General features: G+C 63.0%; 205 protein-coding genes, 8 tRNA genes, 8 pseudogenes and 1 riboswitch (2 of these 222 only partly in view). Of the genes and pseudogenes, 113 read left to right on the top strand and 108 right to left on the bottom strand.

Annotated features, from left to right (window positions below):
• The 3 genes from folP to J3485_RS06100 all read right to left on the bottom strand — a co-directional run.
• Window positions 1–417, bottom strand: the 5' portion of a protein-coding gene (gene folP / locus J3485_RS06110; protein ID WP_309476981.1) for a dihydropteroate synthase. 486 nt of this gene lie to the left of the window's left edge; only the first 417 of its 903 coding nucleotides appear in the window; the start codon lies at window positions 415–417; its stop codon lies off the left edge, out of view.
• 217 nt (window positions 418–634) lie between these two features.
• The gene (gene ftsH / locus J3485_RS06105; protein ID WP_206951630.1) at window positions 635–2,533 is read right to left on the bottom strand and encodes an ATP-dependent zinc metalloprotease FtsH; all 1,899 of its coding nucleotides are present in this window, start codon (window positions 2,531–2,533) and stop codon (window positions 635–637) included.
• Window positions 2,534–2,713: 180 nt separating this feature from the next.
• Window positions 2,714–3,376, bottom strand: a complete 663-nt coding sequence (locus tag J3485_RS06100) for an RlmE family RNA methyltransferase (RefSeq protein ID WP_206951629.1) — start codon at window positions 3,374–3,376, stop codon at window positions 2,714–2,716.
• Between the two features lie 170 nt (window positions 3,377–3,546).
• On the opposite strand from J3485_RS06100, the gene J3485_RS06095 reads away from it, so the two are divergent.
• Window positions 3,547–4,083 (top strand): YhbY family RNA-binding protein, encoded by a 537-nt coding sequence (locus tag J3485_RS06095; protein WP_206951628.1) that lies wholly within the window; start codon window positions 3,547–3,549, stop codon window positions 4,081–4,083.
• Between the two features lie 57 nt (window positions 4,084–4,140).
• Here the strand turns inward: J3485_RS06095 and J3485_RS06090 are convergent, their stop codons facing one another.
• From J3485_RS06090 to gloB, 6 genes are all read right to left on the bottom strand, one after another.
• Window positions 4,141–4,641, bottom strand: coding sequence for a DUF4149 domain-containing protein (locus tag J3485_RS06090; RefSeq protein ID WP_206951627.1), 501 nt, complete (start codon window positions 4,639–4,641; stop codon window positions 4,141–4,143).
• Between the two features lie 23 nt (window positions 4,642–4,664).
• Window positions 4,665–5,141, bottom strand: a complete 477-nt coding sequence (gene greA / locus J3485_RS06085; RefSeq protein ID WP_206951626.1) for a transcription elongation factor GreA — start codon at window positions 5,139–5,141, stop codon at window positions 4,665–4,667.
• A gap of 143 nt (window positions 5,142–5,284) precedes the next feature.
• Window positions 5,285–8,539 carry a carbamoyl-phosphate synthase large subunit gene (gene carB, locus J3485_RS06080; RefSeq protein ID WP_206951625.1) on the bottom strand — a complete coding sequence of 1,085 codons (3,255 nt, stop codon included), beginning with the start codon at window positions 8,537–8,539 and terminating at the stop codon, window positions 5,285–5,287.
• A 48-nt stretch (window positions 8,540–8,587) separates the two neighbouring features.
• Window positions 8,588–9,736, bottom strand: coding sequence for a glutamine-hydrolyzing carbamoyl-phosphate synthase small subunit (gene carA / locus J3485_RS06075; protein WP_206951624.1), 1,149 nt, complete (start codon window positions 9,734–9,736; stop codon window positions 8,588–8,590).
• A gap of 353 nt (window positions 9,737–10,089) precedes the next feature.
• On the bottom strand, window positions 10,090–11,784 hold the full coding sequence (locus J3485_RS06070) for a transglycosylase SLT domain-containing protein (RefSeq protein ID WP_206951623.1): 1,695 nt from the start codon (window positions 11,782–11,784) through the stop codon (window positions 10,090–10,092).
• Between the two features lie 153 nt (window positions 11,785–11,937).
• Window positions 11,938–12,729 (bottom strand): hydroxyacylglutathione hydrolase, encoded by a 792-nt coding sequence (gloB, locus tag J3485_RS06065; RefSeq protein WP_206951622.1) that lies wholly within the window; start codon window positions 12,727–12,729, stop codon window positions 11,938–11,940.
• Window positions 12,730–12,748: 19 nt separating this feature from the next.
• Here gloB and J3485_RS06060 point away from each other — a divergent pair, with 19 nt between their 5' ends.
• The 4 genes from J3485_RS06060 to J3485_RS06045 all read left to right on the top strand — a co-directional run bounded on the left by J3485_RS06060 (window position 12,749) and on the right by J3485_RS06045 (window position 15,025).
• A complete protein-coding gene (locus J3485_RS06060; protein WP_206951621.1) occupies window positions 12,749–13,594 on the top strand; it encodes a class I SAM-dependent methyltransferase in 846 nt (281 codons plus the stop codon).
• A 10-nt stretch (window positions 13,595–13,604) separates the two neighbouring features.
• A complete protein-coding gene (gene rnhA, locus J3485_RS06055) occupies window positions 13,605–14,051 on the top strand; it encodes a ribonuclease HI (RefSeq protein WP_206955676.1) in 447 nt (148 codons plus the stop codon).
• 92 nt (window positions 14,052–14,143) lie between these two features.
• A complete protein-coding gene (gene dnaQ, locus J3485_RS06050; protein WP_206951620.1) occupies window positions 14,144–14,902 on the top strand; it encodes a DNA polymerase III subunit epsilon in 759 nt (252 codons plus the stop codon).
• 48 nt (window positions 14,903–14,950) lie between these two features.
• Window positions 14,951–15,025 (top strand) — tRNA-Val (locus tag J3485_RS06045).
• 175 nt (window positions 15,026–15,200) lie between these two features.
• On the opposite strand, the gene J3485_RS06040 is transcribed toward J3485_RS06045, so the two are convergent.
• Window positions 15,201–15,476, bottom strand: a complete 276-nt coding sequence (locus J3485_RS06040; RefSeq protein ID WP_206951619.1) for a hypothetical protein — start codon at window positions 15,474–15,476, stop codon at window positions 15,201–15,203.
• Entirely contained in the window at window positions 15,473–15,955 is a 483-nt protein-coding gene (locus tag J3485_RS06035) for a DUF2778 domain-containing protein (RefSeq protein WP_206951618.1), read from the bottom strand. The genes J3485_RS06040 and J3485_RS06035 overlap by 4 nt, the downstream gene beginning before the upstream one ends.
• 237 nt (window positions 15,956–16,192) lie before the next feature.
• Between J3485_RS06035 and J3485_RS06030 the strand changes: the two genes are divergently transcribed.
• Window positions 16,193–16,474, top strand: a complete 282-nt coding sequence (locus J3485_RS06030; protein WP_206951617.1) for a hypothetical protein — start codon at window positions 16,193–16,195, stop codon at window positions 16,472–16,474.
• A gap of 116 nt (window positions 16,475–16,590) precedes the next feature.
• Here the strand turns inward: J3485_RS06030 and J3485_RS06025 are convergent.
• Window positions 16,591–16,809 (bottom strand): annotated as a pseudogene (locus tag J3485_RS06025) (tyrosine-type recombinase/integrase); the annotation flags it as partial.
• A gap of 195 nt (window positions 16,810–17,004) precedes the next feature.
• On the opposite strand from J3485_RS06025, the pseudogene J3485_RS29395 reads away from it, so the two are divergent.
• From J3485_RS29395 to J3485_RS06005, 4 genes and pseudogenes are all read left to right on the top strand, one after another.
• A pseudogene (locus J3485_RS29395) lies at window positions 17,005–17,489 on the top strand (DUF2778 domain-containing protein).
• Window positions 17,490–17,772: 283 nt separating this feature from the next.
• A protein-coding gene (locus J3485_RS06015; protein WP_374192409.1) for an IS3 family transposase occupies window positions 17,773–19,325 on the top strand; the annotation gives its coding sequence in 2 pieces (ribosomal slippage) (window positions 17,773–18,244 and window positions 18,244–19,325; 1,554 coding nt in all).
• Between the two features lie 407 nt (window positions 19,326–19,732).
• Window positions 19,733–20,611 carry a PadR family transcriptional regulator gene (locus J3485_RS06010; protein WP_206951616.1) on the top strand — a complete coding sequence of 293 codons (879 nt, stop codon included), beginning with the start codon at window positions 19,733–19,735 and terminating at the stop codon, window positions 20,609–20,611.
• An 89-nt stretch (window positions 20,612–20,700) separates the two neighbouring features.
• Complete coding sequence (locus J3485_RS06005; RefSeq protein ID WP_206951615.1) at window positions 20,701–21,975, top strand: MFS transporter; 1,275 nt, start codon at window positions 20,701–20,703, stop codon at window positions 21,973–21,975.
• Window positions 21,976–22,009: 34 nt separating this feature from the next.
• On the opposite strand, the gene uvrA is transcribed toward J3485_RS06005, so the two are convergent.
• From uvrA to J3485_RS05980, 5 genes are all read right to left on the bottom strand, one after another.
• Window positions 22,010–27,901 carry an excinuclease ABC subunit UvrA gene (gene uvrA / locus J3485_RS06000; protein WP_206951614.1) on the bottom strand — a complete coding sequence of 1,964 codons (5,892 nt, stop codon included), beginning with the start codon at window positions 27,899–27,901 and terminating at the stop codon, window positions 22,010–22,012.
• Window positions 27,902–28,179: 278 nt separating this feature from the next.
• On the bottom strand, window positions 28,180–28,800 hold the full coding sequence (locus J3485_RS05995) for a uracil-DNA glycosylase family protein (protein WP_206951613.1): 621 nt from the start codon (window positions 28,798–28,800) through the stop codon (window positions 28,180–28,182).
• A gap of 31 nt (window positions 28,801–28,831) precedes the next feature.
• On the bottom strand, window positions 28,832–29,200 hold the full coding sequence (locus tag J3485_RS05990; protein ID WP_206951612.1) for a DUF488 domain-containing protein: 369 nt from the start codon (window positions 29,198–29,200) through the stop codon (window positions 28,832–28,834).
• 110 nt (window positions 29,201–29,310) lie between these two features.
• A complete protein-coding gene (locus J3485_RS05985; RefSeq protein ID WP_206951611.1) occupies window positions 29,311–30,147 on the bottom strand; it encodes a hypothetical protein in 837 nt (278 codons plus the stop codon).
• A 237-nt stretch (window positions 30,148–30,384) separates the two neighbouring features.
• Window positions 30,385–31,449, bottom strand: a complete 1,065-nt coding sequence (locus tag J3485_RS05980) for a glycosyltransferase family 4 protein (RefSeq protein ID WP_206951610.1) — start codon at window positions 31,447–31,449, stop codon at window positions 30,385–30,387.
• A gap of 649 nt (window positions 31,450–32,098) precedes the next feature.
• On the opposite strand from J3485_RS05980, the gene J3485_RS05975 reads away from it, so the two are divergent.
• A complete protein-coding gene (locus tag J3485_RS05975) occupies window positions 32,099–33,967 on the top strand; it encodes an ABC transporter ATP-binding protein (protein WP_206951609.1) in 1,869 nt (622 codons plus the stop codon).
• A 16-nt stretch (window positions 33,968–33,983) separates the two neighbouring features.
• On the opposite strand, the gene otsA is transcribed toward J3485_RS05975, so the two are convergent.
• Together otsA and otsB are read right to left on the bottom strand one after the other, a co-directional pair.
• Entirely contained in the window at window positions 33,984–35,471 is a 1,488-nt protein-coding gene (otsA, locus tag J3485_RS05970) for an alpha,alpha-trehalose-phosphate synthase (UDP-forming) (protein WP_206951608.1), read from the bottom strand.
• Complete coding sequence (gene otsB / locus J3485_RS05965) at window positions 35,468–36,220, bottom strand: trehalose-phosphatase (RefSeq protein ID WP_206951607.1); 753 nt, start codon at window positions 36,218–36,220, stop codon at window positions 35,468–35,470. The genes otsA and otsB overlap by 4 nt, the downstream gene beginning before the upstream one ends.
• 411 nt (window positions 36,221–36,631) lie before the next feature.
• On the opposite strand from otsB, the gene J3485_RS05960 reads away from it, so the two are divergent.
• The 3 genes from J3485_RS05960 to J3485_RS05950 all read left to right on the top strand — a co-directional run bounded on the left by J3485_RS05960 (window position 36,632) and on the right by J3485_RS05950 (window position 38,735).
• Window positions 36,632–37,261 carry an SCO family protein gene (locus J3485_RS05960; protein ID WP_206955674.1) on the top strand — a complete coding sequence of 210 codons (630 nt, stop codon included), beginning with the start codon at window positions 36,632–36,634 and terminating at the stop codon, window positions 37,259–37,261.
• 117 nt (window positions 37,262–37,378) lie between these two features.
• Complete coding sequence (locus J3485_RS05955; protein WP_206951606.1) at window positions 37,379–37,849, top strand: copper chaperone PCu(A)C; 471 nt, start codon at window positions 37,379–37,381, stop codon at window positions 37,847–37,849.
• Window positions 37,850–37,862: 13 nt separating this feature from the next.
• Window positions 37,863–38,735, top strand: a complete 873-nt coding sequence (locus J3485_RS05950; protein WP_206951605.1) for a cytochrome c oxidase assembly protein — start codon at window positions 37,863–37,865, stop codon at window positions 38,733–38,735.
• Between the two features lie 56 nt (window positions 38,736–38,791).
• Here J3485_RS05950 and J3485_RS05945 read toward each other — a convergent pair whose 3' ends face one another.
• The 3 genes from J3485_RS05945 to J3485_RS05935 all read right to left on the bottom strand — a co-directional run bounded on the left by J3485_RS05945 (window position 38,792) and on the right by J3485_RS05935 (window position 42,690).
• On the bottom strand, window positions 38,792–39,337 hold the full coding sequence (locus J3485_RS05945) for a GNAT family N-acetyltransferase (protein ID WP_206951604.1): 546 nt from the start codon (window positions 39,335–39,337) through the stop codon (window positions 38,792–38,794).
• Window positions 39,338–39,466: 129 nt separating this feature from the next.
• Window positions 39,467–41,509 (bottom strand): SMI1/KNR4 family protein, encoded by a 2,043-nt coding sequence (locus J3485_RS05940; protein ID WP_242538681.1) that lies wholly within the window; start codon window positions 41,507–41,509, stop codon window positions 39,467–39,469.
• A gap of 26 nt (window positions 41,510–41,535) precedes the next feature.
• Window positions 41,536–42,690, bottom strand: coding sequence for a NucA/NucB deoxyribonuclease domain-containing protein (locus tag J3485_RS05935; RefSeq protein WP_242538499.1), 1,155 nt, complete (start codon window positions 42,688–42,690; stop codon window positions 41,536–41,538).
• A gap of 274 nt (window positions 42,691–42,964) precedes the next feature.
• On the opposite strand from J3485_RS05935, the gene J3485_RS05930 reads away from it, so the two are divergent.
• Entirely contained in the window at window positions 42,965–44,179 is a 1,215-nt protein-coding gene (locus J3485_RS05930) for a polysaccharide pyruvyl transferase family protein (protein ID WP_206951602.1), read from the top strand.
• 97 nt (window positions 44,180–44,276) lie between these two features.
• Here the strand turns inward: J3485_RS05930 and pdxR are convergent, their stop codons facing one another.
• On the bottom strand, window positions 44,277–45,824 hold the full coding sequence (gene pdxR, locus J3485_RS05925; RefSeq protein WP_206951601.1) for a MocR-like pyridoxine biosynthesis transcription factor PdxR: 1,548 nt from the start codon (window positions 45,822–45,824) through the stop codon (window positions 44,277–44,279).
• A gap of 128 nt (window positions 45,825–45,952) precedes the next feature.
• Here pdxR and J3485_RS05920 point away from each other — a divergent pair, with 128 nt between their 5' ends.
• Together J3485_RS05920 and J3485_RS05915 are read left to right on the top strand one after the other, a co-directional pair.
• Window positions 45,953–46,591 carry an FMN-binding negative transcriptional regulator gene (locus J3485_RS05920; protein ID WP_206951600.1) on the top strand — a complete coding sequence of 213 codons (639 nt, stop codon included), beginning with the start codon at window positions 45,953–45,955 and terminating at the stop codon, window positions 46,589–46,591.
• Between the two features lie 125 nt (window positions 46,592–46,716).
• Window positions 46,717–47,352: a LysE family translocator gene (locus J3485_RS05915; RefSeq protein ID WP_206951599.1), complete on the top strand. Its 636-nt coding sequence runs from the start codon at window positions 46,717–46,719 to the stop codon at window positions 47,350–47,352.
• A 53-nt stretch (window positions 47,353–47,405) separates the two neighbouring features.
• On the opposite strand, the gene J3485_RS05910 is transcribed toward J3485_RS05915, so the two are convergent.
• The 4 genes from J3485_RS05910 to J3485_RS05895 all read right to left on the bottom strand — a co-directional run bounded on the left by J3485_RS05910 (window position 47,406) and on the right by J3485_RS05895 (window position 49,344).
• Window positions 47,406–47,479 (bottom strand) — tRNA-Cys (locus J3485_RS05910).
• A gap of 116 nt (window positions 47,480–47,595) precedes the next feature.
• Window positions 47,596–47,671: transfer RNA gene (locus J3485_RS05905), tRNA-Gly, on the bottom strand.
• A gap of 62 nt (window positions 47,672–47,733) precedes the next feature.
• Window positions 47,734–47,809, bottom strand: a tRNA-Gly gene (locus J3485_RS05900).
• 155 nt (window positions 47,810–47,964) lie between these two features.
• Complete coding sequence (locus tag J3485_RS05895) at window positions 47,965–49,344, bottom strand: gamma-glutamyl-gamma-aminobutyrate hydrolase family protein (protein WP_206955672.1); 1,380 nt, start codon at window positions 49,342–49,344, stop codon at window positions 47,965–47,967.
• A gap of 297 nt (window positions 49,345–49,641) precedes the next feature.
• Between J3485_RS05895 and J3485_RS05890 the strand changes: the two genes are divergently transcribed.
• The 7 genes from J3485_RS05890 to guaD all read left to right on the top strand — a co-directional run bounded on the left by J3485_RS05890 (window position 49,642) and on the right by guaD (window position 59,697).
• Entirely contained in the window at window positions 49,642–51,021 is a 1,380-nt protein-coding gene (locus tag J3485_RS05890; RefSeq protein WP_206951598.1) for an amidase, read from the top strand.
• Window positions 51,022–51,241: 220 nt separating this feature from the next.
• Window positions 51,242–51,760 carry a disulfide bond formation protein B gene (locus tag J3485_RS05885; RefSeq protein ID WP_206955671.1) on the top strand — a complete coding sequence of 173 codons (519 nt, stop codon included), beginning with the start codon at window positions 51,242–51,244 and terminating at the stop codon, window positions 51,758–51,760.
• A 358-nt stretch (window positions 51,761–52,118) separates the two neighbouring features.
• A complete protein-coding gene (xdhA, locus tag J3485_RS05880; protein ID WP_206951597.1) occupies window positions 52,119–53,660 on the top strand; it encodes a xanthine dehydrogenase small subunit in 1,542 nt (513 codons plus the stop codon).
• Window positions 53,657–56,134, top strand: a complete 2,478-nt coding sequence (gene xdhB, locus J3485_RS05875) for a xanthine dehydrogenase molybdopterin binding subunit (RefSeq protein ID WP_206951596.1) — start codon at window positions 53,657–53,659, stop codon at window positions 56,132–56,134. Before xdhA ends, xdhB begins: the two co-directional genes overlap by 4 nt.
• An 18-nt stretch (window positions 56,135–56,152) precedes the next feature.
• Entirely contained in the window at window positions 56,153–57,220 is a 1,068-nt protein-coding gene (xdhC, locus tag J3485_RS05870; protein WP_206951595.1) for a xanthine dehydrogenase accessory protein XdhC, read from the top strand.
• Window positions 57,201–58,241 (top strand): adenosine deaminase, encoded by a 1,041-nt coding sequence (locus tag J3485_RS05865; RefSeq protein WP_206951594.1) that lies wholly within the window; start codon window positions 57,201–57,203, stop codon window positions 58,239–58,241. The genes xdhC and J3485_RS05865 overlap by 20 nt, the downstream gene beginning before the upstream one ends.
• A gap of 148 nt (window positions 58,242–58,389) precedes the next feature.
• A complete protein-coding gene (gene guaD, locus J3485_RS05860) occupies window positions 58,390–59,697 on the top strand; it encodes a guanine deaminase (RefSeq protein WP_206951593.1) in 1,308 nt (435 codons plus the stop codon).
• Window positions 59,698–59,805: 108 nt separating this feature from the next.
• Here guaD and J3485_RS05855 read toward each other — a convergent pair whose 3' ends face one another.
• The gene (locus J3485_RS05855; protein ID WP_206951592.1) at window positions 59,806–61,056 is read right to left on the bottom strand and encodes an NAD(P)/FAD-dependent oxidoreductase; all 1,251 of its coding nucleotides are present in this window, start codon (window positions 61,054–61,056) and stop codon (window positions 59,806–59,808) included.
• Between the two features lie 145 nt (window positions 61,057–61,201).
• On the opposite strand from J3485_RS05855, the gene J3485_RS05850 reads away from it, so the two are divergent.
• A complete protein-coding gene (locus J3485_RS05850; protein WP_206955670.1) occupies window positions 61,202–61,936 on the top strand; it encodes a class I SAM-dependent methyltransferase in 735 nt (244 codons plus the stop codon).
• Between the two features lie 10 nt (window positions 61,937–61,946).
• Here the strand turns inward: J3485_RS05850 and J3485_RS05845 are convergent, their stop codons facing one another.
• The 18 genes from J3485_RS05845 to J3485_RS05760 form a co-directional block, all read right to left on the bottom strand.
• On the bottom strand, window positions 61,947–62,384 hold the full coding sequence (locus J3485_RS05845; protein ID WP_206951591.1) for an excinuclease ABC subunit A: 438 nt from the start codon (window positions 62,382–62,384) through the stop codon (window positions 61,947–61,949).
• A 72-nt stretch (window positions 62,385–62,456) separates the two neighbouring features.
• Complete coding sequence (locus J3485_RS05840; protein WP_206951590.1) at window positions 62,457–62,888, bottom strand: hypothetical protein; 432 nt, start codon at window positions 62,886–62,888, stop codon at window positions 62,457–62,459.
• 56 nt (window positions 62,889–62,944) lie between these two features.
• Window positions 62,945–64,174 (bottom strand): beta-ketoacyl synthase N-terminal-like domain-containing protein, encoded by a 1,230-nt coding sequence (locus tag J3485_RS05835; RefSeq protein ID WP_242538498.1) that lies wholly within the window; start codon window positions 64,172–64,174, stop codon window positions 62,945–62,947.
• 8 nt (window positions 64,175–64,182) lie between these two features.
• The gene (locus J3485_RS05830) at window positions 64,183–65,409 is read right to left on the bottom strand and encodes a beta-ketoacyl-ACP synthase (RefSeq protein ID WP_206951588.1); all 1,227 of its coding nucleotides are present in this window, start codon (window positions 65,407–65,409) and stop codon (window positions 64,183–64,185) included.
• Entirely contained in the window at window positions 65,409–66,140 is a 732-nt protein-coding gene (locus J3485_RS05825; protein WP_206951587.1) for a 3-ketoacyl-ACP reductase FabG2, read from the bottom strand. The genes J3485_RS05830 and J3485_RS05825 overlap by 1 nt, the downstream gene beginning before the upstream one ends.
• Window positions 66,137–66,655 (bottom strand): hotdog family protein, encoded by a 519-nt coding sequence (locus tag J3485_RS05820; RefSeq protein ID WP_206951586.1) that lies wholly within the window; start codon window positions 66,653–66,655, stop codon window positions 66,137–66,139. The genes J3485_RS05825 and J3485_RS05820 overlap by 4 nt, the downstream gene beginning before the upstream one ends.
• 19 nt (window positions 66,656–66,674) lie before the next feature.
• Window positions 66,675–67,862: a beta-ketoacyl-ACP synthase gene (locus J3485_RS05815; RefSeq protein ID WP_206951585.1), complete on the bottom strand. Its 1,188-nt coding sequence runs from the start codon at window positions 67,860–67,862 to the stop codon at window positions 66,675–66,677.
• Entirely contained in the window at window positions 67,859–70,312 is a 2,454-nt protein-coding gene (locus J3485_RS05810; protein WP_206951584.1) for an MMPL family transporter, read from the bottom strand. The genes J3485_RS05815 and J3485_RS05810 overlap by 4 nt, the downstream gene beginning before the upstream one ends.
• Window positions 70,312–71,031, bottom strand: coding sequence for an outer membrane lipoprotein carrier protein LolA (locus J3485_RS05805; protein WP_242538679.1), 720 nt, complete (start codon window positions 71,029–71,031; stop codon window positions 70,312–70,314). The genes J3485_RS05810 and J3485_RS05805 overlap by 1 nt, the downstream gene beginning before the upstream one ends.
• Window positions 71,028–71,459 carry an acyl-CoA thioesterase gene (locus tag J3485_RS05800; RefSeq protein WP_206951583.1) on the bottom strand — a complete coding sequence of 144 codons (432 nt, stop codon included), beginning with the start codon at window positions 71,457–71,459 and terminating at the stop codon, window positions 71,028–71,030. The genes J3485_RS05805 and J3485_RS05800 overlap by 4 nt, the downstream gene beginning before the upstream one ends.
• Window positions 71,460–73,073 (bottom strand): HAL/PAL/TAL family ammonia-lyase, encoded by a 1,614-nt coding sequence (locus J3485_RS05795; protein ID WP_206951582.1) that lies wholly within the window; start codon window positions 73,071–73,073, stop codon window positions 71,460–71,462.
• On the bottom strand, window positions 73,060–74,778 hold the full coding sequence (locus J3485_RS05790) for a glycosyltransferase family 2 protein (protein ID WP_206951581.1): 1,719 nt from the start codon (window positions 74,776–74,778) through the stop codon (window positions 73,060–73,062). Before J3485_RS05790 ends, J3485_RS05795 begins: the two co-directional genes overlap by 14 nt.
• Window positions 74,775–76,412: an ApeI family dehydratase gene (locus tag J3485_RS05785; protein WP_206955667.1), complete on the bottom strand. Its 1,638-nt coding sequence runs from the start codon at window positions 76,410–76,412 to the stop codon at window positions 74,775–74,777. The genes J3485_RS05790 and J3485_RS05785 overlap by 4 nt, the downstream gene beginning before the upstream one ends.
• Window positions 76,413–76,465: 53 nt before the next feature.
• Window positions 76,466–77,098 carry a COG4648 family protein gene (locus tag J3485_RS05780; RefSeq protein WP_242538497.1) on the bottom strand — a complete coding sequence of 211 codons (633 nt, stop codon included), beginning with the start codon at window positions 77,096–77,098 and terminating at the stop codon, window positions 76,466–76,468.
• A gap of 4 nt (window positions 77,099–77,102) precedes the next feature.
• Entirely contained in the window at window positions 77,103–77,348 is a 246-nt protein-coding gene (locus J3485_RS05775) for an acyl carrier protein (RefSeq protein ID WP_206951580.1), read from the bottom strand.
• Window positions 77,349–77,351: 3 nt separating this feature from the next.
• The gene (locus J3485_RS05770; RefSeq protein ID WP_206951579.1) at window positions 77,352–77,651 is read right to left on the bottom strand and encodes a phosphopantetheine-binding protein; all 300 of its coding nucleotides are present in this window, start codon (window positions 77,649–77,651) and stop codon (window positions 77,352–77,354) included.
• Window positions 77,626–78,432: a lysophospholipid acyltransferase family protein gene (locus tag J3485_RS05765; RefSeq protein WP_206951578.1), complete on the bottom strand. Its 807-nt coding sequence runs from the start codon at window positions 78,430–78,432 to the stop codon at window positions 77,626–77,628. Before J3485_RS05765 ends, J3485_RS05770 begins: the two co-directional genes overlap by 26 nt.
• On the bottom strand, window positions 78,429–79,121 hold the full coding sequence (locus J3485_RS05760; RefSeq protein WP_206951577.1) for a beta-ketoacyl synthase chain length factor: 693 nt from the start codon (window positions 79,119–79,121) through the stop codon (window positions 78,429–78,431). The genes J3485_RS05765 and J3485_RS05760 overlap by 4 nt, the downstream gene beginning before the upstream one ends.
• A gap of 397 nt (window positions 79,122–79,518) precedes the next feature.
• A riboswitch (yybP-ykoY riboswitch) is annotated at window positions 79,519–79,731 on the top strand.
• A 55-nt stretch (window positions 79,732–79,786) separates the two neighbouring features.
• Between J3485_RS05760 and J3485_RS05755 the strand changes: the two genes are divergently transcribed.
• A complete protein-coding gene (locus tag J3485_RS05755) occupies window positions 79,787–80,359 on the top strand; it encodes a TMEM165/GDT1 family protein (protein ID WP_206951576.1) in 573 nt (190 codons plus the stop codon).
• Window positions 80,360–80,366: 7 nt separating this feature from the next.
• Here J3485_RS05755 and J3485_RS05750 read toward each other — a convergent pair whose 3' ends face one another.
• On the bottom strand, window positions 80,367–81,059 hold the full coding sequence (locus tag J3485_RS05750) for a DUF4136 domain-containing protein (RefSeq protein ID WP_206951575.1): 693 nt from the start codon (window positions 81,057–81,059) through the stop codon (window positions 80,367–80,369).
• 204 nt (window positions 81,060–81,263) lie between these two features.
• Between J3485_RS05750 and pepN the strand changes: the two genes are divergently transcribed.
• The 3 genes from pepN (at window position 81,264) to J3485_RS05735 (ending at window position 85,329) form a co-directional block, all read left to right on the top strand.
• A complete protein-coding gene (gene pepN / locus J3485_RS05745; RefSeq protein WP_206951574.1) occupies window positions 81,264–83,960 on the top strand; it encodes an aminopeptidase N in 2,697 nt (898 codons plus the stop codon).
• A 217-nt stretch (window positions 83,961–84,177) separates the two neighbouring features.
• Window positions 84,178–85,194 carry a class 1 fructose-bisphosphatase gene (locus J3485_RS05740; RefSeq protein WP_206951573.1) on the top strand — a complete coding sequence of 339 codons (1,017 nt, stop codon included), beginning with the start codon at window positions 84,178–84,180 and terminating at the stop codon, window positions 85,192–85,194.
• 59 nt (window positions 85,195–85,253) lie between these two features.
• Window positions 85,254–85,329 (top strand) — tRNA-Thr (locus tag J3485_RS05735).
• A gap of 183 nt (window positions 85,330–85,512) precedes the next feature.
• On the opposite strand, the gene J3485_RS05730 is transcribed toward J3485_RS05735, so the two are convergent.
• A complete protein-coding gene (locus J3485_RS05730) occupies window positions 85,513–86,442 on the bottom strand; it encodes a LysR family transcriptional regulator (protein ID WP_206951572.1) in 930 nt (309 codons plus the stop codon).
• 120 nt (window positions 86,443–86,562) lie between these two features.
• Here J3485_RS05730 and J3485_RS05725 point away from each other — a divergent pair, with 120 nt between their 5' ends.
• The 3 genes from J3485_RS05725 (at window position 86,563) to J3485_RS05715 (ending at window position 88,849) form a co-directional block, all read left to right on the top strand.
• Window positions 86,563–87,687 carry an aldo/keto reductase gene (locus tag J3485_RS05725; protein ID WP_206951571.1) on the top strand — a complete coding sequence of 375 codons (1,125 nt, stop codon included), beginning with the start codon at window positions 86,563–86,565 and terminating at the stop codon, window positions 87,685–87,687.
• Window positions 87,688–88,057: 370 nt separating this feature from the next.
• The gene (locus J3485_RS05720; protein ID WP_181885602.1) at window positions 88,058–88,207 is read left to right on the top strand and encodes a hypothetical protein; all 150 of its coding nucleotides are present in this window, start codon (window positions 88,058–88,060) and stop codon (window positions 88,205–88,207) included.
• Window positions 88,208–88,252: 45 nt separating this feature from the next.
• Window positions 88,253–88,849, top strand: a complete 597-nt coding sequence (locus J3485_RS05715) for a chorismate mutase (protein WP_206955666.1) — start codon at window positions 88,253–88,255, stop codon at window positions 88,847–88,849.
• Here J3485_RS05715 and J3485_RS05710 read toward each other — a convergent pair.
• Together J3485_RS05710 and J3485_RS05705 are read right to left on the bottom strand one after the other, a co-directional pair.
• Window positions 88,846–90,000: an exonuclease domain-containing protein gene (locus J3485_RS05710; protein ID WP_206951570.1), complete on the bottom strand. Its 1,155-nt coding sequence runs from the start codon at window positions 89,998–90,000 to the stop codon at window positions 88,846–88,848. The two genes, J3485_RS05715 and J3485_RS05710, sit on opposite strands and share 4 nt — an antisense overlap.
• Window positions 90,001–90,130: 130 nt before the next feature.
• Window positions 90,131–90,334, bottom strand: coding sequence for a cold-shock protein (locus J3485_RS05705; protein WP_115536799.1), 204 nt, complete (start codon window positions 90,332–90,334; stop codon window positions 90,131–90,133).
• Window positions 90,335–90,714: 380 nt separating this feature from the next.
• Between J3485_RS05705 and J3485_RS05700 the strand changes: the two genes are divergently transcribed.
• Together J3485_RS05700 and J3485_RS05695 are read left to right on the top strand one after the other, a co-directional pair.
• Entirely contained in the window at window positions 90,715–90,987 is a 273-nt protein-coding gene (locus tag J3485_RS05700) for a hypothetical protein (RefSeq protein ID WP_206951569.1), read from the top strand.
• Between the two features lie 508 nt (window positions 90,988–91,495).
• Window positions 91,496–92,641 (top strand): porin, encoded by a 1,146-nt coding sequence (locus tag J3485_RS05695; protein ID WP_206951568.1) that lies wholly within the window; start codon window positions 91,496–91,498, stop codon window positions 92,639–92,641.
• 128 nt (window positions 92,642–92,769) lie between these two features.
• On the opposite strand, the gene greB is transcribed toward J3485_RS05695, so the two are convergent.
• The gene (gene greB, locus J3485_RS05690) at window positions 92,770–93,330 is read right to left on the bottom strand and encodes a transcription elongation factor GreB (RefSeq protein WP_206951567.1); all 561 of its coding nucleotides are present in this window, start codon (window positions 93,328–93,330) and stop codon (window positions 92,770–92,772) included.
• A 127-nt stretch (window positions 93,331–93,457) separates the two neighbouring features.
• On the opposite strand from greB, the gene J3485_RS05685 reads away from it, so the two are divergent.
• Window positions 93,458–93,534: transfer RNA gene (locus J3485_RS05685), tRNA-Arg, on the top strand.
• Between the two features lie 80 nt (window positions 93,535–93,614).
• Here the strand turns inward: J3485_RS05685 and J3485_RS05680 are convergent.
• The 4 genes from J3485_RS05680 to J3485_RS05665 all read right to left on the bottom strand — a co-directional run bounded on the left by J3485_RS05680 (window position 93,615) and on the right by J3485_RS05665 (window position 98,004).
• Window positions 93,615–96,008 (bottom strand): RelA/SpoT family protein, encoded by a 2,394-nt coding sequence (locus J3485_RS05680; protein WP_206951566.1) that lies wholly within the window; start codon window positions 96,006–96,008, stop codon window positions 93,615–93,617.
• A 104-nt stretch (window positions 96,009–96,112) separates the two neighbouring features.
• On the bottom strand, window positions 96,113–96,316 hold the full coding sequence (gene rpoZ / locus J3485_RS05675) for a DNA-directed RNA polymerase subunit omega (RefSeq protein WP_206951565.1): 204 nt from the start codon (window positions 96,314–96,316) through the stop codon (window positions 96,113–96,115).
• A 60-nt stretch (window positions 96,317–96,376) separates the two neighbouring features.
• Window positions 96,377–97,072, bottom strand: a complete 696-nt coding sequence (gene gmk, locus J3485_RS05670; RefSeq protein WP_206951564.1) for a guanylate kinase — start codon at window positions 97,070–97,072, stop codon at window positions 96,377–96,379.
• Window positions 97,073–97,080: 8 nt separating this feature from the next.
• Window positions 97,081–98,004 carry a YicC/YloC family endoribonuclease gene (locus J3485_RS05665; protein ID WP_206951563.1) on the bottom strand — a complete coding sequence of 308 codons (924 nt, stop codon included), beginning with the start codon at window positions 98,002–98,004 and terminating at the stop codon, window positions 97,081–97,083.
• A gap of 206 nt (window positions 98,005–98,210) precedes the next feature.
• Here J3485_RS05665 and rph point away from each other — a divergent pair, with 206 nt between their 5' ends.
• From rph to J3485_RS05640, 5 genes are all read left to right on the top strand, one after another.
• A complete protein-coding gene (gene rph / locus J3485_RS05660) occupies window positions 98,211–98,978 on the top strand; it encodes a ribonuclease PH (protein ID WP_206955665.1) in 768 nt (255 codons plus the stop codon).
• Window positions 98,971–99,657 (top strand): RdgB/HAM1 family non-canonical purine NTP pyrophosphatase, encoded by a 687-nt coding sequence (gene rdgB, locus J3485_RS05655; RefSeq protein WP_206951562.1) that lies wholly within the window; start codon window positions 98,971–98,973, stop codon window positions 99,655–99,657. The genes rph and rdgB overlap by 8 nt, the downstream gene beginning before the upstream one ends.
• The gene (gene hemW, locus J3485_RS05650) at window positions 99,654–100,865 is read left to right on the top strand and encodes a radical SAM family heme chaperone HemW (RefSeq protein ID WP_206951561.1); all 1,212 of its coding nucleotides are present in this window, start codon (window positions 99,654–99,656) and stop codon (window positions 100,863–100,865) included. The genes rdgB and hemW overlap by 4 nt, the downstream gene beginning before the upstream one ends.
• A 64-nt stretch (window positions 100,866–100,929) precedes the next feature.
• Window positions 100,930–101,019, top strand: a tRNA-Ser gene (locus tag J3485_RS05645).
• A 310-nt stretch (window positions 101,020–101,329) separates the two neighbouring features.
• A complete protein-coding gene (locus J3485_RS05640; protein WP_206951560.1) occupies window positions 101,330–102,451 on the top strand; it encodes a branched-chain amino acid ABC transporter substrate-binding protein in 1,122 nt (373 codons plus the stop codon).
• On the opposite strand, the gene J3485_RS05635 is transcribed toward J3485_RS05640, so the two are convergent.
• Window positions 102,434–103,324 (bottom strand): LysR substrate-binding domain-containing protein, encoded by an 891-nt coding sequence (locus J3485_RS05635; protein ID WP_206951559.1) that lies wholly within the window; start codon window positions 103,322–103,324, stop codon window positions 102,434–102,436. The genes J3485_RS05640 and J3485_RS05635 overlap by 18 nt on opposite strands.
• A 132-nt stretch (window positions 103,325–103,456) precedes the next feature.
• Between J3485_RS05635 and J3485_RS05630 the strand changes: the two genes are divergently transcribed.
• Window positions 103,457–104,494, top strand: coding sequence for a D-cysteine desulfhydrase family protein (locus J3485_RS05630; RefSeq protein ID WP_206951558.1), 1,038 nt, complete (start codon window positions 103,457–103,459; stop codon window positions 104,492–104,494).
• A complete protein-coding gene (locus tag J3485_RS05625; protein WP_206951557.1) occupies window positions 104,470–105,036 on the top strand; it encodes a VOC family protein in 567 nt (188 codons plus the stop codon). Before J3485_RS05630 ends, J3485_RS05625 begins: the two co-directional genes overlap by 25 nt.
• Window positions 105,037–105,089: 53 nt before the next feature.
• Here the strand turns inward: J3485_RS05625 and J3485_RS29235 are convergent, their stop codons facing one another.
• Entirely contained in the window at window positions 105,090–105,221 is a 132-nt protein-coding gene (locus tag J3485_RS29235; protein ID WP_277991592.1) for a hypothetical protein, read from the bottom strand.
• 235 nt (window positions 105,222–105,456) lie between these two features.
• On the opposite strand from J3485_RS29235, the gene J3485_RS05620 reads away from it, so the two are divergent.
• The 5 genes from J3485_RS05620 to J3485_RS05600 all read left to right on the top strand — a co-directional run bounded on the left by J3485_RS05620 (window position 105,457) and on the right by J3485_RS05600 (window position 110,054).
• Window positions 105,457–105,849: a hypothetical protein gene (locus J3485_RS05620; protein ID WP_206951556.1), complete on the top strand. Its 393-nt coding sequence runs from the start codon at window positions 105,457–105,459 to the stop codon at window positions 105,847–105,849.
• 601 nt (window positions 105,850–106,450) lie between these two features.
• On the top strand, window positions 106,451–107,041 hold the full coding sequence (locus J3485_RS05615; RefSeq protein WP_206951555.1) for a hypothetical protein: 591 nt from the start codon (window positions 106,451–106,453) through the stop codon (window positions 107,039–107,041).
• Window positions 107,042–107,051: 10 nt separating this feature from the next.
• Window positions 107,052–107,639 (top strand): C39 family peptidase, encoded by a 588-nt coding sequence (locus J3485_RS05610; RefSeq protein WP_206951554.1) that lies wholly within the window; start codon window positions 107,052–107,054, stop codon window positions 107,637–107,639.
• Between the two features lie 229 nt (window positions 107,640–107,868).
• Window positions 107,869–108,378, top strand: coding sequence for a TonB family protein (locus J3485_RS05605; protein WP_206951553.1), 510 nt, complete (start codon window positions 107,869–107,871; stop codon window positions 108,376–108,378).
• A gap of 359 nt (window positions 108,379–108,737) precedes the next feature.
• Window positions 108,738–110,054, top strand: a complete 1,317-nt coding sequence (locus J3485_RS05600; protein WP_206951552.1) for an MFS transporter — start codon at window positions 108,738–108,740, stop codon at window positions 110,052–110,054.
• Between the two features lie 4 nt (window positions 110,055–110,058).
• On the opposite strand, the gene J3485_RS05595 is transcribed toward J3485_RS05600, so the two are convergent.
• Window positions 110,059–111,225, bottom strand: a complete 1,167-nt coding sequence (locus J3485_RS05595; protein WP_206951551.1) for an OpgC domain-containing protein — start codon at window positions 111,223–111,225, stop codon at window positions 110,059–110,061.
• Between the two features lie 317 nt (window positions 111,226–111,542).
• Here J3485_RS05595 and J3485_RS05590 point away from each other — a divergent pair, with 317 nt between their 5' ends.
• Window positions 111,543–111,722, top strand: a complete 180-nt coding sequence (locus tag J3485_RS05590; RefSeq protein ID WP_206951550.1) for a hypothetical protein — start codon at window positions 111,543–111,545, stop codon at window positions 111,720–111,722.
• A gap of 25 nt (window positions 111,723–111,747) precedes the next feature.
• Here J3485_RS05590 and J3485_RS29230 read toward each other — a convergent pair whose 3' ends face one another.
• Window positions 111,748–111,882 carry a hypothetical protein gene (locus J3485_RS29230; RefSeq protein WP_277991591.1) on the bottom strand — a complete coding sequence of 45 codons (135 nt, stop codon included), beginning with the start codon at window positions 111,880–111,882 and terminating at the stop codon, window positions 111,748–111,750.
• A gap of 345 nt (window positions 111,883–112,227) precedes the next feature.
• Here J3485_RS29230 and J3485_RS05585 point away from each other — a divergent pair, with 345 nt between their 5' ends.
• Entirely contained in the window at window positions 112,228–113,649 is a 1,422-nt protein-coding gene (locus J3485_RS05585; protein ID WP_206951549.1) for a chloride channel protein, read from the top strand.
• A 47-nt stretch (window positions 113,650–113,696) separates the two neighbouring features.
• Here J3485_RS05585 and J3485_RS05580 read toward each other — a convergent pair whose 3' ends face one another.
• The 8 genes from J3485_RS05580 to J3485_RS05545 form a co-directional block, all read right to left on the bottom strand.
• Window positions 113,697–114,011, bottom strand: a complete 315-nt coding sequence (locus J3485_RS05580; protein ID WP_206951548.1) for a YXWGXW repeat-containing protein — start codon at window positions 114,009–114,011, stop codon at window positions 113,697–113,699.
• 191 nt (window positions 114,012–114,202) lie between these two features.
• Entirely contained in the window at window positions 114,203–114,457 is a 255-nt protein-coding gene (gene minE, locus J3485_RS05575) for a cell division topological specificity factor MinE (protein ID WP_102608594.1), read from the bottom strand.
• Window positions 114,458–114,471: 14 nt separating this feature from the next.
• Complete coding sequence (gene minD, locus J3485_RS05570; protein WP_206951547.1) at window positions 114,472–115,287, bottom strand: septum site-determining protein MinD; 816 nt, start codon at window positions 115,285–115,287, stop codon at window positions 114,472–114,474.
• Between the two features lie 83 nt (window positions 115,288–115,370).
• On the bottom strand, window positions 115,371–116,162 hold the full coding sequence (minC, locus tag J3485_RS05565) for a septum site-determining protein MinC (RefSeq protein ID WP_206951546.1): 792 nt from the start codon (window positions 116,160–116,162) through the stop codon (window positions 115,371–115,373).
• A gap of 187 nt (window positions 116,163–116,349) precedes the next feature.
• The gene (locus J3485_RS05560; protein ID WP_206951545.1) at window positions 116,350–116,880 is read right to left on the bottom strand and encodes a GNAT family N-acetyltransferase; all 531 of its coding nucleotides are present in this window, start codon (window positions 116,878–116,880) and stop codon (window positions 116,350–116,352) included.
• Window positions 116,881–117,214: 334 nt separating this feature from the next.
• Window positions 117,215–117,967: a GntR family transcriptional regulator gene (locus tag J3485_RS05555; RefSeq protein ID WP_206951544.1), complete on the bottom strand. Its 753-nt coding sequence runs from the start codon at window positions 117,965–117,967 to the stop codon at window positions 117,215–117,217.
• A 49-nt stretch (window positions 117,968–118,016) separates the two neighbouring features.
• A complete protein-coding gene (locus tag J3485_RS05550; RefSeq protein WP_206951543.1) occupies window positions 118,017–118,961 on the bottom strand; it encodes a PDR/VanB family oxidoreductase in 945 nt (314 codons plus the stop codon).
• Between the two features lie 8 nt (window positions 118,962–118,969).
• Window positions 118,970–120,016: an aromatic ring-hydroxylating dioxygenase subunit alpha gene (locus tag J3485_RS05545; RefSeq protein ID WP_206951542.1), complete on the bottom strand. Its 1,047-nt coding sequence runs from the start codon at window positions 120,014–120,016 to the stop codon at window positions 118,970–118,972.
• A 452-nt stretch (window positions 120,017–120,468) separates the two neighbouring features.
• Between J3485_RS05545 and J3485_RS05540 the strand changes: the two genes are divergently transcribed.
• Together J3485_RS05540 and J3485_RS05535 are read left to right on the top strand one after the other, a co-directional pair.
• Window positions 120,469–121,950, top strand: a complete 1,482-nt coding sequence (locus J3485_RS05540) for a benzaldehyde dehydrogenase (RefSeq protein ID WP_206951541.1) — start codon at window positions 120,469–120,471, stop codon at window positions 121,948–121,950.
• A gap of 90 nt (window positions 121,951–122,040) precedes the next feature.
• Complete coding sequence (locus J3485_RS05535) at window positions 122,041–123,138, top strand: NAD(P)-dependent alcohol dehydrogenase (RefSeq protein WP_242538496.1); 1,098 nt, start codon at window positions 122,041–122,043, stop codon at window positions 123,136–123,138.
• Window positions 123,139–123,212: 74 nt separating this feature from the next.
• Here the strand turns inward: J3485_RS05535 and J3485_RS05530 are convergent, their stop codons facing one another.
• The 4 genes from J3485_RS05530 to J3485_RS05515 all read right to left on the bottom strand — a co-directional run bounded on the left by J3485_RS05530 (window position 123,213) and on the right by J3485_RS05515 (window position 127,763).
• Window positions 123,213–123,986 (bottom strand): SDR family NAD(P)-dependent oxidoreductase, encoded by a 774-nt coding sequence (locus tag J3485_RS05530; RefSeq protein ID WP_206951539.1) that lies wholly within the window; start codon window positions 123,984–123,986, stop codon window positions 123,213–123,215.
• Window positions 123,987–124,046: 60 nt separating this feature from the next.
• The gene (locus J3485_RS05525) at window positions 124,047–124,946 is read right to left on the bottom strand and encodes an amidohydrolase family protein (protein WP_206951538.1); all 900 of its coding nucleotides are present in this window, start codon (window positions 124,944–124,946) and stop codon (window positions 124,047–124,049) included.
• Window positions 124,947–125,012: 66 nt separating this feature from the next.
• Entirely contained in the window at window positions 125,013–126,866 is a 1,854-nt protein-coding gene (locus tag J3485_RS05520) for a feruloyl-CoA synthase (protein WP_206951537.1), read from the bottom strand.
• Between the two features lie 114 nt (window positions 126,867–126,980).
• Window positions 126,981–127,763, bottom strand: coding sequence for a crotonase/enoyl-CoA hydratase family protein (locus J3485_RS05515; RefSeq protein ID WP_206951536.1), 783 nt, complete (start codon window positions 127,761–127,763; stop codon window positions 126,981–126,983).
• A 220-nt stretch (window positions 127,764–127,983) separates the two neighbouring features.
• On the opposite strand from J3485_RS05515, the gene J3485_RS05510 reads away from it, so the two are divergent.
• Window positions 127,984–128,442 (top strand): MarR family winged helix-turn-helix transcriptional regulator, encoded by a 459-nt coding sequence (locus tag J3485_RS05510; protein ID WP_242538495.1) that lies wholly within the window; start codon window positions 127,984–127,986, stop codon window positions 128,440–128,442.
• Window positions 128,443–128,462: 20 nt separating this feature from the next.
• Here the strand turns inward: J3485_RS05510 and J3485_RS05505 are convergent, their stop codons facing one another.
• From J3485_RS05505 to J3485_RS05485, 5 genes and pseudogenes are all read right to left on the bottom strand, one after another.
• The gene (locus tag J3485_RS05505) at window positions 128,463–129,995 is read right to left on the bottom strand and encodes a methyl-accepting chemotaxis protein (protein WP_206951535.1); all 1,533 of its coding nucleotides are present in this window, start codon (window positions 129,993–129,995) and stop codon (window positions 128,463–128,465) included.
• A gap of 94 nt (window positions 129,996–130,089) precedes the next feature.
• On the bottom strand, window positions 130,090–131,166 hold the full coding sequence (locus J3485_RS05500; protein WP_206951534.1) for a porin: 1,077 nt from the start codon (window positions 131,164–131,166) through the stop codon (window positions 130,090–130,092).
• A 79-nt stretch (window positions 131,167–131,245) separates the two neighbouring features.
• Window positions 131,246–132,502, bottom strand: a complete 1,257-nt coding sequence (locus J3485_RS05495; protein ID WP_206951533.1) for an MFS transporter — start codon at window positions 132,500–132,502, stop codon at window positions 131,246–131,248.
• A 646-nt stretch (window positions 132,503–133,148) separates the two neighbouring features.
• A pseudogene (gene otnC / locus J3485_RS05490) lies at window positions 133,149–133,803 on the bottom strand (3-oxo-tetronate 4-phosphate decarboxylase).
• Window positions 133,803–134,652: pseudogene (locus tag J3485_RS05485) on the bottom strand (four-carbon acid sugar kinase family protein); the annotation flags it as partial. The pseudogenes J3485_RS05485 and otnC, both read right to left, overlap by 1 nt.
• A 48-nt stretch (window positions 134,653–134,700) precedes the next feature.
• Between J3485_RS05485 and J3485_RS29520 the strand changes: the two are divergent.
• The 4 genes and pseudogenes from J3485_RS29520 to J3485_RS05465 all read left to right on the top strand — a co-directional run.
• Window positions 134,701–134,958: pseudogene (locus J3485_RS29520) on the top strand (homoserine dehydrogenase); the annotation flags it as partial.
• 355 nt (window positions 134,959–135,313) lie between these two features.
• Window positions 135,314–135,850 carry a GntT/GntP/DsdX family permease gene (locus tag J3485_RS05475; RefSeq protein WP_206951531.1) on the top strand — a complete coding sequence of 179 codons (537 nt, stop codon included), beginning with the start codon at window positions 135,314–135,316 and terminating at the stop codon, window positions 135,848–135,850.
• A 72-nt stretch (window positions 135,851–135,922) separates the two neighbouring features.
• The gene (locus tag J3485_RS05470) at window positions 135,923–136,714 is read left to right on the top strand and encodes a DeoR/GlpR family DNA-binding transcription regulator (RefSeq protein WP_206951530.1); all 792 of its coding nucleotides are present in this window, start codon (window positions 135,923–135,925) and stop codon (window positions 136,712–136,714) included.
• Window positions 136,715–137,781: 1,067 nt separating this feature from the next.
• Complete coding sequence (locus J3485_RS05465) at window positions 137,782–138,297, top strand: DUF2335 domain-containing protein (protein ID WP_242538494.1); 516 nt, start codon at window positions 137,782–137,784, stop codon at window positions 138,295–138,297.
• Between the two features lie 321 nt (window positions 138,298–138,618).
• Here J3485_RS05465 and J3485_RS05460 read toward each other — a convergent pair.
• The 5 genes from J3485_RS05460 to J3485_RS05440 all read right to left on the bottom strand — a co-directional run bounded on the left by J3485_RS05460 (window position 138,619) and on the right by J3485_RS05440 (window position 144,879).
• Window positions 138,619–138,709, bottom strand: a tRNA-Ser gene (locus tag J3485_RS05460).
• A 139-nt stretch (window positions 138,710–138,848) separates the two neighbouring features.
• The gene (gene serS / locus J3485_RS05455) at window positions 138,849–140,147 is read right to left on the bottom strand and encodes a serine--tRNA ligase (RefSeq protein WP_206951529.1); all 1,299 of its coding nucleotides are present in this window, start codon (window positions 140,145–140,147) and stop codon (window positions 138,849–138,851) included.
• 218 nt (window positions 140,148–140,365) lie between these two features.
• On the bottom strand, window positions 140,366–141,667 hold the full coding sequence (locus J3485_RS05450; protein ID WP_206951528.1) for a replication-associated recombination protein A: 1,302 nt from the start codon (window positions 141,665–141,667) through the stop codon (window positions 140,366–140,368).
• 56 nt (window positions 141,668–141,723) lie between these two features.
• Window positions 141,724–142,425: an outer membrane lipoprotein chaperone LolA gene (lolA, locus tag J3485_RS05445; protein ID WP_206955662.1), complete on the bottom strand. Its 702-nt coding sequence runs from the start codon at window positions 142,423–142,425 to the stop codon at window positions 141,724–141,726.
• A 144-nt stretch (window positions 142,426–142,569) separates the two neighbouring features.
• Window positions 142,570–144,879: a DNA translocase FtsK gene (locus J3485_RS05440; RefSeq protein WP_206951527.1), complete on the bottom strand. Its 2,310-nt coding sequence runs from the start codon at window positions 144,877–144,879 to the stop codon at window positions 142,570–142,572.
• A 335-nt stretch (window positions 144,880–145,214) separates the two neighbouring features.
• On the opposite strand from J3485_RS05440, the gene trxB reads away from it, so the two are divergent.
• From trxB to J3485_RS05425, 3 genes are all read left to right on the top strand, one after another.
• Window positions 145,215–146,210 carry a thioredoxin-disulfide reductase gene (gene trxB / locus J3485_RS05435; protein ID WP_206951526.1) on the top strand — a complete coding sequence of 332 codons (996 nt, stop codon included), beginning with the start codon at window positions 145,215–145,217 and terminating at the stop codon, window positions 146,208–146,210.
• A gap of 159 nt (window positions 146,211–146,369) precedes the next feature.
• Window positions 146,370–147,110 (top strand): Smr/MutS family protein, encoded by a 741-nt coding sequence (locus tag J3485_RS05430; RefSeq protein ID WP_206951525.1) that lies wholly within the window; start codon window positions 146,370–146,372, stop codon window positions 147,108–147,110.
• Window positions 147,100–147,720 carry a trimeric intracellular cation channel family protein gene (locus J3485_RS05425; RefSeq protein ID WP_206951524.1) on the top strand — a complete coding sequence of 207 codons (621 nt, stop codon included), beginning with the start codon at window positions 147,100–147,102 and terminating at the stop codon, window positions 147,718–147,720. The genes J3485_RS05430 and J3485_RS05425 overlap by 11 nt, the downstream gene beginning before the upstream one ends.
• A gap of 70 nt (window positions 147,721–147,790) precedes the next feature.
• On the opposite strand, the gene J3485_RS05420 is transcribed toward J3485_RS05425, so the two are convergent.
• From J3485_RS05420 to J3485_RS05405, 4 genes are all read right to left on the bottom strand, one after another.
• Window positions 147,791–148,909 (bottom strand): ABC transporter ATP-binding protein, encoded by a 1,119-nt coding sequence (locus tag J3485_RS05420; protein ID WP_206951523.1) that lies wholly within the window; start codon window positions 148,907–148,909, stop codon window positions 147,791–147,793.
• Window positions 148,910–149,006: 97 nt separating this feature from the next.
• Window positions 149,007–149,864, bottom strand: coding sequence for a carbohydrate ABC transporter permease (locus J3485_RS05415; RefSeq protein ID WP_206951522.1), 858 nt, complete (start codon window positions 149,862–149,864; stop codon window positions 149,007–149,009).
• A complete protein-coding gene (locus J3485_RS05410) occupies window positions 149,854–150,795 on the bottom strand; it encodes a carbohydrate ABC transporter permease (RefSeq protein WP_206951521.1) in 942 nt (313 codons plus the stop codon). Before J3485_RS05410 ends, J3485_RS05415 begins: the two co-directional genes overlap by 11 nt.
• 119 nt (window positions 150,796–150,914) lie before the next feature.
• Complete coding sequence (locus tag J3485_RS05405; protein WP_206951520.1) at window positions 150,915–152,168, bottom strand: ABC transporter substrate-binding protein; 1,254 nt, start codon at window positions 152,166–152,168, stop codon at window positions 150,915–150,917.
• Between the two features lie 530 nt (window positions 152,169–152,698).
• Between J3485_RS05405 and zwf the strand changes: the two genes are divergently transcribed.
• From zwf to J3485_RS05370, 7 genes are all read left to right on the top strand, one after another.
• Window positions 152,699–154,159, top strand: coding sequence for a glucose-6-phosphate dehydrogenase (gene zwf, locus J3485_RS05400; protein ID WP_206951519.1), 1,461 nt, complete (start codon window positions 152,699–152,701; stop codon window positions 154,157–154,159).
• Window positions 154,160–154,280: 121 nt separating this feature from the next.
• Complete coding sequence (gene pgl / locus J3485_RS05395) at window positions 154,281–154,973, top strand: 6-phosphogluconolactonase (protein WP_206951518.1); 693 nt, start codon at window positions 154,281–154,283, stop codon at window positions 154,971–154,973.
• Complete coding sequence (locus tag J3485_RS05390) at window positions 154,951–156,873, top strand: bifunctional transcriptional regulator/glucokinase (RefSeq protein WP_206951517.1); 1,923 nt, start codon at window positions 154,951–154,953, stop codon at window positions 156,871–156,873. Before pgl ends, J3485_RS05390 begins: the two co-directional genes overlap by 23 nt.
• Before the next feature lie 552 nt (window positions 156,874–157,425).
• The gene (locus tag J3485_RS05385; protein WP_206951516.1) at window positions 157,426–158,562 is read left to right on the top strand and encodes a porin; all 1,137 of its coding nucleotides are present in this window, start codon (window positions 157,426–157,428) and stop codon (window positions 158,560–158,562) included.
• A gap of 241 nt (window positions 158,563–158,803) precedes the next feature.
• Window positions 158,804–160,087 (top strand): glutamate-1-semialdehyde 2,1-aminomutase, encoded by a 1,284-nt coding sequence (gene hemL / locus J3485_RS05380; protein WP_206951515.1) that lies wholly within the window; start codon window positions 158,804–158,806, stop codon window positions 160,085–160,087.
• Between the two features lie 17 nt (window positions 160,088–160,104).
• Entirely contained in the window at window positions 160,105–161,226 is a 1,122-nt protein-coding gene (gene ribD / locus J3485_RS05375) for a bifunctional diaminohydroxyphosphoribosylaminopyrimidine deaminase/5-amino-6-(5-phosphoribosylamino)uracil reductase RibD (protein WP_206951514.1), read from the top strand.
• 20 nt (window positions 161,227–161,246) lie between these two features.
• Window positions 161,247–161,876 carry a riboflavin synthase gene (locus J3485_RS05370; RefSeq protein ID WP_206951513.1) on the top strand — a complete coding sequence of 210 codons (630 nt, stop codon included), beginning with the start codon at window positions 161,247–161,249 and terminating at the stop codon, window positions 161,874–161,876.
• 133 nt (window positions 161,877–162,009) lie between these two features.
• Here the strand turns inward: J3485_RS05370 and J3485_RS29515 are convergent, their stop codons facing one another.
• Window positions 162,010–162,510 carry a DUF6933 domain-containing protein gene (locus J3485_RS29515; RefSeq protein WP_206951512.1) on the bottom strand — a complete coding sequence of 167 codons (501 nt, stop codon included), beginning with the start codon at window positions 162,508–162,510 and terminating at the stop codon, window positions 162,010–162,012.
• 122 nt (window positions 162,511–162,632) lie between these two features.
• Between J3485_RS29515 and J3485_RS05360 the strand changes: the two genes are divergently transcribed.
• A complete protein-coding gene (locus tag J3485_RS05360) occupies window positions 162,633–162,977 on the top strand; it encodes a type II toxin-antitoxin system RelE/ParE family toxin (protein ID WP_059590707.1) in 345 nt (114 codons plus the stop codon).
• Window positions 162,974–163,288: a helix-turn-helix domain-containing protein gene (locus J3485_RS05355; protein WP_179405152.1), complete on the top strand. Its 315-nt coding sequence runs from the start codon at window positions 162,974–162,976 to the stop codon at window positions 163,286–163,288. The genes J3485_RS05360 and J3485_RS05355 overlap by 4 nt, the downstream gene beginning before the upstream one ends.
• Before the next feature lie 247 nt (window positions 163,289–163,535).
• On the opposite strand, the gene J3485_RS05350 is transcribed toward J3485_RS05355, so the two are convergent.
• Window positions 163,536–163,919: a type II toxin-antitoxin system death-on-curing family toxin gene (locus J3485_RS05350; RefSeq protein WP_206951511.1), complete on the bottom strand. Its 384-nt coding sequence runs from the start codon at window positions 163,917–163,919 to the stop codon at window positions 163,536–163,538.
• A complete protein-coding gene (locus J3485_RS05345; RefSeq protein ID WP_009889671.1) occupies window positions 163,916–164,143 on the bottom strand; it encodes an AbrB/MazE/SpoVT family DNA-binding domain-containing protein in 228 nt (75 codons plus the stop codon). Before J3485_RS05345 ends, J3485_RS05350 begins: the two co-directional genes overlap by 4 nt.
• A 174-nt stretch (window positions 164,144–164,317) precedes the next feature.
• On the opposite strand from J3485_RS05345, the pseudogene J3485_RS29510 reads away from it, so the two are divergent.
• Window positions 164,318–164,869 (top strand): annotated as a pseudogene (locus J3485_RS29510) (TOTE conflict system archaeo-eukaryotic primase domain-containing protein); the annotation flags it as partial.
• A gap of 16 nt (window positions 164,870–164,885) precedes the next feature.
• Here J3485_RS29510 and J3485_RS05340 read toward each other — a convergent pair.
• Together J3485_RS05340 and J3485_RS05335 are read right to left on the bottom strand one after the other, a co-directional pair.
• Window positions 164,886–165,659, bottom strand: a pseudogene (locus J3485_RS05340) (IS4 family transposase); the annotation flags it as partial.
• Window positions 165,660–165,747: 88 nt separating this feature from the next.
• Window positions 165,748–166,179, bottom strand: coding sequence for a hypothetical protein (locus J3485_RS05335; RefSeq protein ID WP_206951509.1), 432 nt, complete (start codon window positions 166,177–166,179; stop codon window positions 165,748–165,750).
• Between the two features lie 270 nt (window positions 166,180–166,449).
• Here J3485_RS05335 and J3485_RS05330 point away from each other — a divergent pair, with 270 nt between their 5' ends.
• The 3 genes from J3485_RS05330 (at window position 166,450) to J3485_RS05320 (ending at window position 167,883) form a co-directional block, all read left to right on the top strand.
• Window positions 166,450–167,166, top strand: coding sequence for a serine/threonine protein kinase (locus J3485_RS05330; RefSeq protein ID WP_242538492.1), 717 nt, complete (start codon window positions 166,450–166,452; stop codon window positions 167,164–167,166).
• A 157-nt stretch (window positions 167,167–167,323) separates the two neighbouring features.
• The gene (locus J3485_RS05325) at window positions 167,324–167,569 is read left to right on the top strand and encodes a type II toxin-antitoxin system CcdA family antitoxin (protein WP_206951508.1); all 246 of its coding nucleotides are present in this window, start codon (window positions 167,324–167,326) and stop codon (window positions 167,567–167,569) included.
• Entirely contained in the window at window positions 167,479–167,883 is a 405-nt protein-coding gene (locus J3485_RS05320; protein WP_309476980.1) for a CcdB family protein, read from the top strand. Before J3485_RS05325 ends, J3485_RS05320 begins: the two co-directional genes overlap by 91 nt.
• A gap of 18 nt (window positions 167,884–167,901) precedes the next feature.
• Here J3485_RS05320 and J3485_RS05315 read toward each other — a convergent pair whose 3' ends face one another.
• Together J3485_RS05315 and J3485_RS05310 are read right to left on the bottom strand one after the other, a co-directional pair.
• Window positions 167,902–168,363: a hypothetical protein gene (locus tag J3485_RS05315; protein ID WP_206951506.1), complete on the bottom strand. Its 462-nt coding sequence runs from the start codon at window positions 168,361–168,363 to the stop codon at window positions 167,902–167,904.
• Window positions 168,364–168,426: 63 nt separating this feature from the next.
• Window positions 168,427–169,068 (bottom strand): DUF6933 domain-containing protein, encoded by a 642-nt coding sequence (locus tag J3485_RS05310; RefSeq protein WP_242538491.1) that lies wholly within the window; start codon window positions 169,066–169,068, stop codon window positions 168,427–168,429.
• 79 nt (window positions 169,069–169,147) lie between these two features.
• Between J3485_RS05310 and J3485_RS05305 the strand changes: the two genes are divergently transcribed.
• The 8 genes from J3485_RS05305 to acnB all read left to right on the top strand — a co-directional run bounded on the left by J3485_RS05305 (window position 169,148) and on the right by acnB (window position 181,717).
• A complete protein-coding gene (locus J3485_RS05305; RefSeq protein ID WP_206951505.1) occupies window positions 169,148–169,423 on the top strand; it encodes a type II toxin-antitoxin system TacA family antitoxin in 276 nt (91 codons plus the stop codon).
• On the top strand, window positions 169,411–169,944 hold the full coding sequence (locus tag J3485_RS05300) for a GNAT family N-acetyltransferase (protein WP_242538490.1): 534 nt from the start codon (window positions 169,411–169,413) through the stop codon (window positions 169,942–169,944). Before J3485_RS05305 ends, J3485_RS05300 begins: the two co-directional genes overlap by 13 nt.
• Before the next feature lie 802 nt (window positions 169,945–170,746).
• On the top strand, window positions 170,747–172,252 hold the full coding sequence (locus J3485_RS05295; protein ID WP_206951504.1) for a beta strand repeat-containing protein: 1,506 nt from the start codon (window positions 170,747–170,749) through the stop codon (window positions 172,250–172,252).
• 242 nt (window positions 172,253–172,494) lie between these two features.
• Window positions 172,495–174,090 carry an autotransporter family protein gene (locus J3485_RS05290; protein WP_206951503.1) on the top strand — a complete coding sequence of 532 codons (1,596 nt, stop codon included), beginning with the start codon at window positions 172,495–172,497 and terminating at the stop codon, window positions 174,088–174,090.
• A 2-nt stretch (window positions 174,091–174,092) separates the two neighbouring features.
• On the top strand, window positions 174,093–176,180 hold the full coding sequence (locus J3485_RS05285) for a tetratricopeptide repeat-containing sulfotransferase family protein (protein ID WP_374192408.1): 2,088 nt from the start codon (window positions 174,093–174,095) through the stop codon (window positions 176,178–176,180).
• 430 nt (window positions 176,181–176,610) lie between these two features.
• Window positions 176,611–177,069: a DUF2846 domain-containing protein gene (locus J3485_RS05280; RefSeq protein WP_206951501.1), complete on the top strand. Its 459-nt coding sequence runs from the start codon at window positions 176,611–176,613 to the stop codon at window positions 177,067–177,069.
• 307 nt (window positions 177,070–177,376) lie between these two features.
• Window positions 177,377–178,825 (top strand): MFS transporter, encoded by a 1,449-nt coding sequence (locus J3485_RS05275; protein WP_242538489.1) that lies wholly within the window; start codon window positions 177,377–177,379, stop codon window positions 178,823–178,825.
• A gap of 306 nt (window positions 178,826–179,131) precedes the next feature.
• On the top strand, window positions 179,132–181,717 hold the full coding sequence (gene acnB / locus J3485_RS05270) for a bifunctional aconitate hydratase 2/2-methylisocitrate dehydratase (RefSeq protein ID WP_206951500.1): 2,586 nt from the start codon (window positions 179,132–179,134) through the stop codon (window positions 181,715–181,717).
• Window positions 181,718–181,819: 102 nt separating this feature from the next.
• On the opposite strand, the gene J3485_RS05265 is transcribed toward acnB, so the two are convergent.
• Window positions 181,820–182,026: a hypothetical protein gene (locus tag J3485_RS05265; RefSeq protein ID WP_206951499.1), complete on the bottom strand. Its 207-nt coding sequence runs from the start codon at window positions 182,024–182,026 to the stop codon at window positions 181,820–181,822.
• A 283-nt stretch (window positions 182,027–182,309) separates the two neighbouring features.
• Window positions 182,310–183,164, bottom strand: coding sequence for an alpha/beta hydrolase (locus tag J3485_RS05260; RefSeq protein WP_206955658.1), 855 nt, complete (start codon window positions 183,162–183,164; stop codon window positions 182,310–182,312).
• A 130-nt stretch (window positions 183,165–183,294) separates the two neighbouring features.
• Between J3485_RS05260 and J3485_RS05255 the strand changes: the two genes are divergently transcribed.
• The 5 genes from J3485_RS05255 to J3485_RS05235 all read left to right on the top strand — a co-directional run bounded on the left by J3485_RS05255 (window position 183,295) and on the right by J3485_RS05235 (window position 188,245).
• On the top strand, window positions 183,295–184,080 hold the full coding sequence (locus J3485_RS05255; RefSeq protein WP_206951498.1) for an AraC family transcriptional regulator: 786 nt from the start codon (window positions 183,295–183,297) through the stop codon (window positions 184,078–184,080).
• A 141-nt stretch (window positions 184,081–184,221) separates the two neighbouring features.
• Window positions 184,222–184,686, top strand: a complete 465-nt coding sequence (locus tag J3485_RS05250; RefSeq protein ID WP_206951497.1) for a RidA family protein — start codon at window positions 184,222–184,224, stop codon at window positions 184,684–184,686.
• Between the two features lies 1 nt (window position 184,687).
• The gene (locus tag J3485_RS05245; RefSeq protein ID WP_206951496.1) at window positions 184,688–186,106 is read left to right on the top strand and encodes an adenylosuccinate synthetase; all 1,419 of its coding nucleotides are present in this window, start codon (window positions 184,688–184,690) and stop codon (window positions 186,104–186,106) included.
• A gap of 1 nt (window position 186,107) precedes the next feature.
• Window positions 186,108–186,719 (top strand): pyridoxamine 5'-phosphate oxidase family protein, encoded by a 612-nt coding sequence (locus J3485_RS05240; RefSeq protein WP_206951495.1) that lies wholly within the window; start codon window positions 186,108–186,110, stop codon window positions 186,717–186,719.
• Window positions 186,720–186,874: 155 nt separating this feature from the next.
• Complete coding sequence (locus J3485_RS05235) at window positions 186,875–188,245, top strand: MFS transporter (protein WP_374192407.1); 1,371 nt, start codon at window positions 186,875–186,877, stop codon at window positions 188,243–188,245.
• 93 nt (window positions 188,246–188,338) lie between these two features.
• Here J3485_RS05235 and J3485_RS05230 read toward each other — a convergent pair whose 3' ends face one another.
• Together J3485_RS05230 and J3485_RS05225 are read right to left on the bottom strand one after the other, a co-directional pair.
• Complete coding sequence (locus J3485_RS05230) at window positions 188,339–188,803, bottom strand: cupin domain-containing protein (RefSeq protein WP_206951494.1); 465 nt, start codon at window positions 188,801–188,803, stop codon at window positions 188,339–188,341.
• Window positions 188,804–188,905: 102 nt separating this feature from the next.
• Window positions 188,906–189,214, bottom strand: coding sequence for a hypothetical protein (locus J3485_RS05225; RefSeq protein WP_206951493.1), 309 nt, complete (start codon window positions 189,212–189,214; stop codon window positions 188,906–188,908).
• Between the two features lie 37 nt (window positions 189,215–189,251).
• On the opposite strand from J3485_RS05225, the gene J3485_RS05220 reads away from it, so the two are divergent.
• Window positions 189,252–189,533 (top strand): hypothetical protein, encoded by a 282-nt coding sequence (locus tag J3485_RS05220; RefSeq protein ID WP_206951492.1) that lies wholly within the window; start codon window positions 189,252–189,254, stop codon window positions 189,531–189,533.
• A 109-nt stretch (window positions 189,534–189,642) separates the two neighbouring features.
• On the opposite strand, the gene J3485_RS05215 is transcribed toward J3485_RS05220, so the two are convergent.
• Window positions 189,643–190,584, bottom strand: a complete 942-nt coding sequence (locus J3485_RS05215; protein WP_206951491.1) for a LysR substrate-binding domain-containing protein — start codon at window positions 190,582–190,584, stop codon at window positions 189,643–189,645.
• A 174-nt stretch (window positions 190,585–190,758) separates the two neighbouring features.
• Between J3485_RS05215 and J3485_RS05210 the strand changes: the two genes are divergently transcribed.
• The 10 genes from J3485_RS05210 to J3485_RS05165 all read left to right on the top strand — a co-directional run bounded on the left by J3485_RS05210 (window position 190,759) and on the right by J3485_RS05165 (window position 202,613).
• On the top strand, window positions 190,759–191,877 hold the full coding sequence (locus tag J3485_RS05210) for an ABC transporter substrate-binding protein (RefSeq protein WP_206951490.1): 1,119 nt from the start codon (window positions 190,759–190,761) through the stop codon (window positions 191,875–191,877).
• A 70-nt stretch (window positions 191,878–191,947) separates the two neighbouring features.
• Window positions 191,948–193,018 carry an ABC transporter ATP-binding protein gene (locus tag J3485_RS05205; protein WP_206951489.1) on the top strand — a complete coding sequence of 357 codons (1,071 nt, stop codon included), beginning with the start codon at window positions 191,948–191,950 and terminating at the stop codon, window positions 193,016–193,018.
• Window positions 193,005–193,877 (top strand): ABC transporter permease, encoded by an 873-nt coding sequence (locus J3485_RS05200; RefSeq protein ID WP_206951488.1) that lies wholly within the window; start codon window positions 193,005–193,007, stop codon window positions 193,875–193,877. Before J3485_RS05205 ends, J3485_RS05200 begins: the two co-directional genes overlap by 14 nt.
• 12 nt (window positions 193,878–193,889) lie before the next feature.
• The gene (locus J3485_RS05195) at window positions 193,890–194,687 is read left to right on the top strand and encodes an ABC transporter permease (RefSeq protein WP_206951487.1); all 798 of its coding nucleotides are present in this window, start codon (window positions 193,890–193,892) and stop codon (window positions 194,685–194,687) included.
• Window positions 194,684–195,820, top strand: a complete 1,137-nt coding sequence (locus tag J3485_RS05190; RefSeq protein ID WP_206951486.1) for an NAD(P)/FAD-dependent oxidoreductase — start codon at window positions 194,684–194,686, stop codon at window positions 195,818–195,820. The genes J3485_RS05195 and J3485_RS05190 overlap by 4 nt, the downstream gene beginning before the upstream one ends.
• Before the next feature lie 7 nt (window positions 195,821–195,827).
• Window positions 195,828–196,181 carry a (2Fe-2S)-binding protein gene (locus J3485_RS05185; protein ID WP_206951485.1) on the top strand — a complete coding sequence of 118 codons (354 nt, stop codon included), beginning with the start codon at window positions 195,828–195,830 and terminating at the stop codon, window positions 196,179–196,181.
• Complete coding sequence (locus tag J3485_RS05180; RefSeq protein WP_206951484.1) at window positions 196,171–197,586, top strand: FAD/NAD(P)-dependent oxidoreductase; 1,416 nt, start codon at window positions 196,171–196,173, stop codon at window positions 197,584–197,586. The genes J3485_RS05185 and J3485_RS05180 overlap by 11 nt, the downstream gene beginning before the upstream one ends.
• On the top strand, window positions 197,579–198,763 hold the full coding sequence (locus tag J3485_RS05175) for an NAD(P)/FAD-dependent oxidoreductase (protein ID WP_206951483.1): 1,185 nt from the start codon (window positions 197,579–197,581) through the stop codon (window positions 198,761–198,763). The genes J3485_RS05180 and J3485_RS05175 overlap by 8 nt, the downstream gene beginning before the upstream one ends.
• Before the next feature lie 129 nt (window positions 198,764–198,892).
• Window positions 198,893–199,246 carry a RidA family protein gene (locus J3485_RS05170; protein ID WP_206951482.1) on the top strand — a complete coding sequence of 118 codons (354 nt, stop codon included), beginning with the start codon at window positions 198,893–198,895 and terminating at the stop codon, window positions 199,244–199,246.
• 697 nt (window positions 199,247–199,943) lie between these two features.
• Window positions 199,944–202,613: a PLL family lectin gene (locus J3485_RS05165; protein WP_206951481.1), complete on the top strand. Its 2,670-nt coding sequence runs from the start codon at window positions 199,944–199,946 to the stop codon at window positions 202,611–202,613.
• 55 nt (window positions 202,614–202,668) lie between these two features.
• On the opposite strand, the gene J3485_RS05160 is transcribed toward J3485_RS05165, so the two are convergent.
• Window positions 202,669–203,469, bottom strand: a complete 801-nt coding sequence (locus J3485_RS05160; RefSeq protein WP_206951480.1) for an alpha/beta fold hydrolase — start codon at window positions 203,467–203,469, stop codon at window positions 202,669–202,671.
• Window positions 203,470–203,688: 219 nt separating this feature from the next.
• On the opposite strand from J3485_RS05160, the gene J3485_RS05155 reads away from it, so the two are divergent.
• Together J3485_RS05155 and J3485_RS05150 are read left to right on the top strand one after the other, a co-directional pair.
• Window positions 203,689–203,982, top strand: a complete 294-nt coding sequence (locus J3485_RS05155; RefSeq protein WP_206951479.1) for a type II toxin-antitoxin system Phd/YefM family antitoxin — start codon at window positions 203,689–203,691, stop codon at window positions 203,980–203,982.
• Entirely contained in the window at window positions 203,982–204,368 is a 387-nt protein-coding gene (locus J3485_RS05150) for a type II toxin-antitoxin system RelE/ParE family toxin (protein ID WP_206951478.1), read from the top strand. The genes J3485_RS05155 and J3485_RS05150 overlap by 1 nt, the downstream gene beginning before the upstream one ends.
• A 140-nt stretch (window positions 204,369–204,508) precedes the next feature.
• On the opposite strand, the gene J3485_RS05145 is transcribed toward J3485_RS05150, so the two are convergent.
• Complete coding sequence (locus J3485_RS05145; protein WP_242538487.1) at window positions 204,509–205,972, bottom strand: alpha-L-arabinofuranosidase B; 1,464 nt, start codon at window positions 205,970–205,972, stop codon at window positions 204,509–204,511.
• A gap of 493 nt (window positions 205,973–206,465) precedes the next feature.
• Here J3485_RS05145 and J3485_RS05140 point away from each other — a divergent pair, with 493 nt between their 5' ends.
• The gene (locus J3485_RS05140; protein WP_206951476.1) at window positions 206,466–206,675 is read left to right on the top strand and encodes a hypothetical protein; all 210 of its coding nucleotides are present in this window, start codon (window positions 206,466–206,468) and stop codon (window positions 206,673–206,675) included.
• A 141-nt stretch (window positions 206,676–206,816) separates the two neighbouring features.
• On the opposite strand, the gene J3485_RS05135 is transcribed toward J3485_RS05140, so the two are convergent.
• From J3485_RS05135 to J3485_RS05125, 3 genes are all read right to left on the bottom strand, one after another.
• The gene (locus tag J3485_RS05135) at window positions 206,817–207,614 is read right to left on the bottom strand and encodes a sulfotransferase family protein (protein ID WP_206951475.1); all 798 of its coding nucleotides are present in this window, start codon (window positions 207,612–207,614) and stop codon (window positions 206,817–206,819) included.
• 393 nt (window positions 207,615–208,007) lie between these two features.
• Window positions 208,008–209,147 (bottom strand): porin, encoded by a 1,140-nt coding sequence (locus J3485_RS05130; RefSeq protein ID WP_206951474.1) that lies wholly within the window; start codon window positions 209,145–209,147, stop codon window positions 208,008–208,010.
• A gap of 53 nt (window positions 209,148–209,200) precedes the next feature.
• Complete coding sequence (locus tag J3485_RS05125) at window positions 209,201–210,274, bottom strand: hypothetical protein (protein WP_206951473.1); 1,074 nt, start codon at window positions 210,272–210,274, stop codon at window positions 209,201–209,203.
• A gap of 476 nt (window positions 210,275–210,750) precedes the next feature.
• On the opposite strand from J3485_RS05125, the pseudogene J3485_RS29505 reads away from it, so the two are divergent.
• From J3485_RS29505 to J3485_RS05115, 3 genes and pseudogenes are all read left to right on the top strand, one after another.
• A pseudogene (locus J3485_RS29505) lies at window positions 210,751–210,933 on the top strand (helix-turn-helix domain-containing protein); the annotation flags it as partial.
• A gap of 33 nt (window positions 210,934–210,966) precedes the next feature.
• The gene (locus J3485_RS05120; RefSeq protein WP_242538486.1) at window positions 210,967–211,662 is read left to right on the top strand and encodes a substrate binding domain-containing protein; all 696 of its coding nucleotides are present in this window, start codon (window positions 210,967–210,969) and stop codon (window positions 211,660–211,662) included.
• 103 nt (window positions 211,663–211,765) lie between these two features.
• The gene (locus J3485_RS05115) at window positions 211,766–213,322 is read left to right on the top strand and encodes a BCCT family transporter (protein ID WP_206951471.1); all 1,557 of its coding nucleotides are present in this window, start codon (window positions 211,766–211,768) and stop codon (window positions 213,320–213,322) included.
• A 129-nt stretch (window positions 213,323–213,451) separates the two neighbouring features.
• Here the strand turns inward: J3485_RS05115 and J3485_RS05110 are convergent, their stop codons facing one another.
• Window positions 213,452–213,877: a TOBE domain-containing protein gene (locus J3485_RS05110; protein WP_206951470.1), complete on the bottom strand. Its 426-nt coding sequence runs from the start codon at window positions 213,875–213,877 to the stop codon at window positions 213,452–213,454.
• A 197-nt stretch (window positions 213,878–214,074) separates the two neighbouring features.
• On the opposite strand from J3485_RS05110, the gene J3485_RS05105 reads away from it, so the two are divergent.
• The 3 genes from J3485_RS05105 to J3485_RS05095 all read left to right on the top strand — a co-directional run bounded on the left by J3485_RS05105 (window position 214,075) and on the right by J3485_RS05095 (window position 218,232).
• Window positions 214,075–214,950 carry an extracellular solute-binding protein gene (locus tag J3485_RS05105; protein ID WP_206951469.1) on the top strand — a complete coding sequence of 292 codons (876 nt, stop codon included), beginning with the start codon at window positions 214,075–214,077 and terminating at the stop codon, window positions 214,948–214,950.
• Window positions 214,947–216,851, top strand: coding sequence for an ABC transporter ATP-binding protein/permease (locus J3485_RS05100; protein ID WP_206951468.1), 1,905 nt, complete (start codon window positions 214,947–214,949; stop codon window positions 216,849–216,851). Before J3485_RS05105 ends, J3485_RS05100 begins: the two co-directional genes overlap by 4 nt.
• A 178-nt stretch (window positions 216,852–217,029) precedes the next feature.
• On the top strand, window positions 217,030–218,232 hold the full coding sequence (locus J3485_RS05095) for an ammonium transporter (protein ID WP_206951467.1): 1,203 nt from the start codon (window positions 217,030–217,032) through the stop codon (window positions 218,230–218,232).
• A gap of 69 nt (window positions 218,233–218,301) precedes the next feature.
• Here the strand turns inward: J3485_RS05095 and acs are convergent, their stop codons facing one another.
• The 3 genes from acs to J3485_RS05080 all read right to left on the bottom strand — a co-directional run bounded on the left by acs (window position 218,302) and on the right by J3485_RS05080 (window position 221,677).
• The gene (gene acs / locus J3485_RS05090; protein ID WP_206951466.1) at window positions 218,302–220,242 is read right to left on the bottom strand and encodes an acetate--CoA ligase; all 1,941 of its coding nucleotides are present in this window, start codon (window positions 220,240–220,242) and stop codon (window positions 218,302–218,304) included.
• A gap of 86 nt (window positions 220,243–220,328) precedes the next feature.
• Window positions 220,329–220,907: an acetate uptake transporter gene (locus tag J3485_RS05085; RefSeq protein ID WP_206951465.1), complete on the bottom strand. Its 579-nt coding sequence runs from the start codon at window positions 220,905–220,907 to the stop codon at window positions 220,329–220,331.
• A 320-nt stretch (window positions 220,908–221,227) separates the two neighbouring features.
• Window positions 221,228–221,677 carry a MarR family winged helix-turn-helix transcriptional regulator gene (locus J3485_RS05080; protein WP_206951464.1) on the bottom strand — a complete coding sequence of 150 codons (450 nt, stop codon included), beginning with the start codon at window positions 221,675–221,677 and terminating at the stop codon, window positions 221,228–221,230.
• Window positions 221,678–221,855: 178 nt separating this feature from the next.
• On the opposite strand from J3485_RS05080, the gene J3485_RS05075 reads away from it, so the two are divergent.
• Window positions 221,856–223,346, top strand: a complete 1,491-nt coding sequence (locus J3485_RS05075; RefSeq protein WP_206955656.1) for a DHA2 family efflux MFS transporter permease subunit — start codon at window positions 221,856–221,858, stop codon at window positions 223,344–223,346.
• 19 nt (window positions 223,347–223,365) lie between these two features.
• On the opposite strand, the gene J3485_RS05070 is transcribed toward J3485_RS05075, so the two are convergent.
• Both J3485_RS05070 and J3485_RS05065 read right to left on the bottom strand, forming a co-directional pair.
• Window positions 223,366–223,503 (bottom strand): HHHH-motif protein, encoded by a 138-nt coding sequence (locus J3485_RS05070; protein ID WP_206951463.1) that lies wholly within the window; start codon window positions 223,501–223,503, stop codon window positions 223,366–223,368.
• A 54-nt stretch (window positions 223,504–223,557) separates the two neighbouring features.
• A complete protein-coding gene (locus J3485_RS05065) occupies window positions 223,558–223,758 on the bottom strand; it encodes a hypothetical protein (RefSeq protein ID WP_206951462.1) in 201 nt (66 codons plus the stop codon).
• A gap of 369 nt (window positions 223,759–224,127) precedes the next feature.
• Here J3485_RS05065 and J3485_RS05060 point away from each other — a divergent pair, with 369 nt between their 5' ends.
• The 7 genes from J3485_RS05060 to ribBA all read left to right on the top strand — a co-directional run.
• Window positions 224,128–226,347, top strand: coding sequence for a TonB-dependent siderophore receptor (locus tag J3485_RS05060; RefSeq protein ID WP_206951461.1), 2,220 nt, complete (start codon window positions 224,128–224,130; stop codon window positions 226,345–226,347).
• A gap of 13 nt (window positions 226,348–226,360) precedes the next feature.
• Window positions 226,361–227,044: a Fe2+-dependent dioxygenase gene (locus tag J3485_RS05055; protein ID WP_206951460.1), complete on the top strand. Its 684-nt coding sequence runs from the start codon at window positions 226,361–226,363 to the stop codon at window positions 227,042–227,044.
• Complete coding sequence (locus tag J3485_RS05050) at window positions 227,041–227,727, top strand: PepSY-associated TM helix domain-containing protein (RefSeq protein WP_206951459.1); 687 nt, start codon at window positions 227,041–227,043, stop codon at window positions 227,725–227,727. Before J3485_RS05055 ends, J3485_RS05050 begins: the two co-directional genes overlap by 4 nt.
• Window positions 227,724–228,488 carry an energy transducer TonB gene (locus J3485_RS29390; protein ID WP_309476979.1) on the top strand — a complete coding sequence of 255 codons (765 nt, stop codon included), beginning with the start codon at window positions 227,724–227,726 and terminating at the stop codon, window positions 228,486–228,488. Before J3485_RS05050 ends, J3485_RS29390 begins: the two co-directional genes overlap by 4 nt.
• Window positions 228,489–228,513: 25 nt before the next feature.
• The gene (locus J3485_RS05040; protein ID WP_206951458.1) at window positions 228,514–229,239 is read left to right on the top strand and encodes a MotA/TolQ/ExbB proton channel family protein; all 726 of its coding nucleotides are present in this window, start codon (window positions 228,514–228,516) and stop codon (window positions 229,237–229,239) included.
• On the top strand, window positions 229,239–229,646 hold the full coding sequence (locus J3485_RS05035) for an ExbD/TolR family protein (protein WP_206951457.1): 408 nt from the start codon (window positions 229,239–229,241) through the stop codon (window positions 229,644–229,646). Before J3485_RS05040 ends, J3485_RS05035 begins: the two co-directional genes overlap by 1 nt.
• A gap of 131 nt (window positions 229,647–229,777) precedes the next feature.
• On the top strand, window positions 229,778–230,686 hold the 5' portion of the coding sequence (gene ribBA, locus J3485_RS05030; protein WP_206951456.1) for a bifunctional 3,4-dihydroxy-2-butanone-4-phosphate synthase/GTP cyclohydrolase II. It continues 222 nt past the right edge of the window; only the first 909 of its 1,131 coding nucleotides appear in the window; the start codon lies at window positions 229,778–229,780; the stop codon falls past the right edge of the window.

Here is a 230,686-nt window from a genome sequence, read left to right as displayed (position 1 = left end):
GGCGTCGATTGCGCCGGGCCGGCGAAAACCCCAGATGTCGTTGATGAGATCGGCGCCCGCCGCGAGCGCTGCTCGCATCAGTTCCGGCTTATACGTGTCGATCGACAACGGTACGCCCATGCCGACGAGCGCCTCGACCACGGGTACGACGCGCTCGAGTTCTTGTTCGAGCGGCACTGGCGGCGCGCCGGGGCGCGTCGATTCGCCACCGATGTCGATCATGTCGACGCCCTCGGCCAACATCCGCTCCGCCTGCCGCAGAGCATCGTCGCGGGCGACGTACCGTCCGCCGTCCGAGAACGAATCGGGCGTGACGTTCAGGATACCCATCACGAGCGGGCGCTCGAACGTCAACGTAAAGCGCCCGCATACGAGCGGTTCGGGCGTGGCGGAACGAGGGAACTTAGGAGTCGACACGGGACGGCGAACGACGAAGCAACCGAAACGATGGAAAAGCGCGCGCAGGTCGGCCTGACGGCGCCGAGCCCAACAGCGCTAGCAGGTGCAACGAAGCCGGTGGCATCCTCTACACGGCCTCGAAACCGCTTGACCACGCGTTAAGCGACGAAAACCATTAAAGCAAAAACGGGCCGGTGCGGGGCTCGCACCGGCCCGTCATCCTAACCACATACCGTCACGCCGGAGCCGTCGCGCTGCCCGGCCGCACTTCGGCACCAGCGCTACCGCTACCGCCCGACGACGACGAAGCGTCGGTAGCCGCCGGGGCATTCTTGGGCGAACGCGGCGGGCGACCGGCCATGATGTCGTTGATTTGATCAGCGTCGATCGTTTCCCACTCCATCAGCGCTGCCGTCATGGCCTCGACCTTGTCGCGGTTTTCCTCGAGCAAACGGCGCGCAAGGTTGTATTGCTCGTCGAGCAAGGACCGAATCTCGGCATCGACCTTCTGCTGCGTCGCTTCGGAGATGGTTCGAGTGAAGCCTCGGCCGAATGGCGACGCATCGTTTTCGTCGTCGACGTACACCATCGGTCCGAGCGCATCGGTCATGCCAAAGCGAGCCACCATCGCACGGGCCGTCTGCGTCGCCTTGTTGAAGTCGTCCGACGCGCCGGTGCTGATGAGATCCAGGAACAGCTCTTCGGCCACGCGGCCGCCGAACAAGATGGCAAGCCGATCGAGCAAGTATTGCTTCGAATACGTCTCGTTGTCGTGCTCGGGCAACTGCCACGTCACGCCCAGCGCACGGCCGCGCGGAATGATCGTCACCTTGTGCACGGGATCGGCCTTCGGCAAGAGCTTGGCCACCACCGCGTGCCCCGCCTCGTGATACGCCGTGGCGCGCTTCGCTTCCTCGCGGATGACGGCCGATTTGCGCTCCGGACCCATGAAGATCTTGTCCTTCGCGTCTTCGAAATCCTGCATCTCGACGATCCGCTTACCGCGCCGCGCCGCGAACAGCGCCGCCTCGTTCACGAGGTTCGCGAGATCGGCACCCGAAAAGCCCGGCGTACCACGCGCAATGACCGACGCGTCCACGTCGTTCGAGATCGGCACCTTGCGCAGGTGCACCTTGAGAATCTGCTCCCGGCCGCGGATGTCGGGCAGGCCGACGTAGACCTGACGATCGAAACGGCCCGGGCGCAGCAGCGCCTTGTCGAGCACGTCGGAGCGGTTCGTCGCTGCGATGACGATCACGCCCGAGTTCGCCTCGAAGCCGTCCATTTCGACGAGCATTTGATTCAACGTCTGCTCGCGCTCGTCGTTGCCGCCGCCCATGCCGGCGCCGCGATGACGGCCGACCGCGTCGATTTCATCGATGAACACGATGCAAGGCGCATGCTTCTTAGCCTGCTCGAACATATCGCGCACGCGAGCAGCACCCACGCCGACGAACATTTCGACGAAGTCGGAACCCGAAATACTGAAGAACGGCACCTTCGCCTCGCCGGCGATGGCGCGCGCGAGCAGCGTCTTACCCGTCCCCGGTGGACCTACTAGCAGTACGCCGCGCGGGATGCGCCCGCCAAGCTTTTGGAATTTCTGTGGATCGCGTAGGAAATCGACCAGCTCGGAGACTTCCTCCTTCGCTTCGTCGCAGCCGGCGACGTCGGTGAAATTAATCGCGTTGTTGTTTTCGTCGATGAGGCGCGCGCGCGATTTGCCGAACGAGAAGGCACCACCTTTGCCGCCGCCTTGCATCTGCCTCATCATGTAGAACCAGAACCCGATGATGAGAATCGTCGGCCCCAGGTAGTAAAGGGCGGAGACGAGCGCGCTGGGCTCATCGTCGGCCTTGCCGCTCACCTGAACGCCATACTTCATCAGATCGCCGACCATCCAAATGTCGCCCGGCGACACGATCTGATACTTTTGACCGTCTGCGGGAGTGACCGTCAGATTACGCCCCTGCACCACGACGTTCTTGATCTTGCCGTCCTTGGCGTCGTCCATGAATTGCGAGTACGAAACACCTTCCTGGACGCGGGGCTTGTCGAACTGCTTGAACACCGTAAACAGCACCAGTGCGATCACCAGCCACACTGCCGCCTTCGAAAACATATTGTTGTTCAAAGCCCACTCCTTCCTCATAGACGGGCGCCTACATTTACCTTGCGGCACCACAAAAGCATTCTAATCCAGTCGGCTAGCCCCTGCCATAACGTTTCACTACCGGAAAAATAGCGTTTTCCGGCGTGCCGCGGGCGTTTTCGACGCCGCGGCCGGGGTCAAGCAGCCGTCAATCGCGCCCGGTTATTCGGGCCGCTTCAAAAACTTGCCCAAAATGAACGTTTCGGCCGACTTGTCGCGAGACGCCTTGGGCTTGCGCGCCGCGACCGTTTTGAACTGTTGCTTGAACTTCTCGACGATCTGGCTGTAGCCGCTACCGTGAAAGCACTTCACCAGCAACGCCCCTTCCGGCGTCAGATGCGCTTGAGAAAATTCGAGCGCGAGGTCGCAAACGTGTTCGATCCGGGCGGCGTCGGCAACGGCCACACCCGACAGATTGGGCGCCATGTCGGAAATTACAAGGTCCACGCGCCGCTCGCCGACCATTTCCTCCAACTGCGCAAGCACGCTCTCTTCCCGAAAGTCGCCCTGGATGAAATGAACATCGGCGATCGGTTCCATCGGAAGAAGATCGAGCGCAATGATGGTGCCGTCGATCCCGCCCTCGCGCACCGCATCGCGCCGCGCGCTCTGCGCGAGCTTGTTGCGCACGTATTGGCTCCAACTGCCCGGTGCCGAACCGAGATCGACAATGACTTGGCCGGGGCGGATGAGCTTGTCTTGCTCGTCGATTTCCTTGAGTTTGTACGCGGCGCGCGCGCGGTACCCCTCGCGCTGCGCAAGCTTAACGTAAGGATCGTTGATGTGATCGTGCAACCACGATTGATTGAAGCGGTTTTTTGCCATCGAAAGGAATCTATTTACTGCGTCCTACTGCGTCGGGCCGCACTTTTGGCGGATAATACGCGTTTTGCCGGCGCGCCGCCCGGTTCCGCCGGCCTGGTGTTCGACCAGCCGACCCGTGCGCGCATCCATTGCGCAGCCGCGCCTATTTTAGTCGAGTCGTCCATCGCCCTATGCCTGCCCTCAAAGTCTCCCCTGCCCAACGCGCCGACTTGCGCTCCCAAGCCCACGCGCTCAAACCGGTCGTACTGATCGGGGCCGAAGGGCTGACCGACGCCGTGCTGGCCGAGATCAAGGTCCACCTCGCCGCGCACGAACTGATCAAGATCCGCGTGTTCGGCGACGAGCGCGAGGAACGTGTCGCCATCTACGAATCGATCTGCGACACCTTGAATGCCGCGCCGATCCAGCACATCGGCAAACTGCTCGTCATTTGGAAGCCGCAAGCCGCGCCGGCGAGCAAGAGCGCAGGCGCCAAGGGCAAGGCCGCACTGCCTACGGCACGCGAAGCCGCGGCCGATACGAACAAGCGCGGTGCCGCGCCGCGCGTGGTCAAGGTCGTCAAGCAATCGCCGTCCGATACCGTGCGCCGCCCGAAACCGCAGAAGGTGCGTGTGCTCGGCAACGAGCGCGTGACGGCCGGCGGGAGCGTCAAGCGCGCGAAAAAGCGCCAAACGAGCGCCAAGCGTCCGCATCAAACGGTGAAGTAAACCCTTCGGCGCAACGCGTCTGCGCGATGCGCCGCGATGTCGCCCGCTCCGGCCATCTCAGGCCGTGAAACCGGCTGGCCGGATGTCCTGCCCGTCCGGGCCTGCCGGTAGCACCCATACCAGCACCACACCCAGCAACGTCTCTACGACATAAAACAGCGTCGCGATGCCGTGCAGCAGCCCGAAGCGGGCGGCATAGGGCGAATGCGCGATATCGAGTCCGGCGCCACGCGCCGCCGTGCGCAATGCATCCATGAATGGCTGCAGCCCGAAATATCCGATCAGCACGCACATCAGCATACCGGCGATGAGCCAGCGCAGCCGGCGATAGCAAAGTCCGCCGCGCCGCACGAGCATATTGCCGAGCGCGAGCGACAAAATGCCACATGTCACGCCGACGAAAGCCTCGATCCGAAAGATCCGAGCCGCCACGTCGCCGGCAACCGAACGCTCGAGCATCGTAAAGAGCGTGGGCGCGACGACATAACCGATCGTCAGCGCGCTGCCGACCCAAATCAGGACAAGCAGCCGAAATACACGGTGGGGAGCGGAAGACACGAGACGCGAACTCGGCTCGACAGTCAGACGTAACGCACCGAAATGATTTCGTACTCGCGCACGCCGCTGGGTGCCTGCACCGCCGCCACGTCGCCCTCGAATTTGCCGATCAAAGCGCGCGCGATCGGCGAGCTGACCGAAATGAGGCCGTGGTCGAGGTTGGCTTCGTCGTCGCCGACGATTTGGTACGTCACCTTATCGCCCGAGTCGAGATCCTCGAGATCGACGGTGGCCGCGAACACCACGCGCCCCTCCGCATCGAGCGCAGCGGGATCGATCACCTGGGCAGCCGCTAGCTTCGATTCAATCTCGGCGATACGCCCTTCGATGAAACCCTGCTTTTCCTTCGCCGCGTCATATTCGGCGTTTTCGGACAGGTCGCCTTGCGCACGCGCCTCGGCGATCGAATTGATGACGGACGGACGCTCGACCGACTTCAAACGCTGCAACTCGTCGCGCAGTTGATCGGCGCCCCGCCTCGTCAAGGGAATGGTGCTCATAGATAGATCAGTAAACAAAAACGGCAATAAAAAAGCACCGCGGTTAAGTGCATCCCGCCGCGTGAACGACTTCGGCAGGACGCCGCTTAACCGCGGCATGTCGGACGTGATGCGACCCCACCTTCAATGGGATCATCGAACGATTAGTTTAGGCGACCGTGAAGCCCTTGTAAATCATAGACTTCCAAGTTTTTCAGGTAGCGCAAACCTTCGACTGCTGCACGCGCGCCCGACATCGTCGTGTAGTACGTGACCTTGTTCGCCTGCGCGCTCATCCGAATCGAACGCGAATCGGCGATCGCCGCGCGAGTTTCATCGACCGTCGTAAAGACGAGCGCGATCTCGCCGTTCTTGATCATGTCGACAATGTGCGGACGGCCGTCCTTCACCTTGTTCACGACCTTGACCGGCACGCCGGCAGCGGCGATCGCGGCCGCCGTGCCCTTCGTCGCAACGAGCGGATAGCCGAGTTCGTGCAGCATCGCCGCCACTTCGACGGCCTTCTGCTTGTCGGCGTCCATGACGGTCAACAGCACCGTGCCCGACTCGGGCAGACGCGAACCGGCTGCAAGCTGCGATTTGAACAGCGCTTCGCCGAACGTCTGCCCCACGCCCATGACCTCGCCCGTCGAACGCATCTCGGGCCCTAGCACCGGATCGACGCTCGGGAACTTGACGAACGGGAACACGGCTTCCTTGACGCTGAAGTACGGCGGCTCGATTTCCTTCGTCACCCGCTGCTGCTCGAGCGACTGGCCGACCATGGCGCGCGCCGCGATCTTCGCGAGCGGCAGGCTCGTGGCCTTCGACACGTACGGCACCGTACGCGATGCACGCGGGTTCACCTCGAGCACGTAGATGACGTCGTCGACCTTGCCGCTCGCATCGCGCACCTGCTGAATCGCGAACTGGACGTTCATCAGCCCGACGACGTTGAGCGCCTTGGCCATCGCCGCCGTTTGGCGCTTGAGTTCGGCCACGGTCGTCGGCGACAGCGAATACGGCGGCAGCGAGCAGGCCGAATCGCCCGAGTGAACCCCCGCTTGCTCGATATGCTCCATCACGCCGCCGATGAAGACGGCCTTGCCATCGGAGATGCAATCGACGTCGCATTCGATCGCATCGTTGAGGAAGCGGTCGAGCAGCACGGGCGAATCGTTCGACACCTTCACGGCCTCGCGCATGTAGCGTTCGAGGTCGCGCGGCTCATGCACGATTTCCATGGCGCGGCCGCCGAGCACGTACGACGGGCGCACGACGAGCGGATAGCCGATTTCGTCGGCCAGCGCGAGCGCCTCGCTTTCCGCGCGCGCGGTGCGGTTCGGCGGCTGGCGCAAGCCGAGATCTTGCAGCAGCTTCTGGAAGCGCTCGCGATCTTCGGCCGCATCGATCATGTCGGGGGACGTGCCGATGATCGGCACCCCGTTCGCCTCGAGATCGAGCGCGAGCTTGAGCGGCGTCTGACCGCCGTACTGCACGATCACGCCGAGCGGTTTTTCCTTGTCGACGATCTCGAGGACGTCTTCCAGCGTCAGCGGCTCGAAGTACAGACGATCGGACGTGTCGTAATCGGTCGACACCGTTTCCGGGTTGCAGTTGACCATGATCGTTTCATAGCCGTCCTCGCGCATCGCGAGCGCCGCATGCACGCAGCAGTAGTCGAACTCGATGCCCTGCCCGATCCGGTTCGGGCCACCGCCGAGCACCATGATCTTTTTGTTCGACGTCGGCTGCGCTTCGCACTCTTGCTCGTACGTCGAGTACATGTAGGCCGTTTTCGTGGCGAATTCGGCCGCGCACGTGTCGACGCGCTTGTAGACGGGCCGTACGTTCAGCTCGATGCGGCGGCGGCGCACGTCGGCCGCGTTCGCGGCGAGCAGCTTGGCCAAGCGGCGATCGGAGAAACCACCGCGCTTCAAGTACAGCAGCTCGTCCTTCGACAAGCTCTGCAGCGTACGGCCGGCCAGTGCCTTTTCCGTTTTCACGATCTCTTCGATCTGCGCGAGGAACCACGGATCGATGGCAGTCTCCTCGAACACTTCCTCGAGCGACATGCCGAGACGGAACGCATCGCCGACATACCAAATGCGCTCGGGCCCCGCATCGCCGATTTCGCGCACGACTTCGTCGCGATCGGTCGTTTTCTCGTCGAGGCCGTCGACACCGACTTCGAGACCGCGCAACGCCTTTTGGAACGACTCTTGGAACGTCCGGCCGATGGCCATCACTTCGCCAACCGACTTCATCTGCGTCGTCAAACGCGAATCGGCCTCGCGGAACTTCTCGAACGCAAAGCGCGGAATCTTGGTGACGACGTAGTCGATCGTCGGCTCGAACGACGCGGGTGTCTGCCCGCCCGTGATTTCGTTCTTGAGTTCGTCGAGCGTGTAGCCCACGGCGAGCTTGGCCGCGACCTTCGCGATTGGAAAGCCCGTCGCCTTCGACGCAAGCGCCGACGAGCGCGAAACGCGCGGATTCATCTCGATCACGATGACACGGCCGTCGTTCGGATTGATGGCGAACTGCACGTTCGAGCCGCCCGTGTCGACGCCGATCTCGCGCAGCACCGCGAGCGAAGCGTTGCGCAGAAGCTGGTATTCCTTGTCGGTCAGCGTTTGCGCCGGCGCGACCGTGATCGAATCGCCCGTGTGGATCCCCATTGGGTCGAGGTTTTCGATCGAGCAGACGATGATGCAGTTGTCGGCGCGATCGCGCACGACTTCCATCTCGTACTCTTTCCAGCCGAGCAGCGACTCTTCGATCAACAGTTCGCGCGTGGGCGACAGATCGAGCCCGCGACGGCAGATTTCTTCGAACTCCTGCCGGTTGTAGGCGATACCGCCGCCGGAACCGCCGAGCGTGAACGACGGGCGGATGACGGTGGGATAGCCCGAGCCGCCCGTTTCCGCCGTGATCTCGGCATGAACCTTGAACGCCTCTTCCATCGAGTGCGCGGTGCGCGATTTCGCCGAGCCGAGCCCGATCTTCGTCATCGCGTCTTTGAATTTCTGGCGATCCTCCGCCTTGTCGATCGCCTCGGGCGACGCGCCGATGAGCTCGACGCCATATTTCGCCAGCACGCCGTGGTGATGCAGGTCGAGCGCGCAGTTCAGCGCCGTTTGGCCGCCCATCGTCGGCAGGATCGCGTCGGGGCGCTCCTTTTCGATGATGCGCTCGACGACTTCCCACGTGATCGGCTCGATGTAGGTGACGTCGGCCGTGTTCGGGTCGGTCATGATCGTCGCCGGATTGCTGTTGACGAGGACGACCTTGTAGCCCTCCTCGCGCAGCGCCTTGCAAGCCTGTGCGCCCGAGTAGTCGAACTCGCACGCCTGGCCGATGATGATCGGCCCCGCGCCGATGATGAGAATGCTCTTGATGTCTGTCCGCTTCGGCATAACGCTCTCGCTAATGTCTTTCTGATGTCTTCGATGGGCAGCGCTCGATTACGCGGCGGCGCTCGCGCGCTTCGCGTCCATCAACGCGGTGAACCGATCGAACAGGTAGCCGATGTCGTGCGGCCCCGGCGATGCTTCGGGGTGGCCCTGGAAGCAGAAAGCCGGTTTGTCCGTCAGCTCGAAACCTTGCAGCGTGCCGTCGAACAGCGAGATGTGCGTGACGCGCGCGTTCGCGGGCAGTGTGTTCGCATCGACGGCGAACCCGTGGTTCTGCGACGTGATGACGACGCGGCCGTCGGCCAGGTCCTTCACCGGATGGTTCGCGCCGTGGTGGCCCGTTTTCATCTTGACGGTCTTGCCGCCGACGGCGAGGCCCATGATCTGATGGCCGAGGCAGATGCCGAACGTCGGAACGCCGCGCTCGATGAATTCCTTCGTTGCCGCGATCGCGTAATCGCAAGGCTCGGGATCGCCGGGGCCATTCGACAAGAAGATGCCGTCGGGATTGAGCGCCAGGGCCTCGGCCGCGCTCGCTTGCGCGGGCAGCACCGTCACGTGGCAGCCGCGCTCGGCGAGCATGCGCAAGATGTTGTACTTGACGCCGTAATCGAACGCGACGACACGGTATTTGGGCGCGCGCTGGGCACCGAAGCCCGCGCCGAGGCGCCATTCGGTTTGTGTCCACTCGTACGGCTTGGCCGTGCTGACGACCTTCGCGAGGTCCATACCGGCAAGGCCCGGGAACGAGCGAGCGAGCTCGACGGCTTTCGCTTCGTCAATGCTGCCCGCGAGAATGCAGCCGTTTTGCGCGCCCTTGTCGCGCAAGAGGCGCGTGAGGCGCCGCGTATCGATGCCGGCAATGGCGACGACGTTTTCAGCCTCGAGGTACTCGCCGAGCGTGCGCTGCATGCGGAAGTTCGACGCCCGCGCGGGCAAATCGCGGATGATCAAGCCGGCGGCATGAACCTTCGTCGATTCGACATCCTCGGCGTTCACGCCGACGTTGCCGATGTGGGGATAGGTCAGCGTGACGATCTGGCGCGCGTAGCTCGGATCGGTCAGGATTTCTTGATAACCGGTGATCGCGGTATTGAACACGACTTCGCCGATGGTATGACCAGCCGCGCCGATGGCATAGCCGCGAAAAATCGTGCCGTCGGCGAGTGCGAGCAGAGCGGGAGGAAAAGACGGCAACACGGGGAAGCTCCTTCAGGAACACCCTGTTGCCGACCTGTTTATCCGACGACGCAAGCTCTCGCGGCGTTTGCCGTTCCCGCGATCGACTGACCGGTGCGGACGGCGTGGCGCGAACTCGCACGCTGCAGCGTCGAAGCGAACGATGCTCGAAGCTTCGGTCCGTTGACCGGACGGCCTCGGCGGCACGGCTCGCGATGACGGCGCGCGGCGGATGAACGGTGAGGAGGAGGTAGGCGCTAGGGTGCGGGTTGGATAGTGCAAACTTTCAAATTATAGCGGAAATACCCCGTCCCCACAATTCGAAGTTGCTCGCGCCTCGTTGTGACGCGTTGCACGCAATGCTGTCGACTAGTTTACGACTTGCGCTTCACCTTGGGTGTCCCGGCCGCGACTTTTTCACCCTTATCACCCTTCGCGCCCTTCTCGCGGCTTGCCGTAACCTTCGGCGCCTTGGCGGCCGACTTCGAAGCCGCGGCGCTCGGCCGAGCCAATTTCTCTGCATGCGCGGCAGTCTTGACGACGGCCGTACGACCGCTGGCTTTGGCAGCCTTTTCGTGGCGCGATTTCGGCTTGACGTCGGAAGCGTGCGCCTCGATCCGTTCGATACGCGCGCCTTGGGGGATCGATGTCGCGATCTTTTGCGGCCCCGGCTCCACAGGCATCGCTCGGCCGACGGGCACATGCAGCACGATGACCTGCCCCGGCATGACCGACGTACGATGCGTCTTGTTCCAGACCTTCAACTCGCCGAGCGACACGTGATAGCGCGCCGCAACCTCCTCCATCGTCTGCTTGCGGCGCACGCGTATCAGCATCTTGCGCGTGTCGGGGACGTCGGGCTCCATCGCGAGCACGGCGCTTTCGGCAACATCGGCGCTGATGTCTTCGTCATCGCCGTCATCGCCGCGCGGAACGACGAGCGTCGAGCCGGGCTTGAGCCGCATGCCCGCCGGAATCTTGTTGACCGACATCAGCGTCTGCGGATCCACGCCGATTTTCTCGGCGAGCGCTTGCGGACGCGTACGCTCGGTGACCGTATAGGTGGTCCACGACGAGAGCTGGCCGTCGTAGGTCTTCAAGTTGTGCTCGAACGCGCTCGCGTTATCGAACGGCAGCAGAATCTGCGGCTGCGTCGCCCCCACGATGACAGGCTTCTTGAACGAGGGATTGAGCGCGCGAAACTCGTCCGGCGTCATATTCGCCAGCTTCGCGGCCACGTCGACGTCGATGTCGTGCTCGGTCGTCACCGTCACGAAGTACGGGTGATTGGGGATCGACGGCAACGTCAACCCGTAGGCTTGCGGGTTCATCACGATATTCTTGACGGCCTGCAGCTTGGGTACGTAGTAGCGCGTCTCGTTCGGCATGCGCAGGCTTTCGTAATCGGTCGGCAAGCCGGCCGCCTGATTGCGTGCGATCGCGCGCTGCACGTTGCCCTCGCCCCAGTTGTAGGCCGCGAGCGCGAGATACCAATCGCCGAACATATCGTGCAGACGCGACAGATAGTCGAGCGCGGCACCGGTCGAAGCCAGCACGTCGCGGCGCTCGTCCTGCCACATGTTCTGCTTGAGGTTGTAGGTGCGGCCCGTATCGGGCACGAATTGCCACATGCCGGCCGCTTTCGCGACCGACAACGCCTGCGGGTTGTACGCCGATTCGACGAACGGCAGCAACGCAAGCTCGGTCGGCATGTGCCGAGCCTCGAGTTCTTCCACGATGTAATACAGATACTTCTGGGAGCGGTCCGTCATGCGCTGGACGTAATCGGGACGCTGCGCGTACCAGTTGGTCTGCATGTCCACCAAGTCATTGTTCAGATCAGGGATCTGAAAACCGCGGCGAATGCGCGCCCACAGATCGGCGTCGGCGGTCGTCAGTTGATCGACAGAGCTCTTGTCGACGTCGATGGTCTGCTTGGCGGCGGTGATGCGGAGGGTGTCGGTGGCGGAATTCGGGTTGGAAGCGTCGGAGGCTGGGGGCGCCGTCGGCCCCTGGCTTGCGCAGGCGGCAAGCATGAGAACCAATAGCGCACTGAAGATAAATCGCATGAACGTCTCTGCTTCCAAAGCTGGAAATTGCAGGCGATAGTACGAAAGCGAACCGTCTACGTCAACAAAAAACGATAAGAAAAACCAGTCAAATCCGCGACTTGCCGCATTTTTCCGAAGCGTCGAGCGAAATTTGCGCCAAATGCAAAGCGTTTAACGGAAGCGATTTTTCCATTCGCGCATCAGCGTAAACGACGAGAGCCGATCGGGTACCGTTTCGTGCAACTGTTCGGCGAGCGTGCGCTGAACCGACGGATCATCGGCTCGGAGGAAGGGATTGACGGCGCACTCGTGAGCAATCGTCGTAGGAAGCGTGGGGACGTCGCGCTCGCGCAATGCCGTGGCGCGATCATGCCACGCGCGCAACTGCGCGTTCCCCGGATCGCAAGCGAGCGCGAAACGAATGTTCGACAGCGTGTATTCGTGTGCGCAATGCACTTGCGTCTCGCCCGGCAGCGCCGCCAGCGCATCGAGCGAGGCAAGCATCTGCGCCGGCGTGCCTTCGAACAAGCGCCCGCAACCGCAGGCAAACAGCGTATCGCCACAAAAGACGTGCGGTGCCGCTCCCGCCTGCCCCACTTGAAAATACGCGATATGGCCGCGCGTGTGCCCCGGCACGTCGAGCACATCCAATTCGAGATGGGGCGACGAAAGACGAACGTGGTCGCCGCCCGAAAGGGGGTGCGTAACGACGGGAATCGCTTCCGCGGCGGGGCCGTACACGGGAATACGGGTATCGCCTATGAGCGCGGCGACGCCGCCGACATGGTCGGCATGATGGTGCGTGAGTAAAATAGCGGCGAGTCGCCAGCCCTGCTTAGCGAGATGCGCCCTGACCGGGGCTGCCTCGCCCGGGTCGACGGCGACGGCATCGCGCCCGTCCGATACGAGCCAGATGTAGTTGTCCGCAAACGCCGGAATCGGCACGTATTCGAGCGTATTCATAGGCGACGCACTCACCACGATGTCAGATCGACCGATTATAGACTGGCCCGCCTGGACGGCATCGCCGCCGGGACGCTACGTGCTCGACTGGGAACAGGCGCAACTCGACAGCGTCGTGTCGAACGTGTTCGGCTATCACGCGCTGCAACTCGGGCTGCCGCAACTCGACGCGCTGCGCGAAAACCGCATGATCTCGCGCGCGCTCGTGCTGGACGCGGCGAGCGGCGCGAGCGCGCCTTTCACCTATCCGCCGCGCTGGCGCGAGGGTGAGGCGATCGGGCCGTCCGGGCTCGCGGGGCTCGACGATCGCTACGGGCCGGCCGCGCGCACGACGCTATGGTGCGACCTGCTCGATCTGCCGTTCGAAGCGCAGAGCGTCGATCTGCTGGTCATGCCGCATACGCTCGAGTTCACGCGCGATCCACACCGGTTGTTGCGCGAAGCCGAGCGCGTGCTGATGCCGGAAGGCCAGCTCGTCATTTTGGGGTTCAATTCCCTGAGCTTGTGGGGCGCACGCCAGGCGTTCGGCAAGATGACGAGACGCCCGTTCGTGCCGGCCGCGCACGATCTGATCGCTTTCACGCGGATCAAGGATTGGCTCAAGCTGCTCGGATTCGAGCTTGAACGCGGGCGCTTCGGCTGCTATCGTCCGCCTCTTGCTCATGAAAACTGGCTGACGCGATTCGCCTTCATGGAGGCGGCCGGCGATCGCTGGTGGCCGATCTTCGGTGCGGCCTATATGGTGACGGCGGTCAAGCGCGTGCGCGGCATGCACCTCGTCGGCCAGATCAAGGCGAAAAAGCCCGTGCGCGCCGCGGGCCTCGCGCCGGCCGCGACGCACAAAACACCTAACCCGAGAATATGACGTGACTGACGTGACGCCCGAGTTCATCGAAATCTTTACCGACGGCGCCTGCAAAGGCAATCCGGGCCCCGGCGGATGGGGCGCCCTGCTTCGCTTCGGCACGCAGGAGAAAGAACTCTTCGGCGGCGAGCCGAATACCACGAACAACCGAATGGAACTGATGGCCGTTATCGCCGCACTCGAAGCGCTGAAGCGACCCTGCAAGGCCACTGTCCATACCGACTCGCAGTACGTGCAAAAAGGCATCAGCGAGTGGATTCACGGTTGGAAGAAAAAGAATTGGATGACCGCGGCGAAGACACCGGTGAAGAATGCCGATCTGTGGAAACGTCTCGATGCACTCGCGGCCATGCATCAGATCGAATGGCGTTGGGTGAAGGGCCACGCGGGCCATCCCGAAAACGAGCGCGCCGATGCCCTCGCGAATCGTGGGGTCAGTGCGCTCGCCGCGGGCTGAGCGTTTCATTCGGTCTTGATTGTCGCGGCGCGTGACTCGCCGCGCCGCTTTGCGCTACCGTTTTGCACGACTTACACACGAGACACACGAATATGCGTCAAATCGTTCTCGATACGGAAACCACCGGTCTTAACGCACGCACGGGCGACCGCATCATCGAAATCGGTGGGGTGGAGCTCGTGAACCGCCGGCTCACGGGCAACAACCTGCACTTCTACGTTAACCCAGAGCGCGATAGTGATCCGGGCGCGCTGGCTGTGCACGGGCTGACGACGGAGTTCTTGAGCGACAAACCGAAGTTCGGCGAGATCGCCGACGAACTGCGTGACTATCTGCGCGACGCCGAACTCATCATTCACAACGCGCCGTTCGACTTGGGGTTCCTCGAGGCCGAATTCGCGCTGCTCGGCTTACCGCCGTTCAAAGAGCATTATGCAGGCGTGATCGATACGCTCGTGCAGGCGAAGGCGATGTTCCCCGGCAAGCGCAATTCGCTCGACGCGCTCTGCGATCGCTTCGGCGTCAGCAACGCGCATCGGACGCTGCACGGCGCACTGCTCGACTCGGAGTTGCTGGCCGAGGTGTACCTGTCGATGACGCGCGGGCAGGAAAGTCTCGTCATCGACATGCTCGGCGAAGCGACGACGCAACAGAGCACGGCGACGGCCGCGCGCAAGGCGGTGTCGTTCGAGGGGATGGCATTGCCGGTACTCGCGGCGGACGAAGCGGAGGTGCAAGCGCACGAGGCGGTGCTCAACGATCTCGACAAGGCGACGAAAGGCACGAGCGTGTGGCGGCGCGAGCCGGCGCCCGAACCAGCCGTCGGTTCGGCCGATGTGCAAGCCGCCTAAAAATTGCTTTACGAGCGACCAAGCCTCTGACATAATTCGAGGCTCTTCGGGTGGTTAGCTCAGCGGTAGAGCACTGCCTTCACACGGCAGGGGTCACAGGTTCAATCCCTGTACCACCCACCAGTTTTTTGTGCGTCGCCTCTGGCAACGCGTCAAGCAGTTCTTGGCCTGGATTTCCCCGGCAGCCCGAAGATACTGCTAGACGTTTCGCACTATTAAAGCCCTGCGATTGCAGGGCTTTTTTTTCGCTTACTGACGCGCCTGAAACCACGTCAACTTGAAACTACCGCGCTGACCTTCAGCGCAGCCGCAAACGCCGAATCGCAAACCAGAACGCTGCCTCAACGACGCCGATAAGCGTCACACATACCGCAAACGTCAACAAGAACGCGACCACCTCCATATCGTCTGTATCCTCCAGCTTCGCCGCACCGACCGCCCGCAACAACCACCGAAGAAAGTCATCGAACCAACCGGGCATCTCCATCGGAAGCCGAGCGATGACACCTGTAAGCTCCCAACCACCCAAAACCGCGACAAGGATCGCGCCACCAATTACAAGCGCCTTTCTCATTTGACCTCAACAGTACCGTAAGCTCGGAACGGCGCACCAGGCACAGGCAAATCGGCCCCTCGACTCCGCAGGCCCTTCGCAAGCACCGCAAAGCTATACAGGTTCGCCACAGTAATGCAACCGTCACTAAGCCGAAGCGGCCCCTCAGGATGCAATCGAAACACACTCCGCTTTACGCCATTGACAAAAGTCGAATCGCCGGTCGCCGGATTCCATAGCATAAACCACTTGGTGCGATCGGTCGTGCCATAGCCGTGAGCATCAATGAAGTCGTGCCACCAACCCAATCTCCCGCCGGAGTGGCGATCAACTATGTAATAGACGCCCTTGGGAATCGGTCCGACATCCTCTTTATCCGTAAGCTCCGGGTTATCGCGACCGGGACCGTGACCAGAATACGCCGCAAATGCTCCAATACCCGGACAATTGAGCAAAGACGTTATCTTGTGGTTCAACGCAAACGTGCAAAAGACAGGCATCCAACACCTCTCATCAAAAAAGCCATGAGGGTGCCACACACACATTCACCGCGAATACCTACCAACATTGACAGGACCGTAAACCACATCGGAAGAAGTACCCGCACAACCGATCGACCAACGCGAGCCACCACCGAACCCCGTCAACTTCGATACACTCCGGAAATGGCTCACAAGACATGCGCCGAAAACATTCCCCGGAATTCCAATCCATTACTACGGAAAAGTCATCGTCCGATGAAACGCATACTGGCATTCGTCGCCGGCGGCCTCTTACTCACGTTACCGGTCTATCTAGGTCTCGCGAATTTACGGCCGCTTGAAGACCTGTTCGTATACCACGACGCATGGAAAGCATTCGAGCCGCTGTTTCTACTAGGCGACGTCGTCGGGATACACGGCCACGGCACGATAGTAGAGGCGACCATGTTCGTAGTGAGCTGCGCGATCGCCCTGGCCATCGTTGCCTTACTCTCGACGGGCGTTACCCAAATGAGACGACAACGAAAAAGCGCATAACTCAGGCTCTGCACATCAGGGCTTTTTCGTTTGCGCATGCTACAACCATTCGCTTGCTACACATCAAGCAACGGTTGCACCGCCGAATGCCCCATATGCGGCGCCAAGTGCGCGTATCACTCGGTCATCGTGATGGAAGAATGCCCTAACAGGTCCTTAACGACGTACAGCGACACGCCGGCCATGACCAACCACGAAGCAAAGGTATGACGCAGGTCGCACACTCGGAAATTCTCAGTGCTGGCACGAACGCAAGCAGTTCGAAACCCCTTCTGAATCGTCGTCAACCGCGCACCAGATGCCACCGCAAAAACCCAGATTGAACGCGACGCGGCCCGATTCGACGACTGGTGTCTTCAGGCAGGCTACGACATAAATCAAACTCATCTAGTCGATCATGGTCGGCGAAAATTGCCGTGTGCGCTGATTATCCCGGCCGAAATTTGCTGACAACTCACTCGCTCGCCCCGCTGGAACCGCAACCGTCTTGCCGTTACATAGACAGAGCCCCGTAACCATCGGAGTGGCACGTGCCGATCAACTGCACCTTTCTTCTAAACGACCGTCCGCTGACGTCATTGATATGCCCCGGTCTCGGCAACTTCACCGCGTTCTCGGGGATGCCATCGCACCGGAATAGTCCAACTTCCGTCCATCTCGCTCACTCCGGACCATTGCCATCAGGACGCTATACATAGTCGACCGTCGGTCCGGCGGACGTCTCGGCTGGCTCGATGACGCGCTCCGCGCGTACGACCACAGTACCGACCGTAACCGCTGGTTCGCACTTTATCGAGACGACGGTGAAATTGACAACCACACCCACGTCAATGGCGTGCGGTGCAGTGCGTTCCGCCTTCATCCCATGGGGCCCGCAGGCCGCAGCGAAGGATGCATCACGCTCACGAACCCCGAAGAATTCGGAGGACTGAGCGATCATCTGCGCAGCAACGGCCCCACGCTGCCCGTACCAGGCGCATCGATGAAGGCATATGGCACCGTGGAGGTCAGATAATGAAATGGCTTCGGCGAGGCGCAAACATCATTGCGACGGTGATCGGCGGCTTCTTGCTGGCACGATGGCTTAACAACCTTCCCTATGAATTTTCGCCATTGCCCGCAACGGTCGCGTTTTGCATGCGCGCGTTCGGTATCGATACGATCGAGTATGCGGACGATATCGAGGCCATAGGCTTGCTCGTCGTCATCGCCGGCTCTCTCGTTGTCCCCCGGCGTCAGACTAGTTGTCGTGTCGTTTGAATCTTAGACGAGGTCCGGGGGCGGTAGAATCGGCATGAATGAAAGCCTACTCAGCAGAACGAAAAGAAGCCCTGGTGCGTCGTATGATGCCGCCGGAAAATGTGCCGGTATCCGCGCTAGCGCGAGAAACAGGAATCACCGAACAGACGTTGTACGTGTGGCGCCGCGAGGCGAAAGGAAAAGGATTGGCCGTGCCGGGCGACGGGAAGAACGCCGAAGGATGGTCTTCGGAAGACAAGTTTGCCGTTGTGTTGGAAACTGCCCCGCTGAACGCAGCGGAGTTGGCCGAGTATTGCCGGCGCAAAGGCCTATATCCGGAGCAAATCGCCGCATGGCGGACCTCGTGTGTGGCCGCCAACGCCAATACTGCCGAGCAGGCGCGCGAGCAACGTCAGCAGTCCAAAGAAGACAAGCAGCGCATCAAGCAACTCGAGAAGGAGTTGCATCGCAAGGAGAAGGCGCTGGCCGAAGCAGCGGCGCTGCTTGTACTTCGAAAAAAAGCCCAGGCGATCTGGGGAGAACAAGAGGACGACTGATCAACGTCCCGGATCGCCTGTTATGCATATCGTTGATCCGCGAGGCGGTGGGCTCGGGTTGCCGCCTGCACAAGGCGTGCGAAGAGTTGGGCCTGAGTGCGCGCACGTTCCAGCGCTGGGTTGTTGACGGCGACGTCGCACGCGCCGACGGTCGCAGCACGGCCAATCGACCACAGCCGCGTAACAAGCTGAGCGAGGCTGAGCGGCGGCAGATTCTGGAGGTGGCCAATAGCGCCGAGTTCGCGAGCTTGCCGCCTAGCCAGATCGTGCCGAGCTTGGCAGACCGCGGTGTGTACCTTGCGTCGGAATCGAGCTTTTACCGCGTGTTGCGCGACGCTTCGCAGCAGCACCGCCGAGGTCGTGCGCGCCAACCTTCTCGACATGTGGTCACCAGCCATTGTGCAACGGCGCCGAATCAACTTTGGTCGTGGGACATCACCTGGATGCCGGCGGCGATTAAGGGCAAGTACTACTACTGGTACATGGTCTTGGACGTGTTCAGCCGCAAGATCGTAGGTCACGAAGTGCAGGAGGCAGAATCGACCGAGCTTGCCGCGTTGCTCATGCGGCGCACGAGCTTGGCCGAGGGCTTGGCGGGACGACCGCTGGTGCTGCACTCGGACAACGGCAGCGCGATGAAGGGCGCGACGATGCTCGCCACCCTGGAAAATCTGGGCGTGGTGGCTTCGTTCAGCCGACCGCGCGTGAGTAACGACAACCCGTACGCTGAGGCGCTGTTCCGCACGTGCAAGTACCGACCCGATTACCCAAGTAAAGCGTTTGCGAGCGTCGACGCCGCGCGTGCTTGGACGCAGCAGTTCGTGCGTTGGTACAACCATGAGCACAAACACAGCGGCCTGAAATTCGTCACGCCGGCGCAGCGTCACAACGGCGTTGCCATCGCCGTGTTGGCACGACGTGATGTCGTCTACGCGCAAGCCAAGGCACGTAACCCGCAGCGTTGGTCCCGCTCGACTCGCAATTGGAAATTGAAGAACGAAGTCTGGCTCAATCCGGAGCGTACGCCCCGAGCCGAATTAAAGCAGTGCGCGTGAAGCGACGCGACAACTACGTTGACAAACACCGTTGTCGCCGCGCTCTCGGTTGGGCTCGCGAATACCGCCCTACGCCGTCTGGTTTTGCGTACGTAAAGCTGCCGCGGTCACGCTCAGCCAACACCAATAAACGACGAGCGGCGGCAAGTGTGCCGTCGTTCGCTTGCCGTCACACCTCATTGCGCCAGCCCAATCGCCCCAGGGCTCCCCTTCCCAAAACTCAGCCTCAGTCTCGAGATCATGCTTGCGATCGGATTTCAGCCACCCATCCATCGCTGCGATCACGCAGAGCGCCCTCTCGACCAGCACAACTACTGCACGCTCAACATCTCCACTCATCCAGCACTTGACTTTGTATCTTTAGATATATATCTTTAGACACACATTCACTCTACCTGGGGTTTCCCATGCGTCACCGTTTTCACGACTTTCAGCGCGATCAAGGGCTGCCAGATCTCCATCGCGGCGCCGCCCACTCGCATTCGCACGAAGCCGAGTCCCGCCACGACTACGGCCATTGGTACGGCCATCGTCGCGACGCCTCCGACCGCGACTTCTCCCACGGCCGCGGCCGTGGTGACCATGGCCACGGTCACCACGGGCGGCGCGGCGAATCTTCGTTCCTTCACGAGTTGTGGCATGCGATCGGCCGCCATCGGCATCGCCACGGTGGCAGCGGTCCGTTCTGGGGCGGTCGCGGCGATCAGGGATTCGGCGACGACGACAGCTTCACGCGCGGCCGCAAGTTCAGCGGCGAAGACTTGCAGTTGATGCTGCTCGCGCTGATCGCCGAGGCGCCGCGTCACGGCTATGAGCTCATCAAGGCGCTCGAGACGCGCTCGAACGGTTTCTATGCGCCGAGCCCCGGGATGGTCTACCCCGCGCTGACCTACCTGGAAGAACTCGGCTTCGTCACCGTTCAGCAGGAAGGCAATCGCAAGCGCTATGAGATCGCGGACGCAGGCCGCGCGCATCTTGCCGCAAATCAGGATCAGGTCGACATGATTCTCGCCAAGCTCAGTTTCGTCGCCCACAAGATGGAATCGATGCGGCGCGCCTACGCGGCCGAGGACGCCGACGAGGGCGAGAGCGGCGCGTCCGGCCGCGATGCCGCCTGGCATCCGAAGCTACGCCAAGCAAAGTACGCGCTCAAGCTGGCACTGCTTCGCCGCATCGACGCCGACGAGAACGAACAGCAGCGCGTTGCCGAGATCTTGCTGCGCGCCGCCGCGGAAATCGAAGGCAAACCGGCCGCTGGTCCCGCGCCGCAAGGAGCGAGCGCGTAACGTTCGCGGGGCCCTGCGCGTCAAGCAAGATAGCGGCGCCCGACTCGGGCCGCCGCTTAGCCAATGGCATATCGATAAGGATTAGAACAATGACGTATGCACTTCCTCAAGCTCGAGAACGGCGCCTGATATGGCTGCTTGCACTCGTGCAATTCACGCTCATCATGGATTTCATGGTGATGATGCCGCTCGGCCCGCAGATCATGTCCGCCTTCGACGTTTCGCCGGCCAAATTCGCGGCGGCCGTGTCGGCTTATTCGTGGTGCTCGGGCCTCTCGGCCCTGCTCGCGGCCACCTACATCGATCGTTTCGATCGTCGTAAGCTCCTGCTCACCGCTTATCTGCTCTTCACGCTATCGAACCTCGCCTGCGCGTGCGCGACGAGCTATCCGCTCTTGCTCGCGAGCCGTGCGTTCGCCGGGCTGGCAGGCGGTGTGCTCGGCGCCAGCGTGATGGCGATCGTCGCCGACGTCGTGCCCGTCGAACGGCGCGGCGCCGCCACGGGCATCCTCATGACGGGCTTCTCGATGGCCGCAATTGCAGGCGTGCCGGCCGGCGTGCTGCTCGGCGCGTACTTCCATTGGTCGGCGCCGTTCTGGCTGCTGGCCGCGCTGACGGTCACGATCGCTGTCGCAACGTCGCGCATCGTGCCCCCGCTCGCCGAGCATCTGTCGAGGCGGCCCCCGTCGCTCGCCGACACCCTTCCCGCGCTCGGGCGGCTGCTGACCTATCCGCGGCACCTGCGGGCGTTCGCATTGACGTTTCTGATCATGTTCGCGCACATGCTCGTGATCCCGTTCATCTCGCCGATGCTCGTCGCCAATCATGGCGTGACACCTGGCCAGATCTCGTGGCTCTACATGGCGGGCGGTGCGTCGACGTTCTTCACGTCGCGCGCCATCGGCCGGCTCGCCGATCGCATCGGGCATCGCACGATATTTCGCCTCTTCGGCGCGCTAGCGCTCGGGCCCGTACTTATCGTCACGCATCTGGCCAACGTACCGTTCTTGATCATGATCCCAGGGTTCGCGCTCTTCATGATCATTTCGTCGGGACGGATCGTGCCGATGCAAGCGATTCTGACGACCGTGCCCGACGCGCAGCATCGCGGCGCGTTCCTCAGCGCGAACGGCGCCGTGCAGTCGCTCGGCACGGGCTGCGGCGCATGGCTCGGCGGCATGCTGCTTTCGACCGATACGGCCGGGCACATCGTCGGGTATGGCGTCAACGGCTGGGTATCGATAACGTTGGCGTCGCTCGCGCTCGTGTGGGTGGGGCAGGTACGCAGCGCCGGCAAGCAGCACCCCGGCGTAGCCGCACCGGCCGCGCCGAACGCCGCGCCGGAATTGGCCGGCGAGGCCTGAAGCAGATCGATGGGCCGGTCGCCGCAAAGCGCCATCAAGCGCGGCGCCGGCCACCCTCCTGCGCCCCTGTCCTCTCACCCGCCGCGCGCGCGAGCACCGACACGAGCGCCGCACCGGTATGGCTGCCGCTCACGCGCGCAAGCGTTTCAGGATCAGCCGCCGCAACGATCGTCCCGCCGCCCGCACCGCCCTCGGGGCCAAGATCGATGATCCAATCGGCTTCGGCGATCACATCGAGATCGTGCTCGATGACGATGACGCTGTGCCCCCCGTCCACGAGCCGATGCAGCACGCGAATGAGGCGGGCGACGTCCGCCATATGCAAACCGACCGTCGGTTCGTCGAGCACGTAGAACGTATGCGGCGCCTTCTGCCCGCGCCGTGTGACGTCATCCCTCACCTTCGCCAGTTCGGTCACGAGCTTGATCCGCTGCGCCTCGCCGCCCGACAGCGTCGGCGACGGCTGCCCTAGCGTCAGATAACCGAGCCCCACGTCCTTCATGAGCTGTAGCGGATGCGCGATGCTCGGCATCGGCGCGAAGCAGTCCACGGCTTCGTCGATCTCCATCGTCAGCACGTCGCCGATGTTCTTGCCGCGCCACGTTACCGCAAGCGTTTCCGGATTGAATCGCTGTCCGTGGCAGACGTCGCACGGCACCTTCACGTCAGGCAGGAAGCTCATGCCGATCGTACGCACGCCCTGCCCTTCGCATGCTGGGCAGCGCCCATCGCCTGTATTGAACGAGAAGCGCGAAGCCGCATAACCGCGCGCACGCGCTTCGAGCGTTTCGGCAAACAACTTGCGTATCGTGTCCCACACGCCGATGTAGGTCGCCGGACACGAACGCGGCGTTTTGCCGATCGGCGTTTGATCGACTTCGAGCACGCGGTCGATCACTTCGAAGCCCGAGACCGACTTGCACCCTTGCCAGCTATGCGCGACTTGCAACGGCACGCGTGTCTCGCTCGAGTTCGCGCGGCGGCTCGGCTGGGCGCGTGTATTCGCGCGCGCGCCTGCGCCTTCCTGCGCGGCGCGGCGAGCGCGGCGCGTCGCCGGCGACGACAGCACCGAACGTCCGACCGCATCGAGCAGGTTCGTCATCAGCACGTCGCGCGCGAGCGTGGATTTGCCCGAGCCCGACACTCCCGTCACCGCCACGAGCCGCGCGAGCGGAATGCGGGCCGTCACGTCGCGTAGGTTGTGCAGCGATGCCCCATGCACCGTAAGCCATTGCGCAGGCACGGGTGCTTTCGCGTCGGCGCGCACTTCGCGGCGCGGCTGCAGCGGGTGGACGATGGGCTGTGCAAGAAATTGCCCCGTCAACGAATCGGCGTGCGCCGCCAGATCCTTCACGCCCCCTTCGGCAACGAGCCGGCCGCCGCGTTTGCCTGCACCGGGCCCGATGTCGATGATGTGGTCGGCACGGCGTATCGTGTCTTCGTCATGCTCGACGACGACGAGCGTGTTGCCCTTCTCGCCGAGTTGATGCAAAGCGTCGAGCAAGATTCGGTTGTCGCGTGGATGCAGGCCGATCGTCGGTTCGTCGAGCACATAGCAGACGCCCTGCAAGTTGCTGCCGAGTTGCGCCGCGAGCCGAATTCGCTGTGCCTCGCCGCCCGACAAGCTCGGCGCCGCACGATCGAGGCTCAGATAGCCGAGCCCCACCTCCTCGAGAAAGCGCAAGCGGCTCGCGATTTCGCTGACGACGTCGCGCGCGATCTGCGCATCGCGTCCAGCCAGCCCGATCGTGTCGATCCATGCGCGCGTGTCGGATACGGTCCAGCGCCCGACATCGACGATCGAGCGGCCATCGAACCACACGGCGCGCGCCGTCTCGTTCAAACGCGTGCCGCCGCAATCGGGGCAAGGGACATCGCCGACGCCCTCGATCTCCTGCTCCTCGGACGGCAGCGTCTGCTCTCGCCCACGGCCGTCTTCAGCGCCCAATATCGTGTCGTCGTACGCCGCGCGCTGCTCGCGCGTGAGCGCGAGCCCCGTCCCGACACAACTCGCGCACCAACCGTGCTTGCTGTTGTACGAGAACATGCGCGGGTCCAGTTCCGGATAGCTCGTGCCGCAAACGGGGCATGCGCGCTTGACCGACAGCACTTGCATCTCGCCGATACTCGTCGTCGATCGCTTCGATTCGAGCGCATCGGCCAAACCGTCGAGCGGCGCCAACAGATGCACGACGCCTTTGCCGAGCTCGAGCGCCGCATCGAGCGCGCGACGCAACTCGGCTTCGTTGTCGGCGGAAATCACGAGGTCGGCGACGGGCAGCTCGATCGTGTGTTCGCGAAAGCGCTCGAGCTTCGGCCATGGATCGACGGGCAAGAACTCGCCGTCCACGCGCAGATGCGTATGGCCGCGCGCCTTCGCCCACTTCGCCAGATCGGTATAAACGCCCTTGCGGTTGACGACGAGCGGCGCGAAAAAGCCCACGTGCTCGCCCGCGTAGTCGCGCAGCAGTTGTGCGGCAATCGACTCGGCGCTTTGCGGCTTGACGGGCGTACCGTCGTGCGCGCAGTGCTGAATGCCGAGCTTCACGTAGAGCAGCCGCAGGAAATGCCAGACTTCGGAGGTCGTCGCCACCGTGCTCTTGCGTCCGCCGCGCGAGAGACGCTGCTCGATCGCGACCGTCGGCGGAATGCCGTACACGGCATCGACTTCCGGGCGTCCCGCCGGTTGCACGATCGAACGTGCGTAGGCATTGAGCGACTCGAGATAGCGCCGCTGGCCTTCGTGGAAGAGGATATCGAATGCGAGCGTCGATTTGCCCGAGCCCGACACGCCCGTCACAACGTTGAATTTGCCGTGCGGAATGTCGACGTTCAGGCTCTTGAGATTGTGCTCGCGCGCATTGACGATGCGCACGACGTCGTCGCCCTCGATCGCGCGGCGTGCGCGCGCCGCCGCGAGCGCTGCTTGCAACGGCACCCCTACTGCTGCCGCCGCTTCGGTTTCGTTCGCACCCAGGGTCTCGTCGTACTGCTTCAGCGCGCGGCCCGTATGCGACGCCTCGCACGCCTTGATGTCTTCGGGCGTGCCGATCGCGACGACGAGGCCGCCTTCGTCACCACCCTCGGGGCCCAGATCGACGATCCAATCGGCCGCGCGGATCACGTCCAGATTGTGTTCGATGACGATCAACGAATGGCCGCGCGCGAGCAGCTTGCCGAAGGCACGCATGAGCTTGGCGATGTCGTCGAAGTGCAGGCCCGTCGTCGGCTCGTCGAACATGAAGAGGCGCCCCCCGGGCGTCGCTTCGGCTCCGATCTTACCGCTCGTTTCCGCGAGAAAGCCTGCGAGCTTGAGCCGCTGGGCCTCGCCGCCCGACAGCGTCGGCACCGGTTGGCCGAGCTTCACGTATTCGAGGCCGACATCGACGATCGGCTGCAGTACACGCACCACGTCGGCATCGGCGGCAAATAGGCTCACCGCCTCGCTGACGGTCAGCTCGAGCACGTCGGCAATCGACAAAGCGCGCGCCGGCGCGCCCCGTTCGATCGTCACCTCGAGCACTTCGGCGCGATAGCGGCGGCCATCGCAATCGGGGCAGCGCAGATAGACGTCGGAAAGGAATTGCATCTCGACGTGCTCGAAGCCCGAGCCGCCGCAGGTCGGGCAGCGGCCATCGCCCGAATTGAAGCTGAACGTGCCGGCAGCGTAACCGCGTTGCAGCGCGAGCGGCGCTTTTGCGAACAGCTTGCGGATTTCGTCGAAGGCCCCGACGTAGCTCGCGGGATTGGAGCGTGCTGTCTTGCCGATCGGCGATTGGTCGACGAATACGGCATCGGCGATCAACCGAGCACCAACCAAGGCGCGATGCGCGCCTGGCGTTTCGGTCGGACGCCCGAGATGGCGCGCGAGCGCCGGATAGAGGACGTCCTGCACGAGCGTCGATTTGCCCGAACCGGAGACGCCCGTCACGCAGACGAGCCGTGCGAGCGGAATGTCGACCGTAACGTCGAGCAAGTTGTGTTCGCTCGCGCCTTCGAGAACGAGTCGCGGCGTCTGTTCGTCGACAAGCCGTCGCGCCCAGTGCGTCGCATCGGCCACGCGCAGGCGCGCGCCGAGGTATTCGCCCGTCAAGGTGCGGGCCGAGCGGATGTCGGCGGGCGGCCCGTCGAAGACGATGCTGCCGCCGCGCTCGCCAGGCCCCGGCCCCATGTCGATGAGGCGGTCTGCCGCGAGCATCACCGACGGGTCGTGTTCGACGACGACGAGCGTATTGCCGGCGTCGCGCAAACGCCGCATCGCCTCGACGATACGATCGAGATCGCGCGGATGCAGGCCGATGCTCGGCTCATCGAGCACGAACAGCGTCTTCGTGAGCGAGGTGCCGAGCGCGGTCGTCAGATTGATCCGCTGCACTTCGCCGCCCGAGAGCGTGCGGCTTTGCCGATCGAGCGTCAGATAACCGAGACCGACGTCGCAGAGGTAGCGCAGACGCGTGCGCACTTCGGCAACCAGCAGTTTCAGCGCGTCGTCGAGTAGCGCGCTCGGCAGCGTGATTTCGTCGAAAAACCGGCGGATGCGCGCGATCGGCATCAGCATCAGGTCGTGCACGGTCAGCCCTGGCAACGCTTCGAGTTGCGCAGGCGCCCAAGTCACGCCGTGCGGCATGAAGCGCGCATCGGGCGCGAGCACGGCGTCGGCGTTACGCTTCGTGCCAAGACGCCACAACAGCGATTCGGTCTTGAGCCGCGCGCCCCCGCAGGTTTCGCACGGCGTGTAGCTGCGGTACTTCGACAAGAGCACGCGAATGTGCATCTTGTACGCTTTCGACTCGAGATAATTGAAGAAGCGCCGCACGCCGTACCACTCGCGCTGCCACTCGCCGTTCCAATCGGGCGAGCCGTCGATGACCCAGTCGCGTTCGGCATCGGTCAGCTCGGCCCAAGGCGTCGTCGTGCGAATGCGCGAGCGCGCGGCATAGCGCATGAGGTCGTCCTGGCACTCCTTCCACGCAGGCGTTTGCATCGGCTTGATGGCCCCGCCCGCGAGCGTCTTGCGCACATCGGGAATCACAAGGCCGAGATCGACGCCGATCACGCGGCCGAAGCCACGACACACGTCGCACGCACCGTAGGCCGAGTTGAACGAAAACAGTCCCGGCTGCGGATCGGCGTAGCGCAGATCGCTCTCGGGGCAGTGCAAGCCCGTCGAGAAGCGCCAAATGCGCGGCGCCGCTTCGTCTCCGGTTTCGGCATCGCTGTCGGGCAGGACGTACACATTCACGCGCCCCGTCCCGCGCTTGAGCGACGCCTCGATCGCTTCGACCACCCGCACTTTCTCGGTCTTGCTCAAACGGAAGCGGTCGGCCACGACGTCGAGCACCTTGCGCGCGCCGGCCGGCGTCGCCACCTCGCGCTCGGCTTGCACTCGCGTATAGCCGCTCGCCGACAGCCACTGCCCAACTTCATCGGCGCTCGTCTGCTCGGGCAGCTCGACGGGAAACGTGACGACGAGCCGCTCGTCGCGCTCGGCCGTGCGTGCAACGAGTTCGGCGTAAATGGTTTCGGGCGTGTCGTGGCGCACGGGCTCGGCCGTCGCCTTGTCGAAGAGCTGCGCGGCGCGCGCGTAGAGCAGCTTCAGGTGATCGTTGAGCTCCGTCATCGTGCCGACCGTCGAGCGCGAACTGCGCACGGGGTTCGTCTGATCGATCGCGATCGCGGGCGGCACGCCGTCGACGCGGTCGACCTGCGGACGATCCATCCGATCGAGGAACTGACGCGCGTAAGCGCTGAACGTCTCGACGTAACGGCGTTGGCCCTCGGCGTAGAGCGTGTCGAAAACGAGGCTCGATTTGCCCGAGCCCGACGGCCCCGTAACGACCGTCATCTCCCCCGTGTGCAAATCGAGATCGATATTTTTGAGATTGTGCTGACGAGCTCCGCGAATGCGGATGACGCCGGAAGTCATGAGACGTGTCCTTTCTACGCGCTATATCGAAGATGCGCGCAGTCGTTTTGAGATAAGAAAGCGCGCCAGGGGTGCAATGATAGTCCCGCTCGGCGGACTTGGCCGTGCCCCGCGTCGGGTGATCGCGCTTTGTTCGAGGAACCGTCTGCTCGCGCCGGTATCGGCTGAGATTGGTCAGTGCAGCCTGGGTAAATTAGTGACAGCCACTGACGAAAGGCAAGCGCATGGGTGCTTGACGACCCTGACTGCGTCGTCGGGTTTTCGCGCCCGCGCCCTTTTTAGATCGTTGCCTCGATTCGCTCGCCGGACAGCGCCTTGGCCACGCGCTGCTTCAGCACAGGCAGCAACTCGAGCTCGAACCACGGATGACGCTTGAACCAGCCGAGGTTACGCGGCGACGGATGCGGCAGCGGCAAACGCGATGCGCCATAGTCTCGCCACGCCGTGACGGTTTCGGTCAAGCTAGCGCGACGCTCACCGCCTAAAAAGCGCTGCTGCGCATACGCACCGACGAGCAAGGTCAGCTCGATGCGAGGCAACTGCTCCAATACGCGCTCGAGCCACAGCTCGGCGCATTCGCGACGGGGTGGAAGATCGCCCGACGCGCCGCGCCCTGGGTAGCAATACCCCATCGGCACGAGCGCAACGCAGTCGGGGTCGTAGAAGCGCTCGGGGCCGATCCCCATCCAAGCGCGCAAGCGCTCGCCGCTCTTGTCGTCCCACGGTATCCCCGACGCATGCACGCGCGCCCCCGGCGCTTGGCCGACGACGAGCACACGCGCCGAGCGCCCCACCTGCAAGACGGGTCTCGGCCCTTGAGGCAAATGCGCCTCGCACACGCGACATGCACGGATTTCGGCTAGCAGCAACTGCAGACGAACCTCGGACGAAGACGACATGGACAAAACCCGGTGTAAAACGATATGGCGGTCAACGATGCGCGAGCTTGCGCATCAAGTAATCGCGCAACACGACGGCCTGATTGTGCTCTCGGTCGCGCGCGCCGAACAAAAGCGTGACGGGCCCGTGCTTGGCCGCGGCGACGAGCGGTTCCCAGGACGTGGGGTTGGCATCGAGCTCGGCGCAGTAACGCTGTTGAAATTCCTGCCAACGCGACGGGTCGTGCCCGAACCAACGTCGCAGCTCGGTGCTCGGCGCGACGTCGCGCAACCACGCTTCAATCCGCAACGTATCCTTCGTGACGCCGCGCGGCCACATGCGGTCGACGAGAAAACGCGCACGCCCATCTGGCCCGAGCGCATCGTAAGCCCGGGCTAGATCGATTCGAGCCTCTTTCATGGCCATCCCTCCTCGCGACTAGCCTACCCGCGGCGCAACCGGCACCGTCACGAGTGGCCTAGGCCTCGACCGCCGTCGCGCGGCGGCCCATGGGGCTCGGCACCATTCGGTCAAACCTGCCGCAGCGTCGCGTCGAGCGCGTGCGCAGAGCGTCGATCACCGTCCGTTGCTAGCGTCGCACGAAAAACCGTCTGGCGATTGTGGCCGATCGCGGCCGGCGAGTCCCACAGCAATTCCACATGCGAGCGCCGTGCCCACCCGTGCGCGCGCACGGCGGCTGCGCCGCCTTGTCTCGTGACCGCCGCACCATCGGCCGGCGCCGGCACATGCATCGTGGGGCGCTCGTGTTCGAGCGCCGACGCGGCCGGCCATTTGATCGAGAGCTCCCGCGCATCGTATTGCCCAAGCTTGCGGCTTTCGACCCAAACGACGACGGTACGCGTAGCCGCGTCGAGCGAAACGGCATATCGACCGATCGCAAAGCGCCGGGCGGCAACGTTCGTGCGCCAAAGCGCGCGCGGGCGACAAATCCAAAGGACCGCCGCGTACAACGCGGGCGCAGCGACGAGCCAGCCGTTCGTTTCGGTTATTGCATGAACCGTGCGCCTGCCGCCCGCGGCCCAAGCAAAGACGCCGATCGACCAGACGGCGAACAGCAGGCACAGGAAGGCGAACAGCCGTAACGCCTGCCGCAGCCATTGCGGCAGCGGATGAAACGGCCGCTCGGCACGAGCGCGCGCACCAGGCAGGACAATGAGCAGAAAGAGAAAAACGCCGTTGATCGACGCCCAGGGCGACGAGGCCATCGCCGAGAGCGACACGCCGTAGCCCATTTGCGCCATCGAGTAGAGCCAGCGCGCCAGCAGAACGAGACCGATGGCACGCAGCGTGAACATCGTGCCGGCACCGGGGGCCGGATCTGCTCGCGTGGTGTTCGCTCTCGCCAAGACGCTCTCCTAAGGTCGGTCGTTGTCACCGCCAATCTCGCGGCAGCAGCATTATAGGGATTCGGACGCCGCCTTTCCCGTCTCCCACGCATCTGCATAGACCGGAACGCCCCGAAATATCCGCCAAAACACCGCATCAGGCGGCGGAAAACGTCACGCCCCGCGTGCCGCTAGGGCAGGCGGGGCGTGACGAGAGCAAACCAAAAGCGCGGCCGAGCGGCCATGCGCCCTTGCGGCTTAGCCGGCGGCGACTTCGCGCAGCACGGTGCGGCGCTTTTGACGCAGCAGGTTTTCGTACGATGCCACGTAATTTTGCGCCATGACCTTCGAGGTGAAGCGCGTTTCGAACGTCTTGCGCACCGTTTCGCGCGGCAGCGACGACAACCGCTTGACGGCGGCGACAGCCGACAATTCGTCTTCGACGACGAAGCCCGACACGCCGTTCTCGATGACTTCGGGCACCGAGCCGCGCTTGAACGCGATGACAGGCGTGCCGCAAGCCATCGCCTCGATCATGACGAGACCGAACGGCTCCGGCCAATCGATCGGGAACAACAGCGCATGAGCGCCGCCGAGGAATTCGGCCTTTTCGGATTCGCCGATTTCGCCGATGTATTCGACGTGCGGCAGCGAGAAGAGCGGCTTGATCTGCTCTTCATAGTAAGCGCGATCGGCCTTGTCGAGCTTCGCGGCGATCTTGATCTTCATGCCGGCCTTCTCGGCGATGCGGATGGCCGTGTCGACGCGCTTTTCCGGCGAGATGCGGCCAAGGAACGCCAGGTAGCTCGGTTCGACGTCGGTCCGCGGCGTCAACAGGTTTTCGGGCAAGCCGTGATAGACCGTCGAGAGCCAGTTCGCCTGCTGCAGCGGCATGCGTTGGTTGTCCGAGATCGAAACGACGGGCACTTCGTTGAACGTATTGAAGATCGGCTGCAACTCGGGCAGATCCAAGCGGCCGTGCAGTGTGGTCAGGTGCGGCACCGGCTGGCGCGAGAACAGCGAGAACGGGTAGTAGTCGATGTGGAAATGCAGTACGTCGAATTCCTCGGCGCGACGGCGCACTTCCTCGAGCAGCAGCATATGGGGAGCCATCGTGTCGCGGATCGACGGATCGAGACGCAGCGCCTGCGGCCAGAACGCTTCGAGCTTGGCCGACGTCTTCGAATCGCCGCTCGCGAAGAGCGTCACGTCGTGTCCGAGCTCGACGAGGGCTTCCGTCAGGTACGACACGACGCGCTCCGTTCCACCGTAGAGCTTCGGAGGAACCGCTTCATGCAAAGGAGCGATTTGAGCGATCCGCATAGTGATGAACTCCTAATAAATATTCAGGCAAATGTGTTGTGTTGACCGTGTCTGGAAGCGAATCGAATCGCCCGCTCCGACACCAGGCAGCGACACCCGCCCCGCATGACGCATTGGACCGAAGCGGGAACGGGTGCGCGCGGGTGCGCGCGGGTGCGACTCACCCTTGGCCGTCGACAACACCGCTCGATCGATCTCGGGACTACGCGCCACATGTCGTTAAACGCACAACACGCCCAACCGTTGACGGCCGCCCATTAAATTTCCTAGGGCAAACCCGGATCGATTATCCGGTCGGTTTCATGCTGCGCCGCGGGACATTTCAAACTCTTTACATTGTTACAAGGCGGATACATTTCACTCGCCCCGGCATGCCGCACGACGAGGCGTTCGAACGTAACCTGTTATTGTATCCGAAAATTACGGTTAGCTTCACCCAACCTTTCGCCCCAACCCGCGCACCGAACTTGCTCCGTGCAAGCCTAAACGATGCGTCGCCGCAAATCGGCGTTGTGCATACCCAACGCTCGTCGTGAAGCCCCGGGGAACTTCCGCGGATGTTTACAATGGCGACGTGCCGCGCCATCTCGTTAATCTCGTTATTGCGAGAGATTGGCTGTCGGTCCGTCACACGCAGACTATGCTTTTCATGACACTCGCTTCGCGTGCCTCGCACGAACCACAATTGGAAGATTTGACCGTCGCCGAGCGTAACGCTCGCAACGCCAGGCTCTCGAGCTATGCCGAGCGGCCTCTCGCGTTCCTGCTCAGTTACATCCGGCGCCACCCCATTGCTCACGCAATCGTGCTGGCAAGCGTCTTTGCAGCGGTCGGCTGCGCGCTTGCCTCGCAGTATGCGATCAAACATCTGATCGACGTGCTCGGTACGGGCCGCGGCCATCCGGGCCCGCTGTGGACGGCGTTCGCGGTCCTGGTCGCGCTCATCGCGGCCGACAATCTGCTCTGGCGCATCGGCGGATGGGTTGCCGCCCATGCGTTCGTCACCGTCACGGGCGATCTGCGGCGCGACCTGTTCCAGTATCTGACGGGCCACTCCCCCGGCTACTTCTCGGAGCGCCAACCCGGAACGCTCGCCAGTCGCATCACGGCCACCTCGAATGCGGTCTATACGACCGAGAACACGATGGCCTGGAACGTGCTGCCGCCCTGCATCGCCGTGGTCGGGGCCATCGTCATGATCATCTCGGTGAACCCGGTCATGGCAGGCTGCCTCATGCTGTGCTCGGGCGTACTCGCCATCGTCCTGTTCAAGCTCGCCGGACGCGGTTCGTCGCGACATCACAAATTCGCCACCAAGGCGGCGGCCGTCGACGGCGAACTCGTCGACGTCATCGGCAACATGGCGCTCGTGCGCGCCTTCGGCATGACGCTGCGCGAGCAGCGGCGCTTCGGCGAAACGGTCAAGGCCGAGATGGACGCGCGCCAGCAAAGCCTGCTGTACCTCGAGCGCCTGCGGCTCCTCCACGCCGGCATTACGGCGCTGCTCTCGGCGGGGCTGCTCGGATGGGCGCTTTGGCTGTGGACTCAAGGGCGAGCGACTTCGGGCGACATCGTGCTCACGAGTTCGCTCGGCTTTACGATCCTGCACGGCACGCGCGACCTTGCCGTCGCGCTCGTCGACGTCACGCAACACATCGCGCGGCTGGCCGAGGCGGTCAAAACGCTGCTGGAGCCGCACGGCATGCCCGATCGCGAAGATGCCGTCCCGCTCGCAACGCATGGCGGGCGCGTCGATTTCGAAAGTGCGACGTTCGCCTACCCGCGCCGCCGGCCGATCCTCGACCATTTCGATTTGCATATCGAGGCGGGACAGCGCGTGGGGCTCGTCGGCAAATCCGGGGCCGGCAAATCGACCGTGCTCGCGCTGTTGCAGCGCTTTTACGAAGCGCAAGGCGGTTCGATCAAGATCGACGGACAAAACATCGGGGCGATCACGCAAGAGAGCCTGCGCCACGCGATCGCGCTCGTGCCGCAAGACATTGCCCTCTTTCATCGGACCGTTTACGAGAACATCGCCTACGGCCGGCCCGACGCGAGCCGCGAGGAAGTCCACGCCGCCGCGCGCGAGGCCCGTTGCACCGACTTCATCGAAGCGATGCCGGAGGGGTTCGACACGATCGTCGGCGACCGCGGCGTCAAGCTTTCGGGCGGACAGCGTCAGCGGGTCGCCATCGCCCGGGCGATTCTGAAGAACGCGCCGATCCTGCTGCTCGACGAAGCCACCTCGGCGCTCGACAGTGCATCGGAGGAAGCGATCCAGCAAGCGCTCGATCGCCTCATGGTTGGACGCACCGTGATTGCGATCGCGCACCGGCTCTCCACGCTGCAGAACTTCGACCGTATCATCGTCATGAGTTCGGGCAAGGTCATCGACGACGGCACACCCGAAGCACTGCGCAACCGCCCCGGTATCTATCGCGATTTGCTGACCAAGCAGCACGGCAAGGCGATGCTGCTGCACCCGGGCGGGCGCAAGATCGACGAGCACGTCGCGTAAAGACGCACTCAGGTTTTCATGCCACGCCGCGCTTGCGCGTCGTCTTGGCGCGCCCCCCGGCGCTCTTCTCGTTTGCTTCGTTTTCCGCCGGCTGCCGCCCACGGCCTTGCGCGAGATCGCGCAAGAATGTGTCGCGCCACACCGAGACGTTGTTGTTGCGCAGTTGGGCGATCATGTCGCGATAGCGTGCACGCCGCTCTGCGAGCGGCATCGACAACGCCTGAGCCAGCGCTTGCGCCATACCGTCGATGTCGATCGGATTGACGATCAGCGCGCCCGTCAATTCGTCGGCAGCGCCCGCGAAGCGCGAGAGCACGAGTACGCCGGGATCGTCGGGGTCTTGCGCGGACACGTACTCCTTCGCCACGAGATTCATGCCGTCGCGCAACGGCGTGACGTAGCCCACGTGCGATTGGCGAAACAGCGCCGCGAGCACCGAGCGCTCGTACTGTCGATGGATGTATCGGATCGGGGTCCAATCGAGCTCGGCGAAGCGGCCGTTGACCCGCCCAAGCTCCGATTCGAGCCGCAGGCGAATATCCTGATAGGCGTGCATGTCGGCCCGTGTGGGCGGCGCAATCTGCACGAACGACACGTTGTTGCGACAGGCCGGCACTTGGTCGAGCAGCCGCTCGAACGCGCGGAAACGCTCGACGAGTCCTTTCGAGTAATCGAGCCGGTCCACGCTCATGATGAGCTTGCGCTCGTGCAGGGTCTGACGCATCGTCCGGACCGACTTGCCGCGCGCGCCGGCTTTGGCGAGCTGGGCGATTTCGTCAGGATAGACGCCGATCGGATAAGCGGCCGCATGCAGCGAGCGTCCGAACGCGCGCACTTGCACGGGCGCGCCCGCGACGAACGGCGCCCCGCGCTCGCCGTTCTCTACCTCGCCCGCGGCTTCGTGCACGACATAGTCGCAGAATGCGCGCACGTCCGCCTGCGTCTGAAAGCCGAGCAGATCGAACGAGCACAGCGCCTCGACGAGCGCGCGGTGCGGCGGCACGGCGAGCAGCACCTGGGCCGCCGGAAACGGGATATGCAGAAAAAAACCGATGCGGTTCTTCACACCCGCCACACGTAGCGCTTGCGCGAACGGAATCAGGTGATAGTCGTGCACCCAAATGACGTCGTCCGCGCGCAAAAGCGGCACGAGTTGCTGGGCGAGCCACGTGTTGACGCGCCAGTAGCCTTCGAAATCGTGGCGATCGTACTGGATCAGATCGGCGCGATAGTGAAACGCGGGCCATAGCGTCGCGTTCGAAAAGCCGCGGTAATACTGATCGTAGTCGCGCCGCGCAAGGCCGATCGTCGCGAACGTGACGGGCCCCTGCTCGACGAGCTGCAACTGAGGCTGCCCCGACGCAACGACTTCGCCGCTCCAGCCGAACCACATGCCGCCCGTTTCCTTCAACGCGTCGTAGACGCCGACCGCCAAGCCGCCGGCCGCCGGGCCGCCCTCCGAGATCGGCGCGACCCGGTTCGAAACGATGATGAGACGGCTCATGACGCTCGCCCGGCCGCGGCGACGATGTCCGCGAGCCAGTCGACGAATGCACCGACCGAATCGACACGCGTATGCGCCGACGTGTCGCCGGCGCCGACCTTGATCGAAAGGCCGCCGCGCGCGTTGACGACCGCGAACGCTTTCTCATCGGTCAAATCGTCGCCGGCGAACACCGGCGTGCGCCCGGCGAACGGCGGCTCGTCTAGGAATGCCGCGAGCGCGCGCCCTTTATCGACGTTCTTCGGCTTGATTTCGTAGACCATCTTGCCCGGCTGCAGAACGTACGCGTCCGGGTATTCGTCGACGAGACGCTGCGTCGCTTCGCGCGCGGCCGTCTCGGCAAGCGGCGCGTTGCGGTAGTGCAGTGCGAGCGCGGCGCCCTTGATCTCGAGCAGCGTGCCGGGGTGCGCGTTGACGAGATCGGCCAATGCGCGCTCCATGCGCAGCAGACGCTCGTCGTTGAAACCCAGGCGGACCGTATCGCCGTTCGCATCGCGCCGCTCGGCTCCGTGCAGACCGGCAACGGGCAGGTCGAGCATGCCGAGGAACCCGTCGATATTGTCGATGCCGCGGCCGGACACGACGGCCACGGCGCCCCGCGTCAAATGGCGCAACCGCGCGAGCGTATCGACGACGGCCGGCGGCACGACGACCCCATCCGGGGTGGACGCAAGCTCGACGAGCGTACCGTCGAAATCGAAGAAGAACGCCGTCTCGCTCAGAGACAGAAAAGCCGGTAAAGATTGCATCAGCTCGGTTCGTATAACGGTGCGGCGCAGCGCTCAGCCGTGCCGAACCGGAAAAGTTTGCGCATCTTACCGCGCCTGCGTCGCCATTTCGAGCAAGAACACCTCGAACGCGCCAGGCACGCCGGATAGAAACGCGACGCGGTTTCCCTAAAACGTATCTTGCCTCAGTCCTGCGACATATTGCCTCGCCGTTGACGGACATTCGGGCGCTGAACGGCAACGGTAAGCTATTTGCGCTATAGTCCGTGCCTCTCAGCCGCCGAATCGGTGCGCCCGCACGGGTGGCGCTGCGGCGCTGAAGCACTTCACGAGTCTTGGATGCCGCCACGTGTCGCCCGCGTCGGCTCGCCGCCCGGCGAACCGGCCCACTTCGCCCCCATTTCGTTCGACGTCAATGAGGCTCCCTCACGCATGCGCCGCGCCCACGCTGTGCGAGCGCGCTGGCCGCGAATGCTGCGAGGCCTCGTGGGGCTCGCCTGCGCCGCGCTGATTGCTGGCTGCGCGCCCGACAATGGCCATTGGCAACTGACGGACGTCACGGGCCACTTGCCCGACCTGGCCTTCAAGCTGACGGCAGACGACGGGCAAAGCGTGACCGCTTCCGCGTTTCACGGCAAGACAACGCTCGTCTACTTCGGCTACACCCATTGTCCCGACGTCTGTCCGGAAACGATGGCGCGGCTGATGCAAGTGATTGCGAAGCTGCCGCCCGCCGACGCGAAGCAAGTGCGCATCCTATTCATTTCGGTCGATCCGGCGCGCGATACGCCACAAGTGCTCCACGCTTACGTCACGGCATTCGACGCCGCGCATATCCGCGGTCTGACCGGCACCGATGCGCAGGTCGAATCGCTCGCGAAGCGCTATCGTGTCGCGTATCAAATGGAAAAGCGCGACCCGAGCGGCAGTTACGAGGTCACGCACAGCTCGGCCGTCTACATCTTCGATCGCGACGGGCGCGCGCGGCTGTTGGCGACGAGCACCGATACACCCAACGCCATCGCACACGACCTGAAGCGCGTGATCGAGCATGATGCTTGAGGGGTTTGGCAACGAGCATCATCGTCCTTCACCGTGTGCCGCCGTCGGCGCCGGATCTTCGGGACCGTACGGTCGCCCTCGACAAATTGAACATCACGAACGATTCGAACTCTGCCGATGAAATCTCGACCGATTGCCACACGTGCCGCCGCGTTCGCCGCCATGCTGCTTGGCGCCTGCGCTCTGATGAGTCCGCTTGCCGCTGCGGCGAGCGATCACGCGATCACGGCGACGAACGCATGGGTTCGCTGGCTGCCGAGCAACCTCCCCGCGGCCGGCTACGTGACGCTGACGAATTCGAGCGGCAAGAACATCGACCTGACTGAAATCACGAGTCCCGATTACGGCAGCGCCATGCTTCATCGAACGGTGTCGAACGGCTCGACGACGAATATGATCATGGTCGACAAAGCCACAGTGCCCGCACACGGCAGCCTGGCGATCGCGCCGACCGGCTATCACATCATGCTCGAAGCGCCGACGCGCAAGATCGCACCCGGCGCAACCGTGCATCTGAAGCTGAAATTCTCGGACGGCGAAACGCTGGATACGCCCTTCGCCGTCAAGCCGCCTGGCACGGCGAACTAAGTCGGAAGCTGCAATGAATCTGCTTTACTGGCTCGATCCTTGGGAACCGTCGCCGACGGTCGTCATCTGCGTGCTCACGGCCGCGATTCTCTATGCACGCGGCATACGGCACGCGCGCGTATCGCTGCCGCGCCAGGTAGCGTTCTGGTTCGGGCTGGTTGCGCTTTATATCGCATTGCATACGCGGCTCGATTATTTCTTCGAGCACGAGTTCTTCATGCATCGGTTGCAGCATCTCGTGCTGCACCACCTCGGGCCGTTCTTTATCGCTTGGTCGTATCCGGGCGCCGCGCTACGCGCCGGCATCCCGTTCAAATGGCGTCAACGGTTCGTCGGCCCAGTCATGCGGACGAAACCGATACGGGCCACGCTCGACGTCGTCTTTCATCCGGTCGTGGCCGTCTTGCTGTTCGTGGGGCTGATTTACTTCTGGCTTCTTTCGCCGATTCATTTCAAAGCGATGCTCGATTGGCGGCTCTATCGCGTCATGAACTGGAGCATGGTGATCGATGGCCTGATGTTCTGGTGGCTCGTGCTCGATCCGCGCCCGGCACCGCCTGCGCGCCTCGCGCCGGGACGGCGGATCATGATCGTCATCGCCGCGATTCCGCCGCAGATCCTCCTTGGGGCGCTGATTTTCTTCACGCCGCGCGAGCTTTACCCGATTTATTCGATCTGCGGACGCGCGTTTACTTGGATCAGCCCGATCCGCGACCAACAGATCGGCGGATTGCTGCTATGGATTCCTGGGTCGATGATGAGCGTGTTCGGCGCGCTCATCGCGCTGCGCCACTGGATGCGGCTGTCGACTCGCGAGCGATTGCGCGAGGAACGGCGGGAGATGCCTAGCGGTGCGCAGTCTCCAGCGCCCGCACGCGCGCATTGACGGCCTCTAGCCGCGAAATCCAGTAATCCGCGGCTAAGCGAGCTGTTCGAGACGACTCAAACCGACCGCATCCACACGTGGGGGATGCCATCGTCGTCGTGGACTTCCGAGATCGGTTCGAAGCCGAAGGCGCCATAGAACATTTGCAGATGAGCCTGCGCGTGGAGCTTGATTGCCTCCTCGGGCCACTGCGCCACGACATGCTTGAGCGCCTGCTCGAGCAGTACGCTACCCAAGCCGATACGGCGAAAGTTGGAAGTCGTCAACACGCGGCCGATGCGGATGTCGGCATCCGACGCGTCGGGCAGCAGCACGCGAAGATAGCCGGCTAGTGTTGGGCTTTGTTCGGTTGCATCTTGTTCGCGGCCAGCGTTTGCGCTCCCCGTGGCATTCGCGTTCACTGCGCGTGAATAGGAATAGGCTAACAAGTGCCATGCGTCTTTATCGAGACCATCGACATCGTTATAGACGCACTGCTGCTCCACGACGAACACCGCATTGCGTGCCCTGAGCATGTCATAAACTTCAACGGCTGTGAGCGCGGAAAACGGCTTCCAGCGCCATTCAAGAGAGGCGTGCGAGTCGCTGGCGAAATCGGTCATGGGCAAGTTCGGGAAATTCGGTGCCGGATGATTATCCCGCGACGTCGCTGCAAATGCCAGGGGCGCCAGGGGCGAAAGGCTGCGGTTGGGTCAAGCGGATCGGACGAAGCGATACCGCCCGGGACACGACTACTCTTGCTCCTTTTGTTCCTTTTGTTCCTCGAGCCCGGTGATGTCCATGACCATGCGGCACAGCCACGCCTCGAAGCTCGCTGCTACGCGCTCGCGCCGTTCGTCGTCGTGCCAAACACGGATGACCTGGCCGAAGGTACCGCCCGGAGCAGGGTCGAGATCGAGGCACAGGGAATCGCCCATGCCGTTCCTCGTAATCGGAATCCACTTGAGGTTGTACCAATCGTCCTTCACACCACCGTCGGGATCGGATGTGATCCCTTCGAACTCGTCATTCGCGATGACGTCGCGCCAGCAAGTCCACTCACTGAGAATGCCTTTGATGTTAAGCAGGCTTTCGCCTTCGAAGCACACACCGTCTTGATCCACCTGCCCGTTGTGCGTCTTTAGGCTAGCGGTGAAGTCGGCCGGCAGCTTCGCGCTGATTGCGGCTTCAAGAACGTGTATGTCGTCGTCGCTAGCGGCCGCCCTGAACCCTCCTGGAATGGCATCGGGCATCGATTGCAGCCAAGCATTGAGGCATGACCAAGATTGCGCGATATTCATTTGTGGCTGCATGGATTCGAACTCCGTTGAGTGATGGGCCTCGGTGATGATTTCGATAGGCTGGGGGATGGCGCAATTGGGCGCCGCGGGTTGCCGCATTGGGTCCAAGCGCAGAAAGTGAATGCGGCTTCCGGCGGCGAGACCGCCGCGACATACCGGAATGGCAGCGATGACATCGGCGTCGAGAAAGGCTGAAACGCGATGCGGTTCTTGGTCCGGCAGCGGATCGATCAGTGGTTCGCCGCGCGGGCCCCAGACGATCTTTGCCCATTGCATCAAGTTGGTCTTTCGGTCGCATTCGACGTCGCGGGCGAGTTCACCGATCTCCCAGCACGGGCCAGGGGTTTCCACGAATTCGTAGAGGTCGATGATGCGCCGCACTAACACGTGCATGAGCACGGTGACCGAACTCAGGAACCCCGGCAAATTGACGAATGTGGCGCGATCAAAGTGATGGATGCTATGGGACTCACGAACCCGCCCTGTCGCATCCTTGACTTCGAATTTCTCGGTCCGAGGAGGCGAGCGATCCCGGCTTACCGCAAGATTAAACCGGCTTCCAGGCCCTTGACTTATGTTGATCTCATCGTTAGATGAGGAAGCGGCGAACCACGATAAGCCATTGAGACCCACTCGCCGATGAGATTCGGTCGACAGCATGCCGCTGCCAATAATCAAGTCGTATCGCTGCGCGAGTTCGATCATTCGCCGTCTATAGGAAATCTCCGCCTCGTGCAACGCTTGGGGCGTCGATCCCGCCCTAGACGGCGGCGATATGTACTCGATCTGCGCGACCTCGAAACCCCATTGTTCGATCAACGTGCGAATGTACGGCCCGCAAGCATCAGGAGTTTGCCAACAACTGCGCGACCCAAGCGGTGCGCACCGTTCATAACTCGAAACAACGACGCCGATGCGAGGACGCTTGCTCACCTTCAGTTCGCGAACGCCCGCAGCAATCAAGACCGCTTGGCGCTCGGGCGTAATTCGCTGCCCCTTTTGGAGCAGAACGTCACCGGCAGCGTATTCGCTCGCCTTCTGAATAACGTTCGCTCCGCGCGGCAATAATCGCCGCACCAAAACTCGCTTGTATTGGATAGCATCCAAAGCGGTGGCAATGTCGTCGGGCACAACCGCGTCGGCATTCACCGGAAGTGGGCCATACGCGTTCATTCCGATGGCCGTTCCGGGCTCCAACGGCTCGATCCGAGGATCATCGATACGGCGCCCTGGGGCAAGGAGATCGCTATCGGAATTTAGCTTCGATGGGCGACTACCCGGTACGGGGTTTGTATCTTCCGTTCGAAACGCGTACCCGTTACGCGCCGCAACGCTCCACGGCGGGACCGCGTTGCATGCCCGAACAGGCTCCGACGTCACGCGCGTACACGCGTCCTCGACGGCGATCGTCTCCGATTGCAGCCCACGCGGAATCGCATCTGGACAACGGCCGTACGCGGCCTTCAACCATGCTGGGAATTGTAGCTTTTGCATCGTCATTTCAAGTTATCGTCGCCAGGTCAGTCATTACCGTCAATCACGTCTTGCTCGCAGATATCCGGCACACCCTGGATATCGTCTCCCGGCTCGACATCCACAAAAAACTTCTCCCCATCGAGAACACGTTGACTTGCCAAGAAGCAACCGAGCCGAGCGCCGGACCGCCGATTGTCGCCACTATCGATGCGCTTGACGGAGAAGCCCTTGCCGAACTCCTTTTCGCTCGCTCCTTGGCTCGTAACAGCAAACGGATATTCGTCGCAATCGCAATTACTCGGTTCGTCGTCAGGATCACCGGTGAACGTACATTGCCCGTTCACCTTGCCGTATTGCACAACACACTGATCTTTTGAAGCATTGCGGTTTTTCTTTCGTTGCTCTTGATCGCGTAAACGCGTAAGCGGCCGCGCATCACTACTCTCGCGGATCGTTCCATCGCCTCTTGAGATGAATTTGCCCGGCATCCCTGCTGCTTGCGCATCTCTTATATGGACCGCCGACTCGTCGACAGCCATATCGTTCGTCTTTACCGATCGCATGATCGCGGGTGCGTCGGGATACACACAACCTCGTGTTTTGGCCTTTGCAAGTCCAATGTCACATCGGATATCCGGCACGTGCGCTTTGCCGTAAAACGGGAGAACGCTTGGCCCGTCCTCGAACGAATCGCCTGTTTTGGCTACCTTGTATTCAACGTAAGGCCTCAATTCAAGCATCTTTTCACCCTTCATATTGGGCGTGAGTATGACCACTACCTCGCTCGACAGCCCGCCAATCGCTAGCGGCACCCCCGCATTGGGTGCGACCGTGCAATCGTCGCCACACTCGACGATCGGCTTAATTTGCAAGCCAGCAGCGGTACCTGACACGAGCCTGGTTCTAAACCGAAATTTCAACGGCCACTCAAGCCGGTTCAGCGGATTGTCCGAATACGCGTACGCATCGATCTCGACTCGCCCAACCTGGGCATTCGTCTCGTCGGTGATCACGTACTCCAGCGGCTCCGATCTTTGGCAGAACGCGCCACGACTAAGCAGCGAATCATTGGTCGTCGTTTGGACGGCCGTCGTACAGGCAGGCGATACGTCCAGCGCGCTGTCCGCTCGTGCGTTGGTAAATAAACAAAGCGCCACGCTGCACGCGAGCATCCATCGGTACGCGCTCGATCTCATCATGCCTTCTCCTTTGTTCAACACTGCGGTGAAGCGAGCGAGTGAGGCTAAGGCGAGCGCACAAAGATATTGCCGATGACTCGTTGTTTTAGGACCAAAAGAAGGTGCCACTCTCGGCGGACACGCTGTCAACCGATGAACGGCAACCTTAAATGACCACCGCCCAACGACTAGGCCATTCGGCCGAATCGCACATCCCCGCTTCAGCGCATAACATGCTCATCACGGTGCATCGCATGCCGCTACCACGGCATGCCGTTCTGAGAGAAACAAGCCCATGACAGACGCGACAAACGATACGGAAACAATCCTCTTCGGCGCATTCGACCGTCACAACGTCGGCGACATGCTCTTTCCCCATGTCTTGGCCGCAATGTTGCCGGGCCGGCGCATACGCTTCGCGGGTGTGGCCGAACGCGATTTGCGTGCATACGGCGGTCACTTCGTCGAAGCCCTTTCAACGCTTGCGTTTTCGTGTCGCGATCAAGCGGTCGACATCGTTCACGTCGGAGGCGAGTTGCTCACGTGCGATGCTTGGGAAGCGGCGGTCATGCTGTCGTCCGCTGAGCAAACGAAGTCGATCATCGACGAGCGCACCGCGTGGCTGAAAGCGCCGACCGAATGGGCGCATGCGCACCTCGGTCTGTCGGCACGCGCGCCTTACGTTTTGTCGCGAGCGCGCTTTGCACGCACCCGCGGCGTTCTCTTCAATGCGATCGGCGGTATCGACCTCGAACATCGCGAACCTCGGATGCATGCCGAAGTCATCGAAGCCCTTCGAAACGCAAACAGCGTGACCGTGCGCGACATCATTACCCAGTGCACCCTCGACGCGCTAGGAATCCGAACTCGGCTCTTGCCCGACCCCGCGGTCATGGTCGCCGAACTCTTCGGTGACCTCATTCGCAATCGCGCTGCGGAAGAAGCCGTTTCGGCCATACGAGATGCGTGCCCGAACGGCTATATCGCCGTGCAGTTCAGTGCAGATTTCGGCGACGACCGGACCCTCGACGAAATCGCTGTACAGCTCGATTCCATCGCCGCATTGCATGGCCTCGGCGTCGCGTTCTTTCGCGCGGGGATCGCACCGTGGCACGACGATTTGGACGTATATGAACGCACGCGCCAGCGCATGCGCACGCCATCGGCACATATCATGGCATCGCCGAACATCTGGGACATCTGCGCGCTGATCGCTAATAGCCGCGTTTACTGCGGTAGCAGTCTGCACGGCAGAATCGTCGCGGCGGCATTCGCGCTACCGCGTGTCAACGTGCGTCATCCTGCGCGCACGGTGTCCCGAAGCAAGCAGATCGCGTTCGTGAACACTTGGGAAGACTCGGATATACCGGCTGAAGTAGCCATCGATGAAATGACGCGGCGCGTCGACGCCGTGCTGCAGGTCGATCGCGCACGACTGCAGCGCACGGCGAGCATGCTCGTACGCGAGTATCAGGCGGGATTCAAACGCCTTTCCGCATTGATTGCGTAAGGGGCGGCAGCATGAGAAAAAGAGAACGCGGACACAGCCTCGGCGTTGCCTTGTCTGTCGATCGCCCTTCGCAGGGTCGGCAACGATTGGTGCACTATCACTCGTTTCCGCTACGACGCGTCGGCGATTTGCGCGCGACGCTCTTTGGGGTACATTTCCGCGCCGCCTCGATGATGACGGCCGCAAGACGTTGCGCCGCTTCCTTCATTTGCGCGTGGCTAAATCCACCGAATCCAAGAACCAGACCGGGCCGCGCCGTCCCGGGCGCAAACATCGGCGAGACGGCGCGTACGGCAACGCCGGCCGCTGCTGCCTTTTCGGCCACCATACGATCGTCCAATCCTCGTGCCAGCCAAAGGACCAGATGCATACCCTGATCGCCCGGCTCCACCCACGCGACATCGTCGGCAAGCAATTCGCCAAGCGTCTCGATCAACCGGGCTCGATAATCCGCGTACACATTACGCACTTTCCGGACATGACGCTCGAGATGCCCATCGGCCATGAAAGCGGCCAGCACATGCTGGTCCGCGTTCGGCGGGTGACGGTCCATCAGTACGCGCGCACCGCAGAAAGCATCGACCAAGTCATCGGGGACCACCACGTAACCCAATCGCAACGATGGAAACAATATCTTGCTGAACGTGCCGAGATAAACGACACGATCCGGTTCCAATCCCTGAAGCGACGGAAACGGAGAGCCTTGATATCGGAGTTCGCTGTCGTAATCGTCTTCGACGATCCAGGCGTTGTTCGCACGCGCCCACGCCAGCAAAGCGGTACGTCGCGCCATGCTCATCGGCATGCCCAAGGGGTACTGATGCGACGGCGTGACGAAAGCCGCCCGCGCGCGCTGCGCCAGCATGATGCCCGCAGCCACATCGATACCTTCCGCGTCGACCGGCACGCGTATCATCGTTTCGCGATGGCCCGTGCTCTCGAGCACAGCGGTCACGCCACGATAAGCCGGATTCTCCACCCATACCTCATCGCGCGCAGCCAACAGCACCTGACTTGCGAGAAAGAGCCCCTGCTGCGTCCCGCTCGTCACGATGACCTGCCCAGGCTCGCAGCGCACGGAGCGCAATTTGCGCACGTATCCGGCAATTGCCTCGCGCAACGGCAACGCTCCGAGCGGATCGGCGTATCCGGCCGGTGCACCGGGACCTTTCGCACGCAGACGATTACCGAGCTTGCGCCAGATGTCGGCGGGCGCCGTCAGCCCGACAGGGACCGAGACCGCAAACGGCACCGCAGGGAGCGGCCTGAATTCACGCGCGATCTGCGCAAATGCCGCCGCCGGTTCGGGCAAGCGCGGCCCGGCCGTAGACCGGCGTGTGGCGCGCCGCGGTTCCTTTGCCTTGCCGGGTTCGACCAACGCCCGCGCGACCCGCGTACCCGCACCGGCCTTCGTTTCCAGAAAACCCTCGGCAATCAACTGCTCGTAGGCATCGATCACCGTACCGCGTGAAACGTGCAGCGATGCGGCCAGCAGCCGCGTGGACGGCAATACGTCGCCGGGCTCGACCTCCCCTTTGCGCACCGCTTCCCGCAACGCCTGTGCAAGCTGACGGCTCAAGTTACCCGCTGCGCGATCCAATGCGCCGACGGTCGGAATATCGGCTGCCCGGGCCGTTCTCGCCATGATTCCGGTCCTACAAAAATGATTCAAATTGGACCTATAGAATAAGCCAGTTTTCTACCACAATGCTAGCGAGCGGCTCGCATTCGAGCCATCGACGTCCGACACCGTTATCCCATTGTGGAACCGCCATGTACGTACCCGCCGATTTCAACGAACCTCGCATCGACGTTCTGCACTCGCGTATCGAGCAGCATCCGTTCGGCACGCTGATTACCCACGGCAAGAGCGGGCTCGACGCCAACCACGTTCCCTTCGAATTGGCCGCGGACGAAGGCGAGTTGGGCGTACTGCGCGCGCACGTTGCGCGAGCCAATCCGGTATGGCAAGACGTCGCGAACGGCGACGAGGTGCTCGTGGTGTTTCGTGCAGGCGACGCCTACATCTCGCCGAATTGGTATCCGAGCAAGCATGAGTTCCATCGGCAAGTGCCGACCTGGAATTACATCGTCGTGCACGCGTATGGACGCATCACGATTCACGACGACGAGAAATACGTTCGCGGCGTGGTCGCTCGACTGACGCGAACGCACGAAGCATCGCAGCCTCAACCCTGGAAGATGAGCGACGCACCGAGCGATTACATCGATACCGTCGTGAAGTCCATCGTCGGCCTGCGGATCGACATCACGCGTTTGGTCGGCAAGAGCAAGCTCGGTCAACACAAGGAACTGCGCGATATCCAAGGTCCCGGTGAAGCACTCAAGGCGCGCGGGGAGTCGCAGATCGGCGATGCGATGCTCGCGGAGGCCGCGCGCAAGCAAAAGTAGCGCGTCCCGATCGGCGCGATCGGCACGACTGGCCCGGCAAAAAACCGGGAAACTGATCATGGCGGGCGGCACCCAATTAGCAACAATCGAACGGCGCTGTCCATCTCGAACACGAAAGGGCGACTATGTCCGGCAATACGTTCTTCTCGGCAAACCTGCTGCTCGCTTACGCGGCCTATTTCGTCGGCACGGCGAGCCCTGGGCCGAGCAACCTCGCAATCATGTCGATTGCGGCCAACAGCGGTCGAAAAGCAGCGCTGGCATTTGCGCTCGGCGTCATTTCCGGTTCGATGTTTTGGGCAACGGTTGCAACGGTCGGCATCTCGGCGGCCTTGATTGCATACTCGCATTTCATCGTTGCAATCAAGATTTTCGGCGGCCTTTATCTGCTCTGGCTCGCCTTCAAATCGGGACGCACGGCGCTGTCCATGTCCGTCGCATCCTCATCGAAAACAGACCGGCCCACGACGCTCAAAAGCCTCTACATGAAAGGTGTATTGCTGCACCTGACGAATCCGAAGGCCGTATTGGTTTGGGTATCGATCGTCGCGCTCTCCTCGAACAGTTCGGGGGCCGCCCACGGTGCCGTGATCCCGGGTTGCGCGATCATCGGATGCTCGGTGTTCAGCGGATACGCCTTCCTATTCTCGATGGACTCGGCCCGCCGCCTCTACGCGCGCACCCGGCGCGCGCTGGAAGGATGCCTTGCCGTCGTATTCGGGATCGCAGGCCTCAGGCTTCTCGCTTGGTCTTCTAAATAGGCATTCGGGAAAAGAAAAACCCTGACGAGCCGAGACTGGTCAGGGTTTTATCTTGGAGGCGCGAGCCGGAGTCGAACCGGCCTACACGGCTTTGCAGGCCGCTGCATAACCGCTTTGCTATCGCGCCAAAAGCGGATTTACCGGAGCATCGCCGCCGCGCGGCTGCGCAACGTTCCGGCCTATCAGTTCAACCGGCCAGCTTGGGCCGCCAAACAAAAAGGGAAGCTTAGCTTCCCCTATACCTGGAGCGGGAGACGAGTCTCGAACTCGCGACCTCAACCTTGGCAAGGTTGCGCTCTACCAACTGAGCTACTCCCGCGTATTCCCACCTACTTCACGGCACCTCGACGAATCACTCCGTACGACACACCGTATCGAAACTGGAGCGGGAGACGAGTCTCGAACTCGCGACCTCAACCTTGGCAAGGTTGCGCTCTACCAACTGAGCTACTCCCGCAGTTTGCTTCCCTGACTCACACGCTAACCCGTGTTCGCCGGAGAAGCGAGATTATGTATAAACCACTGAAACGTGTCAACACTTTTTGCATCGAACAGCGAGCGGCCGGCTCCCCGCTGGCACCGCACCGCGCACGACACGGCACATCCTATCGATCAGAACCGAGTCTCACGCGCGGCGCGCAAGAACGTGTCGAGCAACGGTGTGCAGTCGAGCAGCTCCGGGCCGCCCGCGCGATGGAATTCGGGGTGCCACTGCACGCCCACCACGAACGGCGAGCGCCGGTGGCGGACGGCCTCGATGAGCCCATCGCCCGAGGAGACGGCCTCGATGTTCAGATCGCGACCGAGCGTCTTCACGGCCTGGTGGTGTATCGAGTTGACCAAGGCCTCGCGCCGGCCGGGAAACATGCTCGCGAGGGTCGAGCCGTCGGGAAAGCGCACCGAGTGTCGATGCTGATCGTAGAACTCGCTGACGTGAACGCCCGCGGTGGGCACCTCCGTGGCGATGTCTTGATAGAGCGTACCGCCGAATGCGACATTGATGAGTTGGCATCCGCGGCAAATGCCGAGCACGGGCTTGCCCGATTCGACGAACTCGTACAGCAACTCGAGTTCGTACATGTCGCGCACGCGATCGCCGGGCCACTCGGGCCGCATGTCGCTCGCCGCGTAGGTCTGCGGCGAAACGTCCGCGCCGCCTTGCAGCAGCAGTCCGTCCAGATGCTTCGCATAATCGCGCAGCCGAATGTTGCTCGGATGCAGCATCCCTTGATGGCCGACCGTCGGAATCATGAACACCATCACGTCGCGCGACATGACCCAGTGCGCAACGGATTCTTCGAGGTACTGCAACGTCTTGCCGCGCAATCCTCTCGCACCAGGCTCGGGGTGGAAGATCCGCGCTGAAACGCCGATACGCAGCGTACGCTGGGTAATACGCTGCCCCGCACGGTCGAAGAGTTGTCGCGCACGCGCGGCGATCGTACGGCCTAGGACCGTCCACGCCGAATCGCTGTGCCGCAAGTAAGCCGGCTGCGTCTGCGTGACGGTACTCGCTGGCGGCGGGCGCGGCGTGTCGAAATCGGGCGGTGCGCCGAACCCGGGCGGCGGCGCTCCTGGCGCTCCTGGCGCTCCCGCGCTCTGCGCGGCATGCTCTCGAGCGACGGTCTCGGCCGCTGCCGAGCTTCGCGCCTGCGCTTCGTGCGAGGTCGACGTCGTGTCTACCGTCGTTTCGACTGCGGAGGCCGATTCCAGCGCATCGGTCGCGGCACGTGAGGCGGCGCTGGCCGTATCGATCGCATCGGACGTCGCCGCTCCCCCCGCGGCACCCGAGGCTCCTGGAGGACCCGCCGGCGGCTCGGCAGCGCCCGCCGATGTCGACACGGGCGCTGCCGGTGCGGCGGGCGATGGGGACGACGCTGATGCCGAGGGTCGCGCGGGGGTCGTGCCGGGTGAATCCGACGACACGTTCGAGGACGGGGAAGAAGAATCGGGGCCGGGACGTCCGGCATTCGGCGGTGTGTTTTCGCTCATGACGATGGGCAGGCGCGTCTCGTACGCGAAGCGATGAAAGGGTTTCATTATCCGCCAGCGCGCCGATCGGTCGCAAATTGCCGCACCGGGCCCAGTTGCCGAGCCGCTCAATCCAGGTGCGCCGCCCGCACCCCAAACCGGGGCCAGCCGCTACAATGGCCCGAAAGCAGCCTCGCTGCGGCAACACGTGATGCCGCTCGATCGCATCCGCACTGCGCTCGCAATAGTCTTCCGATCTAGCGCGCGATCAGCGCGACCAGCGACAATCCACAATCGTTCGTTTCGTCTCGATATTCCATGGCTACCGATTTCGCTCCTTTCCCGCCGCTCGCTCGACTCTCCGCCGACTTGGCGCAGGGCAACACGACGAGCCGCGCACTCGTCGAAACCGCGCTCGAACGCATCGCTGATCCCGCCGGCCAGGGCTCGACCGTCTTTCTGGAAGTCGACGCAAAGCGCGCCCGCGCGAGCGCCGACGCACTCGACGCCTTGCGCGCGGCCGGTGCGGTGCTGTCCCCGCTCGCCGGCATTCCCGTTTCGGTGAAGGATCTCTTCGACGTCGCGGGCCAAGTGACGCGCGCCGGTTCGCGCGTGCTCGCCGACGCCGCGCCCGCCGCCGCCGATGCACCCGCCGTGGCCCGCCTGCGACGCGCAGGCGCCGTCATCGTCGGCCGCACGAACATGACCGAGTTCGCCTATTCGGGGCTCGGCTTGAATCCGCACTACGGCACGCCGCTCTCCCCCTATCGGCGCAACGAGCCGGGCGAGGCCCGCATCGCCGGCGGGTCGTCCTCGGGCGCCGCGGCGTCCGTCGCCGATGGCATGGCGGCCGTCGCGCTCGGCAGCGACACGGGCGGCTCGATCCGCATCCCCGCGGCGCTCTGTGGGCTGACGGGCTTCAAGCCGACCGCAAGCCGAGTGCCGAGGCAAGGCGCCGTGCCGCTGTCGACGACGCTCGACTCGTTCGGGCCGATCGGCGTCTCCGTGTCGTGCTGCGCGCTCGTCGATCGCATCCTCGCTGGCCTCGAGCCGCACGTGCCCGAGGCGCGGCCGCTCGAGGGGCTGCGCCTCGGCATCCTCACGCATTACGTCACCGACGACGTCGAGCCGGCCGTTGCCGCCGCCGTCGAAGCGGCAACGAAGCACTTGGAAGCGGCCGGCGCGATTCTCGCCGACGTCCACTTCTCGCCCCTCGATCAACTCGCCTGGATCAATCGCTTCGGTTTTTCGACGATGGAAGCCTATGCATGGCATCGTCCGCTCATCGAGACGCACGGCGAGCGCTACGATCCGCGCGTGCTGGGGCGCATCAAGAAAGGCGAGACGGCGCGAGCCGCCGATTACATCGACTTGCTCGCCGAGCGCGCCGCCTTGCTCGAGATGGCGCAGCGCACGCTGTGGCGACGCTTCGACGCGATCGTCGCGCCGACGGTGCCGATCGTGCCGCCGCGGGTAGCCGATTGCGACGCCGATGACGCCGCGTATGCGCACCTGAACGCGCTCGTCCTGCGCAATCCGAGCGTGTTCAACCTGCTCGATGCCTGCGCCGTGTCGCTGCCGTGTCACCCGCGCGGACAAGCGCCCGTCGGTCTCATGCTGGCGGCGGCGCCCCATGCCGACGACGCGCTGCTCGCCACGGCGCTCGCCGTCGAGCGCGTGCTCGAATCGATCCGCTGAAATCCGACGAATCCGACGAATCCGTCGAGATCCGATGACAGCCGGCTCCACGAGCCTCACACGCATCGAGTCAGCCGGCATCCGCGACGACAAACCGGTTTCGCCGCCGGTCACGGTTTCGTCGATGCGCGTTGCGATCGGTCTTGCCGGGTTTCACGCTCGTTTAAGGGAAAGCGAAATAGAATTCAACGGTTTCTTTATTCGGAGCATTCCCTCACTCATGAACGATACGTCTTCGCTGCGCCGCGAGCGCAGCCTCCTGGCGCTGCTCGGGTTCGTCTGTCTAGGGCTCGTCGGCGGCGCGCTGTACTTGCAATTTGCCCTGCACGAAGACCCGTGCCCGCTGTGCATCATTCAGCGCTACCTGTTCCTGCTCATTGCGTTGTTCGCGTTCGTCGGTGCGGCACGCAAGGGCTGGCGCGGCATCGCGCTGTTCGAAACGCTGATCGTAATCACCGCCGTGGCGGGCATCGCGGGCGCCGCCCGGCATTTGTATATTCAATTGAACCCCGGTTTCAGTTGCGGTTTCGACGCGTTGGAACCCGTCGTCGACAATCTGCCGCCCGCCCATTGGCTGCCGAGCGTCTTCAAGGTCGCCGGGCTGTGCGAAACGGTCTATCCGCCGATTTTCGGTATCCTGCTGCCCGGCTGGGCGCTGATCGCGTTCGTCCTGACGTTCGTCCTCGTTGCCGCAAGCCTGTGGCGTCGGCGCGCAAACCGTCGGCTCAACACGGCTTGATCCACGGCGCCCCGCCTCGCGGCAGGGCCGCCACCCACTGCTCCGCCCGCGCGCCTCGCTCGAGACGCGCCTTCTTCAGACGGTGTCGGGTGCTCGTTCGATATCGATGAGCACGGGTAAACCCGATACTCGAAAACACCGAGCCCCGTCCTTCGTTCCGCGCCGCCGCGGCAGCGCGAGTCGTTCGCGCCGATCGCACCGATGTCATGACGGACTGGTAATAGCGTCCATCAGCATCGAACCATGTCGTCGCCGCGCGTCGGTGCTATCTTCGGTCATGGATGGCGATCCACGTGCGCGAGGCTTATGGCCGGCCATCGCGTAACGCGCGCCTGGTCCCATCATCGAGGATTCGGCTATGACGACGCATCCCATCCGTTTCTATTACCGCGGCGCCATCCGCGAAGTTTCGGGCGTGCCCGTCACGCGCACGGTGCTGCAGCACCTGCGCGAGGACCTGCGCTGCACCGGTACCAAGGAAGGGTGCGCCGAGGGCGATTGCGGCGCGTGCACGGTCGTCGTCGGCGAACTCGATGCGCACGGCGAGCTCGCGCTCAAGGCCGTCAATGCCTGCATCCGCTTTCTGCCGACGCTCGACGGCTGCGCGCTTTTTACCGTCGAGGATCTGCGCACGGCGGACGGCTCGCTGCACCCGGTTCAGCAAGCACTCGTCGATTGCCACGGCTCGCAATGCGGCTTCTGCACACCCGGCTTCGCGATGTCGATGTGGGCGCTCTACGAGAATCATCCAGCCGGCGCCGGGCTGCCGACACGCGACGATGTCGCCACGGCGCTCTCGGGTAATCTCTGTCGCTGCACGGGCTACCGTCCGATCGTGGAGGCCGCGCAACAGATGCTCGATACCGAGCGCTATCCACGCGCGGCGCTCGATCGCGCACAGATCACGCAAGCCTTGCGGCAGATGCGCCGCGTGCCGAAAGAAACGTTCGGCTATGCAAGCGCCGACGTGCGCGGCCACGCCTACGGCGAAAACCGGTTTTGGGCACCTGCCTCGCTCGATGCCTTCGCGGAGTTGCGCGCCGCCTACCCGCACGCGCTCGTGCTGGCGGGCAGCACCGACATCGGGCTGTGGGCGACCAAGCAACTGCGCGATCTCGGCGATCTGCTCTACGTCGGACGCGTGCCTGAACTCACGACGATCGAGCGCGACGCCACGACGCTGACGATCGGCGCGGCCGCGACACTCGAAGAGGCCTACGCGGCGCTCGTCGTCGACTATCCGGAGCTTGCCGAACTCGGCAAGCGATTCGCATCGCTTCCCGTGCGTAACGCGGGCACGCTCGGCGGCAATGTCGCGAACGGCTCGCCGATCGGCGATTCGATGCCCGCACTGATCGTCCTCGATACGCAAATCGTGCTGCGACGCGGCCGCACAACGCGAACGATACCGCTCGACGCGTTCTACCTCGGCTATCAGAAGACGGCGCTCGAAGCGGGCGAGTTCGTCGTCGCGCTGCGCATTCCGCGTCCCGCCCCGACGCTGCGGTTTCGCACATATAAGGTCTCCAAACGCTACGACCAGGATATTTCCGCGGTTTGCGCGGCGTTCGCGATCGACGTCGTCGACGGCAACATCGCGAACGCGCGGATCGCGTTCGGCGGCATGGCGGCCACGCCGAAAAGCGCGACGCACGCCGAGGCGGCATTGGTCGGCGGCGCGTGGGACGAAAACGCCACGCAACATGCGATGGACGCGCTTGCCGACGACTATCAGCCGCTGACGGATCTGCGCGCATCGAGCCGCTATCGCTCGATCGTTGCGCGCAACTTGCTCCGGCGGTTCTGGCTTGAAACGCGCGAGCATGCACCGCTCGCGCTGGCCGAAGTCGACGCCTTCGCGTTCGACGATGCCCACGCGCATGCGAAGGAGGTGCAATGAACCTGCGCACCGACGCGCCAATCGCGCCCGCTTCTTTGCCTACTCCTTCGCGTACGTTTTCGTCAAGCGCGGCGGCCGATGCCGACGCGGCGATCGGTACACCGCTGCCGCACGAATCGGCCGAGCTGCACGTCAGCGGCGAAGCGCGCTACACCGACGATTTGCCCGAGCTGGCCGGCACGCTCCATGTCGCGCTCGGGCTGTCGCGCCATGCGCACGCCCGCATCGTCTCGCTCGACCTGACCGCCGTGCGCGAAGCGCCGGGCGTCGTTGCCGTCTTCACCGCAGCCGATATCCCCGGTGAAAACAACTGCGGCCCGGTCTTGCACGACGATCCGATTCTCGCCGACGATCTCGTGCAGTATCTCGGCCAGCCCATCTTCGCTGTGGTCGCCACCTCGTACGAGCTTGCGCGCCGCGCCGCCACGCTCGCCAAGAGCGACGACGTCGTACGCTACGAACCGCTCGAGCCCGTGCTGACCGTGGCCGAAGCAAGAGCGCTGCACCATTACGTGCTGCCGCCGCTGCACCTCACGTGCGGCTCGCCCGCGGCGCGCATCGCGCAAGCGCCGCATCGCCTTGCCGGAGAATTCGCGGTCGGCGGTCAGGAACAGTTCTATCTCGAAGGGCAAATCGCCTACGCGATTCCGACCGAAGGCAACGGCGTGCATGTCTATAGCTCGACGCAGCATCCGAGCGAGATGCAGGCCCTCGTCGCGCACATGCTCGGCTGGCCCGCGCACAACGTCCTCTGCGAATGCCGGCGGATGGGCGGCGGCTTCGGCGGCAAAGAATCGCAGTCGGCCGTGTTCGCGTGCGTCGCCGCGCTGGCCTGCACGCGCCTTTCGCGTCCCGTGAAGCTGCGTGTCGACCGCGACGACGACTTCCTCATCACGGGCAAGCGGCACGATGCGCTCTACCGTTACGAAGCGGGTTTCGACGACGACGGACGCATGCTCGGCTTGCGCGTAGAAATCGCGCTGCGGGCCGGCTATTCGGCCGACTTGTCGGGCGCGGTCGCCACGCGCGCGGTGTGTCACGTCGACAATGCCTACTTCCTCTCGGACGTCGAAATCGTCGCGCTCTCGTGCAAGACGAACACACAATCGAACACGGCGTTCCGCGGCTTCGGCGGCCCGCAGGGCGCGCTCGTCACCGAGGTCGTGCTCGATGGCATCGCCCGCGCGCTCGGCCGCGATCCGCTCGACGTACGGCTCGCCAACTACTACGGCATCGGCGAGCGCGACGTCACCCCGTACGGCCAGCGCGTCGAAGACAATGTCCTCGCCCCGCTCACCACGCGCCTGCTCGAGACGAGCGACTATCGCGCGCGCCGCGAGGCACTCGCCGCGTTCAACGCGCAAAGCCCCGTTCTCAAGCGCGGCATCGCGTTTTCGCCGGTCAAGTTCGGCATCTCGTTCAACGTCGAGTTCTTGAACCAGGCCGGTGCGCTCGTGCACGTCTATCGTGACGGCTCCGTGCTCGTCAATCACGGCGGCACGGAAATGGGCCAGGGCGTCAACACGAAGGTCGCGCAGGTCGTCGCGCACGTGTTCGGGTTGCCGCTCGCGCAAGTGCGCGTCACCGCCACCGATACGTCGAAAGTCGCGAACACGTCGGCCACGGCCGCGTCGACGGGCAGCGATCTGAACGGCAAAGCGGCCGAAGCCGCCGCGCTGACGATCCGCGCGCGGCTCGCGCAACTCGCCGCGCGCACGCTCGGCGGCAAGGCAGCCGACGTGCGCTTCGAACACGGGAAAGTCGTCGGGGAAGGCGGTGCGATCGCGTTCGCACAGCTCGTGGATGCGGCCTATCTCGCCCGCGTGCAGTTGTGGTCCGACGGTTTCTACGCAACGCCGAAGATCCACTGGGACGCCAACGCGATGTCGGGGCATCCCTTCTACTACTTCGCCTACGGCGCGGCCGTTTCGGAGGTCGTCGTCAATACGCTGACAGGCGAATCGAAACTCGTGCGCGTCGATCTGCTGCACGACGTCGGACGATCGATCAACCCGGCCATCGACATCGGTCAGATCGAAGGCGGCTTCGTGCAGGGGATGGGCTGGCTCACGACCGAGACGCTCTGGTGGAATCGCGACGGACGCTTGATGACGCACGCGCCTTCGACGTACAAGATCCCGGCCGTCAGCGACACGCCGGCCGCTTTCCACGTGCACCTGTACGCCAACGAGAACGCCGAGCCGACCGTCTTTCGCTCGAAGGCCGTGGGCGAGCCGCCGCTCTTGCTCGGGTTCTCGGTCTTTCTGGCGCTGCGCGATGCGATCGCCGCGCTCGCGCCCGAAGCACGGCGCGCGCCGCCGCTCGACGCCCCCGCTACCCCCGAGGCGATCCTCGCGGCGCTCGAGCGCTTCGTCGCGACAGGCGGCGACGGCACGGACCATACGGTACCGATCGATACCGCCCCCGCCGCCGAGGGCGCGCCGTCGCCGGCGAGCGCGCCTGGCGCGACTTGAACGGAGCACGACGAACGCATGCAACCCTGGCTCACCGAATTGCAGCACTTGCTCGCGCACGGCGATGCCGTCGTGCTCGTGACGGTCGCGCGCGTCGAGGGTTCGACGCCGCGCGAAGCCGGCGCGAAGATGATCGTCACACGCGAGAGCGCGCGATACACGATCGGCGGCGGCCATCTCGAATGGCGCGCGATCGAAATCGCACGCGAGGTGCTGCGCGACGGCATGCGCGTGCCGCATCTGCGCCGGCTCGAGCGGCTCTCGCTCGGGCCGAGCCTCGGCCAGTGCTGCGGCGGCGCCGTCGTGCTCGCCTTCGAGCGGCTCGACGTCCGCGATCTCGATTGGGTGGCCGCGCTCGCCAAACGCATGCATGCCCGCACGGCGACGCAGCGCAGCGTATCGTTCGGCCCCGCGCACGAACCCGTGCGACTCGCGGATGCCGATGCCGGCGCCCAAGCGCCCGAGTGCCTGCTCTGGGACGGCGCCGGCTTCGATGAAGCCAATGCGCTGCTCACGGAGACGATCGTCTCGCGCGAGTTTCCCGTCGTGTTGTTCGGCGCGGGACACGTCGGCGCGGCGCTTGCGCGCGTGCTCGCGACGCTGCCGTGCCTCGTGCGCTGGGTCGACGAACGCGATGCGCAATTTCCGCCGCCATTCGTCACCGAGGGCTTGTCCAACGTCACGATCGATGCGAACGACGCGCCCGACGAGGCCATCGACGAGGCCGCGCCGGGCACCGCATTTGTCGTCATGACGCACAACCACGCGCGCGATCTCGTACTCGCCGAGCGCATCTTGCGACGCGACGACTTCGTCTTCTTCGGCATGATCGGCTCGCGGACGAAGCGCAGGCAATTCGAGCACCGGCTCGCCGCGCACGGCATCGATCCGGCACGCATCGCCCGCATGGTGTGCCCGATCGGCATCGAGGGAATCGTCGACAAAACGCCCGAGGTCATCGCGCTGTCCGCCGCCGCGCAACTGCTGCAAGCCGTCGAATCCGCCCGCGCCGCCCCCACGGCCGTGCCCGACTCATCGTTTTCCATGCTGCAACCGCTGACCGACCATGACACCGACACTCGCTGAAAAAATCGCCGGCGCGCCCAAAGCCGAGCTCCATATCCATATCGAAGGCTCGCTCGAACCCGAAGTCATCTTCAATCTCGCGAAGCGCAACGGCGTCAAGCTCTCCTACGAATCGATCGAAGCATTGAAGCAGGCTTACGAATTCACCGATCTTCAATCGTTTCTCGACATCTACTACGCGGGTGCCAGCGTGCTCCTGACGGAAGAAGATTTCTACACGATGACGATGGCCTACGTCGAGCGCGCCCTCGCCGACAACGTCGTTCATGCCGAAATCTTCTTCGATCCGCAAACGCATACGGAGCGCGGCGTCGCGATCAGTACCGCCGTGGCCGGCATCGAGCGCGCGCTGGCCGAGGGCGAGCAGCGCGGCCTCACGAGCAGGCTGATTCTTTGCTTTTTGCGGCATCTATCCGAAGCCGACGCACTGGCCACCTACGAGGCCGCCCTGCCGCTGTTCGATACCTACGCGCATCGCCTCATCGGCATCGGTCTCGATTCGTCCGAACGCGGCCATCCGCCGTCGAAATTCGAGCGCGTCTTCGCCAAAGCGCGCGCGCGAGGCCTGAAGCTCGTCGCGCACGCGGGCGAGGAAGGGCCGCCGTCCTACGTTCATGAAGCGCTCGACGTGCTCAAGGTCGACCGCGTCGATCACGGCGTGCGCAGCATCGAAGACCCGGCGCTCGTCGCGCGCCTGGCCGATTCGCGCATCGCGCTGACCGTGTGCCCGCTCTCGAACGTCAAGCTGCGCGTGTTCGACGACATGAAACAGCACACGCTCAAGCAACTGCTCGCGCAAGGTATCGCCGTGACGGTCAACTCGGACGATCCCGCTTACTTCGGTGGCTACGTCAACGCCAACTATTTCGCCACGGCCGAGGCGCTCGAGCTGAACGAGCAAGAGGTCTACACGATCATTCGCAACGGATTCGAGGCGTCGTTCGTCTCGCCGGCCGAGCGCGAAGCGCTCATCGGCAAGCTCGACGCCTACTGGGAGCGGCCAACCCTGACGCCGCATTGATTTCCCGACGCGGACCGCGCTGAGCCGGCCGCCTTTCCTGTGTTGCGCGGCTTTTCGTTGCGCACGCAACGAGGGTAGCGCTCGGCCGCGCACTGCGCCGTCCACTTCTTTTTACCGCACTGAGACTGAGAGAGAGAGACGTACCATCATGAGTCAAAACGAACAGCGCACCGCCTTCCGCGCTAAATTACTCACCTTTGTCGGCGATCCGGCCACGACGGCCGGCGGCGCACGTTTCGAGGAAGACGGGCTGCTCATCGTCGAGGGCGGGCGCGTCGTCGCGGCCGGCCCGTATGCGTCGCTGCGCGCGCAACTCACACCCGGAACGGCCATCGTCGAGCGGCCCGGCAAGCTGATCGCCCCGGGCTTCATCGACACCCACGTGCACTATCCTCAAACGGAGATGATCGCATCGCCGGCCGCGGGTCTGCTGCCGTGGCTCGACACCTACACGTTTCCGACCGAACGCGGTTTCGCCGATGCCGCGCACGCGTCGAACGTCGCCGAGTTCTTCATCGACCAGCTCGTCGCTTGCGGGACGACGACGGCGCTTGTCTATTGCACCGTGCACAAAGGCTCGGCCGACGCGCTGTTCGCCGCGAGCGAGGCACGCAATCTGCGGATGGTGGCAGGCAAGGTGTTGATGGATCGCAATTGCCCCGAATTCCTGCGCGACACGGCGCAATCGGGCTACGACGACAGCGCGGCCCTGATCGAGCGTTGGCACAAGCGTGGGCGTCAGCTCTACGCGCTGACGCCGCGCTTCGCACCGACCTCGACGCCGGCACAGCTCGAAGCCTGCGGCGCGCTGGCGCGCCTCCATCCCGACGTGTTCATCCAAAGCCACGTCTCCGAGAACACCGACGAAGTGAAGTGGGTCGCCGAACTCTTTCCGGGCCACCGCAGCTATCTCGACGTCTACGAACATTACGGCTTGCTGCGCCGGCGCGCCGTCTACGGGCACTGCATCTATCTCGACGACGAAGACCGGAAACGCATGGCAGAGACCGGCGCGGTGGCTTCGCACTGTCCCACGTCGAATCTGTTCCTCGGAAGCGGCTTGTTCGATTTCGAGAAGGCGGGGACCTCGGGAATGCCCGTCGCGCTCGGCACCGACGTCGGCGGCGGCACGTCGTTCTCGATGTTGCAGACGATGAACGAAGCGCACAAGGTTGCGCGCATGACCGGACATCGTCTGACCGCGGAGCGTATGTTCTGGCTCGCGACGGCCGGCGCCGCGCAAGCGCTCGGCCTCGAAGACACGGTCGGGACGCTGCGCCCCGGCTCGGAAGCCGATTTCATCGTGCTCGACCCCGAAGCGACGCCGCTGCTCGCGCGACGCACGGCACTCGCGCAATCGTCCGAAGAGTGGCTGTTCGCGTTCGCGATGCTCGGCGACGATCGCGCCGTGCTCGAAACCTATGCCGAAGGGCGGCGCGTGCATCGACGCGGTTGAACGGGCGCGAGGCAACGCGGGCCGCTTCGTGACGCGCTTACCGCTTCGCGCCGTTTGGAACCGCTTTATACCGCCGCGGCGACGAACGCCGCGGCGGCGCATCCGGCCTCAGGCCGGCGTGGTCATACACACTTCGTGCAGCGCGGTCAGCCGCCGCACCGGATCGGCAACGTAAGGATTGGACTCGTCCCACGCGTAGCCGGCGAGAATCGCGCTGATCATCCGGCGAATCTTCGGGGTCTGATTCGCGTAGAAGACGATGTCCTGCAGTTCGCCCGTGTACCAGCGCTCCACGAATGCACGGAACGTGTCGATCCCCTTGCGCAGCGGCTCGTCGTATTCGGTCGCCCAATCGACATGCTCGCCGTCGAGTTGCCGCAGCAGCGTCTGCGTCGCGAGATGCGCGGAACGCAGCGCGATCGTTACGCCCGACGAAAACACCGGATCGAGAAATTCGCCGGCGTTGCCGAGCAGCGCATAGCCGGGGCCGTGCAGGCGTTCGACGTTGGCCGAATAGCCGCCGATGCGATTGACCGGCATCACGAACGGCGCCTCCCCAATCAAGCGAGCGATCGTCGGCTCCGCGCGCATCAGCTCGCGCAGCTTCGCCTCGCGCTCCGCCTCCGGCACATCGAGAAACGCGGCATCGGCCACACAGCCGATCGAAGTGCGTCCACCAGCGAGCGGAATCATCCAGTACCACACGTCGCGGCGCTCGGGATGCACGGCCACGCAAATCTTGTTGCGATCGTTGGCGTCGGCCGGCAGCCCGTCCTGGACGTGCGAGAACAGCGCCGCGCGCGCGGGCATGTTCGAAGGCTTTTCGAGCCCGAGTAGCCGCGGCAGTACGCGGCCGAAGCCGCTCGCATCGAACACGAAGCGCGAGGCGACGCGATAGGTGCGGCCCGCTTCGTCCTCCACTTCGAGCACCGGCGCATCGCCCGTCTGCATCGAGCGCACCGTATGGCCGAAGCGCACCTGCACCCCCTGCTCGGTCGCGCGCCGGACCAGCAGTTGATCGAATACGGCGCGCTCGACCTGATACGTCGTGCCCCACCCTTCCGAATGTTTGTCGCGGAAATCGAACGACGAGGTCTTCTCGCCGTGGACGAACGATGCGCCGTTCTTGTATTGGAAACCAGCCTCGACGACGGCCTGCAACATGCCGGCCTCTTCGAGATAAGCCATGCTCTGCGGCAGCAAGCTCTCGCCGATCGAAAAGCGCGGGAAGTGCTGACGCTCGAGCACGAGCACCGACCGTCCCGCGCGCGCGAGCAGCGCAGCCGCCACGGCCCCGGCCGGCCCCGCGCCGATCACGGCCACATCCATCTGCTCGACTTCCCCGAACTCTGTATTCATCGTTGTTTCTTCCTTGTTATCGTCCATTTCGACAGTGAGTCGGCAGTGCGCCCGCTTCGACGCACGCCTGGGCCGGTTCCCATTACAATCCGCGGCATCACAACGACAACCATTCGCGGGGGAAGCCGACGTGTCATCCAATTCAATGCCTGCCTTGAGCAAGCCCTCGACGTTCGTTCCCGAAACGGCCTTCGGCGTCTGGTTTCTGCGCACGCACACGTGGGAACACCACGTGCTGCGCGTGGCCATCGACGATCTGAAACGGCTGATCGACGCGCCGCTTCCGCATGCGCCCGTCATCGTCGATGCCGGCTGCGGACAAGGCATCTCGTTCAAACTGCTCGCACGCGCGTTCGAGCCGAGCCGTATCGTCGGCGTCGATTGCCATCGCGCTTCGCTCGCCCTCGCCGAACACGCGGCACGACGCACGCACATCGGCACCGGCATCGATGTCGACATCGAACTCATGCAAGGCGACTGCGCCGCGCTGCCGCTGCCCGATGCCAGCGTCGACATCGTCTTTTGCCATCAGACGTTCCACCATCTCGTCGAGCAAGAACGCACGCTCGACGCGTTCTGGCGCGTGCTGAAGCCGGGCGGTCTGCTCCTGTTCGCCGAATCGACCGACGCTTATATCAAGTCGTGGGTCATCCGTCTTCTGTTTCGCCATCCGATGCATGTGCAAAAGAGCGCCGACGGTTATCTCGACATGCTGCGCACCCGCGGCTTCGCATTCGCCGAACGCAACGTCTCGCTGCCCTATCTCTGGTGGAGCCGCGCGAAAGATTTCGGCTTGCTCGAGCGGCTCGGCGTTCATCATCCGAAGCCGGGCAAGCGGCGCGAGACGCTTGTCAACGTCGCCGCTCGCAAACCGCTCTAGCGCCGCGTCCTTACTTGCGCAGCGTCACCACGTCGCCCTTGAGCGCGACGCCGGCGATCACGGCGCCTGCACCGCACACGAACTCGGTCGAGCTTGCCGTCAGGTTGTCCTTGTAGTTGCTCTTGATGTTGATGACGGCGTTGCCGCCCGCTTCGCGCGCGCGCTTTTGCAGCGAGATCACGGCCGACAAGAACACGTGCTGGCACGCAAGCTCATCGCTGCGGCCGAACGAACTCGTCTTCTTGTTGGTGGCGGCTTCGCTCAAGGTCTTGAGCACGACAGGATGCGGCTGGCCGGCGAAATACAGCGCGATGTCGGAATCGACTTTGCCCCCGTCCGTCTTCAGCGCGCTGTCGATCGAGTACGTTTCGATGGAATTGCGAGCAAATGCCTGCGTGGCCGCGAACGACAGAGCAACGACAGCCGCCAGCTTCAGATAACGATTCATGGTGCTTATTTCCTATTTTCTTTTAAGTTGAGGAACTGCAAGTTTCCGGGCCGAGCCCTTGGCCCGGAGGGTTCACTGCGCCCCGAGCGTGACGAGCTCGCCGTGCACCTTCAGTGCGGCGGCGCTCCCACTCGTAGCGCAGGTGAATTCGGTAGCCGAGGACGTGTGCGTTTCATGGAAGCTCGTCTCGATGTTGATCACGGCGTTGGCGCCGTGGTCGATGGCATCCGTGCGAAGCGCATCCAGTGCTTGCGTCAGCGCCGCGTTGCACGACGCGGTTTCACCGTCGAGCTTGCGCGCGATGCGCGCCGACTCGGTCTTGTCGCCATGCGACGCCGTCACGGCGGGATGGGCCGCATCGCCGAAATAAAACGCCACTTTGCCGTCGGTGCTCTGCGCATCGAGCACGGGCTTGAGCGGATAGCTGGTCGTATGCGTGTGCGCCACGGCCCCGTGCGTCACCGCTGCCAGCGCCGACAGCGCAATCAGGTGCTTCAGTTTCATCGCGTTACTCCTTTTGTTGTTGTCGCGTCAAAAAATCGAAGCGCCGCGTTGCCGCTTCACGCGCCTTCGCAGGCGCCGAACATCAAACTCGCACAACTGCCGCCAAAACCGAACGAGACGGACATCGCCGCGGCAAGCGGCGCCGCGCGCGTCGCTCGCACGATCGGTGCGCCCGCCGCACAGGGATCGAGCGATTCGATCCCCGCACTGGCCGCGACGAACCCGTCACGCATCATCAGCAACGTATAGATCGCCTCGTGCACGCCCGCCGCGGCAAGCGGATGCCCCGTCAACGCCTTCGTCGACGACAGCGGCGGAATGCGCTCGCCGAAGACGGCCGCAAGCGCCTCGAGTTCTTGCGCATCGCCGAGCGGCGTCGACGGCGCGTGCGTGTTCACGTAATCGGGCTGCGCGCCGGCCTCGGTCAACGCGGCGCGAATCGCGCGGGCGATGCCGGCCGCGCCCGGCGCCACCATCGCCTGCGCCTCGGTCGCTTGGCCGAATCCTGTGAGCTCGGCATAGATCGAGGCGCCGCGTGCGCGCGCATGCGCAAGGGACTCGAGCACGAGCACGCCCGCCCCCGACCCCATCACGAAGCCGTCGCGCAACGCATCGTACGGACGCGACGCACGCCCCGGCTCGGCGTTGAATCCGCGCGAGAGCGCGCCCATCGCATCGAACATCAGCGCCGTGTTCTCATGCAGCTCTTCGCTGCCGCCCGCGAGCACGAGGTGCTGCCGCCCGCTTTGAATCAATTGCATCGCCTGGCCGATCGCGAGCGCCGAGGTCGTACACGCCGACGACGGCGAATAGCAGACACCCTCCAACCCGAAGACGTGCGCAACGTTCGCGGACACGGTACTGCCCATCGCCTGCGGTACGACGAACGGCGGAATTCGCTCGATGCCGCGTGCGCTAGCCAACGCAAGCGCGGCATCGTAAGCCGACAACGCGCCGGCACCGGAGCCGATCACCGCTCCGGCCCCGGGCGAGCGCAACGCCGACGGCGTCAGCCGCGCATCGTCGATCGCCATGCGTGCCGCGTGGCACGCGAAGCGCGCCGTGTCGCCCATGAAGCGCTCGAACTTGCGCGCAAACGGCGTCGCGCCGGCAAGCGATGCCGCGCCGGCCACCTGACTCGCGAAGCCGCGTTCGGCCCAGGCCTCGATGCGCACGATGCCGCAACGGCCTGCGCGCAAGGCATCGGCCACCGCGTCGAGCGCATTGCCGAGGCACGAGACGATGCCCATGCCGGTCACGACCACGCGTTGGGTATCCGGGCGCATCGTGCCGCTCATCGCCAACGCTTGAAGATCAGCGACGTGTTGATGCCGCCGAACGCGAAGTTGTTGCTCATCACGTGCTCGGCATCGATCGTGCGACCGTCGTGCATGATGTAATCGAGCGTTGCGCAAGCCGGGTCGACCGTCGTCAGGTTCAACGTCGGCGCGTACCAGTTGCGCTTCATCATCTCGATCGTCCACCAGGCTTCGAGCGCGCCGCAAGCGCCGAGCGTGTGCCCGACGAAGCTCTTGAGCGAACTGATCGGCATCGCGTTGCCGAATACGGCTGCCGTCGCGGCGCTCTCGGCCACGTCGCCGCGGTCGGTCGAGGTGCCGTGCGCATTCACGTAGGCGATCGCCTCGGGCCGCAGTTGCGCATCGTCGAGCGCCATTCGCATCGCATGCGCCATCGTCGCAGCCGTCGGCTGCGTCATGTGCGCACCGTCGGAATTGCAGCCGAAGCCCGCGATCTCCGCGTGGATCGTCGCACCGCGCGCATGCGCATGCTCGTATTCCTCGAGCACGAGCGTGGCGGCACCCTCGCCGACGACGAGCCCGTCGCGCGCGGCATCGAACGGACGCGGCGTCAAATGCGGCGCGTCGTTGCGCGTGCTCGTTGCATAGAGCGTATCGAAGACGGCGACGGCCGGCCCCGAGAGTTCTTCGGCACCGCCCGCGAGCATCAGCGTCTGCTTGCCTGTCGCGATGGCCTCATAGGCGTAGCCGATCGCCTGGCTGCCCGATGCGCACGCGCACGAGGTCGGAATGACGCGCCCCTTCAAATCCCAGAACAGGCCCACGTTGACAGCCGCCGTGTGCGGCATCATCTGCACGTAGCTGTTCGACGTCACGTCGTGCATCGATCCCGTATCGAGCATCGTGCCGAATGCGCGAATCGGCTGCACCGAGCCCGACGACGAGCCGTACGCGACACCCATCCGGCCGTCGGCGATCGACGCGTCGCCGGCAAGCCCGGCGTCGGCGAGCGCAAGCTCGCTCGCCCGGACGGCGTACATCGAGACGGGCCCCATCGATCGCGTTTTCTTACGCGGGTATTCGGGCGGCACCTGGAAGCTCGGCAGCGGGCACGCGAGACGCGTGTGTAGCGACGAGAAGTAATCCCACTCGGGCATACGGCGCACCGCGTTGCGCCCACCGCGCAGCGCCGCCTCGATCTCGTCCCAGCGCGAGCCGAAGGCAGTCACGCCGCCCATTCCAGTGACGACGACACGCCTCATCAGATCATCCCGCCGTTGACGCCGATGACCTGGCGCGTGATGTAGGACGCGCAATCGGACATCAAGAAACCGACCGTTGCGGCGATCTCATCGGGGCGGCCCACGCGTCCCATCGGCACCGTCTGCAACGCCTGTTCGAGATGCTCGAGCTCGGCAAGCATCTCCGTGTCGACGAGCCCCGGCGCAACGCAGTTGACCGTGATTCGGCGCGACGCAAGCTCGACGGCGAGCGCCTTCGTCGCCCCGATCAGTCCCGCCTTGGCCGCGCTGTAATTGACCTGGCCGCGATTGCCGATCACGCCCGAAACCGACGCGATCGTGACGATGCGGCCGCCCTGTTTGGCGCGCACCATCGGCATCGTCAACGGATGAACGACGTTGTAGAAGCCGTCCAGGCCCGTTTCGATGACGGCGTCCCAATCTTCGTCCGTCAGCGCCGGAAACGCCGCGTCGCGCGTGAGGCCCGCGCAGAGCACGATGCCGTAGTAAGCACCGTCGCGCGCAACCTCGGCTTCGAGCGCCGCGCGGCATGCGGCCCGGTCGCGCACGTCGAACCGCACGAGACTCGCTCGGCCGCCTTGCGCGACGATCGCGTCGACCACCGCCTGTGCTTCGTTCACACCGCTGCGGCAATGCACGGTGACGGCGAAGCCATCCGCGGCGAGACGATACGCAATCGCGCGGCCGATGCCGCGGCTTGCGCCGGTAACGAGAACCCGCCGGCTGGTCATGACGTGAAACTCCCTTCGATGAATGCTTGAAAATCGGTCGGTTGGAACACCTTGACGACGGCTTGCGCGACGCACCGAGCGTCGGTCGAGATCGTGCACTCGTAGGCGCCGTGGCCCTGTTCGCTCTTGAGCAGTTCGATCGCCTCGATACGCAGACGCGCGCCGGGCGCGAACGAAGGCGCCTGCGCTTCGTAACGGCTGGCGCCGAGCAAGACGCCGGGCCGCGCCTGGCCGCCCGCGCGCATCGCGATCAAACCGACGTGCGCGGCGATCGCCTGCGCCATCAACTCGATACCGATCCAAGCCGGCATCGAGCCGTCCGGATTGGCGTACCAAGCCTGCGGATCGATGCTCGCGAGCACGCTCACGGCGGTGTCGCTGCATGCGACGATTTCATCGAGAAGACGCATCGTGCCGCGGTGCGGCAGCACGTCGTCGACAGCGGGGAATGCGGTGTCGACGACATTCGCGTCGGCTGCGGCGGCGGTCTCGAATGGAAGGGTCGGCGTCGTCATCGTCAATGTCTTGGATCGTTCAATGCGCAAGCACGAGGCTCACGTTGCTGCCGCCGAAGGCGAACGAGTTGCTCATCACGGCCTGGCCCGGCGCGAGACGCCGCTCGCCATCGACGAGATCGAGCGTCGGGAGCGCCGGATCGGCCACGCCGTCCCAGAGATGGCGCGGCAACGGCATCCCGTCGCGCACGAGCGAGAGCCAGGCGAAACCGAGCTCGGTCGCGCCCGCAGCGCCGAGCGTGTGACCAGTCAGCGGCTTCGTGCCGCTCGCCGCGATCCCCTTGGGGAACACACGCGACATGAGCCGCGCCTCCATCTCGTCGTTCTTGCGCGTCGCCGTCGCATGCAGATTCACGTAGCCGATCGCCTGGGCGCTCATGCCCGCGTCGGCAAGCGCCGCGCGCAGCGCCTGCTCGCCGCCCTCGCCCGCCGGGTCGGGCGCGGAAATGTGGTGCGCATCGCTCGATTCGCCGATGCCCGCCAAAACGGCGGGGCCTTGTTCGCGGCTCATCAGAAACACGGCCGCCCCTTCGCCGATGTTGATGCCGGCGCGATTCAAGCTCATCGGATTCGTGCGCGCGAGACTCGTTGATTCGAGCGCCGCGAAGCCGCGCAACGTCAGTTCGCAGAGCGAGTCGACGCCGCCGACGACGAGCGCATCGCACAGACCAAGCTGTAGCAGACGGCGCGCGGCGGCGAACGCTTTCGCGCTCGAGGTGCATGCCGTCGAAATCGTGAATGCGGGCCCTTGCAGGCCCAGTGCGGCAGCCGCAAACGGGGCGCTGCCGCCGATTTCCATTTGGGCGTAATGAAACGGCGGAAGCGGCGCGACGCCGGCATCTCGCGCGCACGGGCCATCGAGCATCGCCTCGCCTGCACCGATGCCCGACGTGCTCGTACCGAGGACGACACCCACGCGCCCGACGCCATAGCGTGCGCACGCGGCCTGCACCGCAGGCTCGATCTGGGCCAGTGCCGCGAGCAAGAGCCGGTTGTTGCGGCAGTCGTAATGCGCGAGCGACTCCGGCGGGGCGCGATCGAGCGGATCTTGCACGCGGCCAACATGCGCGCCATGCTCGCCGCCGAGCGCAACGAGGCCCATCCCGGGCGAGACACCCACGGCAAGCGCCGCGGCGACCGCGTCGGTATCGGCGCCAAGCGCGTTGATCATGCCGAGGGCATGCAGATAGACATGAGGCAATTTCATCGGCGAACCCCTTCCTGCGGCATGCCGATTGGCGACAGCAAAGCCGACACGGCGATGCCGAGCGCGAGCGTGGCGCCGAAGGCTTTCAATACCGGCATCGCGCTCATCGCGAGCAGCCCGAACGAGAGTAAGGTCGTCGCGGCCGAGAGTGCGACGCCCGTCCATACCGCGCCCAGATCGGCATCCGCGCGCGTGCAGCCCTCGCGCAGGAAGACGGCATAGTTGACGCCCACGCCAAGCACGAGCATCAGCGCAAGCCAGTTGAACAGCGTCAGCGGCACGCCGGCATAGCCGAATGCTGCCAGCGCGACCGCGATCGCAAGCACGACCGGCATGACGACGCGCACACCACCGGCCGCCCGGTAGCGGCCGATCAGCAGCGCGAGCACGAGCGCGACCGCACCGGCGAGCCACAGCGCGCTATCGACGCGATACGCCCCGAACAGGCGCGACACGCTCGCGGCCTTGTCGACGAAAGCAACGCCCGGCAGCGCATGCGCGAGCGCGGCCAGCGCGGGCAATTGCGCGGAAGTCGCCCCGCGCGGCATCACGATGGCCGCATAGCCGGCCGCGGCGTTCACGTTCGAGCCGGCGGTGTTCGAGTCGCGCACCGCACCTAGCCAGAGATGGCGATACGGCTGCGACCACGGCGTGGCCAGCCAAGCGTCGAGCGTGAGCGGCGCGGCCGTGCCATGCGTCCACGCGTCGACGTATTGCGACGCCGCCGCCTCGCGAAACCCACCGCCGGTCAACGTCGCGCGCAATGCATCGGGCGAGCGCAACGCCGTCGATGCGAGCAGCGCGCGATCGGCCGCCTGCCGCCGAGCCGAGGGGACGAACTGCGAAATCGACTGCCAGCCCGCGAGCCGCCGCCCGGCGAGCGGTGCATCGAGCCGCTCGCCAAGCGCTTCGCAGCGCTCGAGCACCGCCTCGGGCGTCGCGCCTTTAACGACGAAGAAGCGTGCGCCGTCGTCGATACCGATCGCTTCGCGCACGGCGTGCTCCTGCGCCACCAGCGAAGGATCGCGCTGGACGAGCAGATGAATGTCGTCGTCGCTCGTCACGCGCAGCCACCCCGGCACCGCGGCGGCCAGTACCAGCGCGGCCACGAACCAGCTACGGCGGCCGCCAAGCATCGCCTGCCAAATCGACAGCAGCCGCGCCGCGCCGGCAAACAAATAGGTCGGTGCCCGGCGCGGTGCACGCTCGAGCAACACCGGCAGCAGCGAGGTGACGGCGAAAAACGCCATTGCGATGCCGACCATCGCAAAGCAGGCGATCTGTTTAAGCGCCGGGAACGGCGCCCAAGCGAGAATCGCGTAGCCGAGCAAGCTCGTCGCAAGCGCCACGAGCAGCGCGGGACGCACCTCTCGCAAGCCGCGCTGCGCATCCCACCGCGGCCCCTCGCTCAGATAGAGGACGAAGTATTGAATGGAATAGTCGACTGCCTCGCCGATCAAGCTCGCGCCGAACACGAGCGTGAGCAGATGCAGTTGACCGAAGATCGCCATCGTCGCGGCGAGCGCGCAGCCAATGCCGATTGCCGTCGACAGAAATCCCAGCGCGATCAAACGCGGCGAACGAAAAATCCAAAGCATCAGGAGCGCGATGCCACAGGCGGACCATATGCCGATGCGATGCACGTCGCCTTCGGACGCGCGACGCGCCGCGTCGGCATAGAACACCGCGCCGGTGCGCACCATCCGCACGTCGGGGAACGCATGCGTCGATGTGCGCTCCGCGCTCGCCGTCGCCTCGCGCACGGCGCTCTGAACGGACGTCTCGTAGGCCGAGCCGGGCAACGTCGCCGTCACGAGCACGCTCGTCTGCGTCCCGCGATGCGCGACGAGCATGCCATCCTCGACGCTCAGATTCGTCGCCGCCAGCGGCAGCGCGCCGAGCCACCGGCTCAGCCAGCCGAACGGATCGTCGGCGAGCGACGCCGTCAGCCCGGCGCGCAAGGGATCGAACAGCCGCTCGGCCAGCAGGTCCGGCAACGCCGCAGAACCCGTGGACAGCGCCGCGCGATCGCGAGCCGTTAGGAGTCCGAATCGATAAGGCAGGTAAAAGCGCGCGACTTGCGTTACGTCGAACGGCGGCAACTGCGCCGTGACGCTACGAAAAGCACCGCTCGACGCAAGCGACTGCGCGAGCCGCCGCGCCGCCGCTTTCGCATGCGCTGCATCGTTGCTCGTCATGAGGTAGACCGCCCGCTCGCCCATCGTCGCCGCGAGCGCATCGAGCGCCTGCTCGGCCACGGGATCGGCTTCGGTCTTCGGCAGCAGGGCGAGCAGATTCGTCTGCAGCGGCGGCAGCGCAGCGGTGTGCACGCCCAAGGATGGCTCGGCGAACCGCCACGCGCAATAGACGGCCGCGGCACACGCGAGTGCCAGCCATGCGAGCAGCACGCCCCACCGCCTTGCTGCCCACGACGCTTGCACGGCTCCCATCAGCGCGCTCCGAACAAAGCCAGCTCGGCCGGGGTCAACGCATCGATCGCTTCGCTGCCCGAAAATTCGATGCGCGTCGCGTCGCCGTTGGCGGCGGTGATCTCGAGCGTCTGCAGAAACGCGCCGCCCTCCATGCGCAGCGATTTGACGGCCTGCGCGAGCTGCGGCTGATTCGGCGTCAGCAACAAATGCCAGTGCGCCGGCGTGCCGCCGGCCGCCACGTCGAACTGCGAATAGAGTGCCGACAAATCGCCGCCCAGCATCGCACGCATCATCTGCGACACTTGCGCGATGCCCCCACGCGTCGCCCCGCGCGTCGTCCGGCTACCGTTCGCGTCGATCTTCGTGACGCCCGCATCGCCGATCACATACGTGACGCGGTACGGTGTCTCGGTACGCCAAATCACGCCGCGATCACGCGTGAACACGAGCGTGCCCGTGCTCACGAGTGGCGCCGACAGTGCCGAAAGCGTCTGCGTCTGCCGAAACTGCGCGCGCACGCCGCCCTTTGCGGCCAACTGCGCGGTGATCCGCGCGACCAGCCCCGCATCGGCCATCGAGCTGCCCGGCACAGCCGTACGGCTCGCGGGCCGCGCATCCACGGCCGAAGCCGATGCGCACGAGACCGCGGGCGGCCATGCAAACGCACACGCGATGCCCAAGGCCAGCAGCGTCAAGCGGGCGACGAAACGCCAAAGGGTCTGCCCCATCGCTGTCATTGCTGCCATCGCTGCCTCAGCTTCTCGAGGACGATCGGCGGCGAGACGAATTGCAACTCGCGCGTCGCGGCGCAAACGGCGACCTGAATCGTATAGCCCTTCGTCAGCCGCTCGCCGGAGGCAACGTCGACGATCTCATAGCCGATCTTAAGACGGTTCTCGAACTCCAGCAGTTCGGTGCGCACATCGAGCGTCTGACCGTAAACGGCGGGCCGTACGTACTTCAAATGCGCTTCGACGATCGGCCACAGATAGCCCGACGCTTGCATCGCCGGATAGTCGTAATCGAACGCGCGCAGCAACGCGGCTCGGCCGATCTCGAAATACTTCAGATAGTGGCCGTGCCAGCAGACGTTCATCGCATCGACGTCGTGAAACGGCACTTCGACTCGCGCGCTGGCCTGCAGCGGTAAGCGTGCTCGGTCCATTCAGCGCACCGTCTCGTTCGCCGCACCCGCGGGCGGGCACGCGCCGACGAGTTCGCCATCGGCAATGCATTGCGTCAGCGCGCGCAGATCGTGCTCGAGCGGGCGATCGTCGCCGACGAACGGCGAGTATGCACCCACGCGTTCGACGAACGCCGCGAGCGGCGCCGTCAGCGACGTACCCTTCGTCGCCGCCAATCGCAACCGCGCCGCTTGCACCGCCGCGAGCGTATGAGCGGCGGCGACCTGCTCGGTCAGTTCGAGCACGCGCAGGCAATCGCGCGCCGCGATCGTGCCCATACTGACCTTGTCCTGGTTGTGCGCTTCCGTCGAGCGCGAAAACACGCTAGCCGGCATCGTCAGTTTCAGCGCCTCGGCCGTCCAAGCCGACGAGGAGATTTGCACGGCCTTGAACCCGTGGCTGATCGGCGCGCGCGTTGACGTCGCGCCCGACAGATTGCGTGGCAAACCGTTATTGAACTTATCGTCGACGATGAGTGCGAACTGGCGATCCATCAAATCGGCGAGATTGGCGACTGCCGTCTTCAGTGCATCCATCGCAAACGCGATGTGGCCGCCATAGAAGTTTCCGCCATGCAAAACCCGCTCGCCGTCGACGTCGATCAGCGGATTGTCGTTCGCGCTGTTGAGCTCGTTCTCGACGTCGCGACGCACCCAAGACAGCGCGTCTTGCGCAACGCCGATGACGTGCGGCGCGCAACGGATCGAATAACGATCCTGCAACCGTTGCCCGGCCGTATCCTCGCGTCCCGCGAGATCGTCGCGTATCCACGCCGCGGCCTGCGCTTGCCCCGCGTGGGGCTTGACTTCGAAGATCGTCGCGTCGAAATGCGCGGCGCGACCGTCGAGCGCGACCGTGCATAGTGCCGTCAAACGCGCCGCGAGCCGCGTCAGTTGCGCCGCACGCACGAACGCGAGACAGGCAAGGCCCGTCATCACAGCCGTGCCGTTCATCAAGGCGAGCCCCTCTTTGGGCGCGAGTTGCAGCGGCGCGCGGCCAAGCTCGGACCAAACCTCGGCGGCCGCGCGCACTTGGCCGCCGAACGCGACCTCGCGTTCGCCGACGAGAGCGGCTGCGACATACGACAGCGGCGTCAGGTCGCCGCTCGCGCCAACGGACCCTTCGGCCGGAATACGCGGCAGGACATCGCAGTTGATGAGATCGGCCAACCGTTCGAGCAGGACCATACGCACGCCCGAGTATCCGTAGGCGAGCGACGTCAAGCGTGCGGCGATCACGGCGCGCGTCTCAACCGGATCGAGCAAGCGGCCCATGCCGCAGCCGTGATAGCGCGTCAACTGCAAGGGCAGCGCTTCGACGAGCTCGGGCGGCACGTTCACCACGCACGCGTCGCCGTAGCCCGTATTGACGCCGTACACCGTGGCGCCCGCATCGAGCCTTGCGCGCAGAAATGCCGCTCCGCGCTCGATATAAGCGCGCCAGTTCGCATCGTCATTCAACGCGACACCGGCACGTGCACCGGCGATCGCCGCGACATCCTCGATCGCGAGCCGGCGGCCGCCGATGCGAATCGTCGCGCGAGCGCCTTGCGTGTCGGGCGCGGTGCGACGCGCGGTCAAATCATCTTCGGCCATTGCCCTCTCCACGCTGACGCGCCCAGAAATCGAAAAAATTGAACCATTGGAACGGTGCCTTGCGGCAGTAGTGCTCGAGCCGCTGCGCGTAGCGGCCGGCATGTGCGGCCAAATGCGCGGCGCGCTCGCGCCGCGGCAACGCGATGCGCTCGGCGAACGGCTCGAAATAGAGCCGGTGCCGGCCGCCCTCTTTCAAGCAGAAGAACAGATAGACGGGGCAGCCGAGCGCGTGCGCAAGCACGTACGGCCCCTGTGCGAACGGTGCGACGACGCCCAGGAACGGGGCCTCGACGACGCGCCCCGCCTCATGGGCAGGCACCCGATCGCCGACGATGACGAGCAGTTCGCCCGCGTCGATCCGCTGCTCCATCAACATCGCTGTCTCGGGACCGAAATCGGCGACCTCGACCATGCGGCTCGCGAAATCGCGGTGAGCGCCCGCCAGCACGCTATTGAATCGCCGCGCATGCTCCGTATAGACGACGGCCGTGATCTTGGCGTGCGCCCCGCGTACGGCCAATGCACGCGTCATCTCGAGATTGCCCAGGTGCGCGCCGATGACGAGCGCGCCCTTTCCGCTCGCGACGAGCGCTTCGAACGCCGACGGATCGTCGAACACGACGTCGGCATGCCGCACTTTCCCGGTCCATGCGGCGAGCTTGTCGAGCCCCGCCTCGGCGAAAGCCAGCATATGCCGATAGGCCGAGCACCAGCCGGGCGCAGGCGTCGTTTGCGCGGGCGACGCCTCGCGCAAATGCGTGAAATAGCGCCGCGACTCGAGCCGCGCCGTCCGGCCGGTCAGCAGGAAATACGCGACGATCGGATGGAGCCAGAGGCGCGTCGCGCGCATGCCGAACACCCGGCAGCTCAACGCGAGCAGGCGCATGCCCGTCCGGCTGCCGCGTTCCGCGATGCGCCACCAGCGGCCGCGGCTATCCGATCCCGGCGCGCGCGCGCCGCTGCGCGGCAGCACCTTGCGAGCGAGCAGAATCGGCAGGCGCACGAGCATGCCCGCGACCAGGCGCGTGTGGCTCTTGCTGATGCGTACATTGTCGCGCACCACGTCGAAATGGGAAAGCCCGCCCGCCGCGTAAGTCACCCGCGTCGGAATCGTCACGAAGCGCAGCGCGCGCCAGGACAAGCGCACGAGGATTTCGATGTCGAAGTCCATCCGCATCGGCAGCGCGACGGCATCGATGAGGTCGCAAGCCGCGTCGAGCGGATAGAGGCGAAAGCCGCACATCGAATCGGGAATCGCGAACGACAACGTTTCGATCCATACCCAGACGTGCGTCACATAGCGGCCATACAACCGCGCCTTCGGCACGCTCTCGTCGTACACCGGCCGCCCCAGCACGACGGCATCGGGCGCCGTGCGAGCCGCTTCGAGAAAACGAGGCACGTCGGCCGCGTCATGCTGACCGTCCGCGTCGATCTGCAAAGCATGTGTGAAGCCAGCCTTGCGCGCGGCATTCAATCCCGCCATCACGGCAGCGCCCTTGCCGCCGTTGACGGCAAGACGCAGCAGCGACACCTGAGGCGCACAACGTCCGGCCAGCTCGGCGAGCACCGCTTGCGTGGCCGCGTCGCTGCCGTCGTCGACGACGAAGATCGGCAGCCCGTGAGGCATCAACCGCGCGAGCGTCGTGCCGATTTCGTCTTTATGGTTGTAGATCGGAATGACGATCGCCACACGCACGGTCACGCCGCCTCCCCATAGGCGACGACGCCCGACGCGCTGTCGCGCTCGCCAAGGCAGAACGCGAACCGCATTTTGCGGCGCGCCGCATCGTGAGCCAGCGTCAAATGCAGGATCGCGCCCGGCGGCACCGGGATCATGAACTTGAGCCGCTCGACGGCGCGCATCGAGCGAACCTCGGGCCACTGCTCGGCGCCGAGCTGCACGGCCCAGTCGATCTGCACGACGCCGGGCAGGATCGGCAAGCCCGGAAAATGCCCGGCGAAGTGCGCGAGCGCCTCGGGCACGCGCAGCTCGTAGTGCAGCACGTCTTCATGCGCGAACTGCGCGAGTACCTCCACCCCTTGCGCGCGCGCCTCGAACGCGGCGGCAACGGCCGCGGCCGGCAGCTTGCCGCGCGCATCGAACGGCAGCGCGCTGCAAAAGCGCCAGCGGCGCGGCAGCACGACTGTCTCGACATACTCGCCCAGGTGCGCGCGCAGCGCCTTCGACAACGCGACTCTCCCTCCAGCGAGCAACGCCGCGCACCCTTCGCGCGTCAACGCGACGAGCACGCCGAGCCGCTCACGCGCCGCCCCCGGCAACACGACAGCGGCAGCCTGCGCCACGCACGGATGGCGCGCAAGATGCGTCTCGATCTCGGGTAGCGAGACACGCTTGCCGTCGAGCTTCACGACGCGGTCCAGCCGCCCCTTGAGCCGAAAGCGGCCGGCATCGTCGAACACGACGGCATCGTCGGTCCGATGCCATTCGTCGTGTCCGAGGTGCGGTGAGCGCACCACGAGCGCGCCGTCGGCATCGCATTTGAGTTCGACGCCGGGCACGCCTTGCCATGCGTCCGAGCGGTCCCGCTGACGCCAAGCGATGCCGCCCGTCTCCGTGCTGCCGTAAATCTCGACGGGCGCGCCGTCGAAGCGGCGCGCGTACACCGCGGCGGCTTCTTCGGCGAGCGGACCGCCCGACGAAAAGAATACGCACGGCGCCGGGACGAGCGCATCGAAGCCCGGCAGCTCGGTCCAGCGCGCGAGTTGCGACGGGCTCGAGACCACGGCCGCGCGGCCGACCTGCGCGAGCCGCGCTTGCAGTTGCAGGGGCTCTGCGCAGTGCCCGCGGTCGAACGCGCGTCCCGCGGCCAGCGGCCAGAACACGCGAAACAGCAAACCGTAAATGTGCCGATGCGGGACGCTGGCAAGCATCGGCGCCTGCCCCAGCATCGCCCCCCACTGCGTCTCGAGCGTGCGCACTTCGGCGTCGAACTGCGCAAGCGTCTTGCGCACGGCTTTCGGCACTCCGCTGCTGCCGGACGTATAAAGCGTCAGCGGCGCGTCGGCATCGATGTCGCGCGCGCGCATGTCGGCTGCAACGCACGCATCGACCGACGGCAGTTCGGCCGCGGTCAGCAAGACGTCGTAGCACGAGCCCAGCATCGCCAAATACGCGGGCGTCGACGTCGACGGAACGATCGGCTCCTTGCTGCACGCAAGGGCTGCGAACAGCGCGCAGACAAACTCGAACGGATCGTCGAGGCAAACGGCGACGCGCGGCCCGGTTTGCCGCTCGAGCCAGCTCGCGTACTTCGCCACACGCGCCTTGAAGGCCCGAAAATCGAGCACCGCCGCGTGATCGAGGCAAACCGGCATCGCCTCGTCCCGTGGCGCCCAAGGCAGCGCGCGCAGCGCAACGAACGAGGCGTTCAACGCGTCTTCTCCCGCAACACGAACGCATGACGCCAAACGATTTCCGCCACGATCAATACGCCAATCAAGAGATAGGTGATGACACCGTTATAAAGCGCCCATTGCGCGCGCGAGCCCCAAAGCGCGCACGCAGCCGACACCGCGCCGTTGAGCACGAAGAACACGCACCAGACTTGCGTGACGCGGCGCGTGTAACGCACGCCGCGCGCATCGAGATCGGGCCGGCGTACGCGCGCAAACTTTTCGATCATCGACGGGCCCCCGTTGCACAACGTCGCGCCGAACGCGACGAGCATCGCGGCATTGACGACGATCGGGTAAGCGCGCAGCAACGTCTCGCTGTCGGTCACGGCGATGGCCGCCGACAAGCCGCTCATGGTCAGCGCGGCGGCCCATTCGAGCCGCGTGAACCGCGCCAGCAACGCGCCGAGACTGCCGGCGCCGAGCCAACGCTGCAGCCAAAGCAGTACCAGCAAGGCAAGCCCGATGAAACGCGGTGAACCAACGCGCAGGAACGCGAGAATCACGACCGGATAGGCGAGTTTCAAAACGACGCTGGCGACGACGCGCGCGCGCCGGCCGGCCACTTCGCGCGCCGGTGGCGCCGCGCGTGTCGAGGCTGCGTGCATAGAATCAGGCCGCGAGCAGCGATTCGACGGCGCCGATGACGTCGCCGACCGTGCGCACCGATTTGAACTCTTCGGGCTTGATCCGGCGCCCCGTCATCTCCTGAAGCTTGATCGCCAGATCGACGGCATCGATGCTGTCCAGGTCCAGGTCGTCGAACAGATGCGCATCGGGCGTGACGCGCTCCGGCTCGATCGCGAAATTTTCGCTGAAGATGACGCGGATGCGTTCGAGGATCTCGGTATCGGTCACGGCTCACTCCCCTTCCGTTGCGGTGTCGCTATCGGCATGCGCCGGCGCCCGTTGGCTTTGCACGAGCGTGGCAAGCGTATTGATCGAGCGAAAGTGCTCGCGCGTGCGCTCGTCGTTGGCGGCAATCGTCAACGCATAGTGTTTGCGCAGCACGATGCCGATCTCCAGCGCATCGATGGAATCGAGACCCACGCCGTCGGTATCGAACAGCGGCGCATCGTCGTCGATGTCCTCGGGACGCAAATCCTCGAGGTCGAGTGCCTCGATCAACAACTGCTTAATTTCGAGTTTTAAAGAATCCATACGCAAACAGATGCTCGGTGATATGTGCTTGAACCGCTCGCGCGACGACGCGCGCAGCGGCGGCGTGCGGCGTGCCGGGAGCGGTGAAACTGTCGAGCTTGAGGGGCTCGAGGGCGGCAATGCGCATGCGGAACGGCCGAGACGGCACGTGATACCAGCGCATTTGTTTCGTGAAGGCAGGGGGATCGCAATCGATCAACACCGGCCGAATCGGGATGCCGGAACGCAGCGCCATATGGGCGAAACCGCGCGAAAACGGATGAAGCCGATCGCCGCCCGGGCTGCGCGTCCCTTCGGGAAAAATGATCATCGTATAGCCGGCGGCGAGTTGGCGCGCGCCCGCCTCGATCAACTCGGACGGATCGACATTGCTGACGTATTGGGCCGCGCGCACGATGCCCCAAAAACACGGATTGCCCCAATGGGCATTCTTGACGACACAGCAGGCGCGCGGAATGAGCGCGAGCAGCACCATGACGTCGAGGTAGGTGGGGTGATTCGCGACCACGATGGCCGGCCCGCGCGCGCTCAAAGCCGCGGCCCCGCTCACGTCGAGCTTCATGACGCCGACGACCTCGAGCAGCGAGACGAGCGTGCGAAAGAATCCATGAATGACCGCCGCGACGGCGCGCTGGCTCGACGCGCGATGCGGCCAAAGCCACGCGACCGGAAAGACGAGCACGGAAAACAGCACACCGCAGATGCCGAAGACCGTAAAAGCGGCACCGGTAGCCACGAGACGCCAAGCCCGATCGATACGCGCCATCGCCTGTCCGGTCATACGGCACCGCCTGAACGCAACGACCACTGCCAACGGCGGCCGAGCCCCTGCCAGGCCGCCGCGGCGTGTGCCGCCAATCCATGCATCAACGCTTCGCCCTGCGTCGCGAACGGAGACGCCGACTCGGCGTCGAGCGCCGGGCCGGCCACACACTCGAGCTGCTCGAGCGCACTGCGATCGAGCAAGATGGCGAGCGCGCCAGCCGGCATTTCGTGATCGACGGCGCCATAACGCGCGTCGACCGGCTCATCCGCGTAGACGACAAGCACCGGCGTAGCCGGATCGGTGCTGTACTGCGCATGCGCTTCGAGCAACGCGTAGCCAAGCGTTTCCGCACCGGCCGAGATCGCCGTCGCGGGCGATCGATCGCGTCGCGCGATGCTGTAGACGCCCGTCATCGCATTGAGCACGGACAAACTGAAAGCGGTGGGAGAAACGGGCTGGCCGGCGACGATATCTTCGAGCATGCCTGTGGTGCGGCGCAATTCGCCATGACGGGACGCGAACACGAGGCGCACGACATCGCGGTCGGCCGCGCAATCGTGCGCGACTTTCAGCGCCATTTTGGAGAGCGAGCTCAACCGGCGCCGCGCGAGCGGGTCGATGAACCCGATATCGGGAGCGGCCGTCGCGCCGGCCGGCCACGAAGACCACCGGGCGACTGGAATGGTCCAGCGCAGGTCGAGCATTTCGGTATTCGTTTTCGAATCAGAACCGCCGGCTGTCCGGCGCAAAGATGCGAGCGACGAAAGCCCTTACGGCGCCCCCGCGAACCACACCCCGAGTTGGTCAATATTCTTGTTTGTCGTTACCCGGGCATAACCGCTACGCTCCGCATTTCGGCAGAGTCCTTTCAGTTATTTTTCAATTCTATTTCAGACGTCCCGGAAACCGTCGGCGAGATATTACTGAAAATTCCATACCAAAAACAGTGTTATGCGTAGGCGTCTCATTCGCGCGACGCTCGCAGACGATATCCGGCTCCGGCAATTCGTAAGCAGACCGGCGCTGGGACGGGTCCCACACATTTGCGCAAGTCTATCTGCATCCTTTGTGTGTCTCAATGCCATAGCGCTGTGCTAGAATCCGCCCCTCATTGGGGAGTAGCCGCCCCGCCGCGTCCGCTGTGTAGGGTCGTCGAATCGCCAATCGCCGTATTGGCCGCATCGGGGATTGAACCTCTCAGCGCGCACGCATCGCGGGGGCGTCCGTCAACATACTTGGCTCGCATGAGCCATGGCGGACACAGCCTTTGGCCTGGCGAGACCGATGATCCACGCGCACGCCGCTTTCAGGGCCCGGCAGCGCCGTGGGTCGTCGCTCGCTCATATCTCGGCCCGAGGAAGACCATCGCATGCAACAAGCCTTTCTGATCTCGACCGGCGCCGTCGCGCTCGCCGAAATCGGCGATAAAACGCAATTGCTGTCGCTCGTGCTCGCCGCCCGCTATCGCAAGCCCGTGCCGATCATGCTCGGCGTGCTCGCGGCCACGCTCGCCAATCACGCCTGCGCCGGGGCGATCGGCGCCTGGCTCGGCGCGCTGATCACGCCGGGCATCATGCGCTGGGCGCTCGGCGTTTCATTCGTCGTCATGGGATTGTGGATACTCGTGCCCGACAAGCTCGACCCGAACGAAGCCAACGTCGGACGCAGCCATCTCGGCGTCTTCGGCACGACGGTCGCCACGTTCTTTCTCGCCGAGATGGGCGACAAGACGCAGATCGCCACGATCGCCCTCGCCGCGCGCTTTCACGACTTTTTCGGCGTGGTCGCGGGAACGACGCTCGGCATGATGCTGGCCAACGTGCCCGCCATCCTGCTCGGCGAGCGCTTTGCCCACAAGTTGCCGACAAAGACGGTCCACGCCGTCGCCGCCGTCTTGTTCATCGTGCTCGGCGCGCTGGCATTCGTGCGCGCCGGCGGTTGAAGCAAAGCTAGTTCGGCGTCGCGCTCGCGCCCGACACGCCCGCCGGGGCAGCCGCCGGCGGCGGCGCGACAGGCACCTCGTTCGTCATTTGGCCGCCGCGCTTGTCGTAGCGCACACGCACCGTGCGCACGGTGCCGTTGCCGAGCGGAAAATCGGCGAGCGCGCTGCGTACGAGATACGGCATCGCCCACACGAGCGACGATTCCTCATCCGTGTTGCGTGCCGTGACGTTATAAACCTCCCGACCCGACGCACGCTCGGTAATGCGGATACCGAGCGTATGCGTGAACACGGGGTAGCTTTGCGTCACGTAATCGGGCGGAAACGGTCCGAACGGCCCCCACGGACCGATTGGCCGCCAAAAGGGGCCCGGCCAAGGATTACCGTAAAAGACGGGCTGAGTCACGGTCACCGTGCCCGTGTGAATCGAGTACGTCAAGCCGACGAGATAGCGCGCATCCGCACTCGGCACCTGGCGAAAAGCGTACGCGTCCAATTCGTTCGCGACGAACTGCTCGTAGGTCGCCTGTTCGATACTGTTCTGCTGCACGCTCGTTCGTGCGAAGGCATAGGTGCGCGTCGCATCGCTGCCGTTCCAATTCGAGAAAGCCGTCACCTGCGTCGAAACGTAAGTCGTGCATCCCGACAGCAGCACCGCCATCACCGGCACGACGGCCCGCCACACTCGCTCCCACTTCATGTCGTCCTCGTCTATCGTCAACGGCTCGCGCGGCTCGCTCGCGGGCCATTGACGATGATACCGCCGACCGAGCCCCACTTCCAAAATCGTCCATCCTTTGGGCGTACCTGCGCGCGCCTTCCTTTGTACAATGGACGACTATCCTCGCGCGAAGCACCCTTACCGGGGCCCGCGAGCCGAAACCGGTTCTTTCATCCACCCGCCATGACCGATACCGTCAATCCCGCTGTGATCCGCCGGGCCGACTACGCCGCGCCCGCCTTCCTCATCGAGTCCGTCGCACTCGAGTTCGACCTCGCGCCCGAGCGCACGATCGTCAAGAACACGATGCGACTGCGCCGCAATCCCGATGCCACGCCCGCACCCCGCCTCGAGCTGATAGGCGAGGCGCTCGAATTCATCGGCGCGGCGCTCGACGGCAAAGCGCTGCCCGAGAGCGCGGTGCGCGCGCACGAGCACGGTCTGACGATCGAGAACGTGCCCGACGCCTTCACGCTAAAGATCGAGAGCGCCTGCAACCCCGGCGCAAACACCACGCTGTCGGGGCTCTACGTATCGAGCGACAACTTCTTCACGCAATGCGAAGCCGAAGGCTTTCGCCGCATCACCTACTTCCTCGACCGCCCGGACGTCATGGCGACCTACACGGTCACCTTGCGTGCCGACAAAGCCGCCTACCCGGTGCTGCTCTCGAACGGCAACCTCGTCGAAGAAGGCGATCTCGGCGACGGCCGCCACTTCGCGAAATGGGAAGACCCGTTCAAGAAGCCGAGCTATCTGTTCGCGCTCGTCGCGGGCAAGCTCGTCGCGATCGAAGAGCGGATTCGCACGGGCTCGGGCAAGGAGAAGCTGCTGCAAGTGTGGGTCGAGCCGCAAGATCTCGACAAGACGCGGCACGCCATGGATTCGCTAATTCATTCCATTCGCTGGGACGAAGAACGCTTCGGCCTCGAACTCGATCTCGACCGCTTCATGATCGTCGCCGTCAGCGACTTCAACATGGGCGCGATGGAGAACAAAGGGCTGAACATCTTCAACACGAAGTACGTGCTGGCGAATCAAGAGACGGCCACCGATACCGACTTCGGCAACGTCGAAGCCGTCGTCGGCCACGAGTACTTTCACAACTGGACCGGCAACCGCGTCACGTGCCGCGACTGGTTCCAGTTGAGCCTGAAGGAAGGGCTCACGGTGTTCCGCGATCAGGAATTCTCGGCCGACATGCAAGGCGGCGCTACTGATGAGACGGCGCGCGCGGTCAAGCGCATCGAAGACGTGCGCGTCCTGCGCCAAATGCAGTTCGCCGAAGACGCAGGCCCGATGGCCCATCCGGTGCGGCCCGAAAGCTTCGTCGAGATCAACAACTTCTACACGATGACCGTCTACGAGAAAGGCGCGGAAGTCGTGCGAATGTATCAGACGCTGTTCGGGCGCGACGGCTTTAGGCGCGGCATGGATCTGTACTTCAAGCGCCACGACGGGCAGGCCGTCACCTGCGACGACTTCCGCCACGCAATGGCCGATGCGAACGGCCGCGATCTGGCGCAGTTCGAGCGCTGGTACAGCCAGGCGGGCACGCCGCGCGTCTCGGTGCGCACCGCTTACGATGCGGCGGCCGGGCGCTACAGCGTGACGCTTGCGCAAGGCTACGGCGATGCGACGAGCGCCGCGCGCGAAACGCAAAAGGGCCCGCTCCTGATCCCGTTCGCGATCGGCCTCATCGGCCGCGACGGCGCGGACATCGCGTTGCGCCTCGAAGGCGAGACGGCCGCGTCGGGCACGACGCGCGTGATCGAGCTGACCGAGCATGAGCAGACGTTCACGTTCGTCGACGTGAAGGAAGCGCCGCTGCCGTCGCTCCTACGCAATTTCTCGGCGCCCGTGATCGTCGAGTACGACTACACGAACGACGAACTCGCGTTCCTGCTGGCACACGACAGCGATCCCTTCAACCGCTGGGAAGCGGGCCAGCGGTTGGCCTCGCGCGAATTGCTCGCGCTCGCCGCGCGCGCGGCGGCCGGCGAACCCCTGTCGCTCGACGACGCCACGGTCGCCGCCTTCGCCCGCGTGCTGACCGACGAGACGCTCTCGCCCGCGTTCCGCGAACTCGCGATGATGCTGCCGTCGGAATCGTATTTGGCCGAGCAGATGGCCGAGGCGAACCCGGCCGCCGTGCACGCCGCGCGTCAGTTCGCCCGCAAGCGCCTCGCGACGGCCCTCGGAAGCGAATGGCTCGCCGTCTACGAACGTCACGCGAAGTCCGGCCCGTACGAGCCGACGCCGCAGGCAGCCGGCCATCGCGCGCTGAAGAATCTCGCGCTCGCTTACTTGGCCGAGCTCGACGACCCGGCCGACGCGATCCGGCTCGCGCGCGCGCAATACGACGGCGCGAACAACATGACCGACCGCACGGCCGCGCTCGCCGCTCTGCTCGCGGCTTCCGCGGCAGCCGGCGCAGGCGTCGCCGAGCCTGCGCTCGACGAGTTCTACCGCCGCTTCGAGCAAGAACCGCTCGTCATCGACAAATGGTTCGGCCTACAAGCCACGCAGCGCGGCAGCGAGAAGCGGCCGGTCATCGACATCGTACGCAAGTTGATGCTGCATCCCGCGTTCACGCTGCGCAACCCGAACCGTGCGCGATCGCTGATCTTCAGCTTCTGCGCCGGCAACCCTGCGCAGTTCCATGCGGCCGACGGCTCGGGCTACGCGTTCTGGGCCGAGCAGGTCATCGCGCTCGATGCGCTCAATCCGCAAGTGGCCGCGCGGCTCGCGCGCTCGCTCGAGCTTTGGCGGCGCTACACGCCCGCGCTACGCGAACGGATGCGCGAGGCGCTCGAGCGCGTGGCTGCGCAGGTCAAGTCGCGCGACGTGCGGGAGATCGTCGAAAAAGCGCTTGCATAGGCGCAAGGTCGAAGCGTCACTCGGCGGAAAACGACAACGCCGAGGCGGCAATACTTCAGGAGAACGGCGCCCCGGCGCCGTTCTTTTTTTGCGCACGAGGTTTGCTGCCAGCTTGGCGCACACCGCGTCCGGGCGTACGGATACTTACAAAAACGCGAGGCCGCGCCACGACCCGCGGGTAAAATCGTCGCATTCCCCATGCCTTTCGGAGCACTCAATGTCCTTGCAACGTCGCACTACCCTGACCAAATACCTGATCGAGCAGCAGCGGGAGACGAACAATCTGCCGGCCGACTTGCGCCTGCTGATCGAAGTCGTCGCCCGCGCCTGCAAGCTCATCAGCTATCACGTGAGCAAAGGCGCGCTCGGCGAAGCGCTCGGCACAGCGGGGACCGAGAACGTCCAAGGCGAGGTGCAGAAGAAGCTCGACGTCCTATCGAACGAAATCCTGCTCGACGCCAACGAGTGGGGCGGCAACCTCGCGGCGATGGCCTCCGAGGAAATGGAGACGCTGTTCCCGATCCCATCGAACTACCCGCGCGGCGAATACCTGCTCGTGTTCGACCCGCTCGACGGCTCGTCCAACATCGACGTCAACGTCTCGATCGGCACGATCTTCTCGGTTCTGCGCTGCCCCGACGGACAAGAGGCGACCGAGCAGTCGTTCCTGCAACCGGGCCGGCAGCAAGTGGCGGCCGGCTATGCGGTCTACGGCCCGCAAACGGTGTTCGTGCTGACGACGGGTAACGGCGTGAACTGCTTCACGCTCGACCGCGAGCTCGGCTCGTGGGTGCTGACGCACAGCAATCTTCGGATTCCGGAAGATACGCGCGAGTACGCGATCAATGCGTCGAACGATCGGCATTGGTACGCGCCCGTGCAGCGTTACGTGGGCGAGCTGTTGGCAGGTGCGACGGGGCCGCGGCAGACCGACTTCAACATGCGCTGGGTCGCATCGATGGTGGCCGACGTCCACCGCATCTTGAACCGCGGCGGCATCTTCATGTATCCGGCCGACAAGCGCACGCCCGACAAACCCGGCAAGCTGCGGCTCATGTACGAAGCAAACCCGATGTCGTTCATCGTCGAGCAAGCGGGCGGCGCGGCCACGAACGGCCTCGAGCGCATCCTCGACATCCAGCCGAAGAGCCTGCACGAGCGCGTCGCGGTGTTCCTCGGCTCGAAGAATGAGGTCGAGCGGGTGACGCGTTACCACCGCGAAGAAAAAAAATGACCGAAGGGCTTGCGCACCTCGACAAAGTGTCTCTATAATCGCGGTTCTCTGATGTTGATGCCGGAATAGCTCAGACGGTAGAGCAGCGCATTCGTAATGCGAAGGTCGGGGGTTCGATTCCTCTTTCCGGCACCAAAAGATTCAAGCGAAAAGCCCAGTCCTCTTGATTGGGCTTTTTGTTTTTCGCAGTCTTCCGCGCACGCATGCGTCGCATGCCGTTGCGCGCGCAACCACAATGCGCACTGCCGGCCACCCGAGCGAAAGCACGCGAACGAAACGCCCGCGCCCGCCGATTCGATCGATCCGAACGCAGCAGCTTCAACGACGCTTGCCGCCCCTCCCCGCCCGGCACTTCTCCTTCAAGAAATCGACGAACACCCGCAGCTTCAACGGCATCTGCGTCCGGCTCGGCATATAGAGCGAAAAACCGTCGAGCGTCAGCGCCCAATCGTCGAGCACACGCACGAGCCGCCCATCGGCCAACTGCGACCGCACATAGTCCTCGATGACGTGCAACAGCCCGACACCCTGCTCGGCCGCCTGCACCATCGTGCGCAGATCGTTCGTGACGAACGTGCCGCTCGTCTCCACCTCGAACACACGCTGCGGCTTGCCCGGCTCGGCGAACTCCCATCGATAAATACCGCGACTCGTCGAGAATCGGTAGCGCAGACAATCGTGGCCGGTCAGATCGCTGGGCGTCGAAGGCTTCGGAAAGCGCGCAAAGTACGCCGGTGCCGCAGCCACCACGAGCCGCAGCGGTCCCGACAGCGGCACGGCCACCATGTCGCGGGCAAGCCGCTCGCCTAGCCGAATGCCCGCGTCGAAGCCTTCGCCCACGAGATCGCTGAGCCCCTCGTCGAGCGACATCTCGAGGGCCACGCGCGGGTAGCGCCGGGCGAACTCCGCCAAATACGGCACGACGAGCAGCTCGCTCGCGATGCGCGGAAGGTTGATCCGCAGCGTTCCCGTGGGCTCGGCCCGCGTTTCGTCCAGCGCCTCGCAAGCGGCATCGAGCATCGCCAGCGCCGGCCGCACCCGCTCCAGGAACTGCGCCCCGGCTTCGGTCAACGCAACGCGGCGCGTCGTCCGGTTGAAGAGCCGCACGTTCAGTTGCGCTTCGAGCGCACGAATCGATTGCGACAGCGCCGACGCCGATACGCCGCTTTCCGCAGCCGCGCGCGTAAAGCTTCCGTGGCGAGCGACGTTCGTGAAGGCGGCAAGCGCCGGCAATTGCACGGAGTCCATCGGTCGCTCCTTTATTAAGCGTTACTTCACAATTCATTCAGTCAGCCACTATTTTTCCACAAGATTGAAAAGCGCACGATACGTCCATCGACACTTCTCACCGACGCAAGGAGCACTGACATGACGATGGACCGCTACACCCTGCTGGGCCGCTCGGGCCTGCGCGTTTCGCCGATCTCGCTGGGCACAATGACGTTCGGCGATGAATGGGGCTGGGGAGCCGACGAAGCGACGGCGCAACGTCTGTTCGATCTGTACGTCGATGAAGGCGGCAATTTCATCGACACGGCCGATCTCTATACGGAAGGCACGAGCGAGCGCTACATCGGCAAGTTCGTGGCGGCGCGCGGCCTGCGCGACCAACTCGTGATCGCGACGAAGTACAGCTACAACGCGCAGACGGGCAACCCGAACGCGGGCGGCAATCACCGCAAGAACCTGATGCGCGCGCTCGACGGCTCGCTCAAGCGGCTGAACACCGATTACATCGATCTCTATTACTTGCACACGTGGGACCGCATGACACCCGTCGACGAGGTCATGCGCGCCATGGACGACGCCGTGCGCGCCGGCAAGATTCGCTACGTGGGGCTGTCCGATACGCCCGCTTGGTTCGCCGCCCGCGCGCAAACGCTGGCGCAGTGGCGCGGCTTCGAGCCCGTGGCGGCCATGCAGCTCGAATATTCGCTGATCGAGCGCAACGCCGAACTCGAATTCGCCGATTTGGCCACTGAACTCGGGATGGGCCTCGTGCCGTGGAGCCCGCTCGCGATGGGCGTGCTCTCGGGCAAGTACAAGCCCTCGCAAGGGGGCTTCACCGGCAACGGCCGCTTGGAAACGATCCGCGCGGAAAACCCGGGCGCCAAGCCGCCGCCGGGGTTCGACAAGCTGACCGAGCGCAATTTCCGCATCGTCGCCGAACTCGAGGCTGTCGCGCGCGATGCAGGCCGATCGATGGCGCAGGTCGCGCTGAACTGGCTCCATCGGAAACGCGGCGTTGCGAGCATCATCGTCGGCGCGACGAAGCCCGAACAACTACGCGACTCGCTGACCGCGCTCGACTTCGAACTCGATGCGGCGCTCGCTGCCCGCCTCGACGCCGTCTCGGAGAGCGCGCGCCCGTTCCCGTATTACATGTTCGAGGACGGCCATCAGGCGCGCATCCACGGGCACGTCGACGTACGCAGCAAGCCCGACGGCTACGACCGGGCCGTGCATGTGCCGGCCCCGAACCCAGGCGCCTGAAACAGGCCGCGCTTCATGTCGGCGGGCGCAAGCGCGTGCTTGCGTTCGCCCGCCGCCGAAACGCGCGCCGCATTCGCCGCGGCGGAACGCGACTTGCTAGATCGAACGAGCGGCCGCGTCCGATGCAACATCAACTGTGCAGACACGTGCGCCGAGATACGGACATCCGGCGAAAAGCGCCACAAGCTTGTGTCAGATGCGAACGGCAGCGGCATACAAGGCCTTTTTTGATTTTCGTCAAAGGACTTGCGGCCGCTCTTCAAACTGTGACGGGCTGTGCCGTTAATGCAACAAAGCGTTAAAAAAAGATTCGGCGCTGGCACTTCGAGGAAACCGCGTCGGATAATTGTGTCGTGCCAGGAGATAGATCATGGAAGCCAAGCCAACCAAAATTCCGACCCCCGACAAAGTGTCCAGCCCGGATCCGGAACCGGTAGGCGTCGAATTTCTGGCGACCGAATTGCCCGAACATGTCCGCGCTTTCTTCGACGAACAACGCAAGTTGTGCGAGCAGAAATGACGGTTAGGGGCCTCGGAGCACGCATCGAATGACGGTATGCGTCGAATGACGCCGCGCGTGCGCCGCGCGGTGTTGCCTGCCGTCGCGTTTTGGCTCGCCCTGTCGCTTGCCCCTTGCGGCGCTCATGCCGACGGCGACGAAACCGCGATGACGAATCTCGTCGCACTCGTCTCCGAGCGCTTGGCGCTGGCCCTCCCGGTTGCCCAATGGAAATGGGCGAATCATCGCGCGATCGCTGACGCACCGCGCGAAGCGGTCTTGCTTGCGGATGTCGAAAGACGCGCACAGGCCGCCGGCCTCGAGCCGGCCTTCGCTCATCTGTTCTTCCAGGATCAGATCGACGCGAGCAAACAGGTACAGACGGCCCTGTTCGCACGATGGCGCCAGTCGGCGCCGCCGTCGGGGCCGGCGCCCGACCTCGCCACGAGTACGCGGCCCCAACTCGATCGTCTGACGCAAGCCTTGATCGCGGCGCTCGCCCGTGTACAACCTTGGCGCGACACGCCTGACTGCCCTGTCCGGCTAGCGCATACCGTGCGAAGCTGGAAGGCGATGACGCGCTACGGCGCCACCGATGGCGATGCGCTGAACACGGCCCTTGCCCACGTCTGCACGGCCGGTGGCGTCGGCGCCGAAGGCTAGTCGACGCTCGCGTCGGCCGGCGCGGCAACGCCCACCAGCGGCATCACGCGCAGCCCACGAGCAAGCCGCCCCTGCAAAATATGAAACGTCGACGGCTCGAATACCGGCTCGCCGCAAGACGCCACGAGCGATAGCGCGCCCTCGAGCGTCGCTGCCGCGCCCAAGTAGCACCAGCGATCGACGACATGGAACATGCGCTCGTTCGGCGCATGCTCTCCGCTCTCCTCGAATACGACCGCCGCATCGAATGGCCACGACGAACCAAGCGGTTCGGCGCGAGCGAAGCGCGGCTGCCGATTGTGAATCGGACGCAGCGTGCCGATCCACTGCGCCTCTGTCAGCAGCGCGCCCACTTCGCCACCGGTCGCGCGCCACTCTACGCGGCGCACTTGCTCGGCGATTCGGATTTCGCGCGACGACCGGCGCTCGCCGGTCAAATGCGCGCGTACCCTCTGCCGCACGCGCACGCTGCGGCCGACGTAAAGCGGCACGTCCGAGCCATCGAAGAACGCGTAGACGCCGTGCCCAGCCGGCGCCGCGTCGATCATGTCCTCGGTGATGTCTCCCGCGATGCGATAGCGGCGCACCGTCCGATCGATTTGAGCGCGCAGCACGTCGAGCGGCCACAAACCATGCAAACGCTGCCAGAACTGCCAGAGCAGGTCGGCGTCGGCAAGCGCGCGGTGGCGCGCGAGCGGCGCAAGCGCATGACGCTCGATCAGCGCGTCGAGCCCATGCCGCTTCTCGTGCGGCCACAGCGCGCGCGACAGCTTCACGGTACAAAGGACGTCGGGATTGAAGGTCAAGCCCACCCTTTGAAACTCCCCGCGCAGGAAGCCGCGATCGAAATTCGCGTTGTGCGCCACGAACAGTCGGCCCTCGAGACGCTCGAACAGTTCGGACGCCAGCGATGCGAACGTCGGCGCGTCCCGCACCATATCGTCGGAAATACCGGTCAACGACCGAATGAAGGGAGGAATGGGCTGCCCGGGATTGACGAGCGTGCTCCAGCGAGACACGCCGCTGGGCCCGATTTGCACCACGCCGATTTCGGTAATGCGGTGCTCCGCGACCGATCCGCCGGTGGTTTCGAGATCGACAAAAGCGATAGGTGCGTCGATTACCGGGCTCGGCAACGATGAATCTGACATGAATAAGGGCGCTCGGGTGCTTCGATTAACGAAGTATGCACCACCCGAGCGCCCTTGTAGGGATGCGTGCCGTGCCGGCTGGGACACCTGTCACGGCGACGGCCGGGCACGGTTTGCCGGGACAAACGTGTTACAGCGGGCGGATGTTCGCCGCTTGCTTGCCCTTCGGGCCGGTTTTCACATCAAACTGAACGCGTTGATTTTCTTTCAGAGACTTGAAGCCATCAGCTTGAATCTCGGAGAAATGCGCAAACACGTCCTCGTTGCCCTTGTCGGTCGTGATAAAGCCAAAGCCTTTAGCATCGTTGAACCATTTGACGACACCGGTTTCCATAGTACTGATTCCCTCGAAATTTTTAATAGACGGGCAGCGCCCTCCGCCCGAAGCCCAGCCTCGGAAGAACCACGCCTCAGTCTCTCTGCCCGAGGCGCCGCTCACTGGGTGATTCCGGCGCTGCTTTTATAAATGCTCCGTCGAGCGCTCGTCAAGAAATTTTTCATTAAATGGTGCATCCGCGCAGGGGCTATGCATGACGCACTAGAAAATGATGCCAACAAAGTCACAATTACCTGCAATGAGCAGAAAAAATCCAGCAAATAGGAAAAATCTGCATCCTTTGCAACGATATATTTCTGCCGTAAGTATTTTTCCGGGGTTGCCTACGGAAAGCCGTCGTCCGATCATCGAAACAGACGATTTGCCGGGAGACGGCTATGCGAGCAATCCCTATCAAGCGCTTCGTCTCCTGGCTCATACGCGTGCCTCACTTCGCAACGGCATCGATTAGTCGGACGAATAGCGCCGCCACAGTATTGGAATTCGATCCGCTCTGGCATGGCGATCATTGGCAGAACCTGCTGTCTTCGCCGATGGATGCCCGCCACTACGTCATGGAAGACTGGGCGCTCCCGCTCGAGGACGACGAGGTCGACTATCGGCGCACGGACGACAAACAACGTGGCGCGCTGCGCCGGATGCGCGGGTGACGCGCAAAAAAAGCGCGGCTGCAAAGCCGCGCTGACAAAGGTTTGGAGACGTCTTTTCCTTGAAGAAAAAGTCTGCTTGGGCAAGCAGAGACGACAGTATAGCGTTCAGCACCATCCCAATTATCCGCGCTCGACACAAACCTCTTTTTCGAATTTCACAATAATCAATCTCAAAGATTGATTATCTGATTTCATTCTAAATCGCGTGTCGCAAAAGCAACGCGATGCGCTCGACACATCGGATCCGCACCCCATTAATTTCATGAAGACCCTTGCCCAGCAAGGCTCTTCGGCGATCTCTCATCCATTTCCCATCAATCAATACTTTATTGCGATTTTCGAAATGCGACCGAGACGGCGTCGCTATTTACACTCAACCCAGTTCGGAAAACGGACCTTGTTGCCACGATTCCAACATTGCCGTGGGATGGCCCGGCACACCGGCGAATGAACCGCTGCCGGCGCCTTTTACAACAGTCAAGAAAACTTTCTGATTCTGGAGTGAGTGATGAAGAAGACGCTTCTAGTCGGCGCCCTCACGGGCGCGTTCGCGACGATGGCGCATGCTCAAAGCAGCGTGACGCTGTACGGCCTCATCGACGCCGGCATCACCTATACGAACAATCAAGGCGGCCACAGCGCCTGGCAACAGACAACGGGCTCGGTCAACGGTAGCCGATGGGGCCTGCGCGGCTCCGAAGACCTCGGCGGCGGCCTGAAGGCCGTCTTCACGTTGGAAAACGGGTTCGGCATCAACAACGGCACGCTCAAGCAAAACGGCCGAGAATTCGGGCGGCAAGCCTTCGTGGGCCTGGGCAGCGACCAATTCGGCACCGTCACGCTCGGCCGCCAATACGACGACGTCGTCCAGTATCTCGGGCCGCTGGCATTGACGGGCACACAATACGGCGGCACCTACTTCGCCCACCCGTTCGACAACGACAACCTCGACAACTCGTTCCGGATCAACAACTCGGTCCATTATCAAAGCGCGAACTACGGCGGCTTCAAGCTCGGTGCGTTGTACGGCTTTTCGAACACGGCCGGCCAGTTCTCGAACAACCGAGCAATCAGCGTCGGCGCATCGTACACGTGGATGGGGCTGAACTTCGCCGCGGCCTACCTGCAGTTAGACAACGATCTAAATGCGATCAATCAAAGCATCACGGGCGCGGGCGCCGTCACCGGCGACGCCACCTTCGTCGCGAGCCGTCAGCGCACGTGGGGTGCGGGCGTGAACTACGCGTTCGGCCCGGCAACGGCGGGCTTCGTCTTTACGCAAACACGCTTGGCAGACGCGCTGGGCATCAACGCGGCGAACGCGGGGACGTCGGCCACGCTTGGATTACCGGGCGGTGACGCGCGTTTCAACAACTACGAAATCAACGCGCGTTACGCCCTGACGCCGGCAACGAGCCTGGCAGGCGCGTACACGTACACGGACAGCTCGATCGGCGGCGTGAACCCGAAGTGGAATCAGTTCAATCTGCAAGCCGATTACGCGCTTTCGAAGCGCACGGACGTGTACCTCGAGGGTGAATATCAGCTCGCGGTGAACAAGGGCCTGCCGATCGGCGCCGTGATCAATGGCTTGAACATGTCGTCGACCAACAAGCAAATTGCGGTGACCGCCGGCCTGCGCCACCGCTTCTAAACGGCCTCGCATCCGCGTCAATGCATGACGAAGGCGCCGCACTCGCGGCGCTTTTTATGCGTGCGGCGGTGCGGCAACCGAGCAACGCGAACCGTCCGCGCAGGCGGTGCGCGGAACGACCGAACGATTCAGGCTCCGGCCGGATACCGCACGTCGAGCACGTCGATTTGCTCGGGCCCCGCGGGCGTGTGCAGCGTGACGGTGTCGCCGATGCGCGCTTTAAGCAGCGCCCGCGCAACAGGCGAGATCCAGCTCACATGGCCGTGATCGAGGTCGACTTCATCCACGCCGACGATCGTCACCGTATGCGTCTCGCCGTCCTCAGTGGCGTAGTCGACACTCGCGCCGAAGAACACCTGATCGACGTTCTCCTGCTTGCTGGCGTCGACGACCTCGGCCAAGTCGAGCCGTTTGGTCAGAAACCGAATCCGCCGATCGATCTCGCGCAAACGGCGCTTCCCATAGATGTAATCGCCGTTCTCCGAGCGGTCGCCATTCGACGCGGCCCACGAGACAAGCTTGACGACGTCGGGACGCTCGTCGTCGATCAGATGGAGCAACTCGGCGCGCATGCGCTGGTGGCCCGCCGGCGTCATATAGTTCTTGGCTCCGGCCGGTACTTCCGGTTGAGCGACGTCGAGATCGTCGTCGTCGCCGTCACTCGACTCTTTGACAAATGCCTTATTCATGGTGCGAATCGCTACGTGCGGTCAATCTTCAAGCGTACACGATCAGGCCCGCCGCCAGAAAGATTGAAGAAAGCGGACCCAACATCTTCCCTTTTCTCGGAACTTTGCTATAATTTCGCTTCTGCGTGCGGCTGTAGCTCAGTTGGATAGAGTACTTGGCTACGAACCAAGGGGTCGTGGGTTCGAATCCTGCCAGCCGCGCCACCTATGAAGGGCCTTCCACACGGAAGGCCCTTTGTTTTTGCGGCGCACGAGCCTCCGAGGCCCTTTACAGCACCCCAGACTCAATAATCACCGCGCTCGCGCTCGATTCGCATCCCGCCGTCATGGCGATGATGCCCTTCCTCGCTCGGGCGCTCCCGCGCAATCCGCATGACGTCGGGATTCGTCCTGACGCGCCGCATGACGTTCGCCAGATGAACGCGGTCGCTGACCTGTATCACGAACCGCAAGACTGTCGACTCTTGCGACAAATCTTCATCCATCGCGATATGAACGATGTTCGCGTCGGCCGACGTGATATCGGCCGCCACGCGGGCAAACACCCCCTTCACGTTGCGCACGAGCACCTTCACGGCGACGTCGAACAAGCGCCCGGGCTGCGGCGCCCACGCCACGTCGATCCAGCGGCCCGGGTCGCGCCGGTGAATGCGCTGCGCGACGCGGCAATCCGTGGTGTGGATGGCCATGCCAAGGCCGATGCCGATATAGCCCATGATGTCGTCGCCGGGAATCGGTCGACAGCAGGCCGACAATTGCACCGACATGCCCTCGGTGCCCGTGATGACGACTGGCGGCGCATGCGGCGCCGGCGCATGGCTCGCATGCTCGGCGCGCCCGTGCTCATCGTCGGCGTCGCGGCCACTGACGAGCACCTCGATGCGCTTGGCCATGACGGCGGCCACGCGCCGTCCAAGCCCGATATCCGCAAAGATCTCCTGACGGTTCTTGTTGCCCGTCCATTGCACGAGCTTGTCCCACACTTCCGGCTCGATTTCGGCGAGCGCTAGCCCGTATCCCTTCAAGCTCTGGTCGACGAGGCGCTCGCCGAGTTGGACCGACTCGTTCAGCCGCATCGTCTTCAGATAGTGACGAATGGCCGAGCGCGCCTTGCCCGTGCGCACGAAGCCGAGCCATGCCGGATTCGGCTTCGAGTAGGGCGCCGTGATCACCTCGACGATGTCGCCGCTCTTGAGCTCGGTGCGCAACGGCAGCAACTCGTTGTTGATCTTGACGGCCACGCATTGATTGCCGAGGTCGCTATGGATCGAGTAGGCGAAATCGAGCGCCGTGGAGCCGCGCGGCAACGCCATGATCTTCGACTTCGGCGTAAAGACGTAGACCGCGTCCGGGAACAGATCGAACTTCACGTGTTCGAGGAACTCGCTCGAATCCCCGGCTTCGCTTTGAATGTCGAGCAGCGATTTGAGCCACTGATGCGCGCGCTTTTGCACGTCATTCAGATCCGCGCTGCCGTTCTTGTAGAGCCAATGGGCCGCTACGCCGGCCTCGGCGATTTCGTGCATCTTGCGCGTACGCACCTGAAATTCGATCGGCGCGCCGAACGGACCGACCAGCGTCGTATGCAACGATTGATAGCCGTTGACCTTCGGAATCGCGATGTAGTCCTTGAATTTGCCGGGCACCGGCTTGTAAAGCGCATGCAGCACGCCAATGCACGTGTAGCATTCGAGCGCGCTGCCGACGACGACGCGAAAGCCATAGACGTCGAGCACCTGCGAGAACGACAACTGCTTATCGCGCATCTTCTTGTAGATGCTGAAAATCGTCTTCTCGCGGCCCGTCACCTCGGCTTCGATCTGCGCGTCGGCGATCTCGCGCTGCACCGATTCGAGGATCTTGCTGACCACTTCGCGCCGGTTGCCCCGCGCCGCCTTCACGGCTTTTTCAAGGGTGGCGTAGCGATGCGGATTGAAATTCGCGAAGCTCAGGTCCTGCAGCTCGCGATAGGTATTGTTCAGACCAAGGCGGTGCGCGATCGGCGCATAGATATCGAGCGTTTCGCGCGCCACGCGCCGGCGTTTCTCCGGCGGCACCGCGCCGAGCGTGCGCATGTTGTGCAGCCGATCGGCCAGCTTGACGAGGATCACGCGCACGTCGCGCGCCATCGCGAGCAGCATCTTGCGGAAGTTTTCCGCCTGCGCTTCCTCGCGGTTGCGGAACTCCATTTTGTCGAGCTTCGACAAACCGTCGACGAGTTCGGCCACCTTCGGGCCGAACCGCTCGGCGAGTTCCGTCTTCGTGACGCCCTGGTCTTCCATGACGTCGTGCAGCAGCGCCGCCATGATCGACTGCGCATCGAGCTTCCAGCCCGCGCACGTTTCCGCGACGGCGACAGGATGCGTGATGTAGGGCTCGCCGCTGTGGCGATATTGGCCGAGATGCGCTTCGTCGCTGAAATGGAATGCGGCCTTGACCGCTTTGATCTCTTCGGCGGTCAGATAGCCGGCGAGCATCGACGTCAGTTTCGCGATCGAAACGACGTCGTGCTTGCGAGGCTGTTCCGGAGTGGCAGTCGGCCCGAACAGGTGGCGAAACGATTGTTCGAGGACCGCGTCGATGTATTTGCGCGCCGGGCCGGGCGCTTCGACGTCTTGCTCGTGCTCGAGGTGCACGGCGTCGGTGGAAGCGGAGGCGGACGATGGGGTAGCGCTCATTTTCGCCTCCGTATCGATCGCTATGCGGGCTATGCGCGAACTGGCATGGCTGCGATGGGCGCTAGGCACGCTAGACGCGCGATGCGTCTAGCGCGTCCAACGGTTTAGACGGGGACCTTCTTCAGCATCTCGAGACCGACTTGCCCCGCCGCGATCTCGCGCAGCGCGATGACGGTGGGTTTGTCGCGGCTTTCGATCTTCGGCGTGTGGCCTTGCGCGAGCTGACGTGCACGATACGTCGCGGCGAGCGCCAACTCGAAACGATTCGGGATTTGCTTCAGGCAGTCTTCGACGGTAATGCGGGCCATGTTTCGAAATTCCTTCTCAATATGTTGCTCATTCTACCTTATGTGCGCAAGCACTCGCCTTCACTCGGCGTGCGGCAGATGAATGCCTAGTTCGACGAAAAGCTCGGTGTGGCGCGCGTATTGCGATGCGAAGCGCAGACGCGTCGCATCGACGACGCATTGCAGCTCGGCCAGCGCGCGCTCGAAGTGCTCGTTGATGATGACGTATTCCGATTCGGCCGCGTGCGCGATCTCGCTGCCGGCCGCGAGCAGGCGGCGCGTGATGACGTTCGGCTCGTCCTGCCCACGCTTTTTCAAACGGTCCTCCAGCGCCGCGAGCGACGGCGGCAGAATGAAGATTTCCACCGCGTTGCGAAAGCGCTTCTTCACTTGCTGCGCGCCCTGCCAATCGATCTCGAGCAGCACGTCGTGGCCGCTCTTCATCTGCTCTTCGATCCACACGCGCGACGTGGCGTAGTAATTGCCGTGCACCTCCGCGCTCTCGAGGAATTCGCCTTGGCCGTGGCGCCCGAGGAAATCGTCGACGGTCGTGAAGTGGTAATGCTGACCGTCCTGCTCGCCCGGGCGCGGCTTGCGCGTCGTGTACGAAATCGACAGACGGATGGCCGGATCGCGCGCGAGCAATGCATTGACGAGCGTCGACTTGCCCGCGCCCGAAGGCGCGACGACCATGAACAGATTGCCGGGATAGGCGCCGGCGTACGGGTTGTGCGGCGCATGACGCGCCGCGTTCGATTCGCGCGTGGACTCGGTCATGGTTGCTCTTACTCCAGGTTCTGCACTTGCTCGCGCATCTGCTCGATGAGCAGCTTGAGCGTCATCGACGAATCGGCAAGTTCCTTGGCCGCGGCTTTCGAGCCGAGCGTGTTCGCTTCGCGATTGAGTTCCTGCATCATGAAGTCGAGGCGCTTGCCGACCTTGCCGCCCTTCTCTATCACGTGACGCGTCTCGTTCAAATGCGCGGACAGCCGCGACAACTCTTCGGCGATGTCGATGCGAATGCCGTACATCGTCACTTCCTGGCGAATCCGCTCGGCGATCTCCTCGCGCGAGACGATCGTCGCCGCCGCATCGGGCGCCGCGATACCAAGCGCTTCCTGCAAACGCTCGACGATTTTTTGCTGATGCTTCGCGATGAGTTCGGGCACGAGCGGCGTGATGCGTGCGACGATCGCTTCCATTTCGGTGACGTTGCCGATCAGCATCGCCGCCAGTTGCGCGCCTTCGCGCGCGCGCACGTCGGCCAACTCCGTGATCGCCTGCTTGCCGCACGCGAGCACCGCGTCGCGCAGCGTATCGGGCGACACATTGGTTTCGGCCAGCACGCCCGGCCAACGCAAGATCTCGCCCGTGCGCATGCGCTCGCTGCCCGGAAATGCGTCGAGCACCGCGCGCTCGAGCACGGACAGTTGGGCCAGCGCGTCGCGATTGAGCGAGCCGATCGTCGCCGTCTGCTCGCTGCGCTGGAAGTTCACGCGGATGTCGACCTTGCCGCGCGAGAGCTTCGTCATCAATATTTCGCGCAGCGCCGGCTCGCACGTGCGCGCCTCCTCGGGCATACGGAAGTTCAGATCGAGAAAACGCGAATTCACGGTGCGCAGTTCGACCGATACGCTCATGGCTCCGGTACCGCCTGCGGCCGCGAGTTCGCGCGTCGCGCTCGCGTAGCCTGTCATGCTGTAAATCATCGTCCGTCTCGCGATGGTGGCCGTTGCCGGCCGGTTGTTCGAGCCGCTTCGCGCGTCGAGCCGGCGCGAAAGCGTTGAACGCGCATTATCCCATTTTTACGGCGCAGGCCCGGCGCGTGAGGCACGACGCATGCGCCGTCGCCGGGAACGGTAAAATTGCGTTTTCCCCTCCTTCGTCGCGGCCGAGGCCGCTTCCCATGCCAACCATGACCGACACCGTCCAACGCCCGAGCGGGCGCGCCGCCAACGCCCTGCGCGACGTGCGCATCACGCGCCACTACACGAAGCATGCCGAAGGCTCGGTGCTCGTCGAATTCGGCGATACGAAAGTCATCTGCACCGCGAGCGTCGCCGAACGCGTGCCCGAGTTCCTGCGCGAGCGCAACCAAGGCTGGCTCACGGCCGAATACGGCATGCTGCCGCGCGCCACGCACACGCGCAGCGATCGCGAAGCCGCGCGCGGCAAGCAGACAGGCCGCACGCAGGAAATACAGCGGCTCATCGGCCGCGCGCTGCGCGCCGTCTTCGATCTCGAGCGGCTCGGGCCGCGCACGCTGCACATCGACTGCGACGTGATCCAGGCCGACGGCGGCACGCGCACGGCGAGCATCACGGGTGCGTTCGTCGCCGCGCACGATGCCGTCTCGAAGCTAATCGCCGCCGGCCGCATCGAGGCGTCTCCGATCACCGATTACGTCGCGGCAATTTCCGTCGGTGTCTACGAAGGCGTACCCCTGCTCGATCTCGACTACGCTGAGGATTCGCGCTGCGACACCGACATGAACGTCGTCATGACGGGCGAAGGCGGCTTCGTCGAAGTGCAAGGGACGGCCGAAGGCGTACCGTTCTCGCGCAACGAAATGAACGCGTTGCTCGACCTTGCACAACAGGGCATTCGCACGCTCGTCGACTTGCAAAAGACGGCGCTCGGGGGAAACACGCAAAACGCGGCGCTGGGAGTGGGCGATGAGTGAGGCAGCCGGTGCCGGCGTGCGCCGCGATGCGTCCCCTGCTGCGCATGCGGGTGGCGATTCGTCGAGGGCCGGCGCGCCGCTCGCGCGCGTCGTGCTTGCGTCGAACAACGCCGGCAAGCTGCGTGAGTTCGCATCGTTGCTCGGGGCGGCAGGCATTGCACTCGTCGCCCAGGGTGAGCTTGGCGTTCCCGAAGCGCCAGAGCCGCACCCGACGTTCGTCGAAAACGCACTCGCAAAAGCCCGCCATGCATCGCGCCTGACGGGTTTGCCCGCGCTCGCCGACGACTCGGGGCTCTGCGTGCGCGCACTCGGCGGCGAACCCGGCGTTTATTCCGCGCGCTACGCGCAGCGGGCCGGCGGAGAAAAAAGCGACGCGGCGAACAACGCGCATCTCGTCGATCGTCTACGCGGCATGGACGATCGGCGCGGCTACTACTACTGCGTGCTCGTGCTCGTACGGCACGCCGACGATCCCGAGCCGCTCATCGCCGAAGGCCGCTGGTACGGCGAGATTCTGGATGCCCCGCGCGGCGCGAACGGTTTCGGCTACGACCCATACTTCCTCGTGCCCGAGCTGAACTCGACCGCGGCGGAACTCGACCCCGCGATCAAGAATGCACGCAGCCACCGTGCCATTGCGCTCGCCGCATTGCTGGCTCGGCTGAAGGAGGAACGATGATCGGCACTCGCGCAGGCGTCGTCCAGGCGTTCACCGCCCCCGGCGCCATCCGGCTCACGTCGCTGCCGCCGCTCGCGCTGTACGTCCATTTTCCGTGGTGCGTGCGCAAGTGTCCGTATTGCGACTTCAACTCGCACGAGTGGAAAGGTGAGCGTTTTCCCGAAGACGACTACCTCGACGCGTTGCGCGCCGATCTCGAACAGGCGCTGCCGCTCGTCTGGGGACGGCACGTGCATAGCGTATTCATCGGCGGCGGCACGCCGAGCTTGCTATCGGCGATGGGGCTCGACCGGCTGCTGTCGGACGTGCGCGCCCTGCTGCCGCTCGATGCCGATGCCGAAATCACGATGGAGGCCAACCCCGGCACGTTCGAAGCGGAGAAGTTCGCGCAGTTTCGCGCGAGCGGCGTGAATCGGCTGTCGGTCGGCATTCAAAGCTTCAACGAATCGCATTTGAAGGCGCTGGGGCGCATCCACGACTCGGGCGACGCACATCGAGCCGTCGAAATCGCGGCGCGCCATTTCGAGAACTTCAACCTCGATTTGATGTTCGCGCTGCCGCGACAAACATTGGACGAATGCCGCGCCGACATCGAAACGGCGCTCTCGTTTGCGCCGCCCCATCTGTCGCTCTATCACCTGACGCTCGAGCCCAATACGCTGTTCGCGAAGTTCCCGCCGGCGCTGCCCGACGACGACGCATCGGCCGACATGCAGGAGTGGATTCACGAGCGCACGGCTGCCGGCGGCTACGAGCGATACGAGGTTTCGGCTTATGCAAAGGCGCAGCATCAGTGCAAGCACAATTTGAACTACTGGCGTTTCGGCGACTATCTCGGCATCGGCGCCGGCGCGCATTCGAAACTGTCGTTCGCGCATCGCATCGTTCGGCAAGCGCGCTACAAGCATCCGGCGACGTTCATCGAGCAAGCGCGTGCGGGCACACCGGTACAGGAAGAACACGAGGTCTCGCCACACGATCTTCCGTTCGAGTTCATGCTCAACGCGCTGCGGCTCGTCGAAGGATTTCCCGTGCATCGTTTCGTCGAGCGCACGGGGCTCACGATGACGTCGATCGAACCCGCGCTGCAGGAGGCCGAGCGGCGCGGATTGATCGAGCGCACGCATGAAAAGATCGCGCCGACGCCGCTCGGGCAGCGTTTCTTGAACGATTTGCAAGCGCTATTCTTGAACGAACGGGAAGGCTGATCGTTGCGGCGATGCACGCCCGAACGCAGGCGGCGCCGCGTTTCGGGTTACAATCGCGCTCCTCGGAGGGCTGGCAGAGCGGTTGAATGCACCGGTCTTGAAAACCGGCAAGGCTTTACGGCCTTCGTGGGTTCGAATCCCACGCCCTCCGCCAGAAGGTCGTGCAATTCCTTGATCTCAAGCAACACTATGGCGTAACCGGCTTATCCACCCCAAAGCCGGCTATCAAGTCATCGGTGAACGACCGCACCTCGCCCGCGGCTCCGCAAGGCCGTTCCCCAGCGACTGTACCCGCCCGAAACACGCCATCACCCATCGACATTGCCGATATCTCTCAATCGAGATTCATCGTTATTTTTTACCGAAGCATTGCGTTAACGTCGATCGCTGATGGGCTTAGTCAGCTAATGAGTCGCTGTCGCCTGTCAGCAAGATAGCTCGAGTCGACATAACTGGGGTGCATAATGAATCGCTTGTTGAATATTTTCTGTATTGTAACGTTCGCGATGTTCGCAATGACTGCCGCGAAAGCTGGAGAGATTAAAATAGCCGTTGCGGGACCGTTGACCGGCCAGCAAGCCAACTACGGCAAAGATGACGAACGGGGTGTTCAACTAGCTGTAGCCGATATTAATGAGAAAAAATTTAAGATAGACGGTAACGCTGCTATTTTCATGCTGGAATCGCAAGACGATCAAGGAGATCCGAAAACCGGGGTTGCTGTTGCGCAAAAATTCGCAGACGAGGGTGTCAAGGCGGTTCTTGGTCACTACAGTTCAGGGGTGAGCATTCCTGCCTCGGCGATTTATAACGCTGCGCATATTCCAGAAGTGACGGCTTCCGCAACTAACCCCGCATTGACGAAACAAGGCTTCGCCTACGTATTTCGACTGACTGCCAATGACGAGCTGATGGGTGCAAGAGTTGCCGAGTTCGCAGTAAAGGAACTCCATCTGAAGCGCATCGCCGTTGTCGACGATCGCAGTGCTTACGGGGCCGGGGTGGCCGATATCTTTGTTAGCACCATCAAGAAGCTGGGCGCGACGGTCGCTACGCGCGAGTATACGAACGATCAGGCGACCGACTTTATCGCCATTCTGACCAAAATCAAGGCCACGCACCCGGATGGAATCCTGTTTGGTGGTTACTACGCTCAGGCGGCTGCGATTGGGCGCCAATCACGACAGATTGGGCTCTCGGTTCCGATTCTCGGCGGTGATGGAATCTGTTCTGTTGAATTGCCTAAGCTGTCTGCCGGCGCTCTGGATGGGCGTGCTTATTGCGCGCAATCAGGCACGCCGCTCAAAAGCCTAAGCGGTGGAAATGAGTTTGCTTCACGCTACGAGAAGACTTTCGGAGCGGCCCCGGACGCTTACGCACCCGCTTATTACGCAGCTACGACCATCATTGCGGAAGCGATGCACAGGGCCAATTCAAGTAATCCTCAACGCTATCTTCTGGAACTGCGAAATGGTACATTCGAAACGCTGATCGGCACCGTAAAGTTCGACAAGAACGGCGATTGGCTCAATGCCCCCGTCACGATGTACAAGGTCGAGGGCAATGAACTAAATGCGCTCAAGTAGCGGCTCATCGCTTTCGACAATGGCCTCAGGGCGATAATTGGCCAGTTCGTGGCGCAAATGTGCTTTAAGCATTTGCGCCGCTTCATTGGCAGGCCTTCCTTGAAAGAATGCGAGCTCCGTGTCAGGGATCGAGGGAAGCTCCGGATCGTCAAGCACAGTCAGGTTCGACCCAACGGTACTTTCGGCGAGAACCGTGACGCCGATCCCAGCCTGAACGGCCGCCTGGACGCCACCCAAGCTGGTGCTCGTATAGACGATGCTCCACGGTTTCGGATACGTACGCATCGCACGCAGTACCAGAGGCCGATAAACGCAGCCATGCGGAAACATCACCAACGGCAACGCTTCCTCAATGCCAGGCTCGTCGCGACCATCCACCCAAACCAATCGCTCACGCCAGATCAGTTCGCCCTCCTCTGAATTCGCTGTGCGCCGCGCAAGCACGAGGTCGAGGTCGCCGTCGCCCAGTGCTTTCATCAACTCGGCAGTGAGCGCCGCCCGCACGTCGAGTCTCACGCCAGGATAGCTTTTCGAAAAGCGCTTCAAAGCCCTGGGTAACAACAACGTGGCGAAGTCCTCCAGAATGCCGAGCCGAAGGTCTCCCGTGATCACGGGAGCACGCATGCGCCCGACGGCTTCATCGTGAAGCTCGACTATCTTTTCCGCGTACGCACGAAAGACCTCCCCCTCCTCCGATAACCCGGTACCTCGTGCCTTTCGATGGAACAAGGTTTGGCCCGTTACCTCCTCGAGACGGCGAACGTGCAGGCTCACTGTCGACTGGGTTTTGTTCAGATGTGTCGCCGCCCGGGTAAATCCACCGTCGCGCACGATCGCCAAAAACGTTCTCAACAGATCGATATCGAGGTCCATCTCACACATCCGTAATTTCGATGGGTAACTATCGAAAAATCTCATTTTTAAATTCTTATGCTCACAACTATGCTTTGATCTAGCACAAATCAGTATCCTCGATCGAATATGACTTTGCAAGGTGATTTTTAGATGGCTCGACAACTCGCTGACCCTGCGGTGCGCCTCTCCAGGATTTCTCGGGTGCAACTGGCTCACGTTCCCACACCACTAGAACCATTGGATCGGCTTTCGGCATACCTGGGCGGCCCACGCCTATGGATCAAGCGCGACGATTGCACCGGACTGGCGACAGGCGGCAATAAAGCGCGAAAACTGGAGCCCATCTTCGCCGAGGCGCGCGAGCAGCGAGCGGACACGATTATCAGCGCGGGGGCCATTCAATCGAACCACGCACGCCAAGTTGCCGCGGCATGTGCCAAACAAGGACTTGCTTGCGTACTCGTGCTCACCGACTCGGTGGGCGGCCAGCCTGAGGACTACCGCGAGAAAGGCAATATTTCTCTAATGAAATTGCTGGGCGCTGAGATCCAAATCATCTCTGGATCTCAGGAAAGCGCGCCTGTGATGGAAAGGATCGCGCGCGATCTCGCGATGCAGGGGCACCGCCCGTACATCATTCCGGTCGGGGGTACGACCGCCCTCGGGGTTCTGGCTTACGCCGAGGCCTTTCTGGAGCTATCCGAGCAACTCCGATCAAACAATCAGACGGCGGACGCGATCGTGTTGGCGACGGGAACCGGCGGAACGCAAGCCGGCCTCCTCATTGGCGCGGCGCTCGACGACTGGCAAGGACAGATCTTCGGTATGAGCGTTGGCGCCAGCAAGGCTCGCGCAACGAATCGTGTGAATGCAGCGCTTGCCGCAGGAAAAGAGGCGCTCCAACTGGACGACGCCTCGATCTCTACGCCCTCGATACACGTGAGCGATGCCTTCGTCGGTCCGGGGTACGGACTACCGAGTCAGGACTGCCTCGAAGCGATCCATTTGCTTGCCAGGCACGAGGGCATTCTGCTCGATCCAACCTATACCGGCAAAGCGATGGCTGGCCTGATCGCTACGTTGCGGTATCACGCGTTGCTGTCGAACATGAAGAACGTCGTGTTCTGGCATACCGGCGGCAACGCCTCGCTCGACGCGTATCCATGCGTGTCTCGAGCCACGATCTGAGTGCTCCCTACCACTTCATCCATTACCCAACCATGACAGCCGCACAGGAAAGAATCGTTACAAGCCGCCGGGGCACCCTGAATCACATTCGCTTGACCGTTACGGATATCGACCGGGCTCGCACGTTCTACGATCCGCTTTTAGGCTCAATGGGGTACGAGCAAGTCGAAAGCAACGATACCCGCGTCGCGTGGGCAGGATGGGCGTTCGAGGGCAGCGTTCTTCAGTGGTTCATCATCAGTGCGGCATCGCCCGAAAACCTCGGGCGAACACATGATCGCTATGCAGCGGGGTTCCATCATCTTGCGTGGAATGCGGACAGCCGCGAACAGGTCGACGCATTTCACGCGTTACTGCTCGAAACCGGTGCGACCGTACTAGACGCACCCGCGGAATATAACTACGAACCCGGCTATTACGCGGTTTTTTTTGCGGATCCCGATGGCATGAAACTCGAACTCGTTCACGTGCCCGAGGCCGGAAGCGCGGCGTACTGGGAAGCTTACAAGTCGCGTAATCGGCATGCGGCGGGAGACATATAGGGGAACCCTTGCTTTGATGCCTGCTCGACACGCTTGCGCAACCGGCGTTTGTATTATCGGAATCGATGCCGCGTGAACTCGTCGACCGGTGTCACCTCGGCGCTCGATTGCAAGTACGAGCAGCCGGCGGCCATCAGCGCGGCCATACCTGATGCAACGACGGCAGCACGGCAGCGTTTGAGCATGAGACTCCCTCTGGACGGACATAGCCGCGATGGGTCGAATCGCACACGACCTGGTTCTTGCCCAGCATGGGAAGTGCCACCCCCGCGAACCGGTCCGATTCTGCGCCGGTACTCCCGCAATTGACCCCGCACGCGCGACCATCGCCTTCCGCGTCCGTTTCCCCGGCCGGCGTGACGTCGTCGATGCATGCGACGTCACGCGCACGCGGCGGTCGCTCACAAGGAGAACAACGTCATGACCGATCCTGTCGTACACGTGACGAATCACGCAAGCCACAAGGTGTGCATCGCGCACGATCCGAACTGGGACGATCAAGTGCTGCTCGTCGATGGGCGCGCGGCCAAGCGCACGCGCTGCCTGGCGCCGGGCGCGCAGGCCGACGTCGGCATTCGGCTCGGCGCCGATACGGAGCCCGAGGAATACCTCATCGGCGTGATCTTTGCCGATGGAAAGGATTTCGACTACGGCAAGGCAGGTGCGTACCAAACGACGATCGGACATCATCCGGACACGGGCCTGCTTGCCGTGACCGATGAACACACGATCCGCGCACCGTCCGTGCAGTATTCGACCGGCAATCAGACGCAATGGTCGATGGACATGACGTTCGTCGACTCGGATTCGTAAAGCCGCTCGCTCGACTGCCGAAGACCGGAGCGCAGCTTTACCCCCGGATCTTCGGCCGTCCAATCGCTCCGAAACGCGCCATTCGTCGCGGATCTCTTTGATAAATCCAATCGCTCTTTATTTTATTTAATTATCAATCACCAAAGCACCGCGACTCATTTACAATTAATTTAACGATTGCACAAACCCCAATCAGTCGATGACGCAAATCGAGTACCGATAGCCCTCTGGCGACAGCATAACGCCCATCGTTCATTACTCGACTATCGATTAGGCAATCAATGATTAATTCAAGAAAAGCTTACCGAACAATTAACGGCTTTACAAAATAGTCAATCAATGCTTTTCTCCTTATATGTGATCGCGCCATGCGATCGCCGGCGGAGCAGAACAAAACGCACGCTTTGCCGAATCGCATAGGGAGTTCGTTATGCGAAATCGTCGCTTGTCGGCGGCTCTGCTTGGGTCGCTTGCCATCGGGGTCGGGGCCCTCTCAACGCTTGCCCGCGCTCGACCGAATGCGCTCTTCAGGCCATCAGCGGACATTGGCGCGCTATCGCCAGCCCTAGGATCGCCCCAGCGTCAGGCGGCCGAAGCCGGCTTGGCGAGACTGACCAAGCGTTTATCCGCATCGGCGTCCGCCCTTCACGTTCAGGCAAATCGAGTTTTCGACACGACCGGTCAGCGAGGGCTCGGCAAAGCGACGATCGGTGATGGGTTCGAAACCTATCTCGTCGATCCGCAAGCGCTGCTCTCGGGCAAGCCACTCGATCAGAGTCTTTACGGCAGCGGCGAATGGCGGTTCGTCGTCATGGCGAACGGCAAGGGCATCGGGCTCATCACCGTTGCCCGCATGAGCGGCGCATGGACCATGGTCGAAGCCGGCGCAAGCGAATTAGCGGGCGAAATTACGGCGGTCGCCACGCAGTACGCGCAGCAAGCGCCGGCGGCGCAACTGCGCTTCGTCCGCAGTCAACAAGCCGTCGCCGATTTCATCGAGGTCCGGTCCGCAAGCACGGCAGGCACGACGAACTCACCCGTCTACGTTCCGCTCGCCAGCGCACGCGCGGCACTCGCGCCGCGCGAGGCCAGCCCCCTCATGCCAGGATCCGCCCTCTCCGATGCCCAACTCGACGACGCCTTGAGGCAACGCGTGCAGCGCGGAATGCGCGACCTCAGATTCGGTCATTAGGAGTCCGGCCGTGAACACCCATCTCGCCGCTCGCCTGCTAGGCAGGCTCATCGTCGCCGCGACACCCGCGTTCGTCGCCGTACACGCGCAGCAGATCGACGTCCCTCAGGTCACACAGCAACACAGCGAATGGTGCTGGGCCGCCGACGCGAACGCCGTGCTCAGCTATCGCGGCGTGACGAGTACGCAATGCGGCATTGCAAACTGGGTCGACTCGATCGGGTACGCCTGCGAAAACGCTCCGTTCGACTGGGACGACGCGGCCAACTCGCCGAACGCCATCACCGGCACGACCGGCATCAGCGGCATCCTTTGGTCGCTAGGACGGCGCGATTCGCACTACTACGATGGTCCGCTGGCGTTCGACTACACCATTGCGAGCGTCAACCAGGGCGATCCGGTCGTCGTCCTCTGGACATGGCCCGACGGCGGCGGCCACTTCGTCGTCATCAACGGCTACGATGCCGCCGAAAACGCGCTCTACTTCATGAATCCGTGGCCCGGCGAGGGGTCGGGGTACGGCGACTACGATTGGATGCTCAACGGCTCCGGCAACATGGGCACCCACACATGGGCCGAATCGCTCGTCGTTTATTGACAGGGCCGTCTTGCTGCCTGCCACCGCCCGCGACGCCCGAGCGGCCCATTTCTGCAATGGGTGCAGACATGCCCACGTACCATCGCCCGCACTAACCCGCGCTGTGTGCATGCGCACGATCGCCGTGCGAATCGAGATGCGCGCACGCGCGTCGTTGACTACGCTGAAGGCATATCGCCTCGCGCTCGACCTAGCGCACCAGTCATCAATCACACCAACTCGATCCGCTATGAAACACGATCTCGTGCGCCGCCCCGCTTTACGCGCCTGCGGGCTGACCGGCATAGCCGCACTCGGCGCATTGCTCGTCGCATCGGCCTGCACGTTCACGCCTCCAACGCGCCCCACCGCGGCCACGCTGCCGCCCCCGGCCGCAGTCAACAGCGCGACACTCGATCAATACCGCGTAGCGATCGCGCGCCGAATCGTCGAACGCAGCCCGTCGTATGTCGAGCATCAGGCGCCGCAGGCGATGCTGCGCTCGCTCGTCGTCGTCGCGTTCACCGTCGATCGCAACGGCAACGTCGTCCGCTCGGCCGTCTATCGCACGAACGGCGACGACGGCGCCGAAGCGACCGCGTTGGCGGCGCTGCGCCGAGCGGCACCGTTGCCCCCGCCGCCGCCCAAGTTGCTCAACGGCATCGGTCAAGTCGAAATGATGGAAGACTGGCTGTTCAACGACGACGGCAAATTCCAATTGCGCGAATTCGCGGCACCGCAGGCGCTGACGTTCGATTGACGCAACGCCATACTGCTTCGTGCCCCCGCTTTATGCTTCGCTTCGTGTCCGCTTCGTGCGTTGCCGCTCATCGCGCACGCTCGTTATAATTTTCCGCACCGCGCAGCCGGACCTTCCGGCGACGTTCGCGCCGCCCCGCCTACCCGGCGGGACGCCAGCGAGCCCGACGCCGCTTCGTCCGCGCCATTCACGCGCCGCGCTCGTCGAATCGCATTCCCGCTTTTTCGCGTAGTTCGCACGGCCGGCACGCGATGTCGTGTACGCTTGCCGCGCAACGGCGCCGTTGCGTCTTGACAAATGCGGTCCTCGCCGACGCTTGCGCGCGGCCATGCGGCCGTTACAACCATCGGAGACCCTCTATGTCCGCTTCGCCGTCATCGCCTTCCGTGACCGCCGCGTCCGACACGGCGAACGTATCGAGCCGTGCTCGCGTCATCTTCGCCAGCTTCATCGGCACGGCGATCGAGTTCTACGACTTCTACGTCTATGCCACTGCCGCCGCGCTCGTCATCGGCCCGGTGTTCTTTCCGCACGGATCGGCAACGGCGCAAGCACTGTCGGCCTTCGTCACGTTCGGCATCGCCTTCGTCGCGCGGCCGATCGGTTCGTTCTTGTTCGGCCACTTCGGCGATCGCATCGGCCGCAAATCCACGCTCGTCGCCTCGCTGCTCGTCATGGGGTTGTCGACGATGCTGATCGGCTTCCTGCCCGGCTATGACACGCTGGGCTCGTGGGCGCCCATCCTGCTCTGCATCTTGCGCTTCGGCCAAGGTATCGGCCTCGGCGGCGAATGGGGCGGCGCCGCGCTGCTCGCGACCGAGAATGCGCCCGCGGGCCGCCGCGGCTGGTTCGGCATGTTCCCGCAACTCGGGCCGTCGGTCGGCTTCTTGGCTTCGAACGGCTTGTTCTTCGCGCTCGCGCTCGGGCTCTCGGACGCGCAGTTTCGTTCGTGGGGATGGCGCGTGCCGTTCATCGCGAGCGCCGTACTCGTCGTGCTCGGCTTGTACGTGCGCCTGAAGATTGCCGAAACGCCGGCGTTCCGCGCCGCCATCGAGCGCGCCGAACGCGTGCGTGTGCCGCTCGCCTCGCTGATCGCGCATCACGGCCGCGCAACGATCGCAGGCTCGTTGGCCATGGTCGTCTGCTACACACTTTTTTACATCTCGGCCGTGTTCACGCTCTCGTACGGCGTCTCGACGCTGCACTTCTCGCGCCAAAGCTTCCTCGCCATGCTGTGCTTCGCCGTGCTGTTCATGGCGCTGGCCACGCCGCTCGCCGCTTGGGCAAGCGACCGCTTCGGACGCCGTCCCGTGCTGATCGCCGGCACCCTTGGAGCCGTCGCATCGGGCTTCGCGATGGCGCCGCTCGTCGGCAGCGGTTCGCCCGTGCTCGTCACCCTGTTCCTGACGCTGGAACTGTTCCTGATGGGCGTCACGTTCGCACCGATGGGCGCGTTGCTGCCCGAACTGTTCCCGACCCCCGTGCGGTACACCGGCGCGGGCGTCGCCTACAACTTGGGCGGCATTCTCGGCGCATCGGTCGCGCCGTACATTGCGCAGATGCTCGCGGCACGCGGCGGGCTGGCTTGGGTCGGCGCCTACGTGTCGGCCGCGGCGGCCGTGAGTCTCATCGCGGTCGTCGCGATGCGCGAGACGCGCGACGTGCGGTTGTCCTAAGCCATCATCGCTCACGCCGCTCGCGCGGCGATCGCACGTCCGACGTTACCCGGACGAGCCGCGCGCTCGGCGTCATTTCCTCCGCCTCGGCACGCCCAACGCGCCCAATACCTCTCGCGCGCCGCGCCGCCGCGATGCGCGCGAGCAGCAGCATGGCCCCCACGCCGGCCAAGTCGCCGAATAGTCGCGCGGGCCCATTCGTCTCAACATGCGCGAGACGGATCCCCGTATCGCCGACGATCGACACGACCGTGCCGCCGACGAAACAAACGAGCCCTTGTTTTCCGACCGTCACGACCGCGGGCAAGCGTTCGGCCAGCGTTCGCAACCAGCCGAGCCGCGCAGCTTGCGCGCACAGCCAGGCGAGCGAGAGAAAGCTCACGACGCGCACGCTCGCGAGATTCTGCTTCATATAGCCCGGCGATGGATGGCTGTCGATGCAGACCTTGACGAACATAAACGCCAGCGCCACCGCGAACGCCGCGCCGGTGAGCGCGTGGCCCACCCTCGACGTTTGCATCTGCGTAGGCACGGGATGGAGACGGCACAGCACGCCGAGCATGAACAGCAGTTGCCAGGCGAACGGATTGAACGACCAATCCGCGACGCCCGGCAGGCTCGCCGCAAGCCACGGGGCACCGAGCCATACGGCGAGGCTGCCCGCAAACAAGGCAACAGGCATGCGCCGCCCGAGCGGAACGACGAACGAAACGCTCAACGCATACAGCAGGTACATCGGCAGCACGGCCGACAGAAACGGCTGCCGACGCAGCAGCGCGATGTCGACGATCCCTTGCGCGGGCGCATGCGCAAACCCGGGCCAGCCCGTTTCCGCGACCAGCGGCGAGGCGATCGGCAACGATGCGGCAACGGCGCCGCAGCCGAGCATCAGCGCCGCCGTCAACCCATAAGCGCGATAGATCTCCCACGCACGCCGAAAGAAACGGCTTCGCGCCGCCGGCGCGCCGTGACGCGCCGCAATGCTCGAATAGCCCGCGGCCGACGCATAGCCCCCGAGGAAGACGAACACCTCCGCGGCGTCGCAATACGCGTAGTTGTGCAGCGTCGCGTGCGACAACACGCCCACGGTAATGTGATCGATGGCGATCACGATCAGCACGATGCCGCGCAACAGATCGACCTCGATCGATCGTCCAGCGGACGAATTCATTGACAGCCCCCTTGTTTTCGCAGCCTCAGACGCGTCCGCGCGCCTGCACCAGCCCTTCGCGGTTGGTGTGCGCCCGCTGCTAAAAATTCCTTGCTCGAGCGATTTTCGATAGAGGATCGAATCGACGCCGTGCGATGGGCATGGTGCGAGCGACGCTCGAGCGACACTCGAGCGGCGCGGTTTGTGCGAGGTACGGGTTTGCACGCGAGGAAAGCATCGGGATTTTTCCTGGCTTGTCCGCGCAAAGCACGCGCCTATACTGGCCTTGACGCATCGATTCGCGTCGCTTTTTTGCACATTCAGCGTGGGAGGAGACGATGGACATCCGCATCGACAATGCCGACATCGTGGCGATCCTCGCGCTCGCCTTGCTCCTTGCGCTATTGCTTGCAGTTCGCTTTCGTCCGAAGACGTGGTATGCGATCGTCGCCGAAGCCTTGTTGGCGAACGCTGCGGCGTTCGCCGCCGTCATTGCGGTCGAAGCCTTGCTGGCATGAGCCTGATCCGGCCCCGCGGCAAAGCTCAACGGTCGTAATAATAGCCATGGTGGTAGCCGCCGTAATACCCGTAGTAGCCGGGCGCGGGGGCAATCACGCAGCCGCCGAGCAGCAAGGCCACTAACGCGCCTGCGATCATAAGTGCTGTCGAGCGTTTCATTTCGTTCTCCCTAACGTCGCTGTTCATGATTCGACGGCATGTCGAATGAGTGAGATTGAACCGCACGCCGGGCACCTGCATCGTTGCAATTTGTAAGCATCGTGCGGCCCGCATTACAACGAATTCCGCGCGCTTGCCCCGTCCCCTTTGCGGCACGGTCGCGCCGTGGTTTCGCGAGCAACACGCAGCGACACATTTAACAGAGTGGTAATCCGCATCGACTGCTGGCGCCGCTCCGCACGTGGGCTCGCGAGCGATGCCGGGCCACATCGAGAAAAATCGGCAATTGAGCGCATGGGCATTGCGTACCTATAATTCATCCTTTGCGCGCTGAGTTGAGCATCCATGGTCCTGCCTTTCCGTTCGTCCGGTGTTGCCCAACGCGCGCGTCGATTGTGGCGTCGATACGGCGTGTTTTGGCTAGGTGCGATCGTGGTCGGCCTCGTGGCTGTCTTCTACGCGAAGCTCATCGATTGGGGCTACGACGAATTCCGCACCATGCAGCATCGTCATGCTTGGCTGCCGTTGATCGCGACGCCCGCGATCGCCGCCGCCTGCGTCTGGCTCACCCGGCGGTTCTTCCGCGGCGCGGAGGGCAGCGGGATTCCGCAGGTGATCGCAACCCTGCACGAAGGCACGGCAACGCTCGGCCCGCGCACGCTGACGCTGCGGTTGCTGGCCGGCAAGATCCTCGTCTCGCTGCTTGCGATCCTCGGCGGCTTCACGATCGGCCGCGAAGGGCCGACCGTCCAGGTCGGCGCAGCATTGATGTACAACCTGCGACGCTTCTATCCGCGCTCGACCGCGCTGATCGAACGGCAATTGGTGCTGGCCGGCGCGGCCGCCGGGTTATCGGCCGCATTCAACACGCCGCTCGCGGGAATCGTTTTCGCCATCGAAGAACTCACGCGCAGCTTCGAAGCGCGCGCGAGCGGGGTGCTGATCACGGCCATCATCGTCGCCGGCGTGATCGCACTCGGCCTGAACGGCAACTACACCTACTTCGGCACGATCCAGATCGGCTCGCACTTCCCGAATCTGCTCGCCGCCGCGGTCGTGCTCACGGGGCTCGTCACGGGCGTGGCCGGCGGCATCTTCGGCTGGCTGTTGCTCCATACGTCGCGCTGGCTGCCGGCGCCGCTCGTGCAGATGCATCGCGAACGGCCCGTCGTGTTCGGAGCGCTGTGCGGATTCGCGATCGCCGTCATCGGCGTATTGTCGGGGGGTACCACGTTCGGCAGCGGTTATGCGGAGGCGCGCGGCCTACTCGACGGGCACGAGCAGTTGTCGATGCTCTATCCGTTCTTGAAGATGGCGTCGATGGTCGGCTCGTATCTGCCGGGCATTCCAGGCGGGATTTTCGCGCCGTCACTGTCGATCGGCGCCGGCTTCGGCAATCTGCTGCATACCGTCTTCAGCAGCATGCAACTGCCGATGCTCATCGCGCTCGCGATGGTCGGCTACCTTGCGGCCGTCACGCAATCGCCGATCACCTCGTTCGTGATCGTGATGGAGATGATCAACGGGCACGCGCTCGTCATCTCGCTGATGGCGACGGCGTTGATTTCGAGCCGCGTCGCGCGCATGTTCGCGCCGCCCCTGTATGAAGCGCTGTCGGAGCGCTATATGACGCCGCGCGCTACGCAAGCGGCCGCGGCGGCGGAGCCCGAGTCGCCCGAGTCGCCCAAGACGCTCGAGCCGCTATTCGAAGACGAAAAGAACGGGGAAAGCGAAGACGCGGCGCAAACCGATGCGCCGCGCCCGTGATCGAATCGAATTAAACCGATTCGCAATCCTAACGGATGCCCCTCGCCTTAGCGGGCCCAGCGGCCCTGTACCCACACCCAATTCGGGCCGCGCCGCGCCCAATGGCCGGTCACCCAGTGATAGCCGACGTGCACGCGCTCCCAATGGCCCGGCACCCAGGCGTACTGGCCGCCTTGCCAGCGCCAATGGCCGCGATCCCACACGTAGCCGGTGCGCGGTGCGGGAACGGCCTCGTAACGCACGGGCGGCGGCGCGTTGGGCGCGACGATGACTTCCTGAGCCGATGCCGAAGCGGCGACGGCGAACGTACCGGCGGCAGCCAGCGCAAGTTGTGCGATGAGTAAGCGAGTGGACATTTTCATAGGAGCCTCTTGATTTTGGTGAACGACGTCTCGCTCGACGGCGTTACTCCTATTAATGCGCGAGGCCTCGATTGCGACGACAACGGCAGCGTTACGGAGCGACCGAAAGTGCAACCGAATATTTTCGAGCGCACCACCGCGGTGCGCGATGAGCGCTCGGGCGCTCACCGCGGCGGGCCGGTTCGCGCGAGTCAGGCTTGTGGGATTTCGATCTTGACCTCGAGCACCTCGAGATCGTCTTGCCGCTCGAGACTGACGCGGATGTCGTCGTCCGAAATCTTCACGTACTTCGAAATGACGGCAACGAGCTCGCGTTGCAGCGCGGGTAGATAATCGGCCGGCGGATGGCCGCCGGCACGCTCGTGCGCGATGATGAGCTGCAGGCGTTCCTTCGCAACCGCCGCAGACTTCTTCTTCTCGCCGAGCAAGAACGACAGAATCGACATGACGGGCGCCCTCCTTAGCGAGTGCCGAAGAGGCGTTGCAACAGGCCCGGCTTTTGGTAGTCGGTAAAGCGCAGTTCCTTTTCTTCGCCGAGAAAGCGCGCCACGATGTCCTTGTACGCTTCGGCCACGTCGGTGCCGTCCATGTGCACGGCGGGCAAGCCTTGATTCGATGCGTGCAGCACGGCTTCCGATTCGGGTACGACGCCGATCAGATCGATGCGCAGAATCTCTTGGATGTCGGACAGCGAAAGCATTTCGCCTTCGCTGACGCGCTTCGGGTTGTAGCGCGTAATGAGCAGGTGCTCCTTGACGGACTCCTTGCCCTCGATCGCGCGCTTCGTCTTCGACGAAAGAATGCCGAGGATGCGATCGGAATCGCGCACCGACGACACTTCGGGATTCGTCACGACGAGCGCTTCATCCGCGAAGTGCATCGCGAGCAGCGCGCCCGACTCGATCCCGGCGGGCGAATCGCAGACGATGTAATCGAAGCCCATGCCGGCCAGATCGTTCATCACCTTCTCGACGCCTTCGAGCGTCAGCGCATCTTTATCGCGCGTTTGCGAGGCCGGCAGGATGAACAGGTTCTCGCACTTCTTGTCCTTGATGAGCGCCTGGTTCAGGTTCGCTTCGCCCTGGATCACGTTGATGAAATCGTAGACGACGCGCCGCTCGCAACCCAAGATCAGATCGAGATTGCGCAAGCCGACGTCGAAGTCGATCACGGCCGTCTTGTGCCCGCGCAATGCGAGGCCCGACGCGAAGCTCGCGCTCGTGGTGGTTTTGCCCACGCCGCCCTTACCCGAAGTCACCACAACGATTTTCGCCATTTCCCCTTACCCTGTATTCGTCAAATTTCGTCCGTTGAGCCAACGCGACACGCAAAGCGGCGCGGCTCGCGCAGCTTGCCGCCCTAGGTGAGCCGCAGCGGTTCGATCAGCAGTTTTTCGTCGGCCAGCCGGATCTGCACCGACTTGCCGATCACGTCGGCCGGCAACGGATTCTCCGTCGTGCGGTAGATCCCCGCGATCGAGATCAGTTCCGGTTCGAGGCACGTGCAGAAAATCCGCGCATCGTGATTGCCGTGCACACCGGCCAACGCGCGCCCACGCAGCGGCGCATAAATATGGATATTGCCCTCGGCAATGACTTCCGCGCCGTAGCTCACGAGCGCGAGCACGACGAGATCGCCTTTCGCATAGATCTGTTGCCCCGAACGCAGCGGCTTGTCGACGATGAGCGTCTGCGCAGGTGCCGCCGCACGCGCGTTCGCTTCAACCGCCACGGCCGCGCCTGCCGATTGCATCGCTTGCCCCGATTGCGCGGGTTGCTCGCTGGGCGCGGACGCGGGTGGCTGCGGCGCTTCGGCCTTACCGCCCGCACCGCGCCGGTCGCGCGCTTCGACGAGCGGCAAACCGCCCTCCGCGGCCCACTCGCGCTGCGCGGGCTCCGCGACGACACCGATCGGACGCATGCGCACGCCGGCAAGCAGCCGCGTGATGTCGGCGATCGGCACGCGTTCGCTTTCGCCGAGACGGCGCACGTCGATCGTCACCACCTCGCCCGAAAAGAACTCGGGCGTCGCCTCGAAGCGACGCGTGAGCTCGTTCTGGAGCGCATCGAGGTCCGTGGTCTTCACGACGAACTGGAGCGCGTCGACCGAGCCGCTGCGAAGTTCGAAGAAAGGCGTTTTGTTCAGCGGCATGGGGGCGGTGACGGCAAAAAATTTTGCGTATTTTACAGGGGTCTACGCGACCGGCCAGAATTTTCGCGATGACGTGACGACATGCGGCGCGTGGAGCGCGCCGCCCGAGTGCATCGCAGCGAGGTGCGTCTCCAACGCCGCGCGCGATGAGGGAAAGGGAAAAATGCCGTGCGAAGCGCCCAATCCGCTATTGCGGCGCCACCCGCCCGAGCTTGACGTGGCGCACGAGCAGCGTCTGCCACTCCTGCGGCGCGCGCGCGATCGGTTGGTGCTCGCCACTGGGGCCAAAACCTAGCGCTTCGTAAAAACGCATCGCGCTGCGATTGGCGTCAGCCAACCACGCGTGAATTTCTTGGGCGCCGTGCTCGGCAAGCCATGCACTCGCCGTGTTCACGAGCAACTCGCCGCCGTGCAAATGCCGCACGGCCGGCGCGACCCACAGCGCGCAGACGAAAGCCTTGCGCTCGGGCGTATCGTCGAAATAAGCGCCGATGAGCCCGGCGGGATGCCCTTCCGTATAGAGAATGAAGCTCGTGGATATCTCGGAGGCGGCATGGCGCGCCGCGACTGCGTCAAACGTTTCCGCCTGTTCCGACAACGCTTCTTCGAGCGTCTCGTCGAACGCATAAGGCGCTTCTCGCAAGGATGCGGTACGCAAGTCGCGAAGCATTGCGCCCTGATCGGCTGCGATACGGCGAACAGTCAGCGATGAACTCATGAGGCTCCGATTGTCGCGGATGGATGGCTAGCGCGTAGCTTCGTCCGAACCGGCGGGCGAGTCAAACCCCGTATTTAAGCGGGACGCGAATAGCACGTCTAGCGCCGGGCATTGTGCAGAGCACAACGACATTCGAAAGACTTTCGTAATGTATGCCCGCGCAGTGCTTCGCCTGCCGCTGGGGATGCCGGTTCCAGCTCGGGCGGCCGGTTCGCATATTACTTCGGACTGCGAATGAATTCACGCGCAACATGCGCTTTCGTCGTCTCTATCGGCTTCCCCTTCGGCTTCATTACTATCGGCTTCATTAGCCACCGGAAGCAGCGTTGCCGCCCTAGCGAATCAGCTTCGCGCCGAACAAGCGCGACAGTGCCGTCTGACTTTTCAGCGCATTTTCAAGATTGCGATGGGCAATGCGCGCGTGCTCGCGCATGAGCGCCTCGGCCCGCGCGCCCTCGCGGCGCGCGATCGCGTCGAGCACCGCACGGTGCTGCGCCTGCGCCACGACGAGCACCTGATAGGCATCGGGCGCGGCCGCCTGCACCTTGACGAAGCCGCTCGGTGACGCGAACGGCAGCGCCATGACCCTTGCAAGCTGGCTCTCCACGACGCGGCTGTTGCATGCCGATGCGAGCAAGCGATGAAACCGCTCGTTGAGTTCCACGTAGCGAGAGAACTTCGCCTCCCCCATCTTCGGCGTAGCCAGCAGCGCGTCGATCGCGTCGACGCACTCGTGCAGCGAGGCCATCAGCGACGGCTCGACGCCTCGCTCGGCCGCCAGCCGCGCCGCCATTCCTTCAAGCGTGCCGCGCAACTCGATGGCGTCACAGATCTCCGCCGCGCTGAATGCACGCACCGCATAGCCGCCCGAGGACACGGCATCGAGCAGCCCTTCGTCCTGAAGCCGCATCAGCGCTGCGCGCACGGGCGTGCGCGACATGCCCAGACGATCCACGGCCCACAGCTCGGTAATGCGCGCGCCGGGCGCGAGTTCGCCGGCGAGAATCAACTCGCGCAAGCCGAGTTGCGCTTTGACCGTTTGCGACACGCCGCCCGCATCGCTCGGCGCCCCGTCGAATGACTCCATCTTGATCCTCGATCGAAATTCAACCCACACACGCACGGCCGCACGTGCGCTAGAGATCGAGCACCAGCATCGGCGATTTCGAGCGCGAGCAGCACGGCAGAAACTGATCGTTCGCGTCCTTCTCTTCGTCCGTCAAATAGACGTCGCGATGATCGGGCTGCCCCGACAGCACGCGCGTCAAGCACGTGCCGCATACCCCTTGCTCGCACGAAGTCGGTAGCTCGACGCCCGCTTGCGCGAGCGCGGCAACGACGGTCACGTCGGGCGCGACATCGATGACGCGGCCCGTGCTCGAAAGCGTGACCTGAAATGCGCTGCTGTCGCCTTCAGCGACGCCGGCCGCGAAATATTCCCGATGCACGTTCGCGTCGATCCAACCGGCCGCTTTCGCGGCGCCGGTCACCGCCTCGATGAAACCCGATGGTCCGCACACATAAAGATGGGTATCGACACGTGGCTGCGCGAGCAGCGCATCGAACGATATTTTCGTGCCGTCGCGCGCGTCGTCGAAGTATAGATGAACACGCCCGGCGAAACGCGGCTCGGCTAAGCGATCGCGAAACGCGGTGCGTTCGGTGCTGCGCGTGCAATAGTGCAGGTCGAACGATGCCCCCGCGTGATCGAGCGCCTCGGCCATCGCCATGAGCGGCGTGACGCCGATCCCGCCCGCCAGCAGCAGCGAATGGCGCGCGCGCAGGTTTAGCGGGAAGTGATTGTTCGGCGCTCCGATCTCGATCGAGCTGCCCATCTCTAGCGCGTGCATGGCCATCGATCCGCCGCGCGAGTGCGCATCGCGCAGCACAGCGATCAGGTAGCGATGCGATTCGAGCGGGCTATTGCACAGCGAGTAGTGGCGAACGAGCCCATCGCGAAGACGAACCTCGACGTGAGCACCGGCCGAAAACGCGGGCAACGGCGCACCGTCGGGATGCACGAGTTCGAACGCGCAGATGTCGGTGGCCACGGCGAACTTGCGAGCGATTCTGACTTGCATGGCGGCGCTCACTCAACGATGCTCACGGCCAACTGCTCTTGCGCGGCCAGCCGATCGAGTACACGGCGAGACTGCACGCCGCCGGCATCGATATTGAGCTTGAGCAGGTTGCGCTCGGGATAGGCGAGCAAATTGCGCTGCTGCGCTTCGAGCATCTCGAGATCCTCCGAGAAAATTTTCCCCTGGCCTTCACGGATCGCGCGCGTGAGTTCGCCATCGCCGGGACGGAAATTGCGCGCCATGCCCCAGAAGTACCAAATCGATGTCTCGGTCTCGGGCGTAATGAAGTCCACGACGATGCTCGACGCCTTGTGTCGCGCGTCGGCGTGATAACCACCGTGGCCCGCGTGCGCCACCCCCACTTCGATCAGCACGTGACTTGGCGGCGTAAAACGGCAGATTTGCCACCGATCGCATGGACCGGTGTCGTCGAGCCCGTTCCCGCGCAGCGCCGCCGCCCAGAATGGCGGGGGCACGATGTTTTCCATGAAGCGGCTCGTCACGACGGTATCACCTTCTACTTTCGTCTGCGGCGCCGACTCTTCGATCTCGGCTTGCCCGATGCTCGACGCGTGGACATAGGTTTCGTGCGTGAGGTCCATCAGATTGTCGATCATCAGCCGATAGTCGCAAGCAATGTGATAGAGCCCGCCGCCATAGGCCCATTCCGGGTTGTCGGCCCACTCCAGCGGATGAATCTTCGCGGGGTCGGCGAGCGCCGCGTCGCCGGGCCAAACCCAGACGAAGCCGTGTCGTTCGACGACGGGGAACCGGCGCGTCGCCGGAAAACCGCCCACGCGCTGGCAAGGCATGGACGTGCACTTGCCGTCAGCGCCGACCGTCAGGCCGTGATACCCGCAAACCAGCTTGCCCTCGCGCATGAAACCGAGCGATAGCGGCGCCCCTCGATGCGGGCAAAAGTCCTCGAGTGCCGTCACCCCGCCATCGGCTCCGCGAAAGAAAACCATGCGCTCGTTGCAGATCCGCCGCCCGAGCGGCTTGCTCGCGATCTCATCCGGCGTACAGGCGACATACCAAGCATTCTTCAAGAACATTCGCGCATCTCCTTTGTATACATTTACCCTCACTCCCAACGTTGAGCACTTTCTATGCTGTCGGCGCTCATCACGAAAATGACTTAATTTACGCCACATCAATGCATTAAAAAATCTTCATCGACAGAGACATCATTCTCTCAATGCCGATGATTGTATACAATCAGTCCAAGAACACTAGCGCGAGAACAACCATTGCGGGTAAACGACTATCGTCCGCATGCAATCACCGCAACGCCCTGGCGAGACGCGCATCGATCGACGCATGAGGTTGAACGACGGCACGACAAAGTCGATACCCCAAATATTAGTTATATGCTATAACATTAATGCAGTAGTCGGAACGTCGGGAGGGAGACCCCGCACGCCGAGCGCCGCAAGGGCACCCCGCATCGCACCCCCGCGTCGCATAGACACAATCCAGAACCACCTCAAACACGGAGACAACGGATATGACAGACAGCCAGCGCACGGCGCTCATCGATCACGACGTCTGGAACGGCGGCCTGTTCGGCGGCGCGGACGGCCGTTGGTATGCGGCCGATCAAACGCGCGACGTCATCGAGCCTGCAACCGGTGAACGATTGACGAACATCGGCGTCGCCCGCGCGGCCGACGTCGCACGGGCCGCAAAGGCGGCAGCGGCCGCGCAACCGGCCTGGGCTGCGCTGGCGCCACGCGAGCGGGCCGCTGTTCTGCGCCGCGCGGCGGCTGCGCTCGAACGCAATCTGGAAGACGCGGCGCGCTACATCGCTCGCGAAACGGGCGGCATCCTTGCCAAAGCGCAGCTCGAAGTCGCCGAGGCGGCGACGCAGCTTCACATCGCCGCGGCCCTGCCGCTGCAGCCGCAAGGTCTACTGCTACCGAGCACCGCAGGTCGAACGAGCTATGCGCGGCGCGTCGCGCATGGCGTCGTCGGCGTGATCTCGCCGTTCAACTTTCCGCTGATCTTGTCGATGCGCTCGGTAGCGCCCGCGCTCGCGATGGGCAATGCCGTCGTGCTCAAGCCTGATCCGCAAACGCCGGTCAGCGGCGGTTTTCTGATCGCCCGCGCCTTCGAGGAGGCAGGGTTGCCGCCTGGCGTGCTGCAAGTCGTACCCGGCGATGCGGACGCGGGTGCGGCCGTCGTCGAAGCGCCCGAGGTAAGGATGATCGCCTTCACGGGTTCGACCGCCGCGGGCCGAAAAGTCGGCGAGCTCGCCGGCCGTCTACTCAAGAAGGTCTCGCTCGAACTCGGCGGCAAGAACACGCTCATCGTGCTCGAAGATGCCGACCTCGACGTCGCCGCGAGCAACGCGGCGTTCGGCGCGTTCTTCCATCAAGGGCAAATCTGCATGGCGACCGGGCGCATCGTCGCGCATCGAAAGATTGCCGCGGAGCTCACGCGGCGCCTCATCGACAAAGCCCAAACGCTGCCTGTCGGCGATCCCGCCAGCGGCACCGTTGCGATCGGGCCGCTCATCAACGAGCGGCAACTGCGCGGCGTCGACGCGATCGTGCGCGCTTCGATCGAGGCCGGCGCCGTGCTCGAAGCCGGCGGCACGTTCGAACGCCTCTTCTACAAGCCGACGGTCCTCTCGAACGTACAACCCGGCATGCGTGCCTTCGATGAAGAGATCTTCGGGCCCGTCGCCGTCATCACGCCGTTCGACAGCGATGACGAGGCCGTCGAACTCGCCAACCGGACGGAATACGGCCTGGCCTGCGCGGTGATCGGCGCGTCGGTGGCACGCGCGAGCGCCATCGGCGAGCGGCTCAAATGCGGCCTGCTGCACATCAACGGTCAGACGATCGCCGACGAGTGCGTGAACCCGTTCGGCGGGCGCGGCGACTCGGGCAACGGCGGCAGCATGGGCGGCCCGGCCGACCCCGACGAGTACACGCAATGGCAATGGGTGACCGTGAAGAGCACCGCGGAGCGCACGCCGTTTTGACTTGGTGCGGGTCGGCACGCGATGGGATTCGTCGCAGCGACGGCCCCCTCGCCGCACCAACCTGTCGCCCATAGGATGGGAGAGATATCGATGAAGATCAAAGCCGCGGTGGTTCGAGAGAAAGGCGGACCGCTTTCCATAGAAACACTCGAGCTCGAGGACCCGCGCGACGACGAAATCCTCGTGCGCGTCGTGGCAACGGGCGTGTGTCATACCGACGTGGTCGTGCGAGACGGCCTGCTGCCGACACCCCACCCCGTCGTGCTCGGCCACGAGGGCGCGGGCATCGTCGAGCGCGTGGGCCGCAACGTGCGCAAGGTCGTGCCCGGCGACGCCGTCGTCATGACCTACGATTCGTGCGGCGGCTGTCCGGCCTGCGCCGCGCATACGCAAAGCTATTGCCACGCATTCTTTCCGCGCAACTTCTTTGCGACGCGCGCAGACGGTTCAAGCGCATTGTCGAAAAACGGCGAGCCGATTCACGGCAACTTCTTCGGCCAGTCGTCATTCGCAACATACGCGCTGTGCCATCCGAGCAACGTCGTGAAGGTACCCGCGGATGCGCCGCTCGAATTGCTGGGTCCGCTCGCCTGCGGCGTGCAAACCGGAGCGGGCGCCGTCATGAATGCGCTGCGCGTGCCTGCGGGCGCGTCGTTCGCGGTGTTCGGTACGGGCTCGGTCGGGCTGTCGGCCGTCATGGCGGCACGCGTGGCCGGCGCCACGACCATCGTCGCCATCGATCTGCACGACCAACGCCTGGACTTCGCCCGCAGCGTCGGCGCCACGCATACGCTGAACCCGGCGCGCGACGATGTCGTCGCCGCGCTGACGGCCCTGACCGGTTATGGCGTGGACTACACGCTCGACACGACCGGCGTCGCAAAGGTCATTCGCCAGGCCGTCGATAGTCTCGCGCCGCGCGGCACCTGTGGCGTGCTCGGCGCGTCGGCGCCGGGCACCGAGATCGCGCTCGACGCCGTGCACTTCATGAGCGGCGGCCGCCGCGTGATGGGTATCGTCGAAGGTGAATCGACGCCGGACACGTTCATCCCGACACTGATACGCCTGCATCGGCTCGGCATGTTCCCGTTCGACCGCATGGTCAAGTTCTATACGCTCGACGAGATCAACGAGGCAATCGCCGATTCGCTCGAGGGGAAAACGATCAAACCGATCGTGAGGATGTAGGAAGCAAAAAGCCCGCCGCGCAATGCTCGATCGCGCAGCGGGCCATTCGTCAACTATTCGAATACCGTCACGCCTCAGCGAGGCGGCATCCTCAGTGCGCCGTCGAGCCGGATGACTTCGCCGTTCAACGCGACGTTACCGACGACATGCAATGCAAGCGCCGCAAACTCCTCGGGCTTGCCGAGCCGCTTCGGAAACGGAATCGACGCCGCGAGCGATTGCTGCACCTCTTGCGGCAATGCGTACAGCAACGGCGTCAGAAACAGCCCCGGCGCGATGGTGACGACGCGCACGCCGAACTGAGCCAAATCGCGAGCCAGCGGCAGCGTCAGCGAAACGAGTCCGCCTTTCGACGCGGCGTAGGCGGCCTGTCCGATTTGCCCATCGAATGCCGCGACGGATGCCGTGCAAACGATCACGCCGCGCTCGCCGTCGTCCATGGGCTCGGCCTGCGTCATGCGTGCGGCCGCGAGGCGGACCACGTTGAAGGTGCCGAGCAGATTCACGTTGACGATGCGCGCGAACGCGTCCTGGGGCATCGCGTTACCGTCGCGATCGACGAGCCGCTTCGCGCCGCCGATGCCGGCGCAATTGATGAGAATGCGGGCGGTACCGTGCGCACGCGCGCCGGCGTCGAGCGCCGCCTCCACGCCGGCGGCGTCTGTAATGTCGCAGCGAACCGCCTGCGCCGCGCCGCGCCCAAGCTCTTCCGCGAGCGCGTGAAGTGCGGGCTCGTCGATGTCGAGCAGCGTGACGCGTGCCCCGGCCTCGACCAATGCGCGCGCCGTTTGCGCGCCGAGCCCCGATGCGGCACCCGTCACGAGCGCCGCTTGACCTTTTGCTTGCATCGATTACTCCGTTTGAAATCTCGAGTTACCACCGAATTTTTCGTCGATCATTTACGTCGATCAAACAGTGGGCACGGACGACTCGCCGCCGAGCCCCAGCAAACGCACGGCGTTCTCTTTGAGCAGGAGCGGATGGACCTCGGGTTTGAAGCCGGCCTTCTGGAAATCTTCGAGCCACCGGTCGGGGCGAATCAGCGGGAAATCCGACGCGAACAGCATGCGTTCCTTCAACAGCGTATTGGCGTACTGCACGAGCTGCGGCGGAAAGTACTTCGGCGACCAACCCGACAGGTCGATATAGACGTTCGGCTTGTGCAAGCAGATGGACAGCGCTTCGTCCTGCCAAGGCCATGAAGGATGAGCGATCACGACCTTCATGCCGGGAAAATCGGCGGCGACGTCGTCAAGGTAAATCGGCTCCGAATACTTCAAGCGCAGCCCTCCTCCGCCGGGCATACCGCTGCCGATGCCCGAATGCCCGCTGTGGAAAACCGCGGGCAGTCCGTACTCCGCGATCACTTCGTACAGCGGGTAGGCCATCCGATCGTTCGCATAAAAACCCTGAACGGTCGGATGGAATTTGAACCCGCGCACGCCATGCTCTTCGATCAAACGCCGCGCCTCGCGCACGCCCATCTTGCCCTTGTGCGGATCGATACTCGCGAACGCGATCATGATGTCGCGATTGTTCGAGGCGAACTCCGCGATCTCCTCGTTCGGAATGCGGCGTCGGCCCATCTGGCTTTCCGCGTCGACCGTAAACATCACGAAGCCGATCTTGCGCTCGCGGTAGTACGCGATCGTCTCCGGAATCGTCGGACGCTTGCCTTGCCGCAGCACGGTGCCGAAGTACTTGTCCGCGGCATCGTCGAACTCCTTGCCGAACAGGTCCGGCGGCTGGCAGCACGACACCTCGGCATGCACGTGCGTATCGATCGCGATTAGATTGTCGATGTTCATCGATTCGTCTCCTTGATTAGGAGTCCTCAGTATATTTAAGGCATAGATCGAGTGCGCCGGCGCTTCTTATCGGCGCGGCAGCCAGATGTGCAGCATGTCGTTGCCGCGATGCAGCGCCTCGACCGTGGCGGCCCGATGCGCCAAGACCGCGCGCTGGTTGATCGAGCCTTTATCGGTGACCTCGCCCGTTGCGAGCGAAGGCGGCGGATCGAGTAGCGCCGCACGGGCGACGCGATTGGCGCTGCCCGTGCCTTCGGCATAGAGCTTGTCGAGCATCGACTGAAACGCCTCGACGACGCGCGGATCGGCAACGAGTTGCGCCGTATCCAAGTAAGGCTGCCCCACGAGTGCGCGACAGGCCGGCAAGTTGGGCACGATCAGCACGCCGATTTCGTCGCGATCGTGGCCGGTGACGACGACATCGGTGACATACGGGCTGCCCACCGCGATGACGCGTTGCCGCAACGGGCCCACGCTGACCCACGTGCCCGTGCTGAGCTTGAAGTCTTCGGCCACGCGGCCGTCGAAGACGAAGCCGCGGTTCGGATTCGACGGATCGAGCCAGCGCACCGCATCGCCCGAACAGAAGTACCCTTCTTCGTCGAATGCCTGCGCGCTCTGTTCGGGCGCGCGCCAGTATCCGGGCGTGACGTTCGGGCCGCGATAGCGCACCTCGAGCTTGCGGCTCGCACCCTCGCCGAGCGGCACGAGTTTGAGTTCGGTGCCCGGCAGCGGCACGCCGATTTGGCCGGCGCTGACCTCGGTCTCGGCGACCATCAATGCGGACGGGGCCGTTTCCGTCATGCCGAGGCCGGTGTTCATCACGATCCGCTCGCCGCAGTGCGCGATCGCGCTCGCATGCAAGCGATCCCAGACGGGTTGCTCCAACGCCGCGCCCGCATAGAACTGCATGCGCAGGCGCGCATAGAAGCGCTCGCGCAGCACGGTGTCGGATTCGAGCGCGCGAGCGATTTCCTCCCAGCCCTTCGGCACGTTGAAATAGACGGTCGGCGAGATTTCACGCAAATTCGCGAGCGTGGTTGCCATGCCGTCGATCGTGGGCCTGCCGTCGTCGATATAGAGCGTGCCGCCGTGAAACAGCGTGAGGCCGAAGTTCTGATTGCCGCCGAACGTGTGGTGCCATGGAAGCCAATCGAGAAAAACGGGTGGCTCGTCGGCGAGAAACGGCCACGCCGCCGTTTCCATCACGAGGTTGCTCGCCCACATCCGATTCGTGTTGATCACGCCTTTGGGCATCTTCGTCGATCCGGACGTGAACAGGAACTTGACGATCGTATCGCCGTCGGTCGCCGCTCGCGCACGCTCGATCGCGAGCGTCGGATGCGTCTCGAGCAGTGCCGCGAGCGGCGTGTACTCACGCCCGCTCGCAGCCTCGACGGTAACGACTTCGGTCCCGGGCGGCACCGCCTCGTCGATGGCCGACGCGAAACGCACGCCGTCGTCGACGAAAACGAGCCCGGGCGTCACGAGCGAGACGATATGGCGCAGCTTGCCGTAGCTTTTGTCGAGCAGCGAATAGGCCGGCGAGATCGGCGCGTACGGCACACCCGCGCACAGGCAACCGAGCGCAATGAGCGCGTGCTCGATCGAATTGCCCGAGAGGATCGCGACGGGCCGCGACACATCGAGCCCGCGCGCGAGCAGCGCTTCGCCGATGCTGCGCGCGGCGGCCGCCGCCTGCGCATACGTCAAGTGCCGCCATTGCTCGTCGGCATCGCGGCGCGCGATGAACGTGCGTTCGGGCGATAGAGCCGCATGCTCGAACAGCCGATCGATGACGCGCGCCGGGTAGGCGCCGAGCGCGGTGGTCGAGCGCACACGCAGCGTGCCGTCGCGGTGTTCCGTGACTTCGAGGGGGCCGGCGCCGAACTGCACGCGTCGGTAGGAATGGTCTGCCATCGATTGTCTCCTTCGGTCCTGCTCCGATATTGCGATCTTGTCGACCGTCTCGTCGAGCGCGCTACCGTATGTTGGCGTGTGCCGTCGCGCGGCATGGCGCTCGCATGGCGAGCGTCACTTGGGCCACACGCGCGCCGCCCTATGCTCGAGAAACGCGGCGAGGCGATCTTGCGTCTGCGGGTCGCTCAGCGCGACCGAAGCCATGAGCGATTCGGTCAGCAAGCCGTCCTGAATCGATTGATCGGCAATACGCGGCAACACCTGCGTGACCGCGTAGTTCGTCGTCGGCGAATTCTGCGCGATGCGTTCGGCCAGTTCGCGGGCCTTCGCAAGCCCTTCGCCGTTGCCTACGAGGTATTGGGCGATGCCGGCATCGTAGCCCTCGCGCGCATCGTAGACGCGCCCGGTGAGCATCATGTCGGTCATGCGCGCGACGCCGATGAGCCGCGGCACGCGCACCGACGCGCCTCCGCCGACGAACAGCCCGCGGCTGCCCTCCGGCAGCGCAAAAAACGCCGACGGTTCGGCCACGCGCACATGGCAGGCCGACGCGAGCTCGAGCCCGCCACCGATCGTCGCGCCCTTCAGCACTGCAACAACGGGGGCGCGCCCGAATTGAATCTGTTCGAATGCGGCATGCCACATGCGCGAATGATGCATCGCCTCGACGGTACTGCGCTCGCGCATTTCGGAAAGATCGAGCCCCGCGCAGAAGTGCTCGCCCTCCGCATGCAGCACGATTGCACGGATCGTCTCCGGCATCGTCTCGAAGGCGCGGCGCAACTCGGCGACGAGCGGGTCGCTGATCGCATTGCGTTTGGCTGGACGGTTCAGGCAAACGAATGCCAGAGGATCGGCATATTCGACCTTCAGCAATTCATACGAGGGTTGCGTCATTTCTACCACCAGGCATCTGTCCGTTGTCGATGAAATTAGTTATATCACATAACTAGATGATGTGGCAAACGCTCCTGTATGCAGTTGGATCAAGCTTGTATCGAACTGCACGAGACCGCAAGAGAACACAAAACGCGGGAGGCTGCATGTTATGATCGGCCCGTCTTTTCGTGCGCTATTCATGCGCTTTTCCGACCATTCCCGTCTCCCCATGCCCTCGATGCTGCCCCCTTCCGAAGACGACGCGAGCGCGCAAACGGATCAATCCGAATTGCTCGAGCTCGTCGGCTACAACATCCGGCGTGCCTATCTCATCATTCAGACTTGGTTCGACAGGGAGATGGACAAGCACGACCTTCGGCAAGCCGAGTTCGCCGTGCTGTCGGTCCTGAGAGGAAACCCCGGCATCAATCAGCGCGCCCTCGCCGACGCGCTCGCGGTTGCGCCGCCGAATCTCGCGACATTGCTCGATCGCCTCGAAGGGCGCGGCTTGTTGACGCGCCAGCGCAGCACCGAAGACAAACGCGTGCAGCATGTCGAGCTGACGACGCAAGGCGTACGGCTGTATGGCCGCGCGCTGAAAGCCGCGGCCGTGGCGGATGACACGGCGCTCGAGAAGCTCAGCCGGGCCGAGCGCGAGCAGTTGAAAACCTTGTTGCGGAAGATTTTCGTCGAGTAACGAGTGCCGGGCAGCGCGCTTCAGACCCCGGATGAAACCGCGGCCTGCAGCCCATCCGTCTTGTTGACGCTGCACATGACGACAAGCTGCGCGCCGACCGGGCGCACGTAAGCCATTTTGTCGACCGGCATCTTCGTGGACGGATGAAGACTGCGAAATTCGATCCATCCGCCGCCGCAATCGGCTCGCTCGAACGTTTGCCGGTTCAATTCCTCGATATTCACGCCTGGGGCCGCGACGGCCGCCTTGCCGGCCTTGGCCGGATCGGCACCGAACGCGCGGAACACGCCGCCTCGGTCCAGGACGATGATGAACAAGTCGCGATCGACGAACCCACCGTCGCGCCGATGAAAGTGCCCGGCCGCCGCCACCAGGCCCTCGCGCTCGATCAGCCCCGCGGCACGCTCGACGAGCGTACGCGCCTCATCCGCACACCCCTGACGCAATCGCATGTCGATGACCGCGCCGCAGAGCTGGCGCGACTGCCGGCGCAACCGATCGGCCGCGCGCAGCGATGTCTCGACCATCTGCGCGTTGCTGTGCGTGATGCGATCGAGCCCCTGCACCGATTGCCCGATACCGCGCAAGCTGTCGAGCTGCGAGGCGCTCGCCGTGCAAATCACGTGCGCTTTGCCGGTGATCTCGCGCACGCCGGCATCGACGGCGATGAGCGAGTCGGCCGCCGCGCGAATCAAGTTCATCGCCGCGCTCACTTCGGTAGCGGAACCTTCTATCAATCGCTTCACTTCGTGAGCGGCGCTCGCGCACCGCTGGGCAAGCGTACGCACCTCGGCCGCCACGACCGCGAAGCCTCGCCCCGCCTCACCGGCGCGCGCCGCCTCGACGGCCGCGTTCAGCGCAAGGATGTTGGTCTGAAAGGCAATGCCATCGATGACCGCAATGATGTCCGTCATCCTTCCCGAGCGTTGCGAGAGCCCTTGCATGGCCAGGACGGCCGACTCCACGGTGGCTTTACCGCCGTCGGCAGCCTCGCGCACCTGCTCGGTCAACGCGCTGGCCACCTGTGCGTCGCGTGCGTTGATCTCGACAGTGCCGACTAGGGCGCTCACGTTCTCCGAGGTACGCCGCAAGTTCGCGGCCTGCTCGTCCGTTCGATGAGCCAACGCTTCGGCGTTGGCCAACATGCCGTCGCCGGCCATCGCCACGAGTTCCGCTTCGCTGCGGATGCCTGATACGAGATTCGAGAGCAGCCGCATCATGGCATCCATGCCGCGGCCGACGTCGGCCAGCTCGTCGTTGCCGACTACAGCCGCAAACCGCTGCAGATCTCCGCGGCACACCGCATCGACCGTGTCGGCAAGCGCACGAACCGATGCTCGAACGCTCACGTAGAGACACGCCGCGAGGTAGAGCGAGCAAGCCGCGCTCGCACCGACGACCCGCGGCGAGTACAACATGCCATAGCGCGCCGCTGCGAGCACGCCCACGCTCGGCACCCACGGCACCAGCAACAACGCGAGCTTCTTGCCGAGCGACAGGCGCCGCATGACCGCGACGCCTGGACGCAGGACGTATGCGAGACCAATCGTCATGGATGCCTCGTGATCGCGGCTAAAGGAGTGCCGAGCGCAGAATGCGGCGCGCGGCCGCCGCGCCGTCTCGAAGCGGTATGGCGTGCGCTCACATTCAAAAGCGCGTCTGCAACCCGATACGCCCGATGAACTGCGACGGACTGCTCGAGGCGACCATGACGTCGTTGATTTGCGCATAGGCGCCTGCGTTGGCCCGCTGATAGATGGCCGCGATATACACGTTCGTACGCTTGGAGAAGTTGTATTGCAACTCCGTCGTCAACTGATGGGCATGGTTGTCGTCGACGACCTGATTGCCTTTCATATACGAATAGGCGCCGCTCACAAGCCACGGCCCATGGAACGAGTAGGCCGCGCCCACTTCGGCCTGCCATACGCCCGCGCCGTTCAGCTCGTTGCGCACTGTCGTGAACAGCGCCGTCGTGACAAGACGGCCGAAGTGGTAATGCGCGCCGACGCCCCAGTTCCGCACGCTGTCCTGCACGCCGGCGACGGCCGTCTTCGTCAACGTATAGGCCGCATTCGCGCCGAACGGCCCGTTGACGTAATTGAGCCCGAAGCTTTGCGCATTGCCTGCGCCGATCGAGCCGGCTACGTTGCCGAAGCCGTACAGCACCCCGGCGGAAAAACCGTTGAACGTCGGGCTCACGTACTTCACGGAGTTCTGTACGCGTTCGCCGGCCATGCGGTCCCAGTCGAACGCGCCGGTCGGGTTGCCCGGCAACGCGAGGCCGGCGAACGGCCCGTTCCGAAAATCGTAGACGCCTTGGGCATAGAACGCCGCGTCGTCAAAACCGAAGAACAACGAATCGACCATGAAGTCGTACTGATTGCCGAGCGTCAAACGGCCCCAGTTGCTGCTGTCGAGTCCGACGTAGGCATTACGCCCGAACAAGCTCTGCCCCGGCATGAACGAACCCGACCCGAGTTCGAACTGACTCGTCAAATCGAATACCGCGGAAAGCCCGCCGCCCAAGTTTTCTTTTCCGTCGATCTTCAGCAGATTCGGCACTTCGATGCCATCGTCGAACTTGACGACACTGCTGCCGCCCTGATTGCTGATGTACGACACGCCACCGTCGATCAAACCGCTCAGGGTCACGCTGCTCTGCGCGAACGCGTGCGAGGCGAACAATGCACCGGCCGCCGCGAAGACTGCTTTACGCTTCATCAAATATCTCCTTGCCTGGTCTGGAAGTCTTCCCCGCGATCGTTGCCGCGGGTTCAGTTTGGAAATCGGTTTGAAACCGTCAAGCGGCATCGCGCGAAGTCACGAGACGCTCGCCGGCCGCAGCTCGCTTGCGAGGCGCCGTCTCCACGAGAAAGAGCGCGACGACGGCACCGCACACCAGCCCCGCCAGCGCGAACTGGAGCGTCGCGGACAACCCGAAGTGCTGAGCGATGAAGCCCGCCATCACCGGCGCGAGCCCGCCGCCGAAGATCTCACCCGTGCCCGACACGAATCCGACCGACGACGCGACGAGCCCGAGCGGCGCCGCCTCGGTAGCGATCGGGCCGCTCAAGAGACCGAGCAGACCGAGCGCAAACACGGAGATACCGAACAGGAGTGCGAACAAGAGTTGGGGGTTGGCGCCCGTGCGAGAAAACACGTAGAGCAGCACAGCGGCGCAAACGAACGAGATGACCGCCGCGGCGCGCCGCCCGATGAAATCGGATACGCCTGCGATACCGAACGAGCCGATGAAGCCGCCGAAGCCGATGGCTGACACGACGAAGCCCATGCTTTGCGTGTCCAGATGCAGCACCTCTACGAGATAAGTCGGGACCATGGCGCTGACGACGAAGATGCCGGCCATCGCACAGAGGATGGCGAGCGTCCCGAGCATGACGTTCCGGCTGCGAAAGAGCGCGCTCCAATTGGCCTTGCCATGCGCGGCATCGGGGTGCGGCAGTTCGCTTTTCGGACGATCGCGCAGCATTAAGGCAATCAATGTCGCGACGATGAGCCCAGGCACGGCGGAAATCATGAAGACCCAGTGCCACGAGGGCAGGACGCGCAGCAGTTGCGTGGCGATGATCGGCGCGAAACCGAGGCCCAGCAGCGAGAACATGCTGAGCTGCAAACCTTGATTGAAGCCACGCCGCGAAGGCAGCGACGCTTCGCCCGTGGCGGCGACGCTCGCCGGGGTGAACGCCCCTTCCGCGACGCCCATCACGGCCCGAATCAGCATCAAGCTCGCGAAGCTGGCTGCTAGCCCCGAGAGGCTCGAGAGCAGCGAGAACGCGATCATCGTGGCGACGAGGATCTTCTTGCGACCGATGCGATCCGACACGGGACCCATCACGATTGCCCACACGCCCCAGGCCACGCTAAGAATGCCGATGAGACTGCCGAGCTGCTGAAAGTTGAGCCCGAGGTCGTGCATCATGTGTGGAAACAGCGGCGCGACGATCCACCGATCGAGACCGACGAGGCCAAAGCCCAACGCGAGCAAGATCAGCGTCTTGCGCTCGTAGGCGGTGTCATGCTGGGAAAGGACGTTCATGAGCGATGTCTCCGATTGTTGTCGTCTGCGATATAGTTATTTCTCATATTCGTTATAATTTATAACGTCATGAGCGACGTTTGCAAGCTCGCATCGCTAGGGGAAAACGCGAACGAGCGCGGGCCTTCGCCTGCTCGGTGGCAAGGCGGTGGATGGAGATATGAAGGAGAAGCCGCCGCGCCACGGCGCTCAGCTTCGTCTGCGGAGCGCGCTGGGCGTGTTGCCGGTGAACCGTTTGAAGAAGCGCGAGAAGTAGGCGAGTTTGAAGGAGCCGAGCGATCGCAGCAGCAGATCGCGCGCGGGCACAACGGGGCTCAGCAGGTGCTTGGACGATCGCACAGCGTCCTCATCCGAGCACCATGCCAACACAATGTGGCGCCGCTGGATTTTTCCAGGCGTATAAAACGAATATGGAAGCGCTGGGCCTCGATGTCTCGAGTAGCTGATTTCACGGAAAACCGCCGACTCCGGCGCGAAGTTAAGCGCCTCACCGAGGACGCATCGCGCGCCGAGCGTTAAGACTGCCCATCGGCCGTGCGGGCAAAGGGGCCGCCGCGTCCTTGCCCCGGCGCTCGCCTACGGACGCTCAATGCGGGAGCAGCCTAGGCCGTGCCTCTTTCTAGGCCCGCCCCTCTTTCGCGCGATCTCACCATCGGGCATTGAACGCCTGCCGCAGTTCCTCGATTGCGGCATCATCCAGCGGTGCCGGACGCGGCGTGCTCATCAGCCACAACCGCGCGGTTTCCTCGAGTTCCTCGAGCGCATACGCCGCATGCCGCACACTGCGCTCCCAAACAACCGGCCCGAGCCGTTCCAACAGCACCGCGCGCACTGTGTCCGCGCACGCCGCGATCTCCGCGGCCACGCTGGGATCGCCCGGGCGGCGATAACGAATCAGCGGGACGTGGCCCACTTTCATCACGTAATACGGCGTGATCGGCGGCAGCACATCATCCTCGCGCCACACCCCGCTCAGTATCAGCGCGACCAGCGACGTCGAATGCGTATGCACGATACCGCGCGCCTCGACATTCCGCGCATAGATCCCGCGATGCAGTTCGAGCGTCTTCGACGGCCGCCCGCCCGAGATGTGACGTCCGTCGAAATCGACCTTCGCGATGTCGGCCGGATCGAGCTGTCCCAGACAAGCATCGGTCGGCGTGATCAGCCAGCCGGTCTCGCAGCGCGCTGATGTTGCCGGCGGTGCCGACGGTATAGCCGCGCGCATACAAGCTCGCGCCGGTCGTGCAGATCTCCTCGCGCAGCTTCGCTTCGTCGGCGGAAATATCGACTGTCTGAATCACGAACGCTCCCCTTGCGCGTACCGAAGCGCCTTCTCAAAAAAATCGACCGCACCGAAGTTGCCCGACTTGAGCGCGAGCACGAGCTGCATCGCGCCCACGCTCACGGTGATCGGCACGCCAGGATCGATGCTCGGTCCGATCTGCAACATCCGCACGTCGAGCGCCTGCACCACCGCGCCCGAGGTCTCGCCGCCCGCAACGACGAACTTGCGCACGCCTCGCATCTTCAACTGCCGCGCGATCGACGCCAACGCGTCCTCGACGAGCGCACCGGCGCTTGCGCCGAGTTCGTCCTGCACTGCCCTGACGTCGTCCAGCGTGGCCGTCGCATAAATCAGCACGGGCTCGGCATTCGGCCCATGCAAATGTTCGTCGACGAACACGAGCGCCCGCTCGACGATCGCCTCGCCGCGCGCCAGCGCACGCGGATCGATCCGCAAGCCGGGATGCCGCTCGCGTCTGCCGCTGCAGTACGCGCACGAGATTTGCGTCGCGCATCGGTGTGAGCGGATGGTTCTCCATGCCCGACTCATTCAACAACGCGTCGCCGACGAACAAATGGCCGCGATACACGGTACAACGATTTTCCGGGAGTGCGGGGCAGGCGATCGCGAAGTCCGCGCCCGGCTGAGCGTCGGCCGCGAGCGCATCGAGCAGCGCCTCGGCGACCGGCCCGATGTTGCCCGCGTCGGTCGAGTCGAACGTCGAGCAGTACTTGAAGAAGAATTGCGTGCAGCCCTGCGCGCGCAGCCAGTCGAGCGCCGCCCGCGATTGCGCGATCGCCGTGGCCGCATCGATGGTGCGCGATTTCAGCGCGATCACCACTGCGTCGGCGTCGAGCGCCGCCAAGCGCTACGGGGGCGCAAGACCTCGGCCACCGCCGACTACTACGAGATGAGCGTCGTCGCAACCAACACCGGGCTCGTGCCGGATGTCGAACTGCTGCACTATCCGGTCGCGCGCACGACCGAACGCGCCGACGTCTATGCGATGCGCGAGGACGGCGGCGTGTTGTCGCGCGCCGGCGTGATCGAGGTGTTCCACATGCTGCGCCGTCCGGACGAAGCCAGCTTCGCCGGCGGCGTGTTCGTCGTCGTCCGCACGCACGACGCGCCGACCTGGGCACTGCTTGCACAGAAGGGGCATGTGGTGAGCCGCAACGGACGTTACGCGTGCCTGTACCTGCCGTATCACTTCATGGGCATCGAAACCCCGATCACGCTGTTCGACGCCGTCTGGCACGGCAGGCCATCCGGCGCCGCGAACCCTCGGCAATGCGTCGTGCTGGCAGGACGCACGAATGCTGCGCTCGCCGCCGGCACCGTCCTGCGCATGGGCGGACACCATCACGACGTGAGCGGTGTGCAAGCCGTGCCGCTCGACCGCAACGAGGCACCCGCGAACGCCGTGCCGCTCTATCTCGCCGCGCACGCAACACTCGCGCGCGACGTCGCGGCCGGCGCGCCGCTGACGCTCGACGATCTGCGCCGCCGCGCTGCTGGTCGGCATGCCGCATCTGTTCGACGTCAGCTTCATCATGCTGGCGCCGCTCGTCTACACGATCGCGCGGCGCACCGGCAGGCACCGGCTCTTCATCGGCCTGCCGGTCGCCGCCGGGCTGTATGTGTCGCACGGCCTGCTGCCGCCGCATCCGGCGCCGAGCGCTGCCGTCGCCGCGTATCACGCGAACACCGGCCTCACGCTGCTGTACGGCCTAGTCATCGCAATCCCGAGCGCGATCCTCTGCGGGCCGCTGTTTACCCGGCTGTCGCAGCGCTTCTTCGGTCCCGCGCCGGACCTATCGAAGGGCCCCGGCGGCACGCGCGCAGACAACGCGCCGGAATCGACCACATCGCTGCCGCTGTCGGTGGTGTGCCTGTTGATCCCACCCGCTCTGATGCTGAGCGGCACCGTCGGCATGGCGCATTCGGTCAAAGGCAGTGGCGAATTCGCGCAAACGCCGCGCAGTTGGACGCTGATGCTGTCGTTGCAGTCGCTGATCGGGCTGATAGGCGTGCTGCTGCTCAGCCCGGTCATCGGCTAAGATAGCGGCGTTTTCGTGCCGGCCTGCCACGCGTGTGTGGATGGGCCCGCCCCGCGCCAGAGAATCCACCTCATGTCGAGCAAGCTCAAACCTCACGAATCGGACTCGCCGCTGATTCCAGATCAGCGGCGCGAAGCCATGTTGCGGCTGCTGCGCCGAGACAAAGTGCTCTCGGTACATCAACTCATGGAGTCGCTGAAGTGCTCGCACATGACGGTGCGGCGCGACGTGGCGGTGCTCGAGGAGGCGGGCCTCGTTTATAGCGTGCCGAGCGGCGTGCGCATCGCGAGCCATCTGAGCAGCGAGCCGAGTCACCAATTGAAGGCGGTCGTCGAGCAACCGCAGAAGCACGCGATCGCGCTGCGCGCCGGCATGTCGATCTATCTGGACGCCGGCACGACGATGCTGTCGATCGTCCCGTATATCGTTGCGCTCAGCGATATGACCGTTGTGACCAACGACTTCGAAATCGTCCGCGAACTTGCCGGGGCGACGCACGTCAATGTGGTCCATACCGGCGGCCAGCTCGACCATGCGAATCTCTCGAGCGTCGGCAATCTGGCGGCTGCAACGCTGCGCCACGTCGTGCTCGATATCGCATTCATTTCGGCGAGCTCGTGGGATTTGCGTCGCGATGTTACGACGCCGTCTGCGCCCAAAGTCGACGTCAAGCTCGCGGCCATCGAGGCCGCGTCGCGCTCGGTGCTCGCGGCTTCGAGTTCCAAATACGGCACCGTGGGGCTGTATAAGGTTGCCACGCTCGAGTCGTTTGATTTGGTCATCACCGATAGTGGCTTGACGTCGGGCGCCGCTATCGCGATCAGGCAGTCAGGGATTGAATTGGCGGTGACGACGGTTGAGTGAGCAACCAGAAGCTAAGCAGAAACAAAAAACGGGCCGAAAGCCTGACAACGGCGCATCAGTGACTGTGGAAAGTCTGCCGCGCAACCCCGTTCAAGATTGGCGACCCAGTCTCGGCACGTTCGCATGCCGTTCGCAAGCGGCCCCGCCGACAACGCATCAGCAGAGCAGCCTATCGCACAGCGTCCCTCGCAGAAAGCCGGCGGCAAAGCGGCAAGCGAAGGCCACCGATGAGCATCGTGTATAGCTGCGTCAACCCGAGGACTGCAACGGGATGCTGAACAAGCTTCATCGCACCGCCGGCATTTTCCCGTAGTACCTACTGAAGACGCCTGGGTGTAGTTCGTCGGCTGGAACTTGAGGTGCTCGGGCAACTGTCGGACTAGCGCACAGGCGACACAAGCGTAATGCACCCTTCACTCCGACCACGGCTGCCGACGACGCGCAGACGTAGGCTTGTCCGTTTAACGCCGTTCACAGCCACCCAATCGTCGTTGGGGACACAGCGTGAACATCCGGTTTGCCTAGAGCGTCCGGTACAGATGTTTGCCATAACGTATGACGGCGCCGGTACTGGTAGCCCTGATGCGGTCATCAGCACACAAAATGTGACCGTGAATGCGAAAATCCGTCCGAATTTGTTGAATCGATAGCCCGAATTTTGCGGGTTCTGAACTACACTGGGACTGCGCGCTACCCTCGGGAACTGCACCGAGGGTACGCAGTTTGGGCACACTCAAATCGCGACGCCGAGGCGCCCGGTCAAGCGCCGCGTCTCAGCGGCAATGCGTGAAAACGGCGCCGGAGAACAATCCACTTCCCTTATTGGCAAGTGTTATGATTTGCGAAGATGAGGGGATGTTGCAGAAAAACAACCGCCAGCAGTCCCATGGAGAGCGAGATGAAACCGCGTAGCGAAGTACGTCGCGTGGCGGATGCGTTGGCTTCTAGCTTCACGATCTGCCCACGTTCAGACTACCTGAAGTCCTACCCCCATAAGTCAACTGCCGAGCGCATGAATAAGGCTTGGGAGAGGACGGCCTGCAACCTCAACGGAGCAATCATCGGCTTTGGAAAACGCGAGCGCACCCGATAAGCTGGTCAACAGAGAGATCAAAGTGGCGGAGCCGGTAAAGCCTGATGTGGCCGACCTCAGGGTCGAGAAACCAGAGCTTCAACAACTCGTTGAACAGTCGGTCACCGTAGCTCTTCAGGCAGAATCGTACCGCGGCCCCATGCCCAAGCCCGAGCATCTGCGGCAGTACGATCAGATTGTTCCAGGCGCAGCACGTATTATTCTTGAGGAGTTCCAGGCGAACAGCCGCCATTCGCGCCAAATGGATCTCCTCGGGCTAAAAGGCATGATTTCAAAGGACGCGCGAGCTCAGTGGATCGCTGGCGGCCTAGTGCTCATCGGGTTCCTCTTGATCTATCAATTGACAATGCACGGACATGACGTGGTCGCTGGTGTCGTCGCCGGCACCTTACTCGTCAGCGTCTTAGCTGGCTTTCTGACCGGGACCATCAAGGTTGGCAAGGGTGAGGACGAGACTGATGGAACTGATGGCGACACGAAAAGGCAGTGATGGCAGCCGCCAACCACCGGGAACACCGTGCGGTATGAGCACGGTGGAAAGGCCGTTGCAGTTGCGATGAACTGGACTAACGCGTTTTGCGCTTCCCAGTAAAGGTGATGTCGTCGGGCAACGCCAAAAGCGCGGTCGCACAGTAGTGGAGTCGATCCTGCGTATCGGCATCACAGACTGAAAACCGCGTCAAGCGCGGTCGCGGAGGTCAGATAAGGAACCAGCCGCACAAGCGCCGCCGGTTGCTGAGAAAATCTGCCAGAGATCAAATAAAAAAGCCGTTGAATCCTCGACAGATTCAACGGCTTTTTTATTTGTCCTTGGCGGAAAGGGTGGGATTCGAACCCACGGTACGGTATAACCGTACACCGGATTTCGAGTCCGGCGCATTCGACCACTCTGCCACCTTTCCGTCTTGTCGAATCGGGTTGCCCGTCTTCCGGGTTGTCCGTCTTCGCTTCACCAAGCTGGTCGCTGTTTGGCGAAGCGAAGATTATAGAACAGCCATCACGACATTCCAAGCCCTTTTTGCTAAAAAGCCGGAACGCCGCTCAGCTTGCCGACGTCGGCTCCAGCCGTTCCACCCCACCCACATATGGACGCAGCGCCGCCGGCACCGTCACCGAGCCATCGACGTTCTGGAAGTTCTCGAGCACGGCCACGAGCGTACGGCCCACGGCCAGACCCGAGCCGTTCAACGTATGCAAATGCTCGGTCTTGCCCTGCGCGTTGCGGTACCGAGCCTGCATACGACGCGCCTGGAACGCCTCGGTATTCGAACAACTCGAAATCTCGCGATAAGTGTTCTGCGCCGGCAGCCATACTTCGAGGTCGTATGTCTTCGCCGCGGAGAAACCCATATCGCCCGTGCACAGCGTAATCACGCGGTACGGCAACTCGAGCTTCTGCAGAATCGTCTCGGCATGCCCAACCATCTGCTCGAGCGCGTCGTACGACGTCTCCGGCGCCACGATCTGCACCATCTCGACCTTGTCGAACTGATGCTGACGAATCATCCCGCGCGTGTCGCGGCCGTAGGAGCCGGCCTCGGAACGGAAGCACGGCGAATGCGCCGTCAACTTGATCGGCAATGCCGCGCCGTCGACGATGCTGTCGCGCACCGTGTTCGTCAAAGAGATTTCCGAGGTCGAGATCAAGTATTGCGTCACGACGTGCTCGCCGCCGCCCTTCTCCACACGGAACATGTCGTCGGCAAACTTCGGCAGTTGCCCTGTGCCGTACAGAATCTCGGGATTGACGATGTACGGCGAATAGATCTCGGTATAGCCGTGCTGCTGCGTATGCGTATCGATCATGAATTGCGCAAGCGCGCGGTGCAGCCGAGCCATCCCGCCGCGCAACATCGTGAAGCGTGCGCCCGCAAGCTTTGCGCCCGTCTCGAAGTCGAGCCCGAGCGGCATGCCCACATCGACGTGATCCTTCACCCCGAAATCGAATTGGCGCGGCGTACCCCAGCGGCGTATTTCGACGTTGCCCCGCTCATCGTTTCCCGCCGGCACGCTCTCGTGCGGCAGGTTCGGCATTTCGAGCATCAGCTTCGATAGGCGCGCCTGCACGTCTTCGAGCTGCGCGGCCGACGCTTTCATCTGATCGCCGATACCGCTCACTTCGGCCATCGGCGCCGTCGTGTCCTCGCCCTTTCCCTTCATCGCGCCGATCTGCTTCGACAAGCTGTTGCGCCGCGACTGCAATTCTTCGGTGCGGGTTTGGATGGCGCGGCGTTCGGCTTCGAGCGCCGAAAACGCCGCGACGTCGAGCGTGTAGCCGCGAGCGGCGAGGCGTTTGGCAACGCCGTCGAGGTCTTTGCGCAGCAACTGGATGTCGAGCATAGCTAGGTGCGATTCGTATCGTGGTGAAGTCGCGATTTTAACGCACCACGTCCACTCGCCGCGTTACCCGATCAACACATCACTGTGTCTGCCTGATCGGCATATGAACCGACGGCGTCCGAATGGTTTCGTTGATGAAAGAGTAGATGGCCCTGTCGAGGATTCTCATCGTCGCCCCAAACCGACCTCGCATCGATGTGGGCTCGAAAAGTCTCGCCCTATTCGTCCGCGTCCTCATCCAGCTTTCTCAGGAACGCCAGCTTTTCGGCGATCTTGATCTCGAGCCCCCGCGGCACCGGTTGATACCAATTCGGCTCGCGTATTCCATCGGGCAGATAGGTTTCACCCGCGGCATACGCGTGCGGCTCGTCATGCGCGTAGCGGTATTCGTGGCCGTAGCCCAATTCCTTCATGAGCCTGGTCGGCGCATTGCGCAAGTGAACCGGCACCTCGCGCGACTTGTCCTGCTTAACGAATGCCGTCGCCTGATTGAACGCGTTGTATCCCGCATTGCTCTTCGGTGCGATCGCCAAGTAGATCACGGCCTGCGCAAGCGCCAATTCGCCCTCGGGCGAACCCAAGCGTTCGTAAGTGGCGGCCGCGTCGTTCGCAAGCTGCATCGCCTTTGGATCGGCAAGCCCAATGTCTTCCCACGCCATGCGCACGATGCGGCGCGACAGATAGCGGGCATCGGCGCCGCCGTCGAGCATCCGCGTCAACCAATAGAGCGCGGCATCGGGGTGGGACCCGCGCACCGATTTATGCAACGCGGAGATTTGGTCGTAGAAGTTGTCTCCACCTTTGTCGAAGCGGCGGGCGTTCAGCGTCAACGCTTCGCGAATGAAATCGGCAGTGATGTGGTCCGTGCCCGACGCGCGCGCTGCCGCACTCGTCTGCTCGAGCAAATTGAGTATTCTGCGGGCGTCCCCGTCGGCATAACCCACGAGCGTGTCTTTCGCGGCGTCATCGATGCGCAGATGCGAGAGCGCTTTTTCCTGAGCCCGCGCCACGAGTCGCTTCAGTTCGTCCTCGCTCAGCGATTTGAGTACGTAGACTTGAGCGCGCGAAAGCAGCGCCGAGTTGACCTCGAACGAAGGGTTCTCGGTCGTGGCGCCGATGAACGTCACGAGTCCCGATTCGGCATACGGCAACAATGCATCTTGCTGCGCCTTATTGAATCGGTGGATTTCGTCGACGAACAAAATCGTGTGCTTGCCCATCGCCAAGCTCTGCTCGGCCTGTTCCATCGCCGCGCGAATGTCCCTGACCCCTGAGAACACCGCGGACAAGGCAATGAACTCGCACTTGAAAGCGGTGGCCGTCAGGCGTGCCAGCGTGGTTTTCCCGACGCCTGGGGGGCCCCAAAGAATCATCGAATGCGGCTTGCCGGATTCGAAAGCCAAGCGTAGCGGTTTGCCCGGACCCAGCAAATGCGACTGACCGATCACATCGGCCAGCGTCTTCGGCCGCAGCGCTTCGGCCAACGGCGCACTGGGCTCTACTGAAAACAGATCTGACATGTCTCACATCGCATTGAGCGGGCCAACGCTGAGCGCCGCACGATCGGCGGCGGCGCTTACCCGTTGATCACATCGGCACCCGTGGGCACCGTGAACTTGAACGAGCCCGGTTTCAAGGCCGGGTTCTTTTGAATGTTCGAGAACGTGAGCAGCGTCACGTTGCCGAACACGTCGTGCAATTCCATCGCTTCGAGATTGCCGTCGCGAAAGCCGATGCCGATGCGCTGGAACTGCGTGTCGCGTGCCTTCGGCGTCAGCTCGAGCCAGTCGATACCGCCTTTCACGCCGGCATCGCTCAGCGTGAAATTCTTGTCGAGATCGTTGCTGCCGAACAAGATCGCGGCCGGGCTCGCGCCGAGCGCGCCGCCGAGCTTGCGGATCGTGACTTGGTTCAAGTCCTTGTCGTAGACATACAGGTTGTCGCCGTCCGCCTGCAGCACTTGCTCGTACGGCTTCTCGTACGTCCAGATGAACTTGCCGGGACGCGCGAACACGAACGTACCGCTCGAGGTGCCGCCAGTCGTCGGCACGACCGAGCCGCTCGCGGCGACGTTCTTCGGCGGCGCCTTGATTTCGCGCTGAACGAAGTCGCCGCGCGCCGATTGCACTTGCGCGACGAACGCCTTCAGTTGCTCGGTGCCGCTCGCGAACGCCGACGGCGCAGATACGAGAAGCGACACGCCGAGCACGGCCGCGGTAAGGCCCTGCGCGAGCGCGCGCCACACGGCGCCGGCGCGGCGCGCGCCATGCGTCGGCAAGCGAGTGGACGGCGAACGAACGCCATGTCGGAACGAATACTGCGTCGAATTCAAGATGACTCTCCGTAATGGGTCGAGAACGGGTCGGGAAACGCGCGCGGCTCGATCGACCGATCGATGCGCCGAACGGGGCGATCAGTCGAGTCAGTCGCCGTCGCGCGAAGGGACGAGAATTTCGCGATTGCCGTTCGACGACATCGTCGAGACGAGCCCCGATTGCTCCATTTGCTCGAGCAGCCGGGCCGCGCGGTTATAGCCGATTCGCAAATGGCGCTGCACGAGCGAAATCGATGCGCGCCGATGCTTGACGACAACCTCGACGGCCTGATCGTAGAGCGGATCGGATTCGTCGCCGGCCTGCCCGCCGCTCGCCGCCGAGCCTTCGTCGCCCTCGCCGGCGAGGCCGCCCTCGAGCAAGCCTTCGACATAGTTCGGCTCGCCCTGTTCCTTGAGCTTTTCGACGACGCGATGCACTTCCTCGTCGGAGACGAACGCGCCGTGCACACGCACAGGCAGCCCGGTGCCGGGCGGCAGATACAGCATGTCGCCCATGCCGAGCAGCGATTCGGCGCCCTGCTGATCGAGAATCGTGCGCGAATCGATCTTCGACGATACCTGGAACGCCATGCGCGTCGGCACGTTCGCCTTGATGAGGCCCGTGATGACGTCGACCGACGGGCGCTGCGTCGCAAGGATCAAATGGATGCCGGCCGCGCGCGCCTTTTGCGCGATCCGCGCGATCAGCTCCTCGACCTTCTTGCCGACGACCATCATCAGGTCGGCGAGTTCGTCGATGACGACGACGATGTGCGGCAAGCGCGTAAGCGGTTCGGGCGCATCGGGCGTCAGGCTGAACGGATTGGGCAGCTTTTCCTCGCGCTTGGCCGCCTCGTCGATCTTGTTGTTGTAGCCGGCCAGATTACGCACGCCGAGCTTGCTCATGAGCTTGTAGCGGCGCTCCATCTCCGCGACGGCCCAATTGAGCGCGTGGCCGGCTTGGCGCATGTCGGTCACGACGGGGCACAGCAGATGCGCAATTCCCTCATAGACGCTCATTTCGAGCATCTTCGGATCGATGAGGATCATGCGCACGTCATCGGCGCTCGCCTTGTAGAGCAGCGAGAGGATCATCGCGTTGATCCCCACCGACTTGCCCGAGCCCGTCGTACCGGCCACGAGCAAGTGCGGCATCTTCGCCAGGTCGGCGCAGACGGGATTGCCGCCGATGTCCTTGCCGAGACCCATCGTCAGCTTCGACGACGCATCGGCATACGCCTGGGAGCCGAGGATTTCCGACAAGCGCACGGTCTGGCGCCGTTGGTTCGGCAGTTCGAGCGCCATGAAATTTTTGCCGGGGATCGTTTCGACGACGCGTATCGACACGAGCGACAGCGAGCGGGCGAGGTCCTTGGCGAGGTTGACGATCTGGCCGCCCTTGACGCCCGTGGCCGGCTCGATCTCGTAGCGCGTGACGACAGGCCCCGGATAGGCCGCGACGACGCTGACGTCGACGCCGAAATCCTTGAGCTTCTTTTCGATGAGGCGCGAGGTGAACTCGAGCGTATCGGCCGAAATCGTCTCCCGCGCGGCCGGCGCCGGATCGAGCAGCGCGATCGGCGGCAGCGTCGAATCGCCGGGCAGATCGGCGAAGAGCGGCACCTGCTTTTCCTTTTCGACACGCTCGGATTTGGGCGGCGTCGCAACGGGCGGCACGATCGTGACAGGCTCGTGCTCTTCGAGGCGTACGCGGCTTTGCTCGACCTTGCCCTCTCGCTTGACGGCCGCGACCTCGCCCAACTTGCGATCGCGCCCCGCCTCGCGGCGCAGCTTGGCGAACGTGACGGCCGAGATGATCGAATCGCCGACGCGCTCGGCCACCGACAGCCACGAGAAACGGAAATAAAGCGACAGACCGATCGCGAGCGCAACCAAGAGCGCGAGCGTGCCGCCGGTAAAGCCGAGCGCGTGCGACACACCGCGCGCGACGGCGTCGCCGACGATGCCGCCCGGCGCGCGCGGCAGCGGCACGCGCAGCGACCACATCCGCAACGCTTCGATACCGTCGCTGGCAAGCAACACGAGCACGAACGAGCAAGCGTCGGCAATCCAGGCGCCGTCGCGCGGCGCGTCTTCGTCGGTCGCGCCATGATGATTCAAGCGGCGATAGTTCGCGCTGATGCGGCGCACGAGCAGCACGACCCACCAATACGTGGACAAGCCGAACAGGAGCAGCAAAATGTCGGACGTCCAGGCGCCGACTCGACCGGCCCAATTGGAGATGCGATCGACTTGCGCGGCGTGCGTCCAGCTCGGGTCGTGACGGCTGTAGCTGACGAGCGCCATCACGAGGAACACGCAGAGCGCGACCTGCAAGATCCAGCGGATTTCGGTGAAAAGGCGCGACATGCGATGCGGCAACGCTTGCGCAGGCGCCGAATAAGGAGCTTTGGCCATGAATCCGTAGCAGCGTGGCGGGGGCGCCCGCCAGGGGTTCGATGCGGGCTATTGTAAACGCTGCGTCGCACCGTCGGCTGTAAATGACGGTAACGGCGGGCGGTAGCGGCAACCGAGCGGCCCGAAGCGGCGCAAAACGACCCCAACCGCTCAACTCACGCGCAAAACCTATCGCGGCGATTGAACACGCTATCAGCGGCGGCTTCGACGGCCCTTTATAATCACGGGCGTATGCCCAACTTACGTGCCATGGCGGCGCGCCGCGCATCGACCGGTCGCGCGGCACGCCCCACTGGGCAGCTTCCTTGCGGCACTTCTTTACGGAACGAACAACCATGTCCACGCGCAAACACGCCAAAGTGCTCATTCTCGGTTCCGGCCCCGCCGGCTACACGGCCGCCGTCTACGCCGCGCGCGCGAACCTGTCTCCTGTGCTCGTCACGGGCCTCGCCCAAGGCGGTCAGTTGATGACGACGACCGACGTCGAGAACTGGCCCGCCGACGCGAACGGCGTCCAAGGCCCCGAGCTCATGCAGCGGTTCCTCGAGCACGCCGAGCGCTTCAATACCGAGATCGTGTTCGACCACATCCATACGGCCAAGCTCCATGAGAAGCCGATTCGGCTGATCGGCGACTCGGGCGAGTACACCTGCGATTCGCTGATCATCTCGACGGGCGCCTCGGCTCAATACCTGGGGCTGCCGTCGGAAGAAGCGTTCTCGGGCCGCGGCGTCTCCGCCTGCGCCACCTGCGACGGCTTCTTCTACAAGCAGCAACACGTCGCCGTCGTCGGCGGCGGCAACACGGCCGTCGAAGAGGCGCTGTACTTGGCCGGCATCGCAAGCAAGGTGACGGTCGTTCATCGCCGCGACAAATTCCGCGCCGAGCCGATTCTCATCGACCGTCTGCTCGAAAAAGAAAAGGAAGGGGTCGTCGAAATCAAGTGGAACCACGTGCTCGACGAGGTCACGGGGGACGCTTCGGGCGTGACGGGCGTGCGCATCAAGCACACGCAAACGAGCGAGACGACCAACGTCGCGCTGCAGGGCGTCTTCATCGCGATCGGCCACAAGCCGAACACCGACATCTTCGAAGGTCAGCTCGAGATGAAGAACGGCTACATCATCACGAACGGCGGCCTGAACGGCAACGCAACAGGCACGAGCGTGCCGGGCGTGTTCGCGGCCGGCGACGTGCAAGATCACGTCTATCGCCAAGCCATCACGAGCGCCGGGACGGGCTGCATGGCCGCGCTCGACGCGCAGCGCTACCTCGAAAGCGTGCACGAGCTCCATCAGGACCGCGTGATGAGCGCCGAAGCAGAACGGTAAAATAGCGGTCGTCGGCACCGCTCGGCGTCAAAATCGAGTGCCTTCGCGTTCGAATGAGGGCCGCGGCCGCCAAGCCCGCGGCCTTTTTTGCGCGGCAACGGCCTTCAGCACGTCAGTCCGCACCCCCGCATTCGGTTTTAGCTGTCGTCGGTATTCATCATGTCCAAGAATCGCCCCCGTCCGAGCGACGCCAAGCACACCAACGCCGGCGTGCGCGCCTCCGGTCTGACCGATCTAGCCGCGCTGCGCGACGTGCTCAAGCAAAGCGCGGCCGAGCGCGAACGCGAGCGCATCGCCGCCGCCAAGGCCGCGCGCGAAGCGGCGCTCGACGCCGATCTATTCCGGCGTGAAATCGGCGAAGTCGCACCGATCGCCGGCGCGGCGCGCGCCGTTCATGGCCGCACGCCGCCGCCGGCCCTCCCGCTGCAGACGCAGCGCGACGAGCAAGCCGTGCTCACCGAGGCGATCTCCGACGAATTCGACCCCGAGGTACTGCTCGATACGGACGAGTCGCTGTTCTATTGCCGCCCCGGCATCAGCCATGAAGTCGTGCGCAAGCTGCGGCGCGGAGATTGGGTCGTGCAAGCGCAGCTCGATTTGCACGGCATGCGCCGCGACGAGGCGCGCGAGGCGCTGGCCGACTTCATCCGCGAGACCGTCAAGCGCGGATTGCGTTGCGTGCGGGTGATTCACGGCAAGGGGTTGGGGTCCGTCGGCAAGGAGCCCGTCCTGAAAGGAAAAGTGCGCGCCTGGCTCGTGCAGAAGGCCGAAGTCATCGCGTTTTGCCAGGCGCGCGCGCACGACGGCGGCGCAGGCGCCGTGCTCGTGCTGCTGCAGCCGAGCGTGGCTCGACCCGGTGCGGCAGCACGCACGGAGCAGGGGCCGAGCGGTGCATCCTAGGCTGACGTTCGCGCTCGCCATTGCCGAGGGCATCGCCATCCTCGCCTATGCGTTCTCCGGCTTCATCGAAGCCCGCAAGCGCCGGCTCGACGCCGTGGGCACGTTCCTCGTCGCGCTCGCCACGGCGTTCGGCGGCGGCACCGTACGCGACGTGCTGCTCCAGCGGCGGCCGTTCTATTGGGTCGAGCACGAAACCTATGTCGTCGTCATCTTCGCGCTGTCGCTGTTCGCGCCGTTCGTCCTGCGCATGGCTTCACGCGTCTTCAATGAGCGCGCGCTGCTCGTGGCCGATGCGATCGGCCTCGGTCTCTTCAGCATCTCGGGTACGTCGATCGCGATCGACGCGGACATGCCGGCGTTCATCGCCGTGATGATGGGTGTCGTGACGGGCGTGTTCGGCGGCATCATCCGCGACGTCGTCTGCAACGAAATGCCGCTGCTGCTGCGCGACTCGCGCCCCTATGCGACGTGCGCCTTCGCCGGCTGCTGGCTCTATCTGCTGCTCCACCACCTGGAGTTCGATTCGGTCTACAGCGTCATTGTCGCAACCGCCTTCATCCTCATCGCACGCCTCGTCACGTTCAAGCTCGACGTGCGCCTGCCGCATTAGCGCGCATAGAGAGCAAAACGCGCGAAGCGGCGCGATCGAGACGACCGCGCCGCCTCACGTCGGGTTGCAACTAGGCGATGCGTGCTTCCGTCGCCGGATCGAACAGCACGGCCTTCGACACATCGGCGAGCAGCGTCATGTTTTGCTGCGCCTGCGGGTTCGAAGCCGGGTGCACGCGGCTCACGGTACGCTTGCCGTTGATCTGCGCGAAGACGAGCGTGTCCGGCCCCGTCGGCTCGATGACGTCGACCTTCACCGTCAACGGCTGCAAATCGCCGCTATGGGCATCGTGCGCGGCACGTGCGTCGGTGAGCCGCTCGGGCCGCAGGCCGAGAATGACCTTCTGCCCGACATGCCCGTTCACGCGGCTCGCCTCGAACGGCAACGTCAAGACGCTGCGCTCGACGCTCGTATCGATCTCGATGCCGATGCCCGCACCTTGCTCGACGAGCTTGCCTTCGATGAAGTTCATCGGCGGCGCGCCGATGAAGCCGGCCACGAACAGATTCGACGGCGAATCGTAGATGTCCTGCGGCGCCCCGAACTGCTGGACGATGCCGTCCTTCATCACGGCGATGCGATCGCCGAGCGTCATCGCCTCGATCTGATCGTGCGTGACGTAGACGATCGTCGTGCCCAAGCGCTGATGCAGCAGCTTGATCTCCGAGCGCATCTCGATCCGCAGCTTCGCGTCGAGGTTCGACAGCGGTTCGTCGAACAGGAACATGACGGGATCGCGCGCCAGCGCGCGGCCCATCGCCACGCGTTGACGCTGCCCGCCCGACAGTTGTCCGGGCTTGCGGTCGAGCAAGTGATCGATCTGCAGCATCTGCGAGACGCGATCGACGATTTGCGCCTGCTCCTTCTTAGGCACCTTACGGATGTTCAAACCGAACGAGATGTTCTGGCGCACCGTCATCGACGGATAGAGCGCGTACGACTGGAACACCATCGCGATATCGCGATCCTTCGGCGAAAGGTTGTTGACGATCTTGCCGTCGATGCAAATCTCGCCCTGGGTGACCGTTTCGAGGCCGGCGATCATGTTGAGCAGCGTCGATTTCCCGCACCCGGAGCCGCCGACGAGAATCAAGAACTGGCCGTCCTCGATTTCAATGTCGACACCCTTCAGGACAGGAACGCCGTTCGGATAGGTCTTGTATACGTCGCGGATGGAAAGGCTTGCCATGCTGAAAATCCTTTAATCTGCTCTGCTTTCGAATATGCGTTGCGATGCGCTCGCTTCGCGGTGCGACGCGTTCGCATCGCACCGCGCAACGGCCTGGTCAGCCCTTCACCGCACCCGCCGTCAAACCGCGTACGAAGTAGCGGCCGGCAACGATGTAGACGAGGAGCGTGGGCAAGGCCGCGATGATCGCGGCAGCCATGTCGACGTTGTATTCCTTCACGCCCGTCGACGTATTCACGAGATTGTTCAGCGCGACCGTGATCGGCATCGAATCGACGCCGGAGAACACGATCCCGAACAGGAAGTCGTTCCAAATCTGCGTGAACTGCCAAATGACGCACACCATGAAGATCGGCAGCGACACGGGCAACAGGACACGCGTGAAGATCATGAAAAACCCTGCGCCGTCGATGCGCGCCGCCTTTACGAGTTCGGCCGGAATGCTCACGTAGAAATTACGGAAGAACATCGTCGTGAACGCGATGCCGTACACGACGTGCACGACCACGAGCCCCGAAATCGTGTTCGAGATGCCGGCGATCCCGAGCAGACGCGCCATCGGCAGCAAGATCGTCTGAAACGGGATGAAGCATCCGACGAGCAGCATCGTGAACACCGCGTCGGCGCCGCGGAAACGCCAATGGGTCAGCACATAGCCGTTGAACGCGCCGATGATCGACGAGATCAGCACGGCCGGGATCACCATGCGCACCGAGTTCATGAAGAACGGACGCATCCCATCGCAACGCACGCCCGTGCATGCGCCGCTCCACGCCTTCGCCCACGGCGCGATCGTCCAATGCGACGGCGGCGTCAGCAAGTCGCCCGTGCGTAGCTGGTCGAGATCCTTGAACGACGTCGACAGCATCACGTAGAGCGGAAACAGGAAGTACAGGGCGAACAGCAGAAGCGCAGCGTAAATGAACGCGCGACTGATCGTCATCTTAGGCTGCATTGCGGGTGCTCCTCGATTCCAGATACATGAGCGGGACGAGTACGGCAACGACCGTGGCGAGCATCATCATCGACGATGCGGCGCCCACGCCGAGCTGCCCGCGGTTGAACGAGAACGTGTACATGAACATCGCGGGCAGCGACGAGGACGTGCCCGGGCCGCCCGCCGTCATTGCGACGACGAGGTCGAATGTCTTGATCGTGAGGTGGCACAGGATCAAGAGGACCGAGAAAAACACGGGACGCATGCTCGGAATCACGATCTTGCGATAGATCGTCGGCAACGTTGCGCCATCCACTTGCGCGGCCTTGAAGATCTCGGCATCGACGCCGCGCAGGCCGGCGAGGAACAGCGCCATGACGAAGCCCGTCGATTGCCACACCGCCGCGATGACGATGCAGAAGATGGCCTTGTCGGGATTGTCGAGCCAGTTGAACGAGAAGCTCGTCCAGCCCCAGTCGTGCAATACCTTTTCGAGGCCGAGCGCCGGGTTCAGAATCCACTGCCAAGCCGTGCCCGTCACGATGAACGAGAGCGCCATCGGGTAGAGGAAGACGGCGCGCAGCGCGCCTTCGCTGCGGATCTTTTGATCGAGCAAGATGGCAAGAAACAACCCGAGCCCGATGCAGATCGCGATGAACGGGATGCCGAACCAGCCGAGGTTCTTCGCCGACGTCCACCAGACGTCGTTTTGGAACAATTCGCTGTACCGCGTGAGGCCGGCGAACGTGTAATTGGGCATCAGCCGCGATTTGGACAGCGACAGATAGCCGGTGATCAGAATGAAGCCATAAACGAATATCAGGCTGATCGCGATGCTAGGCGAAAGCACGAGCTTCGGGATCCAGCGATCGGCGAGAGCCGACATCGACGACGTGCGGTTGGGTACGTGCGCCACGTTGTTCCCTTTTCCGCTAAGAGAGGCAGCCACTACTCGACTCCTGAATGCTTGTGCCGGCCGCGGCGATCCGAGGGCTCGAAGCGCCCGACCGGCTCCAGTGACGCAGGCAGAGCGCGCAAACCGCACGCGCCCCGCCCCTCAAACTACGCTTACTTCGTCTTTGCCGCCTGTGCCAGCGCGGTGACGGCGTCTTGCGACGATTCGTTGGAGTTCATGAACTTCGTGACGACGTCGCTCATCGCGCCGGCCGTGGCATCGCCTTGCGCCATGCCGTGCGCCAGCGACGGCACGTAGCCGCCGGCCTTGATCGCCGCTTGTTCATCCGAGTACGACTTCTTCGCGCAAGCGTCGAAGCTGCTCATGTCGACGCCAAGACGCACCGGGATCGAGCCCTTGTACAAGCTGAACTGCTTCTGGAACTCGGGGCTCATGATCGTCTTCGCGAGCGCGAGCTGGCCCGGCGTCGCCGCCTTTTGGCCCTTCTGCTGGAAGAACACGAACGAATCGACGTTGAACGTATAGGCCTTGTCCGTGCCCGGCACCGGCGCGCAGACGTAGTCGACGCCCGGCTTCTTGTTCGCGTTCGCGAACTCGCCCTTCGCCCAGTCGCCCATGAACTGCATGCCGGCCTTGCCGTTGATGACCATGGCGGTGGCAAGGTTCCAATCGCGGCCCGTACGCGCGCTATCGAAATACGTCGTGAGCTTGCGAACCGTATCGAACACCTTGACCATCTGCGGCGAAGTCAGCGTCTTCGGGTCGAGCTCGACGATCGCTTTCTTGTAGAAAGCCGGACCTTGCGACAGCACGACGTCTTCCCACACCGTGAAGTCTTGCCACGGCTGGCCGCCCATCGCGATCGGCATGATGCCGTTCGCCTTCATCTTGTCGGCGAGCTTGAAGAACTCATCCCAGTTCGTCGGCACTTGGCCGCCGGCCTTGTCGAGCGCCGCCTTGTTGATGTAGAGCCAGTTCACGCGGTGCACCGAGAACGGCGCAGCGACGTAGTGGCCGTCCGCCTGCATGATCTTGTCGATTTCCGGCGGCAAATTCTTCTTCCAGTCTTCTTCCTTCGCGACCGAATCGATGTTCACCAGCACGTCTTGGTCGGCCCATTCCTTGATCAGCGGCCCCTTGATTTGCGCAGCGGTCGGCGCGTTGCCCGAGATCACTTGCGTCTTCAATGCCGTCATGGCCGCGGCGCCCGCGCCGCCCGCCACCGCGAAGTCCTTCCACGTATAGCCCTGCTTCGTCATGTCGTCCTTCAGGACGCCGATGGCCTTCGATTCACCACCCGAAGTCCACCAGTGCAGCACTTCGACGGATTCACCCGCCTGAGCCGCCGACACGCCAAGCATCATCCCCGTGGCGCACAGCGCAGCCATGATCGCGCGAACTTTCATTCTTTATCTCCTCCAGACTACTGACCAAGTAACGATTGCTCCCCTCTTCGACTGGCCGGGGAACGGTGGTTGGGTGCAACGGAACAACACTGAATGCGACCGAGCCCGCTCGTGGCGCGCACGTGCGCGCCGACGGATCGAACCCGGCTGCGAAGGCTAGTCAGGAATTGCGTGCGTCCAAGCTCAACGACTGTCTCCTCATTTGAATTCGGCCGGCCCGCGTCGCGCGGATCGAGCTCGGGGAGGCAGCGCCATGCAAAACGCGCTGCTAACATGCACGCGCAGGTACACATAGGGACACGCGGCGCGCTGCCGCCGATCGGGCTCCGAGCCCCCGCGCCACCAGGGCATGCGCAGGGTTTTTGCAAGTCGATCGACGTTACCTCTTGATTTGGATTGTAGTTAAACTACAATTCAGTGTCAAAATTATTTTTATCACGCTACAAGACGTCGCAACTTCGAGCAGCCACCCAGCCACGACACGTTCCTCGAATCGCGCCCGCAACCCTTTGACCTTTGGCTCACGACTCATGCAAATCGACTCAGGCTTCACTTTCGTTCTCTTCGGCGGGACTGGCGATCTGTCGATGCGAAAGATTCTTCCGGCGCTGTACGAGGCCCACCGTGCGGGCATGCTGTCCGAGCACGGCAAGATCGTCGCCGTGGCCAGACACGCGGCCGACCGCGACGGCTACATCGATTGGATCAACAGCAACGTCAAGGCCCACGTTTCGAAAGACGGTGTCGACGAAACGGTTTGGCAGCGATTCCTGGAGCGCATCGGCTACGTCAAGCTCGATCTGGGCAAACCCGAGGATTTCGTCCTGCTGCGCGATGCGCTCGACGAGCGCGCGGGCACACGCGTGTTCTATCTGGCGACGGGCCCGTCGCTGTTCGTGCCGATCTGCCGCGCGCTCGCCTCGGTCGGCCTGAACGAAAACGCCCGGATCGTGCTGGAGAAGCCGCTCGGCTATGATCTGCGTTCATCGAACGCGATCAACGACGCGGTCGGCGAGATCTTCGCGGAAGATCAGATCTACCGGATCGACCACTATCTCGGCAAAGAGCCCGTGCAGAACCTGTTGGCGCTGCGGTTCGGCAATGCGCTGTTCGAGCCTCTGTGGCGTCGCGAGTGGGTCGAAAGCATTCAGATCACGATCGCCGAAGAACTCGGCGTCGAAGCTCGCGGCGATTTCTACGACAATACGGGCGCGCTGCGCGACATGGTGCAGAATCACTTGCTGCAACTCTTGTCGATCGTTGCGATGGAGCCGCCCCATTCGATGGATTCGGATTCGGTTCGCAACGAGAAGCTGCGCGTCTTGCGCGCGCTCAAGCCGATCGATACGCGCGACATCTCCAAGATCGCCGTGCGCGGCCAATACCATTCGGGGGTGATCAAGGGCAGTTCGGTGCCGGCCTACGCAACCGAGCATGGCGTGAAGGCGCAAAGCACGACCGAGACGTTCGTCGCGCTGAAGGCCGAGATCGAAAATTGGCGCTGGTCCGGCGTGCCGTTCTTCCTGCGCACGGGCAAGCGGCTCGCCGAGCGCGTCGCCGAGATCGTCGTCAATTTCCGGCCCGTGCCGCATTCGGCACTCGGCGCGCCGGCATTGCGGCCCGGCGCGAATCGCCTCGTGATCCGGCTGCAGCCGAACGAATCGATTCGCCTGTACTGCTTGGCCAAGCAGCCGGGCGAAGGGATGAACCTGTCGAGCGTGCACCTCGATCTGGCCTTCGATCAGTTCTTCAAGGAAGGACAGATGGAGGCCTACCAACGCCTGCTGCTCGACGTCATCAACGGCCGCCTCGCCCTGTTCGTGCGGCGCGACGAGCAAGAAGCGGCATGGCGCTGGGTCGAGCCGATCCTCAACGAGTGGGCTGCGTCGAACAAGCCGCCGAAGCCTTACGCCGCGGGCACCTGGGGCCCGGCCGCCGCCAGTGCCATGCTCGCGCAGCACGACACTTGCTGGCTCGAGGAAGAGAACTGATTGATTCGTGTGAGCAATGGCCGGTTCGGCCGCGTTACGCTGCGCCGTGCAAGCGCCGTTCGAGACGGCGCGTTGCACGTGCCGGCGATGTTGGACATACAAAAAGCAGTCTGGAGGAGAAGTGATCGAGCTTCACGCATTTGACGACCCGCGCGCCCAAGCCGGCGCGCTGGCCAAAGCGGTGAGCGGTGCGCTCGGCGCCTCGCTTGCCGCGGCCGCCAATGCGCGCGCCACGCTGGCCGTTTCCGGCGGCACGAGCCCGCGCCCGTTCTTTCAAGCGCTCGCGCTCGAGTCGCTCGACTGGGCACGCGTCGACGTGACGCTCGTCGACGATCGCTGGGTACCCGAGACCGACGGCGCCAGCAACGCACACCTCGTGCGCGAAACGCTGCTCGCGCGGGCCGCGGGAGAAGCCCGCTTCGCGCCGCTCGTCGACGTGGCCGTGTCGCTCGAGGCGCACGTCGCCGCGCTGAACGCCGCCCCGTCCTACGCACTGCCGAACGTCGCGGTGCTCGGCATGGGGGAGGACGGCCATACGGCATCGCTGTTCGCCGACGCGCCAGCGCACGAGTGGGCGCACGCACTGCAAACGGCCGAGCGCTACGTCGCCGTTCATCCGGGCGCAGCCCCACACGCACGCATCAGCTTGTCGATGTCCGCACTCAAGGGCGTCGAGCGGCTATTCCTGCAGATCTCGGGCGAACGCAAGCTCGACGTCCTCAAAGCGGCCGCGTCCGCGCCACAAGAAAACGCCATCTCGAAGCTGGCAAACGACAAGGGAGTCAGACTCGATGTCTACTGGTCTGCAAAATAAAGCTGTTTCGGTCCCCGGCGCACGCCAGCACGCCGACGGTCCGCGCCTGCTCGCCGACATCGGCGGCACCAACGCGCGCTTCGCGCTCGAAACGGAACCGGGGGAGATTTCTCAGATTCGCGTCTACCCGTGCGCCGATTATCCGACGATCGAGGACGTGCTCAAGAAGTACCTGAAGGATACGAAGGTCGGTCGCGTCAACCATGCGGCGATCGCGATCGCGAACCCGGTCGACGGCGATCAGGTCAGCATGACCAACTTCAAGTGGGCGTTCTCGATCGAGGCGACGCGGCGTGCGCTCGGATTCGACACGCTGCTCGTCGTCAACGATTTCACGGCGCTCGCGATGGCGCTGCCAGGTCTCACCGATTCGCAGCGGGTTCAAGTGGGTAGCGGCGCGCGCCGGCAAAACAGCGTGATCGGGCTGCTCGGCCCCGGCACGGGTCTCGGCGTCTCGGGCCTCATCCCCGCCGACGATCGCTGGATCGCACTGGGCAGCGAAGGCGGCCACGCGAGCTTTTCTCCGCAGGACGAGCGCGAGGACGTCGTCTTGCACTACGCCCGTAAAAAGTGGCCGCACGTTTCGTTCGAGCGCGTAGCGGCCGGGCCCGGCATCGAGCTCATCTATCGTGCGCTGGCGGCGCGCGACAAGAAACGGGTGGCGCCGGCGGTCGATCCGGCCGACGTCGTCGAGCGCGCCCATGCGGGCGAGGCGCTCGCGCTCGAAGCCGTCGATTGCTTCTGCGGCATCCTCGGCAGCTTCGCCGGCAACCTCGCGGTGACGCTCGGCGCGCTCGGCGGCATGTACATCGGCGGCGGCGTCGTGCCCAAGCTCGGCGATCTGTTCCTACGCTCGTCGTTTCGCGAGCGCTTCGAGGCGAAAGGCCGCTTCGAGCCGTATCTTGCCAACGTGCCGACCTACGTCATCACGGCTGAATATCCGGCGTTCCTCGGCGTCTCGGCAATTCTTGCCGAGCAATTGTCGAACCGCGCCGGCGGCGGCTCATCGGCCGTGTTCGAGCGCATCCGCCAGATGCGCGACGCGCTCACGCCGGCCGAGCGCCGCGTGGCCGATCTCGCGCTGAATCATCCGCGCTCGATCATCAGCGATCCGATCGTCGACATCGCGCGCAAGGCCGACGTGAGCCAGCCGACCGTGATCCGCTTTTGCCGTTCGCTGGGATGCCAAGGGCTGTCCGATTTCAAGCTCAAGCTCGCGACGGGCCTGACGGGGACGATTCCCGTCAGCCACAGCCAAGTGCATTTGGGCGACACGGCCACGGATTTCGGCGCCAAGGTGCTCGACAACACGGTGTCCGCGATCTTGCAGTTGCGCGAGCATCTGAACTTCGAGCACGTGGAGCGCGCGATCGAACTGCTCAACGGCGCGCGGCGGATCGAGTTCTACGGGCTCGGCAACTCGAACATCGTCGCGCAGGACGCGCACTATAAGTTCTTCCGCTTCGGCATCCCGACGATCGCTTACGGCGATCTCTATATGCAGGCCGCGTCCGCCGCGCTGCTCGGCAAGGGCGACGTGATCGTGGCGGTGTCGAAGTCGGGGCGCGCCCCCGAACTGCTGCGCGTGCTCGACGTGGCAATGCAGGCCGGCGCAAAGGTGATCGCGATCACCTCGAGCAATACGCCGCTGGCCAAACGGGCCACCGTCGCGCTCGAGACCGACCACATCGAGATTCGCGAGTCGCAGTTGTCGATGATCTCGCGCATCTTGCATCTCGTGATGATCGACATCCTCGCCGTGGGCGTGGCGATCCGCCGCGCAGAACCGACCGCCGAAATGACGCAAGCCGTGGCGAAGGCCCGCACGACCAGCACCGACGAGACGACGGCCGTGCTCGATTGGCTCAGTCACGGGGCGGCATCGTCGGCGGCGGATTGACGAGGATGGCAGGTATGTCGACAGCGTCGTCGCTCACGATATAGCCGGTCCAAGCCTATCGACCTCGAACCCGCGCACTCTTAAGAAGAGGCGCGGGTTTTTGTCGCCTGGCCGCGGCCGCTCCGCGGCGCGTTTCGCAGGAATTTGCAGGGTCGAAACCACGGCCTGGCGCCCAGCGAATCGAGACGACGGCGACACATCACCACGAAACGTCGATTTTTCTTCAACGTATTCGCAACAATGGTGCATATAAAAGTGTGGCCTCCATACAACACATCAATCTTTTAATTAATCAATTACTTTCATTCAACGCCTTATCCGGCAAGGCACCGCGCGATTTGCCTGCCGAATCACTCCGTTTCAGTATCCGCAACAATCGTCCACAACTAGTGTTTCTACCAATGAGGGTCCGGAGTGGAGATGCCTAGTATCGCCTCGACTGCCTGGACCCCGCTGCGGCATCAACTGCCCATAAGGTGGGGAAATCCGCGGCAAAAGAATTTCCCAATCCGGGTTGCTCACACTGCAACTCAACGTCTCGGAGACCATTTGATGAAGAAATCGCTTCTCGCACTCGCAGTGACGGGCGCCTTCGCAGCACCGGCGTTCGCCCAAAGCAGCGTCACGTTGTACGGCATCATCGACGCAGGTATCACGTACACGAACAACGTCGGCGGTCATTCCGACATCGCAGCGCAAAGCGGCATCGTTCAAGGCAGCCGCTGGGGCCTGAAGGGCTCGGAAGATCTGGGCGGCGGCACGAAGGCCATTTTCCAATTGGAAAACGGCTTTAACGTGTTCAACGGCAAGCTCGGTCAAGGTGGCCTCGAATTCGGCCGTCAAGCCTACGTCGGCCTGACGAACGACCAAGTCGGTACGTTCACGATCGGCCGTCAATACGACCCGGTGGTCGACAACGCGCAACCGACGACGTTCAACGGCCAATGGGGCGCGTTCTTCTCGCACCCCGCCGACATCGACAACACGGATAACGGCTTCCGCGTGAACAATGCGGTCAAGTACGTGTCGCCGCGTTTCGGTGGCGTTCAAGGTGAATTGTTCTACGCATTCGGCGGCGTGGCTGGCTCGTTCGGCAAAAACAGCACGATCGGCGCTGGCTTGAACTACTCCGGCGGCCCGCTGTACATCGGCGCTGGTTACTTCTACGCGAGGAACCCGGGTACGCAGTTCGCCGACGGCAACTTCACGGCAAGCCAAAACCCCGCCGCCGTCTCGGCGACGTCGGGCATCTGGGGCTTGGTCGGTCAGCCGCAGAACATGCAAAGCCTGAGCGGCGGCGCGACGTACACGTTCGGCCCGGTACAGGTCGGCGGCAACGTCTCGGATGTTCGCTTCGACGACGCCAACGGTGTTGCTGGCAACACGGTCCGCTTCGACAGCTTCGAAGCCTGGGGCAACTACAGCCTGACGCCGGCAACGACGCTGGGCGCCGGCTACACGTTCACGACGGGCAAGGTCGACGCGACGGGCCAAAAGCCGAAGTACGGTCAGCTCAATGCCATCGCCGACTACCGTCTGTCGAAGCGCACGGACGTCTACCTGATGGGCGTCTATCAGCACGCGATGAGCGGCGGTGTGACGGCCGACATCTACGCGCCGATCCTCGGCGATGCAAGCACGAACAGCAACCAGTTGCTGGCTCGCGTCGGTATCCGCCACAAGTTCTAAGCACAACAACCTGCCATCCGGCTGGGCCTCGGCCCGCCGGACCACGGTTGCCGCAGCATCTTCAAAGCGCTCCTCGTGGGCGCTTTTTTTATGCCCGGCCCGCTTGCCCATTACACTCGCCTAGCCGCCGGCCCGTCCGCCCCGCTTTCGGTACAATTGGCGCCATCCCATCGGTTGCGTCCACCGCCTCCGTGCGCGCCCGTCGACTCCAGCCGGTCTTTCGTCGAAGCCCATTTCACTCATGTACAGCAACCAAGCCCTCTTCGAACGCGCCCAACGCACCATCCCAGGCGGTGTCAATTCGCCCGTGCGCGCCTTCCGCTCCGTCGGCGGCACGCCGCCTTTCGTCAAGCGTGCGCAGGGCCCCTACTTCTGGGACGCGGAAGGAAAGCGCTATATCGACTACATCGGCTCATGGGGGCCGATGATCGTCGGCCACGTGCACCCGGAGGTGATCGAAGCGGTTCAGCGCGTGCTCGCCGACGGCTTCTCGTTCGGCGCGCCGACGCAAGCCGAGATCGAGATCGCCGAGGAAATCTGCAAGCTCGTGCCGTCGATCGAGCAAGTGCGGCTGGTCTCGAGCGGTACCGAAGCGACCATGAGCGCGCTACGGCTCGCGCGCGGCTTCACGCAACGCAATCGCATCGTCAAGTTCGAAGGCTGTTACCACGGCCACGCCGACAGCCTGCTCGTCAAAGCCGGCTCGGGGCTGCTGACGTTCGGCAATCCGACGTCGGCCGGCGTGCCGACCGACATCGCGAAGCACACGACCGTCCTCGAATACAACAACACACAGGCGCTCGAAGAGGCGTTCGCCGCCTTCGGCGATGAAATCGCAGGTGTCATCGTCGAGCCCGTTGCCGGCAACATGAACCTCGTGCGCGGCAACCCCGAATTCCTGCAAGCACTGCGGCGCCTGTGCACGCATCACGGCGCCGTGCTGATCTTCGACGAAGTCATGTGCGGCTTTCGCGTCGCGCTCGGCGGCGCGCAAGCGCTGTACGGCATCACGCCCGACCTCACCTGCCTCGGCAAGATCATCGGCGGCGGCATGCCCGCGGCGGCCTTCGGCGGTCGGCGCGACATCATGTCGCTGCTTGCGCCCGAAGGCGCGGTCTATCAAGCAGGCACGCTCTCGGGCAATCCCGTCGCCGTCGCCGCGGGCTTGAAGACGCTCGAACTGATCCAAGCCCCCGATTTCTACGAACGTTTGTCGGCACAAACGGCCCGGCTCGCGAATGGGCTGACCGCCGCCGCGCGCGATGCAAACGTGGCGTTCTGCGCGGATGCCGTCGGCGGCATGTTCGGCATCTACTTCACTGAGCGCGTACCCGCGAGTTTCGCCGACGTCTCGCGCAGCGACATCGCCCGCTTCAACGCCTTCTTCCATAGGATGCTCGAGGCAGGCGTGTACTTCGCGCCGTCCGCCTACGAGGCCGGCTTCGTCTCGAGCGCGCACGACGATGCCGTCATCGACGCGACGATCGATGCCGCGCGTGGCGCTTTCGCCGCGCGCGACGCCTAACCTGGCGCGGATCGGCGATGTTCTCCGAAGCGGACTTCATCCATATGCAGCGCGCGCTGACGCTTGCCGCGCGCGGCATGTACACGACGACGCCCAACCCGCGCGTCGGCTGCGTGCTCGTCAAGGACGGCATGGCGATCGGCGAAGGCTTCACGCAGCCGGCCGGTCAGGACCACGCCGAGGTGCAAGCGCTCAAGGACGCGCGACGCCGCGGGCATGACCCGCAGGGTGCGACGGCCTATGTCTCGCTGGAGCCGTGCAGCCACTTCGGCCGCACGCCGCCGTGCGCGCACGCGCTGATCGACGCACGCGTCAAACGTGTCATCGCAGCGATGGAAGATCCGAATCCGCAGGTATCGGGCCGCGGCTTGACGATGTTGCGCGATGCCGGCATCGACGTGCGCTGCGGCTTGCTTGCAAACGAAGCACGCGAATTGAACATCGGATTCGTGTCGCGCATGACACGCGCACGCCCATGGGTGCGCATGAAAGTCGCCGCATCGCTCGACGGCCGCACGGCGCTGCCGACCGGCGAAAGCCAATGGATCACGGGCGCGCCGGCGCGTGCGGACGGCCACGCTTGGCGAGCACGCGCCTGCGCGATCCTGACCGGCATCGGCACGGTGCGCGAGGACGATCCGCGGTTGACGGTACGCGAAGTCGAGACGCCGCGGCAGCCGCTACGCGTGCTCATCGACAGCCGGCTCGACGTGCCGTTGACAGCCCGGCTGCTCGACGGCGCCCCGCCACTCGTGTTCTGCGGACGCATCGACGAGCGCAATATCGCGCAGGCCGACGCCTTGGCCGCACGCGGAATTGAAGTTGTCCCGCTGGCCAACGCGCATGGCAAGGTCGATCTTCCGGCGATGTTGAAGACGCTGGCCACGCGCGGCATCAACGAATTGCACGTCGAGGCCGGGCATAAGCTGAACGGCTCGCTGCTGCGCGAAGGCTGCGTCGACGAATTGTTGATCTATTTGGCGCCGAGCCTGCTCGGTTCGAACTCGGCCGGCATGTTCGACCTCGCGGCACCGGCCGGGCTCGATGCGCGCACCGGGCTTGTTTTTCATGCGATCGATCGGATCGGCGACGACGTGCGTATCTTGGCGCGCTTGCAAGCGCCGTCGGCACCTCATTGAACTGGAAAGGAACGCTCACGATGTTTACGGGAATCGTCGCGGCCGTCGGCCGCATCGAAGCAGTGAAGCCGCTGGGGACGAACGACGCGGCCGGCGTGCGTTTGACGATCGGCGCGGGAGCGCTCGATTTGGGCGACGTCGCGCTCGGCGACAGCATCGCCATTCAAGGCGCATGCATGACGGTCGTCGCGAAGACGGCTGACACGTTCGACGTCGACGTCTCGCGCGAAAGCCTCAATTGCACGGTCGGCCTCGCCGCGCCGGGGGAAGTCAACCTCGAGAAGGCGTTGACGGCGCACGAGCGCTTGGGTGGCCATATCGTGTCGGGACACGTAGACGGGCTCGGCACCGTGATGCGCTTCGCGCCGGTGGGCGAATCGCACGAATTGCGCGTGCTTGCGCCGCGCGAGATCGGCCGCTATCTCGCTTATAAAGGCTCGATCACGGTGAACGGCGTGAGCCTGACCGTCAATAGCATTGACGATCGCGACGACGGCTGCGAGTTCTCGATCAATTTGATCCCGCATACGGTCGAAGTCACGACACTTAAGGGCTTGAAGGCCGGGGAGAAGGTCAATCTCGAGGTTGATTTGATTGCGCGGTACACCGAAAGGATGCTGTCGGCGGCAATGCCCATACAACGTCGCTGACCGCTGCGGGGAGCCTCGTTCCGCGAGAAGTCGCCCCATCGGCGACTGTGTAGTTCTTGGCCCTTTGCACCCGCCGCGTCGGGTATCAGCCCTCCTGTCCGCTCAAGACGGACTACGCCGCGGCAACTCGCGATCAGGCGCCCCCTCCTCCATCGCAGACCAACTCTTTCAATGCTCGCTCCGGCGACACGGGTCCCTTGTAAAGCGGGCTACATGGCGTGCGCGCCAGTTTTAGCGACAGCTCGATGAGTTCGGTCGGTTTGTCGCGGGCGCGGTAGGCTTCGGCGAGATGTGCGAACTCCGTCATGATGCCAACAACGCTGCGATTTTGCGTCTTCGCGTATTTGACGACCTGCATTTCGCGTACTTCCGAGTCGATAAACGAACGCGGCACTCCGTGGGCGGCCAGTATATCCCCCAGAGCCCCCGGAAACCTAACCGCTAGGCTAGCCGCCGGAGCCAACGGCATCAGCACAGGCAATAGCGCCCGCTCATTCACAAGCATCGCAACCTGCGGCCGCCATGGCAAAACAGTTGCGTACCAGTTGCCAAGCTTCGCGGTGCTACTTCCTACCTCGAGCACCCCGGGATTCAGGCGTTTGAGCAACTTGTGAGTGCAGTAAAGGCACAGCATAGAAAAAGGGAACAACCTTGTACCAAGAGTAGATGTACGCCGAGCGAACAAGCGTGGTTCGGCCCGGCCCGCTCGCCAACGCATGTCCTTGAAATTATACGCAGGTAGCGTACAATTCACCGATGCACGCGACCTTCATCGAACTGCCACCGTTTTCCCGTGAACGCGAGAACTACCTCGCGGATGATGAGTACGCCGTGCTGCAGAAAGAGCTGCTGGCTAATCCCGAGGCCGGTGACTTGATCAAGGGAACCGGCGGTCTGCGGAAGCTGAGGTTCGCTGACAAACGCCGCCAGAAAGGCAAACGCGGTGGCCTACGAGTGATCTATTACTACTGGGTTAGCGGTTATCAATTCTGGTTGTTCACGCTGTACGACAAGGATGAAATGGCAGACCTAACCAGTGACGAGCGGAAAGCCTTCGCGAAGCTACTGGAAAGAGAGGTCACGATACGGAGCAAGCAATGAAAAAGCGAAATCTGTTTGCTGAATTGACTGAGGGTCTCGACGCCCTTGCTGCCGAGCGCGAAGAGAAAATCACACTGCGCAAGATCAAGGCCGAGGTGCCCGATGCGCTCGACGTCTCGCCGGCCGAAATCAAGGCCGTGCGCGAAGCATCTCACGCATCTCAAGCTGTCATGGCCCGAAGCCTGCGCATCAACGTGCGCACGTATCAGAATTGGGAACAAGGCAAGGCCAAACCCAACGCACAGGCCGCCACGCTGATCCGACTGGTCGCCAAGCACCCGGAAACGCTTCAGATGCTGGAAACGCTCTGAATGATGTCCGATTGCAAGCGCCGTCCAGCATCGCCTATCATCGTCTAGTTACAAGCAGCGCGACACGACGGTATTGCTGACGGTATACGAGTGGCCTTTCTCGACCCCGCCTATTTGGGGCGTGGCTTTCCCGCCAGATTCAACATAATTGCGCGATACACCGAAAGGATCCTGTCATCGGCGTCGCTTATGGGACGCTCGTAACCGGTTCAACCAGCGCGAGTTTCGAACTTGATCGCTCGCCGACTTACTCGGCGATCCGCTGGCGGAACCACTCTGCCAGGGCGGCTTCGTCGAGCGCACCAGCAGCAACCGTTTCCATGGTCCTGACGGCATCGACCGGGTCAAACTTCAGCCGATAGCCGTTGTCTGCCAGGAAAAGGCGCGCAACGACCCAAGCGGTTCTCTTGTTGCCGTCTGTAAAGCCGTGGTTCCGCGCTAACCCATAGGCATACGCAGCGGCGAGCGCCGCCGCGTCCGCACTTGCATAGACATCGAGATTCTGCGGCCGCGCCAGTGCCGACTCCACCGCGCCTTTGTCACGCACCCCATCAAGCCCGCCATGCTCAGCAAGCTGGCGATCGTGGATTGCATAGGTTAGATCCGCACGGACCCAGCGCCATTCAGTCATTTGGCCAGTGCCCGCAAGATGTCGCGGTCATCGTGCATGATCTCTTCCGCCAGCTTCATCTGGCGTTCAAAATCCGGGTTGTACGGCGTAATCCGGTAGCCGCCTTCGGGCGCCTCGGTCAAGTACACGGTGTCGCCCTTCTGCACCTTGAGCCGCGCCATCGCCTCCTTCGTAAGGATGAAGCCAGCCGAAGCCCCGACCGTTGTTACCTTGAATGTAAGCATGACGCCCCTCCCTATATAATTTTCATTATATAGCAATTGCCCGAAGGACAAGGATTGAACCGCGCCCCCACAGTCGGTATTCAGGGACAGAAAGGTGTCCGCAAGCGACGCGACGCGACATCGGAAACTAGCGAGCTGGAGTATTTGCGCGCTGAAAACGCGCGGCTCCGGGCCATGCTAGATGCGCACGGCATCGACTTCGAAGGTTCGTTAGCCCAGACCGAGGCAGTCGCTCCGCAGCAGTCCGAGCCGTGCCGGCTTAGCACGCACGAGAAGGTCATTTTGTTTCGCCGGCTTTTTCAGGGTCGTACCGACGTTTACCCGGTCAGATGGCAAAACAAGGCTGGCAAGCCAGGCTACTCGCCCGCTTGTGCCAACGAATGGAGACCGGGTATTTGTGGGAAACCTCGAATCAAGTGCTCCGAATGCGGCCACCGTCTCCTGATCCCGTTGTCAGACCAGATCGTCTATGACCACCTTGCGGGTCGGCACACGATTGGCGTCTACCCCCTGCTGGCTGACCATACCTGTCATTTTCTTGCCGTCGCTTTCGATGACACCGACTGGCGGGAAGATGCCCAGGCTTTCAGGTCGTCATGTATTGAACTAGGCATACCAGCCGCGCTGGAAATCTCGCGATCCGGAAATGGCGCGCACGTCTGGATTTTCTTCCGGTCGGCCGTACCTGCACGGGACGCGCGACGCCTAGGCACAGCGATCATCAGCCACACATGCGCGCGAACCCGGCAACTGAAGCTGGCATCCTACGACCGCCTCTTCCCTGCCACAGGCGCTGGTGAACCGTTCTGGCTTTCACACCCTGGCGCGCGGCCATCGGGAAGGCGATTTCGCCCACCGCTTCGCCGCACGTCGCGCGCTCCCACAGTTTGTCGCCCTCGGGCAAGCTGCGGTTGTGCGAGGCACGTACCAGCCAGTCGGCCGGGTTGCCCAGCTCATCGGCGCGTTCCATCAGCGCCATCAGATCCGCTTCGCGGTCGGCCACATACACCAGACGGGTCGATGGCATATCCGGCGCCATCTCGGCGATGCGCTCGTAGCCTTCGATCCAACGCAAACTTTCCTTCGGACCGCCACGCTGGCCCGAGTCGTCCTTCTTCTCACGGGCCCACATCCAGGCATCCAGGATGCCCAACGGTTCGCGCTGCGGCGTTACCGCATAGGTCGGGTGAACAAACATCCCGCGCTGCGCCTCATACGCCAGCGGCCCCGAGCCGAGCGCATCCTGACCGTTGAAATCAAGCTCAGTGGTGTCTTGAAGACAGAGCACGACCTGATGCGCCTGCATTCGCTTTTGCGTCTGCTGCCAGTGCGGCTCCAGAATCGCATGCCATTGGACCTTCTCGTTATCGAAGAAGCGATATGCCGCTATCGTTTCGCCCCAACCTTGGCATGCCTGCGACACGCTGGCCGTCGGGTCGGCCGCCATCCTTGCCATCAAAAGCCTCGCTCGCTTGTTCAGGCGCACCTCGCCAAGGTCCAGTTGCTCGAATTCCATTTGCGTCCAGGGCGTCGATTCGGTGACCAAGGCGTCCGCTCAAAAGCGCAGAGTAAACGCGAAACGCCGATAGTTTACAAGCGCGTCGCTATGTCATTGAAAGTAAACGGCCTTTCTCGACGCCGCAGAACAGCGGCCACGTTGTGTATAACGACATGGTCTTAAGGTCATACAGATCGGAGATCCACTGGCAAATCGTTGCAATTTTTCTGCTCTTCAAATCCAGGCGATTGATAACCATAGTCGCACCGGATTTCAGAATTTCTCCCAATTTATTTGGCGTCATTCTACGCCGAATTTCATCCAAATCTTGATATTGAGATGAATATTTTTCTATCGCCACCCTACCTCCAAGTATAATCTTCACATCGTCCTGTCTCTTCGGGTCTAGCGGAAACAGAAGATCATCAAGATCACTCCAGGCAAAGATGGGACCATCAACGATGTTCGAGGCGTGGTAGTGCTGTTTTTCGAAGTATTTCCCGTAGAATTCGGGACGACTTACAGGTATGCGCAACACGGGATGGACTCCTTAGTTGTCACAGACCACGGAGTGTGGTCGCACGAGAAATAATTGAAATAACTGTAGTTATCTCACAATCCCCTTGCAACCCATTTTTCTTTAAATAAGCTGACCGACACATGGAGCGCAGTGCGTGAGCCATCGGGCCCATAAAATGAGCTTGCGGGGGAAGCCAATATTGGGACGGATGTGAAGGGACGTTGCTTGCCGATAACCGATTCCAACTTATCATGTCGAACTGCCTTGGGCATGGATAGCGGAAACGCGATGAATTTAGACTCCACGACTTCTTCTCGTCAGAATTTGCCTCGCGACCCGCTGCGACTCGTGCGCTGGATTGTCATCGGTCATCAATCTCCGAGAGACGCCATTTTCGGGATGGATATGATCGGGTTCGCAAGCAACCACTGCAACCTACGTCATACCGAGGAGCCCGTCACCGTGAGCGATAACATCTGCTGGGTAGTTGATCTCGAAGCGACGCTTGAAGATGCACCGGCCTTGGCACAAAAAGGCCTCCAAGGGCTGGTCCAACAGGGTATTGCGGAATCGATCCCCGATAGCGGAGGCGCACTCAGCGGCGCAGATCTCTATCGCCCGGGGCCCAAAGCGGCCGCCTGGTCGGAGTACATCGCCGACGACTTGCAGCTTTGCGGCGTGGAACTCACGGCAGAGCGCACCGTTTTCCACACAGGCTCCAACAGCGAGCAGATACGCTGCCCGCATTGCGGATCTGATCATGAGTTGGATACGCTGCCCTGGAGCGAGGCGGTCGAGCGATGGCACTCAGAGGCCGACTGCACGCTGATGTGTCGCACGTGCGCTCACTCGGCGCCAATCGTCGACTGGACATTCATCGAATTCGATTGGGCATTCGGGAATCTGGGCTTTGGTTTCAACAACTGGATGATCGACGCACGTCTCGCGGCTGAACTCGGCAACGTCCTCGGACATCGCACGAAGGTTGTATATGAGCACATCTAAAACCCTTCGGATCGTCAGCGCACCTTCGTCACGTCTCCGACTAGCCTGGCAACGATGGCGGCCTCTCCTACGCTCCTGTTCACGAACATGGGCGTCGCAAACCGGCACCTTTATGTGGGATATAATGCGCATAAACTCCCACACCTAGGAGGCAAGCATGCGGCATACGACGACTGACACGGTTCCACGCCGGGCTACCAACATCAGCCTGCCCGAGGATGTCTACAAGGACGCGAAGGAGCTCGGGATCAACTTTTCGCAGACGTGCGAGCGAGCCATCCGACAGGCGGTGCAGGCGGAAAAAGATCGCCAATGGGCGATCAAACACGCGGACTTTATCCAGGCATACAACGACATGATCGAGCGCGACGGCCTGCCGCTTGCCCAGTACCGGACGTTCTGATGGCCCGTTTCGACGTATTCTCCAACCCCGGTGGGCACGCCGGTACGCCTTATGTGGTCGAGGTCCAAGGAAATCATTTGTCCGGACTGGCAACTCGCGCGGTCATCCCGCTGCGCAGGTTGGACCGGATCGCCCCGGTACCGCTTCCACCGGATTTGATCCCCGTGTTCATCATTGAGGGTATTGAGTGCATGCTCGATACCCCGACGCTCGCAGCAATTCCACGGAGCGCGCTGACCAAGCCGGTTAGCTCGCTCGTACATCGGCAAGACGAAATCCTATCGGCGCTAGATAGATTATTTGGCGGGTGGTGACCTTTTCAGCATGCGTGTCTATCTACGTCTCGGCCAAGGTAATTGTCGTTCTCTATCGACTGGACTTAACCTGACGGGCGAAGGTTCAGGCACGAAGCTGCGCAGCCGTTCGCCCAATTCGCGTGGCAAGCTGTAGTAACCAGCCTCGTAATGCAAGAAGAGTCCCAGCGCCGTCGGTTGCCCGCGGGAGGAGTAGCGCCTGCCAACTTCATTGACAGTGAAATCTGGCAGTCTCCCGTATTTCGCTCGAAACCGCTTTCGATCAAAAACCCCATGCGCGGTGTACGCGGCCTCCGTAACCGCTACACGTTGCGTATCGTCCAGACGATCCCAAAGCATGCGCAGCCCATCACCGTCGAGACTCTTCAGGATCTGTCCGACCAGTTGGTCTTTCTTTCCGGTCGGCGTCGTATCAGGCAACCAGCGCATTAGCGATTTCAGTTGGTCCATCGTGAGGCGCGAGAGCACTTCGTTCAACATGTCGATTGGCGCGTTTGGTCTGGCTGGTACAAAGGGGGGTGTCCGGCATTATCGCCGACCTTGTCAGCCCACAGGCGTATTGGATGCGTAGATGCCTTGGCAGAACGAATGTCGATTTCGATCCCCGTTGACCGCCCCATCGTTGCGCAAGGCACCACTACCGGCCGGCTCTCCGGTCAACTCGAACCGGAATATGCTGGCAATCAAGCGACCGCGCCCCCATCGCTCGTCAGCTCTTTCAATGCCCCCCTCTGGAGACACCGGTCCCTTGTAAAGCGGGCTACATGGCGTGCGCGCCAGTTTTAGCGACAGCGCGATGAGTTCGTTCGGTTTGTCGTAGGCACGGTACGCTTCGGCGAGATATGCGAACTGCGTCATGATGCCGACGACGCTGCGATTTTGCGTCCTCGCGTATTTGACGATCTGCATTTCAGGCACTTCCGAGTCGATGAACGGGCGCGGCACGCCGTGGGCGGCCAGTATATCCCCCAGTACCTCCGGGAACCTGACCGCTAAGTTTGCCGCCGGAGCCAAAGGCATCAGCACCGGCAGTAGCGTCCGCTCACTTACGAACATCGCAATCTGCTGCTTCCAGGGCAAAACGGTGGCGTACCAGTTGCCAAGCTTCGTCGTGCTGCTTCCGGCCTCGACCACGTCGGATTTCAGACGCTTGAGCAACTTTTGAGTGCAGCAAAGATACAGCATGAAAAAAAAGGGTAATCGTGCATCGATAGAATATGTACGCCTGTTGTGCTAACATGACGTACGCTTGAAGGAGAATTTCATGAGCACATCTACCCGTTCCGCCCGCCTGGGTTTGCGAGCTACGCCGCAGCAAGAAGCAGTGCTGCGCCGTGCAGCCGAGATCGCGCACAAATCAATGACCGATTTTATTCTCGACAGCGCCTGTCAGGTTGCCGAACGAACGCTACTTGACCAGCGTTTGTTCCTCGTGACCGAAAGCCAATCGCAAGCGCTGCTTGACATGCTCGATCGCCCAATCCAAGACAATGCGGGCTTAAGGGAGCTGTTCTCCCGAACGGCTCCTTGGGAGAACTGATGCCGTTGTCCGCACTGCAAGCACTAGGCGCCAGCCATATATTGGAAGGCTTCGATTGCGGCAAGCCCGGGCTGAATGACTGGCTCCTGCGCCATGCGCGGCAGGCTCAAGCCAGTGGTTCGGCCAAGACCTACGTCGTTACCGAAGATCAGCGCCTAGTCGGATACTACAGCCTGGCCGTAGGGCAAATCGATACTCTCGAGGCACCTGATCGAGTACGCAAAGGGATGGGCGCCTATCCAATCCCTGTTGTCATCCTTGCTCGGCTGGCGGTAGCAATGCAGGACCACGGGCGTGGTGTCGGGACTGGCATGCTGCAAGATGCAATCCGGCGCACAGTGTCCATCGCCGAACAAGTCGGCGTTCGCGCGCTGCTGACACACCCCATCGATGAGGATGCGGCACGCTTCTATCTGCGTTTCGGGTTCGAAGCCTCACCGGTGCGAGAACAGCAATTGCTGCTGTTGCTCAAAGACGCTCGTCGACTACTCATGCCTGCTGTATCGGGCAAACAGAAGTAGGGATCGTCTACGTCATCGTCTATCGACATCTCGCTACATTTCGAGTGACACGCCGGTATTTCTGACGGTATATGCAAGCACCGCTGAATGGCACGCCTTGTAGAACAAGCCTCTTCGGCCGAACTCAACGCAATTGCGCGGTATGTGGAAAGAGTGCTCAGTGCGTCTCAGGAAGGCTAACCGCCATTGAAGTAAGTCGATTTTTGGCGGATCGATTGTCTACCATCGTCTCGCTAAAACCCGCTACAACTGTGATTTGGTGACGATATTTTCGACGGCATACGGCCGCTTTCTGCGGTTCGTAACCGTCACGCATTGAGCATCACACCATTGGGCAGTTCAGCAACCAGTCGTGATGGCAACGACACGTAATCTGCTGGTTGCGACGCATCGATTCCAGTCGGACGACGACGAACTCGTCACCGCTCTAGCCTCGCTGGAACGGGGCGTCGATGAATGCCCCCTCTACACCTAAAAAGTAGTTGGACGCAATTATCGTTTTCATCATCGCAGTGTTTTAAAGTGACATCGCCGGGCGCTTACAACACTGCCTTGACGCGGAAAGCTTCGATCGGCGACCTTTTACAAGGGGCTTAACGACGGAGGCTGGCGTTTTTCAGGACAAATATACCGCCGCAGCCATAAATCGCGGGGGCAAGGTAGTTCTTTTTCAATTGATTTATTACACACAATTACGCATTGCAAGATGCGCAAAAACCCGTTTATATTCCGGACGAAGTGTCGCCGTCCGGGGCAAGGTCAATCTGGGCGATATTTTGCAGCCGACGAAGAGATCCAATCAATGAGCCGCCGCCAGTTACCCAAGCTAACCTCCATCAGCATCGCGCTGGCCTCGATGGTGCCGGCCATAGGCCAAGCGTCGACAACCTGTCCGACCGTGAACAGCGCCACGTCATCTCAGGTCGCTTGGACGAGCGGAGATTGCACGGTAACAAGTTCCATCGTCGTGTCTGGAGCCAGCGCCTTGTCGGCAAGCGGCACGCTTGGCACGCTGACCAATAGCGGCACCATCGATGGTCACGTCGATGGCCTGTCCGATACCGGCAGTATTGCCGTGCTGAACAACACGATTGGCGGCAGCATCGGCGGCAGCGGCGCCAATGCGATCGGTATCGTCCTCAGTATCACTGGATCGATAGGCGCGCTGACCAACAGCGGCACCATCACCGGTTCCAACGCCATCACCAACAATGGCGGAACGATCGGCACACTGACCAACGACAGCATTGTCAGCGGCAGCAATTCGGCGCTGTACAACCCGTCAGGCGTGATCGGCACGCTGACCAATAACGATACGCTGAGCGGTAATCTCTGGGGTATCACAAACGGCGGCACCATCACTACGCTGAACAACACCGGCAGCGGCCGCATCATTGGCAATGGGCTTTCGGGCATCAGCAATTCCGGCACGATCGGGACGCTGACCAACAACGGCATCATCAGCGGTGGCGGCGATGGCATCTCGATGTCCGGCACCGGTTCGATCGACACCCTCACCAACGGCGGCACCATCAGCGGTGGCGGCTTCGGTATCTTGATGTTCGGCGCCAGTTCGATCGGTACGATCATCAACAGCGGCACCATCAGTGGTGGTGGCTACGGCATCTCCAATTCCGGCACCGGCTCGATCGGCGCAATCAACAACAGCGGCATCGCCATCGGCACAGCCGGCAACGGTGGTAGCGGCAGCAACGGTAGCAGCGGCACCGCTGGCGCCGGTGGCAACGGTGGCAGCGGCTACGGCATCAGCAATGCCGGCATCATCACCACGCTGAACAATACCTACGGCACACTCAGCGGCATAGGCGGCAACGGTGGCGCAGGCAGTGCAGGCAGCAATGGCCACAGCAGCGCCGGCAGCGGTGGCAACGGCGGCAATGGCTACGGCATCAGCAACACCGGCGCCATCACTACGCTGACCAACAGCGGCACCATCACCGGTACAGGCGGAAACGGCGGCATCGGTGCCATCGGCAGCGGCGCCACCAGCAGCGGCGGCAATGGCGGCAACGGCTATGGCATCAGCAACATCATCAGCAACAGCGGCACCATCACCACACTGAACAACAGCGGCACCATCATCGGCACAGGCGGCAGCGGCGCCAGTGCCGTCGGCAATGGCAGCGCCGGCAACGGTGGCAACGGCTACGGCGTCAGCAACACCGGCGTCATCGGCGCCCTGACCAACAGCGGCACCATCAGCGGCATAGGCGGTGCAGCCGGCGGCGCGGGGGCACCGTCGGCATCGGCTACGGCATCTACAACAGCGGCACTATCGACACGCTGACCAATAGCGGCCTGATCACCGGCAACGCGTACGCCCTCTACAACGACACCTCCGGTACGTTTGGGACCGTCACCAATTCGGGCACCATCGCGGGTAACCTCACGAACCTGTCCGAAAACAACCTGAACCTCGACGGCGGGACGGGCACGATATTCGGCACGCTGACCGGCTACGGCGGCAGCACGACAGGCACGATCACCAACACCAGTTCGAATCTCGCATTCGGTTTCGGCAACCTGCTGTTGAACGACAATGTCAACGTCGGCAGCCACGCGGTCAACAATAACGGTACGGCCGTGTTGCAGCTCAATCAGCCGATCACGATCACGGGTAACTACAACCAGGCAGGCGGTACGCTGCAGATCGGCGCCGTCAGTTCGACGCAATCCGGCGAGTTGGTGGTAACCGGTAACACGACGATGACCTCGGGGTCGGTGAACATCGTGCCGGCCGGTTATGCCTTGGCCGCCGGCCAGCGGTACTTGGTGGTGGAAACCGCGGGAACGGCGACCTACGGCACTGCCCTGACTTATTCGGCCGGCGCCTTCACCGCCACGGGTACCAGCACCATCACGGCGGGCCAAAATGATCTTGTCGTCACGCTGAGCAGCGGATCGACTCCAACTCCAACTCCAACTCCAACACCGACACCGACACCGACACCGACACCGACACCGACACCGACACCGACACCGACACCGGCGGCAACCGTACCGAATGCCACCGCCGCACTCTCGGGGCTCTCCAGCTACACGGGTCTCAACGCTCAGTTGATGAACCTGGAAAATGCCGCGCTTGCGATCAACCAGTCCGGCTCGGCCACCGCGGCCAACAGCGCCGGCAAGCAATTGGCGCCCATCACGCCGGCCGCGACGAGCCAGGCCGCCGCCGCTCCCACCCTGGACGTGCTCAACATCGTCTCCAGCCACGCCGACAGTCTGAGGCTCGCCCAGACCGATGGCCAGAGCGGGATCTCCACCGGCGAAAGCGCACCGGCCTGGGGCGTATGGGGTCAAGCATTCGGCGGTCACGCCAGTCAGAACGAGCGCGACCAAGTGGACGGCTACAGTGCCAACTTCGGCGGGTTGATGCTGGGCGTGGACCATACCCTCACCGATGCATGGAAAATCGGTGGCGTATTCAGCTACAGCAATGCGGCGATCAACAATACGGGCGACACCGCGGGCGATACGACAAGAGTGAACTCGTATGGCCTGACGGCGTATGCCATCTATGCGGCTCCGACGTGGTACGCGAACTTGTCGGCCGGCGCCGTGCAACAGCGCTACGACACCAATCGTGAGATCGCCTTCACCGGCTTCTCGGGGGATGCGAACGGCAGTTTCAGCGGTACCCAATACGTGGCACGCGCCGAAGCCGGTTATCCGCTCGCGCTGGGCGTCACGACCGTCACGCCGCTGGCGCGCCTCACGTACAGCTATTTGTCACAGAACGCTTATACGGAAACAGGCGGCAACGGGGCGGCGCTGTCGGTAGGCGCCGCCCACACGACGTCGGTGGACAGCGATATCGGCGTCAAGATCGCGCGCAATCTGCCGACCTCGTATGGCACATTCGTGCCCGAACTGCAGTTGGCCTGGCGTCACGAATACGACAACACCCGCGTGCAGACCACCTCCAGCTACGCGGCGGATCCGACCGGGCAAACCAGCTTCACGTCGCTCGGCGCCAGCCCGATCATGAACTCGGCGGTGATTTCGGCGGGCGTGACACTGCTGCGCGCGCACAACCTGAGCGTAACCGCGCACTATGAGGTCGAGGCCGGATCGGGTTATGTGGCGCAGGCCGGAAGCCTGCGCTTGCGCCAGATCTTCTAAGCATGTCGAGCGCGCCGATATCGCCCGACGCGATGAACATTCCGGCAGCGCTGAGCCAGGCTCGCGCCCACTGGAACGCCGGCCAAGCGGACCAGGCCGAACAATTGTGCCTGCAGGTGCTGGCCGCATGGCCCGGCCACGCCGAGGCCTTACACATGCTCGGACTGATGGCGCACGCTCTCGGCAATCTGGATCTGGCGATCCGTCATCTGCGCCAAGCGTGCCTCGCCCCGCGCGCACCCGCAGTCTATTCGAGCGACCTGGCCGAGCTATTGCGCCAGAAGGGCATGTTGACCGAAGGTGAAGAAGCCGCCCGGCGCGCGGTGACAATGGACCCGACCTTGGTGTCCGGTTGGAACAACCTGGGCATCCTGCTGCAGGAGGCCGGCAAGCTGGAACAGAGCCTTGCGTGCCTGGAGCGGGCGGTGGCGCTTCAACCCGACTGGGCCGAAGCGCACAACAATCTAGGCAATACCTACGGACGTATGAGGCGGATGGATCGTGCCGAAGTGCATTACCGCCATGCGCTGAAGCTCAATCCGTCTTGTGCCAGTGCGCACAGCAACCTCTCGTTTCTGCTCGGCTCCTTAGGACATTACGCGCAGGCGGTCAGCGAAGCGCGCACGGCAATCGATCTCGCCCCGCATCTGGTGGACGCGTATCTGAATCTGGCCGAAGTCGAATCCTCTTACCTGCACTACGCCTCCGCGCTGGCTGTGCTGGATGCGTTGCACGGCTTCGCACCCGCGCATCCGCAAGGCCTGATCGCACGTGCGCGGGTACTACGGCAAATCGAGCGCTACGACGAAGCGCTCGCCTGTGCGCGTCAAGCGGTGGCCCTCGCGCCGGGCCGGGCCGATGCCCACAACGTGCTGGGGCAAGTGTTGCAGAGCTTGGCCAGACACGACGAGGCGATGGCGGCCTTCGAGACATCGGCTGCGCTACCGGGCACAGTGGCCGAAGATGCGTTGATCGGGCAGGCCATGCTGCTGATGGAAGCTGGCCGCAAGGACGATGCGCTGACGGCCTTCGACCGCGTGCAGGAGAGGTTCCCCGATTCCGTGCGTGCACTGGCGGGTAGGGCCGATATCAAAACGTTCAGCGCGAACGACCCGGATATCCAGCGGATGGAAGCGTGGCTTGCCGAAAGCGAGCAACGCCCGTTATCCGATGGGACCGACATGCATTTCGCGCTGGGTAAGGCCTATCTGGACATCGGCGACGCGCAACGTGCGTTCCACCACCTCGATATCGGCAACCGCCAGAAGCGCGCAAGTTTCACGTATGACGTCGACGCCGCGGCCACGTGGATGAAACGCACCGCCGCGACATTCACGCCCGATCGCCTAGCTCAGTTCCAGGGAGCTGGAGCCCAGTCGGATCTGCCGGTGTTCGTGATCGGCATGCCGCGTTCGGGCACAACACTGGTCGAACAGATCATGTCCTCGCACCCGCAGGTCACGGGTGCCGGCGAGTTGTCGGCGCTGCGTCTCGTCATCGAAAGCCACGGTACGTTTCCCGACTCGCTCGACAGCATGACATCCGATGACGTCGAGCGCCTGGGTCACGCCTATCTGGCTCGGGTGACTCCATTGGCCGAAGGCCGCCCGCGCCTGGTCGATAAGATGCCGGCCAATTTCTTTTACGCCGGACTGGTCGCAGCGATACTGCCCGGTGCGCGCATCATCCATTGCCGGCGCAATCCGGTCGACACCTGCCTGTCCTGCTACACCAAGCAATTCGCCGGCGAACAACTGTTCACCTACGATCAGACCGAACTCGGTGTGTTCTACCGCAGCTACGAGGCGCTGATGGCGCATTGGCGCAACGTGTTGCCGCCCCAGCGCTTGATCGAGATCGATTACGAGGCCGTGGTGGACGATCTCGAGAGCCAAGCCAGGCGGCTTATCGCCTTTCTTGGCCTACAGTGGGACGAGGCCTGCCTGCACTTTCATCAGACACGGCGCGTGGTCCGCACCGCCAGCGTCAACCAGGTCCGCCAGCCGATCTACACCGCCTCGAAGGGGCGTTGGCAGAAATACGCCGACTATCTAGGCCCCCTGCTGTCGGCGCTGCGCATCGATGCGTGATAAATTCGGCACGTTGCCGTGCGGCGCGAGCTCAATCAAAATAAATGACAGTTGCCGTAAAGTCTCTACCCGCGCATTCCTGCGGTTTCTAGAGCAGCGGGGTTTGATTGATTCGGCCTCCGAAGTCGAGCGAGGCGCGATCCTCGCCGAGAGGCAATGCTCCGAGATTCGTTTTCCGCCGAAATGACTGAAAGCCCTTCCTGACACAAGGCTTCAATCATGACCGGTTTGGGCGGGCCGCGCATATCGGTGTAAATCATCGAGTAAATCGTCTCATGACCGACGCGCTGGCTCGGGTGCAGTCGAAGCACCCCGAATTGAATACCCCCTAAAGAATTGGCGCTGCACCGCCGTAAACCAGGGGTGCTCGGGACAGACGGAATATAGGGGCCGCACCGCCGAGCACCTTCTGGTTCATGGAGACCCTTGAATGAATAAGTTTTATCGAACGCTATTGATTTCAACCGGTGCGGCGTTGCTCGCCGCAGGCTGCGCATCGGGCCCGCAGTACAAGGACGTAGCATCCGCCATCCCTACGCTCCCCCCCGATCACGGTCGCATCTATTTCTTCCGCCCGGGTAACTTTGGTGGATCGGCGATCCAGCCTGAAATCAAGCTCAACGATAAGGTCGTCGGACGTTCGATCCCTGGCGGTTTCTTCTTCGTTGATGAAGAGCCGGGCGAATACACGGTCTCGACCTCGACCGAGGTGAAGCGCGACATTAAGTTCACGCTTCATGCCGGCGACACGAAATACGTGCGTACCACCGTCAGCATGGGTTTGTTCGTTGGGCATATCACGCCGACGCTAGATGATCCGGATACCGGCCCTCAAGAGATCGACCAACTCAAGTATGTCGGCGCCCCGTTGAGTACCGCCGCGAAATAACGCTTCACCGCCGCCGGCCGCCTTGCTTCATCATCGAGCAGAGCGGTCGGCGCATCGAGCAATAAGAAACAAGGCGCCACTGGCGCCTTTTTTATTTTTGTTGGCGATAAAACATTCCTCCGAAACCATTACAGATAATACCGGTATAAACACTTGCCTTGATCGATAAGTTGTTTTTGGCATAATTGCTCGACATTTTTCGGGCAAGGTGAATGAATGCTAATCAGCACGCCTCAAATCTCGAATCACTCATCCACCAAAAATAGGAGAAGAGATTCTCTGCCGACGTAGTGCGCGCGATAAATCTATGCAGATAGCCATCAAGATGAGAGAACAGAACACCGCCCCACACCCGATGACAGACGGCTTGCCCAATCCGCAACGCTGCTTCGCTTTCATCACGATTTCGATCGCCATCACGATGGCCGTTCTCGACAGTTCGCTCGTGAGCGTCGCATTGCCGACGATCGGCCATGACCTGTCGGTCTCGCCCGCGCAAGCCATCTGGGTCATCAACGCGTACCAGCTCGCGATCACGGTGTTGTTGCTGCCGCTCGCCGTGCTCGGCGACATCATCGGATACAAACGCATCTATTGGTGGGGACTCGCCGTGTTTGCCGCGGCTTCGCTCGCCTGTGCCAACGCGCATACGCTGCCTGTGCTGACGTTGGCGCGCGTCGTCCAGGGCGTCGGTGCAGCCGGCATCATGAGCGTGAACATCGCTCTCGTTCGGATCATCTATCCGAAATCGATGCTCGGCGTCGGCGTCGGCTACGCATCGCTCGTTGTCGCCGTCTCTTCGGCAGCAGGGCCGAGCATCGCGTCGGCCATCCTCTCCGTCGCGCACTGGCAGTGGCTGTTCCTCGTCAACGTGCCGCTCGGCCTCGTGGCACTGGCAATCGGCGCGCGTTCGCTGCCGATCACCCCAACCTCCGGCAAGCGCCTGAACTTGCTGAGCGCGTTTCTCAATGCAGTTACGTTCGGCTTGTTGATTTCGGGGCTCGCTACGCTGAGCAACGCCGGCTCGGCGCAACGCGGCATCGAGGTGATCGGTGCCGCGTTGGCCGTCGGTGTCGTCTTCATTCGGCGCGAGAACCGTCTCGCTGAACCGATGTTGCCGATCGATCTCTTGAGAATGCGCGTCTTTTCGTTGTCGATGGTCACGTCGATCTGCTCGTTCGCGGCCCAAACAATAGCCTTCGTCGCGCTGCCGTTCTATTTCGAGCAAACGCTCGGCCATTCCGAAACCCAAACCGGGCTACTCATGACGCCCTGGCCCGTCGTGACGGCACTGATCGCCCCGCTCGCAGGCCGACTCTCCGATCGCATGCCGGCCGAACGCATCAGTTGCGTCGGCCTCGTCCTGCTGGGTACGGGCCTCGGCTCGCTCTGCTGGATCGGCCATGCGCCCTCCCCACTCGACATCGGTTGGCGTTTGGCGCTATGCGGCCTCGGCTTCGGCTTGTTTCAGTCGCCGAACAATCGCGTCATCATGGGCAGCGCGCCACGAGCACGCAGCGCAGGCGCGTCCGGATTGCAGTCGATGGGCCGCCTGCTCGGCCAGTCTATCGGCGCTGTCGTCGTCGCGCTCGCATTCGGGTTCGCCCATGAAAGGGCGGCGATCGTCGCTACGTCCATTGGCTCGCTGCTCGCATTATTCGGCGCCGGTGCGAGCCTCTTTCGGAAAACGGGAGCCCGCCCGGAGAACGAGCCAACCTCGACGATCGTCTCGCAACCTGCCGTGTCGGATCGATGATCCGCTCGCCGCTTGCGCCTGAGTGCATGGAGTAACAACGGCTTGCCGCCGATCATCTCCGCTTCCGCCGACAAGAGCCAGAATTGCCCTGAGTGCCTTGTGCGACAAGGCACTCAGGTAAGTAGCCCGGCTTCGCACGAAAAGTACGATTCACTCCCATAGCGATGACTTTTAACTCTTATATAAGACATAAGACATTTGACTTCGCACGATATTGCGACTAGACTTCGCGACCGAAGCAGTGCCCGGAACCGCCCGGAGTGCCTGAAAAGCCTTCCCCTCAAACGCAATATGAGCAGGTCCCCCATGCTTGAAAACTTTCGTGCTCACGTGGCCGCCCGCGCCGCGCTCGGTATTCCCCCCCTGCCGCTGACGGCTCAGCAGACCGCCGAACTGGTGGAACTGCTGACGAATCCGCCTGCCGGCGAAGAGCAGGCCCTGCTCGACCTGATTACCCACCGCGTGCCCGCCGGCGTGGACGAAGCGGCCCGCGTGAAAGCGGGCTTCCTGGCCGCTGTGGCCAAAGGCCAGACCGTCTGCGCGCTGATCTCGCGCGAGCGCGCCACCGAATTGCTCGGCACGATGCTGGGCGGCTACAACATCGAGCCGCTGATCGCGCTGCTGTCCGACGCCGGCGTAGCCGCCGTGGCCGCCGATGCGCTGAAGAAAACCCTCCTGATGTTCGACCAGTTCCACGACGTCAAGGAGTTGGCCGAACAGGGCAACGCCCACGCCAAGGCCGTGATGCAAAGCTGGGCCGACGCCGAGTGGTTCACCAGCCGTCCGGAAGTACCGCCAAGTCTGACCATCACTGTCTTCAAGGTGACGGGCGAAACCAACACCGACGACCTATCCCCGGCCCCGGATGCCACCACCCGCCCGGACATCCCGATGCACGCGCTGGCGATGCTGAAGAACGCCCGCCCCGGTATCACGCCGGAAGAGGACGGCAAGCGTGGCCCGGTCAAGTTCATTGAATCGCTGAAGGAAAAAGGCCACCTGGTGGCGTACGTGGGCGACGTGGTCGGCACCGGCTCCTCGCGCAAGTCGGCCACCAATTCGGTGCTGTGGTTCACGGGTGAAGACATCCCCTTCGTCCCGAACAAGCGCTTCGGCGGCGTATGCCTGGGCGGCAAGATCGCCCCGATCTTCTACAACACGATGGAAGACGCCGGCGCCCTGCCGATCGAACTCGACGTGTCGAAGATGGAAATGGGCGACGTCGTCGAACTGCGCCCATACGACGGCAAGGCCTTGAAGAACGGCGAAGTGATCGCCGAGTTTCAGGTCAGGTCCGACGTGCTGTTCGATGAAGTGCGCGCCGGCGGCCGCATTCCCTTGATCGTCGGCCGTGGATTGACCGCCAAGGCACGTGAAGCCTTGGGTCTCGCTCCGTCGACGCTGTTCCGCCTGCCGCACCAGCCGGCCGACAGCGGCAAGGGCTTCTCGCTGGCCCAGAAGATGGTCGGCCGCGCCTGCGGCCTGCCGGAAGGCCAGGGCGTCCGACCGGGCGCGTATTGCGAACCGAAAATGACCTCGGTCGGCTCGCAGGACACCACGGGCCCCATGACCCGCGACGAGCTCAAAGACCTGGCGTGCCTGGGCTTCTCGGCCGACCTCGTCATGCAGTCGTTCTGCCACACGGCCGCTTATCCGAAGCCGGTGGACGTGAAGACTCATCAGACCCTGCCCAACTTCATCAGCACCCGTGGCGGCATCGCGCTGCGCCCGGGCGACGGCGTGATCCACTCGTGGCTGAACCGCATGCTGCTGCCCGACACCGTGGGCACCGGCGGCGACTCGCACACGCGCTTCCCGATCGGCATCAGCTTCCCGGCCGGTTCGGGCCTGGTCGCCTTTGCGGCCGCCACCGGCACGATGCCGCTAGACATGCCGGAATCGGTGCTGGTCCGCTTCAAAGGCAAGATGCAGCCTGGCGTGACCCTGCGTGACCTCGTCAATGCGATTCCGCTGTACGCGATCAAGCAAGGCATGCTGACGGTTGCCAAACAAGGCAAGAAGAACATCTTCTCGGGCCGCATTCTCGAAATCGAAGGCCTGCCCGATCTGAAGGTCGAGCAAGCGTTCGAATTGTCGGATGCCTCGGCCGAGCGCTCGGCCGCCGGTTGCACGGTCCACCTGAATAAGGCGCCGATCATCGAATACCTGAACAGCAACGTCACGCTGCTGAAGTGGATGATCGCCGAGGGCTACCAGGATCCGCGCAGCCTGCAGCGCCGCGTCACGGCGATGGAGCAATGGCTGGCCGACCCGCAACTGCTGTCGCCGGATGCCGACGCCGAGTACGCGGCCGTCATCGAGATCGACCTCGCCGATATCCACGAGCCGATCGTGGCTTGCCCGAATGATCCGGACGACGTGAAAACGCTGTCGGACGTGGCGGGTGCCAAGATCGACGAAGTGTTCATCGGCTCGTGCATGACCAACATCGGTCACTTCCGTGCCGCGTCGAAGTTGCTGGAGGGTAAGCGCGACATCCCGGTCAAGCTGTGGGTGGCTCCGCCGACCAAGATGGACCAGAAGCAGCTAACCGAGGAAGGCCACTACGGCGTCTTCGGCACGGCCGGCGCCCGTACCGAAATGCCGGGCTGCTCGCTGTGCATGGGCAACCAAGCGCAGGTGCGCGAAGGCGCGACGGTCATGTCGACCTCGACCCGCAACTTCCCGAACCGCCTGGGCAAGAACACGAACGTGTACCTCGGCTCGGCGGAACTGGCGGCAATCTGCTCGCGTCTGGGCAAGATCCCGACCAAGGACGAGTACATGGCCGATATGGGCGTGCTCAACGCCAACGGCGACAAGATCTACAAGTACATGAACTTCGACCAGATCGAGGACTTCAAGGCAGTGGCCGACACCGTGACGATGTAAGCGTGCCGCCGCGCCGCGGCGTGCTGTTCTCGCGGTAGCGCCACGCAATGGCGCCGCAGGCCCTTAGCCTGCGGCGCCATTCCTTTTGGTGCGCCGCGTCCGTTAGCTTCCCTCTTTCGGCCCTCCCAGCAGCCGATCGAGCATGACACGGCCGCGCTGCGTCAAGTGCAGGACGGACACGTCGTCGCACTCGTCGACAAAGACGAGCCGATACCGCTGCAATGCCGCGAGGTTTTCGTCGATGCGCCGCGCGGAAACCGGCTTATCGTTCAGCAGCAGCAACGCCGAGATTTCGTGAGGACTGAGCATCGGTATCTCTCCTTCGTTTGAACAACGAAATCAAGCCTAGACGTCCATACCCGCTGCCGGGCTACTGCTTTATCTCGGTCTATTACAACGTAACGGACACAACGAAAAAACCGCGTCGCGCCAGGATGCTTTTTCACGCCTGTAACGCTCCGCTAAATAATGCCCCCGGTTGAAATAGGGCGCGTGGTCACCGGGGCGTTGGGCATATAGTGGGTTCATGGTGCGCTGCCTCGAGCAGATCGCGATGGTCGGACACGTAGCCGGCCACTCAACGCCTTCAGAATCAAACACCGATCATATCGATGACGGCCTGCGAAAGCGCGCCTCCCACTTCTCCGAGTCGATCGACGGCATCGAAATGATGCCCGTCCTGTTGTCGGACGATCCGCACATCGAAACCCCGGTTGTTCAGAAGCGTCTGGTACTCAGCCTGCAATCGATGGAATTCATCGGACTCGTCCCCACCGACGGTAAGGATGAACGGCAGCACCGTCGACGGTAGATGAAACTTGGGGCTGAAGTCGTTCACTTCTCGCACATCGAGTTTGACCGCGTTGTTCAAGTAGCACAGCCGGATCGGTTCCAAATCGTAAAGGCCGCTGATCGCGCAAGCGCCTTTCACGACGTTATCGGGAAGATCGTGTCTGGTCCAGTCGGTGCCGGCGAGCATCGCAGTCAAGTGGCCGCCCGCCGAGCTTCCCGAAACGAAAATTGCATCGCGGTCTACACCCAGCGCATCGGCATTGCGGTAAAGATGAGCGACAGCGTTGGTGTTGTCGAGCACGATATCGCCCATTCGCACCGAAGGCGCGAGTCGATAATTCACGACGACCACATTGATGTTCGCTTCCAGGTAAGGCAACGCCACCGTACTGAAGTCGGATTTATCGAGCGACTGCCAGTAGCCGCCGTGAATGAAAACGAGGACCGGACGTCCTTTATCCTTCACGGGGAACAAATCGAATGTTTGTTTTTCATCGGCACCGTAGCGTACGTTTTCGGTGACCGCATGCTCGCGTCGAAACTCCGCGCTCGTTTTCGTCCAGCGAGCGAATATGTCCAGATGATTCGCAATCCCAGCGCGAACATTGTATTGCTGATCCAAAGCCTCTTGATCAAACGAACGGTAAACCGGCATCCTGTACCTCACTGAAAGTGCGTTGAAGGAGTAAGCGAACATTCGGGCGTCCGCGTCTCACTCCGTAAATTACAGGTGCCGTGGGCTGGCTCGCGCGCGCGCAAGTGACAACATTGATTGGGGACACGCCATGTTCGGAAAGAGCGAAGACCGGGATGACTATCAACTCATCGAGCGGCCAGTTGGCGGGATGGCGCGTGATCTGCCAGATAGGTTCTTCATCGACTATCACGAACACCGGCGAGGCCAGTTGATCTACGCCTACGCGGGCTCCATTCTCGTCACCGCTGAAAGCGGGTCGTGGATCGTGCCGCCGCAGCGCGCCGTCTGGGTTCCACCTCGGGTACGCCATTGCATGCAGGCAATCGGGCGCATCGAGATGCGCACGCTCTACTTCGATCCGGAACGCACGCCGCTTAGCTCGACCGCGTGTTGCGTGATCTCCATCTCGCCCCTGCTGCGCGAGTTGATCTCCTCCGTCGTCAAAATGCCGGTCGACTACAACGAACACGGACGCGATGCTTTGGTGGTCGAGTTGCTGTTTCACGAGATCAAACCGCTGCAGATCGAACCGCTTCATCTGCCGATGCCGGCTGATACACGCATCGCACGCATTTGCCGCTGGATCATCGCAAATCCGGCCGAGGAAACGTCGGTCGCCTCCTGGAGCAAGGTGGTCGGAGCGAGCGCACGCACGATCATCAGACTGTTCCCGGAAGAAACAGGCATGACGTTTACGCGCTGGAGGCAGCAGGCCCGTTTGCTCGCCGCCGTGCAGATGCTTGCCAATGGTCGCCATGTGACCGAAATCGCCACCGAACTCGGCTACGACAGTCCAAGCGCGTTCAGCGCGATGTTCCGCAAAGCGCTCGGCAGCAGCCCGACGGAGTACTTTCGCTCCAAGGACGTCGACTGACGCGCAGCGGCAATGCCGCTTCTCGCTCATCGCAGAATGGCGTCATCGCAACGAATCTCGGCATTGTCGCGAGAGCCCGCAGTGCGCTGATTGTTCATAGTGATCGTGAATGCCGCGTGGGCGGCAAACACAGGAGCTGCAATGACAATCTACGATCGCATTCGCGAAGCGGGCATCACCCTGCCGACGCTCGCCATTCCCGTCGCCGCGTTCCGTCCTTATGTCCTTTTCAACAATCAGTTGATCGTTTCCGGACAGTTGCCCGTGCGCGACGGCAAGGCAATGTTTACCGGCAAAGTGCCTGACGTGAGGTCGGTTTCCGACGCTCAAGGCGCGGCGCGACTCTGCGTGATCAACATCCTGGCGTGGGCACACCACGCGACGCAAGGGAACCTGAATCGGATTGGACAGGTCTTGCGACTCGGCGGGTTTGTCGCGACATCGGAGGGCTTCGCCGATGCGCCGGTCGTCGTCAATGCGGCATCCGAGCTCGTCACCCAGATCTTCGGCGAGCGTGGGTCGCACGCGAGAATCGCGATCGGCGTGGCAAGCTTGCCTCTCAATGCATCCGTGGAAGTCGAAGCGACGTTTGCGTTGGAGGGCTGAAATGGGCGAGCGCTCCGGATACGCTGACGTATTGGTCGGGCTGCAGTATGGCGACGAGGGAAAGGCCAAGATCGTCGATATGCTTGCCGACCAGTACGACATCATCGCCCGTTTCAACGGCGGCGCGAATGCCGGGCATACGATCGTCACGCCGCATGGCGCCGCAAGGCTCATGCAAGTGCCGTCGGGCGCATTCCATCCCGGCAAGCTGCTCTATATCGGCTCGGGATGCACGGTCAACATCGTCAAGCTCGCCGCGGAGATCGAAGCGCTGACCGCCCAGGGCGCTCAACTCGACGGCCGGCTTTTCGTCAGCCATCGCAGTGCCGTGATTCAGCCGATCCACATTCTTGCGGATCGCGCGCAGGGGCGGGACATCGGTACGACAGGCAACGGCATCGGGCCATGTTATGCCGGCCTCGCGGCCCGCATGCGCGGGAAAGAGCGCACCGCGGTGCAGTTGCGCGACCTCCTGCGCGACGAGGATCACGCCTTCGCGATGATGCAGGCGAATTCGGATTCGGAAGGATTCCAGGCGACGCGCGACGAAGCGAGCGAGGCGATATGGCTGGAAGTGTTTGCGTCGATGAGAGCCGCGTGGGAGCGCGTCCGGCATTTCGTTTCGGAAAACGATCTATTCCTGACGGACAAGGTTGCCGACGGCGCGCGGGTGCTTTTCGAAGGCGCTCAGTCCGTGATGCTCGACTTGGTGCACGGCGATCAGCCATTCGTCACGTCCAGTCATACCGGGCCCGCCTATGCGTATGTAGGCGGCGACCTACCGTGTCAATTCCATCGCAAATCCATTGGTATCGTCAAAGCCGTCGTTTCTCGCGTCGGCGCCGGCCCATTCCCCGCGGAACTCGGTGGTGAGCGCTCGGAGCGATATTGCACCGACGCTGCGTCGAAAGGAATCGGCCAGAGCGAAGAGCGGCAGACGGCCGACGTCGAAGCATTGCTTGCCTGCGGCGACGACTTTGCCACGGGTGTCGCCCTGCGCGTTCTGACGGGAGAATACGGCACGGGAAGCGGGCGCCCGCGGCGCATTGGCCTGCTCGACTTGCCGCAGATCCGGCGCGTCGTCGCGCTTCATGGGATCGACGAGTTGTTCATCAACAAATGCGATTGCCTCACGTACTTCGGTAAAACGCCGAAGGGCATTATCCCTGTGATCGTCGAGTATCGCGCCGAAGCCATCGGACTGCGACCCGTGATCGCGGAGTTTTCCGCGTTCGAGCCGTTGGATCGCACGGCGAGGCCGTCCACCACTCCCGCCGTTGCCGCTATCACCGATATCCCCGCGAGTCTCGAAGCGTTGCTCCAGTTCATCGAACGGCACGTGGGGTGTCCGATCGTCGGAGTCGGCGTTGGCCCGGGACGCGCCGATATCGTTCAACTCACTCCTTCACCGGTACATTGACATGCATCCAACCTACTTGCGCGCAGAGATGCGCCGGACCGACCTCGCATGGACCGATTGGCCCGCGATTGAAAAATTCCTGAAAGACGAATTGATCTGCCGAGCCGCTGTTCACGACGATCCGTATCCCTATATCGCGGCACTGAGCTTTACGTTCATCGGCGACGCGTTCCTGATTCACTGCTCTCGGTTCGGCAAATTCGCCGCGGCGATCCAGGCCAATCCGCATCTGACTATCGAAGTAGATCGACCGGTGGCGCTGCTCAAAGCGCCCAAAGGTCAAAACACGAGTCTCGAGTACTACAGCGTGATCGCTCGCTGCCGGGCGCACATCATGCATTTGACACAAGACGTGATTGCACACCAGAACCAGGCGCTCGACAAATTTCGGCCGGAGAAAGACTACACACCGATCGAGGACGGCGCGGCCAATCAGATCATCGGGATGCGATGCGTCATCGACGAGATGACGGCGAAGAAGCGCATTCTCGCTGACGGTCAATACTCTCCACCCGGTCAACCGCTGGCCCCTTACCTGCGCTACCCGTTCGCGACGGGCGCGACGCTGTCGGGCTTGCCCGCGAATGCCTTCGACAAGAACCGCTTCAAGTAAGCCCATCGCAGCTGTTCTCAAGCTGGCGTAGACGCGATATCCGACGGCATCTTCACGTGAGCCGCTGTTCTTTTGAAGTTCGATAGTGAGTGTGCCGACACCGGTCGATCCGGTGTCCGTATTTTCGAATCGATACATGAGATCAGGAGACAGGCATGAAGATGACAAGGATGGAAGTGGCCGGCGGCAACGTGGCTAGCCGGCTGGAACGATTACCCGTTTGCAGCTACCACCGCGTGCTGTTCGTCGTCATCGCGCTGGCATTTTTCTTCGACAACGTCGACCTGGCCACGATGACCTTCGTTCTCGGCTCCATCAAGAGCGAGTTCGGCCTGAGCAGTGCACAGGCCGGCATGTTGGGTAGCGCGAGCTTCGCGGGCATGGCGTTGGGCGCATTGTGTTCAGGGGCGGCTGCCGACCGGTTCGGTCGCAAGCCGGTGTTTCAGATCAGCATGATCGTGTGGGGCGTGGGCAGTTATCTTTGCTCGACCGCTACGGATGCGACCTCATTGGGTATCTTCCGGCTGGTGCTTGGTATCGGCATGGGCATGGAGCTTCCGATCGCGCAAACCATGCTATCGGAATTCATTCCGACAAAGTGCCGCGGCCGCTATCTCGCGATGATGGACGGAAATTGGCCGCTGGCGTTCATCTGCGCCGGACTGCTTTCCTACTATGTACTGGACACACACGGCTGGAGGACCTTGTTCCTGATCGAATCGATGCCGGCTGTCTTTCTCTTCGTCGTTCGTCGCTATGTTCCCGAATCGCCGCGGTGGCTTGAATCGCGAGGGCGTCATGGGGAAGCCGAGGCAATCGTCGCGCTGATCGAACAATCCGTGATGTCGCGGTTGAGGATGGAGCGTTTGCCGGAGGCCAGCTCGATTTCGATCGAACTGCGCGATGAACAAGGTCTCAAGGTGTTGTGGTCGAAGGCTTATCGCAGCAGAACGCTGACGGTCGGCTCACTGTGGTTCCTGTCGCTGCTTGGCTTCTATGGGCTCAATACCTGGCTCGGCGCACTGCTTCAACAATCAGGGCTCGCCGTGACGAAGTCGGTGCTGTTCACCCTCTATATATCGCTAGGCGGCGTGCCCGGCTTTATATGGGCCGCATGGGCGGTTGAACGATGGGGGCGCAAACTGACGTGCGTCATGACGCTGGTGGGCAGCGCGGTCATGATCTTCGCATTCGGCCGCCTTTCGCATCATAGTCCGAGCCCGTCGACGCTGATCGCGGCTGGCGCGTTGATGCAGTTCTTCACCTTTGGCATGTGGGCCGTGCTCTACACCTATACGCCCGAGTTGTACCCCTCTAGAGCGCGGGCTTCGGGATGCGGCTTCGCCTCATTCCTTGGCCGGATTGGCGCGTTGATCGGACCGACGGCGATCGGCCTGATTCTTCCCATCTGGAAGAGCGATGGCGTCTTTGTTTTTGGGGCACTGTGTTTTCTTTTGGCGGCGCTCGTGGTGATGCGCTTCGGGATCGAAACTCGCGGCAGCACGCTGGAGAGCGTGTCCGGTTAGTCGCGATCCGCCTCGCGCCGCATTCGTTATCCGTGCCGAGGCAAGGCTGCTAGCCCGCTCAGCGGCACACGATGCGCGAAACCCCGAGCGCGGTCAGGGCGCCATTTGCATGTCCCCCGGCTGCTGCGGGGGGAGCTTGATCGACAGCACCTTGAAGCGTCCGTGAATCGGCACCGAGCCGGCGTGGACGGTGTTCTCCGGAATGATGATCAGATCGCCGGCATGAATGTGCCGCGGCTTATCGCCCAGCCAGAAGGTGCCGCTGCCGGAGATGACATACTGGATCTCCACCGAATGCTGGTGAGTGTGCTTGGGCACGTCACCGGACTGGACCGCCACGGTACCGTCGGGCGTCGCCACTAGCGTCTTGGAGCGCAGCGTGCCGACGTGCGGCACGAGCGGACCGATCTGCGCGTCGGTCATCGCGCGCAGGTCGATGATCTGCGGCTGCAACTCGGGCGCTGGAGCTTGTGCGTAGGCCTGACTCGGCGTCAGGGAAACGAACAGCGCGGCCGCACAAGCCGCCGGGGTGGCGATGAGGGTGAAATGGCGGTACATGATGACTCCTCGTTATGAGTGTGGCTTGGATTCGGGAATCGGAGCGCGTCTGAACGAGATCATTCGCCTTGCGTTGATTTTATGTCGCGCGGATACGCGCGATTATGCACTGGTCGATACCAGGCCCGTCGTCTGGCCGCTGCTCAGCATCAACTGAGCCAGGGCGCTTTGCGCGCTCTGCAACTGAGTCGAGATCTGGCCCACCTCGCTGGTATTCGAACCCTGAAGCGCCGCGCTCAACGCGCTTTGCGCACTTTGCAGTTCGGCTTTGATCTCGTTGATCTGGCTGGCGTCGGTGCCGCCGGCGGCGCTGCCGGTACTGGACGATGCTTGCGCGAGCTGGGCTTCGAGCGACGCGGCCAACGCAGTCATCTCGTCGAGTTCGGTCGTCGAGGAACTGTTTGAAGACACTGATCCCCCGCCACCGCCTGCGCCGCCCGAACCCGCAGTGGAGACGACGGGTGTCGAGCCGGATGAAGCGCGCCCCGTCCCTACGCTCGACGACGCCGTCGTGCTGGTCGACGTTTCACTCGAGGTGGGCGATGCGCCGGTGCCGCCAGCCTTCGAAACGGGCGTCCCACCGGCACTCGAGGCGGTCCCGGTGGCCGCGGCAACCGCAAAAGCCGTAGTGGAGGTGACTGACTGGATCTGCATGGAATCTCTCGGTTGGCTTGAAACGGTGCACGACGGTTTTGGGGCTGCCGGCAATCGCCATGGAAGCACCCATTGACCCTTATCTTCTCGATAACGGCAGGCTGAATGGTTTCTTGAGCCGATTTTCCAATATTTTCGTCGGGATCCGGCCGGGGATATTAGGGGTCATATTCAATAAGTATCCCCTACCCGCCCTCGCCGCGTCGCCTCCCCCCATCCCGCTGCGGCACCTTCATCTGCGCCATGAACTCGTCGTGCACCTCGCGCAGCACCTCGACGAACGCCGACGCGAGCCGCTCGCGCGGCCGGTGCGGCGGATACAGCAAATAGATGGGAAACAACACATCGGGCGAGAAGCGCCGGATCGCGATCTCAGGCCCCGCGAAGTCTCGCGCAACGAGCGGATGCGAGAGCGTCACGCCCATTGCGCAACGCACCATCTCGCAGCACACCGCCGTGTATTGCGCCTCGATCGCCATCACGCGTTCCACTCCCGCACGCGTGAACACTTCGTCCATTTGCGCACGCGTGCCATCGCCGTGACATAGCGAAATAAACGACTCGCCCTGCAGATCCGCAGGTTTGATCAGCGATTTCTTCGCAAGACGATGTCCGGCAGGCATCACGCACATCGCCGCCGCGGTCGATAGCAACTCGACGTCGCAGTTCGACGCCTCGCTCACGTACACGGCCACGCCCAGGTCGCAGAACTGCGACGCCGTCCAGTGATTGACCGTGCCCGACGTATTCATATGCAGCGATACCGTCACCCCCGGATGCAGGCGCTGGAAGCGGGCGATCGCACGCGGCACCAACGTCAGTCCGGCCGAAGGCATCGCGGCGATGCGTAGCCGCCCCGTGCCCAGGTTGCGAATCTGCGCGGCCGCATTCGCCAGCCCCTGCAAGCCGACATAGGCGCGCTCCACTTCGCGGAAAAACGCCGTCCCTTCGCTCGTCGGAATCAGCCGCGCCCCCGTGCGCTGAAACAGCACGAGCCCGGTCTCGCGTTCGAGTTGCGAAATGAGCCGGCTCACGTTCGGCTGCGACGTGAACAACTCCTTGGCCGCCGCCGTCATCGACCCCGCCGTCATCACCGCTCGAAATGCCTCGACGTGCTTCAAGTTCATCTTTGCCCCCTCGATACCGGCCCCGATTTTCATTTAAGGGTGGACCCTAGGTCATATCACCCATGCATAGGTCCGTATTTTATTCGTATTGGAGATATAGCTTGCGCGGAGCGAAACTCCCATGCATCGACGCAAAAGTCGAACCATCGCTAGAGATAAACAGGAGACAGAGTCATGAACGAAGTGCCGCGCCGTCATGCCCGCCGCTGTGCCCGCCGCTGTGCCCGCCGCTGTGCCCGCCGCTGTGCCTTTTCCAAGCTGCCGCAAGCACTGCTCGCGGCGCTGTCGCTGGCCGGAGTGTGCGCCGTCAGCGCACCGGTTCACGCGGAAACAACGCTATACGTGGCCAACGTGGGCGGCTCGAACGAGGATCTCTACCGACAAAAGATCGACCCGCCGTTCGAGAAGTCGCACAACGTCAAGATCGTCTACGTCGCGGGCAATTCGAGCGATACGCTCGCGAAACTGCAAGCGCAAAAGGGCCACGAACAGATCAACGTGGCGGTAATGGACGACGGTCCGATGTATCAAGCCATGCAGCTCGGCCTGTGCGGCAAGCTCGACGATGCGCCCGTCATGAAGGATCTCTATCCGCTTGCTCACCTCGGCCCCACCGCCGTCGGCGTCGGCATGGTCGCGACGGGCATCGGCTACAACGTGCAAGCCTTCAAGAAGCTTGGCCTACCCGCGCCCGATTCGTGGAATGCGCTGGCCGATCCGCGGCTCAAGGGCAAAGTGGGCGTGCCGCCGATCACCAACACGTATGGCCTGCATACGCTCGTCATGTTCGCGCGCATGAACGGCGGTGGCGAAAAGAACATCGATCCGGGCTTCGCCGCGATCAAGAAGGAAGTTGCCCCGAACGTGCTTTCGTGGGCGCCGACGCCGGGCGAGATGGACGGCCTGATGCAATCGGGCGACGTCGTCATCGCGCCGTACGGCAGCGGTCGCGCGGTCGCGCTGCAAAACACCGGCTTCCCGCTCAAGTTCATTTATCCGAAGGAAGGCGGCGTTGCGCTGCAAGTGGGCGCATGCGTCGTGGCGCAAAACGCGCAGCCCGCGCTCTCACAGCAGTTCATCCAGTATCTGCTGAGTCCCGAAGTGCAGGTCATGCAGGCGCAGGACATCGGGCTAGGCCCCGTGAACAAGACGGTCAAGCTCTCGCCCGACGTCGCCGCGCGCGTGCCGTACGGTCCCGATCAGATCGCGAAACTGACGTCGGTCGATTGGACGACCATCAATCAACATCGCACCGCATGGACCGAGCGCTGGAATCGATCGGTCGAGCGTTGAACGACGTCCGCGAGTGGGCGCGCCGTGCGCGCCTCGCTGGCCACGTGCTCTCGATGAAGGATGGACGCTCATGAGTTTCTTAACGCTGCAAGGCATTTCCAAACGGTACGGCGATTTCACCGCGATCGAGCAAATCGATCTGTCGGTCGAGCGCGGCGAATTCCTGTCGCTGCTCGGTCCGTCCGGTTGCGGCAAGACCACGACGCTGCAAACGATCGCGGGCTTCGTCGCGCCCACGAGCGGCCGCATCACGCTGGATGGCCGCGACATCACGAATGAACGCCCGGAAAAGCGCGGTATCGGCGTCGTGTTTCAAAGCTATGCGCTGTTCCCGCACATGACCGTGGCAGGCAATGTCGGCTTCGGCCTGGAGATGCGCAAGATCAAGCGCGATGCGCGGATGCAGCGCATCGCCGAAGCGCTCGAACTCGTGCACCTGAGCGGTCTGCAAGCGCGCTATCCGAAGGAGCTCTCGGGCGGCCAGCGGCAGCGCGTGGCGATCGCTCGCGCGATTGCGATGGAACCGGAACTGCTGCTGCTCGACGAACCGATGTCGAACCTCGATGCGAAGCTGCGCGAGGAAATGCACATCGAACTGCGCGCCATTCAAAAGCGGCTCGGCATTACGACGATTCTCGTCACGCATGATCAGGTCGAAGCAATGACGATGAGCGATCGCATCGCCGTGATGCATCGCGGCAAGGTCGCTCAACTGAGCACGCCTTTCGATGCGTACGAGCGTCCCGCCACGCCGTTCACGTCGACGTTCCTCGGCCGCACGAACACGATCGAAGGCGAGGTACTGCGGCGCAATCCGCGTTGCGCCGAAGTGGCGGTGGCCGGCGCAACCCTGCACGTCCCGCACGAAGGCCGCGATGTCGCGGGCGCTGTCAACGTCTACATCCGTCCGGAGAAGGTCCGGCTCGCCAATGGCGACGCTCGGCTGCACGGGCGCATCGCGACACGCGTGTTCGTCGGCAACCAGTGGCTGCTCGTCGTCGACACTGCGCTCGGCAAGCTGCATGTCGCACAACCGAATCACGGCGCGCCGCCGCCGGAAGAAGGCCACGAGGTCGGGCTTGCATGGGCCGATGACGATCTACGCGTGTTGAGCCGGGAGCAGCATCATGGCCACGCTTGACGATACGCGCGCCGGAGCGGCGCCGTGGCTGCTGTCGGCGCCCGCACTGCTGGTTTTCGTGACGATGCTGCTCGTGCCGCTCGTCCTGACGTTCGTGCTGTCGTTTCACGTCTTCCGCGACATGGCCGGCGTGCAACCGGGCTACACGCTGCGCAACTATCTGCAGGTCGTCACCGACCCTTACTACGGCACGATTTTTCTGCGCACGGCCGGCCTCGCATTCGCGGTGACGTTGCTGTCGATCGTACTCGGTGTACCGGAAACGATCGTGCTCGCACGCATGCGCCGGCCATGGCAATCGATCTGCCTGCTGGTCGTGCTCGGGCCGCTCATGATCTCCGTCGTCGTGCGCACGCTCGGCTGGGAAATTCTGCTTGGCAACAACGGCGTGATCAACGACCTGCTGCGCGCGCTCGACATCACGCAGGAGCCGATCCGCTTCGTGTTCACGATGACGGGCGTGATCGTCGCGCTCACACACGTACTCGTGCCGTTCATGGTGATGTCGGTTTGGGCGACGCTGCAAAAGCTCGATCCACAGGTGGAGTGGGCGGGACGCTCGCTGGGCGCCTCGCCGATGCGTGTGTTCGGTCGCGTCGTGCTGCCGCAAATCATGCCGGGCGTGCTCTCGGGCTCGATCATCGTGTTCGCGTTGTCGGCATCGGCATTCGCAACCCCCGCGCTGATCGGCGGCCGTCGTCTGAAAGTGGTGGCCACCGCCGCCTACGACGAATTTCTCGGCACGTTGAACTGGCCGCTCGGCGCGAGCATCGTCGTGCTGCTGCTCATCGCCAACGTCGCGATCGTGATGGGCTGCAGCCGCCTTGCCGAACGCCGCTTCAAACACATCTTCGACTGACGGGGCGAGACCATGAAGCAAAACGGGATCCTCGGGCTCATCTACAACGTGCTCTTTCTCACGTTCATCCTCGCGCCGCTCGTGGCCGTGCTGCTCGTCGCGTTCACCGACAAGGGCTACATCTCGATGCCGTTCCACGGCGCGTCGCTGCGCTGGTTCCGCGCGATTCTCGAGGACGACGACATGGTGTCGGCATTCTGGCTCTCGGTGCGGCTCGCCTTCACGGCGGCCACGATCGGGGTCGTGCTCGCCGTGCCGGCCGCGCTCGCCATCGCCCGCTATCGCTTTCCGGGTCGCGGCGCGCTGATGGCGTTCTTTCTCTCGCCGATGATGATTCCCGCCGTCGTGCTCGGCATCGCGTTCCTGCGCTTTTTGTCGCTGCTGAATTTGAACGGTTCGTTTGCCGCGCTCGTGGCGACGCACGTCGTGATCGTCGTGCCGTATGCGTTGCGTCTTGCGTTGTCGTCGGCCGTCGGGCTCGATCGTGACGCCGAGCGCGCCGCGCTCTCGTGCGGCGCCAGTCGCTTCACCGCATTTCGACGCGTCGTACTGCCGATGATCCGCACCGGCGTGGCGGGCGGTTGGCTGCTCTCGTTCATTCAGAGCTTCGACGAACTGACGATGACGATCTTCGTCGCGACACCGGGTACGACGACATTACCTGTCGCCATGTACAACCAGATCCAGCAAACCATCGACCCGCTCGTCACTTCGGTGTCGGCGGTGCTGATCGTCGGCACGATCGCGCTGATGGTGCTGCTCGATCGCTTGGTGGGACTGGATCGCATCCTGATCGGAGAAGTTCGATGACATCCAAGGCGTCCATGAGCGCCGACGTGCTCGTGATCGGCGGCGGGCTGGTCGGCACCGCGCTCGCATACGGGCTCGCGCGCGACGGTGCGCGCGTCACCGTGCTCGACGAGGGAGACGGCGGCTTTCGCGCGTCGCGCGGCAATTTCGGCCTCGTCTGGATTCAGGGCAAGGGTTACGGCCTGACGCCTTATGCACGCTGGTCGCGCGGCTCGGCCACGCGCTGGCCGATGCTCGCCGAGCATCTGCTCGACGATACGGGTATCGACGTGGCGCTGCGGCAGCCCGGCGGCTTCCACTTCTGTTTCTCCGACGCGGAACTGGCCGAGCGCCATAAGCGCCTATCGACGCTGCAGCAAGAGATCGGCGACTACCCCTTCGAATTGCTCGACCATCGCGAAGCGCGCGAGCGAGTGCCGGGCCTCGGGCCGGACGTCATCGGCGCGAGCTACACGCCGATGGACGGCCACGTCAATCCGCTCAAGCTATTGCGCGCGCTGCATGCGGGCATGCAGCGGCGCGGTGTCACGTTGCATTCTGGAGCGCGCGTGGAGCGCATCGAATCGGGCAAAGACGGCTTCACGGTGCAAAGCCGGCACGGCACGCATCGCGCCGCGCGGCTCGTGCTCGCCGCGGGGCTCGGCAACCGGACGCTTGCACCGCTCGTCGGCCTCGATGCACCCGTCGCACCCAACCGCGGCCAGGTACTGGTGAGCGAGCGCGTCGAACCTTTTCTTCGCTACCCGACGCTCAACGTTCGGCAAACCGACGAGGGGACCGTTCAATTCGGCGACTCGATGGAACAGGTCGGCTTCAACGACTTCACCACCACGCCCGTGCTGAGCGAGATCGCCCGACGCGGCGTGCGCACGTTTCCGATGCTGCGCCACGTTCGACTCATACGAACGTGGGCGGCACTGCGCATCTACAGCCCCGACGGCTTTCCGATCTACGAAGCGTCCCGCACACATCCGGGCGCGTTCGTCGTTACTTGCCACAGCGGTGTGACGCTCGCCGCGGCTCACGTCCTGCGTCTCGCGCCGTGGATCGCGGGTGCGCCGATGCCCGACGAACTGCCGGCTTTCTCCGCGCGCCGCTTTGCCGCCTTCGCCGAATCGATTCCCGCTCACTGAAACTGTCATGACTTCCCAATCGACTCAATCGCTGTTCAAACCGCTGGCCAGTGCCGATGCACCCGTCGACATTTGGTTCAACGATCGGCCGCTCTCCGTGCCGGGCGGACGCTCGGTCGCCGCCGCGCTACTGGCTGCCGGCGTCTCGCGGTTTCGGGCGACGCCGGTGTCGGGTTCGCCGCGCGCGCCCTACTGCATGATGGGAGCCTGCTTCGAGTGTCTCGTCGAAATCGACGGCGTGCCGAGCCGGCAGAGCTGCATGGTGCAGGTGCGCGCAGGCATGCGCATTCGTTCGCAGGAAGGCGCACGCGATCTCCCGCCGGCGACGGCCAACGCAACGGAGCACGTTCATGGCCGCTGATCTTGCTTCGGAAGCCGTCGATGTCGTAGATGTCGTCGTCGTGGGTGCGGGCCCCGCGGGCATGAGCGCGGCAACGCGCGCGGCCCGCGCGGGTCTGTCCGTGGTGCTGCTCGACGAGCAGGACGCCGTGGGAGGACAAATCTATCGGGCGATCGGCCGCGCCGACGTGCGCCGCAAGGAGATTCTCGGCCCCGACTATGCAGCGGGTTCCGCCATTGCCGACGCCTTCTCGCACTCCGGTGCAAGGCACGTCGCGAACGCATCGGTATGGCAGGTGACGCGCGAGCGTGCGGTGCATTACCTGAAGGACGGGAAGGTCCGCAGCCTCGAGGGCAAGCGCGTCATCCTCGCAAGCGGCGCCCTCGAGCGGCCGTTTCCGATTCCGGGCTGGACACTGCCCGGCGTGCTGACCGCGGGCGCGGCGCAAATTCTTTTGAAGAGTGCCGGTGAAGTGCCTACGGCCCCACCCATCCTCGCGGGCTGCGGCCCCCTCTTGTATCTGCTCGGATGGCAGTACGTGCGTGCCGGCGTGCCGATCCGCGCACTCGTCGACACGACTCGACACGAGGACCGCTGGCGCGCGAAGCGCCATCTGCTCTCCGCACTGCGCGCGTGGCCGTTTCTCCGCAAGGGGCTGCATCTGATCCGCACGTTGCGGCAAGCAGGCGTGCCCATGTATGAAGGCGCCGACAATCTGCGTGTCGAAGGCAAAGCAAACAGCGAGGGTACGCAACGTGCCGCCGCACTCGCCTTCACGACCCCAGCCGGCGAGCACCGTATCGACGCGGACGTGATCCTGCTGCATCAAGGTGTCGTGCCCAATACGCAGTTCACGCATGCGCTGCGTGCGACGCATCGATGGGACGACGCGCAGCTCTGCTTCACGCCCGAAGTGGATGCATGGGGCGAGCTCGACGTGCCGGGCGTTTTCGTCGTCGGCGACGGCGCGGGAATCGGCGGCGCACAAGCGGCCGCGGAGCAAGGCACGCTTGCCGCGCTCGCGGTCGCATCGCAACTCGGTGCGATCGATGCGGACACGCGTGAACGCGAAGCGGCTTTGCATCGCGCGACACTCGCGCGCGTGATGCGCATCCGCCCGTTTCTCGACAGCCTGTATCGTCCGCGCGATGCGAACCGCATTCCCGCCGACGACACGATCGTTTGCCGCTGCGAGGAAGTGACGGCGGGCGAACTACGCGGATTCGTCGCGCTCGGTTGCGTCGGGCCGAATCAGGCGAAGTCGTTCGGACGCTGCGGCATGGGTCCGTGCCAAGGGCGCATGTGCGGCCTGACCGTCACGGAAGTGATCGCGGACGCACGCAAGGTATCGCCGGCCGAAGTCGGCTATTACCGCATTCGTCCGCCCATCAAACCGCTCACGCTCGGAGAGCTTGCCGGTGAATGATCTATCGCATCAGAGCGCGAGCGTCGTGGAGGCAGCGGACGTTCTCGTCATCGGCGGGGGATTGCACGGCACGAGCAGTGCCTTCCATTTGGCCCGTCGCGACGTGAGCGTGATCGTGCTCGAGGCCGACTACGTCGCGCGCCATTCGTCGGGCGTCAACGCCGGCGGCGTGCGCACGCTCGGGCGCCCGCTCGAGGAAATCCCGCTCGCGCTGGTGTCGCGCGAGATCTGGCATGCGCTGCCCGAGATCGTGGGCGATGACGGCGGCTTCGTCGCGTCGGGACAATTGAAGATCGCCGAAACCGAAGCCGAACTCGACGTGTGTCGCGAGCGCGTGGCCTTGCTGGAAGCGCATGGTTTCACCCACGAAAGACTCATCGATCGCGAAGCGGTGCGCGAACTCGAACCGGCGCTTGCCAAGCATGTCACGGGCGGAATCTGGGTCGAACGCGACGGCTATGCCCTGCCGTTTCGCACGACCACTGCATTTCGGCTCGCCGCGCAGCGGCAAGGTGTGCGCTTTCACGAAAACACACTCGTCACGCGGATCGAACAGCGCGGCGCACGCTGGTACGCACACACGCCGCGCGGGCTATTCGCGGCGGAGAAACTCCTCATCGCAGCGGGTGCATGGTCGGGCGAGCTGGCGCGTCAGGCAGGGGAACCCGTGCCCGTGCATCCGGAAGGTTTGATGTTGATGGTCACGCATCGCGTCGCGCCGTTCTGCCGGGCAACACTCGGCGCGACCGGAAGGCCGCTGTCATTCAAGCAGTTCGACAACGGCACGGTCGTGATCGGCGGCAAATTGATCGGCATCGCCGATTTACAGGGACGGCATGGCGAAGTGGACTTCATGAGTCTTGCGCGCAGCGCCCGCACCGTCGTCGATCTGTTCCCGCACTTGCGCGATCTCGGCATCAATCGCGCATGGGCCGGCGTCGAAGCATTCACCGACGATTCACTGCCCATCATTTCCGCAAGCCGCACGGCCGAGAATCTTTACTACTCGTTCGGATATTGCGGCAGCGGCTTCCAGTTGGGGCCGGGCTGCGGTTGGCTCGTCTCCGAGATGATGCTCGACGGTGCGGTGTCGCTATCGCTCGACGCATTCGCGATCGATCGGTTCTCGCGATCGTCGGCGGAAGGATTGCAGGTCAGCGTCGCTGTTCATCAGTAGTCCTAACTTTATGCATGCACCGCGCCGCCCGCGTTTCGTCGCGACGCGCAACGCCTGTTCCCGGTCGCGCGATCCGCGCGGCGTTCCTCGACCCTCTTGTATCGCCGTCACGGCGAGGGAGATCACTGTATGTCCGACATCACTCGAATCGATACGAACCAGCGAATGAGCCGCGTCGTCAAAGCGGCGGGCCTCGTGTTCATCGGCGGCCAAACGTCGGCCGATCCGGCGCCCGATGTGAGAATCCAAACCGCGAAGGTTCTCGAGAAAATCGACGGCTTTCTCGACAAGGCCGGTATCGACAAGACGCGGCTCGTCTCCGCGCAAGTCTGGCTCGCGAACATCGAGCGCGATTTCGCCGGCATGAACGAGATCTGGGACGCCTGGGTACCGCAAGGCTGCGCGCCGACGCGAGCCACCGTCGAGGCAAAACTCGCGTCATCGCATCTGCTCGTCGAGATCGCGGTAGTGGCGCTCGCCTAACGCATCGTTGGATTCAGAGTAAGGTGCCTCCTCACGGGGTGCCTTACATTTATTTATCGAAATTGCGGGCGCCGTTCTTCCGCGACAGGCCTCCCCGTCCGACAACTCGCAGATTCGGTTCCACCGGGATAACCTGCGATCAAAAAGAATTCGAAAGACACTCGCCGACCAGATTGTCAGGAATAACGTTCTGCATCAAATCACGCGAGAATTACACGACTCATATTCCCGATAGGAATTCAAAAATCGATCGGCAATACAAGAGATTACAAATCTTCCGTAGCAGCCCAATCCTAAAGCCAGAGTAGCATTCGATCTCGAACGGAAGAGATTGCGCAGCGTCGTCGTACACATGCATATAGCGAATGTGATAGCAAACCAATCAAACGAAATATTGCGCCAGCATCATTTAGATGCATAATCTTCTTAATCCATCCAGCGCCGCAAACATCCATTTCAATCAATAGCGTGGTCGACAGGCCACGCCATTGCCCATGGCATGTCCGAATAAAACGTTCGCCGATACGTGCTTTATGAAGCGAACGAAATCCGAAGCCCCGGCACCTCGTGCGCCGGGGCTTCGAAACGAGCGTCACGGCCTCGATTCGCATCGACGCGTTCCACGCCGGTGCCATCAGGATCATGGCGTGTTGCATGGAAGTAGAAGAAGACGAACGATAACCATGGAGACTTGGGAATGACGAGCACATCAGAAGTGGTTCATGCCATCGCCGCTGCGCAGCAAAGCGGCAATCGCGGCGTAGAACTCTGGACAACAGACTTGTCGGGCCAGATATGGACGCTCTACCAAACCACCGCCGGGGGCGCATGGAGCAGTTGGGAAGGACCAGGGTTCAAAGGGCAGTCAGTGCCGGCCTGGCAAGTCGCCGCGGCCGATCAGAATACCGGTTGCCTCATGCTGTTCATGACCGACATGGAAGGAAGTGTCTGGTGCATCCCGCAAATGTCGCCAGGAGGCAATTGGGGGAGTTGGAGCGGCCCCTGGTTGCATGACCAGCCACGCACATTCGGGCCCATAGCGGCATCGCAGCAAAGCGGAAATCGCGGCGTCGAACTCTGGGCGATCGATGCGGACGGCCAAATTTGGACGCTCTACCAAACCACGCCGGGCGGATCTTGGAGCAATTGGGAAGGCCCCGGCTTCAAGGGGCAGAGCGTTCCCATGACGCGGGTCGCGGCCGCCGAACAAAATACCGGCTGCGTAATGCTGTTTTCGCTCGATACAAACGGCCAGGTCTGGTCGATCGGACAACTTTCGCCAGGCGGGAACTGGGGCGGTTGGTCCGGCCCCGGCATCGCGAATCAGCCGAAGCCGTTTCATCAGATTTCGGCGTCCCAGCAATGGGGAAACCGCGGAGTCGAACTCTGGGCAACCGATGAAACCGGCGAGATCTGGACGCTGTATCAAACGACGCCCGGCGGATCGTGGAGCAATTGGGAAGGCCCCGGCTTCAAAGGGCAGAACGCGCAGATGTCCCGCACCGCCGCGGCCGGCCAGAATAACGGCAACGTCCGGCTTTTCTCGATCGAATACGGCGGCGCGCTGTGGACCATCAGCCAAAATTCGCCGGGCGGCAACTGGGGCGGCTGGAGCGAACTACCCTCGCCGCCGGTCGAGCCGATGTCGGGATGGCTGGAAGTCGGCTCGGGCTTCACGGGAATCTTCAGCGGCGGCGGTCTGTTATACGCCGTCGATGCTCAGAACACTCTGTCGTTGTTTTCCGCGACCGTCGGCGAGTGGACCGCCATGAACGGCCCCGCTGCCAGCCAATACGTGGGCACGAGCGATGCCGTGTATTCGATCACGTCCGATGAGACCGCGGTCATGTGCCTCGATGCCGCGACACTGGCATGGTCCACGATCGGCAGCACGTCCACGTTCGGCGGCCCGATGACGCAGTTGATCCCGGCGCTGAACGCGCTGCACGGCGTCGACGGGCAAGGCACGGTCTGGATGTACACCGACACACCGAACGAATGGATGTCGATGGGCGGGCCATTCCAAACGGTCTGCGCGAACGACAGTTACTGCTTCGCCATCGCGGAAGACGGACAAAGCGTGCAGATGTGCCCATCCGGTACGACCGACTGGAGCACGATCGGCAGCGCGATGGCCAGCATCGTGGCGGCCGGCAATAATCTTTATGGTGTAGACGCCGCGGGCGCGGTGTTCCTCTATTCAGGCACGCCGATGCAATGGACCTCGATCGGCTCGGGCTTTGCGCAGCTCTGTGCGTCCGGTATAGCACTCTATGGCCTAGCGTCGGACAAAAGCTCGGTTCAGGAATATCTACCGAGTTTCAACCTGTGGGCGCCCGTCGCCGGCGCGGCCGATAGCTTTTGCGCGGGAGAAGGATTCGTCGCGGGCCTGCAATCGCAGACGGTCTATGTCCGTCTGCTCGGCGCGGAAGGCGCCAGAGAGCAAGCCGAGGCCGAATCTTCGACCGGAACCCAAAGCGAGTCGCGCACTCTGACCGCGTCCGCGGACGCGCCGCTTCCGGTCAACAGCCGCAACTGGATGCTCACCTTCACCGTGTCCGCCAATATGCCGCATGCGTACTACGGAGAGTTAATGGTCAAGGTGTCCGGCGACGCGAAGCGCGGGCTCTTCATGCAGGGTGGCTGGCAAGCCGGGCAGAGCTATGCCTTTGCGCTGCAGCTCAACACCACCGACCTCACGACGCTGAGCCTGCTCGGCAACCATCACTTCCTCCCCAACGGACTGCAGATCGACAGCATCAAAGCCTGGAACATCGCAACCGGGGAAATCTACACCTTCACGGTCGACGAGACCATTCCCAATCAGAACGCGGCTGGCACCGTCAGTTGGTCGACCTTCTCCTACGATAGCGTCGAGGCCAGCGGACCGCCCGCCGGATCGACCCTGGTCTACGTCTGGCCAACCCGTCTCACCTCGCGTTATTCGGGACACACGTCGATGATGCTTTCCGACGGCACTTATCTCGGCTGGTGGCCGTACGGCTTTCTTGTGATGTCATTCTTGCCTCCGGCCTATATGGGCAAGCACGCACCGCCCGAAGACGTCAGCTATCAAAACGATCTAGACAAACAGGGATCGGCCCCGCCCCTGGTTCTTTCGCTCCAGGGCATCGACGAAGCAAAAATAAAAGCGTGGTGGGAGCCGTATCTAGCCGACGAAAACAATCTTTACGAAGCACTCACCAATAACTGCGCCACCGTGGTGTATCAAGCGCTGCAAATCGGAGGCGCCGTCAGCGAGCTGTCGACCCGGTTGCAGGACAACTATGCAACGGTCATACCGTGGACGCCCGGGGAGGTCATGCAATTGATGCTCGATATCCAGGCAACGCGGGCGAACTCGTAGGCGGCCATCGATACGCGTAGTTCAGGTAAGGCGCCCCTTCGCGGGCGCCTTACGTCTACTTCCCGGAAGTGACCGACTGTCCCATCAACCAGCTGTTGATGTCGCTTAGCACCTCCACCTCGATGCCGAGGAATCCATGTGGCGCATGTCCGCCGCAATTCTCCGACTTGTCTCCACCGCCCTGCGTGGAATCGACTTCAACGAAATCGAAATGGTTGTGTTCGGCCAGACGCTTACCCCCATATGCCGGCGACGAAACGCACGCGTCATCCCGATTCGAGACGACCAACACGCGATATTTCGCGCCGTCCACGTCAAGATCGGCGATGTTCGCGCCGCCCCTGTGCGAGACGGTCACGGGAGAGGTCAACACGAATGCATCGGCCACGGTCGGATCGCGTTGCAGCGCATTACCGACCGATACCGTCCCCGCACTCGTACTGACCAACGCGATCTTCGCGTTCGAGAAACGTTGCCGCACCGTCGCCACCACGGCCTGCGTATCCGCGAACGATTCCTTGCTTCGCCGGAAGAGACCGTCGACGCCCTGCGGGTGATCGGATGGCGTATCGACCAATACGACCGCATCGCCCCAATCGATCCAATGGTGCGCCGAGCGAATCAGAAAGTTGCCCTTGAGCGTCGTCGCCCCGGTCGCGTCGAGATGCAGGGCGCCCGGCGTACCGCCGAATAGAACGATCACCCACGGTGGATTGGGCGACGGCGACTCGATAAAGACGCTTTGCGTTATGCCGTCCCGTGTCGGGAACGTCACGAGGTCGCCGCGATCGAGCGGATTGGCGTGGACGTTGACGGCGATGAGCAAGGCGGTTATTGCACAATAGAAACGCTTCATGCGGTGTTCCCCGTGGAGTGGTCTAGTCAGCGTGCAACCGGTCATCATCATTGCCGTCGCTCGGGTACGGTCTTGCGATAGTAATCGACGTTCGTCCAACATCAGATGATCGGTTAGTTCGTGCGCTTTTCTTGCCGTGTCGGTTGTCTCGAACTGGTCTTGACTGGGCATCTGGATTCTTGTACGTTTCTGTTAACAAATTTTGTACGAGATACGTATATGTCCATTCGGACCCAAGACGTAGTGCCCATTAGCGAAGCGCGTTCACGACTGACAGAGTTGGCGGAGGATGTGATCGCCGGCGTCGAGAAGGTTTTGACGAAGAACGGCTCGGCGTACGTCGCGCTTGTCGACGCCCGGAAGCTGGATTACTACCATGCCCTCGAAGCAGAGCACGGCCGGCTGGTCCTGTTGAGTGATGCCGAGAAGGGACTCAAGGACGCGCTTGCAGGTCGAGTACAGTCCGAAGAGGAATTCCGTCAGTCGCTGCGACGCTCCGGTTCCCGGAAGTGATGCGAGTTGATTTTGCGGAAAGCTTCGGGGAACGGCTAGGCATCCTCGAAGCGTTCATGCTCGCTCAAGACGCTGACTCGGCATACACGAGGATTGAACACTTGCAGGACGAGGTTCTCCAGTTCGTTGACCTAGTGAAGCTGCATCCGAAAATTGGCCGCCCGGCGGGTGTGCTTGCCGCCAATTCGATCGAAGGCCAATGGCGGCTGGAACGGGTACTGCGGTTTGCCGTTGATGCGGGAGTGCCTGAGCTCCGGGAATACGTCATACATGCCCACTTGGTGTTGTACGCGCACTCGGATTCGCGCGTTCTGATGTTATCCATTCGCCACCAGCGAGAATTGGGGTATGTGCAAGAAGCAAGTTCGCGACATGTCCCGATCTGAAGATCTTGTGAATTCGTCGACCGAAACGAAAGCCCTTCAGCGATACCGCTGCGCCGAAGGGCTTGACCGCTCTTTTCGTTACAACACGTTCAGACCTTCTCGTCCTGCATTTTTCTAGGCCGACATAGATTCAGCCAGCCTCACGGCGCCCACGGTGCCGTCACGAGCCAACTGACGTCGTAGGTCCACAAGTTCGCCGAATCGAAATCATTCGGGCCACCATCGCTGCTGACGTAAAGCGTGTTGTTGTAATGGCGCAGGTATCGGGTCGGGTAGTTGTAGGAACGGAACGACGTCCCTTGCCCATCTTTTCCGGCCTCGGCGCAAAAGGTTGCGTCCTCACGAAATTGTTCTGTTCCGTCCATCGGCTCCCGGTAAACGTGGAAGTCGAAGTGGCGCATGAATTCACCCGGATAATCACGCGATTCGAACGAGTAGCAGCTCGAATCCGCAAGGCCGGCGCGTAAGATCCACGTCGAATCTTGAGCGGCCAAGGTCGAACTCGTACTGGAGATCACCGCGGTGACCACCGTGCCGCTTTGCGCGGTCTCGCCGCTTTGTTGGCTGATGTATCGGGTCGTGCAACAAGGCGTGGTCGCGTTCAACGAAACCGTCGAATCTTGACTCAATGCACCGGCGGCCGAAGTCGGGCCGCCGTAGCCAACGCTCACGATATTGGCCTGGACGGCGTTGTCGACGGCATCGCTAGGCACACCCGCGGTCATCACCCCTTCAAAGAAAGAGCCGATCGACCCGTTGCTGTTGTCGCCGCCCGTCCCCAGCACGATCGATCCTTCCTGATGCATGGGCTGGTAGCCATTCGTGGGCAGCGCCCCAGAGTAGCTGGTCGTGAGCGCCCCGCTCTGCGCGTTGCCGTACTTGAGCACGAAGTTCTTTTGACCGTCGTTTTTCAGCACCGCGGTCACGTACGGTTCTGTGTTGCCCGTATTGGCCGTGTCTTGGCTTGGTCCGGCGCCCGACTCGAACAACCCGTTCTCGAGGTCGGCCTGCACCCACGGGCCGCTACCGCTGCAAGGCGCGAACCAGCATTCGGTACTGAAATTGATCGCATCCATGTGCCCGTTGCCGGTATCTGTGATCGACGTTTCCGCATTGCCATAGTCGAAGCAGCATGAACCGTTGAAGTGCGTGCCGGAGGTGACCATGTACATCCCCTCGGGAGCGCCGTTCCGGGCGACTCCCGTCGTGGCGACATTACGGTAGCCCATCACGCCCGAGAACGACGCGCCATAGACTTTGGCACCGCCTGCGGTGACCGGCAACGCATCCGCCGGAACCCCGCCGTCGGCGCCGCCGTTACCGCCTTTGGGCTCGATCGTGAGGTCGTTGTGATTGGACGTTTGGTCGTAAATGACGCTGATTACGCATGTGGTACCGGCACAGAACGCGTCCTGATCGCTGGCCTTGGCGTAGCCGCCCGTGGCTTGCACACCGATGTTCTCCGTCTGGCTGTCCGACGCGCGTTTGACTTGGTAAAGCGGGCCATCGTAGTTGGCAAATAGCGCGCGCGTCGTGCTATGCGCGGCGACACAAGCCGTTCCTCCGTTTGCGTAGATGTCGCACGGCAGGAGGCCGGCAGCCATCGAGACAGTCGGTCCTGCCAACAAAAACGTGAATCCAAGGACGATCGCCCCCCACAGGCGGCGAAGTAATGACCCATGCTTCATGTCGAATTTCCCTTTCGATCATAACTTTATTAGTCGGACTATATTGACATATTTGGGGTCAAATAGTCTGCCGTGAAGCCCCACTCATCTGCCCTTCCCCAGAGAATTGGCCAACCATTCCACTCTCGTTGTCTTGCCGACGGCGACGACATTTCATCGCCTCAAAGGCCGCAAAAATACCTAGGCTGGGTCAGCCTATCGACGCAAACTTCGCAATTGTCAGCACCCCAATTTCCTCGATAAAAGTGGGAAATTAAGCCGATTTCCGGCCAGAACATCGGTCTTATATGGGATTCAAAAGGAAAATATAGAATTAAAGTGGGAAGTTAATGCGGCTGCCGTTCGCTAAGTCGACAATGCCGCTGTCTCAACCGGGCCCTTGGCCATTAGAACTTTGCTTGGTGCTCGAATGCCAGCCGAAATCATTTCGCTCATCGATATCTCCGGTATTGTTTTCATTGAACGAACTGCTGCTCGGGTGGAGCAATCCGCCGAACGCCGGCCACTGTCAGCCAAGCGAAAGACGAATGGTCTTACTATAGAGAGAAAATTTAAGAAGTCTAGCTTTTTCGCGCGGACGCCGCGCGCCGAGGCGATCGCCTCGGTCTCGGGCTTTTGACGGACCATTGGGCGCGGCAACGAAGCGACACTCGGACGTCGCCTCGATAGGCGCGTTGCAGGATGCGGCTCTGCGTCTCGAACGCTGCGGCTGTGATAGACGCTGCCGGGCAGGATTTGAGTGTGTCTCACAGGCAATGCTTTACGCAGCGACATACCCCAGCCGCGTTGCCGCTCGGCCTGCAAGTTTCAAGAGTTTGTCGTCGGTCATCGGCGTATCGGGAACGACATAAAGATCCGCCATATCGGTCACCGGTTCGCTGAACGGCGTAGGCGTGCGTCGCTGAGACGTCAGAAAGTCGCTGATTGCCGATGCATCGGCCAAACCAAGGAACGCTCCGATGCGCTGAGCCGTCGTATCGGAATCCTCGATCAGATTGCGATACGCGATCGTCAGTGTGTGCTGCGCCGGCAGTTCCTCGAAAAAATCGAGAATCTCCGTTACGTATTGCCCCCACACGCGGATGCCATCATCGATCGAGCCGATCCAATGCTTGCGCACCAGTGAGTTGGCCACGCGGCCCGGATCGCGATGAATGTGAATGAACCGCGCCGTCGGCAGCAATTCACGTATCAGCCGCAGACACGACCCCGAGCGCGGCAGGCGCTCGACCGACCCCATGCGGCCAGACAGGACCGACGGGTCCGCGTACGGAGGATGCTTATCCCCCCAAATCGGCGTCGTGATTTCGAGCGCGTCGCGATAAAAACGCTCGACCCAGCCACCGAGCGTATGACGGCTAAAAGCGATAAAGCGATCCCTAAGCGGCGGACTCAGCAAATCCGGACGATCACTGCCGACGTCCAGCGTGTCTTTGAGCAGAGCGAAGACTCGGCACTCGTTCGTCAAATGAATGAGGGGGTGGGCATTGAGAACACAGCAAAGAAAGGTCGTTCCCGACCTCGGCGAACCTACGACGAACAGCGGGAAAGATTGCATTTTTTCACCTCTGATGGGGCGGGATCGGTTCGATTGGACGCAGATGTAGCCGTATCGGCCGTTATTGGCGACGAGCGCTTAACTTCCTTTCAACTTATTGACGAAGTGAATACTAGACGCTTGCTGGTGCGGCTTGGCAACCGCTTTGTATCGATCCGTTACGCCGTAATCGATGACAACGCGGCCAGCGGCTGGGATCGCCGCATTTCGTCATGGGTGTAACGGTCGGAAAGATTCGCGCGCGGCGCGGTCACGTAGTGATTGCGTGGCGCTTGGAATGAGTTCTGATTGCGTCACGCAGGTAGCACGCACGCGTACGAGACCGACGACAAAAGGAGGCGCGGGCCACGAACGCCCCGCGCCTCCTGTTTCGAATCCCCGTATGGACTTGCTTCAGAAGCGGTGAGTCATTGCAACGCGGTAGATCATCTGGTTGGAGGTCGACGAAGGGCTCGGCGCGCCGGGAATGTAGGCATAGTCGAAGTCCTGACCGGTGTTGCCGTTCGCATGCTGATAGGCAGCCTGCAGATACAGCGACGTGCGCGCGCTCAGATCGTAATCGAACATCAGCGACACCTGATTCCAGTTCGGACTCGAATTGCCCGTCACCGTCGACACATGCGCTCGCGTGAACGTATACGCCGCCCCCAGCCACAGGTCGTGGCGCAGAAAGTACTTGCCATTGAGTTCGATATTGTCGAACTTCCACGCGTGCTGCGTCCCGGCGGCAGGCTGCGTGACGAAGTAGGCGTTCGAGGTCGGATCGTAGACGTCGACATGCGAGTACGCCAGCGCGAGATAAGCCTTGTCGCCGAACGTATACGACAGGCCGGCGTCGATGTTCTGTTGACTGGCCGCGGTAAATACCACGGTTGCGCTCGGCGCCGCACCGCCGGCCGTCGCGCCGCCGTTATCGGTCTTCAGGTATGCGACCGCCGCGGAGAACTGCCCCATCTGATACTGAAGCGCCGCGCCGTATAGGCGATTGCCCGCGAAGCTCGTGCTATTGCTGAAGCCGTACATCGCCTCGCCGGTCAACCCCGCCACCGTCGGCGACACATATTTGACGGCGTTCTGGATGCGGTAATCATAATCCGCGTTATCGTTGTCGTACGGATGCGCGCCGAGGTCGCCTTCCCAGTTGCCGGCGGCGGTAAAACCGCTCCACAGATCGATGGTCGGGTCGTACTGGCGCCCCATCGTCACGGTCCCGTACCGCGTCGATCCGAGACCGACATAGGCTTGACGCCCGAACATCAGGCCGCCCTGGCCCAGCGCACCGGTATTGGCATTGAAGCCGTTTTCCAGCACGAACAGCGCCTTCAAGCCGCCGCCGAGAGCTTCGTTGCCCTTGATGCCGAAGCGGCTACCCACCGTATCGCCGCTCACCATCTGATAGCTGCGCGCGCCGCCCGCGTTGGAGGTGATGTCGAGCCCTTCGTCGATGAGGCCATACAACGTGACGCTGCTTTGTGCATGAGCGGCACCGGCCAAAGCCGTCAGCGCCGCCACATATATCGCTTTGCTTCTCATTCGTGTCTCCAATTTAATATTGATCGTTTTAATATCTAATGCGCAAGCATTGATTAAACGCGCATGCCGACCAGGCCGGCAGTCACGACGGCGGTCACGACGCCACCGATACCGACTATCCCCCACGCAATCATGTTGGATCGAGCGACGGGCATGCCGTGCGTTCGAGTAACGACGCGCAAACCGCATGCGACGTGGCAAATCACCAAGAAAACGGCCATCGAGTAGTGCGGCAGCAGACGAATATTCCACTCGTCTTTGATGAGTCCCGCGGGCAAACCCGTGGCCCATGCGTAGTTCGTTTCAGTACCGAAATACCGAGCGAGAACAAAAACCGCATTGATATGGGATGCGATAAAAAACGTCAGAAACATCCCCGATGCGGTTTGGACCGAATCCAGCAGATCGCCTTTACGCACCATCTTTGGACGAAGCAAGACGAGCCCGCTGATGATCTGGAAAATGAAGGCGACGACCAGAAGGGGTTCTACGATGTGCTGCCGGTAGACCACCTCCAACACTTTCATTATCGATTTATGCGCGTCAGGGCCGAGAATGCCAAACAAATGGTTGAACAGATGAGGGGCCAGGAAAACGCCGAGGATAAACAGAGCGGAGATGCCATGCGCAACCCGCACTGGCGCATGGAGTCTAGGATCGTCGAGAACGACGAGGCGCTGTGGCGTGGTCTGCGCAAGCAGCGCACCCAGCGCGGCAATGGTAATCCAGAGGCCAGTCCAGACGGCGATATCGTGCCCATAGATCTTCATCATGTACAACAGCACCCCGACCAGCACATAGGCCGGGGGCGCGGCAAACGCCAAGTGAGACATTCTTCTCGCGAGTGCGGTGCGCGCTGCCATGTCGTCCCGCTGGCTCAGGTTGTAGAGCACATAAAACGCGAACAACGGCACCAGATACGCGGTGCCTAAATAGATCAGTGCCGCCGCTGTAACATGCTGATTGGTCGCGACCGAATCGTGAAATAATTTAAGCGCCCATGGGTAATACAATACCGCTATGCACGGGAAAATCCATACCCATTCGACAATTACGTTGCGGGCACCCGCAATTCGAGTACGTGGGACATCTGTACTCGACGGATGGTCGGCGAGGGATTGCGTCATGACAGTCTCCATTAACGATTGTTGCAAAATCGAGCCAGTACTTTGCTGTGCTCTTGTCGAATATTCGCTATCGCCTGTATCGGGGCCGACCCACTAAAGTCACCTAGCTTGCGACAGCCTCTTACATGGATTGTCAATTATCCGTGGCGCAGATTCGGTTGATAGATGGCAAGGGGTTACCGTGGCGGTAACCGTTTGGCAACGACCCTTCGATATGAGCATCGATGCGCAACATACTTCATCGCCTTGGGCAATCCGGAGTCGCCATGCGGTAAGGCGATGAGGCCGAAATAGTGTTGTGAGATTTGCGAGGCGCAGGCATATTGGCACGAGTCTCCCGCACATTTCGACGAGGTTTGGATGAGTCCGAAGGGCAAGGCACGCGAGCAGTGTGCGATCGGCGTCACGGTGTCGATCGCGCCGCCGCATGATGGGCTGGCGGCGAGGGCCCGTTCGTGTGCCCCCGAGACATTCGTATGACGACCAACTCGAATTTCTCCGGAATCGTGGCGTTCATGAAAGTGGCCATGACGGGAAATTTCAACAAAGCCGCGCGTGAGTTGGGCATTTCAAGCCCGGCCGTGAGCCGAAGCATCGCGCGTCTCGAAGAACATCTCGGCGTTCGCCTCCTCAACCGCAACGCGCGCAACGTTTCTTTAACGCCCGAAGGGACGAGTTTCTTCGACGAATGTTTGCCGAGCGTCGAGCAGCTCATCCGTTCGACGCAAGATCTGAAGAATGCGGGCGAGCTCGCCTACGGCCGGCTGCGAGTGAGTTCGACCGTGGGCTTCGGCAGGAAATGCATCGCGCCGCTGCTTCCTGGGTTTTGCGCTCAGTATCCCGACATTCGACTCGAGTTTTACCTCAACGACCTCACGGTCGAATTCGCGCGCGACCGCGTGGACGTGGCGATACGCAATGGGCGTCTTGACGATGCCGAGATCATTGCTCGGCAGATAGCACCGATGAAACTTATCGTATGCGGCTCGCCCGACTATCTGCGCCATGCGGGGATGCCTGCTGATCCCGCGGATATCGAGCATCACAAATGCATCACTTTTCAGCTTGCGGATACCGGGAAAACACACGACTGGGAATTCGTCATCAACGGCAATTTGGTCAAAATTCCCGTGCAAGGGTCCCAGGTGTTCAACGATGCGGAGTTGGTCGCGTCCGCCGTGGTGGCGGGCGGAGGGTTGGCTCAACTCGCCAATTACCAGGCCGATCCCTTGATACGCAGCGGGGCGGTCGTCCCCTTGCTGCCGGAATTCATCGCTCCCGGCCGCGGCCACTTCATTTGCTATCTGAGCAGAAAGCAATTGCCGACCCGTATACGTGTTTTCGTCGAATATATCGTCTCCGCACTGCGTGACCCAACATCCAATTAGCGCTGATTCGCTTCGATAGAATCATCGAATGGCCCGGGTCCCCTGAAACCGAGGGATCGCACGCAAGATGGTCATGCCGAGACAGACGCCCTCAGGAGGCGACGTGGAATCGTCTATCAAGCCGGCACCCGGTGCCAAGGCCGGTGGTGTGCGGCGATGTCGCAAAGGGGGAATCGACTGGCCGATCTTTTGCTCGAGCGGCGGATTCTTTCTGCTGTTCCTGATCGCGGCATCGATCAATTTGCGCTGGTGGTCGAAGGTCATCGCTATCGCCTTCGCGTGGGTCACCGAGCGTTTTGGTCTTTACTGGCAGGTGCTGATGCTCGCCACGCTAGTCATCAGCCTCGGCATCGCGTTCTCGAAACTCGGACGCGTCAAACTTGGCGGCATCGATCAAACCCCATCCAATTCGACCTTCAATTGGGCGGTCATCGTCATCTGCGCTTTGCTGGCTGGCGGAGGCGCGTTTTGGGCCGCCGCTGAGCCGTTGATCAATTTTGTCGATCCGCCCCCCTTCTACCCCATCGAAAGCGAAACGTACGCGGCAGGCGTCGAGGCCCTTGCACAATCTTTCTTGCACTGGGGCTTTCTTTCATGGGCAATACTGGGCAGCCTGCTGAGCATCGTCTTGATGCATTTGCACTACGACAAGGGATTGCCGCTTGCGCCGCGCACGCTGCTATATCCGCTTTTCGGCGCACGCGCGCTCAAGGGCCCGATTGCGGTGATTGCCGATGCAACGGCGATCGTCGCAGTCGCCGCGGGAACGATCGGGCCGATTGGCTTTCTGGGTCTGCAGATCGCCTACGTGCTCCACATCATGTGGAACGCACCTGACACGATCGCAACGCAGGCACTCGTCATTCTCTCCGTGACCGTCATCTTCACCGCAGCCTGCGTCGCCGGTCTCGACGGGTTGCGCTTCGTCTGCAAAATTCACGTGTGGCTGATGCTGGGGCTCGCCGCATTCTTATATCTGTTCGGTCCGACGGCGTTTCTCAATACGGTCTTCTTCAAGGCGTTCGCTGTCCACGTCGTCGATTTCGCGCTAACGGCAACACATCGCGGCAATAGCACGTGGACGCACTCATGGACGCTCTTCTACTGGGGCTGGTTTATCGGATATGCGCCCGTCATGGCCATCTATGTCGCCAAAGTTTCGCGAGGCCGAACGATCCGCGAGGTCGTGACGCTACTGTCGATCGCGGCGCCCTTGATCACGATGTTGTGGTTCACGCTGGTTGGAGGAACGGGTATCGGCATCGAGTTGCGATCGCCAAACGTCGTGATCGGCCATGGCATGCAACCCGAAGCGCTACTGCTGGGTGTTGCACAGGCCATGCCATTGCCTGGTCTGATTTCCGCGTTGTTTCTATTTCTCAGCTTCTTCTCGGTCGTGACGAACGCCGGCTCGATCGCCTACACCATTGCAATGTCGGCAACCGACGATCGGGAAGAACCTGATAACTGGTTGAAGATTTTTTGGGCCGTCGGCATGGGGGCGATCGGCGCGGTGCTGATTACGATGGGAGCCGGCGGCGTAAGTGCGCTGCAATCGTTCATCGTCATTACAGCGGCGCCGGTATCGCTGATGATTTTGCCCGCGCTTTGGGATGCGATCCGCATCGCCCGTGCAATGGCGGCCGAGCAAGGCGTTTAGCGTTCACTCGAACACTGATCGCCAAGTTGGAGGCGCGAATCTTCGCGTTACGCGGTAAGCACCCGCGCAACGATGCGCGCGAGTCGTTTGACATGCCGCGGCGCCGGCAAATCGCGCGGCGTGCCTAGCTCAATCGACGCCGACGATGACGCTCGATGCCTTGAAGAGCGCTGCCGCATTTTTGCCGACGGCAAGCCCGAGGCGCTCGACACTGTCGTTGGTGATGATCGACACGATCTGCGCGCCGCCCGCTGCTTTGATCACGACTTCGGCGTTGACCGCCCCCTTCTCGACCGACGCGACGGTTCCCGCAATGCAGTTGCGCGCCGAGACCTTGCTGCTGTCGGCATCCACCATCACGACCACCGACGACGCCTTGATCAACGCAAATGCGTCGGAGCCTTTGGCAAGGCTCAGCGACGCGGCACTCCCGTGCGTAATGATCGCGACGATTTCGAGGCCCTCTTGGGTTCGCAGCGTGAGTTCGTCGTTGACGGCCCCGGCCTTGACCGAATCGATCTTGCCGGCGAAATGGTTGCGAGCGCTGGTTCGCATGTTGATCTCCGAAGTGACTTTCGTTGCCCGGCCAAAAGCGAATCTTGGTTTGGAGCGTCACTAGTGTACTGCCGGCGAAACGGAGCGAGCGCGTAAAGCGTCAATACCGGGAATTCGAAAGCTGCGCCCTTCCGCCCACATAATGCGCTCGGAAGCAGGCGTAATATACGCGTCTTCATAACGCGAAGGGGATACGCATGTTCCGTAAGTTTTTTGTCGGTTTCGTCGTGCTCGCGGGTGTCGCGGCCGCGCAAAACAGCTTGGCCGATGAAGGCACCGTCAAGGTGCTGTATGCCGGCTCGCTCGTCAACCTGATGGAGCGCGATGTCGGCCCCGCCTTCGAGAAGCAAACGGGCCTGCATTTCGAAGGGTATGCCGCGGGATCGAAAAAGATCGCCAACGAGATCAAGAGCAAGTTGCGCCAGGGCGACGTCTTCGTCAGCGCAAGCCCGAAGGTCAACGACCTCCTGATGGGCGCGGCCAACGGCAATCACGTCACGTGGTATCTGACCTTTGCCAAATCGCCGCTGGTCATCGGCTATAACCCGCAGAGCCGCTTCGCTCAGGACTTCCGAACCAAACGCTGGGATCAAGTGCTGCAAGAGAGCGGCATCCGCATCGGCCGCACGGACCCGAAGCTCGATCCGAAGGGCGCCTTTACGCTCGACTTGATGACGAAAGCCGCGACGCTCTACGCTGAGCCCGATCTCGTCGAGAAGACGCTCGGCGCGCCGGAAAACCCCGCGCAAGTCCTGCCGGAAGAAACGCTCGTCGGGCGCCTACAATCGGGCGAACTCGACGCGGGCTTCTTCTATTCGACGGAAACGTCCGATCTGAAGATTCCCGCGGTGCAGCCCGCCGCCGAATTGAAGGCCCAGGCGAATTACACGCTGACGGTGCTGTCCGATGCGCCGAACGCGGCGGGTGCGGCCCGTTTCGTCGATTTCCTGCTCAGCCCGCAAGGACACGCCCTACTCGAGGCGCACGGCGTCGACGTCGTGAAGCCGACTGTCGGCGGCAACGCGCAAGCCGTGCCGGCGGCGTTGAAGACGGCGCTCGATTCAAGCCAATGACCCGAACGCTCGCGCGGCCGCTTCTGCCGCTCGCCCTTCTGCTCGCTGTCTATCTGTGCCTGCCGTTCGCAGCGAGCGTGCCGCAGATCGGGCACGCGGATTGGGCGGGCGTCGATTGGCGCGCGACCTGGTCGGCGGTCGGCGTTTCGGCCGCCAGCGCGAGCACGGCTGCGCTCATCATCCTCATCGGCGGCGTGCCGCTCGGCTACTGGCTCGCCCGCTCGTCGTCGCGCGCCATGGCCCTGCTCGGCTTCGTCGTGCAATTGCCGCTCGCGCTGCCGCCGCTCACGAGCGGCGTGCTGCTCCTCTTTCTGGTCGGTCCGTACAGCGCGATCGGCCGTGTCTTGAACGGCGCGCTGACCGATTCCTTCACCGGCATCGTCATTGCCGAAACGTTCGTCGCCGCGCCGTTTCTGATCGTCGCGGCGCGTTCGTCGTTCGCCATGATCGACCCCGTATTCGAAGACGTTGCCGCGACGCTCGGCCATCACTCGATGAGCCGCTTCTTTCGCGTGCTGCTGCCGGCGGCCTGGCCCGGTATTCGCGCCGGTCTCGCGCTGACGTGGCTACGCGCATTCGGTGAATTCGGCGCCACCGTGATGGTCGCCTATCACCCGTATTCGCTGCCCGTCTACACCTACGTCCTCTTCGGCGGGCAAGGCTTGCCGGCCATGATGCCGCTGCTGCTGCCCACTATCGCCATCGCGATCGGCTGTGCCGTGTTGTCGGTCTACAGCCGCGGCGCGAAATACGACGCTGCCCAAGATCCATCCGAGAACGGCGACGAGCCGGCGCTCGCGCCCGTACCCGGGCCACCCGCAACCGCCACAGCGGACAACCCGCGTCTCGCCATCGAGTTGAAGCGGCGGCTCGGAACGTTCGATCTCGACATCCGATGGACACCCTCGACGCGGCGGCTCGCGATCATCGGACCTTCGGGTTCGGGCAAATCGCTCGCACTGCGCTTGATCGCGGGCCTCGACCATAACGAAACCGGCAGCGTGACGCTCGGCCGGCGCGATCTCGACCGCTTGCCGCCCGAGCATCGGCAGATCGGCTATATGCCGCAGGACTACGGTCTCTTTCCCCATATGACGGTGTTCGAGCAACTCGCCTTTCCCGTCGACGCGGACAGCGCAAGTGCTCGCTATTGGATCGATCACCTAGGGCTCGCCACGCTACTGAACCGCTTGCCGCGTCAGCTCTCGTTCGGCCAGCGCCAGCGCGTCGCGCTCGCGCGAGCGCTAACGCGGCATAGTCATCTGCTTTTGTTCGACGAACCGTTTTCGGCGCTCGATACCCCACGCCGCCGTCAGTTGCAGCGCTCGCTGCGTGAGCTGCAACGCGAGATTTCCGCAGTGACTATCCTCGTCACGCACGACCCGGACGAAGCCGCCCTGCTCGCCGACGAACTGCTCGTCATCGACCAAGGCCGCGTGCTGCAAGCCGGGCCCACCGAGCAGGTGTTCTCGCAGCCGGCCAGCATGCGTGTGTCCGAGCTGCTCGGTCTGCGCAATGTCGGCACGGGTGTCATGCGTGCTCCCGGAATGATCGAAGTGGGCGACGGCCTGATCCTCGCAACCGCAAACGGGTCGATCGAACCCGGCCGCCCTCTTATGTGGCGCGTGGCGTCGCGAGCGATTCGGCCTGGACATGGCGAGCACGCGTTCATGGCGCAAGTGCTCTCGATCGAATTGCGTCATGGCGAGCGCTTCGCCCGCATCGAAGCAGCCGGGGTTCGGTTCGACGTGTCGATCGGCGAGTTCTCGCTGCGAGAGGGACGCGTAGAGGCATTCGTCGTCGATCGCGCGGGAGTATCGGCGTGGGTTTGCGCACCGATTTCGGACACATCGCCCCGGCTCATCGCCGAATGCGCAAATCGAGTGCGCGCGCTCGAATAGCGTGCAACGCACGCACCTACAGAGTGCGAACGCGCTGACGTTCCCCGATCGTTCTCCCGACCCTCTTTGGTGCGCAAACGGCGCCACGGCAAGTGCATGCACAAATCAGGAACATTCATTCACCGACCTGGTACGCAGATTGCTTTCCTTGCCTGTTTTTTGCGCATCGATTGATCTTATGAATGACCTGAAAACGGGCGCCGACACATTATTTCTCTTACTCGGCGCCGCAATGGTGCTCGCCATGCATGCGGGATTCGCATTCCTCGAGCTTGGTACGGTTCGCAAAAAGAATCAGGTCAACGCGCTCGTGAAGATCCTCGTCGATTTCGCGGTGTCGACCATCGCGTACTTCTTCATCGGCTACACGATCGCCTACGGCGTCCAGTTCTTCGGCAATGCGGCAACGCTCGCCGAGCACAACGGATATCAGCTCGTGCGGTTCTTCTTTCTGCTGACGTTCGCCGCGGCGATCCCGGCGATCGTCTCAGGCGGGATCGCCGAGCGCGCCAAGTTCAACCCGCAGCTCTGCGCAACCTTCCTTCTCGTCGGCTTCATCTATCCATTCTTCGAAGGCATCGCCTGGAACGACCGGTTCGGCCTGCAGACGTGGCTCGCCGCGACGTTCGGCGCGCCGTTTCACGATTTCGCCGGCTCCGTCGTGGTGCACGCGTTCGGCGGCTGGGTGGCGCTGCCGGCCGTGCTGCTGCTCGGTGCGCGGCGTGGCCGATATCAGCGCGACGGCCGTATCGCGGCGCATCCTCCGTCGAACATCCCGTTCCTCGCCTTGGGCGCCTGGGTGCTTGCGGTGGGCTGGTTCGGCTTCAACGTCATGAGCGCGCAGACGATCGACAAGATCAGCGGGCTCGTCGCGGTCAACTCGCTGATGGCGATGGTCGGCGGCACGCTGGCCGCGTGTCTCGCCGGGCGCAACGATCCGGGTTTCGCCTACAACGGCCCGCTCGCGGGACTCGTCGCCGTGTGCGCGGGGTCCGACGTCATGCATCCGATCGGTGCACTCATCACCGGTGCGATCGCGGGCGCGCTGTTCGTCTATATGTTCACGTGCGTACAGAATCGTTGGCGCATCGACGACGTCCTCGGTGTATGGCCGCTGCATGGCCTGTGCGGGGCGTGGGGCGGCATTGCCGCCGGCATCTTCGGGGCGAAGGCGCTCGGCGGCGCCGGCGGGGTGTCGATGATCTCGCAGGTGCTCGGCACGCTTGCGGCCATCGTCGTCGCCACGGCCGGCGGTGCAATCGTCTATGGCGTCTTGCGCGCGACGGTGGGCATTCGGCTCGACGACGAAAGCGAGTTCGACGGCGCCGATCTCTCGGTCCATAAGATTAGCGCCACGCCGGAGCGCGAGACGGTGGTCTAAGTCGGGCGCGCGATCGGGGCCGCCCGTTCGCGCACCATCTTTACTTCGCCGTTCACGCCAGATGCCGGATCAATGCGCTTTGCGCTCGTTGACCAGGTCTTCCACCACACGCGGATCGGCCAGGGTCGACACATCGCCCAAGTTCTCGTAATCGCCGGTGGCGATCTTGCGCAAGATTCGGCGCATGATCTTGCCCGAGCGCGTCTTGGGCAGAGCGGGCGCCCATTGGATGAAGTCCGGATTGGCGATCGGGCCGATCTCCCGGCGCACGAACTCCGTCAACTCCTGGCGCAGCGCATCGCTCGCCTTGACGTCGGCCTTCAGCGTGACGTAAGCGTAGATGCCTTGGCCCTTGACGTCGTGCGGATATCCGACCACGGCCGCTTCCGCAACGTTGGGGTGCAACACCAGCGCGCTCTCCACTTCGGCGGTGCCCAAGCGGTGCCCCGAAACGTTGATGACGTCGTCGATCCGGCCGCTGATCCAATAGTCGCCGTCCGCATCGCGATAACACCCATCGCCGGTGTAATACATCCCTTCGAATTGACTGAAATAGGTTTGCTTCATGCGATCGGGATCGCCATAGACAGACCGCATTTGCCCAGGCCACGAATCGAGCATGCACAGACTGCCGGTGCCGGCACCCTCGATCACGTGACCCGTTTCGTCGACGAGCGCCGGACGTATGCCGAAAAGCGGACGCGTGGCGGAGCCGGGCTTGAGCGTCGTCGCCCCCGGCAGCGGCGCAATCATCATTCCGCCTGTCTCGGTCTGCCACCAGGTGTCGACCACCGGGCAACGCTGCTCGCCTACGACCTCGTAGTACCACAGCCAAGCCGCCGGATTGATCGGCTCGCCCACGGTACCGAGCAGCCGCAGCGATTTGCGCGACGTCTTTTTCACCGGCGCGTCGCCATCGCGCATCAGCGCGCGGATGGCGGTCGGCGCGGTATAGATGATTTGCACCCGATGCTTGTCGCACACCTGCCAGTAGCGCGAACTATCCGGATAGTTAGGCATACCTTCGAACATGACCGTGATGGCACCATTGGCCAACGGCCCATAGACGATGTAGCTATGCCCCGTCACCCAACCGCAGTCGGCCGTACACCAGTAGACGTCGCCGTCGTGATAGTCGAAAACGTATTGGTGCGTCAACGCGACATAGGTCAGATAGCCGCCGGTCGTATGGACGACCCCTTTGGGCTTGCCGGTCGAGCCTGAGGTGTAGAGGATGTAGAGCGGGTCCTCCGCGCCCATTTCCTCCGGCGCACAGTCGGCCGAGCTTCGACTCATCAGATCCTCGTACCAATGATCTCGGCCCTCGCGCCAATCGACCTTGCCGCCGGTGCGCTTGACAACCACGCATCGGTCCACCTTCGGACATTTCTCCATGGCCTTGTCGGCACTGGCCTTCATCGGAATCGTTCGCCCGCCTCGCACGCCTTCGTCGGCCGTGATGAGGATGCTCGAGTCGCAGTCCTGGATACGGTTGGCGAGCGCGTCGGGCGAGAAGCCGCCGAACACCACGGAATGGACCGCCCCGATGCGCGCACATGCCAGCATGGCGACGGCAATTTCGGGAATCATCGGCATATAGATCGTGACGCGATCGCCCCGCGCGACGCCAAGCGACTTCAGCGCGTTGGCAAACTTGCAAACCTGCTCGTGAAGTTCGCGATAGGTGAGAGTGCGGTGGACGGACGGGTCATCGCCTTCCCAGATGATCGCGGTCTGGTCGCCTCGCGTCGCCAAATGGCGATCGACACAGTTGCTGCATACGTTGAGCGTCCCGTCGTAGAACCAGCGGATATGCAAGTCTTGGCTGGCGAACGAGACGTCCTTGACGAGCGTGTAGGGCTTGATCCAATCGAGCCGCTTGCCTTGCTCACGCCAAAATCCCTCCGGGTCGTCCACCGAACGGCGATACATCGCTTCGTAACGCGCCGAGTCGGCCCATGCATTCGCGGCCCAGGCGGCAGGCGCCGGAAAGACTCGATGCTCAGACATGGTGGTTTCCTCCTTCCTTCAGAATGAGCGCCGCAGGGGCGGCCGGACGACACGCTCGATGCGCGCCGGCGCCGGCCGCCGCATGACTACGCCGCCCGAGGATGGGCTTGCGCCCAGTCGTGGGTCGGAAGCACGGTATGTCCGAGGCTTTCGTTGATGACCATGGCCGCCGAAGCATAGAACGCCAGAATCGCGGTCACCAAGCCCGTATAGCCGCCGATTTGCGTGGCCAGGCTCGAGCCCGTCCATGCACCGATGGCCAGGATCAGGTAAGTGATCCAGAGCGCCAGGAAAACCAGTTGCACCGACGTGCTCGTATGCAGCGAGGCGATCCACATGTAGAAAGTGAACACGCCCCATACCAGCAGATACCAGCCGACGAACGATTCAGGGACTTTCGAGCCCAGAAATGCCGCGAACAGCGCAAAGGACCACCAGAAGGCGCCGTAACTGAGGAACGCCACCATCGCTAGCGTATTGCCGCGCGGATATTCGAGCACACCGGCGATCATCTGCGCCGTGCCGCCGAACGCGAACGCCAGGGCCAGCACGAGCCCCAAAGCCTCCGGGCCGTACCAGCCCGCGTTCACCATGCTCAGCATCCAGGTAGTGAATGCAAAACCGGCGAGGCCAAGCGGTGCCGGGTTCGAGAATTGACTCTTCATAAACCGCCTCCGTGGTGATTTGCAGTTGATAAACATGCTCGGAGACGATACGAAGCCCTCGGTCGCCGCCGAACGCGACCGTGGGAGACTTGCCTTCGATGCCCGTCGGTTTGAGATAAAGTGTTCGACCCCATTTGACGGTGCAACTCAGCACAAGGCCACGCGGTGCACCTAAAGTGTAGGCGACAGATTTGCGGCCTACAGGGTCGGACGACAGACACCAAGCAGCCGGCTCAGGGGTTGCCCGCCCACCCATTGGTTGGACAAATGGACCCAGCGACAACTTGCGTTAGCGTCGAGGCCGAAAATGCGCGGCCGTGCTACTCGATGCCTTCGCCGATGCTTTCGACGAAGTTGCCACGTACGCGCTGCAGCAGACGGATCAGCGTCTCGCGCTCGGCCAGCGACAATCCGCGCAGGCCCTCCTCCGCCACCTCGTCTCCGACTTTCAGCACGCGCGGGAACATGCTGCGCGCCTTGCGGGTCAATCGAATCACGAATGCGCGACGATCGTCGCCGCTCGCCACCCGCTCGACCCATCCGTAGCCTTCCATCCGATCGAGCAAGCGCGTCAGCGAGATCGGCGTGATCTCCAAGAACTCGGCCAGGCGTGCCTGGTTCATCTCGCCCTGCCACGTCAAATACGCCAGCACGTGGCTTTGCGCGCGCGTCAGTCCCAGCCGCTTCGCGCGTTTGTCGTAGAGACGACCGCACAGCCGCCCCGCATCGGTGATCAAAAAGCCCAGCCGGCTCTCGTAGCTCTTGTCCATGCGCGGATTATAGGGGAGCGAATCGACGGCGGCTCCGTCGGCCTCATCGGTACATATGCTAGATTATAATAAGCATGCTTACTATTTGAAGATCGCTGCTCCGCCTGCCGATCGCGGGAGATATCCGTTGAGTGAACCGCTTTGCGCCGCCCAGCCGAGCCGGCCGCTGAACCGGCCGATGCTGACCGTCTCGATCATGCTCGCAACGTTGATGCAAACGCTCGACAGCACGATCGCGAACGTTGCGCTGCCTCATATGCAGGGCAGCTTGGCGGCGTCTCAGGACGAAATCACGTGGGTGTTGACCTCGTACATCGTCGCCGCGGCGATCGCCACGCCGCTCACGGGCTGGGTGTCGGATCGATTGACCGTGAAGCGGCTTCTGACGTTTTCGATCGTGGGCTTCACGGTGGCGTCGGCGCTGTGCGGCTTGTCGGAGACGGTCGCGCAGATCGTCGTCGCGCGGCTGCTGCAGGGCATCTTCGGCGCCGCGCTGGTGCCGCTGTCGCAGTCGATTCTGCTCGACGTCAATCCCCGAGAGAAGCAAGGCCAGGCGATGGCGATCTGGGGCATGGGCGTGATGGTCGGGCCGATCATCGGGCCGACGCTCGGCGGTTGGCTCACCGAGAGCTATTCGTGGCGCTGGGTGTTCTTCATCAATTTGCCGATCGGCGCGCTGGCACTGGCCGGCGTCGCAGCCTTTCTGCCCGCGAAGGCGCCCAAGCACGGCGTGACGTTCGACACCTTCGGCTTCGCCACGCTCGCCCTCGCCATCGGCGCCTTGCAGGCGATGCTCGATCGCGGCGAGCAACTCGACTGGTTCGGTTCGAAAGAAATCATCGTCGAGGCGTTGCTCGCGTCGATCAGCTTCGCGTTCTTCCTCGTGCACACGGCAACGGCCGGCAAGGTGTCTTTCTTCAAGCGCGAGCTACTGCGCGACCCCAACTTCGCGGTCGGCACGTTCTTCATCTTCGTGGTGGGCGCCGTGCTGTATGCCACGCGGGCGTTGATTCCGCCCATGCTGCAGAACCTGATGGGCTACCCCGTCGCAATGGCCGGCCTCGTCACGGCACCGAGCGGCGCGGGAACGATGGTCGCGATGCTGCTGGCGGGAAAATTACTGCGGCGGGTCGATGCGCGGCTGATTCTGCTGGCCGGACTCGGCATCTCCGCATTCGCGCTATGGCAGATGATGCGGTACACGATCGTGCTGTCGCCTTCCGACATCGTGTGGCCGGGCGTTATTCAGGGCTTCGGGCTCGGCCTCGTATTCGTACCGCTCAGCACGCTCACGTTCTCGACGCTGACGGCCGAGTTGCGCGCCGACGGCACGGCAACCTACAGCTTGATGCGCAACATCGGCAGCAGTATCGGTATTTCGATCGTGCAAACGTTGTTGACGCGCTACACGCAGGTGTCGCACGCCGACCTCGCGACGCATGTCACGCCGTTCGATCCTGCTATTGAGCACCTGCTCGCTTCGGGGTCGAGTCTTCGCATCGCGATCCTCGATCAAACGATCACGCAACAGTCCGCCATGATCGCTTACGTGGACGACTTCAAGCTGATGTTCGTCGCCACGCTGCTCGCCATCCCGCTGCTCGCGCTGATTCGCGCGCCTCGCGTGCAGCCGGAGGACGGCGTGGCTTCGCACGCGGCGATCGATTGAGGCGACCGCCGCGGCTCGATCACTTCACCCAGTGGCACACGCGATGGTGATGGTGATCAAAATGACAGACGCGGTGGGAATGCGCCTCGGCAATGGCCGGAACCAGGGCTGCCGTTGCAACGGCGGCCAGGACGATCGCTTTCAAGAAGGTCTTCATATTCATTTCCTCATTCAGTTCGATTAACAATGGGTGAAAGGAGATTGGCCGCGATCACTGAGGGCGCTGCTCGTATCCTTCGGGATGCCGCGCTTCCCAATCGTGGCGCTCCCAATAACGATGTCCATCCCAATAGCGATCTCCATGCCAGCCGATCGTCACCTCGGCCGGGGCCGGCCCGTATGCGATACAACCAGCGAGCGACGCACACGATAGCGTGCCCACCAGCAATGTCAATATCAAGACCCTGTTCATTGTTGCTCCTTGCAAACCGACGGCGATCATACGGACGCAGTGCGTCTCAAGTGTAAGAACTTGCTACGGTTCATGACAGGCGCCTGTTCGTTCGGACGCCTGCACGCGGCGGCAAACACGCCGCGACGGATCCCCGACCCGTCGGACTATACCCCCTATTAACGCCCCCAATCCTCACTGACCGTCATCCCGCAGCCAGATAGCGGGAGGGTCTGTCCACATTTATCTTGAAACCGTCATTGATTTATGTAATGATAATCATTCTCATTTGCATTCACAACACCGAGCAACCACCGAAAGCACTGCTCGCAAAAAAAGCACGCACGCACGGATGGCAGGCATCCAACATCGACACAGGGGTTTTCTTACATGCTGACCAAGACGCCGCTCGCCCGGGCGCTCAAACTGGCGTTCGCGCTACATGTCACGGCGCTTCCGCTCGCAGCGCACGCGCAAGCTTCATCGGCTCCCGCCACGCCGAACACCCCCCGCCAGAAAGACGCCCCGGCGTCTTCGCCGGAAGCCGCATCGGCGCCGGTGGCAACGCTGCCGGCCGTCACGGTCGACGGCAGTGCCCAGCGCACCGACTTGCGCAGCGACACGTCCACGGTCGGGGCGAAGGTGCCGACGGCGCAGCGCGACATCGCGCAATCGGTCACGGTGATCAACCAAGCGCTCATGCAGTCGCAAGGCGCAACGTCGTTCCAAGACAGCTTGCGCAATGCCCCGGGCATCACGATCGGCGGCGCCGAGGGCGGCCAGATCGGCAACAACATCAATTTGCGAGGGTTCACCGCGCAGAACGACATCTATCTCGACGGCTTCCGCGATCGCAACCAGTACTATCGCGACACGTTCGACCTCGAATCGATCGACGTGCTGTACGGCCCCTCGTCGATGCTCTTCGGACGGGGCTCGACCGGCGGCGTGATCAATCAGGTCAGCAAACGGCCGACCCTCAAGGAATCCGCGGAAATCTCGACGACGGTCGGCACCGACGATCGCTACCGGACCACGGTCGATTTGAACCACCCGCTGACCGATACCGCCGCCTTTCGCATCGACGCATTCGGCCAGTCGATCGGCTCGACCCGCGATGAGATGAAGAACAAGGATTACGGGATCGCGCCGTCGGTCCGCTTCGGGATCGGCACGCCGACCGAAGTCACGATCTCCGCGCTGATCCAGCACAACTACGACATGCCCGACTATGGCGTGCAGTCGCTCGACGGCCATCCCTTCGCGCCTTCGATGCACACGTATTACGGGCTGACCGACGACCGCACGATCCAGGACGTGCAGTCGCTGCGAGCGCGCATCGATCACAAGATTTCCGATTCGCTGTCGGTATCGAACCAGACGCAGATTTCCCACTCGATGACCGATGCGCGCGAAACCGCCGCGCATGCCGTGCTCACGGGCCCGCTCGCTTCGAGCCCCGCGCTCTCGAACGGCAACTTCACCACGCTGCCGCCGCAGGATCTGTACGTGCAATTGCAGAGCCACGATCGCGTGATCGAGAACAGCTCGCTCAGCAACGACTCGATGGTTCGCTACAAATTCAATACGGGACCGGTCGGTCACGACTTGATCGCTGGCACCGAGGTCAGCTACGAGACCTACAGCAACCAAGCCTATACGCGCAACAATCTACCGATCGTCTCGCTGGTCGATCCGGTGTACGAGAGTACGCCGTCGAACGTTACGCAGACGATCGGGAACTACGCCGCCTCCGGCGCAACGTCGCTCGCCGCATACGTGAACGACACGATCTCGCTCGGCGAGCACTGGAAGGTGATCGGCGGCTTGCGCTGGGATCGCTTCCAAGCACACATCAGCAACACGATCAACGCGCCGGGCTATACCGCTCAGACGAACTACTTCACGAGCGTGCGGGCAGGCACGATCTACCAGCCGACGGATTGGCAGTCGTACTACTTCTCGTACGGCACGTCGTTCGACCCTTCGCTCGAAGCGCTGACCGTCACGAACTTCACGCAGAACCTCGCCCCGGAGCACACGAAGTCGTACGAGGTGGGCGGCAAGTGGGAGTTGCTCGGCGGCAATCTGTCGGTCACGTCGGCGCTCTTCCAGGAGGAGATGGACAACGCGCGCACGCAGGTGTCCTCGACCGAATACACGCTCGACGGCGACATCCGCGTACGCGGCTTCCAGGCAGGCGTGACCGGCCACCTCTTGCCGAACTGGCAAGTGTTCGGCGGATACACGTACATGGACGCGATGATCCTACGCGCGGACGACGGCACACAAGGCCACACCCCGGCCAATACGCCGCGCAACACCCTGACGCTCTGGACGACCTACGACTTCACGCCGCATTGGGAAATCGGCGGCGGCCCGACGTATATGTCGGCGCGCTATGCGGCGAACACGAACTATGTGCAGGTCGGCGGCTACACCCGCTGGGACGCGATGGCCGCGTATCACGAGAAGAAGTGGGATTTGCGTCTGAATCTGTTGAACTTGACCAACAAGTTCTACTACGACGCGCTGATCCAATCCGATGGCGGCCGCTCGGTGCCGGGTATCGGCCGCACGCTCCTCGCGACGTTCGAATACCGACTGTGAGGAAACGGCCGCCATGCTGGTACAGATCCCAGGCGTGCTGAACGCCGAGCAACTACGAACCGTACGAAGCCGGCTCGACGCCGCGAGCGACGCGTGGGTCGACGGCCGCGCAACGGCCGGCTACTCGGGCGCACCGGTCAAGCGCAACCAGCAGATCGCCGAGCACACGCCGATCGCGCGCGAACTCGGCGACGTCGTTCTCGCCGCGCTCGAGCGGCATCCGCTATTCATCAGCGCCGTGCTGCCTAACCAAGTGTATCCACCGCTGTTCAACCGCTACGAGGGCGGCATGACCTTCGGCAATCATGTCGACGGCGCGGTGCGCGTGCTGCGCAGCGGCATCAAGCTGCGCACCGACGTGTCCGCCACGCTGTTCCTTTCCTCGCCCGACGAGTACGACGGCGGCGAACTCGTGATCGAAGACACCTACGGCACGCATGCCGTGAAACTGCCGGCCGGCGACATGGTCGTCTATCCGGCCACGAGCGTTCACCGCGTAACACCGGTCACGCGCGGTGCGCGCGTCGCAAGCTTCTTGTGGGTGCAAAGCCTCGTGCGCAGCGACGCGCAGCGCGCGCTGCTGTTCGACATGGACAACGCGATTCAGCGCCTGAACGCGACCGATGCGGACGAGTTGGCGCGCCGCCGCCTCGTCGGCTGCTACCACAATCTTTTACGCCTCTGGAGCGAGCCATGACCGTATCGGAAAGCGCCGTATCGCTGCGCGCCGCGTCGTCTACCGCGGCCGAGCCGCGCGCGAAGCGTGGGCGGCGCGCAACCTTCATCAAATGGCTGCGCAACGTTCACGGCTGGGTCGGGCTATGGGGCGCGGCGCTTGGGCTGCTGTTCGGCACGACCGGCTTCGTGATGAATCATCGCGGAGAGCCGCTGCGCATCTCGCCCGGCGCGCCGCAGGTCTCGACCGTGCAGGTACCGTTGCCCAACCCCGCGCCGCAAACGCCGCGCGATCTGGCGAAATGGCTGCGCGACAAGTTCGATTTGACCGGCCGGCTAGGACGGGTACAACGCGAGCCCGAACATCCTGTCTCGTGGGGCGATCGCAATACGACGCAGCCCGAGCACTGGCAGATGATGTTCTCGACGCCGCGAGAAAACGTCGTGGCCGAATACTGGATGGGCAATGACTTCGTCACGCTCAAGCGCAGCGAAAATTCGTTCGTCGCAACGCTGACGAATCTGCACAAAGGCATCGGGCTCAGCATCGGCTGGGTGTTGCTGATCGACACGCTCGCCGGCTCGCTCGTGCTCCTGTCGCTAACGGGCGTGCTCCTCTGGACGCAGTTGCATCGAGCGAGGACGCTTGCCGTGGTGCTCGTTTTCGGCTCGATCGCGCTAGCGGTGTGGGCGGGGCTCTCGTGAACGCGCTCCGCGAAAGCGCACGCTGGGAGGGACCGTGCACAGCTTACGTCGCCGGATATTCGCAGCCCCGGCCGCGGCGCGTCGCAAGCGTCGCGGTGTGGGGCGCGTCGTTGCTCGCGCACGTCGCCGCGTTGGTCGTGATGGCAAGCCGCTTCGGTGCGAAGGCCGACACGCCGCCCGTCATACCTCCGATCGCGATCGAAGCGGCGATGCCGGCGCAATCCACGCCGATTGCCGCGCGTGCGCCCGAACCTGCGCATTCACACAACACGCCGCCAAAGGCCGTGCAGCCGCGCGTCCACAACCGCGCGCCGGTGACACCGCATCCGGCTGTCATGAAGGCGGAGCAGGCACCAGTGACTGCGCCCGCTGCAACGCCGGCCCCAGCGCCGGCCGCCGCATCAACGCAGCCGGCGCCCGTGGCTTCAGCCTCGCCGCCCGCCCCTCCCGTTACGCCCGCGCCAGCACCCGAGCCCGTGGTCTCGCCGCCGATCGGCAATGCCGCCTATCTGCACAACCCGCCGCCGCACTATCCACAAGCCGCGCAGGAAGAAGGCTGGGAAGGGCGCGTCGTGCTGCGCGTGCATGTCGACGCGGGCGGCCATCCGGTCGGCGTCGAACTTCATGCGTCGAGCGGCCACGACATGCTCGACAAGGCCGCGCTCACCGCCGTTCGCCAATGGATGTTCGTGCCCGCCAAGCGCGGCACCGTGCCTGTCGACGGCTGGGTGGACGTGCCGCTCGATTTTCGTTTGAACTGACTTCCGTTCGAAGGAGTAGATCTCTATGTCCGAATTCGCATCCACATTCATCGCCCACGCTGCGTTATGGATCTTGCTGGCATTCTCCATCGCGAGCTGGGCGCTCATCGTCTTGAAGGCACTGCAAGCCATGCGCACCGGCCGCGCCGATCGCCGCTTCGAGCGATCGTTTCAGCGGGCGGCCGATCTCGATGCGGCCGCCCGCCTAAGCGAAGGCGCCGAGACGGACAGCTCGAGAGCGCAGGTGGCCGCGGCGTTCTTCGGTGCGCTCGCGCATGCGGCACACGGGCACGAGCCAAGCCCCACCTGCAAGAACCTTTGCGAGCGAGCGCTCGCTCAGCGTATCCGAAAAGCGCGGCGCGCCTCCGAGCAGGGCCTCGCCGTGCTCGCGTCGATCGGCAGCACCGCGCCGTTCGTCGGATTGTTCGGCACGGTGTTTGGCATCATCCATGCGTTGAGCGCGATCTCGCACCGCGCGTCGGCAAGCATCGACGTCGTCGCGGGTCCGATCGGCGAAGCGCTCGTCGCCACCGGCGTCGGCATTGCGGTTGCAGTGCCGGCCGTGCTGGCCTACAACTTTTTCGTGCGCCGGAGCAAGACTTTGAGCGCGGACCTCGACGACTTCGCGAACGACCTGCTGGCTCTGGCGGAAAAGCGCGACTTCAAGCTTCGCACCGAGCCTCGCCCAGGTACGGTGCCCGCAAGCGCAACGCCGCTTCGCAAGGAAACGGCTCGGGAGGCGCTCGCATAATGGCTTTCTCGACTCAATCGGACAACGACGACGTCATCAGCGAGATCAACATCACGCCGCTCGTGGACGTGATGCTGGTGCTGCTGGTCGCGTTCATCGTCACGGTGCCGCTACTGAACAATGCGATCCGCGTCAATCTGCCGAAGACCGAAGCAACCTCGAGCGCGCCCGATCGCCCCGTGACGATCAGCGTCGACAAGGACGGCAACGTATTCATCGACAAACGGCGCATCGCGCAGGAAACGCGCGACGCCGAATTCGCACGGCTTCACGCTCAGCAGCCCGACGCGCAGGTAACGCTGCAAGGCGACGAAGACACGCCGTACGGCAACGTGGCAAAGGTGCTGGCGGCGCTCGAACGCGCGGGGATGAAGAAGCTCGCGGTGCTGACGCAGCCGGTGCGGTAGAAATCCGTCGCGGCCGACCTGGACCGGCGTTGGAATTCGCAAAGCAATCTTTTACGCTCGCCGAGAGGATCCGGGCACGGCGCCGCCCGCCGTGGCGTAAAATACGCGCTTTCCCGAACCTATCCAACGACATGTCTCTCGCCTCCACTCCCGAGATCATCGCCGAGCTCAAAGCCGGCCGGATGGTGATCCTCGTCGACGAAGAAGATCGCGAAAACGAAGGCGACCTCGTGCTCGCGGCCGATTTCGTCACGCCGGAAGCGATCAATTTCATGGCCCGCTACGGGCGCGGCCTGATTTGTCTGACGCTCACGCAGGAGCGCTGCAAGCAGCTCAACCTGCCGCTGATGACATATCGGAACGGCACGCAGTACGGTACGGCCTTCACCGTCAGCATCGAAGCCGCCGAAGGCGTCACCACGGGCATCTCGGCGGCCGACCGCGCCCGCACGATCGCCACCGCCGTCGGGCGCGACGCGCGCGCCGAGCACATCGTGCAACCGGGTCACGTGTTCCCGATCATGGCGCAACCGGGCGGCGTGCTCGTACGCGCGGGCCACACCGAAGCAGGTTGCGATCTGACGGCGCTGGCTGGGCTCACGCCGGCCGCCGTCATCTGCGAAGTCATCAAAGACGACGGCACGATGGCGCGCCTACCCGATCTGATCGAGTTCGCGCAGCAGCACGACCTGAAACTCGGCACGATCGCCGACTTGATCCACTATCGCAGCCGCACGGAGTCGATCGTCACGCGCGTCGCCGAACGCATGATGCAAACGGCGCACGGCGTATTCCGCGCTATCCTCTATCAGGACCAGCCGAGCGGCTCGCCCCATCTCGCCCTCGTGCGCGGCACGCCCCAGCCCGAACTCGACACGCCGGTGCGCGTGCACGAGCCGCTTTCCGTGCTCGATCTGCTCGAAGTCGGCACCTCGACGCACTCGTGGACGCTCGACGCAGCCATCAAGGAAATCGCCGCGCGCGATCTCGGCGTCGTCGTCATGCTGAACTGCGACGATACGAAGGATCACTTGATCGAC

This window comes from Trinickia acidisoli (assembly GCF_017315725.1).
In the GTDB taxonomy this organism is placed as follows: domain Bacteria; phylum Pseudomonadota; class Gammaproteobacteria; order Burkholderiales; family Burkholderiaceae; genus Trinickia; species Trinickia acidisoli.
The sequence above is the reverse complement of the archived record's forward strand: the minus strand, read 5'-3'. Positions and strand labels throughout refer to the sequence as shown.

Coding starts and splice junctions, on each gene's coding strand:
- dnaQ (WP_206951620.1), top strand. CDS start 14,144: ATGCGTCAAATCGTTCTCGATACGGAAACCACCGGTCTTAACGCACGC.
- J3485_RS05250 (WP_206951497.1), top strand. CDS start 184,222: ATGACAATCTACGATCGCATTCGCGAAGCGGGCATCACCCTGCCGACG.
- rdgB (WP_206951562.1), top strand. CDS start 98,971: ATGAGTGAGGCAGCCGGTGCCGGCGTGCGCCGCGATGCGTCCCCTGCT.
- J3485_RS05805 (WP_242538679.1), bottom strand. CDS start 71,031: ATGACAGCGATGGGGCAGACCCTTTGGCGTTTCGTCGCCCGCTTGACG.
- J3485_RS05370 (WP_206951513.1), top strand. CDS start 161,247: ATGTTTACGGGAATCGTCGCGGCCGTCGGCCGCATCGAAGCAGTGAAG.
- gloB (WP_206951622.1), bottom strand. CDS start 12,729: ATGAATACGCTCGAATACGTGCCGATTCCGGCGTTTGCGGACAACTAC.
- J3485_RS05155 (WP_206951479.1), top strand. CDS start 203,689: ATGTCCATTCGGACCCAAGACGTAGTGCCCATTAGCGAAGCGCGTTCA.
- J3485_RS05935 (WP_242538499.1), bottom strand. CDS start 42,690: ATGATGAGATCGAGCGCGTACCGATGGATGCTCGCGTGCAGCGTGGCG.
- greA (WP_206951626.1), bottom strand. CDS start 5,141: ATGAGCACCATTCCCTTGACGAGGCGGGGCGCCGATCAACTGCGCGAC.
- J3485_RS05700 (WP_206951569.1), top strand. CDS start 90,715: ATGCGAGCAATCCCTATCAAGCGCTTCGTCTCCTGGCTCATACGCGTG.
- J3485_RS05680 (WP_206951566.1), bottom strand. CDS start 96,008: ATGAGCGCTACCCCATCGTCCGCCTCCGCTTCCACCGACGCCGTGCAC.
- J3485_RS05190 (WP_206951486.1), top strand. CDS start 194,684: ATGACATCCAAGGCGTCCATGAGCGCCGACGTGCTCGTGATCGGCGGC.
- J3485_RS05315 (WP_206951506.1), bottom strand. CDS start 168,363: ATGTTGAACGAAGTGCTCTCGCGCCTCACGATGGACCAACTGAAATCG.
- J3485_RS05060 (WP_206951461.1), top strand. CDS start 224,128: ATGCTGACCAAGACGCCGCTCGCCCGGGCGCTCAAACTGGCGTTCGCG.
- J3485_RS05150 (WP_206951478.1), top strand. CDS start 203,982: ATGCGAGTTGATTTTGCGGAAAGCTTCGGGGAACGGCTAGGCATCCTC.
- J3485_RS05430 (WP_206951525.1), top strand. CDS start 146,370: ATGTCCAAGAATCGCCCCCGTCCGAGCGACGCCAAGCACACCAACGCC.
- J3485_RS05035 (WP_206951457.1), top strand. CDS start 229,239: ATGGCTTTCTCGACTCAATCGGACAACGACGACGTCATCAGCGAGATC.
- J3485_RS05505 (WP_206951535.1), bottom strand. CDS start 129,995: ATGACGATTGGTCTCGCATACGTCCTGCGTCCAGGCGTCGCGGTCATG.
- J3485_RS05865 (WP_206951594.1), top strand. CDS start 57,201: ATGACACCGACACTCGCTGAAAAAATCGCCGGCGCGCCCAAAGCCGAG.
- J3485_RS05840 (WP_206951590.1), bottom strand. CDS start 62,888: ATGAAACTGAAGCACCTGATTGCGCTGTCGGCGCTGGCAGCGGTGACG.
- J3485_RS06030 (WP_206951617.1), top strand. CDS start 16,193: ATGAAACGCATACTGGCATTCGTCGCCGGCGGCCTCTTACTCACGTTA.
- J3485_RS05895 (WP_206955672.1), bottom strand. CDS start 49,344: ATGAGCGAAAACACACCGCCGAATGCCGGACGTCCCGGCCCCGATTCT.
- J3485_RS06005 (WP_206951615.1), top strand. CDS start 20,701: ATGACGTATGCACTTCCTCAAGCTCGAGAACGGCGCCTGATATGGCTG.
- J3485_RS29515 (WP_206951512.1), bottom strand. CDS start 162,510: ATGCTGTGCCTTTACTGCACTCACAAGTTGCTCAAACGCCTGAATCCC.
- J3485_RS05760 (WP_206951577.1), bottom strand. CDS start 79,121: ATGCTCGACCTGCGCTGGACCATTCCAGTCGCCCGGTGGTCTTCGTGG.
- J3485_RS05765 (WP_206951578.1), bottom strand. CDS start 78,432: ATGACCGGACAGGCGATGGCGCGTATCGATCGGGCTTGGCGTCTCGTG.
- J3485_RS05390 (WP_206951517.1), top strand. CDS start 154,951: ATGTCTACTGGTCTGCAAAATAAAGCTGTTTCGGTCCCCGGCGCACGC.
- J3485_RS05795 (WP_206951582.1), bottom strand. CDS start 73,073: ATGGCCGAAGATGATTTGACCGCGCGTCGCACCGCGCCCGACACGCAA.
- J3485_RS05980 (WP_206951610.1), bottom strand. CDS start 31,449: ATGCGGATCGCTCAAATCGCTCCTTTGCATGAAGCGGTTCCTCCGAAG.
- J3485_RS05695 (WP_206951568.1), top strand. CDS start 91,496: ATGAAGAAGACGCTTCTAGTCGGCGCCCTCACGGGCGCGTTCGCGACG.
- J3485_RS05850 (WP_206955670.1), top strand. CDS start 61,202: ATGCCTGCCTTGAGCAAGCCCTCGACGTTCGTTCCCGAAACGGCCTTC.
- J3485_RS05620 (WP_206951556.1), top strand. CDS start 105,457: ATGACCGATCCTGTCGTACACGTGACGAATCACGCAAGCCACAAGGTG.
- xdhC (WP_206951595.1), top strand. CDS start 56,153: ATGCAACCCTGGCTCACCGAATTGCAGCACTTGCTCGCGCACGGCGAT.
- J3485_RS05440 (WP_206951527.1), bottom strand. CDS start 144,879: ATGGCCAAAGCTCCTTATTCGGCGCCTGCGCAAGCGTTGCCGCATCGC.
- J3485_RS05355 (WP_179405152.1), top strand. CDS start 162,974: ATGAAAAAGCGAAATCTGTTTGCTGAATTGACTGAGGGTCTCGACGCC.
- J3485_RS05160 (WP_206951480.1), bottom strand. CDS start 203,469: ATGAAGCGTTTCTATTGTGCAATAACCGCCTTGCTCATCGCCGTCAAC.
- uvrA (WP_206951614.1), bottom strand. CDS start 27,901: ATGACTTCCGGCGTCATCCGCATTCGCGGAGCTCGTCAGCACAATCTC.
- xdhB (WP_206951596.1), top strand. CDS start 53,657: ATGAACCTGCGCACCGACGCGCCAATCGCGCCCGCTTCTTTGCCTACT.
- J3485_RS05845 (WP_206951591.1), bottom strand. CDS start 62,384: ATGAATCGTTATCTGAAGCTGGCGGCTGTCGTTGCTCTGTCGTTCGCG.
- J3485_RS05855 (WP_206951592.1), bottom strand. CDS start 61,056: ATGAATACAGAGTTCGGGGAAGTCGAGCAGATGGATGTGGCCGTGATC.
- J3485_RS05075 (WP_206955656.1), top strand. CDS start 221,856: ATGCTGACCGTCTCGATCATGCTCGCAACGTTGATGCAAACGCTCGAC.
- J3485_RS05280 (WP_206951501.1), top strand. CDS start 176,611: ATGAATAAGTTTTATCGAACGCTATTGATTTCAACCGGTGCGGCGTTG.
- J3485_RS05585 (WP_206951549.1), top strand. CDS start 112,228: ATGGTCCTGCCTTTCCGTTCGTCCGGTGTTGCCCAACGCGCGCGTCGA.
- minC (WP_206951546.1), bottom strand. CDS start 116,162: ATGCCGCTGAACAAAACGCCTTTCTTCGAACTTCGCAGCGGCTCGGTC.
- J3485_RS05215 (WP_206951491.1), bottom strand. CDS start 190,584: ATGAACTTGAAGCACGTCGAGGCATTTCGAGCGGTGATGACGGCGGGG.
- J3485_RS05140 (WP_206951476.1), top strand. CDS start 206,466: ATGCCAGCCGAAATCATTTCGCTCATCGATATCTCCGGTATTGTTTTC.
- J3485_RS05080 (WP_206951464.1), bottom strand. CDS start 221,677: ATGGACAAGAGCTACGAGAGCCGGCTGGGCTTTTTGATCACCGATGCG.
- J3485_RS05065 (WP_206951462.1), bottom strand. CDS start 223,758: ATGAACAGGGTCTTGATATTGACATTGCTGGTGGGCACGCTATCGTGT.
- J3485_RS05590 (WP_206951550.1), top strand. CDS start 111,543: ATGGACATCCGCATCGACAATGCCGACATCGTGGCGATCCTCGCGCTC.
- J3485_RS05145 (WP_242538487.1), bottom strand. CDS start 205,972: ATGGCTGCCGGCCTCCTGCCGTGCGACATCTACGCAAACGGAGGAACG.
- J3485_RS05085 (WP_206951465.1), bottom strand. CDS start 220,907: ATGAAGAGTCAATTCTCGAACCCGGCACCGCTTGGCCTCGCCGGTTTT.
- J3485_RS05320 (WP_309476980.1), top strand. CDS start 167,479: ATGGGCGATCAAACACGCGGACTTTATCCAGGCATACAACGACATGAT.
- J3485_RS05770 (WP_206951579.1), bottom strand. CDS start 77,651: ATGGATTCTTTAAAACTCGAAATTAAGCAGTTGTTGATCGAGGCACTC.
- J3485_RS05530 (WP_206951539.1), bottom strand. CDS start 123,986: ATGCAAGCAAAAGGTCAAGCGGCGCTCGTGACGGGTGCCGCATCGGGG.
- J3485_RS05095 (WP_206951467.1), top strand. CDS start 217,030: ATGAATGACCTGAAAACGGGCGCCGACACATTATTTCTCTTACTCGGC.
- J3485_RS05205 (WP_206951489.1), top strand. CDS start 191,948: ATGAGTTTCTTAACGCTGCAAGGCATTTCCAAACGGTACGGCGATTTC.
- J3485_RS05605 (WP_206951553.1), top strand. CDS start 107,869: ATGAAACACGATCTCGTGCGCCGCCCCGCTTTACGCGCCTGCGGGCTG.
- otsB (WP_206951607.1), bottom strand. CDS start 36,220: ATGCAATCTTTACCGGCTTTTCTGTCTCTGAGCGAGACGGCGTTCTTC.
- J3485_RS05230 (WP_206951494.1), bottom strand. CDS start 188,803: ATGTACCGCCATTTCACCCTCATCGCCACCCCGGCGGCTTGTGCGGCC.
- J3485_RS05730 (WP_206951572.1), bottom strand. CDS start 86,442: ATGGACTCCGTGCAATTGCCGGCGCTTGCCGCCTTCACGAACGTCGCT.
- J3485_RS05545 (WP_206951542.1), bottom strand. CDS start 120,016: ATGTTCTTGAAGAATGCTTGGTATGTCGCCTGTACGCCGGATGAGATC.
- J3485_RS06070 (WP_206951623.1), bottom strand. CDS start 11,784: ATGCGATTTATCTTCAGTGCGCTATTGGTTCTCATGCTTGCCGCCTGC.
- carB (WP_206951625.1), bottom strand. CDS start 8,539: ATGCCGAAGCGGACAGACATCAAGAGCATTCTCATCATCGGCGCGGGG.
- J3485_RS05170 (WP_206951482.1), top strand. CDS start 198,893: ATGTCCGACATCACTCGAATCGATACGAACCAGCGAATGAGCCGCGTC.
- J3485_RS06100 (WP_206951629.1), bottom strand. CDS start 3,376: ATGGCAAAAAACCGCTTCAATCAATCGTGGTTGCACGATCACATCAAC.
- pdxR (WP_206951601.1), bottom strand. CDS start 45,824: ATGGCGAGAACGGCCCGGGCAGCCGATATTCCGACCGTCGGCGCATTG.
- J3485_RS05235 (WP_374192407.1), top strand. CDS start 186,875: ATGAAGATGACAAGGATGGAAGTGGCCGGCGGCAACGTGGCTAGCCGG.
- J3485_RS05555 (WP_206951544.1), bottom strand. CDS start 117,967: ATGGAGTCATTCGACGGGGCGCCGAGCGATGCGGGCGGCGTGTCGCAA.
- J3485_RS05475 (WP_206951531.1), top strand. CDS start 135,314: ATGCCGCATCTGTTCGACGTCAGCTTCATCATGCTGGCGCCGCTCGTC.
- J3485_RS05185 (WP_206951485.1), top strand. CDS start 195,828: ATGACTTCCCAATCGACTCAATCGCTGTTCAAACCGCTGGCCAGTGCC.
- J3485_RS05825 (WP_206951587.1), bottom strand. CDS start 66,140: ATGACCAGCCGGCGGGTTCTCGTTACCGGCGCAAGCCGCGGCATCGGC.
- J3485_RS05200 (WP_206951488.1), top strand. CDS start 193,005: ATGGCCACGCTTGACGATACGCGCGCCGGAGCGGCGCCGTGGCTGCTG.
- J3485_RS05515 (WP_206951536.1), bottom strand. CDS start 127,763: ATGACGCAACCCTCGTATGAATTGCTGAAGGTCGAATATGCCGATCCT.
- J3485_RS05975 (WP_206951609.1), top strand. CDS start 32,099: ATGACACTCGCTTCGCGTGCCTCGCACGAACCACAATTGGAAGATTTG.
- J3485_RS05210 (WP_206951490.1), top strand. CDS start 190,759: ATGAACGAAGTGCCGCGCCGTCATGCCCGCCGCTGTGCCCGCCGCTGT.
- otsA (WP_206951608.1), bottom strand. CDS start 35,471: ATGAGCCGTCTCATCATCGTTTCGAACCGGGTCGCGCCGATCTCGGAG.
- J3485_RS05945 (WP_206951604.1), bottom strand. CDS start 39,337: ATGACCGATTTCGCCAGCGACTCGCACGCCTCTCTTGAATGGCGCTGG.
- J3485_RS05130 (WP_206951474.1), bottom strand. CDS start 209,147: ATGAGAAGCAAAGCGATATATGTGGCGGCGCTGACGGCTTTGGCCGGT.
- hemL (WP_206951515.1), top strand. CDS start 158,804: ATGTACAGCAACCAAGCCCTCTTCGAACGCGCCCAACGCACCATCCCA.
- J3485_RS05050 (WP_206951459.1), top strand. CDS start 227,041: ATGACCGTATCGGAAAGCGCCGTATCGCTGCGCGCCGCGTCGTCTACC.
- J3485_RS05520 (WP_206951537.1), bottom strand. CDS start 126,866: ATGGCAGACCATTCCTACCGACGCGTGCAGTTCGGCGCCGGCCCCCTC.
- J3485_RS05835 (WP_242538498.1), bottom strand. CDS start 64,174: ATGCGCCCGGATACCCAACGCGTGGTCGTGACCGGCATGGGCATCGTC.
- J3485_RS05715 (WP_206955666.1), top strand. CDS start 88,253: ATGACGCCGCGCGTGCGCCGCGCGGTGTTGCCTGCCGTCGCGTTTTGG.
- J3485_RS05385 (WP_206951516.1), top strand. CDS start 157,426: ATGAAGAAATCGCTTCTCGCACTCGCAGTGACGGGCGCCTTCGCAGCA.
- J3485_RS05240 (WP_206951495.1), top strand. CDS start 186,108: ATGCATCCAACCTACTTGCGCGCAGAGATGCGCCGGACCGACCTCGCA.
- J3485_RS05110 (WP_206951470.1), bottom strand. CDS start 213,877: ATGCGAACCAGCGCTCGCAACCATTTCGCCGGCAAGATCGATTCGGTC.
- minD (WP_206951547.1), bottom strand. CDS start 115,287: ATGGCGAAAATCGTTGTGGTGACTTCGGGTAAGGGCGGCGTGGGCAAA.
- J3485_RS05725 (WP_206951571.1), top strand. CDS start 86,563: ATGACGATGGACCGCTACACCCTGCTGGGCCGCTCGGGCCTGCGCGTT.
- J3485_RS05295 (WP_206951504.1), top strand. CDS start 170,747: ATGAGCCGCCGCCAGTTACCCAAGCTAACCTCCATCAGCATCGCGCTG.
- J3485_RS29230 (WP_277991591.1), bottom strand. CDS start 111,882: ATGAAACGCTCGACAGCACTTATGATCGCAGGCGCGTTAGTGGCCTTG.
- J3485_RS05360 (WP_059590707.1), top strand. CDS start 162,633: ATGCACGCGACCTTCATCGAACTGCCACCGTTTTCCCGTGAACGCGAG.
- J3485_RS05990 (WP_206951612.1), bottom strand. CDS start 29,200: ATGAAAGAGGCTCGAATCGATCTAGCCCGGGCTTACGATGCGCTCGGG.
- J3485_RS05755 (WP_206951576.1), top strand. CDS start 79,787: ATGCAACAAGCCTTTCTGATCTCGACCGGCGCCGTCGCGCTCGCCGAA.
- J3485_RS05135 (WP_206951475.1), bottom strand. CDS start 207,614: ATGCAATCTTTCCCGCTGTTCGTCGTAGGTTCGCCGAGGTCGGGAACG.
- J3485_RS05420 (WP_206951523.1), bottom strand. CDS start 148,909: ATGGCAAGCCTTTCCATCCGCGACGTATACAAGACCTATCCGAACGGC.
- acs (WP_206951466.1), bottom strand. CDS start 220,242: ATGTCTGAGCATCGAGTCTTTCCGGCGCCTGCCGCCTGGGCCGCGAAT.
- J3485_RS05815 (WP_206951585.1), bottom strand. CDS start 67,862: ATGAAATTGCCTCATGTCTATCTGCATGCCCTCGGCATGATCAACGCG.
- trxB (WP_206951526.1), top strand. CDS start 145,215: ATGTCCACGCGCAAACACGCCAAAGTGCTCATTCTCGGTTCCGGCCCC.
- J3485_RS05470 (WP_206951530.1), top strand. CDS start 135,923: ATGTCGAGCAAGCTCAAACCTCACGAATCGGACTCGCCGCTGATTCCA.
- J3485_RS05180 (WP_206951484.1), top strand. CDS start 196,171: ATGGCCGCTGATCTTGCTTCGGAAGCCGTCGATGTCGTAGATGTCGTC.
- J3485_RS05260 (WP_206955658.1), bottom strand. CDS start 183,164: ATGCCGGTTTACCGTTCGTTTGATCAAGAGGCTTTGGATCAGCAATAC.
- J3485_RS05195 (WP_206951487.1), top strand. CDS start 193,890: ATGAAGCAAAACGGGATCCTCGGGCTCATCTACAACGTGCTCTTTCTC.
- J3485_RS05705 (WP_115536799.1), bottom strand. CDS start 90,334: ATGGAAACCGGTGTCGTCAAATGGTTCAACGATGCTAAAGGCTTTGGC.
- J3485_RS05940 (WP_242538681.1), bottom strand. CDS start 41,509: ATGCAAAAGCTACAATTCCCAGCATGGTTGAAGGCCGCGTACGGCCGT.
- J3485_RS06035 (WP_206951618.1), bottom strand. CDS start 15,955: ATGCCTGTCTTTTGCACGTTTGCGTTGAACCACAAGATAACGTCTTTG.
- J3485_RS05995 (WP_206951613.1), bottom strand. CDS start 28,800: ATGTCGTCTTCGTCCGAGGTTCGTCTGCAGTTGCTGCTAGCCGAAATC.
- J3485_RS05785 (WP_206955667.1), bottom strand. CDS start 76,412: ATGCCGGTTTGCCTCGATCACGCGGCGGTGCTCGATTTTCGGGCCTTC.
- J3485_RS05125 (WP_206951473.1), bottom strand. CDS start 210,274: ATGACGCAATCCCTCGCCGACCATCCGTCGAGTACAGATGTCCCACGT.
- J3485_RS05950 (WP_206951605.1), top strand. CDS start 37,863: ATGAATCTGCTTTACTGGCTCGATCCTTGGGAACCGTCGCCGACGGTC.
- J3485_RS05165 (WP_206951481.1), top strand. CDS start 199,944: ATGACGAGCACATCAGAAGTGGTTCATGCCATCGCCGCTGCGCAGCAA.
- J3485_RS05285 (WP_374192408.1), top strand. CDS start 174,093: ATGTCGAGCGCGCCGATATCGCCCGACGCGATGAACATTCCGGCAGCG.
- J3485_RS05955 (WP_206951606.1), top strand. CDS start 37,379: ATGAAATCTCGACCGATTGCCACACGTGCCGCCGCGTTCGCCGCCATG.
- J3485_RS05310 (WP_242538491.1), bottom strand. CDS start 169,068: ATGCTGTATCTTTGCTGCACTCAAAAGTTGCTCAAGCGTCTGAAATCC.
- acnB (WP_206951500.1), top strand. CDS start 179,132: ATGCTTGAAAACTTTCGTGCTCACGTGGCCGCCCGCGCCGCGCTCGGT.
- J3485_RS05540 (WP_206951541.1), top strand. CDS start 120,469: ATGACAGACAGCCAGCGCACGGCGCTCATCGATCACGACGTCTGGAAC.
- J3485_RS05800 (WP_206951583.1), bottom strand. CDS start 71,459: ATGGACCGAGCACGCTTACCGCTGCAGGCCAGCGCGCGAGTCGAAGTG.
- J3485_RS05920 (WP_206951600.1), top strand. CDS start 45,953: ATGTACGTACCCGCCGATTTCAACGAACCTCGCATCGACGTTCTGCAC.
- J3485_RS05040 (WP_206951458.1), top strand. CDS start 228,514: ATGTCCGAATTCGCATCCACATTCATCGCCCACGCTGCGTTATGGATC.
- J3485_RS05665 (WP_206951563.1), bottom strand. CDS start 98,004: ATGATTTACAGCATGACAGGCTACGCGAGCGCGACGCGCGAACTCGCG.
- J3485_RS05450 (WP_206951528.1), bottom strand. CDS start 141,667: ATGTCAGATCTGTTTTCAGTAGAGCCCAGTGCGCCGTTGGCCGAAGCG.
- gmk (WP_206951564.1), bottom strand. CDS start 97,072: ATGACCGAGTCCACGCGCGAATCGAACGCGGCGCGTCATGCGCCGCAC.
- J3485_RS05070 (WP_206951463.1), bottom strand. CDS start 223,503: ATGAAGACCTTCTTGAAAGCGATCGTCCTGGCCGCCGTTGCAACGGCA.
- J3485_RS05405 (WP_206951520.1), bottom strand. CDS start 152,168: ATGAAAGTTCGCGCGATCATGGCTGCGCTGTGCGCCACGGGGATGATG.
- J3485_RS05740 (WP_206951573.1), top strand. CDS start 84,178: ATGTCCTTGCAACGTCGCACTACCCTGACCAAATACCTGATCGAGCAG.
- serS (WP_206951529.1), bottom strand. CDS start 140,147: ATGCTCGACATCCAGTTGCTGCGCAAAGACCTCGACGGCGTTGCCAAA.
- J3485_RS05890 (WP_206951598.1), top strand. CDS start 49,642: ATGGCTACCGATTTCGCTCCTTTCCCGCCGCTCGCTCGACTCTCCGCC.
- J3485_RS05305 (WP_206951505.1), top strand. CDS start 169,148: ATGAGCACATCTACCCGTTCCGCCCGCCTGGGTTTGCGAGCTACGCCG.
- guaD (WP_206951593.1), top strand. CDS start 58,390: ATGAGTCAAAACGAACAGCGCACCGCCTTCCGCGCTAAATTACTCACC.
- J3485_RS05820 (WP_206951586.1), bottom strand. CDS start 66,655: ATGACGACGCCGACCCTTCCATTCGAGACCGCCGCCGCAGCCGACGCG.
- J3485_RS05105 (WP_206951469.1), top strand. CDS start 214,075: ATGTTCCGTAAGTTTTTTGTCGGTTTCGTCGTGCTCGCGGGTGTCGCG.
- J3485_RS05525 (WP_206951538.1), bottom strand. CDS start 124,946: ATGAACATCGACAATCTAATCGCGATCGATACGCACGTGCATGCCGAG.
- J3485_RS05580 (WP_206951548.1), bottom strand. CDS start 114,011: ATGAAAATGTCCACTCGCTTACTCATCGCACAACTTGCGCTGGCTGCC.
- J3485_RS05750 (WP_206951575.1), bottom strand. CDS start 81,059: ATGAAGTGGGAGCGAGTGTGGCGGGCCGTCGTGCCGGTGATGGCGGTG.
- rph (WP_206955665.1), top strand. CDS start 98,211: ATGACCGACACCGTCCAACGCCCGAGCGGGCGCGCCGCCAACGCCCTG.
- J3485_RS05100 (WP_206951468.1), top strand. CDS start 214,947: ATGACCCGAACGCTCGCGCGGCCGCTTCTGCCGCTCGCCCTTCTGCTC.
- xdhA (WP_206951597.1), top strand. CDS start 52,119: ATGACGACGCATCCCATCCGTTTCTATTACCGCGGCGCCATCCGCGAA.
- J3485_RS05345 (WP_009889671.1), bottom strand. CDS start 164,143: ATGCTTACATTCAAGGTAACAACGGTCGGGGCTTCGGCTGGCTTCATC.
- J3485_RS05915 (WP_206951599.1), top strand. CDS start 46,717: ATGTCCGGCAATACGTTCTTCTCGGCAAACCTGCTGCTCGCTTACGCG.
- hemW (WP_206951561.1), top strand. CDS start 99,654: ATGATCGGCACTCGCGCAGGCGTCGTCCAGGCGTTCACCGCCCCCGGC.
- J3485_RS29235 (WP_277991592.1), bottom strand. CDS start 105,221: ATGCTCAAACGCTGCCGTGCTGCCGTCGTTGCATCAGGTATGGCCGCG.
- J3485_RS06060 (WP_206951621.1), top strand. CDS start 12,749: ATGTCAGATCGACCGATTATAGACTGGCCCGCCTGGACGGCATCGCCG.
- ribD (WP_206951514.1), top strand. CDS start 160,105: ATGTTCTCCGAAGCGGACTTCATCCATATGCAGCGCGCGCTGACGCTT.
- J3485_RS05325 (WP_206951508.1), top strand. CDS start 167,324: ATGCGGCATACGACGACTGACACGGTTCCACGCCGGGCTACCAACATC.
- J3485_RS05710 (WP_206951570.1), bottom strand. CDS start 90,000: ATGTCAGATTCATCGTTGCCGAGCCCGGTAATCGACGCACCTATCGCT.
- zwf (WP_206951519.1), top strand. CDS start 152,699: ATGCAAATCGACTCAGGCTTCACTTTCGTTCTCTTCGGCGGGACTGGC.
- J3485_RS05830 (WP_206951588.1), bottom strand. CDS start 65,409: ATGAGGCGTGTCGTCGTCACTGGAATGGGCGGCGTGACTGCCTTCGGC.
- J3485_RS05245 (WP_206951496.1), top strand. CDS start 184,688: ATGGGCGAGCGCTCCGGATACGCTGACGTATTGGTCGGGCTGCAGTAT.
- J3485_RS05885 (WP_206955671.1), top strand. CDS start 51,242: ATGAACGATACGTCTTCGCTGCGCCGCGAGCGCAGCCTCCTGGCGCTG.
- J3485_RS05500 (WP_206951534.1), bottom strand. CDS start 131,166: ATGAAGCGTAAAGCAGTCTTCGCGGCGGCCGGTGCATTGTTCGCCTCG.
- J3485_RS06040 (WP_206951619.1), bottom strand. CDS start 15,476: ATGAGAAAGGCGCTTGTAATTGGTGGCGCGATCCTTGTCGCGGTTTTG.
- J3485_RS06010 (WP_206951616.1), top strand. CDS start 19,733: ATGCGTCACCGTTTTCACGACTTTCAGCGCGATCAAGGGCTGCCAGAT.
- greB (WP_206951567.1), bottom strand. CDS start 93,330: ATGAATAAGGCATTTGTCAAAGAGTCGAGTGACGGCGACGACGACGAT.
- J3485_RS05600 (WP_206951552.1), top strand. CDS start 108,738: ATGTCCGCTTCGCCGTCATCGCCTTCCGTGACCGCCGCGTCCGACACG.
- J3485_RS05720 (WP_181885602.1), top strand. CDS start 88,058: ATGGAAGCCAAGCCAACCAAAATTCCGACCCCCGACAAAGTGTCCAGC.
- J3485_RS05255 (WP_206951498.1), top strand. CDS start 183,295: ATGTTCGGAAAGAGCGAAGACCGGGATGACTATCAACTCATCGAGCGG.
- J3485_RS05930 (WP_206951602.1), top strand. CDS start 42,965: ATGACAGACGCGACAAACGATACGGAAACAATCCTCTTCGGCGCATTC.
- J3485_RS05560 (WP_206951545.1), bottom strand. CDS start 116,880: ATGAGTTCATCGCTGACTGTTCGCCGTATCGCAGCCGATCAGGGCGCA.
- J3485_RS06095 (WP_206951628.1), top strand. CDS start 3,547: ATGCCTGCCCTCAAAGTCTCCCCTGCCCAACGCGCCGACTTGCGCTCC.
- J3485_RS05495 (WP_206951533.1), bottom strand. CDS start 132,502: ATGAACGTCCTTTCCCAGCATGACACCGCCTACGAGCGCAAGACGCTG.
- J3485_RS05810 (WP_206951584.1), bottom strand. CDS start 70,312: ATGGGAGCCGTGCAAGCGTCGTGGGCAGCAAGGCGGTGGGGCGTGCTG.
- J3485_RS05595 (WP_206951551.1), bottom strand. CDS start 111,225: ATGAATTCGTCCGCTGGACGATCGATCGAGGTCGATCTGTTGCGCGGC.
- rpoZ (WP_206951565.1), bottom strand. CDS start 96,316: ATGGCCCGCATTACCGTCGAAGACTGCCTGAAGCAAATCCCGAATCGT.
- J3485_RS05550 (WP_206951543.1), bottom strand. CDS start 118,961: ATGCAAGTCAGAATCGCTCGCAAGTTCGCCGTGGCCACCGACATCTGC.
- J3485_RS05640 (WP_206951560.1), top strand. CDS start 101,330: ATGAATCGCTTGTTGAATATTTTCTGTATTGTAACGTTCGCGATGTTC.
- J3485_RS05630 (WP_206951558.1), top strand. CDS start 103,457: ATGGCTCGACAACTCGCTGACCCTGCGGTGCGCCTCTCCAGGATTTCT.
- J3485_RS05415 (WP_206951522.1), bottom strand. CDS start 149,864: ATGCAGCCTAAGATGACGATCAGTCGCGCGTTCATTTACGCTGCGCTT.
- J3485_RS05960 (WP_206955674.1), top strand. CDS start 36,632: ATGCGCCGCGCCCACGCTGTGCGAGCGCGCTGGCCGCGAATGCTGCGA.
- J3485_RS05275 (WP_242538489.1), top strand. CDS start 177,377: ATGCAGATAGCCATCAAGATGAGAGAACAGAACACCGCCCCACACCCG.
- J3485_RS05635 (WP_206951559.1), bottom strand. CDS start 103,324: ATGGACCTCGATATCGATCTGTTGAGAACGTTTTTGGCGATCGTGCGC.
- minE (WP_102608594.1), bottom strand. CDS start 114,457: ATGTCGATTCTGTCGTTCTTGCTCGGCGAGAAGAAGAAGTCTGCGGCG.
- J3485_RS05350 (WP_206951511.1), bottom strand. CDS start 163,919: ATGACTGAATGGCGCTGGGTCCGTGCGGATCTAACCTATGCAATCCAC.
- J3485_RS05055 (WP_206951460.1), top strand. CDS start 226,361: ATGCTGGTACAGATCCCAGGCGTGCTGAACGCCGAGCAACTACGAACC.
- J3485_RS05510 (WP_242538495.1), top strand. CDS start 127,984: ATGCTGCCCCCTTCCGAAGACGACGCGAGCGCGCAAACGGATCAATCC.
- J3485_RS05330 (WP_242538492.1), top strand. CDS start 166,450: ATGAATTTAGACTCCACGACTTCTTCTCGTCAGAATTTGCCTCGCGAC.
- J3485_RS05625 (WP_206951557.1), top strand. CDS start 104,470: ATGCGTGTCTCGAGCCACGATCTGAGTGCTCCCTACCACTTCATCCAT.
- J3485_RS05265 (WP_206951499.1), bottom strand. CDS start 182,026: ATGCTCAGTCCTCACGAAATCTCGGCGTTGCTGCTGCTGAACGATAAG.
- pepN (WP_206951574.1), top strand. CDS start 81,264: ATGACCGATACCGTCAATCCCGCTGTGATCCGCCGGGCCGACTACGCC.
- J3485_RS05780 (WP_242538497.1), bottom strand. CDS start 77,098: ATGCACGCAGCCTCGACACGCGCGGCGCCACCGGCGCGCGAAGTGGCC.
- J3485_RS05535 (WP_242538496.1), top strand. CDS start 122,041: ATGAAGATCAAAGCCGCGGTGGTTCGAGAGAAAGGCGGACCGCTTTCC.